We start from the raw sequence: 227,377 nt of genomic DNA, 5'->3' as shown, positions 1-227,377 counted from the left end.
CGTCGTACGTCGAGCTGGCGGAGAAGATCAACGCACGCGCGCCGGGCGACTTCCCGAAGAAGACCGCGTTCTTCACGACCGGCGCCGAAGCCGTCGAGAACGCGATCAAGATCGCGCGTGCGGCGACCGGCCGTCCGGGCGTGATCGCATTCTCGGGCGGCTTCCACGGCCGCACGATGATGGGCATGGCGCTGACCGGCAAGGTCGCGCCGTACAAGCTGAACTTCGGCCCGTTCCCGGGCGACGTGTTCCACGCGCCGTACCCGAACGCCGTGCACGGCGTGACGACCGCCGACTCGATCAAGGCGATCGAGATGCTGTTCAAGGCCGACATCGATCCGAAGCGTGTCGCCGCGATCATCTTCGAACCGGTCCAGGGCGAAGGCGGCTTCAACCCGGCGCCGGCCGAATTCGTGCGCGCGCTGCGCAAGATCTGTAACGAACACGGCATCCTGCTGATCGCCGATGAAGTGCAGACGGGCTTCGCACGCACCGGCAAGCTGTTTGCGATGCAGCACTACGACGTGCTGGCCGACCTGATCACGATGGCGAAGAGCCTCGCCGGCGGCATGCCGCTGTCGGGCGTCGTGGGCCGTGCGGACGTGATGGACGCAGCGGCGCCCGGCGGCCTCGGCGGCACGTACGCGGGCAACCCGCTGGCCGTCGCATCGGCGCACGCGGTGCTCGAAATCATCGACGAAGAGAAGCTGTGCGAGCGCGCGACGCAGCTCGGCGACGTGCTGAAGGCGAAGCTGAATGCGCTGCAGGCCGACGTGCCGCAGATCGCCGACGTGCGCGGCCCGGGCGCGATGATCGCGGTCGAATTCCTGAAGCCGGGTTCGGGCGAGCCGGATGCCGAATTCACGAAGCGCGTGCAGACGCGTGCGCTCGAGCGCGGCCTGCTGCTGCTCGTGTGCGGCGTGTACTCGAACGTCGTGCGCTTCCTGTTCCCGCTGACGATCCCGCAAGCCGTGTTCGACGAAGCGCTCGCGATCCTCGAGGAAGTGCTGAAGGAAACGGTCGGCGTGCCGGCCTGAGTGCCCGTCCACGTCAACTGAATGCGCCGCCGCCGTCGTGAAGACGGCGGCGGCCGTTTTCATCGGTCCTTATCCGTCCTTTTTCGAAGCAGGCGATTCACATGAGCACCGTTCAGGAAACCCTGGCACTGAAAGATCCGTCGCTGTTCCGCCAGCAGGCGTACATCAATGGCGAATGGCAACACGCGGCGACCGGCGAGTCGTTCGACGTCCGCAATCCGGCGACGGGCGGCCTGCTCGGCACCGTGCCGGCGATGGGCACGGCCGAGACGCGTCATGCGATCGAGGCCGCGAACGCCGCATGGCCGGCGTGGCGCAAGAAGACCGCGAAGGAACGCGCGACGATCCTGCGCAAGTGGCACGACCTGATGATGGAAAACGCCGACGACCTCGCGCTGATCCTGACCACCGAGCAAGGCAAGTCGCTGGCCGAAGCGAAGGGCGAGATCGCCTACGCGGCGTCGTTCCTCGAGTGGTTCGCGGAAGAAGGCAAGCGCGTGTACGGCGACACGATCCCGACGCCGGCGAGCGACAAGCGCATCGTCGTGACGAAGGAAGCGATCGGCGTATGCGCGGCGATCACGCCGTGGAACTTCCCGGCGGCGATGATCACGCGCAAGGTCGGCCCGGCGCTCGCCGCGGGCTGCCCGATCGTCGTGAAGCCGGCCGAGGCGACGCCGTTCTCCGCGCTCGCGATGGCCGTGCTGGCCGAGCGCGCGGGCGTGCCGGCCGGCGTGTTCAGCGTCGTCACGGGCGATCCGAAGGCGATCGGCGGCGAGCTGACGTCGAACCCGATCGTGCGCAAGCTGTCGTTCACCGGCTCGACGCCGGTCGGCCGCCTGCTGATGTCGCAATGCGCGGCGACGGTCAAGAAGGTGTCGCTGGAACTCGGCGGCAACGCGCCGTTCATCGTGTTCGACGACGCCGATCTCGATGCGGCCGTGCAGGGCGCGATCGCGTCGAAGTACCGCAACAGCGGCCAGACGTGCGTGTGCACGAACCGCTTCTACGTGCACGAAGCCGTGTACGACCAGTTCGCGCAGAAGCTCGCGGCGGCCGTCGGCCAGTTGAAGGTCGGCCGCGGCACGGAGCCGGGCGTCACGCAGGGCCCGCTGATCAACGAAGCCGCCGTGCTGAAGGTCGAGGCGCACATCGAGGACGCGCTCGCGAAGGGCGCGACCGTCGTGACGGGCGGCAAGCGCCACGCGCTCGGCCACGGCTTCTTCGAGCCGACCGTGCTGACGGGCGTCACGCCGGCGATGAAGGTCGCGAAGGAAGAGACGTTCGGGCCGCTCGCGCCGCTGTTCAAGTTCGGCAGCGACGACGAGGTGATCCGTCTCGCGAACGACACCGAGTTCGGCCTCGCCGCCTACTTCTACAGCCGCGACATCGGCCGCGTGTGGAAGGTGGCCGAGGCGCTCGAATACGGGATGGTCGGCGTGAACACGGGCCTGATCTCGAACGAAGTCGCGCCGTTCGGCGGCGTCAAGCAATCGGGCCTCGGCCGCGAAGGCTCGCACTACGGCATCGACGACTACGTCGTGATCAAGTACCTCTGCCTCGCCGTCTGACGGTTCGGGGCCTGCCGCTTTCGGCGACAGGCCCTGGCCGCCCGGCCGGAACCGGGCGGCCCGACGCGGGCCGGTACCCCTCTCCGTCGCGCCCGCGTCACCCTTCCTCTCGTTCCGCGATCAGCGGAATACGTTCACCGCCTCCACCAAACGCGTCGCCTGCTGCTTCAGGCTTTCCGACGCCGCCGTGCTCTGCTCGACGAGCGCCGCGTTCTGCTGCGTGATGTTGTCCAGGTGCACGACCGCCTGGTCGACCTGCGCGACGCCCGTGCTCTGCTCGGCCGTCGACGAACTGATCTCCGCGATCAGATCCGACACGCGCTTCACCTGCGTGACGATGTCCTCCATCGTCTTGCCCGCGCCGTCGACGATCCGCGCGCCCGATTCGACACGCTCGACGCTCGCACCGATCAGCGTCTTGATCTCCTTCGCCGCGTTCGCGCTGCGCTGCGCGAGCGCCCGTACTTCGCCCGCCACCACCGCGAAGCCGCGCCCCTGATCGCCCGCCCGCGCGGCCTCGACGGCTGCGTTCAGCGCGAGAATGTTGGTCTGGAACGCGATGCCGTCGATCACGCCGATGATGTCCGCGATCTTGCGCGAGCTGGCGGTGATGTCGTTCATCGTCGCGACGACTTCGCTCACCGCCTGCCCGCCGCGCCCGGCCGCCTCGCTCGCGGAAACCGACAATTGATTCGCCTGCAGCGCCGTCTCCGCATTGCTCGACACGGTGGCCGTCATCTCGGCCATCGACGCGGCCGTCTGCTGCACGCTCGTCGACGCCTGCTCGGTACGTGCGCTCAGGTCGTTGTTGCCCTGCGCGATCTCGTTGCTCGCGCGCTGCACGTTCAGCACCTGCTCGCTGACGTCGTCGACGAGCCAGCGGAACATCAGCCCGAGCTGGTTGATCGTGCGCAGCGTCATGCCGATCTCGTCGACGCGGTTCATCCGCACGCCGCTGCGGCTTTCGCCGGTCGCCACGCGCAACGCCTCGTCGCGCAGTTCCCGCAGCGGCCGCACGATCTGTGCGTCGAGCCACAGCCCGGCCGCCGCCGTCACGCCGACCGCCGCACCGGCAAATGCCGCGAGCGCCCCGCCGGTCAACCCGCCCGCCCAGCCGGCGCCGATGACGGCCGGCGCCAGCACGCACAGCGTCGATACCAGCCGGGCTCGCACCGACATCGTTTGGAACAGCGACGCCACACGCAGTGCGCCCGTGCGAACGATCAATCCCTTGTGGAACCGGCGGCTGCCGGCCTTGCCTTCGCGGAAATCGCGATACAGCGCCTCGGCGGCCGCGATCTCGTCGCGCGTCGCCTTCGTGCGCACCGACATGTAGCCTTTCGGCTGCCCGTTGCGCATCACCGGAATCGCGTTCGCACGCACCCAGTAGTGATCGCCGTTCTTGCGGCGGTTCTTCACGAGCGCGGTCCACGGCTCGCCGCCCTGGAGCGTCGCCCACATGTCGGCGAACGCCTCTTTCGGCATGTCCGGATGCCGCACCACGTTGTGCGGCTGACCTTCGATCTCCTCGGGAGAAAAGCCGCTGACCTGAATGAATGCCGCGTTCGCGTACGTGACGTAGCTGTCGGCATCGGTCGTCGACATCAGCGTCGCATCGTCGGCAAATTCGAATTCGCGTTGCGTGACGGGCTGGTTGTTGCGCATGGTGTGGAGCTCCGGGTGGCGGATCTTGCGTCCGCTCGTCGATTGATTCGAGACCCCGCGCATGACGATCGAGTCGCATGCGTGTAAGTCGACTCCTGCGCTTTCGGCAAATTCGGCGAAAACATTATGCCGAATCCGGATAAATATGCATTAAACATGCATCATCGTGTTTTTGCCGAACAATATGTTCATGGATAAACGAATTGCCTTGTCGGGCAACGGTTTGCCGGCGATTCGTCTGATCATTCGACCTCGTGCATCCGGTCTGATTCAACGTGCGCCGGTAAAATCGGAAATACGAATATTTCTCGTTTTCCGCCATTCGATTCAATCCAAAAATCCGAATGAACGCTGTGCGCGACACGCCGGATTCATCGATCGAACCCGCACGTCGCGCACGCTTTTACGCCGTCACCTGAACACGTTCACCGCATCCACGAGCCGCGTCGCCTGCTGCTTCAGGCTCTCCGACGCCGCCGTGCTCTGCTCGACCAACGCCGCGTTCTGCTGCGTGATGTTGTCCAGATGCACGACCGCCTGGTCGACCTGCGCGACGCCCGTGCTCTGCTCGGCCGTCGACGAACTGATCTCCGCGATCAGATCCGACACGCGCTTCACCTGCGTGACGATGTCCTCCATCGTCTTGCCCGCGCCGTCGACGATCCGCGCGCCCGATTCGACGCGCTCGACACTCGCGCCGATCAGCGTCTTGATCTCCTTCGCCGCGTTCGCGCTGCGCTGCGCGAGCGCGCGCACCTCGCCCGCCACCACCGCGAAGCCGCGCCCCTGTTCGCCTGCGCGTGCGGCCTCGACGGCCGCGTTCAGCGCGAGAATGTTGGTCTGGAACGCGATGCCGTCGATCACGCCAATGATGTCCGCGATCTTGCGCGAGCTGGCGGTGATGTCGTTCATCGTCGCGACGACTTCGCTCACCGCCTGCCCGCCGCGCCCGGCCGCCTCGCTCGCGGAAACCGACAACTGATTCGCCTGCAGCGCCGTTTCCGCATTGCTCGACACGGTGGCCGTCATCTCGGCCATCGACGCGGCCGTCTGCTGCACGCTCGATGCGGCCTGCTCGGTACGCGCGCTCAGGTCGCTGTTGCCCTGCGCGATCTCGTTGCTCGCGCGCTGCACGTTCAGCACCTGCTCGCTGACGTCGTCGACGAGCCAGCGAAACATCAGCCCGAGCTGGTTGATCGTGCGCAGCGTCATGCCGATCTCGTCGACACGGTTCATTCGCACGCCGCGCCGGCTTTCACCGGTCGCGACGTTCAGCGCCTGCTCGTGCAGCCGCTTCAGCGGTTGCACGATCTGCGCGTCGAGCCACCAGCCGGCCGCGGCCGCCACGCCGGCCGTCACGCCGGCAAACGCCGCGAGCCCGCCGCCGGTCAACCCGCCCGCCCAGCCAGCGCCGACGACCGTCGGCGCCAGCACGCACAGTGCCGAATGAACGCGCGCACGCACCGACATCGTCTGCGCGAGCGACGCGACACGCAGCAGCCCGGTGCGGATCACGAGCCCCTTGTGGAACCGGCGCCGGCCGGCCTTGCCTTCACGAAACGCGCGATACAGCGCGTCCGCGGCTTCGCGCTCGTCGTGCGGCGCCTTCGTGCGCACCGACATGTAGCCGTGCGGCGCGCCGTCGCGCATCACCGGAATCGCGTTCGCGCGCACCCAGTAGTGGTCGCCGTTCTTGCGGCGGTTCTTCACGAGCGCAGTCCACGGCTCGCCGGCCTGAAGCGTCGCCCACATGTCGGCGAACGCTTCCTTCGGCATGTCCGGGTGACGCACCACGTTGTGCGGCTGGCCGACGAGTTCCTCGTTCGAGAAACCGCTTACCTGCGCGAACGTCGTGTTCGCGTAAGTGATGATGCTGTCGGCATCGGTCGTCGACATCAGCGTGACGTCGTCGGGAAAATCGAATTCCTGTTGGGTAACGGGCTGGTTGTTGCGCATGCAAGGCTCCGAAAGGCGGATCTATCGTCCGCGCCGCGCTGAATTCGCGCTCAGTAGCCGAAAAACGGTTGATCGCTTTACGACACTCTCGTCCTTACTGTCGGCAATTCACCGGAAAACCTTAATCCCGATGCGCATAAAATAGGCAATCGGGCGATTGCCATGATTTCGATCAAATAATCCGGCGATAATCGCCACGCTCGTTTATTTGTCTGTCTCGGAGCGCCGTACGGTTTGACAATGCGTGCGGCCGTTGCAAGTGGCGAAACGATCGGCCTATCCTGCTCCATTCCACCTGAATTCGAATTCTGATGAAAAAGGCATTGCATGAAGTGAATCGGCTGTCCTCGAATACGACGACGGTCGAGCATGACAGCCATACCGGCGATCAGGCCGCGTTTCTCCGCAACGGCGACGCCGCGCGGTTTCCGCAAGAACACGAACCGGACGGCCACCGGATGCTGCCGCCCGAAGGCATGCCGCGCCTGCCGGTGATGTACGCAATCGCCGCGCACCGGGTGGCAGCATGACCCGCCGCACCGCCGCCGAGCGCGACGCGCTGTCGGCCCGCCCGCTGGCCCGCGACGACGTGCCGCTCGTGTGGACCATCGACCGGCGCGAAATCATCGAACACCTGTACGTGCTGCGCGACGGCGCGCTGCATCTCGTGCCCGAGTTCTACGACGTGGCCGGCTGGCCCGACGGCGAAGCCGATCACTACACGCCGATCCTGCTCGACTGCCACGACCGCGGCGGCTGGTTTCTCGGCAGGTTCGACGGCACGCGGCTCGTCGCGGCCGTCGTCGTCGACAGCCGGCCGCTGGGCCCGCAGCGCGACATGCTTCAGTTGAAGTTCCTGCACGTGAGCCTCGATTGGCGCGGTTGCGGACTCGGCGAACAGCTCTATCGCGCGGCGCAGATGCAGGCACGTGCAATGGGTGCCGAGCGCCTGTATGTGTCGGCCACGCCGTCGCGGCGCACGATCGACTTCTACCTGCGGCTCGGCTTCACGGTCAGCACGGCGCCCGATCCCGAGCTTTACGCGCTCGAGCCCGAGGACATTCACCTCGAAGGGCCGACGACCTGACGGCCCGGTACGCGGATAGCGGCGCGTCTGCCGCGACTGTCGCAGGCCGATTAACGACGAAAGCGACGACGGGCGGCACGAGACAACTCGTGCCGCCCGTCATGGCGGAAACAGCGCGTCGGTGGAGCGGCGCGTACGCGGCCGCTTCACCGCATCGCGCCGGTCAGACGCGTTCGATCGCGATCGCGATGCCCTGGCCGACGCCGATGCACATCGTGCACAGCGCGAAGCGGCCGTTCGTGCGATGCAGCTGGTACATCGCGGTCGTCACGAGGCGCGCGCCCGATGCGCCGAGCGGATGGCCGAGCGCGATCGCGCCGCCGTTCGGGTTCACGCGCGGATCGTCGTCGGCGACGCCGAGCATGCGCAGCACCGCGAGGCCCTGCGACGCGAACGCTTCGTTCAGTTCGATCACGTCGAACTGGTCGATCGTCATCCCGAGCCGCGCGAGCAGCTTCTGCGTGGCCGGCGCGGGGCCGATGCCCATCACGCGCGGCGCGACGCCGGCCGTCGCGATCCCCAGCACGCGGGCGCGCGGCGTCAGGCCGAAGCGCTTCGCGGTTACCTCGTTCGCCAGCAGCAGCGCGGCGGCGCCGTCGTTGACGCCCGATGCGTTGCCGGCCGTGACCGAGCCGTCCGGGCGCACGACGCCCTTCAGCTTCGCGAGCGCTTCGAGCGACGTTTCGCGCGGATGCTCGTCGCGCGACACGACCACCGGATCGCCCTTCTTCTGCGCAATCGTGACCGACACGATTTCTTCAGCCAGCGTGCCGTCCTGCTGCGCGCGCGCCGCCTTCTGCTGGCTGCGCAGCGCGAACAGGTCCTGATCCGCGCGGCTGACGTTGTAGTCGACCGCGACGTTCTCGGCGGTTTCCGGCATCGAATCGACACCGTGCAGCTGTTTCATCAACGGATTGACGAAGCGCCAGCCGATCGTCGTGTCGTGGATGTCGGCCTGCCGCGCGAACGCGCTCGCGGCCTTGCCCATCACGAACGGCGCGCGCGTCATGCTCTCGACGCCGCCCGCGACCATCAGCGCGGCTTCGCCCGACTTGATCGCACGCGCGGCCACGCCGACCGCATCCATCCCCGAACCGCACAGGCGGTTGATCGTCGAACCCGGCACGCCCTGCGGCAGGCCCGCGAGCAGCAGCGACATGCGCGCGACGTTGCGGTTGTCCTCGCCGGCCTGGTTCGCGCAGCCGTAGATCACGTCGTCGATCGCCGTCCAGTCGACGTCGCGATTGCGCTCGACGAGCGCCTTGAGCGGCACCGCGCCCAGATCGTCGGCGCGCACGCCCGACAGTGCACCGCCGTAACGCCCGATCGGCGTACGGATCGCATCACACAGAAAAGCTTCGGTCATCAGTGTCTCCGGTCCCGTGAAAGGCTGGGAAATGAACAGGGCGCGCCCCTTGCATTGCCCGCCGGGATGCGCTTAAATGTTCTATATACGAACATAAGATCGTGTATCGAACGTTCAACGCATCATAGGGAGTGCGGGGATGCCCTGTCAAGCGCGCGGCGCGCCGGGCGGTTGGCGTGTCGGGCCCCATGCGCTATCTTCTCGGCTGCACGACATTCCAGGCCCTCATGACAACCGACGATATTCAGACGAAACCCGGCGATTCCTATGTACAGTCGTTCGCGCGCGGCCTCGCGGTGATCCGCGCGTTCGACGCGGCGCGCCCGGAGCAGACGCTCACCGAGGTCGCGTCGGCCACCGGCCTCACGCGCGCGGGCGCGCGCCGGATCCTGCTCACGCTGCAGACGCTCGGCTACGTCGAGGCCGACGGCCGGCTGTTCCGGCTCACGCCGAAGATCCTCGAGCTCGGCTTCGCGTACCTGACGTCGATGCCGTTCTGGAATCTCGCCGATCCGGTGATGGAGCAACTGTCGGAACAGATCCACGAAAGCTGCTCGGCCGCGGTACTCGACCGCACCGAGATCGTCTACGTGCTGCGCGTGCCGACCCGCAAGATCATGACGATCAACCTGTCGATCGGCAGCCGGCTGCCCGCGTACTGCACGTCGATGGGCCGCGTGCTGCTGTCCGCGCTCGACGACGCGGCGCTCGACGAAACGCTCGCGCAGAGCGGCATCCGCGCGCACACGCCGCGCACGATCACCGACATCGGCGAACTGAAGGCGACGATCGCGCAGGTGCGCCAGCAGGGCTGGGCCGTGGTCGATCAGGAACTCGAGGTGGGGCTGATGTCGCTGTCCGCGCCGATCCGCAACCGGCGCGGGCAGATCATCGCCGCGATGAACATCAGCGGCAACGCGCAGCGGCATACCGCGAAGCAGATGGTGAAGGAGTTTCTCGGCCCGCTGCAGCAGGCCGCGCAGACGGTATCGGAACTAGTGGCGCGGCGGGGGTGAGCGCGGGCGCGGAACACATCAGTCCGTATTCCGCGCTGCGCTGCGGGGCCTGATTTGCAACCGTGCCCGTTGCATCGCTTGCTGCAGCCGTTCGGTCAGCACCGCACGCGGCGGCAAAGCCGTCAGATACTCCGCCACGTGGATGCCGGACTTATCCAGTTCCAGCAGCTCGATCTGCTCTGATTTTTTTCCGGTGCAGAGAATGATTCCAAGGGGTGGCGCTTCATCAGCCTCCCGCTCGTGTCTGTCGAGCCAGCGCAGATACAGCTCCATCTGCCCCTTGTACGCGGCCTTGAACTCACCGACCTTCAACTCTACAGCGACCAGCCGCCGCAGCTTCCGGTTGTAGAACAGCAAGTCGAGATGGAAATCCTCGTCGTCGATCTGGATGCGCTTTTGCCTCGCGACGAACGTGAAGCCGGCACCCAGCTCCAGCAGAAAGGCTTCCATTTCGCGAATGATCGCGGTCTCCAGGTCGCCTTCCTGCCAGGTGTCGCGCAAACCCAGGAAATCGAGAATATATGGATCGCGCATGATGAGGCTGGGTGACATGCGTTGTGCATCCCGCATCGTTGCCAGCTCCGTGGCGATCAGCGCATCCGGCTTCCGTGAAAGCGCGGTGCGCTCGTACAACATCGAGTCGATACGCTCGCGCAGCGTCCTGACGCTCCAGCGTTCCACATTGGCCATCTGCGCATAGTAGTCACGTTGACGCGGGTCTTTCAGCGGAATCAACGCAATGAAATGTGTCCAGCTCAATTGTCGTATCAGCGATACGACAATCCGCTCGTCCGGAAAGGTCACGGCAAACTGCACCATGCGGCGAAGATTCTTCACGGCGAAGCCGCCGCCGTAATCTTTCGTCAACTGCGCCGCAAGCGTGGGAAGCACTTCCTCACCATAGTCGGCCCGTTTGCCCGCAAGGACTTCGACATGAACGAGCCGGCCAATGCGCCAATAAAGCATCGTCAGCTCGCTATTCACCGCGGATGCGGCGCGCTGCCGCGCCGCTTCGATCAAGGCGCGGATGTTCCCCAACAGGGTTCGTGTCGCGACGGGCGATGCGACGACAACCTTACGTCGGATCATGTTGTTGCCTCCTATGCGCCGCGGCCGCAATCGTCCGGTATCCGCTCGCGTGCTCCTCGAGGGCGCCGACATCGGCCCGCTGCCGAACCGTCGTCGCAGTGAAATAAAAAAACGGGCGACACAGGCCGCCCGCGAAAACTCCAATCGCTCTGCAACATCCTTCTTGCAAAACACGGAGCGAACTCCGCGTCGCTCAATTTACGGGCGCGCGCGCGTCCGATCAATTTGACGGGAACGAAATTGCGCTCCGAATCCGTCGGACACGGCGTCGTCACGCCCCCAGCAGCATCCCCTTTCGCACCGGCACCGTGCCCGTCACGCGCCCGAGCGGCGCGCCGGCCGTCACGAAGCGGATCGCGCGCCGCATGTAGAACACGCCGTCGGTCGCGCTCGAGATCGTCGTGACCGCATCCGTCAGCGGATCGACGATGTCGAACAGCGGATCGCCGGCGCGGATCATCGCGCCGATCGGCGCACGGTGCACGAGAATCCCGCTCACCGGCGCGTAAAACTGCTCGCTGCCCGCGAGCGGCGTGGCCGGCGCGGCCAGCGGCGGCAGCGGCGCGCGTTCGCCGCGCACCGCGCCGCACCAGACGAGATAGTCGACGAGCGCGCCGGCGTCGCGGCCCGCGTAGTCGTACGTCACGTCGCGCTGGCCGCGACACTCGACCGTCACGGCCACGGTACCCGTCGCCATCGGCGTGCCGGACGGCAAATGCGCGCGCAACCGTGACCACAACAGATGATGCGCGTCGTCGAACGCATTCCCGCCCGAATCCTCCGCGAGCAGCGACACCTCCGCGCCGAGATAACGCGCGAGCGGCTCCACGTCCGGCCACGCGGTGTCGCTCGTGTACACGTGCATCACCGCTTCGAGCGAGCAATGCAGGTCGATCACGACGTCGGCGTCGTGCGACAGCGTCAGCAGCGCAAGCTGCAGCGCATCGAATTCGGTGCGCGGCGCGATTTCATCGAGCGCCGCGCCGACGCATTCGCGCACGATCGCGCGATTGCGCACGCCGTCGTCGCCCAGCCGGTCGCGCGCACGCGCGGCGATCTCCGCGAGCGGCAGGAAGCCGCGATTGAAGTTGCGCCCGCTCGCGAGATCGAACCGGCCGATGAACTGCCCGAGCAGATGATGATTGAGGCCGACCGGGTTGGCCACCGGCACGAGCACGATTTCGGCCGCGAGCCGGCCTTCGGCGTCGAGTTGCGCGAGGCGCTGCTTGAGCATGACCGCGGCAAGCATCGCGGGCGTCTCGTCCGCGTGCAGCGCGGCCTGCAGGTAGATCTTGCGGCCGCAGTCGGCCGGCCCGAAATGAAAGCTCGTCAGCGTGCGCTGCGTGCCGATCGACGGCGACAGGAGCGGCGTGGTGCGAATCTGCATCGATGATCCTGAACCGATGAAAAGGGGAATCGGGAGAACGAGCCAGCGCGACGCTCGGTCGCCGTACGGGTTGAAATCGAAATACTGCTCCGCGATCCAGCGATGCGCGGGCGGTAGGCGCGCATGGCCGCGCCGCCACCCGCATCGCGCGTCAGTCCAGCGATTCGCGCGCCGTCTCGCGCAGCATCGCGACCGCGATCAGCGACAGCACCACGCATGCGGCCACGTAGCCGGCCGGTGCGAGCTTGCTGCCGGTCGTCTTCACGAGCCACGTCGCGATCAGTTGCGCGGTGCCGCCGAAGATCGTCACCGCGAGCGCATACGCGATCGAGATGCCCGTCGCGCGCACGTGGCGCGGCAGCGACTCGCACATCAGCGCCATTTCCGACGCCGAGCCGAGCGAATAGAACAACAGCATCAGCGCGGTCAGCGGCAGGATCACCGACAGCGTCGGATGATGGTTCATCAGCCAGAACGCCGGGAACAGCAGCGCGACCAGCACGCCGCGGCCGACGAAGATCGGCAGGCGCCGGCTGCCGAGCTTGTCCGACAGCCAGCCGAACAGCGGGCACGTGACCAGCATCACGCAGCCCGACGCGACGCCGACGAACATCGACAGCTTCATCGGCAGACCGAGCGTATGAATCGCGTAGGTCGGCATGTAGAAGGTCAGGATGTAGGTCGACACCGTGCCGCCCATTACCGTGAGCATCAGCAGCACCACCGTGCGCGTGTGCTTCGAGAACAGTTCGTGCAGCACGCCGCGCTCGATGCCGTGATGACGGTCGCCGGGCGCGTCGTCCGCGAGCCGGCGGCGCAAGAACATCCCGACCGGCGCGATCAGCACGCCGACGAGGAACGGCAGCCGCCAGCCCCAGCTTTCCAGCGCGTCCTTCGTCATCGTGTTCGACAGCAGCGCCGCGAACCCGGAGCCCATCAGCGCGGCGCCGCCCTGCGTCGCGAGCTGCCAGCTCGCGCGGAACCCGCGGCGCGACGTGCCGCCCTGTTCGAGCAGCGTCGACGTCGCCGCGCCGAATTCGCCGCCCTGCGAGAAGCCCTGCAACAGCCGCGCGAACACGACGAGCAACGGCGCGGCCACGCCCACTTGCGCATGGGTCGGCGCGATCGCGATCAGCCCGGTGCCGAGCGCCATCAGCATGATCGTCAGGTTCAGCGCGGCCTTGCGCCCCTTGCGGTCCGCGTAGACGCCGAGCACGACGCTGCCGAGCGGCCGCGTGAAGAAGCCGGCGGCGAAGGTCGCGACCGACAGCAGCAGCGACGTGGTCGGGTCGCTCGACGGGAAGAACAGCTTGCCGATCAGCACCGCGAAGAAGCCGTACACGGTGAAGTCGAAGAATTCCAGCCAGTTGCCGATCACGGCCGCGGCGATCGCGCCGCGTCGCGTGACGGCAGGCGCGCCGCGCGCATCGCCTTCGACGGCGCCCGTCGACGCGGGGTGCAGCGCGAGATGGTCTTTCTGCATCGCTATCCTCTCCTGTCAAAGCAGCCGGAAGCGCCGGCCGCACGCCGCCGCCGCGATCACTGCCCGAGGTAACGCTCGACGAGGCGCGTCCAGAACGCCGCGCCGATCGGCAGGTTGCGATCGTTGAAGTCGTATTTCGGGTTGTGCACCATGCAGCCGTCCTCGCCTTCGCCGTTGCCGAGCCGCACGAACGAGCCCGGCCGCTGCTGCAGCATGAACGCGAAATCCTCGCTGCCCATCAGCAGGTCGGTCTGCTCGACCACGTGCGCATCGCCGACGAGTTCGCGTGCGACCTGAGCCGCGAAGTCGGTTTCGGCATCCGAATTAATGACGACCGGATAGCCTTCGATGTATTCGACGTTCGCGGTCGCGCCGTAACTCGCGGCCTGCGTTTCGGCCAGCTCGGTGATGCGGCGCTTGAGCAGCGCGCGCACTTCCGGGCTGAACGAACGCACGCTGAGTTCGAGGCGCGCGCCGTTCGGAATCACGTTGTTCGCGGTGCCCGCGTGCATCGAGCCGACCGTGACGACCGCCGGCTGCGACGGGTCGACGTTGCGCGCGACGATCGTCTGCAGCGCCATCACGATGCTCGCCGCGACGACGACCGGATCGACCGTCAGGTGCGGCCGCGCCGCATGGCCGCCGACGCCTTCGATCGTGATGATCGCCTTGTCGCCCGCCGACATGAACGGGCCGCGCCGCGTGAGAAACACGCCCGGCGCCGCGCCCGGATGGTTGTGCATGCCGAACACGGCGTCGCACGGGAAGCGCTCGAACAGGCCGTCGTCGATCATCTTCTTCGCGCCGCTGTCGACGCCGTGCTCCTCAGCCGGCTGGAAATACAGGTGTACGGTGCCGGAGAAGTTGCGCGTCTTCGCGAGATGCTGCGCGGCGCCGAGCAGCATCGTCGTATGGCCGTCGTGGCCGCATGCGTGCATCTTGCCGTGCGTGCCGCTCGCATACGGCAGGCCGGTCGCCTCGACGATCGGCAGCGCATCCATGTCCGCGCGAATGCCGATGCTGCGCGCGCCGTCGCCCACGCGCAGCGTGCCGACGACGCCCGTCTTGCCGACGCCGCGCGTCACCTGCCAGCCCCATTGCTCGAGCTTGTCCGCGACGAGCGCGGCCGTGTCGTGCTCTTCGTATGCGAGTTCCGGATGGTGATGGATGTGGTGACGGATCTCGCGCAGCCCGCCGGCGGCGGGCATCAGATCCTCGACTTCGGTGAATCGGGTATCGGTGGTCATCAAGGGGCTCCTGCCGTTCGTCTGCGCACGCCGGGCGAGGCGTGCGGGAAAGCGAGCCACTATATCGAGCCGATATCGGTTCAATAAGATGCGGAATTTTTCACCGTGATAACGTTTTTTAATCAGGGTTAACGCGGCCTGACGGGTCACAACCGTGGCTTTCGGTCAGATACGGGTACGGCTTTCGATTAGATCCGGCTATGGCTTCCTCACGCATCGCTGAAACGCCCGTAACCGAAATCCCGTCCGAACGAAGCTTGCCCAAGTCTCGTAGACATCAACGATTCTCTTCCGCTTCGTGGAGCGCCGACGCAAGGATCATCGCGTCGGCATTGAGCGGCCTTGGGCGGCCACGGGGCTGATAGACGGCGTCACCGGGCAGGACCGGCCGGCCGCTGATCGCACACACCGCGCTGGTGCGAGCGCGAGTTGCATGCCACGCCTGATCGCCATACGAACAATGCGTCGAATCGTGCCATGCCATCGTTACCGCTGTCGCGCTCACGCGGTCGACGAACCTCACCGAGACAGTCCGCCGCTCCGCGGCGGTCGTCCGCAGGCGCAACCGACGTTCCGTCCGGTGTGCACACAACGACTCGCTCGAAGACGCGAACGATCGCGCATCGTCGCTTCGGCACAATTGGAGAAGCAGACCCAGCGTCTGCTTTCATGGATCCACCGCCATCACGTCAGTCGCGGAATTCATCGTTATCCTCGTTGCGTCGGTACGTTGACTTGTTTTTCTCCCGGCGCGCGCCGCACAAGGCGCGCGATTCGAGCAGCAGCAGCCGTGCACGCACGATGCGCCTACGCATCAGATATTCATGAGGCCGCGAGCCGTAGAACAAAAATGAAACTGTCACCGTTTGCGAGGTAAAGATGTCGCCTCGAGGCCCGGCGCCGGCGGTAAGCAGCCATCTTTGTAGCTCGCCAATGCGTCACCTCGCAACGCTCGTCTTCGTTCAGCACGAGTTCCGCCTTCGGTCGTCCCGTCGCCATGTTAACGTCCCACGTTCCGTTGACGTCAACATACTGCGTCAACATGGGCCAGTTACCGACGGAACGGGACGCTGGCATTTGACGACCGTGGCGCCGGCCCTTCCACCGCGTGCCACAGCGCAGAACGTATCGCAATCGCTTCAAGCCTCGCCCGTCGACGCGACCAACATGTCGATCAAGGTGCGGGACGCGGCCGACAGGCGGCGATGCGGTGCGTACACGACTGAAAACGGCCGTGTGCGCCCGCGCAGATGGGGCAATACCTCGACGAGATTTCCGGCCCGGATCCGATCCTGGACGATGAAGTCATAGGTCTGGCAGATACCGGCGCCACTCTGCGCCATCGACACGACACCGAGCACGTCGTCGGACACCGCGACATTCGAAGCCGGCAGCCAATCGATGTCGCGATCGCCGTCACGGAATACCCAGGGCGCGATACGGCCGCTGCTGGGCAGCATGAACGGCAAACAAAGATGGTGCTCCAGGTCGGCCACGTTTCCGGGCGTGCCGGCGTGGGCGACGTACTCGGGCGACGCGACAAGGCATAGCGCCGCATCCTCGAGCTTGCGCGCGACCAGACCGCTGTCCGGCAATTCGCCCAGACGGATCGCCAGGTCGAAACCTTCGGCCACGAGATCCACGTTCCGGTTCGCGATGTTCAACTCCACGCGAACGTGCGGGTGTTCCCGCGTGAAGCGTCGAAGCAGCGGCGGCAGACGATAGTGCCCGTACGTCGTCGGTACGCTCAGCCGGACATGGCCGGTCAACGTACCGCCGTGCCCCTGAATGGCCCGCTCGGCGTCATCGATCAGCAAAAACGCCGCGCGCGATTGCTCCAGATAGAGCCTGCCGTGCTCCGTCAGGCTCAACCGCCGCGTGGAACGACGCAGCAACTGCGTGCCCAGCCGGGCCTCCAGACGTGTGATGGCCCGGCTCAACACGGAAGGCGTGCTCCCCAATGCGACCGCACCGGCAGTCATCGAGCCTTTTTCGACCACCGTCACGAACGCTTCCACGTCACCGAGATGGTCGAATTTACGCGCCATCTTGTCCTCCAAAGAACAAAAGCTTTACTTTCGCGCCAGTTTATCTTCATCGATGAGCCAAATAAAGTGCGTGCGTCGTGACTGCATCGTCGAGTCACCCGTTGAAATCCAGGAGCACAGCATGAATGGCGAACATCGCGAGCGGCAGCATCTGCAGGTTCTATTCGTACTCACGAGCCACGCGAAGAAAGGCTCAACCGGCGAGCCGACCGGTTTCTATCTCGGCGAAGTGACTCATCCGCTGGCTGAACTGCACGCGGCCGGCATTCCCGTCGAATTCGCATCGATTCAGGGCGGCGAACCGCCGGTCGACGGGCTCGACCTGACCGATGAAATCAATGCGCGCTATTGGAACGACCGCGATTTCCGCGACGCGCTCCGCCACACGCAGCGGCTGGGCGACGTCGATGCGTCGAAGTATGCCGCTGTCTTCTTTGCCGGCGGCCACGGCGCGATGTGGGACTTTCCGGGCAATCCCGACGTGCAGAAAGTGACCCGCGACATTCATGACGTGGGTGGCGTGGTCGGCGCGGTGTGTCATGGGCCGGCCGCACTGGTCGACGTGAAGCTCGGCGACGGCACATATTTCGTCGCCGGCAAGAATCTGAGCGCCTTCACGGACGAGGAAGAACGGGCCGTCCAGCTCGATCGCGTTGTGCCGTTCCTGCTCGCGAGCACCTTGAAGCAGCGCGGCGCACTTCACCATCCCGTGCCGAACTGGACCGCCAAGGTCGTCGTCGACGGACGGCTGGTGACGGGCCAGAACCCGCAGTCGGCCGCCGGCGTGGGCGCCGCGATGCGTCATCTGTTGCTCGCCCGTTCACGACAAGCTTGAACCTTCCCGATGGAGAAAACGATGTATTCGATGCGCAAGCTCGCCGTTGCGGCAATGCTCGGCATTGCCGCGTACGGCGCTCATGCGGCCAACGTGCTCGTGGTGTTGTCGGATTCCGATCACCTCGACCTGAAGGATGACAAGGTCTTCGCGACGGGCTTCTACCTGAACGAGCTGATGCAGCCCGTGAAGGCGCTGCTCGATGCCGGCCATCAGGTGACCTTCGCCACGCCGGAGGGCAAGGCGCCGACGCTGGACGTCACGTCGGCCGACAAGATGTACTTCAACGGCGACGAGAACGCGATGCGCGACTATCGGGCCTTGCTGGACCGGCTACAAATCACGTCGCGCACGCATTCCCCGGTGATCAGCCTGTCGCGGGTGGAGCAGATCGGCTACGCGCACTTCGATGCCGTCTATGTTCCCGGCGGCCATGCGCCGATGCAGGACCTGTCGACCAGTGCCGCCGTGGGCAGATTGCTGGCCGACTTTCACGCGCGCGGCAAGACCACGGCGCTCGTTTGCCACGGCCCGATTGCGCTGCTGTCGACGCTGCCCGATGCGCCGGGCTTTGTACGAAAGCTCGCGGCGGGAAACGCGGGCGATGGCGACACGAAATGGATCTACGCCGGCTACCGGATGACGGTGATCAGCAACGCGGAAGAAGAGCAAGCCAAAGGGCTGCTCGGCGGCGGCGCGATGAAGTTCTATCCGCAGACTGCATTGCAGCGCGCGGGTGGAATCTACAGCAGCAACGCGGTGCCGTTTACCGCGCACATGGTCACCGACCGTGAATTGATCACCGGACAGAATCCGGCGTCGGCGCTGGACGTCGCCGGCGAAATGCTGAAGCGGCTCAAGTAGTCATGCCGTGCAATCGACCGGCAATGCCGGTTACTCGATGAGTAAAGGAGAAGCAAACCGTGGATCTGCAACTTGAAGGAAAAACTGCGATCGTCACCGGCGCCACTGCCGGCATCGGCATGGCGATCGCGCGAACGTTGGCCGCGGAAGGCGTCGCGGTCACGATCACGGGGCGGCAACGAGACAAGCTCGACGCAGCCGTCGCGGAGCTCTGCGCTGCCGCGCCGCGCGGCAGCGTACGCGGCGTCGTCGCCGACGTGAGCGGCGACCGAGGCGTCGCGGAGCTGATCGATGCACAGCCGGACACGGATATTCTCGTGAACAATCTCGGCTACTACGAAGCCAAGCCGTTCGCGGAGATCACCGATGACGACTGGCTGCGAATGATCGACGTCAACGTGATGTCGGGTGTCAGGCTGTCGCGTCATTACTTTCCGCGCATGCTCGCGAAGAACTGGGGGCGAGTGATTTTCATGTCCAGCGAAGTCGGCGCCTTCACGCCGCCGGACATGGTGCACTACGGTGTCAGCAAATCGGCTCAACTCGCGGTTTCGCGCGGAATGGCCGAACTGACGAAGGGAACCGGCGTGACCGTCAACAGCGTACTGCCATCCGCCACGCGATCCGAAGGCATCGTCGCATATCTTCGGCAAACCGCGCCACGGCCCGGTATGACCGATGCGGAAATCGAATCGCACTTCTTCGACACGTATCGTCCGAGCTCGCTGATTGCCCGCATGATCGAGGCCGACGAGATTGCCGCGATGGTGGCGTTGCTCGCCAGTCCTCTGGGTGCGGCATCCAATGGCGCCGCGGTGCGCGTCGAGGGCGGCACCTACCGGTCGATTCTCTGAGATGGCACGCGAAGTGCATCGACGCCAGGCGATACCATCGAAGAACAGGCCGATCGGATAAGCGATACGCGGTTTTGGGTTGCCGTCTTTTTCGATGGCGAGCGAAGTCGCCGTCGCAACCCACACCAGAGATCGTCGAAGCGGGTATCAGGTCGAATGGGCCTTGCGTTATGAGCACGACCGCGCGGGCGCTTGCGCCAGCCGCCTTCAAACGTATCCCCCGATCGCGGGGGACATCGTTTTGTTGGCGGCGTCAAGTTTCGCGACATCCTCCCCGCGCTATGCGAATCCGTACAGCTTCGGGGATTGGTGACGAATATCCGTTGCCGCCAGCCCGCGATCACGTCCAGCATGCTTGCATCGTCGGGCTTGTCCGTCTTCTGCGTGGGGTGCGGCCATTCGGTGCCCCAGAGCACGCGCTCCGGCGCCATGTCGATGCCGCCGGCAACGAACCGCCCGGCTCAGCCAATTTCCTTCAACGCCCGCAGCCCGTCCGGCAGCACCGCATCCGGAAACTGCGTCGACAGCGTCGCATCCCGCCACCGCGCCGCCTCTTCCGCGCGCTGCCGCTCCGCCTGCTCGCAGACGAACAGCGCATCGCCGCCGAGCAGCAAGCGCAGCGGCACGTCGTCGCGGCGCGACAGGTCGACGATCAGCGCCGCGATCCGGGCGGGATCGCCGATCTCGTGGCCGCCATACGCGCCGAGCAGGTCGAGGATCTTCCCGACCGACGGTTGATAGTCGGGCAGCAGATCGTCGATGTCGCGCTTCGCCTGCGCGGCCCAGTCGGTGCGCATGCCGCCCGGTTCGAGCGTGCACACGCGCACGCCGAATGGCGCGGCTTCCTTCGCGAGCACGTCGCTGAATCCGCCGACCGCCCACTTCGCGGCTTGATATGCGGACAGTCCGGGCGTCGCCGTACGCCCGCCGACCGACGACACCTGGAAGATGTGCCCCGCGCGCTGCGCGCGCATCGTCGGCAGCACCGCGCGCGTGAGGTTGACCACGCCGAACAGGTTCGTTTCGATCTGGTCGCGGAAGGCTTCGGCGCTCATCTGCTCGAACGGCGCCGTGTGGCCGTAGCCCGCGTTGTTCACCAGCACGTCGATACGGCCGAACGCCGCGCGCGCCGCCGCGACGGCTTGCGCGGCCGCCGCTTCGTCGGTGACGTCGAGTTCGACCGGCAGCAGCCGGTTGCCATACCGTTCGGCCAGATCGGCCAGTCGGGCGGGATCGCGCGCGCCGGCCACCAGCCGGTCCCCCGCTGCCAGCACCGCTTCCGAAATGGCGCGACCGAGGCCGCGTGCGGCCCCCGTTACTAACCAGACTTTCGACATTTTCCACTCCTTGATCGTGATGAAACCATCAAAATGAATGATTACTCACTCATTAATATGGGCGACGCGTCGATCGTTCATGACCTGCGCCGTCCTGCCTGCCCCACCCCGCCGTCGCCGCGGCACATGCCGCCACGACGCCATTCCTCGACTCACACCGCGTGCAACACCGCCCACAACGCGCGAAACCCGGCTTCCCGGTATGCATCGGCGCGCGCCGGATCGCGGGCGATCGACTCCATCGCGGTTTCCGCGATCGACGTAAACAACGCCGAGCAGAACGCATGCGCTTCGTCGCGGCTCAACGCGCCCGACGCGGCGACCTGTTCGCGCAGCAGCGCGCCGATCCCGCCGAAGCCTTCCGAGCCCGCGGCCCGATGCGCATCGTCGATGCGCCCGCTCACGCCCAACTGCCGCAACGCGCGCCGGCCGTCCGGATTCGCGACGCCCCACGACACATAGCCGTTCCACGCATGCCGCACCGCCTGCTCGGCCGGCGCATGATCGGGAAACCCGGTCATCATCGCTTCGCGCATGTCGGCCTTCAGGCTCACGTACAGCGCGTTCAACAACGCATCCTTGGTCTCGAAGTACGTGAACACCGTGCCTTCCGCCACGCCGGCAAGCCGTGCGATGCGCGCGGTGGTCGCGCTCGCGCCGTCCTCGGCGAGCGCGCGCGCGGCAGCCGCGAGGATGGCTTCGTGCTTGTCGGGACTGCGCGGTCGGGCCACGGTCGATTCCTTTAATGAGTGAGTGCTCAATCATAATCGACCCATCATCGGAAATGCAAGCCCCGTTACATCGCGCGAACGCAGACGCAAACCATCAAAACGGTGCACTATTAGCGTTTTGCCGTACCGGCGCCGGCCAACCGGCGCCCGATGCCCTCGACGTTCGTTTCACGTTCACCGTTTCAAACCGCGAACCTCCCATGACGAATCAGCCTTCCCAGACCGCGGCCGACCGGCCCGTCGACATGATCATTTTCGGCGGCGGCGGCGACCTGGCCGCCCGCAAGCTGTTGCCCGCGCTGTACATGGCGCACCTGCACTGCAATCTTCCGCCCGAGACGCGCATCATCGCCGTCGGCCGCCGCGACTGGGGCATCGACGGCTATCGCAAGTTCATGGACGAGCAGTCGCGCCCGTTCATCGACGCGAAGGCGTTCGACGCCGACGCGTGGGCCCGCTTCCTCGACCTGTTCAAGTACGTGCTGATCGACGTGAACACGCCGGACGACTACCAGCGGCTCGCCGAAGCGGCGCGCGGAGAGGCCGTGCGCGTGTTCTACCTGTCGACGTCACCGGAACTGTTCACGACGATCTGCGACAACCTGTCGGCCGCGCACCTCGTCGACGCGCATTCGCGCGTCGTCCTCGAAAAGCCGCTCGGCCACGATCTCGCTTCCGCGAAGGCGATCAACGACGCGGTCGGCAAGCACTTCGAGGAATCGCAGATCTACCGGATCGACCACTATCTCGGCAAGGAAACCGTGCAGAACCTGATGGTGCTGCGCTTCGGCAACCCGATCTTCGGGCCGCTGTGGCAGGCGCCGAACATCCGCAGCGTGCAGATCACGGTCGCGGAAACGGTCGGCGTCGGCAGCCGCGCGGGCTTCTACGACCATACCGGCGCGCTGCGCGACATGGTGCAGAACCACCTGCTGCAGCTGCTGTGCATCGTCGCGATGGAGCCGCCCGTGTCGCTCGACCCGGACGCGGTGCGCGACGAGAAGCTGAAGGTGCTGCGCTCGCTGCGACCGATGTCGCTGTCGGACGTCGCGCGCGACACGGTGCGCGGCCAGTACACGGCCGGCGCGGTCGACGGCCAGCCGGTCAAGGGCTATCTCGAGGAAGACAACGTGCCGGCGGACAGCCGCGCGGAAACCTTCGTCGCGCTGCGCGCGCACATCAACAACTGGCGCTGGGCGAACGTGCCGTTCTTCCTGCGCACCGGCAAGCGGTTGCAGCGCCGCCAGTCGGAAATCGTGATCGAGTTCGCGGACATGCCGTTCTCGATCATCCCGACCGGCCCGCGCAATTACGGCAACCGCCTCGTGATCCAGCTCCAGCCGGAAGAGTCGATCCAGTTGCAGATGCTCGCGAAGGAACCGGGCAGCGGCATGAACATGGTGCCGGTGAGCCTGAATCTCGACCTGCAGCAGGCGATTCCGGAACGGCGCGCGGAAGCGTACGAACGGCTGCTGATCGACGTGATCCGCGGCCGCCTCACGCACTTCATGCGCCGCGACGAGCTCGAAGCCGCGTGGTCGTGGGTCGAGCCGATCCTCGACGGCTGGAAGCAGCTCGGCGACCGGCCGCGCCTGTACACGGCCGGCACGTTCGGGCCCGCGGCCTCGTCGGCGCTGCTCGCGCGCGACGGGATGTCGTGGGCCGAAGAGGCGTAATCGTCGCACGACGGCGTGCCGACGCGCGGCACGCCGGCTCCCGAAGGGCAGCGCCGCCTGCCCTGCGTCGCTACTGCGGCTCCATCCACGCAGCCTTGCGCCGCGCCCGCCCGTCACCGCCGCTGCCGCCGCCCAGCACCTCGATCAGATAGTCGACGAACGACGCGATCCGCGACGAGATCGCGGTATTGCGGTAGTACACCGCGTGAATCGGCTGCTGAACGTCGAGCGTCTGGCGCGCGAGCACCTGCACCAGCCGCCCCGCATCGCGATCCTGCGCGGTCACGAAATCGGACAGGCAGACGACACCCGTGCCCTCCAGCGCAAGCTGCCGCAGCGTTTCGCCGCTCGACGAATACACGTCCGGCTCGATGCGGTACGCCTCGCCGTCCGTGCCGAGGATCGGCCATACGTTCAGCGATTCGGGCTGCGTGAAGCCGAGCAGCGTGTGCTTGTCGAGATCCTCGACCTTGCGCGGCTGGCCATGCGCTTCGATATATGCGGGGCTCGCGAGGATGCGTAGCCGGCTGTTGCCGATGCGCCGGCTGTGCAGCGTCGAATCCTTCAGCCGGCCGATCCGGACCGCGACGTCGGTGCGCCGCTCCAGCAGATCGGTGATGCCCTCGTTGCTGTTCAGTTCCAGTTCGACCTTCGGGAAGCGCTCGCGGTAGCCGCGCACGAGCGGCACGATCACGTGCAGCATGAACGGCGTCGCGGCGTCGACGCGCAGGCGCCCGGACGGCATCTCGCGCCGCGCGAGCATCTGCTCCTCCGCGTTCTCGACCGATTCGATGATCGCGCGCGCGTCCTGCAGGAACGCGCGCCCTTCCTCGGTCAGTTCGAGCCGGCGCGTGGTCCGGCGCAGCAGCGTGGTCTTGAGCTTTTCCTCGAGCCGCGCGAGCGTGCGGCTCGTCGCCGACACGGTGAGGTCGAGCTGCTGGGCGGCCGCCGTGATCGAACCGGTATCGACCACGGCGGTAAAGGCCTGGAGTTCGTCGAGGGTGGTCTTCATTGTTGAGTTGAAATCAAAACAATTTGGTTTATAGACGAGTTTTTCAGCAAAAGTAAAGCCGGCACACTGCGATCCATTCCTACTGAAACCCGGATCCCGTCATGCCACTCGCGTTGCTTGCGCTGACCATCAGCGCCTTTGCCATCGGCACCACCGAATTCGTGATCGTCGGGCTGATCCCGACGATCGGCGCCGACCTCGGCGTCAGCCTGCCGTCCGCCGGCCTGCTCGTCAGCCTGTACGCGCTGGCCGTCGCCATCGGCGCGCCGCTGCTCACCGCGCTCACCGGCCGCGTGCCGCGCAAGGCGCTGCTCGCCGGGCTGATGGCGCTCTTCACCGTCGGCAACCTCGTCGCATGGCAGGCGCCCGGCTACGAATCGCTGATCGTCGCACGCGTGCTCACCGGCCTCGCGCACGGCGTGTTCTTCTCGGTCGGCTCGATCATCGCGACCACGCTCGTGCCGAAGGAGAAGGCCGCGAGCGCGATCGCGACGATGTTCAGCGGCATGACCGTCGCGTTCGTCGCCGGCATTCCGCTCGGCACCTTCATCGGCCAGCACTTCGGCTGGCGCGCGACGTTCCTGATCGTCGCGCTGTTCGGCCTCGTCGCATTCGTCGGCGCAGTCGCCTTCGTGCCGCGCGCGCTGCCGCAGACGCCGCCGGCCCCCCTCGCCCGCCAGTTGCGCGTGCTGGCCCAGCCGCGCCTGCTGCTCGTCTATGCGATGACGGCGGTCGGTTACGGCGGCTCGCTGATCGCATTCACCTATATGGCGCCGCTGCTCGAACAGATCGCCGGCTTCACGCCGTCGCAGGTCAGCCTCGTGCTGGTCGGCTACGGCGTATCGGTCGCGGTCGGCAACGTGTGGGGCGGCAAGCTCGCGGACGCCGTCGGCCCCGTGAAGGCGCTCAAGCGGATCTTCCTGCTGCTCGCGATCGTGCTGCTCGCGCTGACCTTCACGATCCACGTGAAATGGCTCGCGGTGCTGACGATGCTCGCGTGGGGCGCCGTGGCGTTCGGCAACGTGCCGGGGCTGCAGGTGTACGTCGTCAAGCAGGCGCGCCACTTCGCGCCGGACGCCGCCGACGTCGCATCGGGTTTCAACATCGCCGCCTTCAACCTCGGCGTGGCCGGCGGCTCGTCGCTCGGCGGCCTGATCGTCGCGAACGTCGGCCTCGGCCACACCCCGTGGATCGCCGCCGTCGTCACGCTCGGCGCGTTTGCACTCACCGCGTTGAGCGGCCGTCTCGACCGCCGCCACGGGCTGCCGGAACGCACGGCCGAACCCGTCGAACTCGCGCACTGAACGTCACCTTTTCACAGGAGCCACCAGCATGAACGCATCGACCCAACGTCCGCCGTTCGCCGGCAAGACATTCGAAGTCCGCTACGACGGCCTCACCGCGCTCAACGCGTACGACGAGGACGGCCTTCATATGCGCTACGAGATCACCGAAGGCCCGTATGCGGGCGCGAAAGGTGAAGTCGAATACACGTGGCAGCGCGTGGCCGGCGAGACCTACGCGATCTCGTGGCAGGAAGCCGATCGCGCCACCGTCGTGCATGTCGACGACTTCGCCGCCGGCACGTCGCGCTCGTTCTTCACCGCGGCGTCGCTCGACTTCTACCGGCTCGACGGCAGCCTGCGCGCGGTCTGAACGGAGCAACCCGATCATGTCCCCCTCTCTCGACAAGCTCGCCGCCGGCGGCTTCAGCATCGGCGTCGAACTGCCGCTCGACAACGACTGGACCGCGTCCGGCAACGCGAAACGCCGGCATGACGGCCGCCACCCCGGCGTGCCCGACCTGGAAATCCACGCGGAGCTCGCGCAACTGGCCGACACGCTCGGCTTTCGCGCGCTCTGGGTGCGCGACGTGCCGCTGTACGACCCGTCGTTCGGCGACGCCGCGCAGGTGTTCGAAACGTTCTCGTATCTCGGCTACCTCGCCGGCATCACGCGCGACATCCTGCTCGGCACGGCCGCCGTCGTGCTGCCGCTGCGCGAACGGCTGCTGACGCTGAAATCGGCCGCGACGATCCAGGAACTGAGCCGCGGGCGCCTGCTGCTCGGCGTCGCGAGCGGCGACCGGCCGGTCGAATATCCGCTGTTCGGCCGCGACTTCGCGTCGCGCGGGGCGAACTTCCGCGACCAGATCGCGTTGCTGCGCGACGGCGCACGCGGGCATCTGCCGCCCGGCCTGGAAGTGCTGCCCGCCGCGCGCTCGCCGGTGCCGCTTCTCGTCGCCGGCCTCGCTCAGCAGACGCCCGCGTGGATCGGCGAGCACATGGACGGCTGCCTCGCGTATCCGGGCACGCCGGCCGACCACGCGCAGCGCGCCGCGAACTGGCGTGCGGTGGCCGGCGACAAGCCGTACGTGAGCTTCATCCACCTCGACCTCGCGGAAGATCCGTACGAACCGCTGCAGCGGCACCGCTTCGGCGCGCGCGCGGGACGCATCGCGCTGACGGAAGAACTCGCGGCGATGCGCGACGCGGGCGTGCGGCACATCGGCCTGCATTTCCGCCGCAACCAGCGGCCGCTCGACGAGACGATGGCCGAGATCGCATCGGACGTGCTGCCCGCGTTCCATTCGATCACGGATCCGCAGGCGCGCGTCGCATAAGGCCGCCACGGCCCGCACGCGCCCGCGACACGCCCGATATTTGATTTGAAGTCAAATATTTTTGACATCTAAAGGCGTTTATTTCATCAGTCTCAAGCGCCAGAATGATTCGCATACCGCAACCGTTCCCCTCTTCCAGGAGCACACGATGAGCAAGATTCCGGCCTTCGGCCTCGGTACGTTCCGCCTGCAAGGCCAGGTCGTCGTCGACTCGGTCCGCAACGGCCTCGAAGTCGGCTACCGCGCGATCGACACCGCGCAGATCTACGGCAACGAAGCCGAAGTCGGCGAAGCGATCGCCGCGTCGGGCGTGCGCCGTGACGACCTGTTCCTCACGACGAAGATCTGGGTCGACAACTACGCGCCGGACAAGCTGGCGGCCAGCCTCGAGGAAAGCCTGCGCAAGCTGCGCACCGACTATGTCGACCTGACGCTGATCCACTGGCCGGCCCCCGGCAACGGCGTGTCGATCGACGCGTTCATGACCGCGCTGGCGGACGCGAAGGCGAAGGGCCTCACGCGCCAGATCGGCATCTCGAACTTCAACATCGCGCTGACGAAGGAAGCGATCGCGGCCGTCGGCAAGGACGCGATCGCGACGAACCAGATCGAACTGAGCCCGTACCTGCAGAACCGCAAGCTGGTCGAGTTCCTGAACGCCGAAGGCATTCACGTGACGTCGTACATGACGCTCGCGTACGGCAAGGTGCTCGGCGATCCGGTGATCGGCGCGATCGCGCAGCGTCACGACGCGACGCCGGCGCAAGTCGCGCTCGCATGGGCGCTGCAGCTCGGCTACTCGGTGATTCCGTCGTCCACCAAGCGCGAGAACCTCGCGAGCAACCTGCTCGCGCAGACGCTGCGCCTGACCGACGAAGACATGGCGCAGATCGCCGCGCTCGAGCGCAACGGCCGCGAAGTCGACCCGGCCGGCCTCGCGCCGCAGTGGGACTGAGCGCGCCGCACCTTCATCCGACATGACCCGTCCGCAGCCCGCCGGCCGCGGCACCGACAGGAATTCACCATGACCCAGGACCCGCTTTTCCAACCGCTGCGACTCGGCGCACTGACGCTGCCGAACCGCATCGTGATGCCGCCGATGACGCGTTCGCGCGCGAGCCAGCCCGGCGACGAAGCCAACGAACTGATGGCCGCGTACTACGCGCAGCGCGCGAGTGCGGGCCTGATCGTCAGCGAAGGCACCTATATCGCGCCGCTCGGCAAGGGCTACGCGTGGACGCCCGGCATTCACACGCCGTCGCAGGTCGCCGGCTGGCGCAAGGTGACGGACGCCGTCCATGCCGCGCACGGCCGCATCTTCGCGCAGCTGTGGCACGTCGGCCGGCTGAGCCACACGAGCCTGCTCGGCGGCGCGCAACCCGTGTCGTCGTCCCCGCTCCAGGCGAAGGGCGTGAACGTGTTCATCGCCGGCGAGGACGGCAGCACGCCCGGCTTCGTGCAGGCCTCCGAGCCGCGCGCGCTGTCGGTCGACGAGATCCGCGAGATCGTCGGTCAATATCGCACCGCCGCCCGCCACGCGCTCGAAGCCGGCTTCGACGGCGTCGAGCTGCACGGCGCGAACGGCTACCTCGTGAACCAGTTCATCGACTCGAACGCGAACACGCGCACCGACCAGTACGGCGGCTCGCTCGAGAACCGGCTGCGCTTCCTGCGCGAAGTCACGCAGGCGCTGATCGAAGGGACCGGCGACGCGTCGCGCGTCGGCATCCGCCTCGCGCCGCTGACCACGCTGAACGGCTGCGTCGACGACGACCCGGAAACGACCTACCTCGCCGCCGCGAAGCTGCTCGGCGAACTCGGCGTCGGCTACCTGCACATCGCGGAAGCCGACTGGGACGACGCGCCGCTGATGCCGGTCGCCTTCAAGCAGCAATTGCGCGCCGCGTTCCCGGGCGTGCTGATCTATGCCGGCGCGTACACCGCCGAGCGCGCACGCGAAGCGATCGCCGCCGGCTGGGCCGACCTCGTCGCATTCGGCCGCCCGTTCGTCGCGAACCCCGACCTGCCCGAACGGCTGCGCACCGGCGCCGCGCTCGCGCCGCACGATCGCAACACGCTGTTCGGCGGCGGCGCCCACGGCCTGACCGACTACCCGACGCTCGCGCAAGCCGCGGCGTAACGCGCGACAGGAGCCCCGAATGAAAGCAACGCTCGCCCGGCTCGCGCTCGCCGCGATCCTGCCGTTCGCGGCCGCGCACGCTGCCCACGCCGCCACGTCGGCCGACTGGTATCCGTCCGTCTATGGCGCCGATGACGAAATCGGCGCGGCCAACCTGCTGACGCCCGACGTCGTCAAGCACGCGGTCGGCCTCGTGAAGGCCGGCAAGACCTATCCGCTGGCCGTGCCGGTGGACAAGCACCTGCCGGCGTTCCGCCATCGCAGCTTCCGGCTGTACAACGTGCAGGTCGGCCAGCAGGCCGGCAAGAGCCTCGGCCCGAACAAGTTCACGTTCAACGACGAACTCGTCAACGCGTGGACCGGCGTCGGCACGCAGCTCAACGGCATCGGCCACATCGGCATCGACAACGTGTACTACAACGGCAACCGCGCGGCCGATTTCGTGACCGTCGACGGCGTGAAGAAGCTCGGCGTCGAGAAGGTGCCGCCGATCGTCACGCGCGGCGTCGTGCTCGACATGACCGCCCGCTACGGCAAGCCGATCGTGCCGGGCGGCACCGAATTCACCGTCGCCGACATCCAGGCCGTGCTGAAGCAGCAGGGGCTGACGCTGCGCAAGGGCGACGTCGTGCTGTTCAACACCGGCTGGCTCGAGCTGATCGGCAAGGACGACAAGCAGTTCCTCGACGTCGAGCCCGGCATCGGCATGGAAGCGGCGAAGTGGCTGGCCGATCAGGGAATCGTCGCGTTCGGCGGCGACACGTGGGCGTCGGAGGTCTATCCGAATCCGCACACGCGGGACGAATTCCCGGTCAACCAGTACATGCTCGCGAAGCGCGGCATCTACAACCTGGAGTTGATCGACAGCCGCGCGCTGGTGCGCGACAAGGCATGGGAATTCCTGTTCGTGCTCGGCCAGCCGCTGTACGTCGGCTCCACGCAGGTCAACATCAACCCGGTCGCGATCCGCTGATCGCGGGTCCGCTCCTTCGGCAATCGCGGCGACTATCGCCGCGATTGTCATTTCCGCATTGCAGCCTGTGCGATCGGCGTCTAACGTTGACGGGATCGACGTCGTACGACCGTCACCCGACCTGAAAGGACGCCCCGTCATGCCAAGCCGATCCCCGACACGCGACATGCTGCTGGCCCTTGCGGCCGGTCTTTCCCTGGCGGCTTTTACCGCGCCCGCACACGCCGACGAGGCTGCCGGCCTCGCGCCGCCGGCGCCGGCCACGCCGGTGCTGGCGACCACCGCGACCGGCGTGCAGATCTATTCGTGCGAATACGATGCCGACCACCGGCTCGCGTGGGCCTTCAAGCGCCCGGAGGCGACGTTGTTCGATGAAAACGGCACGCTCGTCGTGCGACACGGCGCGGGGCCGTCGTGGGAAGCGCTCGACGGCAGCCGTATTACCGGCAAGAAGCTCGCCGAAATGCCGAGCGCAAGCGCGGCCAGCGTTCCGCAACTGCTGCTCGCGGCGACGCCGGCCGCAACCGGCACGCTCGCCGGCGTGCGCTTCGTGCAGCGGCTCGACACGGCGGGCGGCACGCCGCCGGCCGCGACGTGCACGACCGAGCATGCGGTCGGCCGCTTCCCGTACTTCGCGCGCTACGTGTTCCTGAAGTGACGCACACGGCGGCGCAAGCGACGGGCATCATCCCGTCGCCTTTCGCCGCGCCTCCATTAATCAGGCCTCCTATATTTGATACGGGGAAGCGTGAAATCGTCGACACCCTCGTTCCGCCCGGTCAGCGTGTCCGCATCGACAATTCGACGTCGCCGCCGAACGGCACCGACAGATAGCCGTTTTCCGGCGCGCGCACGTAGGCAAGATAGTCGGGGCTGTATTCCGCGTTGTCGGCCACGACGAATGCCCCCGCCCTGAGCCGCGGCTCGACCCGCGCGAGAATCTCCGGATACAGCGCCTTCGCCCCGTCGAGCAACAACAGGTCGACCGAATCCGGCAGACCGGCGGCCAGCGTGTGGAGCGCATCGCCTTTGCGAATCTCCACGAGATCGGCCAGTCCGGCTGCCGCCAGGTTGGCCTGCGCGCGTACGACCTTCGACGGCTCGAATTCGCTCGTGATCAGCCGCCCACCGCCGTTGTCGCGCAGCGCGGCCGCCAGATGCAGCGTCGAAATGCCGAACGACGTGCCGAATTCGACGATTGCCTTGGCATTGCCGCTGCGCGCGAGCATGTACAGCAACATGCCCGTCTCGCGCGACACGGGAAGCGGGTAATCCTTCAGGCGCGCATACAGATCGGCGTAGTCGGTCTTGCTGCGCATCAGCCGCGCTTGCTCGTCGCGCGACACGTCGGCAAACGCCGGGCTCGTCGCGGGCGACGACGCGTCGGCTTCGTCGAACAGGCGCGCCAGCAACGAAGCCAGCGGGTCGAGCATCAGGGTGGTCATGCGAATCTCCGGTATCGGGTTGAGTGCGTCGTTGCACCCGACTAGAATATGACGAACCATTCAGGTTTTACTATTCGCATTGGCAAACCGCTCATGACCGACCGCCGAAACGCCCCGATCGCCACGCGCAAGCTGCCTCGGCAGGCGCGCTCGACCCGTCTCGTCGAGGACGTCCTGCAGGCGGCTATTCAGGTTTTGGCGAGCGAGGGCGCGCAGCGCTTCACGATGGCGCGCGTCGCGGAGCGGGCCGGCGTGAGCGTCGGCTCGCTGTACCAGTACTTCCCGAACAAGGCGTCCGTGCTGTTCCGGCTCCAGCACGACGAGTGGCGGCAAACGCACGACATGCTGTGCGGGATCCTGCAGGACACTCGGAAGACGCCGCCCGAGCGCGTGCGCGCCGCCGTCCACGCGTTCATCCGTTCGGAATGCGACGAGGCGCCGATGCGGATCGCCCTCGACGACGCCGCCCCGCTCTATCGCGACGCCCCCGAGGCGCAGGAAGTGAAGGCCGAGGGCAACCGGGTGTTCACCGCGTTCATGCGCGAAGCGCTGCCCGACGTGCCCGACGCCACGCATGCGCTCGCGTGCGAACTGATCCTGACGACGCTCACGACGGGCGGCAAGGCGTTCTCCGAAACCGCGCGCACCTCGGCAGAAATCGATGCGTACTCGGACGGGATGGCCGACATGTTCTGCGCGTATCTCGCCCATCTCGCGCGCAGTTGAGGCCGCGCCGGGACGGAGACCGCGCATGCGCGCTGGCCTTCCGGGCCGCCCTGAAAGTCATTCGTAATACCCAACGCCCCGCCCGCCGCCGCCGCATTCAAATAGTCGCCTTAACGGATTCGAACTAGGCGTATACACGCGTGTCGGCGCGGCGGAGCCCCGTCGCACGCCGATATAAGCGCTGCGACATGCGCTGCATGCTCGTCCCCCGATGGGACGTGATGGGCGGCTCGCCTAACCTTCGCTACGGCAAGGCACACGCGACGGGGTCGACCACGGCACGCGTCGTCCGACGCGACACCCTCGCGATCGTTTCGATTCGAGCGTAACGACACGCATCGCGCGTCGTTCGTCCCCACGACGTTGCCGAACAATCCCAACCAGATACGAGACACCCTGACGACGGTTCGCAACGGGCCGTTTCAGCATGCTGATAAAGGAGCAAGCTCATGAGTGATACCCCGGTGCAGCCGACGGTCGGCGTCGGCGCGGAAGAAACTGACTTCGGCGCCCAGGGAGTCATCGACCGCTATTTCGGCATTTCGTCGCGCGGCAGCACGCAGCGCCGCGAGATCATTGCCGGCGTGACCACCTTCCTCGCGATGGTCTATTCCGTGTTCGTCGTGCCCGGCATGTTCGGCAAGGCCGGTTTCGACACGAGCGCCGTGTTCGTCGCGGTGTGCGTCACCACCGCGTTCGGCTCGCTGCTGATGGGCCTGTGGGCGAAGCTGCCGATCGCGATCGGCTGCGCGATCTCGCTGACCGCGTTCACCGCGTTCGGCCTCGTGCTCGGCAAGGGGCTGCCTCCGACGGTCGCGCTCGGCGCCGTGTTTCTGATGGGCCTCGTGTTCACCGGCATCTCGATCACCGGCGTGCGTTCGTGGATCCTGCGCAACCTGCCCGCGGGCGTCGCGCACGGCACGGGCATCGGCATCGGCCTGTTCCTGCTGCTGATCGCGTCGAACGACGTCGGCCTCGTGATCAGGAACCCGGGCGCCGGCCTGCCGGTCTCGCTCGGCCAGATCACCGCGTTCCCGGTCATCATGTCGGTCATCGGCCTCGCCGCGATCTTCGGCCTCGAAAAGCGCCGCGTGCCGGGCGGCATCCTGCTCGTCGTGATCGCGATCTCGGTGTTCGGCCTGATCTTCGATCCGGGCGTGAAGTACCGCGGCATCTTCGCGCTGCCGTCGCTGAGCGCGCCGGGCCACGCATCGCTGATCGGCGCGATGGACATCAAGGGCGCGCTGTCGATGGCCGTGCTGCCGAGCGTGCTCGCGCTGGTGATGACCGCGGTGTTCGACGCGACCGGCACGATCCGCGCGGTCGCGGGCCAGGCCGGCCAGCTCGACGAGAACGGCCGCATCATCAACGGGGGCCGTGCGCTGACCGCCGATTCGGTCAGCTCGATCTTCTCCGGCTTCCTCGGCGGCGCGCCGGCGGCCGCCTACATCGAGTCCAGCGTCGGCGTGGCCGCCGGCGCGAAGACGGGGCTCGCGGCCGCCGTGGTCGGCCTGCTGTTCCTCGTCGTGATGTTCTTCTCGCCGCTCGCGGGCCTCGTGCCGTCGTATGCGACGGCGCCCGCGCTGATGTACGTCGGCCTGCTGATGCTCGGCAGCGTGAGCAAGCTGCACATGGACGACATGGTCGACGCGATGTCGGGCCTCGTGTGCGCGGTGTTCATCGTGCTGACCGCGAACATCGTGACGGGCATCATGCTCGGCTTCTCGACGCTCGTGATCGGCCGCCTCGCCAGCGGCGAATTCCGCAAGCTCAACGTCGGCACCGTGCTGATCGCGGCCGTGCTCGTCACGTTCTATCTTGGCGGCTGGGCCATCTGAGCGCACGCCATGCACGACGTCGCCGGCACGAAGGCGGCGCGCATCGGGACGAGATCGTCTCCTCCACCATCGTCGTCGATGGTCTGCCGGCCTGGGAACGCGAGTTTCCAGGCCTTTTTTGCCGGTGCGGCGCGGCATGACGCGCTTCCCGAAAACGGCGCGACACCCGCCCCGTCAGAACGGCTTGAGCACGGCCAGCCCGACGACGAGCGCCATCGCGACGATCACCGCGCCCGCCGTCCGCCCGAGCCACGGCGCCGGCACGGCGACGAGATCGTCGCGCTCCATGCGCCGCAGCGTGCCGGCCAGGATTCCGTGCAGCACCGACAGCGCGACGACGAGCGCGAGCTTCGCCGACAGCCACGCGGCGCCGAACCAGTGACCGCTCAACGCGAGCGCGATGCCGGCGATCCAGACGATCGCGAGCGCGGGCGCCGTCACCGTGCGATCCCAGCGCCGCACCGCGCGATGCACGGCGAGGTTCGCGATACGGACCGCGACGGACGACAGCAGCAGCCCGCCGACGAACGTGACGACGGCGACCAGATGCACGGCCTTCAGCACCAGGTAAATCATCGCGCGTGCCGCCTGCGCGCGATCCAGCCGGCGCTCGCCAGCCCCGCGAACGGCACCACGGCCGACAACACGAGCCGCGCGACCTCGCCCTTGCTCCACAACCCGCTCGACGCGGTGCCGACCACCGCCCACACGTACATCGCGAACGCGATGCCGTGAACCGGGCCCATGATCGATACCGCGACCGGATACCCGGCCAGGTGCTTGAGCGGCACGGCCACGCACACCAGCACGACGAGCGTGGCCGCTTCCAGCAGCGACAGGTATTGCAGGTTCCGCAACGCGTTGCGATCGTCTTGTTTCATCGGCAGGCCTCCAGGTGGTCCGCCGCGATTGTCGCGTGTGGTGCCGGGTCGAGCCATTGGCTAGAATGACATCTTTCAACGGATTCTGGCCACGGCCGCGAACGCCATGCATACGGTCGCCGTTCTTGCCTTGCCCGATGTCGTCCCGTTCGATCTCGGCGTCGCCTGCGACACGTTCGCGCGCGTGCGGGCGCCGAACGTCGCGCAGGCGTACCGTGTACGCGTATGCAGCGAGCAGCCGCGCGTCGGCGGCGACCTGTTCGAGCTGCGCCCGCCGTTTCGCCTCGATGCGCTGGCCGACGCCGACACGATCATGGTCCCCGGCACGTCGGTGCCGCTCGCGCCCACGTCGCGCCGCGTGCTCGATGCGCTGCGCGCGGCGGCCGCGCGCGGGCGCCGGATCGCGTCGATCTGCAGCGGCGCGTTCGTGCTCGCGGAGGCCGGGCTGCTCGACGGCCTGCGCGCGACGACGCACTGGCTCGCGGCCGCCGAACTCGCGCGCCGCTACCCGAACGTCGACGTCGATGCGAACGTGCTGTTCGTCGACAACGGCCGGATCCTGACCTCGGCCGGCGCGGCGGCCGGTCTCGATCTGTGCCTGCACATGATCCAGGCCGACTATGGCGCGGCCGTCGCCGTCGACGCGGCCCGCAGCGCGGTGGCGCCGCGCGTGCGCGAAGGCGGGCAGGCGCAGTTCATCGCGCCCGAATGGCCGGCCGGCGGCGACGGGCTGCACGACCTGATGGACTGGCTGCACGCGAACCTGCGCCAGCCGCTGACGCTCGACGCGATCGCGCGCAAGGCGTCGACCAGCGTGCGCACGCTGACGCGGCGCTTCCAGGAGCAGACGGGCACGTCGCCCGGGCAATGGCTGCAGACCGCGCGCGTCAGGCATGCGCAGCAGTTGCTGGAGGTGACCGAACTGTCGATCGAACATGTGGCGACGGAAGCCGGGTTCGGTTCGGTCACCGCGTTTCGCGAGCGCTTCTCACGTATCGTCGGCACGTCGCCGCAGCGCTATCGGCAGGCGTTCCGCGCACGCGCCGACGCGTGACGTGCATCCGGATCGCCGCCTGAATCCGAACCCGCCGCCCCCTTTCGCGCCAACCGGACCCGACCGATGACCCGCATCCGCAATCCCTTGAACATCGCGCAGCTCCAGGCGTTCGTCTCCGCCGCGCACCTGAAGAGCCTGCGCGCCGCCGCGCGCGAGCTCGGCGTCACGCAGCCGGCGATCACGCACACGATCCGCGAGCTCGAAACGGCGCTCAACGCGGAATTGCTCGCGCGCAGCGTGCGCGGCGTCGAGCTGACCGCGTGCGGCGAGGCGCTGCTGCCGCGCGCCGAGCAGTTGCTCGGCGACGTCCGCCGCACGGTCGAGGCCGTCGAGCAGGTAAAAGGCGAGATGTCGGGCCGCGTCGCGGTCGGCACGATGCCGTCGATCGCGCTGACGGCGTTGCCGCACGCGGTGACGGCGTTCCGCGAGTCGATGCCGAACGTCAGCCTGCATCTGGAGGAAGTGACGGTGCCCGATGCGCTCGCGCAGTTGCGCAACGGCACGCTCGACATCGCTGCAATGCACCATGTGCCCGCGCTCGACCGCGATTTCACGCAATTGCCGCTGCTGTCGACCGAATTCACGATCGTGATGCGCGACGGCCACCCGCTCGCGCAGGCGCGCCGGTTAGAGGAATTGCTCGACGCGGAGTGGATCGTCACCGTCGGCGCCGAGCAGTTCCCGCACAGCGTGATGGTCGGGATGTTCGAGGCGCACGGGCTGCCGCTGCCCAAACGCCTGCTGCGCTCGCCGATGTCGTTCGCGGTGACGCTCGGGCTCGTCGCGCGCTCGGACGTGATCGGCTGCTTCACGCGCCCGCTCGCCGCGATGGTCGCGCCGCTCGGCATCCGCACGGCCGAACTCGACGAAAGCATGCCGCGCTTCGACCTGTCGATCATCGCGCGGCGCGACCTGCTGCCCACGCCCGCCGTGTCGCACTTCGTCACGTGCCTGCAGCGCGCGGTCAACGAAACGCTCGGCTGAATCGTTCCTGTGTGTGAAACGGCGGTGCGTCCGACGCGCCGCCGCCGGGCCCGGTATCGGGGCTTGTCCTAGGCGCCCCGCCGGTATTTTGTCTTGATAATCTTGCGCACGTCGCGCGCCCCCATCGGGCGGGCGAAACGGACTGTCCGACGCGAAGCCGCGGCGGGCCGAAGGCTTACGGCGCGGCACAACCGCGCACCCATCGAACAAAACGAGGAGTCACCGAGTGAAAAAGATTCTTGCGGCTGTGACCGTGGCCCTGCTCGCCGTATCAGCCGGCAGTGCATACGCGAAGGACTGGTCGACCGTGCGGTTCGGCGTCGACGCAAGCTACCCGCCTTTCGAATCGAAAGGCGCCGACGGCAAGGTGGTCGGCTTCGACGTGGATCTCGGCAACGAGATCTGCCGCCGCATCAACGCGAAGTGCGTGTGGATCGAGAACGACTTCGACGGGATGATCCCGGCGCTGAAGGCCCGCAAGTTCGACGGCGTGCTGTCGTCGATGTCGATGACGCCGGCGCGCGCCGAACAGATCGCGTTCTCGTCGAAGCTGTTCAACACGCCGACGCGCCTCGTCACGAAGAAGGGCGCGAACCTGCAGCCGACGGCCGAATCGCTGAAGGGCAAGTCGGTCGGCGTCGAGCAGGGCACGATCCAGGAAACCTATGCGAAGACGTACTGGGCGTCGAAGGGCGTGAACGTCGTGCCTTACCAGAACCAGGACCAGGTCTACGCCGACCTGATCTCCGGCCGTCTGGACGGCGCGCTGCAGGACGCGGTGCAAGCCGAGATCGGCTTCCTGAAGACGCCGCGCGGCGCGAACTTCGACTTCGCCGGCAAGGATCTCGACGATCCGAAGACGCTCGGCAACGGCGCCGGCATTGGCCTGCGCAAGGAAGACACCGACCTGAAGGCGAAGATCGACGGCGCGATCGCCGGCATGCGCAAGGACGGCACGTACGACAAGATCGCGAAGAAGTACTTCGATTTCGACGTCTACGGCAAGTAATCCGGCCGACCGACGCGCGATTCGGCGCGACACCGACGGGCTCCGCAAGGAGCCCGTTTTTTTTGGGCACGGCGCGGACGACGTTATTTTTTCCGCGCCAACCCGATGATTCTCAACGGGAAACCGGATGTTCCGGCGCCGGTTTGGTGGGGGCGAGGAAGGCAACGTACAATCGATCTTCCACGCACACGGATCATTCGCGGCTGCGCCGCACTCCCCTCATCATGCAAACGCAGACCCATCCGCTGATTTCCCCCGCCGTCGGCACCGAACGCCAGATCACCAGCTTCCACTACGGCCCGCGCGGCGGCAAGAAGGTCTACATCCAGTCGTCGCTGCACGCGGACGAGCTGCCCGGCATGCTGGTCGCCACGCTGCTGCGCCGCAAGATCGCCGCGCTCGAGACGGCCGGCAAGCTGCGCGGCGAAATCGTCATCGTGCCCGTGCCCAATCCGATCGGCCTGTCGCAACACGTGTTCGGCGATCATCTCGGCCGCTTCGAGCTCGGCTCGATGCAGAACTTCAACCGCAATTTCTACGATCTCGCGGCGCTCGTGCTGCCGCGCGTGGAAGACCGCCTCACGAACGACGCGCAGCGCAATCTCGCCGTCGTGCGCACCGCGATGCGCGAAGCGCTCGACGAGCAGAAGCCGCGCACCGAACTCGACTCGCAGCGCCTCGCGCTGCAGAAGCTGTCGTTCGACGCCGATATCGTGCTCGACCTGCACTGCGACAGCGATGCGGTGATGCACCTCTACACGAATCCCGATCTCTGGCCGGACGTCGAGCCGCTGGCGCGCTATCTCGATGCCAAGGCGTCGCTGCTCGCGCTAAATTCGGTCGGCAACCCGTTCGACGAAATCCACAGCTTCTGCTGGTCGGATCTGCGCAACCGCTTCGGCGACCGCTTCCCGATCCCGAACGGCGCGATTTCCGTCACGGTGGAACTGCGCAGCGAACGCGACGTGTCGTACGAGTTCGCCGAAAAGGATGCCCAGGCGATCGTCGAATACCTGACCGAGCGCGGCGTCGTCGAAGGCACGCCGGCACCGCTGCCGCCGCTCGCGCATCCGGCCACGCCGCTCGCGGGCACCGATCCGCTCGTCGCGCCCGTGTCGGGCGTGATCGTGTTCCGTACGCCGGTCGGCGTGATGATCGAGGCCGGCCAGGCCGTGGCCGACATCGTCGATCCGCTGACCGATCGCGTCGTCACGCTGAAGAGCAGCGTGTCGGGCGTGCTGTACGCGCGCCAGGTCGTGCGCTTCGCGACGGCCGGCATGGAAGTCGCGCGCATCGCCGGCGCGACCGCGATCCGCACCGGCTCGCTGCTGTCGGCCTGAGCCGAGTGTCCGGCCCGCCCGCCGGGCCGGGCAGGGCCGCGGCGCGCATGCGCACCATCCGCATCCACCAATGAAATCGCCCGCTTGCGCGGGCGATTGGCTTTCCGGAGCGCGCGTCGGCGGCCGATACCGCGCCGCCGGCCGCCATACGCGAAGGCCGCTCAGAACGCCGGCACGATCGCGCCGCCGAACTTCTGGTCGATGAACTTGCGCACGTCGTTCGATTCATAGGCCGCGACGAGCTTCTTCACCCACGGCTTGTCCTTGTCCTGCGCGCGCACCGCGATCAGGTTCGCGTACGGCCCGCGCAGATCCTCGATCGCGATCGCGTCCTTCACCGGCGTGAGCCCCGCCTTCACCGCGTAGTCGGTGTTGATCGACGCGGCGTCGAGATCGGGCAGCGCGCGCGGCAGTTGCGCGGCGTCGAGTTCGACGATCCTGATCTTCTTCGGATTCTCCGCGACGTCGAGCGGCGTCGCGTTCACGCCGTTCGTGCCGGCGCCGGCCTTCAGCTTGATCACGCCGTACTTCTGCAACAGCAACAGCGCGCGGTTGCCGTTCGACGGATCGTTCTGGATTCCGACCTTCGCGCCGACCGGCAGATCCTTCAGCGACTTGAGCTTCTTCGAATAGAAGCCCATCGGCGCGGTGTAGGTCAGCCCGACGTTGACGATCTTGTAGCCGCGCTGCTTGATCTGGCTGTCGAGGAACGGCTGGTGCTGGAAGCCGTTCGCATCGAGATCGCCGGCATCGAGCGCCGCGTTCGGCTGCACGTAGTCGTTGAATTCGATCACCTTGATCGCAAGGCCTTCGCGCGCGGCGACCTTCGTCACCTCGGTCCAGATTTGCGCGTCGGGGCCGCTCATTGTGCCGATCTTCAGCGTTTGCGGGTCGGCGTGCGCGCCGGGCGCGGCGAATGCCAGCGCGGCGGCGAGTGCGCCGAGGCCGGTCAGGATCGAACGTCGCATGGGTGTCCTCTTTGTCCCGTGTCGTGTGTTGGAGGACGGATCGTGGCACGGGGCGCGAACGCCGCAAACCAAGCTTATTTCATGTGCATATTCCGGATCGGGATCGAACGACAGGCGAATTCGGTATAACCCGGGATGTACAACCCGGGCAGAATTCCGTGTCGCATCGGCACCACACATTCGTCATATGACAGTCGCTGTCATATTCATTACGTGGCCCGCCGATAAAGTTGCGCCGGTCCGTGAGAGCGCCCGCAGAGAGCGCCGGAACCGCAACTGGACACGCCATTCATTCGCTCGGAGAATCCTTTGAACAAGAAACTGTTGACCATCGCCGCCCTCGCAGCAACGGCCGGCACGGCGCACGCACAAAGCAGCGTGACCCTGTACGGCGTCATCGATGCCGGTATCAGCTACGTGAACCACAGCAAGACCGCTACGGGCAGCGGCAAGCTGTTCAAGTACGACGACGGCGTGGCCCAGGGCAGCCGTTGGGGCCTGCGCGGCACCGAGGACCTCGGTGGCGGCCTGAAGGCGATCTTCGTGCTCGAAAACGGCTTCAACAGCGGCAACGGCACGATCGGCCAGGGCGGCGCGATCTTCGGCCGTCAAGCGTACGTCGGCCTGAGCCAGGCGCAATACGGCACGGTCACGTTCGGCCGCCAGTACTCGTTCTCGACCGACATCCTCGGCTCGAACTACTCGACGGGCGGCAACACGGTCGCGGGCAACTACGCGTACCACGTGAACGACATCGACCAGCTCACGTCGAGCCGCATCAACAACGCGGTGAAGTTCCAGAGCGCGAACTACGCCGGCTTCACGTTCGGCGCGTTGTACGGCTTCTCGAACTCGACCGACTTCGCCGGCGCACCGTCGACGACGACGGGCACCACGACGACGCCCGGCTCGTCGCGCGCATACAGCTTCGGCCTGAACTACGCGAACGGCCCGTTCGCCCTCGGCGCGGCATACACGGACATCCGCTTCCCGAGCCAGTCGACGCCGGCTTTCTCGACGTCGATCGCGAACATCGCGCTGACGAACATCCGCGACCTGCGCACGTACGGCGTCGGCGGCCGCTACGTCTTCGGCCCGGCAACGGCATGGCTGCTCTGGACGCGCACGCAGTTCACCCCGATCGCGGCCGGCGCATCGGGCACGTTCTACAACGCATACGAAGCAGGCGTGAAGTATGCGTTCACGCCGGCGCTGTCGGCGGCAGCGGGCTACACGTACACGAACGCGACGCAAAGCGGCAGCTCGGCGCACTGGAACCAGGGCAACGTGGGCCTCGACTACGCGCTGAGCAAGCGCACGGACGTGTATGGCCTGGTGATTTACCAGAAGGCGTCGGGCAACAACGTGCAGGCGCAGATCGGTTCGAGCACGAGTTACTTCAACACGTCGGGCACGGGTTCGTCGAACCAGCTGGCCGCTCGCGTCGGTATCCGTCACAAGTTCTAAAGCATCCGCTTAACTCGCGGATCACGACGGCAAGAAGCGCCCCGCTCCACGCGGGGCGCTTTTTTATGGGCTTTTAAGTTTCGCTTAATTCTGGGCTGAGACGATGCTCTCACCCCCCCTGTTGGCCGCCTGAGCATCGGCGGCTTTTTTTTTAAACGCCGACGGCGCCGCCATCGATTGCCCACAAGACAGGATCGGAGGCCATGATGATCGAAGATACCGTTTTCAGCCATCTGCACGCGATTCTCACGTGCCAACACTCGCTGCCGGTCCAGAGCTGCCGCGTCTCGGTTGAAATGCAGCGCCCCTGGGGCCGCCCGTATCGCCTCGTCGAATGGACGATGCATCTCGACGCGCCCGCGCGGCGCCAGATCGTGCCGGCTGAATCGACCGACGAAGAAATCGCCGAGGTCGTCGCGTCGCACGTGCCGGGCCGGCTTTACGGCGACGGCCGGTTACAGTTCTGAGCACGTTTCCGTTCCCCCGGCCCCCCGTCTGTCGGCCGCGCCGCGCGCATCGTGCGGCAGTCGGTCTCGTTTGACGCGGCAACGAAACCTGCTACGCTGCGCGTTTTCGTCCACGCAACACATGATGGAAAACGCATTCAACGAACGTGGCGTCATGGTCACGCGCAACGGCCTGTCGGCCGCCGGGCAGGTATTCGCACTGCGTGACATCCGCCACGTCGACGTCGTCAAGATTCCGAAGAACCGTCTCGTGCCGTCGCTGATCTCGCTGATCGGCGCGGCCATCGCCATCGCGGGCGGCATCGGCGCATCGAGCGCCGCGCTCGTGGTCGGCGTGATGCTCGCCGTCGTCGGCTATCTCGCCTGGACCACGCAGGACGTCACCTACCGCCTGATGGTCGAGATGCCCGACGGCAAGCGCGAAGCGCTGTCGAGCGTCGACGCCGAGTTCGTCGAACGCGTCGCGCAGGTCGTGCGCGATGCGCGGTCCGCCACCACGGCCGGCTGATTTTCCTCGCATTCGCTTGCGTGCCGGTTGCCGCCGGCCGCACGCCCGCGCCGAATGTGGGCTCGCGCGGCGTTCGCGCGGAATCGCGCGCCGGCCGCCGCCACGCACGCACCTCGCCTCCACCTCCGCCGCCGAGCGCCTAGTATGGAAAGAGCGGCTCGCCGCCGCATCGTCCGAGGAGGCCAGCATGAACGCTCAATCGCTGTCCGGCATGCTTCGCGCGCAGGAACTGCTGATCGTGTCGATGATCCGTGCGCTTCCCCCTGACGCACGCCGTACGCTCGTCGAGCTCTACACCGACCAGATCGCGTTCGCCGAACAGGCCGGTATCGAAAGCCACGGCGATCGCGCAACGCACGACGCGTTCGTCGCGCACGCGCGCAACCTGCTGATTCGCGTCGAAGCGCTGGCTTAGCGCGCGTTCGCGCCCCGGTTTCTCCCAAATTTCCGACCCGAGCTCGGCCGAGCCGCGCAGGCGAGCGCTCACTCGCATGAGCCGCTTTGCGTTCTTGTATTGATAATCATTCTCATTTACACTGTTAAGGTTGTCAGTTGCCTTTCAAATCGCCGTTTGCCGCATGCCGCGCGCAAACGGGCCAGCCAGGTGAACGCGTCACCCAGCCAGCCTTCGGGCTTGTTATCGTCAATGGGAGACCACCTGTGCATTGCTCCATGCTGGCGCGGCGGCCGATCCGTGCCGCGCTGTTCGGCGCGTTCGGCCTATCCGCCGCCACGGCTTACGCCGATTCGTCGCCGCAAGGCGTCACGCCGCCTTCCGCCGTCCTGACCGCCGCTGCCGCATCCGCGCGCGGCGATGCGGCGCTGCTCGACCCTGTCACCGTCACGGCCACCCGCACCGCCACCGCGGCGAGCCGCACGGCGGCGTCCGTGTCGGTGATCACCGACGACGATCTCGAAGAGCAGCAGGCCACCAACATCAAGGACGCGCTGCGCTACGAACCGGGTATCACCGTGCGCCGCACCGCGTACCGGCCCGGCAGCGCCGCGCTCGGCGGCGGCCGCGACGGCGATTCGAGCATCAACATCCGCGGCCTCGAAGGCAATCGCGTGCTGTTGATGGAAGACGGCATCCGCCTGCCGAACGCGTTCTCGTTCGGCCCGCTCGAAGCCGGCCGCGGCGACTATGCCGATCTCGACACGCTCAAGCGCATCGAGATCCTGCGCGGGCCGGCGTCGGCGCTCTACGGCAGCGACGGCCTGACCGGCGCGGTGAATTTCATCACGAAGGACCCGCGCGATCTGCTGTCCGTCTACAACAAGCCTTACTACTTCTCGTTCCGGCCGAGCTACGACTCGACCGACCGCAGCATCGGCGCGACCGTGTCGGCCGCGGGCGGCAACGACCGCATCCAGGGGATGATCATCGCCGACGGCCGGCGCGGCCACGAGGTCGACACGCGCGGCGGCAACAACTCGGCGAGCACGCTGCGCACGACGTCGAACCCGCAGGACGTGTATTCGGAATCGCTGCTCGGCAAGCTCGTGCTGACGCCCACCACGCGCGACACGATCAAGTTCACCGCCGAAACGGTGCAGCGGCGCGTGAGCACCGACGTGCTGTCGGCGATCAATGCGCCGGCCACGCTCGGCCTCACGACGCACGACCGGCTCGAGCGCAATCGCTTCAGCGTCGATTACGACTTCCGCGACGATGCATTCCGCTGGTTCCAGACCGCGCACGTGCAGTTCTACTACCAGGACGCGAAGCAGGACCAGTACGCGTTCGAGACGCGCGGCAGGCAGCCCTCGCGTTCGCGCGACAACCAGTACAAGGAACGTACGTTCGGCGGCTCCGCGTTCGCCGAAAGCGGCTTCGCGACCGGCCCGCTCGCGCACAAGCTGCTCTACGGCGTGGACGGCAGCCTGTCGCGCGTGACGAACCTGCGCGACGGCACGGTGCCGGGCGTCGGCGAAGCGTTCCCGAACAAGGCGTTTCCCGACACCGACTACACGCTGTTCGGCGCGTTCGTGCAGGACCAGATCGGCTACGGCCGCCTGCTCGTCACGCCGGGCCTGCGCTTCGACACGTACCGGTTGAGCCCCACCGAAAACGATCCGCTGTTCACCGGCAAGGCCGTGTCGACGAGCGCGAACGAACTGTCGCCGCGCGTCGCCGTGCTTTACGAGATCACGCCCGCGGTCATTCCGTACGTGCAGTACGCGCACGGCTTCCGCGCGCCGACGCCCGACCAGGTGAACAGCAGCTTCTCGAACCCCGTGTACGGCTACACGTCGATCGGCAATCCGAACCTGAAGCCCGAGACCAGCGACACGTTCGAAGCCGGCCTGCGCGGCAAGGCCGGCGCCGGCTACGGCGTCGTGCGCTACAGCGCGGCCGCGTTCACCGGCCGCTACCGCAACTTCATCTCGCGCACGACGATCGCCGGCAGCGGCCGGCCGGTCGACCCGTTCGTGTTCCAGTACGTGAACTTCGCCGATGCGCGCATCCACGGCCTCGAAGGCCGCGCCGAATGGGCGATGCCGAACGGCATCACGCTGAAGACGGCGATGGCCTTCACGAAGGGCTCGACGCAGAACGACGGCGCCGCCAGCCAGCCGCTGAACACCGTGAACCCGTTCTCGGCCGTGTTCGGCGTGCGGTATGAACCGGGCGAACGCTGGTTCGTGCAGACCGACCTGCTGTTCCAGGCCGCCAAACGCGACAAGGACGTCGACAAATCCGACTGTTCGAACAAGGCGTGCTTCACGCCGCCGTCGTCGTTCGTCGTCGACCTGCGCGGCGGCTACCGCTTCAACAAGCACGTGAGCGCGACGATCGGCATCCGCAACCTGTTCGACCGCAAGTACTGGAACTGGTCGGACGTGCGCGGCATCGCGGCCGATTCGCAAGTGCTCGACGCGTATTCGTCGCCCGGCCGCACGGTCGCCGTCAGCATGAAAGTGGATTTCTGATGCGCGTTGCCCGCGCACCCACCCCAACCGTTACTCGAAGGAGTCCGACATGATGCATTCCGCCCTTCCCGGTCAGCCGGCCACGTCGGCCCGCGCGGTCGCCGCGCTGCGCGATGCGTTCATCAAGCTCAAGACCGAGCGCCAGTTGCGCAACCGCGACGTCGCGCAGGCGCTCGGCGTCAGCGAAGGCGAGGCGCTCGGCGCGTTCGTCGGCGAGCACGTCGTGCGGCTCGACGCGCGCTTCCCGGCGATGTTCGAGGAAATGCCGCGCCTCGGCCGCGTGATGGCGCTCACGCGCAACGACACGGCCGTGCATGAAAAGGATGGCGAATATGCGCAGATGAGCCACGACGGCCCGGTCGGCCTCGCGCTCGGCGACATCGACCTGCGCATCTTCTATCGTCACTGGGTGTCGGCATTCGCGGTGCGCGACGAGACCGCGCACGGCCCGCTGAAAAGCCTGCAGTTCTTCGATGCGCAGGGCCATGCGATCCACAAGGTCTATCTGCGCGCGCACAGCGATCACGCGGCGTACGACGCATTCGTCGAACGCTGGCGCGCACCGTCGCAGAAGCCGGGCCTCGAGGTCACGCCCGCCGCGCCGAAAACGCCCGAGCGCGCCGATAGCGAGATCGACGTCGCGGGCTTTCGCGCCGCGTGGGATGCGATGACCGACACGCACCAGTTCTTCGGCCTCACGCAGCGCTTCGGCGTGAGCCGCCTGCAGGCCCTGCGTCTCGCCGATCCGCAATACGCGTATCCGGTCGAAACCGCGCATGCGTTGCGCCACGTGCTCGAACAGGCCGCGACAAGCGGCCAGCCGATCATGGTGTTCGTCGGCAATGCGGGAATGATCCAGATCCATACGGGCCCCGTCGCGAACGTGCGCGAGGTCGGCGCGTGGATCAACGTCCTCGATCCGGGCTTCAACCTGCATGTACGCGAGGACCTGATCGCCGCCGCATGGGTCGTGAAGAAGCCGACGAGCGACGGCATCGTCACGTCGCTCGAGCTGTTCGACCGGCAGGGCGAGCACGTCGCGCTGCTGTTCGGCGAGCGCAAGCCCGGCAAGGTCGAGCGCGACGACTGGCGCTCGCTCGTCGCGACGCTGCCGGCGGCCGCACGCGGGGCCGCGCGGTGAGCGCGCGGCCGTTCGATCCGCGCCGCCGGTCGCTGCTGGCCGGCGCGGCGGCCGGTGCGCTCGCCGGCGCGCTGCCCGGCGGCGTGCTCGCCCAGGTCGCGGCCGCCGCCCCGAAGCGCGTGATCGTGATCGGCGGCGCGCTCGCGGAAACCGCATTCGCGCTCGGCGGCGCCGAGACGCCGCGTTACCGGCTCGTCGGCGCCGACACGACCTGCACGTATCCCGACGCCGCGAAGCGCCTGCCGAAGGTCGGCTACCAGCGCGCGCTGTCGGCCGAGGGGCTGCTGTCGCTGCGGCCCGATCTCGTGCTGGCCTCGGCGGAAGCCGGCCCGCCGACGGCGATCGCGCAGGTGAAAGGCGCGGGCGTCGCGGTGACGACGTTCGACGAGCGCCACGACGTCGAATCGGTGCGCGCGAAGATCACCGGCGTCGCGCAGGCGCTTGAGGTGCGCGACGCCGGCACCGTGCTGCTGCAGCGTTTCGATCGCGACTGGCAGGCCGCGCGCGACGCGGTCGCCGCGCGCGTGCCCGGCGGCGCGCAGCCGCCGCGCGTGCTGTTCGTGCTGAACCATACCGGCGCGCAAGCGCTCGTCGCGGGCCAGCGCACGGCCGCCGACGCGATGATCCGCTATGCGGGCGCGCGCAACGCGATGCAGGGCTTCGATCACTACAAGCCGCTGACCACCGAGGCGCTCGCGGCGGCCGCGCCCGACGTCGTGCTGATCACCGACGAAGGACTGGCGGCCGTCGGCGGTCACGCCGCGTTGCTCGCGACGCCCGGGTTCGGCGCGACGCCGGCCGGCCGCGCGCGGCGCGTCGTGTCGCTCGACGCGCTGTTCCTGCTCGGCTTCGGCCCGCGCCTGCCGCTCGCCGTCACGACCCTGCATCGACGCCTGTCCGATGCGCTCGCCTGATTCCGGATCGACCCGATGCCCGCTCACGCTTCGCCGTTCAACGTATCGCGGCGCGCCGCGCGCACCGGCGCCGCGCGCCTCGGCACGTCGCGCCGCTTCGCGCCGTTCGTCCTGGCCGCGCTCGCCGTTCTGGTGGCCGCGATGTCCGTCGTCGCGCTGTGCGTCGGCGCGTACCGCATTCCGCTGGCGCAAGCCTGGGCCGCGCTGAGCGGCGACGCGGCCGCGCAGCAGGCCCGCGCGGTGCTGCTCGACATCCGCGCGCCGCGCGTCGCGCTCGCACTGCTGGTCGGCGGCGGCTTCGGCGCGACCGGCGCCGCGATGCAGGCGCTGTTCCGTAATCCGCTCGCCGATCCGGGGCTCGTCGGCGTGTCGAGCGGCGCCGCGCTCGGCGCGACCACGCTGATCGTGCTCGGGCCCGCGCTCTTCGCCGCGCACGCGAGCGCGGCCGCGCTGCCGGTCGCTGCGTTCGCGGGCGGGCTCGCGGTCGCGGCGCTCGTCTACCGGCTGGCCGCGTCGCGCGGCCGGCTCGCACTGCCGCTGCTGCTGCTCGCCGGCATCGCGATCAATGCGCTGGCCGGCGCGGCGATCGGGCTGCTCACGTTCGTCGCCGACGACGCCCAGCTGCGTTCGCTGACCTTCTGGAGCCTCGGCAGCCTCGGCGGCGCGCAATGGACGACGCTGGCGGCCGTCGCGCCATGCGTCGCGCTCGGCTGCGGGCTGCTCGTGCGCGAACGCGACGCGCTGAACGCGCTGCAGCTCGGCGAAACCGAAGCGCTGCATCTCGGCGTGCCGGTGCAGCGGCTGAAGCGGCGTGTGCTCGTCGCGGTCGCGCTGGCGGTCGGCGCGCTCGTGTCTTGCGCGGGCGTCATCGGCTTCATCGGGCTCGTCGCGCCGCATTGCGTGCGGCTCGCGTGCGGCCCCGACCAGCGCATCGTGCTGCCCGGCGCCGCGTTGCTCGGCGCGTTGCTGACGCTCGCGGCCGATCTCGCCGCGCGCACCGTCGCCGCGCCCGCCGACATTCCGCTCGGCGTGCTGACCGCGCTGCTCGGCGCGCCGTTCTTCCTCGTGCTGCTGTGGAAGAACCGCGGCGCGCTCGGCGGGTAATCCCTTCATCACGACGACCATGCTGACTGCCCACCACCTCGACGTCGCCCGCCGGCACGATACGATCCTGCGCGACCTGTCGCTGTCGATCGAACCCGGCCGCGTGACCGCGCTGCTCGGGCGCAACGGCGCCGGCAAGAGCACGCTGCTGAAAACCTTCGCCGGCGAGCTGACCGGCAGCATCGCACCGAACGGCGTGCGCGTGACGGGCGACGTCACGCTGAACGGCGAACCGCTCGCGCGCATCGACGCGCCGCGGCTCGCGTGCCTGCGCGCGGTGCTGCCGCAGGCCGCGCAGCCGGCGTTCCCGTTCAGCGTCGACGAAATCGTGCTGCTCGGCCGCTATCCGCATGCGCGGCGCGGCGGCGCGCGCCACGTGATCGCGCATCGCGATCGCGACATCGCGTGGCGCGCGCTCGAACGCGCGGGCGCCGACGCGCTCGTCGGCCGCGACGTCACGACGCTGTCGGGCGGTGAACTCGCGCGCGTGCAGTTCGCCCGCGTCCTCGCGCAGCTGTGGCCGGACCACGACGCGATGGAAACCGGCCCGCGTTACCTGCTGCTCGACGAACCGACCGCCGCGCTCGACCTCGCGCACCAGCACCGCCTGCTCGATACCGTGCGCGCCGTCGCGCGCGAATGGCGGCTCGGCGTGCTCGCGATCGTCCACGATCCGAACCTCGCCGCGCGGCATGCGGATACGATCGCGATGCTCGCCGACGGCACGATCGTCGCGCATGGCGCACCACGCGACGTGATGACGCCGGCCCATATCGCGCGGTGCTACGGCTTCGCGGTGAAGATGGTGGAAACCGGCGACGGAACGCCGCCGGTGATGGTGCCCGCGTAGCGCGGGCGTGTGTCGCATGATCGTTGCGTCGCTCGATGTCGTACGCCACCGTGGGCGGCCGCATTGTCTCGAGACCTTTCGTTTCTCCCCTTCCAGGAGACCCCCGTGCCGCTGCCGATGACCCGCATCATCCTGTACGTCCGTGACGTCGCGTTGCTGAAGGCGTTCTATCAACGGCATTTCGCGCTGCCCGTCATCGAGGAAATCGACGGCGAATGGGCCGTGCTCGATGCAGGCGCGATCGAACTCGCGCTGCATCGGGCCGGGCCGGCGTTTCGCCACGCGGCCGCATCGGCAAGCGCAAATGCGAATGCCGCCGCCAGCAACGTGAAACTCGTATTCAGGATCGACGCCGATATCGCCGCGTATCGCGACCGGCTCGCCGGCCACGGCGTGACCGTGCGCGATCTCAAGCGCTATGACGGCTTCCCGTACCGAATGCTCGACGGCGTCGATCCGGAAGGGAACGTCTTTCAGGTGATGCAGCCGGACTGAATGCCGGCGCGGCAGGCACCGGCGCGTGCGCTCAATGCTCGACGTCCGCCGCGCCGAAGGTCCGCATCTTCCAGCCGAGCCGCACCGCGAGCATCCGCATCGAGAAGCCGGCCGCCAGCGCGACGAGCGTCGCGAACCCCGCGTCGATGCCGAGAGACTGCATCCCGACATACAGCGTGCCCGTGACGAACGCGACGCTCGCATACAGCTCCTCGCGCAGGATCAGCGGCATCTCGTTGCAGAGCAAATCGCGCAGCATCCCGCCGCACACGCCCGTGATCGCGCCGGCCAGCACGACGATGATCGGCGCCGTGCCGGCCGACGCGCCGATGTCGCAGCCGATGATCGTGAACGCCGCGAGGCCGATCGCATCGACGGTGACGAACAGCGCCCTCATCCGCGCGACATGGCGTGCCGCCCACGACGCGACGGTCGCCGCGACGAGCGTGATCACCAGGTATTCGGGATGCGCGATCCAGCCGAGCGGATAGTGGCCGAGCAGCACGTCGCGCACCGTGCCGCCGCCGAGCGCCGTCACCGCGCCGACGAGCGCGAGCCCGAAGCGGTCCATTCCGCGGCGCATGCCCATCAGCGCCCCCGACATCGCTTCCGCGACGATCGCAATCAAGTAGAGCGTATGCATCGCGCGCGTCAGTCGTCGGTCCGGAACAGGTCGAGCACGCGTTCGCGCTCGGCCGCATCGACGGCGGCGGGCATCGGTTCGTCGCGCTTGCCGTGGTCGGCCCGCGCACCCAACGCATCCGGCGCATCGACGGCCGCCGCGCCGCCGCATGCGAAGCGGCTGCGGATATACGCCGGCACGTCGGCCGTGCACGTACCGCGCGTGTATTCGGCGTAGACGAAATCGCCGTCGACGAGCACGACGTCCTGCGGCGGCGTCGCATCGACCGGCGTGCGCCCGTCGACGGCCGTCTTCATGTAGTCGAGCCAGACCGGCAGCGCGAGCGTCGCGCCGGTCGCGCGCCCCATCGGGCGCGGCGTGTCGTAGCCGAGCCATGCGACCGCGACGATGCCCGACGAGTAGCCCACGAACCATACGTCCTTCGACCCGTTCGACGTGCCCGTCTTGCCGGCCGCGTCGTCGCGCCGCAGCGCGAGCGCGCCGCGCGCGGTGCCGGCCCGCACGACGTCGCGCAGCATGCTGTCCATCACGAACGCATTGCGCGCCGACACGACGCGCTCGCCCGCCGGCACGGTCGCCTCGTACATCGCGCCGCCGTGGCGCTGCTTCACCGACAGGATCAGGCGCGGCTCCATCCGCGTGCCGCCGTTCGCGAACACACTGTACGCGCTCGCGAGTTCGAGCGGCGTCACGGCGCCCGCGCCGAGCGCGAGCGGCAGCGACGCCGGATTGCGCTGCGCGTCGAAGCCGAAGCGCACCGCGTGCTGCTGCACGTAGCGCGCGTCGGTGGCCTGCATCAGGCTGACCGCGACGAGGTTCTTCGAGCGCACGAGCCCGCGCCGCACCGGAATGAAGCCCTCGTAGTGGTTGGCGAAATTACGCGGACGCCACGGCCGCGCGCCGGTTTCCGCATGCGTGAGCGTGCGCTGCGTATCGTCGACGAGCACGCCGGGGAAGTAGCCCTTCTCCAGCGCCGCCGAATAGACGAACGGCTTGAAGCTCGACCCCGGCTGGCGATACGCCTGCAACGCATGGTCGAACACGTTGCGATTGAAATCCGCGCCGCCCACCAGCGCGAGCATGTCGCCGGTAGCCGCATCGAGCGACACGAGCGCGCCTTCGAGCCCGTTGCGCGTATCGCGCTTCGCGCGCGCCTGACGGCTCAGCGTGCGCTCGAGCGCGGCTTCGGCCGCGCGCTGGTCGCGCATCGAGATCGTCGTCGTCACGTCGAGGCCCAGCGTGTACGCATCGTCATGAAACCGCTCGACCATCATCCGGCGCGCCCGCTCCGCGACGTACGGCGCGGCGACGATGCCGGGCGGCGGCGTGGTCGCGAGCGCGATCGGCGCGTCGACGGCCGCGCGATACGCCGCATCGTCGAGCTGGCCGAGCGCATGCATGCGGCCGAGCACGTAATTGCGCCGCGCGGTCGCGCGCGCCGGGTTGACGACCGGGTTGAACGCGGACGGCGCCTTGGGCAGCCCGGCGAGCACGGCCGCCTCGCCGGCGCTCAGCGCGTCGAGCGGCTTGCCGAAGTACACGTGCGCGGCGGCCGCGAAGCCATACGCGCGCTCGCCCAGATAGATCTCGTTCATGTACAGCTCGAGCAGCTTGTCCTTGCTGTATTCGCGTTCGAGCTTGGCCGCCATCAGGATCTCGGCGAGCTTTCGGCTCAGCACCTTGTCGCGCGTCAGGTAGAAGTTCCGCGCGACCTGCATCGTGATCGTGCTGCCGCCCTGTCCCGGCTGCCCCGTGACGACGTTCGCGAACGTCGCGCGCGCGAGGCCGCCGATATCGACGGGGCCGTGCTCGTAGAACTTCGCGTCCTCGGCCGCGAGCAGCGCATGGCGCATCAGCAGCGGGATGCGTTCGAGCGGCACGAACTCGCGCCGCTCGACGCCGTATTCGGCCAGCAGGTCGCCGTCGCGCGAGAAGATCCGCAGCGGCAGCGCGGGACGATAGACGGCCAGGTGTTCGACGGACGGCAACTGCGTCCAGATGCGATCGATCGTCCACGCGCCGATGCCCGCGCACGTGAGCGTCAGGCCGAGCAGCGCGCCCGCGAGCGTGCGCCATACGCGGCGGCGGCGCGGCGGTGCGGTTGGCGGCGCGGGCGGTGGCGGCGGGTGGGCGGTGGGATCGGTCATGTCGGGCTCCTTCTTCAATGCCGCGACGGCCGGCGCGCGGGCGGCGCGCCGATCGGTCACGAAAGGCGCGCATTGTCGAAGGGATGGCGCGAAACCGGAACATTCTTTAGCCAAAGTTTGGCTGGCTAAATTTTATTTAGGAAAGCGCTTTGGAGGCCGCTCGGACCGTGCATGCGGGTTTGCGGCATGCCGTTGCGGTCACGTGTGCCGGGCGCGCGAGCCGGTTCGCTTGTACCATCGTCGGATGTTCGATCGATATCTCGACCTGTGGGGCCTCGTTCCCGACGGCGGCCCGATCCTGACCGCGAGCGGCGGCCTGCTGCCGGTCGTCTGGCACGCGCGGCCCGCGATGCTGAAAGTCGCGACGTGCGACGAAGAGCGGCGCGGCAATGCGCTGATGGCCTGGTGGAACGGGCAAGGCGCCGCGCAGGTGTGGCAGCACGACGGCGACGCGATCCTGCTCGAGCGCGCGCAGCCGACGCCGACGCTCGCCGCGTTGTCGGCCGCGGGCCACGACGACGACACGATGCGCATCGCGTGCGACGTCGTCGCGCGGCTGCATGCGCATCGTGCGCCGCAGGTGCCGCGAGTGGTGCCGCTGCATGACTGGTTTTACGCGCTGCTGTCGAACGATGTCGATAACGACGCGCTGCGCGGCTCGGCGACGGCCGCTCGCCAGTTGCTCGCCGAGCCTTCCGTCGACGAAGTCGTGCTGCACGGCGACATTCACCACGACAACATTCTTCATTTCGGCGATCGCGGCTGGCGCGCGATCGACCCGAAAGGGCTGCGCGGCGAGCGCACGTTCGATTACGCGAACCTGTTCTGTAATCCTGCGCATGACATCGCGGTCGATCCGGTGCGTTTCGAGCGGCGTGTCGTGGTCGTGGCGGATGCCGCGCAGCTTGACTCGCGCCGGCTGCTGCAATGGATTCTCGCGTGGGTCGGGCTGTCGGCCGTGTGGTTGATGGAAGACGGCCAGCCGCCCGACACGCGGCTGCAGGTTGCGATGCTTGCGACGAGAGCGCTCGGGCTGTAGCGATACGCATCGGCCATGAAAACAGCTCATCGCGGATTTCCGCAGGAAAGCTGCGAAGACCACCGGTATTCGGCCAGGAACGGCTACTCGACCTCAGCGCCTGAATCGTCGACAATCGGCGTCAGGCTGATAAAGGCGTGAATCGGGTTGCATTGCCACTTCACCGGGGGCGCATGTCGTAAGCTTGCGGGTCGCATGATGTCTCGTGCATACGGCGGCTCGCGGCTCGCCGTTCGAGACAATCGTTGCGTCAGAAGCGGCAAGAGGTAGGCAAGATGCAACGATTTCTGCTTTCAATGCGGAGGCGGGCTCTGGTTGGCGCGCGGCTACGTTCCGCTCAATGCTTGGCGCCGGCGACCGGTGAAACAACGGAGCAACCGACTTGATAGTGCAAAGTAAACGGGTGGCCGTCGTGGCGCCGGCGGGCATTCCTGACAGGGATAACCTGGCGCTGGCCGTGTCGCTGCTGGAAAGTTGGGGATTTTCCGTCTCTGTGGCCGCGCACGTAGCTGACCGGTTCCGGTATCTCGCGGGATCTCATCAGGATCGTATCGACGATCTGCTTGCGGCGTTGTCAGACCCGGCAGTCGATATCGTCTGGATCGCACGCGGCGGCTATGGCTCTACGCATGTGCTGCCCGCGCTGCCCACTACCGTGCCCCGAAAGAAAACCGTGATCGGCTTCTCCGACGCGACCGCGCTTTTCTGCGCGCTGCGGCAGATTCCCGGCATCGACGTAATTCACGGGCCGACGCTCAACGGCCTCGCGACGAAAGTTGACGAGGAGTCGCGCCTCAGCGTTCTGGGTGCGCTCACCGGGGTCCCGCCGACGCCACTGCCGCTCGAACGTCTGCATGGGTCGGCTGATTCGATCGAAGGGTCGCTTGTCGGCGGCAATCTCACGGTACTCGCGAGCATGGCCGGCAGCCGTTGGCAGCCGAGATTTCGCGACTCGATTGTCGTTCTGGAGGACGTTACTGAACTTGCATACCGCATTGACCGCAGCATCATGACGATGCGTCACGCCGGTATCCTCGATGGCGCACGCGCGATTGTGCTCGGCGACTTCATCCGCTGCCCGTTGCCAGCCGGGGCCGACTACTTACTCACGGACGTTCTGCTGGACGCACTGGCGCCGCTCGGCGCCCCAATCTATGGGGGCCTTCCCGTGGGTCATGGTCAGCGCAATCTGTCGTGGGTGGTTGGACGGCCTGCCGAGATCCGCGGGAGCATATTGCTGCGATAGCTTTGCCCTTCGCACATGCTGTCCGATCGTCGATTGTCGGGCGGCGGACGGGATTCGGCCCGGGCAGACGCTTGGTATCTCGCCTGATTCGTCGATAAAGAAGCGGCGGCGACGTTTGTTCAGCCTGCTTTGAGGAAGATCTGCTTTACCCCTCGTTTTGCGATGATGTCGAGAAGATGCATCAGGGCTGTCGTCGGCGCGGTCCCGAAGTCAACTGTGAAGAACGACCAGTGATCGTTAGATTCGACTTGGCTCGCACCGTGGATCGCACCGGCTAATCCATCGACGCTATTGCCACCGCATTCACCTACGTCTAGCCATGTGGTAATCCAGTTGTCCAACGCAAAGGTCTCTGGCGGCTGCCGATCGAAGACCACCTGCAATCTATTCCACGTGAATGGATGGAGATTCAGGTCGAACGCACGGAAACGGAAAATTTCTGCAACGAATGCTGGGTCCGGATCGATAGCGAATTCGTACGGTTTGATTTGATCTCTTTCATCCTTTGCCAAGGCATCGACGCGAAGGTAGCGGTACGGATACGGTATCCGATCGTTGTTTATGGAGATCAGGACTTCCGTCGCCACGTTGCGCACGGAGGTTTGAAGTTGGCTGACCGTCGAACGGAAGAATTGCAGGTAGCGATCACGCTCTGCCTCGAGTATGGACTCGACTGCCACCTTAGCCGTTCTCCGCGAGTGCTGTTCGTGCAACCATTTTACATTGCTCGGGTGGCCGCTGTTGCTGTGGATTGGCGTCTGCTCCGGGTCCGATTCCAGCCGTCGACCTCGCGCGCAAGCGCATCGTTCGACGCGCGTCACGGACGGTGCCGCACCGATAGACTCAAGCGTTGAATTCCGGGCTCGCTCGAAACAGCGGCCGTCTGATCGTGGAGTAGTATTCCCGCATGTTCAGGTGATTGCCCGGCCCCTACCGCGCGCAGCCGCTCCGTCTATGTGTGGCGACGCCGGCCGTGGCGACGACATCGACGGAAACGCATCATGTCAACCGAGTGGAAGCACCGCGTCAGACTCTTCGTCCAGCGTTTCTGGCAGCCGACCAGTGCGTGCATGACCTGCATGCCCGGGAGCTGGGGAAACGTCATGAGCCTTGCCCACTGGACCATCGCCTTTCATACGGGTCTCCTGACAGGGCTCCTGGCTGTACTTCTGACTTTCACGCCTGTGGCGAAACTCTACGCGCATCGATACGGCAACGCGCTGGTCGTCGGCGTCCTGACGACGTTGGGCGACGCCTACTCGCACACGAGTCACTACCGTATTCCCTATGTCGAGCACATCGTGACGGGTGCGATTTCAGGTCTCCTGGCGCTTGCGGCCTCATATCTCTTCGAAGACCGCGCGCGACGCCTTCGGGCGATGTGGGCTCGGGTTGTCGGACAGCTTGTCCGCTGACTTTCTAACCCACGAAGCCCCCGAAAAAAACCCGCCGGCATACGCCGGCGGGCTTTCATGTCCGACGTACGCGGCGCTTCAGCGCGCCGGGTTCAGCGTCAGATTCATGTGACGGTTCACGTCCTTGTACAGCAGATAACGGAACCGCCCAGGCCCGCCCGAATAGCACGCCTGCGGGCAGAACGCACGCAGCCACATGAAGTCACCGGCTTCAACCTCGACCCAGTCCTGGTTCAGCCGATAGACGGCCTTGCCTTCCAGCACGTACAGGCCATGCTCCATCACGTGCGTTTCGGCGAACGGGATCACGCCGCCCGGCTCGAACGTCACGATGTTCACGTGCATGTCGTGACGCATGTCGCTCATGTCGACGAAGCGCGTCGTCACCCATGCGCCGTTGGTGCCCGGCATCGGAATCGGCTCGACGTCCTGCTCGTTCGTCACGAACGCTTCGGGCAGCGGAATGCCGTCGACGGCCTGGTAGTGCTTGCGGATCCAGTGGAAACGCACCGCGGCATCGCTGACGTTGTGCAGCGTCCAGTCCGCGCCCGGCGGAATGAACGCATAGCCGCCCGGCTTCAGCGTGTGCTGCTTGCCTTGCAGCGTCAGCTCGGCTTCGCCTTCGACGACGAACAGCACGGCTTCGGCGTGCTTGTCCTGCTCGGGCTTGTCGCTGCCGCCGCCCGGATTCACTTCGACGATGTACTGCGAGAAGGTTTCCGCGAACCCCGACAGCGGGCGCGCGATCACCCACAGGCGCGTGTGGGTCCAGAACGGCAGCCAGCTCGTGACGATGTCGCGCATCACTCCCTTCGGGATCACCGCGTACGCCTCGGTGAACATCGCGCGATCGGTCAGCAGATCCGTCTGCGGCGGGTGGCCGCCATGCGGCGCGTAATACGTTGTCTTAGACATAGTGCATCCAGGCAATGGGTTGGTCCGGCCCCAGGCGCAAACGGCATCGGGCGGTTCGCATGCGCGTGGAGTGCGCGTGCGGCGGCGGGACATCGTTGCCGGGGTGGCTTGAAAGCGCATGCGCCTTCGATCGGTCGGCCAGGCTTCGCGGCGGGTCGTCCGGTTCAGCGACGCGGCGGCCCGGGTGGTCGGGCCGGCGGCCGCGCCGCGGCGCTCGCGATCAGGCGAGGCGCGGACGGCCGCACGGTTCGACTCCGTACGCGAGCATCGCCGACGATAGCGAAGTCGATCCCGATCGACCAATTAAATGTTGCGATGCCATCCATTCGATTTCCCACTACCCGCCGGCGCCCGCGATGCACGGCGGGGACGCGTCGCGCGAGGTGCCGACCATCAGGGAAATCCTGACGGTCGCGATGTTCGCGCGATGCGCCGGTGCGGCAACGCGGGGAGACACGCGCTGGTCTCGATGCATCCCGTTACCCGTGGCGCGGCGAAGGAGGGCATACGTGTGCGGCAGCGGATCGCGGCGCGAGGGCCGCACGGAGACCGTCACGTCAGGCTGAAACGAGCCGACGGGTCGAAGGAAAAGCAGATGTCATTCGGCCGCCCCTGTCCGAGCACATTCGGATGCGGCAACGGGTGTCGTCGAGAAACGGAGAAAAACAGCGGAAGGAGCATTGCCGGCCCGTCGATCGGGCACATGGCAGCGGCTGATGAAGCCGGAGGAGGATCGCCGGTCTGGCCGGCGAAGCCACCCGGCGGCGTGCCGGGCCGAGGCTCGCGTCGGGTGCCGACGCCGGCAGCGCGCCGGTGCGCGGCTCGCGCACCGTGCCGCGCCAGCGGCGATCAGTCCCAGTCGCGGTGGTGACGATGCTTGCGGTGATGACGGTAGCCGCGGTCGCCGTGATCGCGATCGTACGAGCTGCGCGACAGGTTGCCGCCGAGCGCCGCGCCGGCGCCGCCGCCGACCGCCGCGCCCAGCAGGCCGCCCGTGCGGCCGCCCATCGCGTTGCCTGCCGCGGTACCCGCGCCGCCGCCGAGTGCGCCGCCGATGATCGCGCCGGTGCGCTCACGACGGTTCGACGTCACCGCGCCGCCCGCGCCGCCGCCGATCGCGCCGCCGATGACGGAGCCCGTGCTGCCGCCAACCGCGCCGCCGACCGCTGCGCCGGCAACCCCGCCGAGCGCGCCGCCGAGCGCGTTGTTCAAGTCACCGGCCACGGCCGGCAGTGCAGTCGCGCCGGTCAGCACGGCGACGACGAGAGTGGGGGCGATTTTCTTCCACATTCCCGTATTCTTCCTTGTTCGCAATTCTGGTTATCGAGGTCCGCTCGGTACGACGACCTGAATCGATCGACATCGGGCCAGGCATTGTGCCGAACCGTGGACCAATTCATTTCAATGAGCTTGCGGCGAAGAATAGCACCGGTCCCGCATCCTTGCCGTGGACATTCTGGTAACAAGTTGTTGTCGAATAACAGGCGTTGAACACGCCCGCCGAATCCGGCTGAAACCCTTGCCGGTATTGACTCCGGCAAGGGTCCGTCCCCGCGTTGCGACACGTCGGTCACGCACGCGCTCGTACGTTCGAGACACACGTGGCAACACATCGGCACCTGCCGCAAACGGGCATCCGAACGATGGTGAGGGGGAAGATGGCGGGGTCAGTACACGCCGGGCAGCAATCGCCACGTCCGCGCGCAATACGCGTCGTATTCCGCGCCGAATTGCGACCGCAGCAACGCCTCTTCCGAGCGGATTCGCGCGACGAGCGGCACGAGCGTCAGCACGACCAGCAGCACGCCGACACCCGAGCGAAACGCCAGCGCCCAGCCGAGCGAATTGAGGAGGAGGCCGAGATAGCTCGGATTGCGGATGCGGCTGTAGATGCCGCCGGTCACGAGCGTATGGCCCGGCTGGATCGCGACGAGCCCGCTGAAGCGCTTGCCGAGCACGAACACGGGCCACATGCGCAGCCCGCCGCCCACGAGGTACAGCGCGACGCCGATCCAGCGCACCGTCTCGCCGCCGAAGGTCCAGACGTCGAGCCGGTCGGTCAGCGCCGGCAGGTACGCGAGCAGGAAGCCGCTTACCGCGAAGGCCGCGAGCACCCAACGGTTGTCGCGATTTTCGCGCTCGCCGCTGCTCAGGTTGCCTTCGCTGAACAGCGCGGCGACGGCCATCGCGAACGTCGCGACGACGATGACGATCAGCTGCGGGTGCGAGAAGAACGCAGCGAACCCGCCGCTGCCGAGCACGGCGAGCCCGAGATAGACGAGCGTGGATACGCCCGACAGGACGACGACCTTCGGGGTGACTGTCATGACGGCCTCGCGGGGATGCGCTTTCCTGTGAAGTATAGGAACTGCGCGCCCCGCGCGCCGGGCGGCACCGTCATGCGGCGCGCGAACTCGCGTGCATCGGCCGGCCGGCCGACCGCAGCCGGCCGAGCCGGTATATCTCGGCCGGCGCGCTGCAACGGATCAGCGGATGTGGAAGTGGCCGCCGATGCCGACGGTGACGGGCGGCGCGTAGTACGCGGGCGCATAACCGTAGTAGGCCGGCGCGGGCGCGTAGCCGTACGGCGGCGCCACGTAGCAGCCGGACAGGCCGCCGATCAGGGCAAGCGTGATGAGAAGTCTGGACATGGCTCGATTCCCGGCGCGAAAGACGAACGACACCTCGCGAAGGCCCCACCGCAGCACAACGCGGCGGCCGGCACGAAGAGGCGATCCGCCCTTCCTGTCGCTCGATGAAACAATGCGCGCAGTCTAGCGCCGGGCCTGGCCGCGCGAGTTTCCCGGGCGGTTACACGTGTTACGTGGTGTGACCGCTGAAACAGGCTCGGGAGGCGCAACGGCCGACCGGTGGGCGGGCTGTTACACGAAGCGCGCGCGAATGCGCTGCGCGAGCGCTTCCAGCGTCGCCGCGTCGGCGATCTCGCGCGCATGCATCCGCAGTTCGACGCCTTCCCAGCGCGGAATCACGTGAAAGTGCACGTGCGGGACCGTCTGGCCGGCTGCCGCGCCGTTGAACTGGCCGATGAACACGCCGTCCGGCTCGAGCGCCGCGCGCACCGCCGCAGCGACGCGCTGCGTCATGCGGATGCCGGCCGCGGCCGCGTCGCCGGACAACTCGAAGATCTGCGCGGCCGGCTCCTTCGGGATCACGAGCACGTGACCGTCGGCCTGCGGCATCAGGTCCATGATCGCGAGCGTCGCGTCGTCTTCGGCGACCTTCACGCACGGCAGTTCGCCGCGCAGGATTTTGGCGAACGGGTTGTTGTTGTCGTAGGACATGGCGTTTCCGATCTCGGTTGGTCAGTGGGACGGGCAGAGCAAAGCGCAATGCCGGACGATTATCGGCCGACGGCCGACCCGATATCAACTCGCCCGATGCGCGACGCCGGCCGCGCCGTCGGACACGCGGCGGTCATCATGCGTCACACGGCAGCGATTGCACCGCATCGCCCGAACCTGCGACACTGCCGCATCGATGCCGGCCGGCACGCCACCGAGGACGCTCGCGCATGACGATCCCCCTCAAGAAGCCGATACTGCGCGGTGTCGCGCTCGTGTTCGTGGCCGCGATCGGCTATACGGGCTACATGCTGTCCCGGCTCGCGCCGATCGCGACCGGCTATGCGGCCAAGGCGCTGTGTTCCGGCGTGTTCGTATCGGGCCGTCCGGCCGCATCCGTGATCGACGTCGACATCATGGCCGGCGTCCATCCGCTGCTGAAACTGGTGCGCCCGTCGCTCGATCCCGACCATCGTCGCGCCGTGGCGACCTTCGCCGGCTTCGCCGAACGCGAAGCCGACTTCCGGCCCGGGCTCGGCTGCACGCTCGCGCTCGGGGCCACGGCCGGTGCGGCGGCGGCCACCTTGCCCGCCGCGCTGCCGGCCCTCCCCGATCCGCCGCCCGCGCAACCCGACCCGCCCGCACCGGCCACGCCGCCCGCCGGCATCGACACGCACAAGCTGCAGACCGCGCTCGACCGCGCGTTCGACGAACCCGATCCGGCGCGGCCGCGGCGCACGCGCGCGGTCGTCGTGATGTGGCGCGGCCAGGTGATCGCCGAACGCTATGCGCCCGGCTTCACGGCCGCCACGCCGCTGCCCGGCTGGTCGATGACGAAGACCGTCACGGCCGCGCTGGTCGGCACGCTGGTCGCGCGGCACAGGCTGTCGCCCGACGCGTCGGCACTGCTGCCAGAATGGCGCGGCAGCGGCGATCCGCGCGCGGCCATCACGCTCGACGAGCTGCTGCGGATGACGAGCGGCCTGCAATTCAACGAGGACTACGACGATCCGCTCTCCGACGTCGCGGTGATGCTGTTCACGCAGCCCGATACCGCGCGGTTCGCGTCGGCGAAGCCGCTTGCCGCGACGCCCGGCACGCAGTGGTCGTACTCGAGCGGCACGAGCGCGATCGTCGCGCGCGTGATGCGCGAAGCGCTGGGCGGCAGCGACGCCGACTACCTCGCGTTTCCGCGCCGCGCGCTGTTCGCGCCGCTCGGGATGCGCAGCGCGGTGTTTGAGCCCGATGCGTCCGGCACGCTCGTCAGCGCGTCGTACATGTATGCGAGCGCCCGCGACTGGGCGCGCTTCGGGCAGCTTCTGCTGCAGGACGGCGTGTGGAACGGGCAGCGGCTGCTGCCCGAAGGCTGGGTGCGCTATCTGACGCGCGCGACGCCCCAGTCACCGCGGCAGGAATTCGGCGCGCAGCTGTGGGTCAAGGTGCCGGAGCCGTTCAACGATCGCGATCCGCATGCGCGGGCGATGCCGGCCGACGCGTTTCATGCGGTCGGCCATGAAGGCCAGTTCGTCAGCGTGGTGCCGAGCCGCGAGCTGGTGGTCGTGCGGCTCGGGCTGTCGCGGCCGGAAGCCGCGTGGAATCACGAGGCGTTTCTCGCACGCGTGCTCGACGCGGTGCCGGCGCCCGGTGCGTGACGACGGGCAGGTGCGTCGGTGAATCGGTCGTGAAGCGGCGATGAAGGCAATACCACCGCTTCAAGCGCTGCCTGCGCCGCATTACGGATTCGCGCTGCCCGCGTACTGCTTGAACCCTTCGCGGGTCGCGAGCCGTTCAACGTAGCGCGACACTGCCGGCAGGTCCGGATGCTCGAACGGCGTACCGAACCACCGGTTCACCGACAGGCCGATCGGGATATCCGCGAGCGTGAACGTGTTGCCGGCCACGTACGCGCCGGTCTTTTCGAGCTGCGCATTCAGCACGCGCATGTGAGTCGTCCAGCCCGCGATCGACTGAGCGATGCCGTCCGGATCCTGGTGATCGGGCGACTTGCGCACGAGGCCGAGGAAGGCGCCGACCCACGAGCGGTTCAGGTCCGAGCCCTGCCAGTCGATCCACTGGTCGACGCGCGCACGCGCCTGCGGCTCGGCCGGATACAGCGCGTCGCCGCCGTAGCGGTTCGCGAGGTAGCGGATGATCGTGTTCGATTCCCAGAGCACGAAGTCGTCGTCCTTGATGACGGGCACGAGCGCGTTCGGATTCAGCGCGAGATAGGCCGGGTCGTGGGTCGTGCGAAAGCCCGCGCCCCAGTCTTCCTGTTCGAACGGCAGGTTCAGTTCGGTGCACAGCCACAGCACCTTGCGGACGTTGATGGACGGAATCTTGCCGAGGACTTGCAGCATGCAGGCTCCTTGTGAGGTCGGGTGCGAACGTTCGGCGCGCACGGCACGCGCCGAACGCGGTCACGCCGAAGTTATACACGACCTCGCGGGAAACGGCAGGCCGCTTCCGCACGACGGCGACGGGCTCACATCGGCTTGACCACCATCAGGAAGTAGACGGTCAGCATCGCGAAGAACGCCGGATAACCGAGCCGTTCCCAGCGCTTCGCATAGCGCCAGTAGCGCTCGGGCAACGCGGCGTCGCCGTTGGCGTGCGCGAGCTTCGCCATCGCCGCCAGTTCGAGCTGCAACCACACGACCGGCAGCCAGCACGCGCCGGCGACCGCGTACAGCACGATCGACGCGAGCAGCCACGGCGTATGCCACGGCCACCCGGCCGTATGCGCGAGCCACAACCCGGACGCCGGCTGGAAGATCACGGCCGGCGTCGTGAACCACCAGTCCGCGCGCACCACGAGCCGCGACACGGCCGCGATCGCGGGCACCGATCGCGTGCGGTTCGCGAAGAACAGGTAGAACGCGGTGCCGAACCCCGTGCCGACCAGCAGCACCGAAGACAGGATGTGAAGCGCCTTGATGACGAGATAGGTGTTCATGCGCGTTCTTCTTCTGAAAAGAGGATCAACAGGATGGCGAGAATCGGCACGTTCTTGAGCACGGGGCCGAACGGTTCGGCCAGCAGGCCGGGCATCGTGACCGCGATGACCGCCGAGTACGCGACGATCAGCGCCGCCTGCACGGCCCACAGGCGCCGCGACGGCGCGACGACGGTCGCGATGCCGAGCGCGAAGTCCAGCGCGCTGGCGGTGTAAAGCGCGATCAGCGCGGGCAGCCCCGTCAGGTGCGCGGGCGCCAGCAGCGCGAGGCTTGCGTGCAGCGGATGGATGAAGGCGCTCGCGATCGCCGTCCAGATCCACACGATCGCGAGCGCGCCCAGCAGCAACGGACGCCGCCACATCGCGAGCGCGTCGCGGCGCAGCGCGGCGGCTTCCGCGCCGATGAACCCGCCGATGCGGCGCGGCGGCCGGCCCAGCACGGCCGCGGTGGCAGCCGGATCGCCCGTGTTGCCGCCGCGCAGCATCGTCCACGTGTCGCGCGTCAGCATCGCGCCCGGCAACGCGCCGAGCAGTACGGCCGCCGCGCCGACCAACGGGCCCGGCAGCGTCACGCGGGCCGCCGGCGGAAACCCGAGCGCAGCGCGGTAGCCGGCCAGCATCTCGCGGTATTCGACTTCGTCGCTGCCGACCACGTCGATCACGCGACGGCCCGCCGCCGACGGCGAATCGGCCGGCTCCATCACGAGCCGCGCCACGACTTCGGCGAGATCGTCGACATGCACCGGGCGCAGCCGCTGACGGCCGCCCGCCGGCAGGACGTGCACGGGCAGGCTCGCGAGCATCCGGAAAAACCGCGCCGATGCGCCGGCCGCCCCGTAGACGAGCGCCGGGCGCACGATGCGAAAGTCGATCGGCAGCGTCTGCAGGAAGTGGTCGGCCGCCTGCTTGCTCGCGAAGTACCGCGTATCGCCGCGCTCGACGCCGAACGCCGAGATCTGGATCACGCGCCGCACGCGGGCGCGGCAGCACGCGGTAAAGAGCGCGCACGGCGCGGCGCGATGCACGGCGTCGAGCGTCGCGCCGCGTCGATCCGCCAGCATGCCGACCGCGTTGATCACCACGTCGACACCCTTCAGCCGCGCGAGCCATGCTTGCGGATCGACGTCCCGCACGAAGTCCATCGCGACGTCGTGCGGGCCGGCCGCGTGACGCACGCCGCGCAGCACGCGATGCCCGCCCGCTTCGAGCTGCGCGCACAGCGCCCGCCCGATGAAGCCGTTCGCGCCGCACACGAGCACAGTCACGCCGCGTGCGCCGGAACGCTCGGGCGGGCAGGTCGACGGCAAGACTGCGTTCATGTTCGTCCTCTATTTACAGTTATTTCTGTAATGACAGAAACAACAACTCCGAAAAAAGCGGGCTGCGTGCCCGCTCTCCGTTACCGCTTACTTCGACGGCTTGCGCCTGACCGTCTGGCTGATCTTCGCACCGATGCCGAGCGCCTTCATCAGCGTATCGGGCTTGAGCCGCAGCATCTCGTCCGACCAGGTCGTCAGCGTCTCGACGAACTGCAGCGTGTCGCGGATGCGCTGTTCGGTCTCGCGGCTTTCGTTCGCGATCTCCGGGCTCGTCAGGCAATCGCGCAGCACCGTGAGCGTCGGCTCGATCTCGCGCTGCCGCCGCCCTTCGACGATCAGCTTGAACAACTCCCAGATGTCGGTCGACGTCTCGAAGTGGTCGCGGCGGTCGCCCAGCACGTGCACGACCTTCGCGAGCCGCCACGCCTGCAACTCCTTCAGGCTCGTGCTGACGTTGGAGCGCGCGACGTTGAGCGTCTCGGCGATTTCGTCCGCTGCCACCGGCCGGCCGGCCAGATAGAGCAGCGCGTGAATCTGCGAGACGGTGCGGTTGACGCCCCACCGCGAGCCCATTTCGCCCCAGTGGAGGATGAATCGTTCGGCAATCGGTGTGAGTTCCATGTCTGGAAATTTATTCATTTCAGTTATTTCTGTCAAGAGAGAAATAACCGGGCGATCGCGCGCCTTCCGGCCGCGCCCGCCCGCGATCGGCCGCTTCCTTTACAATGCGCGGGATTTTTCCGATTTCAGGCCGTCCCCGCCTTTCTGACTAGAGGTTCTCCCATGATCATCAAACCGCGCGTGCGTGGCTTCATCTGCGTGACGACTCATCCCGTCGGCTGCGAAGCCAACGTCAAGGAACAGATCGATTACGTGACTTCGCACGGCCCGATCGCCAATGGCCCGAAAAAGGTGCTCGTGATCGGCGCGTCGACCGGCTACGGCCTCGCCGCCCGGATCTCCGCCGCATTCGGCTCGGGCGCGGACACGCTCGGCGTGTTCTTCGAGCGCGCAGGCAGCGAGACGAAGCCGGGCACGGCCGGCTGGTACAACAGCGCCGCGTTCGAGAAATTCGCCGCCGAAAAGGGGCTGTATGCGCGCAGTATCAACGGCGACGCATTCTCCGACAAGGTCAAGCAGGTCACGATCGACACCATCAAGCAGGATCTCGGCAAGGTCGATCTGGTCGTCTACAGCCTCGCCGCCCCGCGCCGCACGCATCCGAAGACGGGCGAAACGATCAGCTCGACGCTCAAGCCGGTCGGCAAGGCCGTCACGTTCCGCGGCCTCGACACCGACAAGGAAGTGATCCGCGAAGTGTCGCTCGAGCCGGCGACGCAGGAAGAGATCGACGGCACCGTCGCGGTGATGGGCGGCGAGGACTGGCAGATGTGGATCGACGCGCTGGCCGAAGCCGGCGTGCTGGCCGACGGCGCGAAGACCACCGCGTTCACGTACCTCGGCGAGCAGATCACGCACGACATCTACTGGAACGGCTCGATCGGCGAAGCGAAGAAGGATCTCGACAAGAAGGTGCTGTCGATCCGCGACAAGCTGGCCGCGCACGGCGGCGACGCCCGCGTGTCGGTGCTGAAGGCGGTCGTCACGCAGGCCAGCTCGGCGATCCCGATGATGCCGCTGTACCTGTCACTGCTGTTCAAGGTGATGAAGGAGAAGGGCACGCACGAAGGCTGCATCGAGCAGGTGTACGGGCTCCTGAAGGACAGCCTGTACGGCGCGACGCCGCATGTCGACGAGGAAGGCCGCCTGCGCGCGGACTACAAGGAACTCGATCCGCAGGTGCAGCAGAAGGTCGTCGCGATGTGGGACACGGTCACGAACGAGAACCTGTACGAGACGACGGACTTCGCGGGCTACAAGACCGAGTTCCTGCGCCTGTTCGGCTTCGAGATCGCCGGGGTCGACTACGGCGCGGACGTGAACCCGGACGTGAAGATCCCGGGCATCATCGACACCACGGTCTGACGGCACGACCCGCCGCCGCCGCGCCCACGGCGCGGGCGGCGGGTTCGCACGACCGGCGGCGTCAACGCGGCGCCGGTTCTTCCAGATAGACGCCCGACGACAGCGTGGCCTTCACCTGCCGCGTGAACTCGTCGGTCGACACTTCCTCCGCCCCTGCCTCGATGGCGTCGTACGCCTGCCGCACGACGTCGGCCGGCGTGGCTTTCGGCACGTCGAGGCCGGCCGTCAGGTCGGTATCGATGAAGCCGGCATGCAGCCCGACGACCTGCGTGCGCTGCTCGCGCAGCGAATGGCGCAGCCCGTTGGTCAACGCCCATGCGGCCGATTTCGACACGCCGTAGCTCGACAGGATCGGCCGGTTCACCCAGCTCGCGACCGACAGGATGTTCAGGATCGCGCCGCCGCCGTGGGCCGCCAGGGTGCCCGCGAATGCGCGCGACATCGCCAGCATCCCGAACACGTTGGTCTCCAGGTGAGCGCGCAATGCGTCGGGCGCGCCCTCGTCGGTCAGGCTGCCGAGCCGCGCGATGCCGGCGTTGTTGATCAGCAGCGTGACGTCGCGCGCCGCCTCGGCCGCTGCCGCGACCGCCGCGGGGTCGGTCACGTCGAGCTTCACGGGCACGACGCCCGGCAGCGTCACGCTGGCCGGATCGCGCGCGCCCGCATAGACCTTCCGCGCGCCCCGTTCGAGCGCCTGCTTCGCGAACTCGAGCCCCAGCCCGCGGTTCGCGCCCGTGATGAACACCACTGCACCTTCGATTTTCATGATGCGTCCTTTCGCGTGATGAATCGCCCGCGCGCCGGCTCGCCGCGCGTGAGATCCGGGTAAAAACGAGACTGTCGTTGCCTGGCGAACCGTGGCGCCGCGGCCTGCCGCCGACGGCAAGCCGCCCGCGACCCACACCCCACGGCGCCAAAGACGCTGACCCGTTGCCATCCGGTGTACCCGCCGTGGCTTTGCCACGATCCGCCCAGTCGGCTACACTCAATGTCAATCTTGATCACCATTGTCTTTGCGGTGCATTGTGTTCTCGCCGCATGGTCGTGTCAATGGCGATCACCATTGTGTTTTTCAATCGACGCGATCGAACAGGAAATCAGGGAGAGATCGATGGGCGTGTCCAGACAACAGGCTGCCGAGAACCGAAGCGCGATCGTCGCGGCCGCCGAGCGGCTGTTCCGCGTGCGCGGCGTCGACGCCGTGGGGCTGACGGAACTGATGAAGGAAGCCGGCTTCACGCAGGGCGGCTTCTACAACCACTTCAAGTCGAAGGACGCGCTGGTCGCCGAAGTGATGGAAAAGGCGATGCACGACCGCGCGGATTCACCGAATGCCGGCAGTCTCGACGCGCAGGTGGCCGCGTATCTGTCGCCCGCGCATCGCGACAACGTCGAGGCCGGTTGCCCGCTGTCTGGCTTCGCGGGCGATGCGCCGCGGCTGACCGATGCGGCGCGCGCGTGCTATGCGCACGGCCTCGCAGCGTATCTCGATCGGCTGGAACGGATGGTGGCGGCCGAAGGCGCGACGCCCGCGCAGACGCGTCGCGACGCGCTCGCGGTCTTCAGCCAGATGGTCGGCGCGCTCGTGCTGTCGCGCGCGATCGCCGGCACCGATCCGGCGCTGGCCGACGAGATTCTCGACGCGGGACGGGACACGCTGGCCGGCCGACGCGGCGAATCGGCCACGTCGAGTTGAGCGTTGGCCGTGCGCGCCGCGGCGCGGCGTCCGCGTTCTTGTCGCGCTATTCGATCGCCCGCGCGGCGTCCCACAGCGGCTGCGTGCCGCGCGCCGCATTCCACGCGGCGAACCGCGTGCGCCACGATTCGAACGGCTCGGCCAGCGGATGGCGCGGATCGTCGCTGAGCGAATACGCCATCCCTTCGATCAGCCAGCGCGGTTTGGTCAGGACGGCCAGGTTGCCGAGTACTTCGGCCTGCCGGTGGTGGATCAGCTCGTGCGCGAGAAAGTACGTCTGCCAGCCGCGCGGCGCGATCACCACGCCGAAATCGCCGAGCGTCAGCGCCGCGCGTGTGCCGAGGCCGAACGCATCGGCGCACGTGCGGGTCGCGCAGAACACGACGCGCGGTGCGGCGCGGAACGCGCCGACGGTCGCCGCCGCGCGCGCGTAGCCGTCGTGATAGAGCTGCCGCGCCTCGCCGAGCCTCGCGACATCGTCCGTGCAGATGTCGGTGCTCGGGCACGACACGCCGGGGATCAGCGCGGGCGCGACGACGCGCAGCGGCTTGACGAGCGCATACGCGGCGATCGGCAGCGCGACGAGCAGGCCCGTGAGGGCGAAAGCGGCGTGGGAGCGTTTCATCGAGGCGGCGGTTTCGTGACGTGTGGTGGGCGTCTTGCTGCGTGCACGCGACTATATCGGACCGGGGGCCGCGCGCGGTGACGCTTTTCTCACAGGCCACACCCGTCACGCGACGCGCGCCCGCATCGACGACACCGGCTCCGCCACGGCACCAGCGTGCGGCGGCGCCACCCGGCAGCGAGCCACGCGGGCGCGATCGGCGCAACGACACCGGCCGCACGCATGGCGAACAACGGCGCCGGCGCGGCCGGATGCATGACGATGGCCGTTACGCGAGCTGCTTGTGGAAATACGTCGTCGCGCACGGCGCGCCGTCGGGCATCAACGCATAGTTCGGCACGACGCCGACGCGCTGCCAGCCGGCCCGCTCGTACAGCCGCTCGGCGTCGCCTCCCATCACCGTGTCGAGCACGAGCACGGTCTTGCCGGCGTCGCGCGCGGCCGCGTCGGCCGCCGCCATCAGTCGTGCGGCGACGCCCTGCCGGCGCGCATGCCGCGACACGAGCATCTTCGCGATGTCCGCGCGATGCGGCTGGTTCTCGGGCTGCGCGATCACGATCTGCACCGTGCCGACGATCCGGCCGGACGCATCCTCGGCGACGAGCAGGATGCGCTCGTCGCTCGCGACGCCCTCGGCCACACGCGTCCAGAACGCGACGGCGGTCGCCCGCTCGATCGGCAACATGAAGCTGACGGACGCGCCGCCTTCGACGCAATCGATCAGCACGTCGGCCAGCGCATCGACACAGGCCATCGCTTCGCTTGCGCCGACGCGGCGAACGGTAACGGGTTCGGTCATGCCCTCTCCGGTAGTCAGGTGGGCCGCACGCGCGGGTTCGGCATGGGCCCCAATCGGAACGAACGCGGGCCGGGCGTCGCGGCACGCGCGACGACGGCAGGCGTCCGGCAACGCGGCGCCCGACCGGCGCGCGTTACCGCCCCATCATCGTACGCGACGAAAATTGTCGTTGCACCGATGGCCACATCGCCTACACTTAGCCAAATGGATAACTTTCAACCCGGCATCAGCGACGTGTTCCATGCCCTTGCCGATCCGACGCGCTGCGCGATCGTCGGCGCGCTCGGCCAGGGCGAGCGGACCGTCTCCGCGTTGGCCGCGCCATTCGACATGGCGCTGCCGTCGTTCATGAAGCACCTCGCCGTGCTCGAGCGCAGCGGCCTCGTGGCGACCCGGAAAACCGGCCGTTCGCGCACCTGCGCGCTGGTCGGCAGCCGGCTGACCGAGGCCGAGGCATGGCTCGCCGCGCAGCGCGCGCAGTGGGAAGCGCGATCCGATCGTCTCGTCGAATTCGTCGAACGCCGTCACCAGGAGGAGCAAGATGTCAGCCAGCCACGTCGAACCCGCTGAAGCCAATGATCTCGTCATCACGCGCACGTTGCGCGCGCCGCGCCACGCGCTGTGGCGCGCATGGACCGACCCGGCACTGCTGAAGGAATGGTGGTGCCCGAAACCATGGACCACCGAGGTACGCGCGTTCGACCTGCGGCCGGGCGGCGCCTTCCATACGTTCATGCGCGGCCCCGATGGCGGCACGAGCGACAACCCCGGCTGCTTCCTCGACATCGTGCCGGAATCGCGTATCGCGTTCACGTCGATGCTCGCGGGCGGCTGGCGGCCGCAGACGCCGTGGCTCGGCTTCACGGCGATCGTCACGATGGCCGACGACGACGCGGGCAGCCGCTACGAGGCGCGCGTGATGCACCCCGACGCCGCGACGCGCGAGCGCCACGAAGCGCTCGGCTTTTTCGAGGGCTGGAACACCTGCATCACGCAGCTCGACGCCTTTGCCGCCACGCTGCGCTGAACGCCGCTTCGCGTGCGGTCATTGCATGCCGCCACGCCCGCGCCTAGGATTCCTGAAGGAAGCATGACGACACGCCGGGCGCCGGCGTGCACCGTCTCGCACGCTTCGCGGGAGGCGACATGTTGCACACGCACACGCATTCGACCCGGGTCAGCCGGCACCTGAACGCGCCGCGCGGGCGCGTCTATCGCGCGCTGCTCGACCCGCACGCGGTCGAGCAATGGAAGGTGCCCGACGGCATGACGTGCCGCGTGCACGCGTACGACACACGGGAAGGCGGCGCGCTGCGGGTGTCGCTGAGCTACGACGCGCCGTCGGCCGGCACCGGCAAGACCACCGCGCGCACCGACACCTATCACGGCCGCTTCGTCACGCTGGTGCCCGACCAGCAGATCGTCGAGATCGACGTATTCGAAACCGACGACCCGATGCTGCGCGGCGCGATGACGATCACGATCACGCTGTCCGACGAAGCGGGCGGCACGCGCGTGGACGCCGTGCACGACGGCATACCGCCCGGCGTGCCGGCCGCCGACAACGAGACCGGCTGGCAGATGGCGCTGGCGAAGCTCGCGGCGCTGGTGGAAGCCGCTTAGCGGTCGTTCATTCCGGTGACGAAAGGCGGTGCTGCGGCGCAAAACGCCGCCGCGTGCGACACTGCCCTGCAGCCGACAACCGGATCCGCCCGAGGAGACTCCCGCGATGAACGCCCCGCGCACCGCCAGCTGGTATTTCGATTTCGTTTCGCCGTTCGCCTACCTGCAACAGGAACAGTTCGACCGGTTGCCGCCCGCCGCCGCGTTCGAGCCGCGGCCGATCGTGCTCGGTGCGCTGCTCACGCACTGGGGCCAGAAAGCGCCGGCGGAGATCGCGGCCAAACGCGTGTTCACCTATCGGCATGCGCAATACCGCGCGGACAAGCTCGGCATTGCGTTCCGGATGCCGCCCGCGCACCCGTTCAATCCGATCAAGCCGCTGCGCCTCGCGATCGCGATGGGCGGCTCACGCGACGCGATCCAGCGGATCTTCCGGCATATCTGGCGCGACGGCGAGGACGTGTCGACGCCGGCAGGTTTCGCCGCGCTGTGCGAAGCCGTCGGCTTCCCGGAAGGCGTGACGGCCGTCGAAGCCCAGCCGGTCAAGGACGCGTTGCGCGTGAACACGGATCGCGCGATCGCCGACGGCGTGTTCGGCGTGCCGACCTTCGTGCTCGACGGCGACCTGTTCTGGGGCGAGGACGCGACCGACATGTTCGTCGACTGCGCGACGTCGCGCGCGTGGCTCGATTCGCCTGAAGTGCGCCGCATCAGCGCGCTGCCCGAAGGGATCCGGCGGGGCTGACGGCGTACCGCCACCCGGGCCGCGTTGCTTCAGCCGTCGCGCCCTTCGACGAGCGCCGGCACGGCCTCGCGCATCATCGCGGCGAACCGCACGAGCCGCGACGGATAGAACTGCGCATGCGGATAAGTCAGGTAGACGGGCAGCGACGCGGCCTCCCATTCGGGGGCGAGGTGCACGAGATCGCCGCGCGCGAGATCGTCGGCGAGCATCCACGATGATCCGACGCACGCGCCGACGCCCAGCAGCGCCGCGCTGCGCAGCGCATACAGGTTCGCGGTCGTGATGCGCGGGCGGATCGCGATGCGCCGCGTGTCGCCGGTGGCCGCATGCGTCAGCGCGAGCTCGTTGCGGTAGTACGTGCGCAACGCGAGCCATGGCAGCGCGGCGAGCGCGTCCGGATCGGCCGGCACGTCGGCGCCGTTCAGTATGGACGGCGCGGCGACCACGAAACGCGGCACCTTCGTCAGCCGGATCGCGACCACGCCGGGATCGGTGGGCTCGCCGACCTGGATCGCGCAATCGATGCCGCTGCCGACGAAATCGCGCACCTCGTCCTGCAGCAGCCACTCGACCGACACGCGCGGATAGTCGCGCAGGAACTGCGCGAGCGGCGCAACGAAACGTTGCTGCCCGAACGCGTGCGGCACCGCGACGCGCAGCAGCCCGTCCGGCTCCTCCTGCGCGCCGCGCAAATCGGCCTCGAACGCCGCCCAGCTCGCCAGCAGCTCCTTCGCCTGCTTGAAGCACCGCTCGCCGTCGACGGTCAGCCGCATCGTATGGGTCGTGCGTTGCAGCAGCCGCATGCCGAGCGAACTTTCCAGCGCCTGCAGCCGGCGGCTGATCGTCGGCTGCGTGGTATGCAGCTGCACGGCGGCCGCCGACAGGCTGCCGGCCTCGACTATGCGCACGAAGGTTTCCATCAGCTCGAAGCGATAGCCCGCACCGTTCACCGGCACCGTCTGAACGCGCGGAGATCCGCCAGCAGCGCGAGAGGGAGGAGATTTTTCGGTCATTCGTGGAGCGTATAACAAATGTGCGCAAGGCGGCACTACCGTCGTCCGCCGAGTACCGCCACACTCGCGTCCAACCCTTTCTTCAACCGAGGATGCACGCGATGTCCACCCCGACCAGTCTCGACGCCGCGCCCCGCGTGGCGCATGCCCCGGCCCGCCCGGCTGCCCATTCGATGCCCGATCGCCGGCTCGTGCTGCTGCTCGCGGCCGCCGCCGGCCTCGGCGTCGCCCCGCTCTACTACGCGCAGCCGATGCTCGGCGCGCTCGCGCCCGATCTCGGCGCGTCGGCGCGGGCGATCGGCTTCGTGCCGACGCTCACGCAGCTCGGCTATGCGCTCGGCATCCTGCTGCTCGCGCCGCTCGGCGACCGCTTCGACCGGCGCCGCGTGATCGTGACCAAGGCCGCCGCGCTGGTCGTCGCGCTGCTGCTGGCCGCCGTCGCGCCGTCGCTCGGCCTGCTGCTCGCGGCGAGCTTCGCGATCGGCCTCGCCGCGACGATGGCGCAGGACGTCGTGCCGGCCGCCGCGACGCTCGCTCACGACACGCATCGCGGCCGCATCGTCGGCACCGTGATGACGGGGTTGCTGCTCGGCATCCTGCTGTCGCGCGTCGTGGCCGGATTCATCGCCGAGACGGCCGGCTGGCGCGCGATGTTCGCGCTCGCGGCCGCCAGCGTCGCCGTGATCGGCGCGGTGGCCGCACGCGGGTTGCCGCGCTTCGAGCCGACCACGCGGCTGCCGTACCGTGCGCTGATCGGCTCGCTCGGCGCGCTGTGGCGCGAGCATTCGGCACTGCGCCGCGCCGCGCTCGCCCAGGGGCTGCTGGCCGTCGGGTTCAGCGCATTCTGGTCGACGCTCGCGGTGATGCTGCACGGCGCGCCGTTCCATCTCGGCAGCGCGGCAGCCGGCGCATTCGGCCTCGCGGGCGCCGCCGGCGCGCTGGCCGCGCCGATCGCCGGACGTCTGGCCGACCATCACGGCCCCGAGCGCGTCACGCGTATCGGCATAGGCATCGCGACGGTGTCGTTCGCGTCGATGGCCGCCGCGCCGCTGATGTCGCCGCATGCGCAGCTCGTGCTGCTCGCGCTCGCGACGATCGGCTTCGATCTCGGCGTGCAGGCCACGCTGATCGCGCACCAATCGATCGTCTACCGGATCGATCCCGCGTCGCGCAGCCGTCTCAACGCGGTGCTGTTCGTCGGCATGTTCATCGGGATGGCGGCGGGCGCGGCAATCGGCAGTTCGTTGCTCGCGCAACTGGGCTGGAATGCGGTGACCGCGCTGGCCGTCGTGACGTCGCTGGCCGCGCTCGCCGTGCGGGTGTGGCGCAACTGAAGCCGCGCATCGCGTCACGCCGGCGGGCAGGCCGATGAGGCTTGCCCGCTTTTTAATTTTTTGATCGGCACACGCATGACGCTGCGCCGCCCGGCAGATTTACGCCACTCCGGCACGGCAATCACTCATTCGGCGCAAGGTCCGCACCGTCCTGCCGAATTGTCCAGTTCAACAAAATATTTTTCCGGCGCGCGTGCATGGCCGCCCGCAAACGTCGGACGATTCGACCTACCGCACCACACGGCGCTCGCCCATCCGGCCCCACCACACAGCCCCGGTTTATCAGGGGAATCCCGGTATTTTTTCGCATTTTCTTCGAAATAACGGGTGACATACTTGCCCCCCGTTGCGCTCGGTGCGAGCGCGCTTTTCGATCCAGCCGGCCGCCCGTCATGCGCGGCGCGTCCGCCCGGGTCGCACAGGACATGAACGATTTCGACACCACGATCCAGATCTTCCTCACCCACGTGACGTTCGGCCCGTTGATGAATCACGCGATCCGCGTGATCGCGGGCCTCTACACGTTCAAGGGCTTCGTGCTCGTTCCCGTGCTGTGCTGGCTGTGGTTCCAGCCCGGCCCGCATCGCGAACGGCAACGCGAACTGGTCGTCGCCACCGTCGCGAGCGGGCTCGTCGCGCTCGCCGTCGGCCGCGTGCTCGCGCAGGTGCTGCCGTTCCGCGTGCGGCCGATCTACAACCCGGACCTGCACCTGCACTTCCCGTCGGCCGGACTGCGCGCGGCGACCCTGCAGACATGGAGTTCGTTTCCGAGCGATCACGCGATGCTGTGGATGGCGATCGCGACCGGCATCTTCATCATCGCGCGCCGCGTCGGCGTCGTCGCACTGCTGTATTCGGTCGTATTCATCTGCCTGCCGCGCGCGTATCTCGGCTTTCACTACCCGACCGACCTGATCGCGGGCGCCGCGATCGGCATCGCGATCGCGTGGCTGCTGACGCGCGACGCGATCCGCTCGCGCTTCGCGCCGCAGGTGCTGGAGATGATCCGGCGCTTCCCCGCGCCGGCCTATACGCTCGCGTTCCTGCTGTGCTTCGAGTTGATCACGCAGTTCGACGAACTGCTGACGCTCGCGCAGTCGGCCACGCACACGATGTAACGGGCACCCGCGCGATGCTGCCGCTGCTGCTGTCGTTCCGTCGCCCCGGCGCGCGCTGCCGGCCATGCTCGGCGGCGGCACGCCGTGCGACGGCCGCGCCCGTCAGTCGCGATCGGGTGCGCCGAGCGGAAAGAACGAACGGTACGGCCGCGCCTCGTCGACCGCGCGCGCAAACGAAGGCCGCGCGAGCAGGCGCTTGCGGTACGCGATCACGTTCGCGAACGCCGGATCGATCCGGTGCGTCCAGTCCGCGTAGAACAGGAACGGCGCCGCGCCGCAATCGGCGAGGCTGAAACGATCGCCGGCCGCCCATTCGCGATCGGCCATCGTCTTGTCGAGCCACGCGTACGACGTATCGAGCATCGCGCGCGCGTCGGCCACCCCGCGCGCATCGCGCTCGGCTTCCGGCCGCAGCGCGTCGAACACGACCTTCTGCTGCGGCGTCGCCACGTAGTTGTCGAAGAAGCGGTCCATCGTCCGCACCTCGAGCGCGGCGCGCGGATCGTCGGGCAGCAGGCGCACGGGGCCCGGATGGGCCAGGCCGAGATACTCGATGATGATCGACGCCTCGATCACCGTGCGGCCCGCGTCGACGAGCACCGGGAAGCGCTTCAGCGGCCACAGCGCGGCCAGTTCCTGCATCGGCTTCGGATCGTCGTGCGCAAGCACGCGATAGTCGAACGGCGTGCCGTTCTCGTACAGCGCGGTCAGCACCTTCTGGCAGTAGGACGAAAAGGGATGGGCGTAAAGCGTCGGCATCATCGCGGGTCTCTCAGGGTTTCGGCGCCGCGTCAGGCGGCGCCACATGATCGGATACCTGGACGACGAACGGCGCCGGGCCGTTTCGACACCGGTCCGGATTTTTTTTCGAGGGAGCCGGCCTCGGCCGCTACGACCGGCCGTCCATCACGACGCGCCCTTCGGCGCGCCAGCGCAGCATCCCGCCACCGAGATTCGCGACCGCATCGAAGCCGGCCTGCTTCAGGATCACCGTCGCCTGCGCGGAGCGCCCGCCGGCCCGGCACACGGTCACGACCGGCCGGTCCCGCGCGATTTCGCCGGCGCGCGCGGCCAGTTCGCCGAGCGGAATCGGCGTCGCGCCGGGCAGATGACCGAGCGGGCCCGTGAATTCGTCCGGCTCGCGCACGTCGACGACCTGCACGGCCGGCAGATGATCCTCGAGCCATTGCGGATCGATTTCCCAGAAGCCGGCGAACGTATAGACGAGCGGCGCCCAGCCGGGGGCGGCCTGCGCATCGGGCGCGTTCGCGGCCACGCCGCACCGCAGGTTCGCCGGCACCGCGACGTCGATCTGGCGCGGATGCGCGAGCCCGAGATTGCGCATGTAGCCGGCGAAATCGTCTTCGCTGAGATCGCCGCCGAGGCGCGGGTTGAAGCGCCGCTCCTCGCCGACGCTCGTCACCGTGAGCCCGCGATAGTCGTGCGCCGGATACAGCAGGCACGCGGCCGGCAGCGTGAAGAGCCGGCCGTGCACCGCGCGATACAGCGCGCGCGGGTCGCCCTGCTGGAAGTCGGTGCGGCCGGTGCCGCGGATCAGCAGGCAATCGCCGGTGAACGCCATCGATTCGTCGTCGAGCACGAGGCTGATGCAGCCGTTCGTGTGGCCGGGCGTCGCGCGCACGGTCAGGTAGCGCGCGCCGAACGCGCAACGGTCGCCGTCGTTCAGGTAGCGGTCGGCGCCTTGCGCGCCGCTCGCCGCCGAGATCGCGATCGCGCTGCCCGTGTGCTGCTTCAGCAGCCACGCGCCCGTCACGTGATCGGCGTGCACGTGCGTGTCGACGGTCGCGACGAGCCGCAGCCCGAGTTCGTCGAGCAGCGCCGCGTCGCGGCGCACCTGCTCGAACACGGGATCGATCAGCAGCGCTTCGCGCGATGCGCCGTCGGCGAGCAGATACGTGTACGTCGACGACTGCGGGTCGAAAAGTTGCCGGAAGATCATTGCTTTATTGCTCCGTCGCGTGTTCTTCAGTGAGGTGTAGTCGGATCGGCACACTGCATGGCGTCGTCAGGGGCCTGCGCCGGCACGACGACATCGCCGCCGCGCGAGCGGCATCGCGCACATTCATACAGCGTAGATCAAAATGCCCGCGCCGCCGCGCCCCATGCGCGGCAACCGATTCCGACGACGAATCGCGCACCGCCGAACGACGTGCCGCGCCGGGACGGCAACGCACGCTGCCTTACACTACGGCCTGTTCTCGTCCCCGATCACAGGAATTGCTCCCGACATGTCGATGACGATCGATCCGAAGCAGGCCGCCGCGCTGCTGGCCGTCGCCGACACCGGCAGCTTCGAGCAGGCGGCCGTGCGCCTGCACGTGACGGCGTCCGCCGTCACGCAGCGGGTCCGCGCGCTGGAAGCGAGCCTCGGCACGCCGCTCGTGCTGCGCACGCGGCCGTGCCGCCCGACAGTGGCCGGGCAGCGCGTGCTGCAGCATCTGCGCCGCGTCGCGCTGCTGCAGGCCGACCTCCAGAGCACGCTCGCGGCCGAGCGCGAATCGCCGATCTCCGTGACGATCGCGCTGAACGCCGACAGCCTCGGCACGTGGTTCCTGCCCGCGCTGACGTCGGTACTCGCGGGCGAGCGGATCCTGTTCGAACTGATCGTCGAGGACCAGGACCACACGTTCGCGCTGCTCGAAAGCGGGATGGCGGTCGGCTGCGTGACAACCGAGCCGAAGCCGATGCGCGGCTGCCTCGCGACGCCGCTCGGCACGATGCGCTACCGGCTGCTCGCAGCCGCCGCGTTCGCGGTGCGCTGGTTTCCACGCGGGCTGAACCGCACGAGTGCGCGCCACGCGCCCGTCGTCGCGTATTCGCGGCGCGACACGCTGCAATCGTCGTTTCTGAAGGAAAAGTTCGGGTTGCCCGAAGGCGCGTATCCATGCCACTACGTGCCGGGCACCCATTCGCACTTCGCGGCGGTACGGCACGGGCTCGGCTACGCGATGGTGCCGGAGCCACTGATCGGCACCGCGCCGCTCGATGCGCAAGGGCTCGTCGATCTCGCGCCCACGCATCCGACCGACGTCACGCTGTACTGGCACGCGTGGACCGTGCAGTCGCCGACGATGGCGTCGCTGTCCGCGCGGGTGGTCGAAGCGGCGCGCCGGCTGCTCGCGCCGTTGCCGTGACGCGCCGGCCGGCGCGCGGGCGATCGACACGGCCGGCGCGGTGCGCACTGCGGCGAGAAAAGTCGGCCGCGCCGCCTATACTTTTTCCATCGGCCTCGCGAACGCGCCGCGCGGCCGATCATCCAGGTCCGGCCGTTCCCTTTCGTGTGAGGAGAACATCATGTCCCGCCGCTATATCGATTGCCGCGAGTTTCCCAGCGCGATGCATTGCTCGGTCGCCATTTCGGCCGACTCCGACAACGAACTGCTCGAGGCCGCCGTGCAACATGCGGTCTCGGTACACCAGCACACCGACAGCGCCGAACTGCGCACGCAACTGAAATCGCTGTTCCACGACGGCACGCCGCCCGTCGACACGCCGTCGCAAGCGTAATCCGCCCGCGCGGTAACGATCGACCGCCTACATGCCGCGTCGTCCCTCGGGGTTTTGCGTCATGCCACGTCGCGCCGGCCCGTCGCCGGCCGGCGCATTCCGCTTCACGCGCGACGCTGCGCGAAATACGCGCCGACCGCGTCGATGAACGTGTCGATGTCCGCGCGCGACACGTCGCAGTGCGTGACGAAGCGGGACGCATACAGCATCTGCGTGAGGATGCCGCGTTCCTTGAGCCACGCCTCGAGCGGCGCGCAATCGGCTTCGGGGAATTGCGCGAACACCATGTTCGTCGCATGCGACAGCACCTTCACCGAATCGATGCGCGCGAGGCCGGCCGCGAGATGCGCGGCATTCGCATGATCGTCCGCGAGCCGCTCGACGTTGTGATCGAGCGCATACAGGCACGCCGCCGCGAGAATGCCCGACTGCCGCATCCCGCCGCCCAGCACCTTGCGCCAGCGCTGAGCGCGCTCGATCAGCGCACGGCTGCCGACCAGCACCGAGCCGACCGGCGCACCGAGCCCTTTCGAGAAGCAGATCGACACGGTGTCGAACGGCGCGCACAGCTCGGCGATCGGGCGCCCCGACGCGACGGCCGCGTTGCACACGCGCGCGCCGTCGAGGTGCGTCGACAAGCCCCGGCCGCGCGCGAACGCGACGGCTTCCTGCACATAGCCTTCCGGCAACACCTGGCCGCCGATCGTGTTTTCGAGCGCGAGCAGGCGCGTGCGGGCAAAGTGATTGTCGAGCGGCTTGATCGCCGCGGCGATCTTCGCGAGCGGCAGCGTGCCGTCCGGCGCGTTCTCGATCGGTTGCGGCTGGATGCTCCCGAGCACGGCCGCGCCGCCGCCTTCGTACTTGTAGGTGTGCGCGAGCTGGCCGACGATGTACTCGTCGCCGCGCTCGCAATGCGACATCAGCGCGGCCAGGTTGCTCTGCGTGCCGCTCGGGAAGAACAGGCCGGCTTCCTTGCCGGCCCGCTCGGCCGTCACCGCCTGCAGACGCAGGACGGTCGGGTCGTCGCCCCAGACGTCGTCGCCAGTTTCGGCGGCGGTCATTGCGGCCAGCATCGCCTGGCTCGGACGTGTCACGGTATCGCTGCGTAAATCGATCATCACTGTGCCCTGGGTAAACGCGAGCCGGAACCGATGCGCCCGGCCCTGCCGAAACGAAGCTGAGAGTGTACGCAATTCGCGCGGCGCCTGCCGGCCGCCGCCGCGCGCGCCGATTCCGGACGCGCGACGTCGTTCCGATGACGCGACGCGCCATATTGACGCACGTGCGTCAGACCGCCACGCCGCGGCCGCACGCGCGGCGAACGGCCTTCTTGATACGAATCAAAGATTTACCGCGAAACCGGGCGCGATGGGCTGGACATCTGCGACGAGTTGGCGCATTTCGCGGTGCAACATCGCGGCCCATACTCCAGCCAACCCCGACGCCAGTCCGCCGGGGTCCGTCGGCACCCGCCGGCGGGTATCGTCAAGCCTCGGTCAACTGGTATGGACACCGCACTTTCGGCCCTCGATCTGGCCCGCCTGCAATTCGCGTTCACCGTCTCCTTTCACATCGTCTTCCCGGCACTGAGCATCGGCCTCGCCAGCTTCATCGCCGTGCTCGAATACCGCTGGCTCAAGACCGGCAAGCAGTACTACAAAACCCTCTGCCTGTTCTGGTCGAAGATCTTCGCGGTCGCGTTCGGGATGGGCGTCGTGTCCGGCGTCGTGATGAGCTATCAGTTCGGCACCAACTGGTCGGGCTTCTCGAGCTTCGCCGGCGCCGTCACCGGTCCGCTGCTGATGTACGAGGTCATGACCGCGTTCTTCCTCGAGGCCGGCTTCCTCGGCATCATGCTGTTCGGCTGGAACCGCGTGAGCCCGCGCGCGCACTTCGGCGCGACGCTGATGGTCGCGATCGGCACGCTGATTTCGACGTTCTGGATCCTCGCGTCGAACAGCTGGATGCAGACGCCGCAGGGCTTCGAGATCGTCGACGGCCGCGTCGTGCCGACCGACTGGTTCGCGATCATCTTCAACCCGTCGTTCCCGTACCGCCTGTTCCACATGGCGATCGCCGCGTTCATCGTCGCCGCGCTGGTGGTGGCAGCGACGGGCGCGTGGCACCTGCTGAAGGGCCGCCGCGACAAGGGCGTGAAGAAGATGTTCTCGATGGCGCTGTGGCTGCTGCTGGTGCTCGCGCCGCTGCAGGCCGTGATCGGCGACCAGCACGGCATCAACACGCTGAAGCATCAGCCCGCGAAGATCGCCGCGATCGAGGGGCTGTGGGAAACCGAAAAGGGCGGCACCGCGCTCAACCTGTTCGGCATTCCGGACATGAAGGCCGAAACGACCCGCTACGCGGTGAAGGTGCCGCACCTGGGCAGCCTGATCCTCACGCACAGCTGGGACGGCGAGATCCGCGGGCTGAAGGATTTCCCGCCGCAAGACCGCCCGAATTCGACGGTCGTGTTCTGGAGCTTCCGGATCATGGTCGGCCTCGGCTTCGCGATGATCGGCCTCGCCGCGCTCGCGTGGCTGCTGCGCCGCCGCGGCCGCCTGTATGAATCGAAGTGGTTCCAGCGCTTCGCGCTCGTGATGGGCCCGACCGGGTTCGTGTCGCTGCTCGCGGGCTGGGTGACGACCGAAGCCGGCCGCCAGCCGTGGGTCGTGTATGGCGTGATGCGCACCGCGCAGGCCGTGTCGCCGCTGTCGGTGCAGCAGGTGAGCCTGTCGATGATGACGTTCGTGATCGTGTACTTCCTCGTGTTCGGCACCGGCGTGTACTACATGCTGAAGCTGATGAAGGCCGGCCCGGCGCTGCCCGACGTCAAGCACGACGCGAAACACGATCTGCCCGATACGCGCCCCGATCACACCGCGCGCCGCCCGATGTCGGCCGTCGACGAGCTGATCGAGACCGTCTGAGCCCATCCCATTCGCATACGAGAAAACCTATGGACGTCACCGTAATCTGGGCCGCGATCATCGCATTGGGGCTCTTCATGTACGTCGTGCTCGACGGCTTCGACCTCGGCATCGGCATCGTCTTCCCGTTCTTCCCGGACGAGAAGGAACGCGACCTGATGATGAACACCGTCGCCCCTGTGTGGGACGGCAACGAGACGTGGCTCGTGCTCGGCGGCGCCGGGCTGTTCGCGGTGTTTCCGATCGTCTATTCGACGGTGCTGTCGGCGCTGTATCTGCCGCTGATCTTCATGCTGGTGTGCCTGATCTTCCGCGGCGTGTCGTTCGAGATCCGCGCGAAGGCGCGACGCACGAAGCAGCTGTGGGATCTCGCGTTCATCGGCGGCTCGGCCGGCGCGACGCTGTTTCAGGGCATCGCGCTCGGCGCGTTCCTGCAGGGCATCGACGTGAAGGACGGCGTGTACGCCGGCGGCGCGTTCGACTGGCTCACGCCGTTCAGCCTGCTGACGGGCCTCGGCCTGATCGTCACGTACGCGCTGCTCGGCTGCTGCTGGCTCGTCGCGAAGACCGAAGGCGACCTGCAGCGCCGCCTGCATCGCGTCGTGTGGCCGCTGACCGTCGTGCTGCTCGGCTTCATCGCGGTCGTCAGCCTGTGGACGCCGCTGCAGGACCCGGCCATCGCGCAGCGCTGGTTCGATTCGGGGCTGTTCTGGCGTCTGCTGCCGGTGCCGTTCCTGGTGGCCGCGTGCGCGGTGTGGATGCGCCGCGCGGTGCGCGGCCGGCACGACATGACGCCGTTCCTGCTCGCGCTGGCGCTGGTGCTGCTCGGCTACGTCGGCCTGCTCGTCACGCTATTCCCGTACGCGATTCCGCAGACGATGACGATCTGGGAAGCGGCGGCGCCGCGTTCGAGCCAGACCTTCACGCTGGTCGGCGCAGCGGTTATCCTCCCGATCATCATCGCCTACACGACGATGGGTTACTGGGTATTCCGAGGCAAGGTGCGCCATGAAGACCAGCATTACTACCACCACTGATTCCGCCGATCGCCCGCCCGAGGCGCCACGGCCGCGGATGCGCGGCTGGATGTGGTTCGTCGTTCTGTGGGCGGGCGGCGTGATCGGCGCCGTCACGCTCGGCTATGCGTTCAAGATCTTCATGAACCTGACGCTGTTTGCGGTGAAGTAGGCCGGAGCGGCCGCCCGGTCGAACGATGGACCGGGCGGCCGTTTTGTCGTCGACGGCATGCCGCTTCAGCCGCATGCAGCCAGCGCCGCAATATCGAGGAACCTCCGGCCGACATGTGCTGCCCGGCTACGGGCTCTGCCGCACCACACCCAGTTTGAGCCCCAGCATGCCGAAGATGCGATTCATCGTCTGTACCGTCCCGTCACTGCGGCCCTGTTCGATATCCTGAATCGTCTTGGTCGACACGCCTGCGAGCTTCGCCATCTCGGCGCTCGTCAGCCGCATCGTCTTCTTCAGATGGCGCACCGATTCGCGCAACGACCACTCGGGATGCGCGAGAACGTCCTCGATTGCCTGGCGCGGCAGCGCAAGCTGTTCGGGGAGCGACATCGCGTTATAGCGTTTGTCCATTTCAGCAGAAATCTATACAAATCGCGCCTAACTTGGCCCGCAAATTATGTAGATATCTGCCGAAATGCCCGGTATCGGCATGCTTGTCAGCGGAAAATATTGCGCTGTCGCTTGCGCCCTACCCCCGCCCGCGCAACGCCGCCTCGATCTTGCGATCGGTCTTGTACTGGCTCAGCGCATACACGGACCAGATCGCGGCCGGCAGCCAGCCGATGATCGTGATTTGAAGGATGAGACAGATGATCCCCGCGATCGGGCGACCGATCGTGAAGAACTGGAACCACGGGAGCAGCAGGGCAAGCAGAAGGCGCATGAACGATCCTCTCGGTACGTCGTTGAACGGGTGATACCCGGCCAATATGGCCGGTTGCGCGCCCCGTTTCAAGCCCGGGCACGACGCGCGCCGGGCGAAGCGCCGGGCCGATGCCCTCGCCCACGCCGAACCGGCCAGCCCCTGCGCGACACGCGCGACACCGCGACGAGCGCGATGCCCGTCGCCGCCCATGAAGGCGTCGCAATCCACGGCCCTCGCGTGCGCCGGCCCCGCGCGGACGGATTTTTTTTCGGCTTGGCCCGCGACTATTGGCGTGTAATAAAGGGTTTTCCCTGACCCGGAGCACGAGTATGTCGACCCTGGAAGCCCTCCGGTTCGTGCTGGACGATGCACGTACCCCCGAAATCATTCGCCATCACGTCGTCGACGCGCTGCAGTACGCGCTGCGCAACTACGGACAGGTGTTCACCGCGAAGGAAGTCGAATGGCTGACGCAGTGGGACGACGCACGTCTGCCGCTGGCCGCGAGGAAGGAGCTGGACAAGCGCGAACCGGCGATCGCCAGCCGCTGAAAAAAGCCGCCGCGCCCGACGGGTGCGGGCGCGGCGGCGGATGACGGTTGGCGATAACGCTTACTGCAGCCCGAAGTCGACGCGGGTCGTCGCGCCCTTGTCCGAGATGCCCTTCGCGTCGAGCTTCGGCGCGACGACGAACATGCGGCTCGAATCGATCTTGCCGTCGAGATACTGGCGCACGGCCTGCGCGCGCTGCTGCGCGAGCGCACGCAGCGCGTTGTCGTCGGCGGGCGCGTGATCGGCGAGCGCCTGCTTCATGTCCGCATCGGGCAGCGTCTTCTGCAGGCCGACGAGGTTGCGCGGCTTCTTGAAGTCGGCGGCCTTGTACGCGCGCGTCAGGTATTTCGAGTATTCGGCCTTGTCGACCTTCACCGACATCGGGTCGATGCTTTCGCCCTGGCCGATCACGTCCTTCAGCTTCTGCTGACGCACCAGCCGCTCGACGTACGCGTCGCGCAGCCCCGGGGTGTCCTGCGCCGGATCGACGCGGCCGATCAGGTCGAGGCGGATCGACGGCTTCTCGGTCAGCATCTTCACGACCGTGTCGAGCTTCTTCTCCTGCGCGTCGGTCAGCACATACGAACCCGGCGCGAACTCGACGTAGCCGAGATCCTCGCCGCCGCCCCCGCCGAACGCATTCGCGAGCAGCGTGAACGGCGACGTGACGGCCTTCGCGATCAGGTTCAGCACCGCGCGCCAGATCAGCCCGCCGACGCTGAATTCCGGATTCGACAGCGAACCCGACACCGGCAGGTTCACGTCGATCTGGCCGCGCGTGTTCTTCAAGAGCGAGATCGCGAGCTTCACCGGCAGCTTCGTCGCCGTGTCGTTCTCGATGTGGTCGCCGAACGTCAACTGGTCGATGAAGATGTGGTTGTTCGCCGACAGCTGATCGTTCGCGAGCTGGTAGTGCAGATCGACGTTGAGCTTGCCCTTCGTGATCGGATAGCCCGCGTACTTCGCCGAATACGGCGTCAGGTTGGTCAGCTCGATGTCGTGCGCGGTTGCCGTGAGGTCGAGCGCCGGCTTCTCGATCAGCGGGTTCACCGAGCCCTTGATCGTGATCGGCCCGTTGCCCGCGAGGTTCGCGGCGACGTCGACCGGCGCGGACGTCGTCGAATCCGTGCCGAACGCGCCGACCGTGCCCTTGATCGCGACGAGGTTCGCCGTGTAGTTCGGCTTGATGAAGTTGTCCGTATACGTGACGCGGCCGTTCTGCAGCACCAGTTCGCCGAAGTGCATCCGCACCGGGTTCCGCGGCTGCGGCGCGGCCTTCACGACCACCGTCGCCGACGCGGCGGCCGGCACGGACGCCTGCTGCGCGGCCGCGGCCGATGCGGCCTGCGCGGCGGCCGGCGGCGTCACGCCCGGCGACAGCGGCACCGGCTCGCCCTTGCTCGCGTCGCGCGTGAGCGACTGCGCGGGGCCCGTTTCCTTCGCGACCACGTCCTTCAGGTTCAGCCGGCCCTGCGCGTCGAGCAGCACGCGGCCGTAGAAGTTCGAGAACGTCACGCGCGCGGCGTCGACGTCGGTGCCCTTCTCGTCGTAGTTCGCCTTCAGGTTCGACAGCGCGAGCGAGCGCCAGCCGGCGAACGGGTCGGAAGTCGCCTTGTCGAGCATCCGCACGTCGACCAGCGCGACGTCGCCGCGATAGGTCGCGCGCGGCGTGTCCTTCACCTGCGCGAACGTCAGGTTGCCCTGCGCGTTGAGCAGCGCGCTGGCGATCGTCGCGTTCAGCGCGCTGCCGAAGTACGGCTCGAACGCGGCCGCGTCGAGGCGGTTGCCGTTGATCTTCAGGCCGAGCTTCAACGGCTGCGCGGTCACGTCGCCCGACACGTTCAGCGAGCCCTTGCGGTTCAGCGTCGCCTTCAGCTGCACGGGCAACGGCTTCGTCAGGTCGTCGCTGATCTTCTGCACCGACAGGTCGAGCGGCTTGATCGCGAGCTTCACCGGGCGCGGCGTCGACAGGTCGGTGAAGTTCGCCGCAGCGTCCTTCACGTTCAGCGCATCGATCCGGTAGTGCCACGACGGCGCGGCGGCCTGCGCCTTGCGCGCGACCGTGCGCGGCGGCACCGCCGCCTGCGCGGGTTCGGCCAGCGCCGCGAGGTCGATCTTGCCGTCCTTCAGGCGCTTCACGTCGAGCGCGAGCCCGCTCGCGTCGACGCTGGCGATCTCCGCGGTGCGCGCGGCGACGTCGACCTTCGCGATCTTCGCGGTTGCGTCGGGCAGGACGATGGCCGGCGCCTTGTTGTCCGGCGTGGCGATCTTCAACGATTTCAGGCTGACCGTGCTGTCGGCGACTTCCGCGGCGAGCGGCGTCTTGCCCCAGTCGGTCTTCGCGTTGACGGTCGCGCCGAGCGTGCCGTCGAGCACGCGCGCGCGCGTCGCCTCGCCAAGGTACGGCTGCAGCGCGGGCAGCGCGAGCGCGGCCACCGCCAGCTTCGTGTCGGCCTGCTTCGCCGCGAGGTTGAACGCGCCTTCGACCTTCACGTCGCCGCCGCGCGACAGCGACGTCGACAGCGTGTATTTCGCGGGCGTCTTGCCCTGCAGCGAGAAGCCGTCGAGCGTCGCGGCGAGCTTCGTCAGCGAGATCGCGGTCGGCGTCGCCGGCACGCGGTCGTCGACGTTGATCGTGCCGCCGTCGATCGCGACATGGCGAATCGTCAGGTCGAGCGGCGGCGCTGCCTTCGCGGCGGCGCCGCCTTCGGCCTTCGCGCCGCTGGCGGCGGCGACGGTGGCACCGGACGCACCGGACGCACCGGAAACGGCGGCGGCCGACGCGGCCGGCTTGCCGGTTTCGGCCTTCGGCGCGGCGGCCGGCTGCACGACGAGCTTCTCGACGTTCAGCACGCCCTGCTTGTCGCGCGACAGGTCGACCACCGGCTGGTCGAGCCGGATCTCGTCGAAGTGCATCGCGTTGCGCAGCGGCTCGAGGCCGGCCGCCGCGACGTGCACGCCGCGCGCGGCGAACAGCGGCGCCGACGCGCGGTCGGTCACCTTCGCGTCGTTCAGGTCGACGGTGCCCGACACGCGCAGCGCGGGCGTCTCGCCGCTCATCACGAAATTGACCGTGAGGTTGCTGCTCAGCAGGCCGCTCGTCACGGCCACCGGCAGCTTCGCCGGCACGTACGAGATCAGCTTCGGCACGTCGAGCCGGTCGAACTTCAGCGCGATCTCCGATTCGCGCGACTGCGCGAACGGCTTGGTCTTGCCGTCGATCGAGATCGGGCTGCCGTCGAAGCGCGCACGCAGCTTCGGCTCGACGAAGATGTCCGTCTTCGAGGCCAGCGTCGCGATGTACGGAATGCCGAGCGTCCAGTGGTCGACGACGTGCTTTTCGTTCAGCAGGCGATCGTCGAAATCGATCCGGCCGTCGTTGACCTGGATGTTCGACACCGAGAACTGCGTCGGCTTGCTGTCGGGCGTCGGCGACGGCGACGAGAACTTCTCGATCAGGTCGGTGAAGTTGAAGCGCTGCGCGTCGTAGCGGACGACGTGAAAGCGCGGCGAATCGAGCCGGATTTCGTTGACGATCGGCGCGCCGCGGAACAGCGACGACCACGACGGCCTCACGACGAGCTTGCCGATGTCGATGAAGTCGCCCTGGCCGCCGCGCTCGCCGAGGTGGATGCCTTCGGCTTCGAGGTTCAGCGTGTACGGGTTCAGTGCGATGCGCTGGATCGTGGCCGGCCGGTCGAGCTGCTTGCTCAACTGCTGTTCGGCGACATGGCGGATCAGCGGCGGCGCCGCGAAGAAGCCGAGTAATCCGAATAAAACGAGGAAGATCAGCACGCCGATGCCGATACGCCGGGTCCGGCGCGAGCGTGCAACGCCGCCGAGGGCATGGAGGGTCGAGGGTAAGGTTTCTTTGTCTGCGCTTGCCATGCTTGAATGCCTCGGGAATGGATGCCGGGCCGCGCCGGAAAACCGGGCGGCCGCGCACGCTATCCCGAAAGTATAGGCTCAGGAGGTGGCGGTACGGCGGTCGGGCGCCGCCGCCGCGCCCGGCGGCCGGACAACGGCGGCGGTCAACCGGTCATTTCCGGACGATGGCGGGCGGCATCCACGACCCGTCGCTCGCTTGCGGCTTCGGCGCGTACAGGCGCAACGCGAGCGCGAAATCGGTACGCGGCGCCGGCAGCCAGTTCGCCGCATGCGTACCGCCCGGCGACGCCGATACGACGACGTCGATCGAACCGTCACGGTTGCGGCGCAGCCGGTCGCGATCGCCGAGCGAGCGGCGCGCCGACCCGACGTCGGGCAGCGCGCCGTTGGTCGTGTACGGCGTGAGCGTCCAGAACGCGCGCACCGGCGGCAGCGCACCCGGCGCGAAATGCAGCACGTAGCGGTTTGCACCGTTCAACGCATGGCCGTCGCTGTCGACGCGGGTGATCGCGAGCGTTTCGTCGTCGCGCGTCGCGGTGCCGAATTGCGTGTAGGCCGCGTACGCGCGCAGCGCGTAGTCCTGGCCGTACTTGCCGGCCGTGTCGCCGATCCAGGTCCAGCCGTTCGCGTTCAGCAGGTTCGACGGCGGCGTCGCGAGCCGCGCGCGCGCCTCGGCGACGCCGGCCGTCGCGGCCGTGAGACGGTCGCCCGTCCACAGCACCGGGTAGCCGGCCGTCACGCCGATGTCGGCGAGCGATTCCTGCGCGTGCGCGTCGTCGGCCGGCGGCGGATTGTCCTGCAGCGCCCGCGCGAAGCGCGTGAAGAACGCCTTCGGATCGAGCGCGGCCACCTGCTCGGCCGGCGTGCCGCCGCCCACCGCTTCGGACGGCGCGCTGCCCGCATGGACCGCCACCGACGCGCCGCGCTCGGCGCCGGTGTAGACGGACAGCGGCACCACGCGGATCGCGCGCTGCAGTTTCTTCACGTTGGTCAGGTCGCGCCCGCCGCTCGTCTGCAGCCGCACTTCGAGCCACGCATTGGCGGACGGCACGTCGACGCGCAGCACGCCCTTCGGCAGCGTGCCCTGCCAGTCCTTCGCGGCGAAGGCAATCGTTTGCGATCGCCCGGCGCCACGGGGGCCGCGCGCCGCGACGCTCGACGACGACCACAGCACGTTCGTCCACATGTCGAGCGCGCGTGCGTCCCAGTAGCGGCCGCGCGTGTCGGGCAGCGTGACGATCACGGGTTCGGCGGCGACGTCGAGCCAGCCGGTGGAGTCGAGCGTGTCGACGCCCGGCAGCGGCGGGTTGACCGCACCGACCGGCGGCAGCGCCTGCGCGTGGCGCAGCGTGTTGAGCGGCGCCTGCCCCGGTTGCGCACCGTCGCCGCCCGTCGCCGCTTCCTTCGCGACGTCCATCAGCACGAGCGGATACGCATAGATATAGGAGTCGGCGACTTCCGCGCGCATCCAGCCGGTTTTCCGCTGGATCGCGTCTGGTTGCGACGCGCATCCTGCAAGCAATGCCGCCATCGCCAGCGACGCGCACGCGCGTCGCAGGGAAACTGATTCTCGCTGGTTTTCAATCATCGATTACTGGCCGAATATCGTTCTTTTCAGTCAACGCCTTGTTCGTCTCGCGAACGCGAACAAGGCACCCCAGCGTGCCCGGATGACCGTCTCGCAACGTTTCGTCACGGTGGGCGCTGATGTCAGGCCGGTATCATAGCGCCTAAGGGCATCCCCCAATATGCCGAATAACGGGCGAAACGCTAGTTGAACCGTCAAAAAATCTGAAATAGTTCGCCGGATTCAGCAAAAATCCGGAATAGCGCCGGCACCCTCAGCCAGTTGCCCGTAAACGCCTCGCGAGCGCCAAGCTTGGTCCTCAGCGCGCACCGGCTTTCCGTCTGGAAGCCGGGCGATCGCTTTTTCCGTGTTGTGACACCCTGTGTGCATCGACTTGCGCCACATCGCCGCCGGTACTTGACCTTACCATCATGGGAATGTTGATACTGGAACCATCCGCGGCACGAACCGCGCTTTTGGGGAATCCGACATGACTGAACCACTCGCCTCCGCGGCGCTGCAAACGATCGAGCTGAGCGTCGACGGCATGCATTACGGCGGTTGCACGGGCCGCGTGCAGCGCGCGCTGGCCGCCGTGCCGGGCGTCGTCGATGCGGCGGTCGATCTCGACGCGCATGCGGCGACGGTTACCGCGCAGGAAGCGGTCGAGCCCGGCCGGCTCGTCGACGCGATCGGCGAGGCCGGCTACCGCGCAACCGTGCGCGAAGCGGTAACCGAAACGGTCGCGGCCACGCCTTCGTCGGAGAACGCGCCACACGCGGCGCCGCCGCCTGCGCCGGTTGCCGCCGCGACGATCGAACTCGACATCGACGGCATGACCTGCGCGTCATGCGTGTCACGCGTCGAGAAGGCGCTCGCGAAGGTGCCGGGCGTCACGCGCGCATCGGTCAACCTCGCGACCGAACGCGCGACGGTCGACGCATCGGCCGGCGTTTCGGCCACCCAATTGGCGGACGCCGTGAAGCAGGCCGGCTATGGCGCGACGCCGGCTGTGTCGGACACCGTCGTCCCGGCCGCCGCGCCCGCGAACATCGAACTCGACATCGGCGGCATGACCTGCGCGTCATGCGCCGGCCGCGTCGAAAAAGCGCTCGCCGCCGTGCCGGGCGTCGCGCGCGCGACGGTCAATCTCGCGACCGAGCGGGCGTCGGTGCACGGCGCCGGCGCACTCGATGCCGCCACGTTGATCGCCGCAGTCACCACGGCCGGCTACCGTGCATCGCTTCCCGCCGCCTCGCCCGCCGGCGCAACGATCGGCGCCGATGCACGACCGGCCGGCCCCGCGCAGGACCCCGACGCACGCAAGCGCCGCGAAGCGATCCGCGAACGCAACCTCGTGATCGCGGCCGCCGTGCTGAGCGCGCCGCTCGTCGCGCCGATGCTCGCCGCGCCGTTCGGCATCGACCTGATGCTGCCCGGCTGGCTCCAGCTCGTGCTCGCATCGATCGTGCAGTTCGGATTCGGCGCGCGCTTCTACCGCGCGGCGTGGCATGCGGTGAAGGCGCGCACCGGCAACATGGACCTGCTGGTCGCGCTCGGCACGTCGGCCGCGTACGGGCTGAGCCTGTGGATGCTGCTGCGCGATCCCGCGCATCCCGGCCATCTGTATTTCGAGGCGTCGGCCGTCATCGTCACGCTCGTGCGCTTCGGCAAGTGGCTCGAATCGCGCGCGAAGCGCCAGACCACCGACGCGATCCGCGCGCTGAACGCGCTGCGCCCCGACCGTGCGCGCGTCGTCGAGCACGGGGTCGAACGCGACGTGCCGCTGTCGCAGGTGCGCGTCGGCACGCACGTCGGCATCCGGCCCGGCGAGCGCGTGCCCGTCGACGGGCGGATCGTGTCGGGCCGCTCGCACATCGACGAATCGCTGATCACCGGCGAAAGCCTGCCCGTGCCGAAGGACGACGGCGATGCCGTCACGGCCGGCTCGATCAACGGCGAAGGCGCGCTCGTCGTCGAAACCACCGCGATCGGTGCTGAAACGACGCTCGCGCGCATCATCCGCCTCGTCGAATCCGCGCAGGCCGAGAAGGCGCCGATCCAGCGGCTCGTCGATCGCGTCAGCGAGGTCTTCGTGCCTGCGATCCTCGGCATCGCGGTGCTGACGCTCATCGGCTGGCTGCTCGCCGGCGCCGGGATGGAAACCGCGATCCTCAACGCGGTCGCGGTGCTCGTGATCGCGTGTCCGTGCGCGCTCGGTCTCGCGACGCCCGCCGCGATCATGGCCGGCACGGGCGTCGCGGCCCGGCACGGCGTGCTGATCAAGGACGCGCAGGCGCTCGAGCTCGCGCAGCGCACGACCGTGATCGCGTTCGACAAGACCGGCACGCTGACCGAAGGCAAACCGTCCGTGACGGCGTTCGACGCCGTCGGCGTGCCGCGCGACGAAGCGCTCGCGCTCGCCGCGGCCGTGCAGCGGCAGAGCGACCATCCGCTTGCGCGAGCCGTGGTTTCCGCGCATGAGGCGGAGGTGGCCACACATGGCGGTGCGGCTGCGTCGGTCGTCGCGACCGACGCGCGCGCGGTGGCCGGGCGCGGCGTGGAAGCACACGTCGGCAGACAGCGGCTCGCGCTCGGCAGCACGCGCTGGCGCGACGAACTCGGCATCGCGGCGCCGTCGGCGCTCGACGCGCGCGCGGCGGAACTCGAACGCGCCGGCAACACGATCTCGTGGCTGATGCGTGCCGATGCGCCGCGCGCGGTGCTCGCGCTGATCGCATTCGGCGATACCGTGAAGCCGGGCGCCCGGGACGCGATTGCAGCGCTGGCGGCGCGCGGCGTCGCGAGCGCCCTCGTGACGGGCGACAACCACGGCAGCGCGGCGGCCGTCGCGGCGGCGCTCGGCATCGGCGAAGTGCACGCGCAGGTGCTGCCCGACGACAAGGCGCGCGTCGTCGCGGAACTGAAGCGCACGCACGGCGGGATCGTCGCGATGGTCGGCGACGGAATCAACGACGCGCCCGCGCTGGCCGCGGCGGACGTCGGCATCGCGATGGCGACCGGCACCGACGTCGCGATGCACACGGCCGGCATCACGCTGATGCGCGGCGACCCGGCGCTCGTCGCCGACGCGATCGACATCTCCAAACGCACGTATCGCAAGATCCAGCAGAACCTGTTCTGGGCGTTCGTGTACAACCTGGTCGGCGTGCCGCTCGCCGCGCTCGGGTTGCTGAACCCGGTGATCGCGGGTGCGGCGATGGCGTTTTCCAGCGTCAGCGTCGTGACCAACGCGTTGCTGTTGCGGAGATGGAAAGGCCGCGCGCGTTGAGGCGGCAGGCGGTGATTGCCGGATGGCCGAACGGGGCGTTGGGCGTTGGGCCAACGGGAAGGATAAGGAAGCGGGCCGGTGTTGGCCGGCTATGCGGCGCGCCGAACCGGCAGCACGTGAGGACGCACCCGGGCCGACGGATTCAGCCCGACACGACCGGCTTGATCAACGTCGTGGTAATCGGTACGAACCCACACGCGCGATACAGCGCACGCGCCGCCGCGTTGTGATTGAACACCGACAGCCCGATCTCGGTGACGCCGTACCGGCGCGCCTCGGCGTCGAGCGCTCCGAGCGCGCGCGTGGCCCAGCCCTGGCGGCGCCGGGACGGAACGATGTCGAGGTCGTAGATGAACAGCGTACGGTTCGGCCCTTCGGGCACGATCGCGTACCAGAGGTCGCCCACCGTGTCGCCGGTGGCGGCGTCGATGAGCGTGACGAGGGTCTGGCCGGCAGTCAGCAGGCCGTCCGGCAGCAGCGTGTCGAAACAGGCGCGCGCACGGTCGGCCGCGTCTTCGACAGCATTTTGCCCGGAAGAAACGAGATCGCGCGCGTAGCCGTCGATGGCTCGCGTGCGGTACGCGTGGAATTCGCCGGCCGTCATCGGCCGCATCTGCAGCATGGCCCGGTCGCCGTGAACGGAATCGGACTTCCAGTGTAGCGGGACACTCGCACCGGCGCGCGACGCAGCGGCGGAAACGGGCAGGCAGGGACGCAGCGCGCCGAATCAGCGAATCAGCGAATCAGCGAATCAGCGAATCAGCGACGGTACACGACGATCGGCACGAGGTGCGCACGGCGCACGCGCTCGGCTTCCGCATGACGCGCGGCGTACGAGTAGTCGGCGTCGAGCGGCAGGTGCGGGGACACGAACAGGTCGTCGATCTTTTGCAGCAGGGCGAGGATGAAGCTCATGTGAGACTCCTGACAGACGTGGCTAGGGTTTTCCCTTAGATGACCTCCATTCTAAGGGTTTTCCCTGAACTCTGCCAGTGAGCTGCATCGGTTTGCCGCACGCGCGCGACAGCCGAGCGTCGGTGCGGAACGGCGACCCTTGCTCCGTTGGGCTTCCAGGATAGGGTCGAAACGATTAGCGCGCGCGACGGCCCCGCTTCGCGACGGCCGCCTCGCGGTTTGCGTTGCGCTGAAGCCGGTCGACTTGCGACAGGAGCGCTTCGTGATGCTCCTCGAGCGTCATCAGCGTGGCTTGCTGCGTCGACAGATCTGCTGCGAGGCGATCGATCCGCTGCTGCTTGGTGACCACGTCCTGCTTCAGGTGCGCGATCTGCCGCGTTTGCAACACCAGCGCGACGAGCCCCGCCAGCACGACGACGGCCAGCGCGAGCAACAGGCGGTTGACCCGGCGCATCTCGCGGTCGGCCGAGCGCGTCAGGCCGTCCACGTCCGACTGCAGCGCGGCGAGCCGGTCGGTCAGCGGGCGCAGGTGCGTGTCCGGATCGAAGGCCGGCGCGGCCGGTTGTTCACGCTCCGACGATGGCTTGGTCACGAACGATGCGGCGGAGGCCACCGGCTGCGTGACCGGCGGCGACGAAGCGTCCGGCTGCGCGGCTATGTCGCGGGGCTTCGGAGCATGCGCGGCGATGGCCGGTTCGGGCGGTCGTGCCGGTTGTGCCGGTGTCTGCGGCTCGACCGGCGCGGCGGCGAGCGGCAGCAGGTTCGATTCAAGCGCTTCCGGCTTCGAGCCGACGCTCGTTGCAACCGCTACGGTTTGCGTTGCCGCCGCTTCGTTGGCCCCGGTAGCCGCTCGGCGCTTGCCGCCCGACGACGCGCGGCGTTCCTTCGCGGCATCACCGGAAGATTTCCCTTCGCGGGATTTGACGACTGCCGCCTCGACCGCAGGCTTCGCGACTTCGCCGTCTGTCGCCTGCGATTCCGCCGCCTGCGCCGCCTCGCCATCCGCGGCTTGCAGTGTCGTCTCCGCCTTCGCGGCGCCATCGATCACCGGCACATCGACCTGCGTGACGACGCGATCGCCGGCAAGCAAATCCACTGCCTCCGTTGCACGATCCTCTGCAGATGTACCGTTGACGTTCGCGGCCAAACCGCCTTCAGGCGTCGAAACAACCGCGTTCGCCACATCGGGCGCCGCCGCACTTTCCGCTTCCCCGAGCCCCGCGGCAGCCGCATCCGCTGGCGGGCTGAATCCATCCAGCGTGGCCTGTCGCCCGTCGTCGGCGCCGGCCGACTCATCGGCTTCCACGATCGCTTCATCGCGCACCGCAACCGGCATGCGCTCGCCGGGCTCGAGCACCGGATCGCCGAACAGGTCGAGCGTCCGTTCGTCGCGCGGCGCGTCGCCGGCCGCTGCGCTGCCGGATCGCGCCGTCGCCCCGGCGGACGTGCTGCCTGCGGCAGCGGCCGAGCGCGGGCGGGAACGGGCCGACGAACGGGCGGAACGGGAGCGAGGCGTGGAAACGGATTCGGTCACGTCTGCCAGATTATCGTCCAGGGACATCCAGTGAAATCCTATTGTTCTTCAACAAATCAATAACTTGCGTCTTCAACCCATCCAATTTGCTCTGACTCCATCCAGCCTGTCCAGTCATCCCCGATGGGCTACGCGATGGGCCAAAAACCGATGCTAACCGACAAACAAGCCAAAGCGCTCAAACCAAGCGGCAAACCCGTCTTGCGTATCGCCCAGTCCACCACCGCCGTCAGATACGCGAAACCGCGCGCCATTGGAATGTAAGTCGTGTCGAGTACCCACGCCTGGTCGGCCCGCTTGATCTTCATGCCTTGTAGCAAGTACGCATTGACGATTGTCGGAGAACCGCCGCGAGTTCACATGACCCGCGGCGGTTTTTTGTAAACGATCGCTTGTCCGTGCAGTGGCCATTCGTTCGAAGGCGCGAGCACGCTCATTCAGCGCCAACCGCTGCCGCGCTCGTCTATGCGGGCGCTCGACCTTGCCGGCACGAGCGACGATCGAATCGACCGGAAATCCCGCCAACGACGTTGCAGCCAAGGCAACACCGTGGTTCGCGAATGCGCCTTCCGGCGCGAATCGCCACAAGATACCGTGGATACCGTTGTACTGAACTCTCACCCTTCAACGGAGCAACGTCATGCGACCGAGGATTTTTTTGCCCGCGATTCTATCCACCTCAACGGCATTGGCGTTCATCCCGGCGACAGCCAGCGCGGAGCCGTTCACGATCACGGTCGATGGCCTCCATCGCGGGCACTTTACGAACGAACACGTGTACGGAGGTTTCGGCTGTCACGGTCAGAACGTTTCGCCGCGCATTTCGTGGGCTCACGTTCCGCGCGGCACGAAGAGCATCGTCGTGACGATCTTCGACCCCGATGCGCCGACCGGGGGACTTGGCTGGACCCACTGGGAGATCGTCAATATTCCACCTTCGGAGTCGTCGATCGAAAAAGGCGCGTCCGGCAATCCGAAGCTCATGCCGAGCCGCGCTGTCGAGACATTGACGGATTTTGGCGAATCCAGATACGGTGGGCCCTGCCCGCCTCAGGGTGCATCGCATCGATATGTCGTGACGGCGTCCGCCCTGAACGTGGAAAAAATCGACGTGGTACCGGCGGCAAGTCCCGCAGTCGTCGCTTATCAGATGCACGGGAAAATCATCGCTCAGGCAAAGTACGTCGCCCGATATCATCGCGCCTCCACTACCGATTGACGGTTGCGATTACGCCAACGACATTCCACCACGTTGAGGTTGCCGCCGCACCCGACGGCACCACGTAACACCATGCGGCATCAACCAACGCCCCGGACCGACGACTCCCTCCGCCCAGCGCATTCGTGCCGATAGGCCGCTATTCGTCACTCGACAACCCATTCCCGCCGTCGAACCGCGTGACGCCCGGCAGCGCGCGCAGCTTGTCGCAGATCGCCTTGTATTCGCCTTCCGACACCCGCGCGAGCGCGATGCGCACCTCGTCCTGCTCGCCCGCGTCGTCGGCACGCTGCACGATGAACTGCTTCACGCGCGCACTGTCGGGGCCGAGCGCCGCGTGCAGCGAATCGAACGTCAGCGTGCCGCTCGCCACCGTCAACGCAAGCTGGCGCCGCTGCCGCACCGTGAAATAACGCCGCTCCAGCGGCTTGATGCCGGCCAGGATGATCAAAATGATGATCGTCGCCGAAATCGCCGCGACATAGAGCCCGCCGCCCACGGCGAGCCCGATCGCGGCGACCGACCACAGGCTCGCGGCCGTCGTCAGCCCGCGTACGATCTCGCCGCGCAGCAGGATCGAGCCCGCGCCGAGGAAGCCGATGCCCGACACGACCTGCGCGGCGATCCGCGACGGATCGAGCACGATGTGGTCGCTGGTGCCGAGCACGTCGGCGAAACCGAACGCCGACACGATCATGATCAGCGTCGAGCCGACACACACCAGCATGTGCGTGCGCAGGCCGGCGGCCCACGACAGGCGCTCGCGCTCGAAGCCGATGACGCTGCCGAGCGCCGCCGCGAGAACGAGCCGCATCACGAGTTCCAGGTTGCTGAGCATTCGATTTATCTCCTTTTTTTGGTGCCGGCCGCGCGGAATGTTTTATCCTTGGCCCCGGCCGCGCCGATTCTCCGGGCCGCGCCGACACGTTTCGATCCAAGCGCTCAAAACCCCGCCATGTCCGTTTCCGACTTCGCTTCCGCCCAGGCCGCCCAACTGCGCCACCATTTCGCGCACGTCGTCTTGCCGATCTGGCGGGGTTCAGGGTTCGACCCGGCATTGCAACTGCCGTTCGAGGCCGTCGATCCGGCCACCCACGCGCCGCTACCCGTGACCCGTTATCGCGCAATGGCGTGCGCAAGGCAACTGTTCGTGTTCGCGCAGGCCGGCGACACCGCGCACGCGGCCGCGCTGTTCGATGCGCTGTGCCGGCACTTTCGCGACCCGCGCCACGGCGGCTGGATCTACAGTGTCGACGCGCAGGGCGCGCCGCTCGATACGACCAAGGACCTCTATACGCACGCATTCATCGTATTTGCGTGCGCCGCGTGGCATGCGGCGTCGGGCGACGCCGCCGCGCGTACGGTCTCAGAAGAAACGGCCGCACTGATCCAGGACCGCTTCGCGCCGCGCCACGGCGACGCGTTGCTCGATGCCGCACGGCACGCCGATTTCTCGTCATCCGGCAGCGGCGCGCTGCAGAATCCGCTGATGCACCTGACCGAAGCGTGGCTCGCGGCCGCCGATGCGTTCGGCGACACCGCGTTCGACGATGCGCTCGCGCGCACCGCACAGGCCGTCGAACGCACGTTCGTCGATGCGGCGACCGGCTGCGTGGCCGAGCTGCCGCTCGGGGCGGCCGACAACCGTTTCGAGCCCGGCCATCAGTTCGAGTGGTTCTATCTGGTCGACGCGGCCGGTGCGCGGCTCGCGCGGACCGGGTTCCCCGCCGCGCTGTCGCGCGCGTTCGCGTTCGCCGAGCAATACGGCGTCGATCCGCAGACGGGCGGCGTGTGCGCGGCGCTCGACGCGCAAGGCGCGTGCATCGACGGCACGCAGCGGATCTGGGCGCAGACCGAATACCTGCGCGCGCTCGCGACGCACGGCGGCACGCCGGCCTCCGCGCCGCTCGCACGTCAGATCGAGCGGTTCGCCGCGCGCTTCCTGCATCCGCGCGGCTGGTTCGAGTGCAAGACGGCCGACGGGCAGGTGTCGCGCGCCGACATGCCGTCGACGACGCCCTACCACCTCGCGACCGCCTACGCGGCGCTGCCGGCCGGTTCGTAACCTGCCGCGGCAAGCGACGGCGCCGCGCGATCGCCGCGTGCGGCGCGTCCGTCGCCCAGTTCGAACACCGACACCGCCTGCATCAGGTGCGCGGTCTGGTCGTTCAGCGACGCGGCCGCCGCCGCGACTTGCTCGACCAGCGCCGCGTTCTGCTGCGTGAGCTGATCCATCTGCGTGACGGCCTGGTTCACCTGCTCGATCCCGACGCTCTGCTCGACCGACGCCGCCGTGATCTCCGACATCGTCTGCACGACCCGCGTGATCGACGCCGACACCGTGCGCATCGCGTCACCGGCGCGCTCGACGAGCTCCGCGCCGCCATTGATCTGCGCGACCGAATCCTCGATCAGCGCCTTGATCTCCTTCGCCGATTGCGCGCTGCGCTGCGCGAGCGAGCGCACTTCGCCCGCGACCACCGCGAAGCCGCGCCCCTGTTCGCCGGCCCGCGCGGCCTCGACCGCCGCGTTCAGCGCAAGGATGTTGGTCTGGAATGCGATGCCGTCGATCACCGAGATGATTTCCGCGATCCGCCCCGAGCTCTGCGCGATGCCGCGCATCCGGTCGATCACGCTGTCGACCACACCGCCGCCATGGCTCGTCGCTTCGAGCGCCGCGTCGGCCAGCGCGCTCGCCGCACGCGCGCTGTCGGTGTTCTGCCGGACGGTCGCGGTCAATTCCTCCATGCTCGCGGCGGTTTCCTCGAGCGACGCGGCCTGCGTGCCCGTGCGCGCCGACAGGTCGGCGTTGCCGCCGGCGATCTCGCCCGCGCCGAGGTGGATCGCGTCGGACGCTTGGCGCACCGTGCGCACGGTGCCCGCGATGCTCGTCTGCATCGTGGCGAGGCCGCGCAGCATCCGGTCGATCTCGAACACGCCGCCCGCCTGCACGGCTTCGTCGAGACGGCCCTGCGCGATCCGCTCGAAATGGCGGCCGGCCTGCTCCAGCGGCGCGACGACCGCGCGCCGCGCGGCCGCGTAGATCGCCGCGCTCGCCGCGAGCATCGCCATCAGCAGCACGATGCCGACCGACTTGAACCACAGCATGCCGCCGTCGATGGTATCGAGCGCCGCGCGGCTCGACGTGCCGCCATAGTCGGTGAAGCGATGCAGCTCGGCGATGTACGCGTCCTGGAAGCCCTGGGTCGGCTGGTCGAGGAACGCCTGGATGTTGTCGGCGTCGAGGAACTGCACGAGTTCGCCCAACGCGCCGCGCAGCGCGCGATAACGCTCGGTGAGCGCCGCGACGCGCGTGCGGTTGGTCTCGTCGACCGGCTGCGCGGCCGTCAGCACGGCGAACGCCTTGTCCGCTTCCGCGAGCGATGCGCCGGCGTGGCGGATGATGTCTTCGGGCTTCGGCCCGCCGCGCACCATCCGCGTGCCGGCGCGCGACAGGTTGATGCGCGCGTCGAGCAGCTGCTCGGTCGCGCGGCTGGCCGCGTCGACCTGCGCGATCGCGACGTTCGACAGATCGTCGACGCCGCTGCGCGTCGACGCGAGCGTCCAGAAACCGAGCGCTTCGATCGCGAACAGGAAGAGACAGAACACGGTCAACACGCCGAGCAGACCCGACGCGAGCTTGATTTTTCCGAACATGGGGGGATTCCTGGAAAGCGGACGATGAGGCAATGCCCCGGCATTAGCGGCATTTCTTCGTCGGACTTTAGGCGGAACGGCCGGAAACGCGGGCCAATCGCGTGCTTCGCTCGCGCATTCGCGTCGAATCGCCCGCAAACGCGGAGATCTTCGGTATTCGACGCAATAATCGCGTCGCATCGCACCGGGATTTGCACGAAATGCGGACGAATTTCCTTGCTTATCCGGAACCCCCTTCCTAGAGTTCAGCGCAAGCGGGCACTCATTTCGAAGGAAATTCGATGACCGACATCACGGACCACGCGCGCGGCGCATTGCGCGCGCAGCCGTTCAGCATGCTGCTGGGCACGGAGCTGATGCATATCGGCGACAACGAAGTGTCGCTGTGTCTGCCGGTGCGCGAGGAATTGCGGCAGCAGCACGGTTTCGTGCACGGCGGCGTGATCAGCTATCTCGCGGACAACGCGCTGACGTTCGCTGGCGCGCTCGTGCTCGGCCCGCGCGTGATCACCGCCGAATACAAGATCAACTATCTGCGGCCGGCCGTGAACGGCACGCTCGTCGCCCGCGCGAAGCTCGTGTACGCGGGCCGGCACCAGGCGACCTGCCAGTGCCACGTGTTCGTCATCGACGGCGATCACGAGCGGCTCGTCGCGATCGCGCAAGGCACGATCAACCGCGTCGGCGACGGCAAGATGCCGGATGCGCCGGTGGAAACGGCGTGAGTTGCCGAGTCCAGGCATGGATGCCGCGGCGCGTGTCGCGCTAGCGTTTCATCGCAGCGAGATAAACCGCATCACGCTCTCGGCGGCCCACCGCGACCACAAGGACGATCACTTCCGCGTCGCGCACTTCGTAGACGAGGCGATAGCCGACACCACGCAGTTTGATCTTGTAGCGATCCGGGTGGCCGTGCAATTTGGCTGACGGGATGCGAGGATGGTCGAGCCGCTCGGGCTGGCTCGCTTTGAACTGATCACGCACGGTGCGATCGAGCTTCTCCCCTTCAATGCAGGTTCGAGAAAGGCGAGATCAAAGGTCATTCAGCTTGATCTTGACGACCTTCTCCTTGGTGCGCGAATCGGCCAACGCATTGTCTTCGATGTCTCCCGGGCGTTCGACCATCGCCTCCCACGTCTTCGCCGGAATGCAGTAGAACGCGGGTTCGTTGTGATTCAGGATCGCGACCGGAAAACCTTCACCTGCGGCAACGGTTCCCATCGGATTCCGCTTCAGCTCCGAGACGCTAGCCGTCACGCTTGCCAGAATGGTGTGAGGCATACCCGCTCTTTCTCCAATCGAGCGTCGATTGTACTTAATTTGATACGAAATTTGGCACAAAAATTTGGCTCTCTGATGCGCTCGACACCCGGCCGTCGACGAACGGAAGCAGCCTCCTGAAAGACAGCCCTAGTCGGTTTCATCCCCCGCCAACGGCAAAAACCGCGGCGCCACCCTCGCCCGCACGTTCCCGCGCTCATCCGTCCGATAGATCCCGCGCGCCGCGTTGTGCGGATGCACGGCCGCGTCGGCCACGCTCAGCACCGGCGCGAAACACGCGTCGGTGCCTTCGAGCAGCGCGCGCCAGTGCGCGGACGGCCGCTGCGCGAACACCTCCGCGAAACGCGCCTTCAGCGCGGGCCAGCGCGCCCGGTCGTACTGCGACGCGGGATCGACGTCGGTCAGCCCGAGCCGTTCGACCAGCAGCGCATAGAACGGCGGCTCGAGCGCACCGATCGTCACGCATTCGCCGTCCGCGCAGCGATACACGTCGTAGAACGGCGCGTCGTGGAACAGGCTCGGCTGCGCGCCGTCGAGCTGCCCGTTCGCGCGTGCCCACAGCGCGAGCGAACCAAGCATCGACACGATGTCGACGATCGCGCCGTCGACCACGCGGCCCGGCCCGCCGCCGCGCACGTCGAGCAATGCGCAGACGATCCCGAAAGCAAGCCCGAGCGCGCCGCCCGCATCGCCGACAACCGTCGGCGGCACGCCCGGCCGGCCGTCGCGCGGCGCGGACAGCGACAGCAGCCCGGTCAGCGCGACGTAGTTCAGGTCGTGCCCGGCCGCGGCCGCGAGCGGTCCATCCTGGCCCCAGCCGGTCATGCGCCCGTAGACCAACGTCGGATTGCGGCGCGCGCAAGCGTCGGGCCCGAGGCCGAGCCGCTCCATCACGCCGGGCCGCAAGCCCTCGATCAGCGCATCGGCCTGCGCGATCAGATCGAGCGCGGCGTCACGCCCGGCCGGCGCCTTCAGGTCGAGTTCGACGATCGTCTTGCCTTCGCGCAGCAGGTCGCCGTCGCGGGCCCGCAGCGCGTCCGGCGCGCTCGTGCGGCCGGACGGACGCGCGACAAGCGTGATGCGCGCGCCCATTCCGGCGAGCATCCAGCCTGCGAGCGGGCCGGGGCCGAGACCTTCGAATTCGACGACGTGGATGCCGGAAAGCGGTGCGTTCAATGACATGGCGACCTCGTGGGAATGCGATCGAAGCGGGGATAGGCGAGCCTTCACCGCAGGCAGGCATGTGCGCCGGATACACGTATTCTGACGTGCTTTCGCGCATCGACGACGTCCGGTTCGAATCCGTGAGGCGGCAGGCAGAACGGCAAACGAAAAGGCCGGCGAAACGTCGCCGGCCTCTGCCGTCAGAGGATGATCCAGGACCGCCCCCGATACACGCGGGCCGCCGTCGAAACGCCGGAGAGATCGATCTCGACGTAACGGCCGACAACCCGGTCGGTCACGGCAGGATCACGGCGTTTTCCATTGCCCGCCTTCGTACACTCGCCCCGTCGAATTCGTATTCGTGAGGTCAATCTCGATGCTCCGCGACCGCGCCTTCGAGAAGATCGTCGACGTCTCGATGTTCTGCTCGAACCACACGAGCACTTTCTCGATCGGCGTGAACGATGCCTCCCCGGACACCATCACGTCGGGGGCTGCGTAGATCGGCGTGCTGATGGCCTCGCCGTCCACACCCGTGCTCAGTTGGCAGATGCCCGGGTGGATGTCGCCGTAGTCGTTCTCCATGTTGATCGCGGTCGGGTCGCCGCCCGTCGACGGCGCCCCGAACTGGCCGTACTTGTCGAGGGTAACGATCTCCCCAAGGCCGATCGAGACCTTCTTGGTCGACGCCTTGACCGAAATGCCGTCCTGATAGCGGTTCGTTCCGAAGATCTGGTAGATCGGCGTCCACGAGAACTCGTTGTCCTCGAGATACTCGAACGATGCGCGCCAGACCACGTTGTACGCCGCGTCTCCGACCTTCTTGGCGAAGCACAGGTTGTAGCGGGCCTGCTTGAGCGTCGCGAAGTCCTTCTTGCCGATTCCGATATCGACCGTCTTCGTCGCGGCCGCCAGCGCGTTCTGGAACGACTGGACGAGCACGCCGTATTCCTCCGCCTGGAACAGCTGCGCCTGAACCTGGAACTCCGCCACGTTCCCGGTCGGACTGAGGCTCTTGCACACGACCTTCTGGCCCTGGTCGGCATGCGAGCCCTGATACACGTAGTACGTGCTTTCGGTTCTCAGCTGGTCCTTGTTCACCCCGGTCACGGAGAACTTCTCGCCGGCCTTTTTCTTCAGCTCCCCGGTCCCCTCGGTAATGACGTCCCAGGTAACACCGACCTTCGGCCAACGGCATACTTTCAGAATGCTCATTTTCTGATCCCCTCGGATAAGCTCGCTGAAAATAAATCTCTTGCACGCGGCGAGCATCGCGCACAAAAACCAAAGGCACCTCTTTATTGGTGAATTGAACAATTTCAAATTCGAAAATTATCGACGACTCAATTCATCGATTCGAATGTGCAGCGCATGGACCCAGATTAGGATTCGCCGGACAAATTGGCCATGCCACACTTCGCGTATTGACTGGCGATCCAGGCGACCAGTTGACGCGTCGATTTGCAGCCGCATTTATCGAGTAAATGCTCGCGATGCTTGTCGACGGTACGGGGACTGACTTGAAGCACGCGTGCGATCTGCTTGCTGCCGTGCCCCTGGCACAGCAGCCGCAGCACCCGGGATTCGGCCGGGCTCAGGCGGATACCGCCCAGGTCGAGTCGCTCGAGCCATCCGGGCTCGTCCGGCAGGTCGCCGGCAGGCAATGCGATGACGGATCGGACACCCGTCTTTCGCTTGATGCGGCTTACGTGGCGTCGCGCGGTATCGAGTCCGATTCCGAGGTGAACGGCAATGGCCTTGTTGCTGAATCCGAGACGCAGCAGATCCACGACTTCTTTCTCTCGCGGCGTGAGAGCAGGATCCGAATCCATCGGCCCGGTCGTCTTGTTTTCGCCGCCGGGTAGGTGTGGTCAGTTGAATGCGATGCTGTCGGCTGCGGGTGTTTATGATCGAAATTTCCGGCAGGAGCGTCGCTTATATCACGTTTCAATACGTGCAATTTCACTGGACATCGACCCGGGTCAATCGATATCCAAAAGAAAGAAAATTGCGCCGCACATGCGGTACGTAAATTGAAATCGTTTTCCACGGTCAGGATATTTTTATCATCCAGCCGTCAACGACCGGATTTTTCTTTCGAATCGAAACATCGTGGAATATCGCGATTGCGGAGGCCGCATCGCGCGATGGCCCACCCATGGCGGACAGGCCGCCCGCTTCGCCGGCCGCGAAGCCGGCGAAGCGGGAAAATCGCTTGTCGCACGCCCCTTCCAGGGCGATGCGGTACCGATCAGAACGCATCCCCCGGCACGCGCACCCAGCCTTCCATCAGCACGCGCGCGCTGCGGCTCATGATCGCCTTCGTGACGGTCCATTCGCCGTTCTCGCGCCGCGCTTCCGCGCCGACGCGCAGCGTGCCCGAAGGATGGCCGAAGCGCACCGCGTTGCGTTCGCCGCCACCCGCCGCGAGATTGACGAGCGTGCCGGGAATCGCCGCGGCCGTGCCGATCGCGACCGCCGCCGTGCCCATCATCGCGTGATGCAGCTTGCCCATCGACATCGCGCGCACCAGGAGGTCGACATCGCCTGCGTTCACGCGCTTGCCGCTCGACGCGACGTAATCGGCCGGCTTCGCGACGAACGCGACCTTCGGCGTGTGCTGCCGCGTCGCGATTTCGTCGAGCGTGTCGATCAGGCCCATCCGCAACGCGCCGTGCGCGCGGATCGTCTCGAACTTCTCGAGCGCCTTCGCGTCGCCGTTGATCGCGTCCTGCAACTCGGTGCCCGTATAGCCGATCGCTTCCGCCTCGACGAAGATCGTCGGAATCCCGGCATTGATCATCGTCGCCTTCAGCGTGCCGACGCCCGGCACCGCGAGATCGTCGACGAGGTTGCCGGTCGGGAACATCGAGCCGCCCGCGCCTTCTTCCTCGGCGGCCGGGTCCATGAACTCGAGCTGCACTTCGGCGGCCGGGAACGTGACGCCGTCCAGCTCGAAGTCGCCCGTCTCCTGCACCGCGCCGTTCACGATCGGCACGTGCGCGACGATCGTCTTGCCGATGTTCGCCTGCCAGATCCGCACGGTCGCGACGCCGTCGCGCGGCACGCGCGCCGGGTCGACCAGCCCGCCGGCGATCGCAAACGGGCCGACCGCCGCCGACAGGTTGCCGCAGTTGCCGGTCCAGTCGACGAATGCACGGTCGATCGCGACCTGACCGAACAGGTAGTCGACGTCGTGGCCCGGCCGCGTGCTCTTCGACACGATCACCGTCTTGCTGGTGGACGACGTCGCGCCGCCCATCCCGTCGATCTGCTTGCCGTACGGATCGGGGCTGCCGATCACGCGCAGCAGTAGCGCGTCGCGCGCGGCGCCCGGCGCCTGCGCGGCGTCCGGCAGATCCTGCAGCCGGAAGAACACGCCCTTGCTGGTGCCGCCGCGCATGTACGTGGCGGGAATCCTGATTTGAGGAATGTGAGCCATGTCTGTGTTCCCAATGTGCGCCGGTCAGGCGGCCTGCGACGATTCGAGGAAGTCCTGCGCGAAACGCTGCAGCACGCCGCCCGCTTCGTAGATCGACACCTCCTCGGCCGTATCGAGCCGGCACGTCATCGGCACCTCGACGCGCTCGCCGTTCCTGCGGTGAATCACGAGCGTCAGGTCGGCGCGCGGCGTGCGCTCGCCGATCACGTCGAAGGTCTCGGTGCCGTCGATGCCGAGCGTCGTCCGGTTGGTGCCCGGCTTGAACTCGAGCGGCAGCACGCCCATCCCGATCAGGTTCGTGCGGTGGATCCGCTCGAAGCCTTCGGCGGCGATCGCTTCGACGCCCGCGAGCCGCACGCCCTTCGCGGCCCAGTCGCGCGACGAGCCCTGGCCGTAGTCGGCGCCAGCGATCACGATCAGCGGCTGCTTGCGATTCATGTACGTCTCGATCGCTTCCCACATCCGCATGACCTTGCCGTCCGGCTCGACGCGCGCGAGCGAGCCCTTCTTCACCACGCCGTCGACGACGGCCATCTCGTTGACGAGCGTCGGGTTCGCGAAGGTCGCGCGCTGCGCGGTCAGGTGGTCGCCGCGGTGCGTCGCGTACGAGTTGAAGTCTTCTTCCGGCAAGCCCATCTTCGCGAGGTATTCGCCGGCCGCGCTGTCCGGCAGGATCGCGTTCGACGGCGACAGGTGGTCGGTCGTGATGTTGTCGCCGAGCACCGCGAGCGCCCGCATGCCCTTCAGCGTGCGCTCGCCGGCAAGCGCGCCTTCCCAGTACGGCGGGCGGCGGATGTACGTGCTCTGCGCGCGCCAGTCGTACAGCGGCGCCGCGCGCTCGCCGGCGTCGGCGCTGCGCGCGAACATCGGCTCATAGACCTTGCGGAACTGCTCGGGCTTCACGCTCGACGCGACGATCGCATCGATCTCCTCGTCGGTCGGCCAGATGTCCTTCAGCGTGACGGGCTGGCCGTCCGGGTCGTGGCCGAGCACGTCCTTCTCGATGTCGAAGCGGATCGTGCCGGCGATCGCGTACGCGACGACGAGCGGCGGCGACGCGAGGAACGCCTGCTTCGCATACGGGTGGATACGGCCGTCGAAGTTGCGGTTGCCGGACAGCACGGCGGTCGCGTAAAGATCGCGATCGACGATCTCCTGCTGGATCTTCGGATCGAGCGCGCCCGACATCCCGTTGCAGGTCGTGCACGCGAACGCGACGATGCCGAAGCCGAGCTTTTCGAGTTCGGGCAGCAGGTTCGCTTCCCGCAGATACAGCTCGACCGCCTTCGAGCCGGGCGCGAGCGAGCTCTTGACCCACGGCTTGCGCGTGAGGCCCTTCGCGTTCGCGTTGCGCGCGAGCAAGGCCGCCGCGATCACGTTGCGCGGGTTGCTGGTGTTCGTGCAGCTCGTGATCGCGGCGATGATCACCGCGCCGTCGGGCATCTCGCCCGGCTTCTCTTCCCACTGGCCGGCAATGCCGCGCGCGGCGAGATCGGACGTCGGCAGCCGCTTGTGCGGGTTCGACGGGCCGGCCATGTTGCGCACGACGCTCGACAGGTCGAACGTCAGCGTGCGCTCGTATTGCGCGTTCGCGAGCGTATCGGCCCACAGGCCCGCCGTCTTCGCATACGTCTCGACGAGCTTCACCTGCTCGTCGCTGCGACCGGTGAGGCGCAGGTAGTCGATCGTCTGGCCGTCGATGAAGAACATCGCGGCCGTCGCGCCGTATTCGGGCGCCATGTTGGAGATCGTCGCGCGATCGCCGAGCGTGAGGCTCGCGGCGCCTTCGCCGCGGAATTCCAGATACGCGCCGACCACCTTCTCCTTGCGCAGGAACTCGGTCAGCGCGAGCACGACGTCGGTCGCGGTGATGCCGGGCTGGCGCTTGCCGGTCAGCTCGACGCCGACGATGTCGGGCAGGCGCATCCACGACGCGCGGCCGAGCATCACGTTCTCGGCCTCCAGCCCGCCGACGCCGATCGCGATCACGCCGAGCGCATCGACGTGCGGCGTGTGGCTGTCGGTGCCGACGCAGGTGTCCGGGTACGCGACGCCGTCCTGCGCCTGGATCACCGGCGACATCTTCTCGAGGTTGATCTGGTGCATGATGCCGTTGCCTGGCGGGATCACGTCGACGTTCTCGAACGCCTTCTTCGTCCACTCGATGAAGTGGAAGCGATCCTCGTTGCGGCGATCCTCGATCGCGCGGTTTTTCGCGAACGCGTCCGGATCGAAGCCGCCGCATTCGACGGCGAGCGAGTGGTCGACGATCAGTTGCACGGGCACGACAGGGTTCACCTTCGCCGGATCGCCGCCGCCGTCCGCGATCGCGTCGCGCAGGCCGGCGAGATCGACGAGCGCGGTCTGCCCGAGGATGTCGTGGCACACCACGCGCGCCGGGAACCACGGGAAATCGCGTTCGCGCTTGCGCTCGACGATCTGCTTCAGCGAATCGGCGAGGATCGCCGGATCGCAGCGGCGCACGAGGTTTTCGGCGAGCACGCGCGACGTGTACGGCAGCGTGTCGTACGCGCCGGGTGCGATCGCATCGACCGCGGCACGCGCGTCGAAATAGTCCAGCGACGTGCCGGGCAGGGGTTTGCGGTAGGCGGTATTCATGATGTGGGGCGGAATTCGGGGAATGACGCGCCGCACGCGCGGGCCGCCCGCATCACGGGCGCCGGCGCGCGCGGCGGGCGTTTCAGCGCTTCTCGATCGGCACGAACTGCAGGTCTTCCGGGCCCGTGTAGTTCGCGCTCGGGCGGATGATCTTGTTGTCGATGCGCTGCTCGATGATGTGCGCGCTCCAGCCCGACGTGCGCGAGATCACGAACAGCGGCGTGAACATCGCGGTCGGCACGCCCATCATGTGATACGACACCGCGCTGAACCAGTCGAGGTTCGGGAACATCTTCTTCGCATCCCACATCACCGATTCGAGGCGCTCGGCGATGTCGTACAGCTTCAGGTCGCCCGCTTCCTTCGACAGCTTGTGCGCGACGCCCTTGATCACCTTGTTGCGCGGATCGGAGATCGTGTAGACGGGGTGGCCGAAGCCGATCACGACTTCCTTGTTCTCGACGCGGCGGCGGATGTCGGCTTCGGCGTCGTCCGGCGAGCTGTAGCGGCTCTGGATCTCGTACGCGACTTCGTTCGCGCCGCCGTGCTTCGGCCCGCGCAGCGCGCCGATCGCGCCGGTGATCGCCGAGTAGATGTCCGAGCCCGTGCCCGCGATCACGCGGCCCGTGAACGTCGACGCGTTGAATTCGTGCTCCGCGTACAGGATCAGCGACGTGTGCATCGCCTCGACCCACGACTTCGACGGCGCCTTGCCGTGCAGCAGATGCAGGAAGTGGCCGCCGATCGAGTCGTCGTCGGTTTCCGTCTCGATGCGCTTGCCGTTGTGCGAGAAGTGATACCAGTACAGCAGCATCGAGCCGAGCGACGCCATCAGGCGATCGGCGATGTCGCGCGCGCCCGGCAGGTTGTGGTCGTCCTTCTCGGGCAGCACGGTGCCGAGCACCGACACGCCGGTGCGCATCACGTCCATCGGGTGAGCCGACGCCGGGATCTGTTCGAGTGCGGCCTTCAGCGCGCTCGGCAGGCCGCGCAGCGCGCGCAGCTTGGTCTTGTACGCAGCCAGTTCGGTCAGGTTCGGCAGCGTGCCGTGCACGAGCAGGTGCGCGATTTCCTCGAATTCGCACGATTCGGCGACGTCGAGAATGTCGTAGCCGCGGTAGTGCAGATCGTTGCCGGTCTTGCCGACCGTGCACAGCGCGGTGTTGCCGGCCGTCACGCCCGACAGCGCCACCGACTTCTTCGGCTTGAATGCGCCTGCGGCGGCCGGTGCTGCTGCGTCTTTCGTCTCGCTCATGTTTTCCTTCTCCAATGGGTATCGGGGGTGCGGGCCGCGTTACTTCCTGCCCTGCGCGAACAGTTCGTCGAGCTTGCGTTCGTATTCGTGATAGCCGAGGAAGTCGTACAGCTCGGCGCGCGTCTGCATCGTCGGCACGACCGCCTTCTGCGTGCCGTCGCGGCGCAGCGTTTCGTAGAAGTTCAGCGCGGCCTTGTTCATCGCGCGATACGCGCCGCAGCAGTACAGCGCGATGTCGACGTTCGCCTCGCGCAGCTCGTCCAGCGTGAACAGCGGCGTCGAGCCGAATTCGGTCAGGTTCGCGAGGATCGGCACCTTCACCGCGGCCTTGAAACGGCGGTAGTCGTCGAGCGTCTTCATCGCTTCCGGGAAGATCATGTCCGCGCCGGCCTCGACGTACGCGACCGCGCGCTCGATCGCCGAGTCGATCCCTTCCGCGGCGGCCGCGTCGGTGCGCGCCATGATCACGAACTGGTCGTCGGTACGCGCATCGACCGCGGCCTTCACGCGATCGACCATTTCCTCGGTCGGCACGACTTCCTTGCCCGGGCGATGGCCGCAACGCTTCTGGCCGACCTGGTCCTCGAGGTGCACGGCCGCGACGCCGGCGTTGATGAACGAGCGGACCGTGCGCGCGATGTTGAATGCGCCGCCCCAGCCCGTGTCGATGTCGACCAGCAGCGGCAGGTCGGTCGCGTTGGTGATCCGGGTCGCGTCGATCAGCACGTCTTCCATCGTGCTGATGCCGAGGTCGGGGATGCCGAGCGAGTTCGCGGCGACGCCGCCGCCCGACAGGTACACGGCCTTGAAGCCGACGGCCTGCGCCATCTTGGCCGCGTACGCGGTGATCGCGCCGACCACCTGCAGCGGCTGCTCGGCCGCGACTGCCGCGCGGAACTTCGCGCCGGCGCTCTGAAGATGCGTATTGCTCATGAACGGCCTCCTGATGGAATGCCTGATAACAGCAAGGACCGGGCCAGCTTGCGGAATGTCGCTAACCCACTGATTCTTAAGCAACGGCCGTGGGCGTTGCATCGGCCGTCGATTTCAATTCGGCAATTTGGTGTTTCAAAAATGGAATCGCACGCGCATAATCGACCGTCATGGACCTCTCTTCGACCAAGCCCGTCGGCCCGGCCGACCGCACGGTGCGCCCGCGCATCTGGGCGATGGGCATCAGCCGGCTGCGCGAGCTGTTTCGCGAGATCGCCGGCGAATTCGACGAACGCGCCGACGTGCGCATCGTCACGCGTGCCTATGAAGATGCGCTGAGCGCCATCGCGGAAGCCGGCACCGCGCGGCCCGACGTGATCGTCGCGGCCGGCTCGAACGGCGGCTTCCTGAAAACGCGCGCGCAGGTGCCGGTGGTGGTCGTGTCGCCGACCGGCTTCGACGTGATGCAGGCGCTCGCCCGCGCGCGGCGCGACGCCGCGCGGATCGCGCTCGTCAGCGCCGGCGAAACGCCGCCCGAAGTGCGCCGCTTCGTCGCCGCATACGGCCTCGACGTGCAGTTTGCGTCATATCAGTCCGCGCAGGAAGCGGAAGCCTGCGTGCACGACCTGCGCGACCGCGGCATCGAGACGATCGTCGGCCCCGGCCTCGTCACCGATCTCGCGGCCAGCGCCGGCATGGGCGCGGTGTTCCTGTATTCGCATGCGTCGGTGCGCAAGGCCGTCGAGACGGCGCTCGAGGTCGCGTACGCGACGCACGCCGAGGCTTTTCGCCGCCAGCGGCTCGACACGCTGCTGCAGCACTTGCGCGACGGCGTGGTCGCGCTCGATGCGCACGGCCGCGTCGAGGCGATCAACGAGCGGCTCGCGTCGGCGCTCGGAGTCGAACCCGCGGCGGCCGTCGGCCGCGCGCTCGTCGACCTGCGGCCCGAGCTGCGCACGCTCCGTGGCGAGGACGGTGACGCGCTCGCGACCGTGCGCGGCGTGCGCTACGTCGTGCATCGTGGGCCGCTCGTCGATCGCGGCGTCACGTCGGGCAGCGTGCTGACGTTCCAGGAATCGCGCGCGGTCGAACGGCTCGATCGCGCGTTGCGCTCGCAACCGACCACGCAGCAGTTCGCCGCACGCTATGCGCTCGACGACGTGGTCGGCGCCTCGGCGCCGATGACGCGCGTGCGCGACCTCGTGCGCCGCTACGCGAAATCCGACGCGACCGTGCTCGTGCTCGGCGAAAGCGGCACCGGCAAGGAAATGATCGCGCAGAGCCTGCATGCGCTGTCCGCGCGGCGTAGCTACCCGTTCGTCGCGGTCAACTGCGGCGCGTTTCCGGAAGCGCTGCTCGAGAGCGAGCTGTTCGGCTATGAGGAGGGCGCGTTCACCGGCGCGCGGCGCGGCGGCAAGACCGGCCTGTTCGAGGCCGCGCACCGCGGCACGCTGTTTCTCGACGAGATCGGCGAGATGCCGCCGTCGTTGCAGAGCCGGCTGCTGCGCGTGCTGCAGGAGCGCGAGGTGATCCGCCTCGGCTCGACCGAGCCGATCCGCATCGACGTGCGCGTGATCGCCGCGACGCACCGGCCGCTGCTCGCGGCGGTCGAGGCCGGCACGTTCCGCGCGGATCTCTATTACCGGCTCAACATCCTGAACATCGGCCTGCCGCCGCTGCGCGAGCGCGCGGCCGACATTCCCGCGCTCGCGGCGACGCTGCTCGTGCAGGCCGCGCGGCGCGAGCCGCGTCTCGCCGAACGCGTGCGCGACACCGACGACGCGCTGCGCGTGCTCGACGCGACGCAGGCGACGCTCGCGCGCTACCGCTGGCCGGGCAACGTGCGCGAACTGCAGAACGTGGTCGAGCGGATCGCGGTCGAGCTGGCCGAGGAAGTCGACGAAAGCGATCCGGCTGCCCCGTGCGCGGCGCTCGCACCCGGCGCGCTGCAAGTGATCGCGCCCGAGCTGTTCGCCGCGCGGCCCGATACGGCCGACGCCGACGCCGACGACGCGCAAACCCTGCAGGCGCGCCGCCGTCGCGCGGAAGCCGACGAGATCCGCGCGGTGCTCGACGCGTGCGGCGGCGACCGCGACCGCGCCTGCGCGATGCTCGGCATCAGCAAGACGACGCTGTGGCGCAAGTTGTCGGCGAAATAGGTTCGGGCGGCGCCAGCCGCGCCGTCATTCGGCCTTGTGGTAGTGGCGATACGCCTTCGCGCGATTGCCGCACGACGACATCGAGCACCAGCGGCGGCTGCCGTTCTTGCTGTCGTCGATGAACAGCCACTGGCATGCATCGTTCGCGCAGCGCTTGACCTTCGCGAGCCGCGCGCCGCCGAGCAGGTCGATCGCCGACCACAGCACCGGGCTCAACAACCCCGCGAGCGTCGCGCTCGACGCGTCGACCCGCCACGCATAGCGGCCATCGACGCGCGCCAGCGCAACGCGCGGCGACGCTTGCGCCAGAAAGCCGCCGAGCAGCGCGAGATCGTCGGGCTGCGGCTCGCGTTGCTCCGCCTGTGCAAGAAACAGCCGGTACAGCGCCTCGCGCAATGCGAGCGCCCGCGCAAGCATCGGCGGCGCGTCGCTCTTGTCTTTCTCCTTGTCGGGCACGCGGCATGCGTCGGTCAGGCAGGCCGGCACGCCGGCCCGCTCGCGGCACCACACCAGCAGGTCGTCCATCGTGGCGAAGGTTTCCGTCGGCGGATCGCTGCCGCGCCAGTACAGCGTGTTCGCGAAATCGACGCTCAGCGTATCGGGCGGCGCCGGGACCAGGCAGTCGGTCGTGACGGAAGGTTGCATTTTGTTCATGACGCGATCGTATCTAACCACCATGCCGGTTGACAAGCGCTCGAGCGATTTCTAACATAACCTGCATGGTGGTTAAAAACAGGTTGATTGCACTGACGCCCCTTCAATCCAAGGAGACACAGATGATCGATTGCCTTTCGTTCAGCGTTATCCACACCGCGGCCGGCCGCGCGTACGACGACAGCACGCTCGGCGCGCTTCGCTACAAGCGGCTGGCATGGTGCCTTTGAGCAGGTTTGCCGCACTAACGTCCCCTTCCGTTCAAGGAGCCACAGATGATCGATCACCTTTCATTCGGCGTTGCCCACGTCGACCGCAGCCGCACCTTCTACGACAACGCGCTCGGCGCACTCGGCTACAAGCGTCTGTATAGCGACGACAGCGCCATCGGGTACGGCGCGACCGAGCCCGAGCTGTGGTTGCAGCACGCGGCTCGCCCTGTCGCCGCCGATCCGGAATCGGGGATGCACCTGTCGTTCAAGGCCGCGTCGCCGGCCGAGGTCGATGCGTTCTACCGCGCCGCGCTCGAGCACGGCGGCAAGGACAACGGCGGGCCCGGCAAGCGCGAGCACTACGGCCCCGGCTATTACGCGGCGTTCGTCGTCGATCCCGATGGATATCGGCTCGAAGCGCATTGCGAGCTGGACAACGTCGTTTGATCCGCTTCGTGCGGACGCCGACGAGCGACAACGGCCCGATTCCGCATCGCGCGGAATCGGGCCGTTGGTTTAGGGCCTGTTCACGCTAATAACGGGCGTGCGCTGGCTGCATCGTCGTTCGGTTCGCGGCCGCCACCGACGGCGGCCGGGCCGACATGTCGAAGCGCGTGACCGGCACGCGCGGACGGGTTGCGCCCTCCGGCCAGCGCCCGCCGCGCACGCGCTTATTGCGCGTTGCGTGTGCGCTGCAACTGTTCGCCGAGCCCTTCGATCCCGAGGCGCACCGTCTGGCCGGCCTTCAGGAACACCGGCGACGGCTTGACGCCCATGCCGACGCCCGGCGGCGTACCGGTCGTGATCACGTCGCCCGGCTGCAGCGTCATGCAGGTCGACAGATAGGCGACCAGTTGCGCGACGGTGAATACCATCGTGCGCGTGTTGCCGTTCTGATAACGATGGCCGTCGACGTCGAGCCACAGGTCGAGACGCTGCGGATCGGGCACTTCGTCGCGCGTGACGAGCCACGGGCCGATCGGGCCGAACGTGTCGAAACCCTTGCCCTTGTCCCACTGGCCGCCGCGTTCGATCTGCCATTCGCGCTCGGACACGTCGTTGACGACGCAGTAGCCCGCGACGTAATCGAGCGCGCGCGCTTCGTCGACGTCCTTGCATGTCGCGCCGATCACGACGCCGAGTTCGACTTCCCAGTCGGTCTTCACCGAGCCCTTCGGGATATCGATGCCGTCGTTCGGGCCGCAGATCGAACTCGTCCATTTGCCGAACACGACCGGCTCCTTCGGCACCGGCATGCCGGCTTCGGCGGCGTGATCGGCATAGTTCAGGCCGATGCCGATGAACTTGCCGACGCGCCCGACGCATGCGCCGATGCGCGGCTCGCCGGACACGAGCGGCAGCGTGGCCGGATCGATCGCGCGGAGCCGCGCGAGACCGGTGTCGGACAGCACGTCGCCGGCAAGATCCGGTACATGTGCGGACAGGTCGCGAATCCGGCCGGCCGCGTCGAGGATGCCGGGCTTTTCCTGGCCGGACGGGCCATAGCGAAGCAGTTTCATCGTGCTTAACCTCTGTTGTCGAATGGGACAGCATACCGGCCGGCGCGGCCTTCCGCAGCCGCGCACCGGACTGATGGTCGATCGTCGATTGCGCGCGTCGGCGCCGCATGCGGCATGCCGTCGACGCGCGGGGGTCGCGCGGGCGCAGCGATCGCGGCGCCATACGCAAGGACGGCGCGCATCGAACGGGCGGCCGCCGGTCCGCGCATCGGCGACGACGGCCCGGCACGCGCGACGCGTGCCGCCCCATGCGGCCGGCTGCACGCGCGGCCGCGCCGTCGCTGGCCCGCAACCCTTTGTACCATCGGCCGCGCGCCGTGAAATGACGCGCGACGGATACCGACTATTGGTGCACCCGCGGACGCTGCGACGCAGCACGCGCTGCACCGGCGTCGGTGGCTCGGCCGCCATTCGCAATGGCGCCTGCCATCGGTGCATGAATACTGGCTATTCGGGGTGCCCCTGTCATCGGAAACGTTTGCCCATCCGTTCTTTTCCGGTAATGATCAGTAAAAAGACGCTGCATTGCACACTGTATGTTTATTGCTAAGCTCGTACGGATGGCTTTCATCGCCATCCGCGGGGCCGCCCTCTACGCGTGCAGAACCGGCCAGCGTGCGTCGCCAATCGATCGAGTAATCCCCCAACCTCACACCGACAATGCAGACAACCAACGACCCGCTTCCCGGCTGCGACGCACGGGAATCGATGGCCGCTATCGACCGCTATCGCGCACCCGCGCTCGACAAGGGCCTCGACATTCTCGAACTCCTGTCCGAGCAGAAGGAAGGACTCACCCGCACCGAAATCACGAAGGAACTCGGCCGTAACGCGAGCGAAATCTACCGGATGCTTGAACGCCTCGTCGCGCGCCGCTACGTGATGCGTTCGACCGGCGGCGACCGTTACACGCTCAGCCTCAAGTTGTTTGCGCTGGCGCACCGGCATCCGCCGATGAACCGGCTGATCGCCGAGGCGCTGCCGCCGATGCAACGCTTTGCCGATGCCGCCGAGCAGTCGTGCCATCTGTCCGTCTACGATCGCGGCAACCTGCTCGTGATCGCGCAGGTGGACGGGCCCGGCCCGTGGGGCGTGTCGGTCCGGCTCGGCTCGCGCGTCGGGCTCGCCGATACGGCGTCGGGGCGCATGATGCTGGCGTTCCAGGGCTCCGAGCAACGCGCGCACATGCTGGCCGAGCACCGCAAGGTCAAGGGCGAGGCGCCGCTGAACGAACAGGAGCTCGCGACTGCGTGCCAGTCGATCCGGCAGTCCGGCTATCTGCGCCAGGACAGCCGCCAGGCGTACGGCGTGACCGACCTGACCGTGCCGATCCTCGGGCCGGCCGGCCATGCAATCGCGGTGCTGACCTGCCCATACATGCGCCGGATCGATGCGCACATGGCGCCGTCCGTCGACGTGGTCGTCGGCGCACTGCGCGACACGGCCGCCCATCTGTCGATGTGCCGCACCGAGACCTGCTGACGCGCGGGATAGCCGGCAACGCGCACCGGGCAACGCGAAGCGGCGCCGGCTCCGGTTGCGCGCGACGCCCGTGCGGCGGCCGGTGCGCGATGTCGCATCGGGCGCCCGCGGCGCTACGCTAGAATAGCGGCCCTCTCAAAAACTACGGCGGCCGGTTGTCGCGGCCGTCGTGTCCGATGGATGTCATGGCCAAACTTCTGAACGATCAAGAATTCCAGCGTTTCTCCGAACTTCAGCAGAAGCAGGCAAGCTTCACGATCACGCCCGAGGAAGCGGACGAGCTGCGCGATATCGTCGCGCGCGCACAGAAGAAGCGCGACGATCGCGCCGCCGCGATGCAGGCGATCGAGAACTACATCGAGCAGTTCGACATCACGCCTGACGAACTCTTCTCGCCGGAGCAGATCGGCGACGCGGCCCGTACGTACGGGCTCATCACGGCGACCAAGAAGGAACGCACGCTACCGCCGTCGATCACCTTCAACGGCAAGCCGTACCAGTGGACCAAGACGCTTCCGGACGACGTGCGCGGCGCACTCTTCGACGCGTTCACGTCCGGCGAATCGGTCAAGCGCTTCATCGCGATGCCGAAAGACACCGCGCGCTGTGCGCTGACGATCGCCCGCCTCGAGCGCGAAACCGGCGCCGTCTATGCCGATCCGCACCTCGAGGAACTCGCGATTTCGCGCGATCAGGTGAACGACGCGGCGTCGAAACTCACCGCGTGAATGTCATCGCGGGCACGCTTCCTGCGTGCCTGCACCCGCGCATGACGCCGGCATCGGCCGGCGCCGCGCCCGCGGGAGCCGTGCATTCGCATGCTCCCGAAAAAGCTCACCTCGGCATCCCGCAAGCGCTCACCACCGCCTCCCGGAAAACCTCACCCAAGGCGCCCCGAGACGCTGACTGACACCTCCCGAACATTCTCACCGATTGCTCCCGCAAGTGCTCACCGAAGCGCCCCGGAAAGGCTCACCGGCACCTCCCGCAGGTGCTCACCGGCCGTTCCCGGGAAAGCTCACCGAATGCTCCCGTATCGGCTCACCACGCTGTCCCGGAAAAGCTCCCTCACTGCTCCCGAAAAATCTCACCTGTCTCACCTTCGTGATGGCTATGAATCCGCGAGGCCGGCATATGGCCGCGAATATTTGCGAGCACATCGCTTGAAACGGCGGCGCAAGACGAATATCGCAGCACGCTGGTGCGCATCTCCCGACCTCATCCGTGCCTCGCGATATCGCCGCGATCGACAGGCTCGACACGTTGGCAAGCGCTTCATCCGGGATGATTTTTCAACTTCTTTGCATTCCTGATCGAAATTCCGGCATGGCGAAACATCGCTGCCTCGACGCCATGCGCTCACCCTTCAGCGTCGGGGCGCGGACCGACGCCTACGGCTGCAACTTCATCCTGAAACCCACGACACCGGGCTCCTCCGTCGTCGACACCTCGAAACCGCACGATTTCGCGAGCGAAATCATCGCCGAATTCTCGCGTAGCGCCTCGCCGACCATCCAGGCGGTGCCGCGCGAGCGTGCGTAGTCGATGATGCGGGTCATCATCAGCCGGCCGAGCCCCTTGCCCTTCTGGTCGGGCCGCACCGCGATCGCGAACTCCGCCGTCTCGTTGTCGGGATCGGCCACCGCGCGCACCACCGCGAGCGTGTGGTCGCGCCCGGACACATCGGTAAACGACACGATGAAAGCCATCTCGCGGTCGTAGTCGATCTGCGTCATGCGCGCCACCTGCGAATGATCGAAGCTGCGCACCGCGCCGAAGAAACGCATCCGCAGATCTTCCGGCGTCATCGCACCGAGCAGTTCGTTGTGCGCGGCTTCGTCCTCCGGACGGATCGGGCGGATCGTCACCGTCTCGCCGTGCCACTCGAGCGTCTGCTCGAGGTGCCGCGGATACGGCATGATCGCGAGCCGGCTGCGCCCCGAAGCCAGCGTGATGCGCGGCGCGATTACCCATGCGCGGTCGGACAGCACGCGCAGCGTGACCGACATCGCCACGACTTCACGCACGTCGCAAACGGCCTGCGACAGCGCAGTCAGCGCATCGAGCGTGGGCTCGACGGGCGTGCTGCGCGCATACGGCGAGCGCTCCATCACCGCGCGGGCGAGCACGGTGTTCAGCGGCGGCAGGCCGTAGACGACGAACGGCGCCGATACACCGTCCGCGGGCGGCACGGCATAGCGAAACACCGGACCGAAGTTCGAATCGTCGTACATGTCGACCGTGATATCGACGATTTTCTTGCCGGCCGGCTCGTCGGGCTGCTCGCCCTGCAGACCGAAACGGGACAGCCAGCGCAGCGCGGCTTCGCCGGCCAGTTCATGCTGACCGGCTTCGACCATGCGGCGCGCATCGGCCTGGGCCGATGCCACGCACTCGGCCGGCTGCAGCGGCGCGCCTTCCGGCGTCTGCATCAGCAGTTGGCGCCCGAGGTTGTAGTCGACGAGACGCGCATACGCGCGTGCGAGCCGCTGCGGCGTCGTATGCACCGGAATGCCGTTCGCGTGCAGCGCGTCGCGCGTCGCCGCGTCGACCGCGCCGAAGAAACACGCGAGGATGCCGCGATGCGCGTATTGCCGCGAGTCGATCAGCGTGCGCGCGACCCGATCGGCCGGCGCGCTGTGCGAAGTCGAATGAACGACGAACAGCGTGCCCGTCTGCGGAAACGGAGCGAGCGCCTTGATCGCCTCGGCAAAATGCTCGGGGCGCGCATCGTCGCCCAACGTGAGCGGGTTGCCGGGTGCCGCGAGATGCGGCAGCGCGGCAGCAACGGCCGACGTTGCCGCGGGCGACCAGTTTGTCAGTACGTCGCGCACCTCGGCCACCGCATCGACCGCGAGTTTCGCCACGCCCGCGTCGCTCGTCACGAGCGTCGCCGCCCCACGCGCGGTGACACGGCCGACGCCGAGCGTCTCGATTTCGTCGAGCAGATCGTCGAGCGCATCGACGCGCACCATGCCCGCGCGCTGGAACGCCGCCGTGTACAGCGCGTCGCCGGGGTCGGCCCGGCCGGTGCGCAACGCGAGCACCGGCTTGTTGCGTGCGGCCGCGCGCGCGGCCGACATGAACTTGCGCGCCGCGCGCACGGTATCGAGTTCGAGCAGGATCGCGCGCGTGCCGGGGTCGCTTGCCAGATAGTCGAGTACGTCGCCCGCATCGACGTCGGATTCGCTGCCGAGCGCGACGACATGCGAAAAGCCGAGGCCGCGCGCATCGGCCCAGCCAAGCACCGCGTTCGTCAACGCATTCGATTGCGACACCCACGCGACGCCGCCCGATCGCGCCGTATACGCAGGCGCGCCGAAATGCGCATGCCGCGCGGGCGACAACACGCCCAGGCTGCCGGGCCCGACGATACGGAGCACGAACGGCTTCGCCGCCTTCAGCGTACGATCGACCGCGGCGCGATCGGCATCGGTGCGCGCCTCGCCGACGATCACCGCGACGCGCGTGCCGAGCTCGCCGAGCTTGCGCACGATGCCGGCCCAGGTCGCGGGCGGTGTGCAGATCACGGCAACCGACGGGGGCGCGGGCAACCGGTCGACATCGGAGACGACCGCATGCCCGTCCAGCTCGCGATATTTCGGGTTGACCGGCCACACGGGCCCCTGGAACGCGCCGTCGAGCACGCGCGACCACACCATCGCGCCGATACTGCCCGCGCGCGATGACGCGCCGACGACCGCAACGGACCTGGGCTGGAACAATGCATCGAGATGGCGAACGGTCACATCGGCTCCCTGCGGTGACGAAAGACGACACGATCGGCATGCGGCCGGGCAGGCCATGCGCCGATCGACGCGAACTCCAAGCATAGGCGAAGCGCCCGCGACTGCCTATATGCCGAACGGCCGACTATTCGACGAACGTCAATGCCCGCACCATGGGCCTGCACCACATGCGGCCCGGCATCGCAGCGCCGCTCGCACGATGCACGCAACGCGGCACGACGCTGCAGCCGCTTTCTCAAAGGTGAGGATTTACAGGAGCCATGGTGAGTATCTTCGGGAATCGCACGACATACCGCGCCACCACGCGAACGGTGATGAAAATCCGCGTCATGCATGCACCGCGAAAATGGCGAATGCCAATGCGCGTGCGCTGCGCCATTACGCGGTTGTTTACGCAAATTCCCCGCGATATGCAGTCGGATCGCGGCAAATTCGCAAAGCGGTATCCGTTAATTGCGCGGCGGCGCACCTCAATCCGTCGGGGAAAATCGCATGACGCGCGCGCAAAAACAAAACGGTGCGAAGGCCGCATGGCCATTCGCACCGTCGGTCGACACGCGAAAGGTGAGGATTTTCGGGAGTCAGTCCTTGATCAGGAAACGTCCGCGATTCTTGCCGAGCCATGCCGGCGCCCGCCCGCGGCCACTCCAGGTTTCGCCCGTCTTCGGGTTCAGGTACTTCGGCGGCAAGGTGCGCCTGGGCTTCGCGGCGGCAGCGGCGGCCGCCGCTCCTGCCGGGCGAAAACCGAGCTCTTCCGGCGTGATGTCGTATTCGTCGATTTTCGCGCGGATCGTCGCGATCGCGTCGGCGATCGCCTTTTCACGTTCCTTGTCGATCTTTTGCTGAAGCCGTTCGAGCTGCGCGGTCAATTGCCTGTAGGTCGCCATATGGATGGGACTCCGTGAGTGTTATTCGTGAAAAACAAGTGACTCAAGCAAACAGAAAAGCGCTTCGCCCGATCGTGGTCTCCTCAGCCGGTCATTTCGGGATCAATAACCGCTTTTCTTCTTGCATGCGAAGAGAAGATTTCGCACGGCGTCATCCGTCGATTGCTGGATCACGTCGAAATCTCCGTTGCACATGGCCCGGGCATTGTCCGTGCAATTGCTCCAGTCGCTGCCGGTGCATTGCACCTGCGTGGTCGGACGCCCGTCCGAAGTGAACAGCGGAGCACCGCCACCGCACCCGCCGAGCCCGGCAACCAGAACCAGCATCACGGCCGCCCGAGGCCACCGACAGACCGACGCAAGCATGTGTTTCATTGTTGTTCCCGTCAACCTTTTTTTGAATGTCGCGAGTATGCCATGGGCAGCCGTTCGGCCGTCAGTCCGGCGTGCGGTCGGGTTGCCCGCGCGCCTTGTACGGCAAGCGCTTGCGCGGATCGTCGGTGATGCGAATGAAAACCTGCTCGACGTCCGGAAGCGCCTCGAATTCGCGTTGCAGCGCCTGGCGATCGAATGCCGTATCCGCGCATCCTTCGACGTAGATGAAACGTCGCTGCACGGTGATCCACAGGCTCGTGCCGCGCAGACGATCGGAGCCGGCAAAGTGCGCCTTCGCCGCATCGGCGATCGACGCGTCATACATGTACGAGTTCGGCTTCGTGCAGCGATGGGCGAGCCAGCAGGTCGTGCCGCGTTCGGCGCGGTAGTGCGCATCGTCCGTCATCTCCGCGCGCGTCATCCACGGGCCGAGCGGCAACGGGCATTCGGCCACGTCCCGCGACAGCGCGACGAACGGATCGTTGTACCAGTTGCGCCGCGTGTCGGGCGCGTCGGGCGTGTCGGTGTTGCCGGCCTGCGCGAGTGCGGCGCCCGCCAGCAACATGGTCAGCCACCCCGCGATGCCGATCTGCTTCATCGTGACTCCTGTTCGATGCGTTACATCGGGCCGCATCGGCGTCGCCGATCGGCCTACCGGGCGATACCGAGCGCCGCCAGTTTCTTGTACAGCGTCGCGCGGCCGATGCCGATGCGCGCGGCCGCTTCAACGACCTTCCCGTCACAAGCCGCCAGCGCATCGGTCAGGAACTGGCGCTCCCACGCCGCCAGTGCATCGGCATACGAAACGGCCGGCGCACCGGATGTCGTCAACGCGTCGCCCGCGCGCTGCTCGGCCGGCACCGCGGCAATCCGCTGCGCCGGCGCCGCACCGTCCGGCGAGATGCGCACCGGCCCGAGAAACGGTGCGAGCGCGCGCGCATCGATCACCGAACGGTCCGACAGCATCAGCGCGCGTTCGAGCGTATTGCGCAACTCGCGCACGTTGCCCGGCCACGGATACGCGCACAGCATCCGCAATGCATCGTCGGTCAGCTCGCAGTGCGCGGCGCGCCCGTGCTGGGCCGCCAGTTCCTCGAGCGTCGCATAGACGAGCGCCGCGATGTCGGATGCGCGTTCGCGCAGCGGCGGCGCGTGGATCGTCAGCACGTTCAGCCGGTAATAGAGATCCGCGCGAAAACGCCCGGCTGCCACGAGCGCCGGCAGGTCGGCCGACGTGGCGGCGATGATGCGCACGTCCGCCCGCACGATCCGGTTCGAGCCGACCGGCTCGAACTCCTTGTCCTGCAGCACGCGCAGCAGCTTGCCCTGCAACGGCAGCGGCATGTCGCCGATCTCGTCGAGAAACAGCGTGCCGCGATCGGCCAGCTCGAACTTGCCGACGCGCCCCTTGCGATCGGCGCCGGTGTACGCGCCGGGCGCCGCACCGAAGAATTCGGTTTCGAGCAGCGTGTCGGGAATCGCCGCGACGTTGACGGTCACGAGCGGCTGGAGCGCACGCGCCGACGCCGCGTGAATCGCGTGGGCGAGCAGTTCCTTGCCGGTGCCCGTCTCGCCGAGCAGCAGCACCGGCGAATCGACTTGCGCCGCGCGACGCGCCTGGCGCTTGGTCTCGAGGCTCGCGGCGCTCGTGCCGACGAAGCTCGCGAACGTGTATTTCGCGCGGCGCGCCTGCGCGAGCGAGCGCTGCGTCGCGATCAGTTGCTGCTGAAGCTGCGCGTAGCGGGAAAAAATCGGCGTGAGCGTCTTCAACTGGTCGAACAGCGCGAAGCCGATCGCGCCCACCGTCTCGCCGGCCTCGTTCTTCAACGGCAGGCGCGTGACGACGAGCGGTTCGCGGCCCGTCTCCATGATGTCGAGCAGGATCGGCTGCCCGGTCGACACGACCTCGCGCATCAGGCTGTTCGGAATCACGGCCTCGCAGTCGAGGCCGACGGCCTGCTGCGGATCGGCGAAACCGAAGCGTGCGGCGTAACGCTCGTTCATCCACACGACGCGCGCCTCGCGATCGACGACCACCGTGCCCGCACTCGAATCCTCGAAAGTCCGGAACAGCGACTCGGCGGCGCGCCGCAGCACGTCGCCGTAGTTGACGGGCAGGCGGGCCCAGTCGTTCATCATCGTGTCGTCGTCTCCATTTATCGTCGGCCAGATTGTCTCTGAAACGAGACGGATTATCTCACTCTGGAGACACCCCGCAATGCGTTGTCCGGGAAAGCCCTGCATGATTTCGAGGGTCGGCCGGATGGCCGAAACGTCTCCCGATGGAGACGTTTTATGTAGAATCGTCAGACTTACGCCGGCGCGGGCCCGCCGGCCGTCGGCGGGCCCATGTCCGGCGGCGCAATGCGCCCGATGGCACGAAACCTGCACCAACCCGAGTTGGTCCGCGGTGCACCGCGCGATCGAACAACAACCAAAGCCATTCCAAGCTTTTAGGAGACTCCCTTGTCTTTCGTGATCGTCCTCGCCGCGCTGGCGTTCCTGATGTTCGCCGCGTATCGCGGCTACAGCGTGATCCTGTTCGCGCCGATCGCCGCGCTCGGCGCGGTGCTCCTGACCGAACCCGCCGCCGTCGCACCCGTTTTCTCGGGCATCTTCATGGAGAAGATGGTCGGCTTCGTCAAACTGTATTTCCCGGTCTTCATGCTCGGCGCCGTGTTCGGCAAGGTGATCGAGCTGTCCGGGTTCTCCGAGTCGATCGTTCACGCGGCGATCCGCTACATCGGCCGCTCGCGCGCGAATGCAGTGATCGTCGCGGTATGCGCGCTGCTCACCTATGGCGGCGTCTCGCTGTTCGTCGTGGTGTTCGCGGTCTATCCGTTCGCGGCCGAACTCTATCGCCAGAGCAACATCCCGAAACGGCTGATGCCCGGCGCGATCGCCCTCGGCGCGTTCTCGTTCACGATGGATTCGCTGCCCGGCACGCCGCAGATCCAGAACATCATCCCGACCACGTTCTTCAAGACGACCGCCTGGGCCGCGCCCGCGCTCGGCACGATCGGCTCGCTGTTCATCATCGTCGTCGGCCTCGCGTATCTCGAATGGCGGCGCCGTTCGGCAATGGCGAAGGGCGAAGGCTACGGCACGTCGCTCGTCAACGAACCGGAACGCGTCGAGGCGAAGGCGCTGCCGCACCCCGCGCTGGCGATCCTGCCGCTGATCCTCGTCGGCGTGTCGAACTTCGCGTTCACGAAGCTGATCCCGCAGTGGTACGGCGCCGCGTCGTACACGGTCGCGCCGGAAGTGCTGCCGGGCGTGCACGCGCCGGTCACGACGTCGATCAAGACCGTCGTCGCGATCTGGTCGGTCGAGGCCGCGCTGCTGCTCGGTATCGTGCTGGTGGTGCTGACGGCATTCAAGCGCGTCAGCGACCGCTTCGCGGCCGGCTCGAAGGCCGCCGTCGCCGGCGCGCTGCTCGCCGCGATGAACACCGCGTCGGAATACGGCTTCGGCGGCGTGATCGCCGCGCTGCCGGGCTTCCTCGTCGTCAGCGATGCGCTGAAGAGCATCCCGAACCCGCTCGTCAACGCAGCCGTGTCGGTCAGCTCGCTCGCCGGCATCACGGGCTCGGCGTCGGGTGGCATGAGCATCGCGCTCGCCGCGATGTCGGACCTGTTCATCAAGGGCGCGCAGGCCGCCAACATCCCGATGGACGTGCTGCACCGGGTCGTCGCGATGGCGAGCGGCGGCATGGACACGCTGCCGCACAACGGCGCGGTCATCACGCTGCTCGCGGTCACGGGCCTCACGCACCGCGAGTCGTATCGCGACATCTTCGCGGTCACCGTCATCAAGACGCTCGCGGTGTTCTTCGTGATCGCCGTGTACTACGCGACGGGGCTCGTGTAAGCGTTGGCATCAGGGCGGCGCTTCGTGCGCCGCCTTCCCGTCTTTCAAGATCGGACCGCATGCGCGCCGGAATCAATTCCGGAATGCGCATCCGGTCCGACTTCATTTCCCTGCCCGCCGAATCAGGTCAAATTCACGCCGCCGCGCCTGCACACGCGTGGCGGCTGCCCGGCGCCATTGCACGACCTCGCCCCTTACGCGCCCATTGTTACCCGCAGCAAAACACTGCGTTGGGCGCGATCGCATTTTTCCCGGGCCCGCCGCGGCCTACACTGGTTCCAACGTCGCGCGGCGCTTCGACGAACGAAGCGCCGCGAATTACCGGAATCGCGGAGGTCCCGATCATGAAGCGCCTGTTCCAAGCCGTTGCCATCGCCCTGGCCGTCTCGGCCCCGTTCGCCGCACAGGCCCAGTCGAACCAGCCGCTCACGCGCGCGCAGGTCCACGCCGAAGTCAAGGCGCTCAAGCAGGCCGGCTTCCAGTCGAGCGACTGGTTCTATCCGGCCAGCATCGTATCGGCCGAAGCGAAAATTGCCCGCGAGCACGACGCCGGATACGGCAGCGACCGCGGCGCATCGTCGGAGTCGGGCCGGTAATCGTTCGCCCCGCCCGCTCGACGATCCGTCGACGCGTCGTTACGCCTTCACGGGCTGGATCAGCTTCGCGCACGCCGCTGCCTGCGGATCGCCCGCCGGCAACTTCCCGCACACGCCGTCGAACTGCTTAACGACCGACCTGACCGACGCATCGTGCGCGCCGCTGCCGCGCCAACGGTTCAACTGCGTGACGACCTTGGTCAGCGCGCGCAGGTTCGCGCCGTAGAACGCGTCCCGGGTCTTGTCGGCCTGTGCGAGCACGCTGGCGGCAATCCCTTCGATGCGCGCCGAATCGTTCGGCGCCAGTTCCACCGCATTCGCAAAGTAAGTCGCGCCCCAGCGCAGCTTCGTCGCCGGCCCGCTCGCCGCGTCGTACGCCTTGCGATACCAGTCGAGCGCGGCCGCCTTGTCGCCGCGCGCCTTCGCGTTCGCGGCCAGCCCCGACATGAAGTAGTACGGCGTGGACGAACGCGGCAGCTCGGCCTTCAGCAACGCATCCGATTCGTCGTACAGGCCGGCGTCGGTCAGCGTGTCCGCGCCTTCGCTGACGAGCGCCTGCCGCTCGTACGCGTTCGCCGCGCCCTGCACCGACGCGGCGATCTGCTTGCGTGCGGTGTCGGCCAGCGCCGCCGGTGCGGCGGGCGACGTGCCGCTGCGCGCGTCGCCGCGCGCGAGCAGCACGCGGCCGTGCAGCGCCATCAGCCGGTCGATCGACGATAGCGTGGTGTCGGTCGACAGGCGCGCGAGCGCCGCGTCGTATGCGCCGCGCAACTTGGTGCGCTGCGCGTCGTCGCCGCCGAGATACGCGACCACGCGCGCGGGGGCCGCGACCAGCACGTCCGAATCGGCGCGCGACAGCGCGGCATCGTGCAGCACCGTGCGCAGCGAATCGGCCAGCGCAGCCTTGTCGAGCGCACCGGCCTGCGTCGGGTCGTCCGACGCGGCGACCACCGCCGACTTCAACGCGAAGCGCGCCGATTCGGCTTTCGCGCCAGCCGCCCGTGCGCGTTGCGCGAGCGACTGCAGCGTCTCGGCGACACGATCGGCCGGCACCGGCAGCGCACCGTCGGTATCCCACGAATAGTCGGCCAGCAGGCGCCAGTCGTCCGGCGTCAGCGACGCGCCGTTCTTCAGCGCCGTCGCGAGCGTCTGCCGCACCGGATGCGCGGCCGTCATCCCGAGCGACAGCGCCTGCATGTAGCGGTCGAGATCGGCCTCGCCCGGCAGCCGCGTCACTTCGGTGCCGTCGGGACGGAACAGGATCATCGTCGGATAGCCGTGCACCTTGAAACGCTCGCCGAGCTTCTGCGCGCTTTCGGTATCGCCGTCGAGATACACGGGCACGAAGAACGACGAGCGCGTCTTGAATGCCTGCTGGCTGAAGATCGTCGACTTCACCTGGTTGCACGACGGGCACCATACCGCGCCCCAGTACAGCAGCAGCGGCTTGCCCTCGCGCTTCGCGAGCGCGAATGCGGCATCGACGTCGCCGTGTTGCCACGCGATACCGGGCGGCAGATGCGCACCGTCGGGCGATGCGCTCGCCGCCGGCGCGGCCGCGGGCGTGGCAGCGGCAAGCGCCGCACCGGCGGCGGCGAACAGGCAGGCGGCGGTGAGATTGCGGAGAACGGTTTTCATCGAAGCGGATTCCGTTGAAAAAGACGGTTTCAGGGCGATGCCGCGCAGGCAACGAGGGCCGTGAAGCGATGACGATGAAGTCGGCCGACATGCCGCGCCGCGCAGGCATCGATACGGAGAAACGAAGCCGGCCGAATCGGCCGGCAAATCTTTCGACGATACGACGGATACAGCCGAAGGAAAACGAACGAATTCTCGATTGAATATGACGCGCGGCAGCGCGGCTGCACGGCCGCGCGTGCCGTCACGTCCGCGACGGCCGGCCCTTCATTGCCGCGCCCTGATCCGGGCCATGTGATACACGGACGCATGCACGCCGTCGCGCAATGCGTAATCCGGCGATTCGCCCTCGATGCGGAAACCGTGTTTCTCGTAGAGCGCGATCGCCGCGCGGTTGTCGGTGAACACGGTCAGCTCGACGCGCGTGATGTTCAGCCAGTTCTCCGCGAGATCGATCGCGGCCGCGAGCAGCCGGCCGCCGATGCCATGCCCGTGACGGGCCGCGTCGACCATCATGCCGAGCGCCGCCGCGTGCCGCCTGCGGGGATTCGGCTCGGGACGCAGGCCGAGATGGCCGACCACCGTGCCGTCGATTTCGGCGACGAGGCTCACGCCGTGCGCGCGTATGTCGTCGAGCCGCTTCTGCCATTTTTCGAGCGACGGAAACGGCTGCAGCAACGTATTCATGTACACCGCGGGGTGCGCGGCGATCTGCCGGATCGCGTCGACGTCGTGCGTCTCGCTGTGCCGGATCCTGATATCGGTCATGGGTGGGCCGGGTCCGAAAAGTCGCGCCGATGGCGCGGACCGCGCACGCGCGCGGCAATGCATCGAGCTTAGCCGATTTCACGCATTTGAAACACGGGGTCACGCCGTGTCCGTCAGGTTGCATCCGCAACGAAACGCCTTCGCACCGCGCGCGCGGAATCCGGAAAATTCTGACCGGCCGCCCCTCGGCGATCGGTAATTTATTACCGTTTTCAAGCTCGCAAAGCGCTCGAATGAATCGTTGTGCATGCAACGTCGCGTTCGCGACATGCAATGTCATTTCTTCATCACGTCGACGTCATGCGGCCTCCCTAGACTGAGCGCCGCGCCGGCCGCGATGCGCGCACCGCCGCGACACGCGGCCGACGCCCCGAACGCGCAAGCATCGCGGACCGTCCCGTGGCGGGACGACACCCGGGCACCGCCAGACGAACTCACGAACGCTCCCACCTTCACAGGATCCGAACGCCATGACGTCACGCCGCAAATTCCTTCAGCAGACCGCCGGTTCCGGCCTCGCCGCCGCCGCGCTGTCCGCGTTTCCGCCGAGCATTCGCCGCGCGCTCGCCATTCCCGCCTTCCACGAAACGGGAACCATCCAGGACGTGAAGCACGTCGTGCTGCTGATGATGGAGAACCGCGCGTTCGACAGCTACTTCGGCACGTTCAAGGGCGTGCGCGGCTATGGCGACCGCTTCGCGGTGCCGTCGCCGAACGGTCGCGACGTGTTCTACCAGTCGTACACGAAGGTGACGCCCGCCGCGACCGTGACGCCGTATCACCTCGACGCGCGCCAGGGCAACGCGCAGCGCGCGGGCGGCACGCCGCACGCATGGGCCGATGCGCAGGCCGCGTGGGATCACGGCCGGATGAACCGCTGGCCCGACACCAAGACGCCGCTGTCGATGGGCTATTACGACGCGGCCGAAGTGCCGTTCCAGCGCGCGCTCGCCGATGCGTTCACGCTGTGCGACCACTACCACTGCGGGATGCACACGGGCACGATCGCGAACCGCCTGTTCTACTGGAGCGGCACCAACGGCCCGAACGGCATCAGCCCGGCCGACGGCAGCCGCGTGAAGATCGCCGCGCTGAACAACCAGTTCAACGGCGGCAACGACATCGGCCCGTCGAGCCAGGGCTGGACCTGGACGACGTACGCCGACCGGCTGCAACAGGCCGGCGTGAGCTGGAAGGTCTACCAGAGCCTGATCGACAACTTCGGCTGCAACGAGATGATGAGCTTCCGCCACTGGCGCGCGGCGATCGAGCAGATGCCGGCCGCGCGCCGGCCCACGTACGTCGCGTCGACCGACATCACGCAGCCGGTGACGGCGGCCGGCGCGTTCTACGATCCGGCGATCGACGATCCGCTGAGCCCGCTCGCGAAGGGGTTCGGCAACACGATGCCATACGGCTTCCTCGAAACGTTGCGCGACGACATCCGCAACGGCAAGCTGCCGGAAGTGTCGTGGATCATCCCGCCGTCCGCGTACAGCGAGCACCCGGGGCCGTCGAGCCCCGCGCAGGGCGGCTGGTACGTGCAGGCCGTGCTCGACGCGCTGACGGCGAACCCGGAGGTCTGGAGCAAGACCGTGCTGCTGGTCAACTACGACGAGAACGACGGCTTCTTCGACCACATGCCGTCGCCGGCCGTGCCGTCGCGCAACGCCGACGGCACGCTCGCGGGCGGCCATACGCTGTCGGCCGCCGACGTCGCGGTCGAGTACCACGACTTCACGCCGGCCACGTCGAGCCAGCCGGCCAGCGACGGCCGTCCGTACGGCCCGGGCCCGCGCGTGCCGATGTGGATCGTGTCGCCGTGGAGCCGCGGCGGCTGGGTCAACTCGCAGGTGTTCGACCATACGTCGACGCTGCGCTTCCTCGAGAAGCGCTTCGGCGTCGCGGAGCCGCAGATCAGCGCGTACCGCCGCGCGGTGTGCGGCGACCTGACGAGCGCGTTCAACTTCCGCACGCCGAACGACGAGCCGCTGCCGACGCTCGCGGGCCGCACGACGAAAAGCCAGGCCGATGCGCTGAGCGCCGCGCAGCAAACCGCGCCGAAGATCGTGCCGCCCGCCACGCCCGCGCTGCCCGCGCAGGCGACCGGCGTGCGCCCGTCGCGCGCGTTGCCGTACGAGCTGCACGCGAGCGCGCGCGCCGATGCCGCCGCCGGCACGGTCACGCTGAAGTTCGCGAACACCGGCCGCGAGGCCGCCGTGTTTCACGTCTACGACAAGCTGCACCTCGACCGGCTTCCGCGGCGCTACGTCGTCGAGCCGGGCAAGACGCTGCATGGCGACTGGGCCGCGCGCGCGGACGACGGCGGTAAATATGACCTGTGGGTGCTCGGCCCGAACGGCTATCACCGCCGCTTCACCGGCGATCTGAGCCGCCTGGCCGGGGCGCGCGCGCCGCACCCGGAAGTGCGCGTCGGCTATGCGGGCGCGAGCGGCAATCTCCACCTGCGGCTGCGCAACGACGGCGGCGGCACGGTGCGCTTCACGGTGAAGTCGAACCAGGTCTACGGGCCGCTGTCCGGCCGCGGCGCAAGCGCCGACCATGGTCATGGCCACGGCGACGAAAACGGTCACGGTCAGGGCAACGGCCATGGCACCGGCACCACGTGGACCGTCACGGTGCGCGCCGGCGATCAGTCCGAGCTGCACTGGAAGCTCGATTCGACCGGCTACTGGTACGACTTCATCGTCACCGCCGACAGCGACGCGAGCTTCTCGCGCCGCGTGGCCGGGCGCGTCGAAACCGGCCGCCACTCGGTCAGCGACCCGGCAATGGGGCTCGCCGACCGCTTCTGACGCCACCGCGGCGACGCGCGGCGCGGCGCGCGCCGCCCGCGCCGGGGCGGCCGCGAACGCCGTTCGAGTACCGGTTCCGGCCGGGGCCGATCCGGCGCAGACGCCCGCCCGGCGCGGCTCAAACATCAGAAGGATCGGTGGTGTAGCCCTCATTTCCGGCCCACGAAAATGCCCCGTGTCGCGGCCCGTTCGCGTTAAACTGCGTCAAGCCGTATTCAACAAAGACATCCTTGCCGCTCCGGCATCCACGACACGATACGATACGAGGATAGGTTCGATGCGCACTACCGGCTCATCCGGGGCAATGACCCTGCTCACCGAACACGACGCGGCCGACGGCCGCGAACTGCGCTCGCTCCGGCTCGAAGCGACCGGCGACGGCAAGAGCGTGCTGCTGATCGAGGTCGACGAACGCAAGCCCGGCATCCACCGCGAGGTTCGCTACGAGATCACCCCGGCCGAACTGATCGCGGCGATCCGCTCGCACGGCGCCGAGCTGCCCGGCGAAAACCACGGCGCCGCGTCGCTCGCCCGTACGCCCTCCTGATTCCGAACGGTGAGCCGCGTGCAACGCGCCGGCTCACCCACATTCCCCTGCCGCCGTCAGGCGCTTTGCATCATTCCCGCCGCCGCGTTGAAAAAGGCCGATAATCGGCCCATCCGCCTTTCCTGCCCACGCGTTTCCTTTTCGGCCAGCCGTCATGCTCCGTGACCTCGTCGCCCAGTACGGGCCGCTTCTCGTGTTCGCCAACGTGCTCGCGGCGGCCATCGGCCTGCCGGTGCCCGCGATGCCGACGCTCGTGCTGTTCGGCGCGATGTCCGCGATGCATCCGGCGATGATCGGCTCGCAACTCGTGACGGTCGTGGCGCTGTCGGTGCTCGGCGCGCTGGTCGGCGACACGGTCTGGTACGTCGCCGGGCGGCGTTACGGCGGCACGACGCTGAATACGATCTGCCGGCTGTCGCTGTCGCGCGATACCTGCGTGAAAAAGACCGAGCGCTTCTTCGGCCGCTACGGCGTGCGCGTGCTCGCGGTCGCGCGCTTCATTCCGGGGTTGTCGCTCGTGTCGGTGCCGATGGCCGGCGCGCTCGGCACGCGCTACCGCACGTTCGCCGGCTACGACGCGCTCGGCGCCGCGCTGTGGACGATCGTCGGGCTGGGCGCCGGCCTCGTGTTCTACCGGCAGATCGACTGGCTGTTCGCCGGCGCGAGCCAACTCGGCCGCGCGGTGCTGCTGGTCATCGTCGCGCTGCTCGCGGTCTATGCGGCCGTGCGCTGGATGCGCCGCCGTGCGCTGATCCGCCAGCTCGCGAACGCGCGGATCGGCGTCGACGAGCTCGACATGCTGCTGCGCGACGCCGCCGCGCCGGTGGTGCTCGACGTCCGCTCGCCCGAGCACCGCAAGCTCGACCCGTTCACGATTCCCGGTGCGCAGTTCGCCGACGAGCGCCAGATCGGCGACATCGTCGCGCGCTATCCGCTCACGCAGAAATTCGTCGTGTATTGTTCGTGCCCGAACGAAGTGACGGCCGCGCTGATGGCCAAGCGCCTGCTCGATGCAGGCTTCACCGATGCGCTCGCATTGCGCGGCGGCCTCGACGCGTGGCGCGATACGGGCCGCCAGCTAACGTCGCTCGTGGAAGAGGTGCCCGCCGCGAACGATTCCGTAGCGGGATGGCACAAGCCGGCCTGATCGCATCGATCGCCGGCCGGCCGTGCGAGACAGGGGGCCTTGCGCCCCCTTCGGTCAGAACGCGTGCAGCGGCAGGTTCACGACCAGACGGTACTCGGTGTTCGTCGCGTCCGAGTAGTGGGCCGAACCGTTGTGCCACATCGCGATGAACGTGACCTTCGTGTTCTTCAGCTTGCCGCTCTGGAACGTGTACGACGGGATGAAGCCGAACTCGTGGTGACGGCCCTGCACCGGCGCGCCGTTGCTCCAGTAGATGCTCGACTTGCTCGGGTCGTTCGCCGCGCCCGCGCTGCCGTCCGCGCCCCAGCCGGTCACGCCCCACACCATCGCCTTGAAGCCGGGCAGGCCCGCTTCCTTGCCGTAGAACGTGTAACGCAGCTGCAGCGATTTTTCGTGCGGCGCGTTGTAGTCGACGTCCATCGAGTTGGTCAGGAAGATGCCGTTCGTTTCGTTCAGGTAGTCGAAGAACTGGTCGCCGAGCACCTGCTGGAAGCCGACCAGCAGCTCGTGCGGGCCGTGCTGCGCCGCCAGCGACAGGCTGTACGCGTTGTTGTTGATCTTGCCTTGCAGCGCGTCGCCCGTGTCGTGCGTCGAGTAGACGTTGCCGAAGCCGGTCCACTTGATCGTCTGCGGGCTGCCGATGCTGTGCTTCACCGACGCGTAGTACTGGTGCCACACGTCGTCGGCCTGGTTCGCGTACAGCGCGACCTCGCCGTTCGGCGAGTAGTCCCACGTGCCGCCGACGTAGGTCAGGCGGTTCACGCGCGTGCCGCCGTATTGCGTCGTCAGGTTGGTAAGCGTCGTATGGCCGCGTGCGTCGGTCTTCGTGAAGCTGCCGGCCTCGAGCATCACGTTCTTGAATTCATTGCTGACGATCGTCGCACCGAGGAACGTCGGCGGCAGCGCGCGGTTGTCGTGCTGCTCCATGAACGGGTTGTCGACGGCCTGCAGACCGTACTTGACCACCGTGTTCGAGATGCGCGCCTTCACGTCGTAGATGCCCGGGTACGCCCATGCAAGCTGGTTCGACCCGCCGCCGCCCTTCGCCACGTGCACCATGTTGCCCGCGCCGGCGCCGCCGTCGAGCTTCAGGCCCGCGTACAGCGATGCGTCGACGCCGAAGCCGATCAGGCCCGCCGTATAGCCGGACTCGAAGTTCGCCATCACGCCCTGAACCCACGCATGGCGATGCGGCCCGCCCTTGTTGTCGAGGATGTCCGAATAGTTGCGGAACAGGAAGTCGAGATGGCTGTCGGCGATGAAGCCGTTCGATTTCGACTGCGCCGACGGCTCGTCGGGCGGCGTGACGGCCTGGCTGGCCTCGGCATTGACAATGGCGTTCGGGGTCGTTGCCTGCGCAACGGCCGCGCCCGAGCCGGCGGCAGGCGCGGCCTGCGCGACCGTCAGCGGCGCGGGGGCCGCGTCGTCGGCGTGCGCGACGCCCGTCAGCGAGACGCCGGCGAGCGCCGGCAGTCCCCATGCAAGCAGCATCTTCGATGCCGTCCCGATCGTCTTCTGCTTTTTCATCGTAATAATTCTCGTCTTGTGTTGATATCGTCCACGCCGGTCGCGATCCGCTCCCAGCCCCCCGGCGAGCCCCGCCAAGGACGCGCCTGTACCCGCGGTGCGAAGATCGTTCGCGCCGCACCTACCCCTGTTGACCTGCCTTGGTTATGTTTGCTGTGTCACTTCAGCACGCCGCGCCCGCGCGGATGCATGCGACGCGCGCCGCCGACCCCTGCCGCACTTCCGGCAGCGGCACGTCCCGCGCGCATGCGTCGATCGCGACCGGACAGCGCGTGCGGAACGCGCAGCCGGACGGCGGGTTGAGCGGCGAGGGCATCTCGCCCGCCAGCAGCATCGGACGGCGAGCACGCTCGCGCGCCGGCTCCGGCGTCGGCGCCGCATCGAGCAGCGCCTTCGTGTACGGGTGCTGCGGCACGCCGTACACGTCATGCCGCGTGCCGAACTCCATCACGCGGCCGAGATACATCACGAGCACGCGCTGGCTGATGGCCTTCACCACCGCCAGGTCGTGCGCGACGAACAGATAGGACAACGACAGTTCGCGTTGGAGATCGCGCAGCAGGTTCACGATCTGCGCCTGGATCGACACGTCGAGCGCCGATACCGGTTCGTCGCAGATCACGAGCTTCGGCTCGCTGATCAGCGCGCGCGCAATGCCGACGCGCTGGCACTGCCCGCCGGAAAATTCATGCGGATAACGCAGCAGGTGATGCGCGTTCAGGCCGACGCGTTCGAGCATCGAGATCACGCGGCGGCGCACTTCGGTACGGCCGAGGCCCGCGTGATGCGTGACGAGCGGCTCCGCGACGACCTGCTCGATCGTCATGCGCGGGTCGAGCGACGCGAGCGGATCCTGGAAGATCATCTGCACTTCGCGCCGCATCGCGGTGCCGCGCAGGTGATCGGGCGCGACGGCCTGGTCGCGCCATTTCACGGTGCCGGCCGTCATCGGCACGAGGCCGATCAACGCGCGCGCGAGCGTCGACTTGCCGCAGCCCGATTCGCCGACGAGCCCGACCGTCTCGCCGCGCTTCACGTCGAACGACACGCCGTCGACCGCGCGCAGCGTGCCCTTCGGCGACCACGGATAGCCGCCGAGCGGCACGCGAAAATGCACCTTCAGATTGTCGACGGACAGCAGCGTGTCGTCCGTCGCGCCGGCTTGGCGGCGTTCATCGACGCTCATCGCAGACCTCCGATCAAATCGGCCACGGGCCGGTGGCACGCGCGCACCGCGCCCGCGGCGCCATAGGTTTCGAGCGCCGGGCGCTCGGCGCCGCAGCGTTCTTCCGCATACGTGCAGCGCTTCGCGAACGCGCAGCCGGCCGGCGCGGTGCCGGGCATCGGCGGGTTGCCGGGAATCGCGACGAGCGGCGCATCGTCCGCATCGGTCAGGCGCGGCAGCGCGTTGAGCAGGCCGATCGTGTACGGATGCGACGGCGCCGCGAAGATCGAGTCGGCCGGCGCGTATTCGACGGTGCGGCCCGCGTACATGACCATCACGTCGTCGGCGAGGCCGGCGACCACGCCCATATCGTGCGTGATCAGCACGATCGCGGTGCCGCGCTCGCGGTTCAGCTCGCGCAGCAGGTCGATGATCTGCGCCTGCACGGTCACGTCGAGCGCGGTGGTCGGCTCGTCGGCGATCAGGATTTCCGGCTCGGACAAGAGCGCCATCGCGATCATCACGCGCTGACGCATGCCGCCCGAGAACTCGTGCGGATACATGCGGATGCGGCGCGCCGCGTCGGGAATGCGCACCGATTCGAGCGCCTCGATCGCGCGCTTGATCGCTTCCTTGCGCGACAGCTTGCGATGCAGCTGCAGCGTCTCGGTCATCTGCCGCTCGATCGTCAGGAACGGATTGAGCGACGTCATCGGATCCTGGAAGATCATAGCGATGCGGTCGCCGCGCACCGCGTTCAGCGCGCGCGTATCCATGTCGAGCAGGTTGTCGCCGCGGTAGCGCGCGGCGCCCGTCGTCGTGCCGTTGCCGGCCAGCAGGCCGAGCAGCGCCATCACGGTCTGGCTCTTGCCCGAGCCCGATTCGCCGACGATGCCGAGCGTCTTGCCGGCTTCGAGCGAGAACGACACGCCGTTCACGGCGTCGATCGGCGGCGCATCCTTGCGCGTGAAGCGCACGCCGAGGTTTTCAACTTCCAACAGAGCGGCCATCTTCAGCGATCCTTCGGGTCGAGCGCGTCACGCAGGCCATCGCCGACGAAGTTCACGCAGTAGAGCGTCACGCACAGCATGACGGCCGGGGCCAGCAGCAGCCACGGCATCGATTCCAGTTTCTGCGCGCCGTCCTGGATCAGCACGCCCCAGCTCGTCATCGGCTCCTGCACGCCGAGGCCGAGGAACGACAGCACCGATTCGGTCAGCACGATGTTCGGTACCGAGACCGTCGCGTACACGACGACCACGCCGAGCAGGTTCGGCACGACGTGGCGCAGCACGATCGACGCCGGCGACACGCCGATCGCGCGCGCCGCATCGACGAACTCGCGGTTGCGCAGCGACAGCGTCTGGCCGCGCACGACGCGCGCCATGTCGATCCACGAGAACGCGCTGATGGTCAGCACGACCAGCATGAACGAGCGGCCGAACAGGGTCATCATCAGGATCGCGATCAGCAGGTACGGGATCGCGTACATCATGTCGACGACGCGCATCATCACGGCGTCGACGCGGCCGCCCGCGAAGCCGGCGGTCGCGCCCCACGCGACGCCGAACAGGCCCGACACGAGCGTGCCGAGCAGGCCGACCTCGATCGATACGCGGCCACCGATCAGCGTGCGCACGAGCAGGTCGCGGCCGAGCTCGTCGGTGCCGAACCAGTGCTGGTTCGCCCAGGTCGGCGGCAGGCTGATCGAGGCCCAGTCGCTCGCGGCGGGATCGGCCGCGAGCAGCCACGGGCCGACGAAGCACGCGAGCGTGATCAGCGCGAGCAGCACGAGGCTGAACACGGCCGCACGGTTGTGAAGGAAGCGCGCGAACGCCAGCTCGAGCGGCGAGCGCGAACGCGGCGGCGAATCGGTCTGCACGGGCAGGCCGACGACGGGAGTGGTCGGGGTCATCGCTGTGCCTCGCTCAATAACGGATGCGCGGATCGAGCCACGCGTACGCGAGGTCGACCAGCAGGTTGAACAGCACCGCGAAGACGGTCGTCAGCACGACGAGGCCGAGCACCAGCGTGTAGTCGCGGTTGATGGCGCCGTTCACGACGAGCTGCCCGAGGCCCGGCAGCGCGAACACCGATTCGGTGACGACGGCCGCCGTGATCGACGTGATGCAGACCGTGCCGAACAGCGACACGACCGGCATCAGCGCGGGCTTGAGCGCGTGGCGCAGCACGATGGTCGAGCCCGGCAGGCCCTTCGCGCGCGCGGTGCGGATGTAGTTGCTCGACAGCGTCTCGATCATCGAGCCGCGCATCACGCGCGCGAGCAGCGACACGTTGATGAGGGTCAGCAGCGCGATCGGCAGCAGCCGGTACCGCCAGCCGCCGTCGCCCCAGCCGCCGGCCGGCAGCCAGCCGTTGCCTTCCGACGTCTTCAGCAGGATCGCGAAGATCCACACCATGACGGGGCCGAGCACGAACGGCGGCACGACGTTGCCGAAGTTGCCGATCAGCATCACGAAGCGGTCGATCACGCTGTCGCGGCGCACGGCCGCGACGGTGCCGAGCAGCACGCCGAGCACGATCGAGATCGGGATCGACACGCCGCCGACGCCGAGGCTCACGGGCAGCGCCTTCTTCACGAGATCGTTGACCGACCAGTCGACGTAGCGGAACGACGGGCCGAGATCGCCGTGCAGCAGCGAGCCGAGATACAGCAGGTACTGCTTCCACAGCGGCTCGTCGAGGTGGTACTTCGCGTTCAGGTTCGCGAGCGTCGCGGCGGACAACTGCTTCTCCGTATCGAACGGGCCGCCGGGCGTGAAGTGCAGCAGCAGGTAGCAGACGGTGATGACCGCGAGGATCGTCGGCACCGCCCACAACGTGCGCCTCAATGCGTAGGCCAGCATGATCGCTCCGCTCAGTGCTTGATCAGGTACATGTCCTGCGAGGCGCGCATGTCGATCACGTTCTTCAGCGAATAGCCGCCCACGTACGACTTCACGAGACGGTCGGCCGAATACTGGAACAGCGGCACCATCGGCGTGTCCTTCATCGCCATGTCGTGCGCCTGCGTGAGCAGCGCGGCGCGCGCCTGGTCGTCGAGCTTCTGGTTGCCTTCCTCGACGAGCGCGTCCACCTGCTTGTTGCAGTAGCCGACGGTGTTCTGCGCGCTGCCGCAGCGGATCAGGTCGAAGAAGGTCATCGCGTCGTTGTAGTCGGCGAACCAGCCGTCACGCGCGATCTGCACCTTGCCGTCGTGCCGCTGCTTCATCAGCACCTTGAACTCGACGTTCTCGAGCTTCGTGTTGATGCCGAGCTTCGTGCGCCACTCCGACGCGGCGAATAGCGCGACCTTCTTGTGCAGGTCGTTGGTGTTGTACGTGAGCGTGAACGACAGCGGCTTCGCGTCCGAGTAGCCGGCCTGCTTCAGCAGGTCCTTCGCGGCCGCGACGCGCCTGGCCATCGGCCACGACGCCCATTCCGGCGTGAACGGCTGCTGCACGCCCTTCGTGCCGTTCGGCATCAGCCCGTACATCGGCTTCTCGCCGGCCTGCGTGAGCTTCGACGTGAGCACGTCGCGATCGATCACCATCGACAGCGCCTGGCGCACGCGCTTGTCCTTCAGCGCCGCGTCGCTGTTGTTCAGGTAGTAGTAGTAGGTCGCGAGCTGCAGGCCCTGGCGCAGCTCGCCGCCGAACTGCTTGCTGACCTGCTGGAAGATGCCCGACGGGATCGAGTAGCTGTAGTCGATCTGGCCGGCCTGGTACATGCGCATCGCGGTTTCGTCGCTTTCGATCGGCAGGTACGTGACCTTGTTGATCACGACCTTCGACGCGTTCCAGTACTTCGCGTCCTTCGTCGCCACGATGCGGTTGTTCGGCTGCCAGTCGGCGAGCTGGTACGCGCCGTTGCTGACGATGTTGCCCGGGCGCGTCCACGCGTCGCCGAACTTCGCGACCACGTCCTTGTTCACCGGCGCGAGCGGCGCCATCGCGGTCAGTTCGGGGAAGAACGCGACGGGCACGTCGGTCGTCACCTCGAGCGTGTACGGGTCGACCGCACGCACGCCGAGCGTCGACGGCGCGGCCTTGCCGGCGATGATGTCCTTCGAGTTCTTGATGAACTCGACGAGGATCGTGTACTTCGAGCCCGTCTTCGGATCGACGAGGCGCTGCCACGAGTAGACGAAATCGGCGGCCGTCACCGGCTGGCCATTGCTCCACTTCGCGTCGTGGCGAAGCTTGAAGATCCAGGTCTGCGGCGTCTTGCGTTCCCACGACAGCGCGACGCCCGGCACGATCTGGCCGGCCGCGTCGATGCGCGCGAGCCCTTCGAACAGGTCGAGGCCGATCGTGTTGCCGGTCCACGATTCGATGTGCGCCGGGTCGAGCGACTCGACTTCGGCCGGCACCTGGCGCGTGAGGTCCTGTTGGGGAGCGAGCGCGACGTTGGACGGAACGGTCACGGCGTGGGCGGCGGGCGTCGTCAGGGCGAGCGCGGCCAGCACGGCCGACATGGCATGCAAGGATTTCATCGTGGCGGTCTTGAGAAGGTGGTTCGGTGGGCGTCGCGCGGCGGATGCCGCGGCTTACGCGTGAGACGCTGACGGGTGCAGCGATCGGGGAGGCCCGTGGTTCTCGTATTGCATGTTAGTATTCCTTACATTTCTTTCGACGGGCATCCCGTCGAAGAAACGAAGGAATACCCGTGCGTTAGAACAGCCGCGGCGTACCGACCCAGACCACCACCGACTCGATCTTCGCGGTGTTGACCCAGCTGTGCGGGACCGTCGACTGATAGTGCGAACTGTCCCCGGCCTGCAGGACGAACGTCTTGCCTTCCAGCGTCAGCGACACTTCCCCTTCAATCACGTACAGGAACTCCTCTCCTGCATGTGTCGTCACCTCCGACCGCTTCTGCCCCGGCGGCATCCTCACGAGGATCGCCTCCAGCTGGCGCCCTTCGGACACGTTCGTCAGTCGCGCGAACAGGTTCGCCGAATCGGCAAACCCGAAGAAGCGCAACTGATCGCCTCGGCACACCGAGCGTTCCTCGCTCGGCGTATCCACGAAGTACTGCACCGTCACGCCGAGCGCGTGGGCGATACCGGCCAGCGACGTCAGTGACGGCGACGCGAGCCCGCGCTCGACTTGAGACAGAAACGGCTTCGAAATCCCCGCGGCGGTAGCGGTGTCGTCGAGCGTGCGCTTCAGACGTTGGCGCAACGCGCGAATCTTGCTGCCCAGTGCGACAGCGTCTGCCGATCGCGAGTTTTCAGTGGGGGGAACCATAGCAGGCCGAAAAGTGGTCGTCAAAAAATGTTTGATGGAAAGTAACTAAGTTAATTAGAGATAGCTTAATCTTCGGTTTCGTACACGCTTTCGGCGTTGAGCCCGGTGCACTAAACAGGGGCCGAAGCGAGCGAAACGACGCGCTATCTTGCCAGACTCGCCGGCTTCACAGGCAAGCTGCAAGCGGCTCTCCGGGAATTTGCGGAGAACGGTCGCGAAGCTTACAAGTAGATGATGAGACAAATGTTCCTGAAAGCTGCTGCCATATCGGGAGTTTCCCTAAGTGGCGCGGACCCGACGCACCGGACCGGCAAACGTTACCATTCGCGCGCCGGTCGGGGGCTTGCTCCGCCTTCCAACGCGGAGTTCGACCCCGGCCCGGGCTAACCGCCCGACTGCTCCATCGCCGACGCCAAGCCTACCCGGCCACCGTGCTCCGGCGCCAGTTCGACCCCAAGGCGACGCGCGATCCGCGCCGTCCGTTTCAAACGAGATTGATGATGCAAGCACCTGTTTCACAGACCCGATCGTTTACGACGGTCTTCCTCATCGAAATGTGGGAGCGCTTCGGCTACTACGGCATGGCCGCGCTCCTGGTCCTCTTCATGGTCGACCGGCTCGGCTTCACCGACAGCCACGCGAACCTGACCTGGGGGGCGTTCACCGCGCTCGTCTACGCCGCGCCGTCGATCGGCGGCTGGATCGGCGACAAGGTGCTCGGCGCGCGCCGCACGATGATCATCGGCGCGTCCGTGCTGTGCGCCGGCTACCTGATGCTCGCGGTGCCGAACGATCACCTGGCGTACATGTACGCGTCGCTCGGCGTGATCGTCGTCGGCAACGGCCTGTTCAAGGCCAACGCGGCGAACCTCGTGCGCCGCATCTACGAAGGCGACGACGCGCGCATCGACAGCGCGTTCACGATCTACTACATGGCGGTCAACATCGGCTCGACGGTGTCGATGCTCGCGACGCCGTGGATCAAGGATCACTGGGGCTGGCACACCGCGTTCGCGGTCTGCTGCGGCGGCATGCTGCTCGCGATCCTCAACTTCATGCTGATGCACCGCACGCTCGCGCACGTCGGCTCGCAGCCGGACGACGAGCCGATCCGCTGGAAGCGCCTCGGCGCGGTCGCGGCCGGCGGCGTCGCGCTCGCGCTGGTCACGCTGTACGTGCTGCAGCACAAGCAACTCGCGGTCGCGAGCGTGTGGACGGCCGCATTCGCGATCCTCGCGATCTTCGCGTACATGATCGCGAAGTCGGAGCGCTCGGAGCGCGCGGGCCTGATCGCGGCGCTCGTGCTGATCGGCCAGGTGATCCTGTTCTTCATCTTCTACGTGCAGATGTCGACGTCGCTGACGCTGTTCGCGCTGCGCAACGTCGATCCGCGCTTCATGCTGTTCGGCACGACGCTGTTCACGTGGAGCGCCGCGCAGTTCCAGGCGCTGAACCCGATCTGGATCATGCTGCTGAGCCCGGTGCTCGTGTGGGTCTACAACGCCGTCGCGAAGGGCGGGCGCGATCTGCCGGTCGCCGCGAAGTACGCGCTCGGTTTCGGTGCGGTCGCCGCAGGCTACCTGGTGTTCACGATCAGCGGCCGCTATGCGGTCGACGGCCGCGTGTCGTCGTGGTTCATGGTGTGGGGCTACGGCCTGTACTCGCTCGGCGAGCTGCTCGTGAGCGGCCTCGGCCTCGCGATGATCGCCCGCTACGTGCCGGCGCGCATGAGCGGCTTCATGATGGGCGCGTATTTCGTCGCGACGGGCGTGTCGCAGTATCTGGGCAGCGTCGTCGCGAACTTCGCGCAGATGCCGTCGCACGACCTGCCGGCCACCGAATCGCTGCCGCTCTACCTGTCGCTGTTCGAGAAGCTCGGCTGGCTCGCCGCGATCGGCATGCTGCTCGCGCTGCTGCTGCTGCCGCTGATGAACCGCCTGTCGCGCCAGCATCAGCGCTGCACGGACGAGCGCCGCGAAGAAGCGCTGCAGGCGCAGGCCGCCGCCGCCGCGCAGTAAGGACTATCCCTCGGCGTGCGGCGTGCACGCCACATTCTCCCGCCAGAAACGCGAACGCGTCCTACACTGGTTGCAGGCAACGCATCCGCTTCGCGAGATGCGCACTGGCGGGAGAACACGATGAAAAGCAAGACGACGCGGCTTTTGAGGATCCTGTCGGACATCCGGCACGCGCAACGCTGCACCGCGATGCGCGCCGCCCGGGCCGCGGCCGAAGCCGACGCGGTGCTCGCGGAGCGCGACGAGCCGGCGCAGGACGAACGCGACGACGCCGAACCCGACGACGCCACCGCCACGCCCCGCTCCCGTATCGGCTCACCTCACTGACGCCGCGCGGCGCCTGCCGCGCCGCATACGCCACTTCCGCGCGCCTACGCCGCCGCGCCGCGCCATCGCGCGATCCACGTTCCCGAACCGGCCACCGCCATCATCAGCCCGAGCGCGCACGCGTCGGCCACGAGGCCCACGCCGACATGCCGCAGATCGGCGCCGCGCACGACCGGATGCAGCAGCGAATCGATCACGAGCGAGATCGCCGCGCCCGCGACGAAGCAGACCAGCCCGCGCTGGCCGACCGCCACGACGGGCCGCACGCCCTGCGCGATCCGCGCGATCCAGCCGAAGCGCACGCAATCGGCCATCAGCCACGCGACGGCCGCGAAGCTCACGACGCGCGGCAGCGCGAGATCGCGCTTGAACACGCCTTCCGGCACCGGCAGCCCCGAGAACAGCTTGTAGCTCGCGCAACCGAGCACGATCGCGCACGCGAGCCCGGTCGCCGCGGCGCCCCAGCGGCCGAGCGCGATGCGCCGGTAGAACGGCTGGCAGCGCGCGAGCACGCCGGCGACGAACATCAGTTGCCACGCGAACGGGTTGAAGCTCCAGCGGAAGCCATCGGTATCCAGCAGCTCCGGGCCGAGCCAGGCCGCCGCGAGCCACGACGCGACGCTGAGCGCGACGAGCGGCCACGGATGGCGCCGCGCGAACGGCACCAGCACCGGCGACGCAAGCGCGAACAGCACGTACATCGGCAGCACCGACGCGAGATACGGCTGGCGCTGGAACGTCAGCAGCTCGGCGAGCCCCGTGAGCGGCGACGCGAGCATCACGCTGACGTCGTCGAGCGCGAGGTTCGGCGCATCGATCCCGTAGTGGTCGAGCACCGCCGACACGACGAGCATCAGCGTCGACGTCGCGAGAAACGCGCGGTAGATCTGCATCGCGCGCCGCACGAACCGCTGCTGCGCGGCGCGCGCGCCGTGCCGCTCGGCGATCGCGCCGTACGCGCTCGCGGTCGCGAAGCCGCCGAGGAACACGAACACCTCGGCCGCATCGCACAGCGCGAATGCGTGCAGCGTCACGCGCGACAGCACGCTCGCGCCGATGTGATCGACGACGATCATCAACAGCACCAGCCCGCGGAAGAAATCGATTTCGATCAGGCGGCCGCTGCGCGGCGGCTGCACCGTAGTGGAATGCAGCGGGCTCAACGACATGAGCGCACCTGTACGGCGGCGGTGCAACGCGCACCGGGGAGGGGATCGGGAACAAGCAGGCGAACGCGATCGGCGGCGATACGCGTATGCCCGTATCGCGCCAACCCGGCTGGCCAGGCACGGAGATGACCGTTCATCGAAAATCTGCATACGAAGGGAAGTCGGTCAGGTCAGTCTAATGGCCGATCAGCGGAGACCCTAAGTAACAAAATGCAACTGAATCTTCTCTTCGATTACAAGCGCGAGCGTGGCGCAACGAAGCTGGCGGCGTCGCCAGATTCGCGTCAGCGCGGCGTCGGTTGCCGGTCGGTACCGATTGGATTCGGCGGGATTCCGCAGCGAAACGGGCGCCGTTCGACGGTCGATGAAGCACGCGATGCGCGGCACGTTTCCGCACGGCCCGCGCATCGCGACGAAGCCGTTATCCGCGCGCGGGCAGGCGCCGCATCAGCATCGCGCCGTGCCACGCGGTGAGCGCGACGGCAGCCCAGATCGGCCCGTACGTCGCGAGCTGCGCGACGCTCAGCGTTTCGCCGAGCAGCAGCAGCGACACCACGACGAGCAGCACCGGCTCGACGTAGCCGAGAATCCCGAACAGCGCCATCGGCAGCATGCGGCTCGCCTTCAGGTAGCTCGCGAGCGCGAGCGTGCTGAGAATGCCGAGCCCCGGCAGCAGCGCGGCCCACAGCAGCGGATGGCCGGCGACACGCGTCGTGCTCGCCGCGACCATCGCGAACGCGACCGGGCACAGCAGCACGATCTCGATCGCGAACGCGGCCAGCGAATCGGCGCTGATGCGCCGGCGCAGCACGAAATACGGCGGATAGCCGAGCGCGACGACCAGCGTCGGCCACGCGAACGCGCGCGTCGCCCACACCTCGTGCGCGACACCGAGCGCCGCACAGGCGACCGCCGCCCATTGCAGCGGGTCGAGCCGTTCGCGATAGTAGAAGCGGCCGACGAGCACCATCGTCAGCGGCAGCAGGAAATAGCCGAGCGACACTTCGAGCATGCGGCCGTGCAGCGGCGCCCACAGGAACAGCCACAGTTGCACGCCGAGCAGCGCCGCGCTCGCCGGCAGCGCGATCAGCAGGCGCCAGTCGCGCGCACCGCGCGCGGCGAGGGCGACGAGCGCCGGCCAGCGGCCGCGCAGCGCGATCAGCGCGAGCGCGCCCGGCGCGGTCCAGAGGATGCGCCACGCGAAGATGTCGAGCCCCGTGAGCGGCGCGAGCAGTTTCGCGTAAGCCGACATCAGCGCGAACAGCGTCGATGCCATCACCGACAGCATCAGGCCGCGCCCCGCCTCCGGATACCCCGTCATGATCGTCGTGTGCCCCTTACTGCTGCTGGAAACGTTCGAAGCGCTTCTCGGTGCGGCGTTCCTCGAACGTCACCTCGGTCACGCGCGCGGCGGGCGGCCCGTGACGCAGCCACGCGAGCATCCGGTCGATCTGTGCGCCGGGCCCCTGGATCATCGCCTCGACGGTGCCGTCCTCGAGATTCGCGACCCAGCCGCGCAGCTTCAGCGCATGCGCTTCGCGCACCGTCGCATGACGAAAGCCGACGCCCTGCACGACGCCGCGCACCCGCACGTAGTAGGTCTCGATCCGTTCGTCCAGTTCATTGCGGCTCATCGCGTCGCCCTCCCGTTGCATTCAAGCCCGGCATTGTAGTCGCGTCGGCCGCTTCGCACACGCGCCGGCCGGGCGTCGCCGCGCACGCCGACCACGTACAATCTCGCCGATGCCCAACCGCCGCGCCGCCCGCGCGGCCCAGAAGGAAACGCATGACTGATACTTCCCGCGATCTCGTTCTCGTCACCGGCGCGTCCGGTTTCGTCGGCTCGGCCGTCGCGCGCATCGCGCAGCAGAAAGGCTATGCGGTGCGCGTGCTCGTGCGCCCGACCAGTCCGCGCACGAACGTCGCGGATCTCGATGCCGAGATCGTCACCGGCGACATGCGCGACGAGGCGTCGATGCGCGCCGCGCTGCGCGGCGTGCGCTACCTGCTGCACGTGGCGGCCGACTACCGGCTGTGGGCGCCCGATCCCGACGAGATCGAGCGCGCGAACCTCGAAGGCGCGGTCGCGACGATGCGCGCGGCCCGCGCGGAAGGCGTCGAGCGGATCGTCTACACGAGCAGCGTCGCGACGCTGAAGGTGACGAGCGCCGGCGACCCGTCCGACGAGAACCGGCCGCTCACGGCCGAGCAGGCGATCGGCGTCTACAAGCGCAGCAAGGTGCTCGCGGAGCGCGCGGTCGAACGGATGATCGCCGACGAAGGGCTGCCGGCCGTGATCGTCAATCCGTCGACGCCGATCGGCCCGCGCGACGTGAAACCGACGCCGACCGGCCGCATCATCGTCGAGGCCGCGCTCGGCAAGATTCCCGCGTTCGTCGATACGGGGCTGAACCTCGTGCACGTCGACGACGTCGCGCACGGCCACTTCCTCGCGCTCGAGCGCGGCCGGATCGGCGAGCGCTACATCCTCGGCGGCGAGAACCTGCCGCTGCAGCAGATGCTCGCGGACATCGCGCAGATGACGGGCCGCAAGGCGCCGACGATCGCGCTGCCGCGCTGGCCGCTGTATCCGCTCGCGGTGGGCGCCGAAGCGGTCGCGAAGTTCACGAAGAAGGAGCCGTTCGTCACCGTGGACGGGCTGCGGATGTCGAAGAACAAGATGTATTTCACGTCCGCGAAGGCCGAGCGCGAGCTCGGCTACCGGGCGCGCCCGTATCGCGAAGGGCTGCGCGATGCGCTCGACTGGTTCGGCTCGGCGGGCTACCTGAAGTAACACAAAGCGGCGCACCTCGCGCCGCTTTGCGCACTTTGTTACACGTCGCGCACGGACCGGCATCGGCGCAGCGGTTAAAATCGCGGGTCTTACGCAGAGAAGACACGCATGAACCTCAACGATCAGATCGCTTCGCTCGCCACGGGCGTCGATCAGCTCCTCCACGATCACCACGCCGCGCAGCAGGCGGCACGCAGCGCGGAAGCCTTCGCGCGCGCCGCCGCGGCGGAGGCCCGGGCTGCCGCCGAGCGCCACGCGGCGGCGGAAGCCGAAGCGAAGGCCGCCGCGCAGCGCCATACGGCCGCCGCCGCCGATGCCGAAGCCGCGCAGCGGCGCCATGCCGATGCCACCGCCGTCGCCGAGGCGGCCGCCCAACGCCATACCGATGCCGCCGCGCAAGCCGAAGCCGCTTCGCAGCGCCATGCGGAAGCCACCGCGCTGACCGAAGCGCTCGCGCAACGTCACGCGGATGCCGAGGCCGCATCGCAGCGGCACGCGGCGGCGATCGCCGAAGCCGAGGCCGCCGCGCAGCGTCATCACGCTGCCGCGACCGAAGCCGAAGCGGCCGCGCAACGTCATGCGGCGGCGACCGCCGAAGCCGAAGCCGCCGCGAAGCGCCACGCGGAAGCGACCGCCGAAGCCGAGGCCGCCGCACAGCGCCACCGGGCCGCGATCGCCGAGGCCGAGGCCGTCACGCAACGCCACGCCGAGGCGATCGCCCAGGCCGAAGCCGCCGCGCAACGCCACGCCGAGGCCACCGCCGAAGCCGAAGCCATCACGCAGCGCCATACCGAGGCGATCGCTCAGGCCGAAGCGGCCGCGCAGCACCACGCGAAGGCCATCGCCGACGCCGAGGCGCTGGTCGAGGCCGTCGTCCAGGAAGCCGCGACGAGCGCGGCGGCAACCGCCGTGGCGGCTGAAGTCGTCGAGCCGGCGGTGGCGCCGCCAGCGTCCGTGAACGCGGCCGCGCCGGCCGTGGCTGAAACGGTCGAGACGGTCGAAGTGGTCGAAGCAGCCGGCGCGCCGGCCGATGCCGAGACGGCACCGATTCCGACCACACGAGCCGAAACCGCGGTTGAAGCCGGCGCCGCTGCCGCGCCTGCCGACAAGGCGACGCTGCACGTGTCGCGCCCGTCCCAGAACGAACTCACGCTGTCCATCAACGGCCAGTCGATCACGCTGCATCCCGAGCAACTGGGCCAGTTGATCGAGGAGCTCGCGCATGCACGCGCGTCGATGCAGCCGGAGCCGCCGCCCGGCATTCCGGCCGGCTGGCGTTTCGTGACGACGAAGAACCCGATGATGGCCGTGCAGAAGCAGGCGAACGGCGACCGCCTGCTGGTCGCGCGCCACACGGGCTACGGCTGGGTGCCGTTCACGTTCTCGCCGGACGTCGTGATCCAGATGTACATGATGCTGACGCAGCGGTAAGCGCCGGCATCGGCCGGCAACCGGCCGGAAAGCAAACAGCCCGAATCGGCTTGCGTCGATCCGGGCTGTGTGTTTTCAGGGGGCCGGTTTATCGGTACGGCAGCGGCATCCGCCGGCGTGGGTCAGCGCTCCACCGGCGCCTGCACGCGCGCCTTCCACTGGCCGCCCTTGCCGCGCCAGTAACGCCACGCGGACGCGAACGTCGCGCCGACGTAGAACAGCGCGACGAGCGGCAGCGCGGGCGCCCACAGCGGCGAGCGCCGGTAGTAGCGCAGCATCGGCGCATACGCGGCGCACATCGACGCCCACGCGAGCCAGGCCGGCCATGCGCGCGCGCCGTAGGCCAGCGCGGCGACGGGCGGCACCAGATAGATGATCGTCATCCCGAGCAGCGTGCCGGCCAGCAGTAGCGGCGAATAGTGCAACTGCGTGAACGCGGTGCGCGCGATCATGTTCCAGATGTCGCGCCAGCTGTCGTACGGGCGCAGCGACACGCTGCGATCGGCGAGATCGAGCCGGATCGGATGGCGGCCGCCGCCGCGATGCTTGATCTGCGCGGCAAGGCTGCAGTCGTCGATCAGCGCGCCGCGAATCGATTCGATGCCGCCCGCTTCCTCGAGCGCCGTGCGCTTCACGAGCATGCAGCCGCCCGCGGCGCCGGCCGTCCGGTTGCGCGGGTTGTTGATCCACGAGAACGGGTACAGCTTCGCGAAGAAGAACACGAACGCCGGAATCAACGCCTTTTCCCAGAACGAATCGCAGCGCAGCCGCACCATCAGCGACACGAGATCGCGATTTTCGGCCTGCGCGCGCGTGACGAGCTGCGCGACGGCGTCGGGCGGATGGCCGATGTCGGCATCCGTCAGCAGCAGGTAGTCGGCCCGCAGGCCGAGCGTCTGCACGGCCGCGATCCCCTGCGACTGCGCCCACACCTTGCCCGACCAGCCGGCCGGCAGCGGCTTCGCGCTCAGCACCGTCAGCCGGTCGGCGCGGTTGATCGCGAGCGCGGCCGCGCGGGCCGCGTCGGCGGTGCCGTCTTCGCTGTGGTCGTCGACGATGATCAGATGAAAGTCGCCCGGATAGTCCTGCTCGAGCAGCGAAGTCGCCGCGCGGGCGATCACGTCGGCTTCGTTGCGCGCCGGCACGACGGCCACGACGGCCGGCCAGCCGGCCTCGGCCGCCGCGCCGCGGGCGTCGGGCGGCAGCGGCCGCGCGGGCTGCGCGCGCCAGAAGCCGCCGCGCGCGACGAGCAGCACGATCCAGATCACCAGCGACAGGCCGGACACCAGGAAGGCGATCGCGAGCATCATCGGCCTGCCCCCTGCCGGGCACCGGCGCGTGCGACATCAATAAGGGTCTGGAACAAAACACCCGGCCCCGCAGGGGCGGACGGGCAATACGCGTAAGAATCGACGGTCATCGAATGGCCTTGAAATGAGCGCGATGGCGGGCAGCCGGAGCGGCCGCCCGCGAAACCGCGCAGTTTACCGGGTTCCGCGCGCGCCAGCGCCGACGCGGCTCTCCCGCAATTGCAACGGTGTCGATACGGCACCGAAGCAAGGACGGCCCGATAGGGTTAAAATGCGCGATTAATTCGGGGTTCCGGGGCCTGGCCGGCCGGTTCGTTCCTGCCTTCATAACATCAAGCCGGGGCGAGCAAGCGCGTGCCAGCGCCTCGAACCCCGGCGTCTGTCGTCGGAGTTCGCTCACCTATGCGAGTCATCCTTGCCCAGCCCCGCGGCTTTTGTGCGGGGGTTGTCCGTGCGATCGAGATCGTCGATCGCGCGCTGCAACAGCACGGTGCGCCGGTCTATGTGCGTCACGAGATCGTGCATAACCGGCATGTCGTCGAAAATCTGCGTAATAAAGGGGCACGATTCGTTGAGGAACTCGACGAGGTGCCGCACGGCGCTGTCGCGATCTTCAGCGCGCACGGTGTCGCCCAGACGGTCGAGCGCGACGCGCAAACGCGCGGGCTCGACGTGCTCGACGCGACCTGCCCGCTCGTCACGAAAGTGCACGTGCAGGGCCGCCAGTACGTCGCGGCGGGCCGCCGGCTGATCCTGATCGGCCACGCGGGCCACCCGGAAGTCGAGGGCACGATCGGCCAGATTCCGGCCGAGGTGATCCTCGTGCAGAGCGAGGCCGAAGTCGATACGCTGACGTTGCCCGTCGACACGCCGGTCGCGTACATCACGCAGACCACGCTGTCGGTGGACGACACGCGCGGCATCATCGAAGCGCTGCAGCGCCGGTTCACCGACCTCGTCGGCCCGGACACGCGCGACATCTGCTATGCCACGCAGAATCGCCAGGCCGCCGTGCGCGAGCTGAGCGAACAGGTTGACGTGCTGCTCGTCGTCGGTGCGACGAACAGCTCGAACTCGAACCGCCTGCGCGAGATCGGCACCGAAAGCGGTGTGCCGAGCTATCTCGTCGCCGACGGCTCGGAAGTGAAGGCCGAATGGTTCGCGGGCGTGCAGACGGTCGGCCTGACCGCCGGCGCGTCGGCGCCCGAGGAAATGGTCGAGGATGTAATCGGCGCGCTGCGCGCGCTGGGGCCCGTCGAGGTCGCGACGATGGCGGGCCGTGAAGAAAAAGTCGAATTCAAGTTGCCGGCGAAGCTCACGCAAGCTGTCGCCCGCGAAGTTTAAGGAGGACATCCCTTGTCTATTCCGCTGCTCCAGCAAGTCCGTGTCGGCGCCTACATCGTGCGCCAGCACCTGTCCGGCAACAAACGCTATCCGCTCGCGCTGATGCTCGAGCCGCTGTTCCGCTGCAACCTCGCGTGCAACGGCTGCGGCAAGATCGATTATCCGGATCCGATCCTGAACCAGCGTCTTTCCGTCGAGGAATGCCTGCAGGCCGTCGACGAGTGCGGCGCGCCCGTCGTGTCGATCGCCGGCGGCGAGCCGCTGCTCCACAAGGAGATGCCGGAAATCGTCAAGGGCATCATGAAGCGCAAGAAGTTCGTGTACCTGTGCACGAACGCGCTGCTGATGGAAAAGAAGATGGACGACTACCAGCCGAGCCCGTATTTCGTCTGGTCGGTCCACCTCGACGGCGACAAGGACATGCACGACCATTCCGTGTCGCAGGAAGGCGTGTACGACAAGGCGGTCGCGGCGATCAAGGAAGCGAAGCGCCGCGGCTTCCGCGTGAACATCAACTGCACGCTGTTCAACGATGCGATCCCCGAGCGCGTCGCGAAGTTCTTCGACACGCTGGGCCCGATCGGCGTCGACGGCATCACCGTGTCGCCGGGCTACGCGTACGAGCGCGCGCCGGATCAGCAGCACTTCCTGAACCGCGACAAGACGAAGAACCTGTTCCGCGAAATCCTGAAGCGCGGCGAAGGCGGCAAGCGCTGGTCGTTCAGCCAGTCGTCGCTGTTCCTCGACTTCCTGGCCGGCAACCAGACGTACAAGTGCACGCCGTGGGGCAACCCGGCGCGTACGGTGTTCGGCTGGCAGAAGCCGTGCTACCTGGTCGGCGAAGGTTACGTGAAGACCTTCAAGGAGCTGATGGAAACGACGGAGTGGGACAACTACGGCGTCGGCAACTACGAGAAGTGCGCGGACTGCATGGTCCACTGCGGCTTCGAGGCCACGGCCGTGATGGACACGATCTCGAACCCGCTGAAGGCGCTGCGCGTGAGCCGCAAGGGCATCAAGACCGACGGCCCGTTCGCACCGGACATCTCGATCGCGAAGCAGCGTCCGGCCGAGTACGTGTTCTCGCGCCACGTCGAGATCAAGCTCGAGGAAATCCAGCGCGCCGGCAAGGGCAAGCTGCAGAAGCCGGCGAAGTCGGCAACGGCCGCTTAAGCGCGTTTCGCCGCGCGGCGGTTCGCGCCTTCAGCGGCCACGCATCGAAGCAGCGCCACGGAGTTCGCTCCGTGGCGCTTTTGTTTTGTCGGACGCCGTGTGACGCGTGGCGCTTGCACGTGTACGTGCGGGGACGAACGTCCGTCGCCTAGCTTCGCGACTCCGCTGCGGCGATCAGTTGCCACGCGGTCGGCCCCGGATCGAGCAGCGGATCGGACGGCGGGTCGAGATCGTGCCGATGCGCTTCCTCCGACGGCAATCTCTGTGATTTCGCGATGCCGATTTCGTCGCCGCAGACGGTGCATCGGTAGATGCCCGCCACCGTCACCTCGCTGCCCGGCGGGAGATTCTCGCTGAATGCGCGGCCACTTCCGCACGTGAAGTAGCCGCCGCTCCTGTATAGCGCCATCGCTCCTCCTGACCGAAAACGAATGCGTTCGCGTCGACACGCATGATCGCGGCGTTCGCCGCGAACGTCGCGAACATGGATCGTCGTCGCCCGGCCACACCGGGTTCCAGTCATGTCATTAGACGGCGCGCGGCCGCGCGATGGAATCGGACACGTATGAAACGCGGCCGTCGGCCAGCCGTTCAATGCAGAATGGCCGGCTCCCGCATCTTCGTCGCGGCCTGCGCGACCAACCCCGGCTGTTCGGCGGAAGCGAACGTGCAGACATGACGCCACAGCTCTGCCAGCCGATGCCGCGTGAGCGTCGCGACGCACGCGTCGTTCGCGGCGAGCACGCGTTCGAGCACCGCGCATTCGTGGGCGTGCAGCGTCCATGCACCGCCTTGCGCGGCGCGCGCCGCGCTCGCGTCCAGCACGCGCTCCGCGTCGACGCACAGGGCGATGGTCGCATCGGGGGAGACCGCATCGTCGAGCGCGAGGAAGACCAGATACACGCTCGTGCGCAGCCGCATCAGCAGCGCTTCGCTACCGTGCTCGCCGCGCAGCGCGACCAGCGCCATGTGGCATTTCAGCGAGATGTCGCGTGCATGCGCGAGCGGCAGCGGCAGCAGCCATTCGCGCGTCAACGGCGGATGGCGCCGGCCTTTTCGGGCAACCTTCATGATTCGCCCTCGCTCGCGCATGCGTCGTTCGCCGCCGCCCCCGGCCACGCGCTGCGGCACACGCGCGCGCAGCGGCCCGCGTCGCGCAGGGCGTGCGCCCGACGTCGCACGCCGCGCACATCGGCGCGCCGTCGCGTCGCGCTCGCTTGCGGCAGCCTGCGTATCGCCAGCTCACGCAACACGCCGAACAATCGGTTCGGGCACGCCATGTCCGTCTCCCGCATCAAAACGTGTTGTCGCCCTTCAGGTAGTACGCGGTTTTCACGAAGAACGCCTTCACCGGATGGCCGCTCTGCGCGTCGCGGGCCGCCCGCGCTTCCATCGCGGCCTTCTCGTCGCGCCACCGGTCGGGCATCGGGTTGTTCACGCGCTCGAGCGCACGCTGCATCGCGAGCGGATAGTTCTGGTTGCCGGCCGTCGTCGCGCGATAGCCGGCGCGCGTCATCTGCATGAGCTGCGCATCGGTTTCGGCACGCGCCGCCGACCAGGTCAACGGCGCGGCATTCGGGGTGTCGGCGACGCCGATCGACTGCGCAAAGCTAACGGCCGGCAACGCAGCGAGTGCGCAAGAAAGAACGGCAACGGGAACGAGGGATCGCATAATGGCCTCCAGATGGTTGTCCCCGCATCGATCCAGCATCGATGCGTTGAAATCATCGTATGTCGGGCCGCATCCCGGTTGAATAGCCGAATCCGCAATTGTTATTTTCAGCCGCGCATTCGGCGCATGAGCCGCGTCATTCGCGAATCCATTCGAAACGGAATTTCTTTATTTCATTCAACGACCTGATCGGATTCTTACCGGTGATCCGGCTCGGCGCACATACCGCTCTTTCAATTTCCGAAATGACGTGTTGCCGGCGCGATGCCGGCCGGCGCGCCTGCAGACAAGGCTTTGGCGTGATGTCGCGCATGCGGATACCGCCGAAACGATTTCATCCGATCAGCCGATTCTTCTGATGCAGGACAAATCGTCCGCGTCGGCCTGCCGGATCGGGACACGACGCATGCCGCAAGGACGCGCGATAATCACGCATCGGCCGTTTCACACGGCATCTCAGGTGTTTTCATTTTTAATCGAATCTCTCCATGGTCGCTCTCGACATTACCGCCATCGACAGTTGGCACGCGCACGTCTATTTCGATGCGGCGAGCCGCGACGCGGCCTGGGCGTTTCGCCAGGTCGTCGACGCGCGGTTCGGCGCGGTCATCGAACTCGGCCGCTTTCACGAACGCCTCGTCGGCCCGCATCCGGCGTGGTCGTACCAGATCGCGTTCGGCGCCGCGCGATTCGACGACATCGTGCCCTGGCTCGTGCTGAACCACGGCGCGCTCGACATCTTCGTGCATCCGAATACCGGCGACGACCTGCGCGACCATCGCGATTGCGCGATGTGGATCGGCAAGTCGTATACGCTGAATCTCGACGCGCTGGCCGGCTAACGGCCGGCGCGCCCTGCCGCCTTCGCCGCGGCGAGGCATTCACGTTTCGGGTCGACGTGAAACGTCTGGTGGCGGCGCGCCTCTACAGTGGTTTCCGTGATCGACTTCCGGAAACCCGCGATGACACCCGCAGACACCCACGCCGACGCCCGACGCATCCATGAAGACTGGCACGCCGCCGTCGTCGCCCGCGACCTCGACGCGCTGATGTCGCTGTATGCCGACGACGCGGTGCTCGAAACGCCGCTCGTCGTCGCCACGCGGCCCGCGCACGGCACGGGCGTGCTGCGCGGCAAGGCCGCGATCGGCGCCTTCCTCGCGGCCGGCCTGCGCGATCCCGACAACGGGCTCGGGCGCTGGTACCGGACCGGGCTGTTCTTCTCGAACGGCCGCCAGCTCGTCTGGGAGTACCCGCGCGCAACGCCGGACGGCGACCAGGTGGATCTCGTCGAAGTGATGGATCTGCGCGACGGGCTGATCGCGCATCATCGCGTGTATTGGGGATGGGCCGGGTTCAACGCGCTGCGGGCCGCCTCGCGCCCGTAGCGCATGCTCGGGCCGGCTGGCCACGCGCGGACATCATCTGCCCGACGCTCCATGCCGCTCACGCGACATACATCGCGACACTGACGAACTGGCACAGGCTGCCGGCCAGCACGAAAAGGTGCCAGATACCGTGCCCGTGGCGGATGCGTTCGTCGTTGATGAAGAAGTAGATCCCCGCGCTGTAGATCACGCCACCGGCCACGAGCCACGCGGTGCCCACGGGCGGCAGCGCATGAATCAGCGGACGCACGGCGACGAGCGCGAGCCAGCCCATCAGCACGTACAGGATCATCGACAGCAGGCGCGTGCGGCGCCCGAGCGTCAGCTCCTGCACGATGCCGAACACGGCGAGCCCCCAGCTCACGCCGAACAGCGACCAGCCCCACGGGCCGCGCAGCGTGACCAGCGTGAACGGCGTGTAGCTGCCGGCGATCAGCAGGTAGATCGCGGCATGGTCGCATTTCTGCAGGATCGCCTTCAGGCGCGGGTTGCGCACGCTGTGATACGCCGTCGAGATCGCGTAGAGCAGGATCAGCATCGCGCCGTACACGCTGAAGCTCACGACCTTGTACGGGTCCCCTTCGAGCGCGCCCATCGTCACGAGCGCCACGAGGCCGGCTACCGACAGCACCGCGCCGACGAGATGGGAAATGCTGTTGAAACGCTCACCGACATGCACGACGTGTTCTCCTGCGGTCCATCGGGAAAAGAGGGAGCCCTATGATACCGGCGGCCGGATAGCCCGTGCTGCGCCCGGGCAAACGGCGTGCGAGCGCCATGCGCCGCGCGCCGCCGGCCGGCGCAAAAAAAAGCGCCGCGACATCCATCGCGGCGCTTCCGTTTCGTCAACCGGACCGATTCGTCAGGTCATTGCAACGGCCGGTTCAGCAACACTTCCCTGCTCCCGACCCATACCGCGCGTTCTGGCGTTCGCGGAAGAATTCCTCGTAGGTCATCGGCTCGCGGTCCGGATGGGTTTCGCGCATGTGCGCGACGTAGGTGTCGTAGTCGGGCAGGCCGACCATCAGCCGCAACGCCTGCCCGAGGTAACGCCCCGCGCTACGCAGGTCGCTGCCGAGATCGGTAAACATCGCGGCCTCCCGTTATCGTCCGCTGCCGAGCGCCTGCGTGGCCGGCATCGCTTCGTACGGCGTCTCGCGCACGGTCGGCTTCGATTCGCGGCGCGCGCGCAGCACGGCGAGCAGGCCGTACACCGCGATGCTCACGACGACGAAGATGAACAGCCCGGCCAGCGCCGCATCGATGTAGTCGTTGAAGATGATCCGCTTCATCTGCGCGATCGACTTCGCCGGCGCGAGCACCTTGCCTTCGTCCACCGCGGCCTGCAGCTTCGCGGCGTGCGCGAGGAAGCTGACCTTCGGGTTCGCGTCGAAAATCTTCTGCCAGCCGGCCGTCAGCGTGCAGATCAGGAGCCACGCGGTCGGCACGATCGTCACCCACGCATAGCGCTCGCGCTTCATCTTGAACAGCACGACGGTGCCGAGCACCAGCGCGATCGCGGCGAGCATCTGGTTGGAGATGCCGAACAGCGGCCACAGCGTGTTGATGCCGCCGAGCGGATCGACCACGCCCTGGTACAGGAAGTAGCCCCACGCGGCCACGCACAGCCCGGTGGCGACCAGGTTCGCGGGCAGCGACTCGGTGCGCTTGAGCGCCGGGTGGAACGTGCCGAGCAGATCCTGCAGCATGAAGCGGCCCGCACGCGTGCCCGCGTCGACGGCCGTCAGGATGAACAGCGCCTCGAACAGGATCGCGAAGTGATACCAGAACGCCATCATCGCTTCGCCGCCGATCACCTGGTGCAGGATGTGCGCCATGCCGACGGCCAGCGTCGGCGCGCCGCCCGCGCGCGCGATGATCGTCGTTTCGCCGACGGCCTTCGCGGTTTGCGTGAGCATGTCGGGCGTCAGCACGAAGCCCCATTGCGTGACGGTGTTCGCGACCGCTTCCGGCGTCGAGCCGAGCACGGCCGCCGGCGCGTTCATCGCGAAGTAGATGCCCGGCTCAATCACGCACGCGGCGACCAGCGCCATGATCGCGACGAACGATTCCATCAGCATCGCGCCGTAACCGATGAAGCGCGCGTTGGTTTCGTTGTCGATCAGCTTCGGCGTCGTGCCCGACGAGATCAGCGCGTGGAAGCCCGATACGGCGCCGCACGCGATCGTGATGAACAGGAACGGGAACAGGTTGCCCGACCACACCGGGCCCGTGCCGTCGACGAACTTCGTCAGCGCGGGCATCTTCAGTTCCGGTGCGACGACCAGGATGCCGATCGCGAGGCCGAGGATCGTGCCGATCTTCAGGAACGTCGACAGGTAGTCGCGCGGCGCGAGCAGCAGCCACACCGGCAGCACCGATGCGACGAAGCCGTAGCCGATGAGAATCCACGTGAGCTGCGTGCCGCTGAACGTGAACCATGCGGCAACCGTGGGCGAGGCGGCCACGTTCTGGCCGAACGCGATCGCCGCCATCAGCCCGATGAAGCCGATGATCGACACTTCGCCGATGCGGCCCGGGCGGATGTAGCGCGTGTAGACGCCCATGAACAGCGCGATCGGAATCGTCGCGGCGACGGTGAACGTGCCCCACGGCGAATTCGTCAGCGCCTTCACGACGATCAGCGCGAGCACCGCGAGGATGATCACCATGATCAGGAACGCGCCGAACAGCGCGATCACGCCGGGCACCGTGCCGAGTTCCATCTTGACGAGGTCGCCGAGCGAGCGGCCGTCGCGGCGCGTCGAGATGAACAGCACGATGAAGTCCTGCACGGCGCCCGCGAACACGACGCCGGCCAGGATCCACAGCATGCCGGGCGTATAGCCCATCTGCGCGGCGAGCACGGGGCCGACCAGCGGCCCGGCGCCGGCGATCGCGGCGAAGTGATGGCCGAACAGCACGTACTTGTTGGTCGGCACGTAGTCGAGGCCGTCGTTGTACTTGACCGCCGGCGTCATCCGCAGCCCGTCGAGCTGCATGACCTTGCTGGCGATGAAACGGCTGTAGAAGCGATACGCGATCAGATACACGCAGACTGCGGCGATCACGATCCAGAGGGCACTGACGCGCTCGCCGTGCGCGAGTGCGATCGTGCCGAATGCGAACGCGCCGAGCAGCGCGACCGCGATCCAGAGCAGGGTACTGGAAGCCCGATTCATGGCGTCTCCTGGTCTCCAATGTGTTTTTGAGTGGATGCGGCCCGAAAGCCGAACCCGCGTGACGTCGATGCGTCGTGCCGCAGCCTCGCAGAAGCCGCGGCGATGGGCCGTAGTATTCCGCGCGACGGGGGCCGCTTACAAGCGGATAACTACGTATGAGGATCTACGTAGAATTACGTAGTTGCTGTCATATGCCCGCCGTCAGGCCACGATTGCTCCCGGCCGGCGAGCCACGTACAGTATTTGCCTGCCCCCATTCCGGAACCGCCATGCCGATTGCATTTCAGAAGATGAACGCGAATGGCGATGACTTCGTCATCGTCGACCTGCGTGGTCAAGGGCACGATCCCGCGCATCGCGTCGATCGCGACCTCGTGCGACGCATCGGCGGTCGGCATCGCGGCGTCGGCTCCAACCCGCTCGCGGTTGGGTCGGATTGCGACGATGCAGCCGCCCGCGTCGCGTTCCGGAACCCCGACGGCTCGGCGCTCGATACCTGCGGCAGCGCGACGCGCGGTGTCGCGTGGAAAAAGCTGATGCGGGGAACCGGCGCGGCGTCGGTCGTGCTGCGCACGAATCGCGGGCGCCTGCACTGTTCCCACGATACAGACGGGTTGATCGAGGTCGAAATGGGCGCGCCGCGGCTCGGCTGGCAGGACGTGACGGTTCGATGGAACGACGCCGGCAGCGTGTTCCTGAGCGGGCCCGTGACATTCGGGTTCAACGGGGCGTGGCTGTGATGACCGACGACGCACAAACCTTTCACGCGTTGCGCCCGCGCCTGCAGAAGATCGCGTACCGGATGCTCGGCTCGATCGCGGACGCCGAGGACATCGTGCAGGACGTGTGGCTGCGCTGGCACGACGCGGCGCGCGAGCGCATCGAGAACGCCGAGGCCTGGCTCGTCGCGGTCACGACGCGGACGTCGATCGACCGCCTGCGCGCGGCGAAGCTCCGGCGCGAGCACTACACGGGCATCTGGCTGCCCGAGCCGGAGCTCGGCGAATCGCCTGCCACGCCGGAGGAAATGACCGAGCGCGCGAACGACGTATCGGTCGCGTACTTGCTGCTGCTCGAACGGCTGACGCCGGAAGCGCGCGCGGCCTTCCTGCTGCGCGAAGTGTTCGATGCCGACTACGACGAGATTGCCGACGCAATCGGCAAATCCGAAGCCGCGTGCCGGCAGCTCGTCAGCCGCGCGAAGGCCCAGTTGCGCGACGACGACAGGCCGCGCCACGTCGTGCCGCGCGAAAAGCACCGGCAATTGCTGCAGAGCTTTTCGCACGCGCTCGCGCAAGGCGATTTCCCGTCGATCCAGGCGCTCCTCGCCGAAGACGCGATGCTGATCGGCGATGGCGGCGGCAAGGTTCAGAGTTTCCCGAAACCGCTGGTCGGCGGTCGCCGTATCGCTCAACTGTTCTATGCGACGTGGTTGCGCTGCGGCAGCGGTGTCGAGATGCGGCCGGTCGTGCTGAACGGCGAATGGGCGATGCTGCGCTTCATCGCAGGGCAACTCGAAGCGGCGATGTCGTTCGAGACCGACGGCGCGCGCATCGGCCGGATTCTCGTGCAGCGCAACCCCGACAAGCTCGCGCGGATCGCGGCCGCCTGCGCGGCCGGCTGACTTGCGCGTCCCCGCGCCGGCGCCGGCCGCGCCCGCCGTCGAGCGCGGATTGATGCAGCGCGCGCAACACGATGCGTCCCTGTGCGTGGCTACCGCGTATCGGCGCACCCTCCTAAGATGATTTCGCGCGGCGCCCTGCCGCCCACGACACCCGCACCACGCGGGCCAGCCTCTTCGTCGCCAGGAGAAATCATGACGCAGCGTCTCAACTACATGCATCAATCGCCCGAGCTGTTCAAGCAGTTCCTCGAACTCAGCAATTTGCTGCGCGGCAGCGCGATCGAGGAATCGATCCGCGATCTCGTATCGGCCCGTGCGTCGCAGCTCAACGGCTGCGCGTTCTGCCTCGACATGCACGTGAAGGAAGCGCGCCTTCACGGCGAGCGCGAGCTGCGCCTGCACCATCTGGCGACGTGGCGCGAATCGACGCTGTTCTCGCCGCGCGAGCGGGCCGCGCTGGCCTGGACCGAAATACTGACGAAGCTTCCCGAGCACGGCGTGCCGGACGATGTCTACGATCGCGTGCGCGGCCAGTTCTCCGAGAAGGAATTGTCGGACCTGACGTTCGAAGTGATGGCGATCAACGGCTGGAATCGCGCGAACGTGGCGTTCCGCACCGCTCCGGGTTCGGCAGACAAGGCTTACGGCCTCGACAAGGCCAATCTCGCCTGACGCCCTCGCCCGGTCGCGGGCGCCCTTCTTCGCCGCCGGCGGCCTGCCGGCGGCGGTCACTGGAATACATCCCATGATTCGCTTGAAACATGCCGTCGCATCCGCGCTCCTGGTCGCGGCCGCCACCGCCGGCGCCGCCCATGCGGCGCCCTCGGCCATCGTCACGACGCTGATGACGAAGCCGCTCGACGACTATCCGGGCAAGGAAGCCCAGATGATCTCGGTCGAATACCCGCCCGGCGCGGTCGACCCGGTTCACCGCCACCACGCCGACGCGTTCGTCTATGTCGTCGAAGGCTCGATCGTGATGCAGGTGAAGGGCGGCGAGCCCGTCACGCTGAAACCGGGCCAGACCTTCTACGAGGGCCCGAACGACCTGCACACGGTCGGACGCAACGCGAGCCAGACCCGGCCCGCGAAGTTCATCGTGCTGCTGTTGAAGGACAAGGGCGCGCCCGTGCTCGTGCCGGAAAAATAGCCGGCTCGCACGCCGCCGCGACCTTTTTGAAAAAATGCGGCGGGCGGTGTCACAGGCGGCAGCGCTGAAACGTCTAGTCGCATACGGACACCACGATTCAAGCGCCACCATGCCCGACACCTCCATCCGCCGCCCCGATGCCGACGACCCGTTCGCGCGCAGCTTCTCGACCTGCTACGCCGGCGTGGTCACGTTCCTGGCCGTCGTCACCGAGGGCAGCTTCGCGCGCGCCGCCGACCGCCTCGGCGTCGGCCGCTCGTCGGTCAGCCGCCACGTGCAGCGGCTCGAGGACCGGCTCGACGCACGCCTGTTCCAGCGCACCACCCGCAGCATGTCGCTGACGCGCGAAGGCGAGCTTTTCTACGAAAACTGCCGGCCCGGCATCGAGCATCTGGCGCAGGCGCTCGAGGACATGCGCGAGCTGCGCAGCGGGCCGCCCAGCGGGCACCTGCGCATCGGCGCGACGCCGGGCTTCGGCCGCAAGGTCATCGCGCCGCTGCTGCGCGACTTCCATGCGCAGTATCCGGACATCACGCTCGAACTGCTGCTGAACGACCGGCCCGTCGATTTCTCCGCCGACCGCATCGACGTCGCGTTTCGCGACGGCCGCATGGAGGACAGCGCGATCGTCGCGCGCCGGCTGATTCCGATGCAGATGATCGTCTGCGCGTCGCCGTCGTACGCGCATCAGCACGGCTTGCCGCGCCACGTCGACGATCTCGAGCGGCATCGCTGCATCAACCTGCGCACCGCATCGGGCCGCGTGACGGAATGGGAATTCAGGATCGACGGCGTGACGCAGCAGCGCCAGATCGCCGCGCATCACACGTTCAACGACATCGATCTCGTCGTGCAGGCGGCGCTCGACGGGCTCGGCATCGCGCAGTTGCCCGCGTACCAGGTGTGCGACCTGCTCGCCGACGGCCGGCTGGTGAGCTGTCTCGGCCAGCACGCGCCGGACGACGGCGGCCACTATCTCTGTTACCTGAGCCGCAAGCACCTGCCCACGCGGATCCGCGTGTTCATCGACTACATGATCGAACAGACGCGTGCGCGCGAGCTGCAGTGCCCGACGACGATGACGACCATGACGACGACGGCGCCGCTGGAGGCGGTCGATTGATGCATTCGCGGCAACATGGTGAGGGCTTGCAGGACACTGGCGGATCGCGCGGCGCATGCCTACGATGCGGGCTGTTCGGCAGGCACGCGCATACGGCGCGGCGCCGCTCGGCAAGGCGGCGGCCCGATCGCGCGAACGCGATCGGCGCCGGTTTCGGCAGGTTCAAGCGGCGCGCATGTCGCGCGCCCGTTCAAGGAGAGCAATCGTGAAGATCGTCGTCATTGGTGGTACCGGCCTCATCGGCAGCAAGGTCGTCAGGAACCTGATCGCACGCGGCCACGACGCGGTGGCGGCAGCGCCGTCGACGGGCGTCGATACGATCACGGGTGCGGGGCTGGACGACGCGCTCGCCGGCGCGGAGGTCGTGGTCGATCTCGCGAATTCGCCGTCGTTCGAGGAAGCGGCCGTGAAGGCATTCTTCGAGGCGTCGGGACGCAACCTGTTCGCCGCGGAGCGTGCGGCCGGCGTGCGCCATCACGTCGCGTTGTCGGTGGTCGGCACCGACCGGTTGCAACAGAGCGCGTATTTCCGCGGCAAGATCGTTCAGGAAAACCTTATCCGCGAAGCGGGCGTGCCGTACACGATCGTGCGCTCGACGCAGTTCTTCGAATTCGTCGGCGCGATCGCGCAGGCTGGCGCGCAAGGCGACACGGTCCGCTTGACCACCGCGCACTTCCAGCCGATCGCGTCGGACGACGTCGCGGCCGCCGTGACCGATTTCGCGCTCGATGCGCCGCGCAACGGCATCGTCGAGATCGGCGGCCCCGAGCGCGTGCGGATCGCCGATCTGGTCGAACGTTTCCTGTCGGCCACGCACGACGCGCGCACGGTGACGCGGGATGCGGGCGCCGGCTACTTCGGCGCGGTGCTGCAGGACGACACGCTCGTGCCGGCGCCCGGCGCGCGCCTCGGCGCGACGACCTTCGACGCGTGGTTCCGGCAGCACGCGCTCGCGCGCTGACCACCGCCGGATCGCACACCATGACGCCACTGCGCCCGCCGCCGCTGTCGCTGCTCGACCGGTATCGCGGCCGAGAACCGCAGACGCTGTACTCGACGACGGTCACCGTCACGGGCGGCGAGGCCGAGCACGGCCGCGCATCGGGCGTCGCGCGTTCCGACGACGGGCGCCTGGATGTCGCGCTGCGCCTGCCGTCCGCGCTGGGCGGGCCCGGCGACGGCCCGAACCCGGAGCAACTGTTCGCCGCGAGCTATGCGGCGTGTTTTCACGGCGCGCTGAGCCTGCTGGCCGCACGGGCGGGCGTAGCGATCGCCGGCGCGTCGGTGTCCGCATCGATCGACTTCTGCCGCGATCCGATGGACGGGTTGTTCATGCTGAACGCGAACATTCGCGTGCGGCTGCCGGGCGTCGAACGCACGTTGGCGGAAGAACTCGTCCGCAATACGGAGCGTTTCTGTCCGTATACGAAGATGGCGCACGAGGGCATCAGCCACATCGTGGCGCTTGCGCCGGCGGACGATGCGCCCGAACGCTAGACGGCGTGAACGTTCCACCCATCGTCTTCACGAGGGAGTCATGCAGTCATTCGACAACAAGGTGGTCCTCATTACCGGCGGCGGCGCCGGCATCGGGCTGGCGGCGGCCGTCGCGTTCGCACGCGAAGGGGCGCGCGTCGTCATCACGGGCCGCCGCGAAGAGGCGCTTTCCGCCGCCGCGCGCAGCGCGCCGGGCATCGACTACGTGGTCGCGGACGCCGGCAATCCGGCCGACGCCACGCGCACGATCGACGAAACGGTCGCACTGGCGGGGCGGCTCGACGTGCTGGTCAACAATGCGGGCGCGGGAGCGATCCTGCCGCTCGAGTCGGCGACCTTCGACGCGATCAGCGCGATCTTCCGCGTCAATACGCTCGGGCCGTCGATGCTCGCGACTGCCGCGCTGCCGCATCTGAAAGCGGCGCGCGGCAGCATCGTCAACGTGTCGAGCACGTTCGGACACAAGGCAGCGGCGCTGTTGTCGCACTATGCGGCGAGCAAGGCCGCGCTCGAGCATCTGACGCGCTGCTGGGCGCTCGAGCTCGCATCGGCGGGCGTGCGCGTGAACGCCGTTGCGGCGGGCCCGACGGAAACGGACTTCCTGTCGGAACGGATGAAGCTGTCGGAAACCGACATCGAAGCGATCAAGGCGCAGGAGCGCGCGCGCATTCCGCTCGGCCGGCGTGGCGAGCCCGCGGACGTCGCGAGCTGGATCGTGTCGCTCGCGTCGCCGCAGGCGGCATGGATGACGGGGCAGGTAATCACGGTCGACGGCGGGCTCGACGCAACCTGACCGTCGCCGGAACGCGCGTCACCCGTCGCGACGGGCGACGCGTGACGCGCGAGATGGAGGATCAGTGCTTTTCGTCGACCTTCTTCGGCTTCGGCGGCGACGGCACCTTCGCGTACTGGAACGCCGGCGTGGCCTTCAGCGCCTCCTTCGTCGCGCCGGGCAGGTAGATGTTGCCGTTGCGCACGTCGAGCGACGCGATCGGCACCGCGACGTCATGCGCGGCCACGCCGAGGAAGCCGCCGGCCGACACGATCGCGGCGGACACCGAGCCGTCCGGCGCGACGATCAGGTCGCGCACCTTGCCGACCTTCTGGTTGTCGTCGTTGTATACGGTCTTGCCGAGCACGCTCTTCTTCACGCTCCAGCCTTCGAGCAGCGCCTGCGACTGCTCGACGGTCACGCTGATCGGCTGCGCGCCCGCGATCTGCGCGTGCGCGCTGACGCTCGAGGCGAGGACGGTTGCTGCGATGAGGGTCTTGTAGAACTTCATGTTTCATGCACTCCGGTGCGGTTGTTGTGGATTCCGGGCGCGAAGCGGGCGCAACGGCTGATCGGTGGGCACCCCGCGGATGGCCGTCCCGCGGATGGCCGTCCCGCGCTTCGTCGGTCGCGTGACGGCCGGCCGCACCGCCACTGCGCGTGTGCGTGGCGGACCGGCGTGGCCGGACTGCGGCGAGCAACACGTCTTTCATGGTAGCGGCATTCGCCGGATCGTGCGTTCACGATGCAACACGGCAGATGGGGCAAGCCGGATCCGGATCAACGATCGTGCGGACAAGTGGAGCGAGCGGCCCCGAAAAATGGCGCCGCGGCCTGCCGATCGGGACAACCTCACGAAACGCATACCCGGCCTTCGCGGCGCATCGGACCACGCGGCGTCACGCATTGCGCGAATACGTTCGCCGGTGCCGCACGGCGTCGGCCAGCACGTCGAGCACAGGCTCCGTCTGCGTCCAGCTCAGGCACGCATCGGTGATCGACACGCCGTACTTGAGCGGCACGCCGGGCTTCAGGTCCTGTCGGCCGGCTTCGAGATGGCTCTCCACCATCACGCCGACGATCCGATGCTCGCCCTGCCCCAACTGCCGCGCGAGATCCTGCGCCACCTCGATCTGCCGCTCGTGCGACTTGTTCGAGTTCGCATGCGAGCAATCGACCATCACCTGTTCGCGCAATCCGGCCTTGCGCAGCACCGCGCAGCTTGCTTCGACGTGCTCGGCGTCGTAGTTCGGCCCGTTCTTGCCGCCGCGCAGGATCACGTGCGCATCGTCGTTGCCGCGCGTCTCGAAGATCGCGGCCATCCCCATCTTCGTCATCCCCATGAACGCATGGCTCGCGGCCGCGGCGACGATCGCGTCCGACGCGACCTGCACGCCGCCGTCGGTGCCGTTCTTGAAACCGATCGGGCAGCTCAGCCCCGACGCCAGCTGACGGTGGCTCTGGCTCTCGGTGGTGCGCGCGCCGATCGCGCCCCACGCGATCAGGTCGGCGATGTACTGCGGGCTCAGCAGGTCGAGGAATTCGGTCGACGCCGGCAGGCCGAGCGCGTTGATGTCGAGCAACAGTTGCCGCGCGGCGCGCAGCCCTTCGTTGATGCGGAAGCTGCCATCCAGGCGCGGATCGTTGATGTAGCCCTTCCAGCCGACCGTCGTGCGCGGCTTCTCGAAGTAGACGCGCATCGTGATCAGCAGGTCGTCCTTCAACGCGTCGGCGGCCGCCTTCAGCCGGCGTGCGTAATCGAGCGCCTGGTCGTGATCGTGGATCGAGCACGGGCCGACGACGAGCAGCAGGCGGTCGTCGCGGCCGTGCAGGATGTCGCCGATCGCGCGGCGCGTGTCTTCGACGAGCGTCTGCGTGGCGGCCGGCACCGGCAGTTCGTCGAGCAGCAGCGCGGGCGAAATCAGCGGGCGCACCGCGCCGATGCGCACGTCGTCGATGCGCGTGGTGTCCTGCGTCGCGTCGGCGCTGCCTACCTCGCGATCGTGGGAAGGATTGTCGAGGTTCTGCATGGTGATTCTCCGGGGGACGTCTGTCTGGAATGATGGGCAGGCTCGATTATGGCACTCGCGCGAAACGGTAGCGGCTTGCGGCAGGGGAAGGCGGGCGAGCGCCGCCGCGGGAATGCGGCCGACGTCAAAACGAGGCAAAAAAGGCGTGTCGCAAGGGTTCGCCCGCGGTTCGCCGCGTTGCGCGGCGTGGTGACCAGCAAGCGGCCCGGCCGTTCGGCCGAGTGTTCGCGTGCGGGCGAAGTACCGTACGATCGCAATTGTCCGGTAGCGAAGCGGCCCGTCGGGTGACGTCCGCCGCTTCGCGTACCACTTGCCTGCGACCACGCGTTCCCTGCCCGACCGACACATCACGATGACCGTTTCCGAATTGCTCCGCGCCATCCGCCAACCCTATGCCGATCTGCTCGCGAAAGCAGCCACGCAACCGGCAGTCGTCGTCGAACCGGCCTACCGGCGGGACGATGGCACGCTGGCCACCGAAGGTCCGCTCGCGCTGCCGTGCCGCGCCGATACCATCGCCGCCGAAGGCGAATCGGCCGGCGAGCCCGCGATGGTCGACTCGGCCACGCAACTGGATTTCGAGCCGTTCGCGTTCGAGCTCGAAACGGCGGCCGTGTCGATCCGCCCGTTCGTCTGGGACTGGGCCGCGGTCGAAGCCGACGGTCTCGACGAAACCGCTGCCAACGATGCCTTCAAGACGTGGTTCCTCGCGTGGTTCGACGGGGACGACGAGAACACGCCAGCCGAGGATGGATTGCACGGTATCGTTCACTACCTGTCGGAACCGGTTCGCACGGAACAGGGCTGGCGCATCCACGCGGATCTCGGTTCCGCGCCGGAGACGGCCGTCGAGGATCTGCTGTTCCGGCTCGTCGATGCCGGCGCGACGCGGATCAGTGTCGGTTGACATGCATCTTCATCATTCACGCACCGTCATGAAAACCATCCTGTTGTCGCCCGTGATGCGCCCGTTGATCCGAAGCGCGTGTCGCTACCTCGTCCCCGGCGTCAAGCTGAAGTAACGCGGCGGTGCGCACGCCCCGCCGTCATCGCATCGGCAGACGATCAGCCTGCGTCGCCCGGCGCGTCGGCGTCGATGCCGAGTTCGCTCGCCATCCGCCGAACCAGCGCATTCAGTCGCGCCACTTCGTCCGCCAGGCGCTTCTGCTCGGCCTTCAGCGCTTCGAATTCGGAAGGCGGCACCGAATCCGCGCCGCCGGCATCCGCGCTCGCGAAGTCGGCCATGTTCACTTCGCCGCACATCAGGTGCATCCAGCGGTTCTCGCGCGCGCCCGGTGCACGCGGCAGGCGGACGACGAGCGGCTGCGCGCGCGCCGCGAGTTCGTCGAGGAACGCCTCGACCGACGAGATATCCGCGAAGCCGTGCAGGCGCGCGCTGTTCAGGCGCAACTCCGCGGCCGTCTGCGGGCCGCGCAGCAGCAGGATCGTCAGCAGCGCGATCGCCTGGCTCGGGATGCCGAGCACGCGGTTCATGTTGTGCTCGAAGCGCGGCACGCGGCTGCTGCTGCCTTCCATCACGAGGCTCAGGTGCTTCAGCCCGTCGAGCGCGGTCGTGACTTCGTCCTCGCTCACGTTCATCACGGGCGAGCGCGCGGTTTTCTGGTTGCAGCCGGCGGTCAGCGCGTTCAGCGACAGCGGATAGGTATCCGGCACCGTGTGCTGTTTCTCGACGAGCACGCCGAGAATGCGGGCCTCGAGGGGCGTGAGTTCGCGAAGGGCGCGGGGCGTGGGCGTATCCGGCGTGGTGTTCATGGGTGGCGTCGCAGCGTGCAGCAGGTGAAGGGAACGGTCGCGGCCCGCGCGGCATCGCGCACGGGCGAGCCATATGATAGCTCGCGGCGCGTGTCCCGGTGCCGCTCGCCGCCCCGGCGTGCGCACTTGCCGCAGCGGGCTTTCGTCGGACGTGGCGGTGCGCCCGATGGCACGCGGCGCCACGCGGCGATGCATGCGCGCGCCGCACCGCCGATTCATCGTCCACGCGCGCCCGGGCGTTTGCGCGATGCACATGCCGGCGCTACGATATGCGTTCATCCCGATACCCGCGGCGCCGCGCGCGACCGTCTTCGCACGCCACACCACGCATGACTCGCCGAACGCGCCGACGCCGTGCCGCGCGCCGCTCGTCACTCCTGCTCACCCCCTCACCGGTTCACCACCATGACTGCATCTTCTTCCGCACACGTGCGCGCCATCGTCACCGGACACACACGCGGCGTCGGCGCGGCGCTCGCCGAACAACTGCTGCAGGAAGGCATCGTCGTGCTCGGCGTGTCGCGCGGCCGTCATCCGTCGCTCGCGTCGCAAGCCGGCGACCGCTTCGCCGAAGTCGAACTCGATCTGTCGGACACGACGGCCGTCGCCACCTGGCTGGCCGGCGACACGCTGCGCGGCTTCGTCGACGGCGCGTCGCTCGTGCTGCTGTTCAACAACGCGGGCATCGTCGATCCGATCGGCCCGCTCGCCGCGCAGGACCCGACGATCGTCGCCCGCGCGGTCGGGCTGAACGTCGCCGCGCCGCTGATGCTGTCGGCCGCGCTCGTGCAAGCCGCATCGGCGTCGACCGAATGCCGGATCGTGCACCTGTCGAGCGGCGCGGCCCGCAACGCGTATGCGGGCTGGAGCGTCTACTGCGCGACCAAGGCCGCGCTCGATCACCATGCGCGCGCCGTCGCGCTCGATGCGAACGGCGCGCTGCGCATCTGCAGCGTCGCGCCGGGCGTCGTCGATACGGGCATGCAGGCCACGATCCGCGCGACCGGCGAAGATCGCTTCCCGATGCGCGGGAAATTCGACCAGTTGAAGTCGAGCGGTGCGCTCGCCACGCCCGAAGCGACCGCCCGACAACTGATCGGCTATGCGCTGAGCGACGCATTCGGTGCCGAGCCGACGGCCGACGTGCGCAACCTGCCGACGACGTAAGCGGCGGACGCGGCCCGTCATCCCTCGAGCCGCTTCGTCCAGTCTTCGACCTGCCGCTCCGTGCGGCGCCTGTCGAGCATCTTGCGCCAGCCGGGCGGCAGCAACGGCACGTCGCACAGCGCATCGAGCGCCGCCATGTCGAGCGTGCGCCGATACAGCACGTCGAGCACCGCCGACAGCGGCCATTGCGGGTAGCGGCGCTCAAGCAGCGCCAGCACATCGCCCGGCGCGACCCAGCCTTCCTGCAGCACGCGGTAATACCAGCCGGTCCGGCCGCTTTGCTGCACGAGCGCCGCCATGCGCGGATGATCGAAGCGCGCGTTGAGCTTCCAGCACGGCTGTCGCGACTGCGAGACCTGAAGCACCGCGCCGCCCAGCGTGAACACGTCGCCGAGACACACGTCGTGCTCGGTGATGCCGCGCGTCGACAGGTTCTCGCCGAACGCACCCGGCCGGGCGAGCACGTCGCGCGCGCCGATCTGCGCGGCCCACCACGCATAGTGATCGTGCGCATAGTGGTGGACGGCCTTGTCGGGGCCGCCGTGATGCCGCGTATCGGCCTGCGCGTCGCCGGCAAACCCGAGCGCGCCCAGCCACAGACGCGCCTCCGTCGGCTGCTTGTCGATCGCGCTCGCGTGCGGTGTGCCGGCAAGCGGCCGGCTCGCGCCGATCCGCACCGCGCCGATGGCGACCGCGATCGCCGGCCGTGCGCCGTCGCTCATGCCGCCACACCGTCCGGCAGCGTCGCGAGCAGGCGCTCGAGCTCGCGCGTGCGTGCCTCGCCGAGCGGCAGCAGCGGCCGCCTCGGTTCGCCCGCGTCGAAGCCGCGCAGCCTCAGCCCGGCCTTCACGGTCACCGGCAACCCGCCGTTGACGATGAACTGCAGCAACGGCAACTGCGCGTGAAAGACCGATCTGGCGCGCGCGAGATCGCCTGCGCGCATCGCATCGAACAACGCGAGCGGCAACGCGGCATTCAGGTTCGGCGCGGCCGTGCACCATCCGGCCGCGCCGGCGGCCAGCGCGGCAAGCGCCATCGGATTGCTGCCGTTGTAGAACGGGATCGTCTCGTCGCTCAATTGCGCGAGCCGATGCATCCGGCCGATGTCGCCGGTGCTTTCCTTGACCATCGTCACGTTGTCGACGGCCCGGCAGATCGTCACGATCAGGTCGGGCGACATGTCGACGCCGCTCGTCGCCGGGTTGTTGTACAGCATGACCGGGATGCCGATTGCGTCGCCGATCGCGCGATAGTGCGCGACGATCTCGTCGTTGCCGAGCTTCCAGTACGACACCGGCAGCACCATCACCGCATCGGCGCCGGCCTGTTCGGCGAAGCGGGCACGGCGCACCGCGCCCGCCGTGGTGAGATCGGAAATCCCGACGACGGTCGGCACGCGCCGGCGCACCGCGTCAATCGACGCGGCGGCGACGGCCTCCCATTCGGCGTCGGACAGGTACGCGCTTTCGCCGGTGCTGCCCAACGGCGCGATCGCGTGAACGCCGTCGGCGATCAGGCGTTCGATCAGCGCGTCGAGCGCTTTGAGATCGACGCCGCCGTCGGCGGAGAACGGCGTGACCGGGTAGGCAATGATGCCTTTCAGCAGGATGGACACGATGGGTATTCCTCAATGATGGTCTGACGGAGTTGAAGCGATGCGCCGATTCACGCGACGCAATCCCGATGCGTACGCAACGCGCGGCGCGCGTAGTAGTCGAACGTCACCGCATCGCGTTTCGGCTTCGAGATCCAGTCGTGCGCTTCACGCGCCAGCGCCGGCGGTACCGGCCTGATCTCGCCGGCCGACATCGCGAGCAGTTGCAGCTTCGCCGCGCGCTCGATCAGCAGCGCGAGGATGCAGGCCTCCTCGATCGTCTTGCCGACCACGAGCTGGCCGTGATGCGCGAGCAGGATCGCGCGCTTGTCGCCCAGCGCGTTCGAGATGATCTCGCCCTCCTCGTTGCCGACCGGCACGCCCGGCCAGTCCTTCAGGAACGCGCAATCGTCGTACAGCGGGCAGGTGTCCATGTGCGACACCACGAGCGGCTGCTCGAGCATAGACAGCGCCGCGACATGCGCCGGGTGCGTGTGGATGATGCAGTTCACGTCCGGGCGCTCGCGATAGATCCACGTATGGAACCGGTTGGCCGGGTTCGGAATGCCTTCGCCGTCGACGACGTCGAGATCCTCGTTGACGCGCAGCAGGTTCGCGGCCGAGATCTCGTCGAAGCCGAGCCCGAGCCGCTGCGTGTAGTACGTGCCGGCCGCGTCCGCGCGGCAGGTGATCTGCCCGGCCAGACCCGAGTCGTGGCCCGCGTCGAACAAGATCCGGCACGTGAGCGCGAGCTTTTGCCGCGCGGACCAGCCGCTGTCGCCCACCTCGTTTTCGAGCCGCCGCTCCGCCAGCGCGACCAGCGCTTCCTTCGTCAAATTCAGCGTTTCCGCCATGTTCGCCTCCTGAATGAACCGGGCCGGCCGCACCGCTCGCGACCGTCTCCCGGGTGTCCCACGCGATACGAATGACACACGATACACCTAATGACACTTTGTGTCATGCGTTACAATCGGTTTTTCGAAGGACACCTGGCGCACCATGACGATTCGCCTGAAACTGCTGAGAAAACAGAAGGGCTGGACGCTCGACGTGCTGGCCGACGAAACCGGTCTCACGAAGAGCTACCTGTCGAAGGTCGAACGCGGCCTGAGCATGCCGTCGATCGCGGTCGCGCTGAAGCTGTCGAAGGCGCTGAACGTCGACGTCGAGCAACTGTTCTCGGAAAGCCGCAACCGCGAGCTGATCACGGTCACGCGCGCCGGCGAGCGCACCGCGATGGGCGCGGCGGCCGACAGCCATGCGCACCGCTTCGAGAGCATCGCGGCCGGCGTCGCGCCGAAGAAGATGCTGCCGTTCGTCGTGCATCCGCCGCACGAATTCGTCGCGTCGACGTTCCGCGAGCACGAAGGCGAGGAATTCCTGTTCGTGCACAAGGGCCGCGTCGAAATCGAATTTCCGAACGAGACGGTGCAACTCAGGGCCGGCGATTCAGTCTATTTCAACGCGCTCATCCCGCACCGCACGCGCAGCCTCGGCACCGCGCAGGCGGAGATCCTGGTCATCGTCAGCCACGACGACTAGCCTCGTCACTTCTTCGCGCAAGGATCTTCCGATGGTCACCAAGGCCACCGCACCGTTCCAGCAGATCAAGACGCTCGTTCGCCAGAACGTCGAGTCCGGGGACTGGCGCCCCGGCGACCGCATTCCGTCCGAGCTCGATCTCGCCGCGCAGTTCGGCGTCGCGCGCATGACGGTCAACCGCGCGCTGCGCGAGCTGACCGAGGAAGGCGTGCTCAAGCGCATCGCGGGCGTCGGCACCTTCGTCGCCGAGGTGAAGCCGCAGTCGAACCTGCTGATGATCGCGCATATCCGCGACGAGATTCGCGCGCGCGGCCACGAGTACCGCTGCCGCGTGCTCAGCCAGTCGCGCGAGCCCGCGTCGTTCGACGTCGCGGCCGCGTTCGGCCTGCCGGTCAACACGCCGGTCTTTCACGTGGTGTGCGTGCACGAGGAAAACGGCCGCCCGATCCAGCTCGAGGACCGCTACGTGAACCCGGCCGCCGCGCCCGGCTTCATCGATCAGGATTTCCAGACCGAGCCGCCGTCCGAGTATCTGTACAACAACGTGTCGCACGACGAATTGGAAATCGAGCACGTCGTCGACGCATCGCTGCCGACCGGCGAACAGGCGCGGCTGCTCGACATGCGCGCCGACGAGCCGTGCCTCACGCTCACGCGCCGCACCTGGACCGACGGGCTGCCCGTCACGTTCGTGCACTTCCTGCATCCGGGCAACCGCTACCGGCTCGGGTCGCGCTTCAAGCCGGGCGCGGGGCGCCACCCGACCTGATCGCTTGTCGCACGCCCCAGACGCACGGCGGCCGTTTCGTCACGAAACGGCCGCCGCGTTCGTTATCTACACTGCTCCGATCGCACCCACCTGCCCCGCGTCGCGCGACCACACGACCGGAAACAACGGGTGATCGAGCGGCGCGCCATCGGCCAGTTGCGCCGCGAGCCCCGGGAAATCGGGCGAGGTTTTCCAGCGGCGCGGCGCGTGACGGATGTCGTCGCCGACGAAGCGCAGTGAAAACGCGCGCCGGCGGTTCTGCGTGCCGCCCGACGCATGCAGCGTGAGCATCCGGAAGCACACCATGTCGCCGGGTTCGAGCGCCCAGCGGCGGATCGGAAAGGCCGCGCGATCGGCTTCGATGTCGGGCAGGTCGGCGAGGCTGCCTTCCGGGAACCACTTCGCCTCCTTGTCCATGAACGTGCGCGGCATCAGCCACGGGCCGCGGTGCGAGCCGGCGACGAATTCCAGCGTCGATTCGAGCGGCACCGGGTCGACCGGAATCCACATGCTGACGTTGTCGTCGCCTTCGATGTTGTAGTACGGCTGATCCTGATGCCACGGCGTGCGCTGCCGCGTGCCGGGCTCCTTCACGAGCAGGTGGTCGTGATGCAGCCGCACGGTGTCCGTGCCCATCAGCGCGGCGGCGACAGACGGGGCCGGCGAGCGCGCGATGAAGTGGCGATACGCGTCGTTGTGCTGCCAGTTGCAGAAATCCTCGAAGAACCAGCCCGGATCGTCGGGCCGGCTCGCGACTTTCGCGCGTTCGCTCGGCTGCGCGAGGTTCGCGTCGATGCCGGCCCGCAGCGCGGCCACTTCGTCGGGGGAAAAGATGCCTTTGATGCAGACCGCGCCTTCCTCGCGGAACGCGGCGATCAGTTCGGGCGTCACGGCTTGCGCGACGCGATCCGGGATACTCGTCATGGTGTGCCTGTCGGTCGAATGAGTTGCGGGGCCACGGTGCCGAAGTCAGTTGCCTTGCGCCGTAGGTGTCGACACGAGCGGCGCGAACGCCGGCGCGGTAACGAGGAGCGTTGCGGTGCGGGTCATGGCGTGTCCTTGAAAGTCTCGACGCGGCGGGCGACGCCGGCGTCCGGTGGAGGCGCTGCGACGGGATGCCGGCGCTGGGCGCGAAAGACAGGGCTTCGATGAAACTGCGATGCAGTCTAGACTGCTCAATTTTCGAGCGCAAGCGGGGAAGAACGGGGGCGAAGCGAACCGAGGGCAAGCAGCGACCGGAGTGGTAGGACGGCGCTCGATCCACAGCGCCAATGCCGGGATATTCGGGTGTTTACCCTGTACCGCGCACGCTCGTCACGGAGATGTCCTTTTCGGATATCCGTGGCGCGGCGATGTCGATACGAATGATCGACGCGAAGGGGGTTCAGCGCGGTATTGACACTGCGCCCTATACCGCCTGGCAGGCCGCTTGGTACGGCCGCAGCGTATTGCGCCTTTCGGCGTGGGCGACGACTACTTGATCAACTGCATTCCGGCGACCTTCGAGGCCGTCACGTCGAATGTAGCCGTATATTCGCACTCGGCTGCGAACCCCGAGCGCTCAATCAGACAATCGGAGAAGTCCGCCTTCGCGGACGCCGCGAAAACACGAAGCGCCTTTCGCACCGTATCGGCACCTTCCACCATGAGTTCCTTCGTGCCGATCATCGAGTCGATGATGTCCCTCATCTGCTCGCGCTCGACGCCGTAGCAGCGCCCGAGCACCCACACGACCTCGACCAAGGCGACCTGTGAAACATACCCCGGCCGCTCAGCCGACAGGGACTCCATCAGCGCCGTCGCTTTCTTCGATTGCACGGCATCGTCCTGAGCGAAGTAGCGGACCAGCACGTTCGTATCCAGTCCGATCATCGCCTGGATGCTCCCTGCTCGGCGATGGCCCGATTCATGTCCTCGATCGACACCGGTTTCGCGGGCTTCTTCACGATTCCTTTGAGCGACGCAAGCGAGTGCGTGGCCGGAATGACTTCATACCGGCCCGTTGCCTCGTTGAAGCTGAATTCGATCCGGTCTCCAGACTTCAAACCAAGCTGATTGCGCACGTCCACGGGAATCGTGACCTGCCCCTTTGAAGTGATCGTTGCTGCCGTCATGATGACACCTCCTTGACTCCTTACTTTACGGTAAGGAAAGTCGCAAAGCAAGGGCCGTGCTGCCGTCTGTCCGCGCGCCGCGCTCGAGCAGCATCCGCCCTTCGCCCGCGTCGCCGCGGTCGGCCGCGCTGCGCATTCGGCCTTCCAGCGCGCCGCCGGCGGCGGCCACCGCCCACGTGAGCGCGGTCAATGCAAACGAGCCGATGATCGCGATCCGTTTGAAAAACATCCGGTTCCCTCCCGACGTGCCGGCGCTCGTCGACGCGCGGCCGATACGATGGGTCGAGCGCCCCGAGAACGCCGCGAAATACCGCGCCCAGGTCGGGCGAAACCGCGATTGCCCGCGCCGTCCGGTCATGTTAAAAATCGTCGCACGCATTTGGAAATGAAATGCTCTTATCCATATAAGTGCAGAAATGAATAGACCCCTGTTCGACATCGATCTGCTGCGCGCGCTCGTGATGGTCGCCGATTGCGGCAGTTTCACGACGGCGTCCGCACGGCTACATTCGACGCAGTCGACGGTCAGCCAGAAGGTGCGCCGGCTCGAGGAGATCGCCGGCCACCGCCTGCTCGACCGCGGCACGCGCGACGTGCGGCCGACCGACGCGGGCGTGACGGTGCTCAGCTACGCGCGGCGCATGCTCGCGCTGAACGACGAGATGCTGGAAGCGCTGTCGGGCGCGACGGTCGCGCTGACGATCCGGCTCGGCGTGCCCGACGATTTCGCGGCGGGCCGCACGACGCACGCGCTCGCGGCGTTCAAGCGCGAGCATCCGCAGGTCAAGCTCGAAGTGACGTGCGGGCTGAGCCGCGACATCAGCGCCGCGTACGATCGCGGGGAACTCGACCTCGTGTTGATCAAGCAGCGGCGCGACAGCCGCGAAGCCGTCGTGCGCTGGCCGGAGAAGCTGCGCTGGATCGACAGCGCGAAGCATCCGTCGATCGATCTCGACCCGGTGCCGCTCGTCGTGTTCCCGCCGCGCGGGCTCTATCGCGACGACATGATCAAGGCGATCGAGGAGCGCGGCCGCCGCTGGCGGATCAGCTTCACGACGTCGAGCCTGAGCGGCATCCAGGCGGCCGTCGCCGACGGGCTCGGCATCAGCGTGCTGCCCGCGCGCGTCGTGACGGACGAGCATGTGGTGCTGACCGCGAAGCAGGGCTTCGCGCCGATCGAGCACATGGACATCGCGATCCTGCACCGACCGACGGCCGACCCGATGGTCGGCGCGCTGACGAAGACGCTCGCGAAGATGCTGGAACTCGAAGGACGCTAGGGTCTGTTTACATACGGAACGCACATGCGAATGCGCGAAATCGCTCGTCCCCCAAGGGGACTTCCTTGCGGGGGCGCAGGCAAGGAGGAAGGAGCGCCGTTTGGCCGAGCCAAACAAGTGACGCGCAACGCCGCCATGCGGGCGATTTCGGGCATTCCCCTGGAATGATTTTTGAATTTGGGGTGGCCACGAGAATGGCCGCTCGCCGCGTTGTGCTCCTTGCGAATACGTCCAGTATTCGCGGCGTCGCACGCCTCGCGAGCGGCCGTTCTCGTGGCAACGCATGTGCGTTCCGTATGTAAACAGACCCTGGGCAACGCGGATCGCGTCAGAACATCGTGTTGCCGTTCGCCGCCTGCTCGGGCACCGGCTGGTTGACGTCCCAGTGTTCAACGATCTTGCCGTGTTCGAGCCGGAAGATGTCGATGATCGCGCTGCCGCGCGTGCCGGGTTCGCGCACCGCGTGCACGTGCAGGATCACGTAATCGCCGTCGACGAACGCGCGCTTGATCTCGCTGTGCGACTGCGGATATGTGTCGCGCAGAAACGCGACGAACTTGCGGAAACCGTCGCGGCCGTCGGCCGCGTTCGGATTGTGCTGCACGTAGCGATCGCCGACGTACGCGAGCGCGGCGTCCGCGTCCTTCTCGTTCAGCCCTTTTTCGTAGAACGCGAGCACCGCGCGCCGGTTGGCTTCCTGCTGCGCGTCGGCCGGGCCGGCCGCCACCGCATGCGCGGCGCTCGCGGCGAACAGGGCCGCCGCCATCCATCGTGCGGCCCGTGCCGCGGTCGTGCGTCGCATCGTGGTCTCCCGAAATCCGGCCGAAAACCCGATCATACCGGCGCGACGCGGCGCTCAGACCAGCGCGCCGTCGCGCGCGACGATCTTCCCGGACGATACGACGAGGCGCCGCACCGGCCGCGCGACGACGGCCTCGGCGAACGTCAGTGCATCGACGAGCACGACGTCCGCGCGATTGCCCGGCTGAAGCCCGTAATCCGCGAAGCCGCAGCCGCGTGCCGCGCCGTGCGTCACGCAGTCCAGCGCGACTTCGAGCGCATCGTCGCGGCGGAAATCGTTGCGCATGCCGATCAGCATCGCGCGTTCGAGCATGTCGGGCGAACCGTACGGCGTCCACGTATCGCGCACGCCGTCGTTGCCGCCGATCACGGTCACGCCCGCCGCACGGCACGCGGCCACTGGCGGCACCGGCACCGCCGCCGGCGCGGTCGTGACGATCGCGACGCCGAGCGCCGCCATCCGCGCGAGCAGCGCATCGCGCTCGCGTCCGGCGATATCGCCAAGGCAAAAGCCATGGCTGATCGCGACCTTCCCGTGCATCCCGTGCGCGGCCGTGCGCTGCAGGATCAGGTCGAGCGAGTACGCGCCCATCGAGCCGCGCTCGTGCAGATGGATATCGAGCCCGCGGCCGTGGCGCGCGGCGATCGCGAACAGCACGTCCACCGCCTCCACCGGATCGCCTTCGATCGCGCACGGATCGAGCCCGCCGAGCACGTCCGCGCCGGCGTCGAGCGCGTCGGACAGCAGCGCATCGGTGCCCGGCCGCTGGAGCACGCCCGATTGCGGAAACGCGACGATCTGGATCTCGACCTGCCCGCGCAGCGTCTCGCGCGTCGCGAGCACGCCGTGCAGATGGCGCAGCCCGGCTTCGGTATCGACGTCGACGTGCGTGCGGATGCGCGTCGTGCCGGCCGCGAGAAACGCGCGCGCCAGCGCCAGCGAGGCGGCGCCCGCGTCGTGGCCGCTCGTCGCGCGATAGTGGCGCTCGTTCTCGATGCGATCGACGAGGCGCGGCCCGACGTGGTTGCGATACCACGGCATCCCCCAGTGGGTCTTGTCGAGGTGCGTGTGGCCTTCGACGAGGCCGGGCAGCGCCAACGCGAGCGCGCCGTCCTCGATCGCGCAGCCGGCGGGCGCGTCGAGCGACGGACCGACGCGCGCGATACGATCGCCTTCGATCAGGATATCGACCGCGGCGTCGGCGCGCGTGCGCACATTGCGGATCAGCAGGTTCGTCATGTCGGCTCCGGTCGGGTCGGTCGGTGCAAGGCGGACACGGCGCGTGCCGCGCCGCCGGTCGGGCGGGTCAATGCGCGAAGCGCAGCGACGGCGTGAGCGGTGCGCCCGTATCGCTTTCGCCGCGGCGGAATACCCAGCGTTCGGCCGGCACGCCCGCGACGGCCGCCGCCGCATTCGGCGCGCGCACCGCGACGAAGCTCGCGTCGCAGCCGACCGCGATTCCGTAGTTCTCCTTTCCGATCACGCGAGCGCCGGCGTGCGTCGCCATGTCGAGCGCGATGCCGAGCGCTTCGTCGGTGTAGAAACCCGACCGGTAGCCGACCATCATCGCGCGCTGCAGCATGTCGCCGTTGCCGTACGGCCACCACGCGTCGCGGATGTTGTCGTTGCCCGCGAACACATGCACGCCCGCGTCGCGCAGCCGTCGCACCGGCGGGAACGCGCAGTCGCCCGGCGCATTCGTCAGGATCGACACGCCGGCTTCGGCCAGTGCCGCGGCGGCGCGCTGCACGTCGTCGTCGCTCACCTGGCCGAGCGCGTACGCATGGCTCACGTTCACGCGCCCGCCGAGCCCGGCCGCGCGCGTGCGCGCCGCGATCCGCAGCAGTTGCGCGATGCCCGTTTCGCCCGGCTCGTGCAGATGGATGTCGATCTTCGCGCCGCGCTTCTCGGCGATGCCGAACACGATGTCGAGCTGGCCGTCCGCGTCGCCGTCGAGCGTCGTCGGGTCGATCCCGCCGACCACGTCCGCGCCTTCGCGCACGGCTGCGTCGAGTATCTCGGCAGTGCCCGGGCACGTGATCACGCCGGCCTGCGGAAACGCGACCAGTTCGATGTCGACGATGCCGCGCCATCGTTCGCGCGCGGCCATCACGGCGTGCAGGTTCGACAGGCCGGTCGTCGCATCGACGTCGACGTGGCTGCGCATCGCGATCGTGCCGAACGCGGCGGCCTGCGCGATCAGCGCGTTCGCACGCTCGACGATCGGCGGCGCGGCCGCGAGCTGGCGCTTCTCGACCGCGAGCCGCTCGCGCAGCGAGCCGACCGGTTCGTGCGGCACCCAGCGATCGCCGACGAAGCTCTTGTCAAGATGGATATGGCCGTCGACGAAACCGGGCAGCACGACGCGGCCGTCGAGGTCGATCGTCTGCGCGCCGGGCGCGGCGGCGCAATCGGCGCCGATCGCGGCGAAGCGGCCGTCACGGACGACGAAGTTGACGGGCTGGCCGCCGGCGTCGACGGCGTTGAGGAAGAGTCGTTCGGTCATGGCTTGATAGGTGGAGCGGTCGCGGCGCGACACCGGCGCGGACAGGGGGAGGAACCGCGGCCGGCGCGGCGCGACCGTTGGCAGGGAATCCGGCCACGATATCGGACGCCGCTGCGCGAGGCCAATTAAATGTCGCGATGCCGCGCATTCGATTTCCCGATGCGCGGCGCGCAGGGCCACCGGGCCGGGCGCGGGACAGGTTACGCCGGCCGTGGAAACGGCTGGAATGTCGGCGGCCGCGCATGGGCCGCATCGCCCACCCACGGGTGCCGGGAAGCCGCGTCGCGCCGTTGCGCGCGGGGGCTTCGACGCGCCGCCCAGCCGGCGATTTACGCGGCAACAGACTTTACACGTTGTTACCCGGCCGCACCGGACGCGCATCCGCCCATTCCTTATACTCACGCCGAGTTCGCCACCCATGACGGGAATCCATCGGCGGACACGTTGCCGATGCAGGAAACATCATGATGCGCATGCCTTCCACGAAGACCGTTCTGTTCGCCTCGCTCGTCGCCGTGGCGGCGCTTCCGCTCACCGCCTGTGTCGCGCCGGGCTACTACGGCGCGCAGCCCGGCTATCCGCAGCAGCAATACGCGACGCCCGGCTATGCGCAGCCCGCGTATTCGCAACCGGGTTACGTGCAGCAGCAACCGGCGTATCCGAATCAGGCGCCGCAACCGTACGATCAATACGGCAACCCGTCGCAGTACGGATCGCAGCCTTACGACCAGTACGGCAATCAGCAACAGCAATACGCGAACCCGTACGGCACGCAGTACGGCACCGTGTCGAACATCCAGCCGGTCAGCAGCTCGGTCGGCCCGTCGGGCGTGGCCGGCACCGTCGTCGGTGCGCTGGTCGGCGGCCTCGTGGGCAACCAGTTCGGCCGCGGTCACGGCCGCGATGCGGCAACCGTGATCGGCGCGCTCGGCGGGGCGGTGGCCGGCAACCAGATCGGCCAGCAGATGGGCGCCGCGCAAGGCCCGAGCAGCTACCGGATCGACGTGCGGGTCAGCGACGGCTCGATGCGCTCGTTCGACGTGCAGTCGCCGGGCAACCTGCGTCCGGGCGACCGCGTGCAGATCAACGGCAATCAGCTGTCGCGCTATTGATGCCGCCGGCGGGCGCGTGAGCCGATCGCGCGCACGTCGTTTGTTTGACGTCGTGCGCCAGACCGGCGCGACGGCGCATGCGCTTGACGCGCGCCCTCCTTGATGGCGGTACGACGTACCGCCATCACTGTCTTGTCCGTTCACGATCGTGCGCGCCACGCGCGCGACGCACCGCACATCGCCACGCGGCATCCGGATTCCTATTAGGATAAGCACGATGCATCCCGCGACCGCGGCAGCGGTGCGCCGGCATGCACGCCCTCGACCGGAACACCCCGATGACGATCACGATCCGCCTGCTTGACGCCGCCGACGCGGCGCAGTTCCAGACCGTCCGCCTGCGTGCGGTCGACACCGCGCCCACGTCCTTCCTGCCGACGCTCGACGAAGAATCGCAGGTGCCGGTCGACGAATTCGCAAAGCGCCTCACGCCGACGCAGGTTCAGGCCGTGTTCGGCGCGTTCGACGGCGACACGCTCGTCGGCATCACCGGCGTACGCCGCGACGCGCGCACGAAGATCGCGCACAAGGCGACGATCTGGGGCGTGTACGTCGACGCCGCGTATCGCGGGCAACGCATCGCGCACGCGCTGCTCGACAGCGCGACCGCGCATGCGGCTCAGGCGTGGGGATGCAGCCAGTTGATGCTGTGCGTGAACGAGGTCAACCGTACCGCGGAGCGACTGTATGCGTCGCAGGGGTTCGTACGGTTCGGCACGGAGCCGCGCTCGATGTTCGTCGATGGACGCTTCTACGACGAGCACTACATGATCAAGACGCTGGCGTAACCTGATGGCGTTCGCGTGCGGGCACCGGCCGGTTGCACGCGAACGCCGCGGCGTGTTGCCTTTCTCACCGCTTGTCGGTGATCGTCGTGTCGACGACTTGCCCGGCGATCGTCACGTTCGTCAGCGCCATGGCGCTCACGTTGAACGCGTAGATCGGCCCCGGCGACGTGACCGTCGGCGTGCCTGACGCCACCGGCGTGCCGAAGTCGCAGTTGCTGATCGTCACGCCGGAAATCGGCTGCACGGCCGGCGCCGGCGGCGTACCGTTGTAGTCGAACGCGACTGGCCCCTGCGCGACGATCGCCTGGAAGCACGATGCGGTCACGCCGTTCAGCGTCACGTTGCTCGCCCTCACGTCGGCGATCGTCACGTTCTGTACGACCGGCGGCCGCGTGCGCACCGCGTCGTTCGCCGGCTGGTAGTCGCAGTCGAACGTGACGATGCCGCCCTGCGCGGCCGACGGGTTGCCGGCCGACGGCGTGACCACGCCGAGCGGCACGCTCGCGTTGATCGGACTGCCGGCGAGTAGCGCACTGCCGTAGCCGCCGCCCTTCAGCGTCACGCCGTTCGGCAGCGCGACGCCCTTCACGTGGAAATCCTTCACGTAGCCGCCGCGGTTCATGTTGGTCTTCACGCGAATCGCGATGTTCAGCGGATTGGTCTGCCAGTTTGCGTTCAGCATTGACAGGTTGGTCGCATAGATCTGCTCGACGCCGCCGCCCATCTCGCTGCCGAGCGTGATCCCGCCGTGCCCGCTGTTCATCGTGCAGTTGCGGATCAGGTGCCGCTTCGCGGGCCCGTATTCGGTGTCGCGGTCCTTGCCCGACTTGATCGCGATGCAGTCGTCGCCGGTGTTGAACGTGCAGTCCTCGCAGAGCACGTCGGTGCATGCATCCGGATCGAAGCCGTCGTTGTTCGGGCCGATGCTGTTGGTCGTCACGCCGCGGATCACGACGTTGCGGCTCGCGGTCGGATGATGCTGCCAGAACGGCGTGTTCTGCGTCTGGTAGTTCGCCATCAGCACGTTCGTGCAGCCGATGAATTCGACCATGCACGGCCGCAGGTAGTGGCCCAGTCCGAAAATCCGCTTCTCCACCGGCACGCCGGCCTCGGACAGCGCGGGCAGGTAGTTCTGGTCCTGCTGCCACGGCGTGACGGGCGACGTCAGCATCGCATAGAGCGCGTCGGGAATCGCGGGCGCGACGATCCGCAGGTCGACGTTGTTCGGGTTCGCGCCGTTCTGGGCCGGCACCGCCGCGCTCGCGCCGTATGCGCCGGACGTACCCTTGTAGGTCCACCAGCAGACGCTGTTCGCGCCGCTGCCGGAGAACGGCGTCATTGCCTGCCCGTTGAGCACCGACGTCGGACCTTCGCCGGTCAGCGCGATGTTCGTCGCGTTGCGTGCGTAGACGGGCGCGCCGTAGTTCAGGCAATCGTTCGCCTGCCAGCGGCTGTAATACAGCCGGCCGTTCGCGCCGCAATCGACAAGGCCGTCCTTCGCGTAGTCGGCCGGGTTCGGGCTGAAATAGATCGTGCAATTCGCGCTCAGGTGGAACGTGACGTTGCTCTGCAGCACGATCGGCCCCGCGCAATACCAGGTGCCCGCCGGCACGACGACCCGGCCGCCGCCTTCGCGCCGGCACGCGTCGATCGCCGCGAGAAACGCCGGGCGCGAATCGAATGCGCCGGGCGCGGTCGTCAGTTCGGAACCGGGGCTGACGGGCGATTTCGCGACCGGCCACGGCGACGTCTGCGCGACCGTCGCGCACGGGCGCGCGCCGTAGTGCGTCACGTCGAAGTCGCGACCGTGCCGCGCGAGCCGCGACACGTGCGCGAGCGACGCGGCGATGCGCGCCGCCGCGCCGTGCTCGCCCCATACGAGATCGACCGCCGACGCATGGGGCGTCGTGCCCGCCGCCAGCGCCCGGGTGGCCGTCAACGGCCCACCGAACATCGCGCCGCTGGCGAGTGCGCCGGTCCAGCCGATGAAGGCGCGGCGCGATACCCGTTTCGGGGCGGATGATCGGACGGGCGAAGACGAACGGCGGCGAGGGGCGGCCATGGGCACTCCTTCAGGGTAAGGGTATCGATGCGCCGGGCGGCGGATCATGATTTATACGTCGTCGTACTACATTGCGCAGTCTAGACGCGATCGATGGAAGACACGTATTTGTCGTTTACCCTGTTTTCTCTGACATTGTGTGCAGTATGTGTGCGCACACTCACCTCGCCTAACCAGCCTTTAGAGATATGTTGTCGTATGTTTATGCGCAACAACTTCAAATGGATCGCGCGGCCGACGATGTGCTCCGAGGCGATTTTCCTACTCGCCAGCTACCGCAGTCGGCGCCGTCGCCGGCTCGCGTCCCGCCGACGCAGCCGGCTCGAACACCAGCATCAGATCGCCGCGATAACTTCCGCGGGCCGGCGGCGCCACGCTCGCGGCCGGCGCTTGCGCGCTGACCTTCAGCATGCGGGTTTCGTCATAGCCGTCAAAGCCGTCGCGCCCCCGCGTCGTCGCCACGAGCGCGTGGGCGGCACCGGGCGCGATTTCCGCGCTGCTCGCCTTGCCCGTCAGCACGACCTTCGCATGGGCCATGTCGTCGCGACCGTTCGAGAACCGCAGCGGCTGCAACAACGTGACGTTGATATCGGGATTCGTCGTGCGTACGCGGATCGGCAGCGCCGCGGCGAACGTCTGCTGCTTGCCGTCCGTGTCGTTCAATTCGACCAGGCCGTATGCGGCATCGTCCGGCTGCGAAACGAACAGGATGTCGCCGATGTGCGCGGTCAGGCGGATTGTCTTGACGACCGCTTGCGGCGACGTCTGGCCCGCATGGGCGACCTCGATCAATGCAATGCTCACGGCGAGTGCGACGAGATGTCTGGAGGTCTTCATGGTGTGGTTTCGCATCCTGATGGTTAAAATCCGATCGTCGAAAAACGGCTCACTTCACGCACCCAACTCCCACCATTACGGAAAAAATCCGGAATTCCTTTATCTCGAAATTAGCCGGCAAGATTGTCGCGGAATTCAATGCACCACCCGTCCGTGCAATCGAACGGGCCGGCCGGTGCCGATCCCGACCGCGCCGAGGCCGCGTCGCCGGGCCCCACGCCTGAATGGCGTCGATGCCGCACTCGGCCTGCAACAACGATAGGTCGGGCGCAGGCGGATAAAAATCCATGCAAACCTTCACAACCCGTATCCGTTTCCGTTCACCAGCGCCATCTCAAAATCAAATGGAAATTGCCCGAAAATCGCGCTGCCGCGCGGGCCGCGTCGCGCCCGTCGCCCACCCGCCTCGGTAATTCCGCCTCTGTTCAGCCCCCCACCGCCCGCGCTATCGTTTCCCATCCCCACAGCCCAGGAGCTGCCTTTGCCTACCCGCCACGGAGTCGACCTCATCCGCGCCCGCGCGCTGTTCGATCGCGAGCGCCGCGCGTTCATCGAAGCCATGCCGGTTTCCCGCGCGCTGTCCGCGGAAGCGTCCGAGCATCTGCTGTTCGGCGTGCCGTTGCACTGGATGCAGGACTGGTCGACCCCGTTCTCGCTATACGTGAAGGAAGCGCGCGGCGCGACGTTCACCGACGTCGACGGCCATCGCTACGTCGATTTCTGCCTCGGCGATACGGGCGCGATGTTCGGCCATGCGCCCGAACCCGTCGCCCGCGCGCTCGTCGAGCAGGCCACGCGCGGCTACACGACGATGCTGCCGAGCGAGGACGCCGCGTGGGTGTCGCGCGAACTCGCGCGCCGCTTCAAGCTGCCGGTGTGGCAATTCGCGTTGAGCGCGAGCGACGCGAACCGCTTCGTGCTGCGCTGGGCGCGCGCGGCGACCGGCCGAAACACGATCGTCGTGTTCAACGGCTGCTATCACGGCACGGTCGACGACGTGTTCGTCGATCTCGTCGACGGCCGCCCGGTGCAGCGCGACAGCCTGCTCGGACAGTCGTACGATCTGCTCGCGAACACGCGCGTCGTCGAATTCAACGATCTGGCCGCGCTCGAAGCGGCGCTGAAGGACGGCGACGTCGCATGCGTGCTCGCCGAGCCCGCGATGACGAACATCGGCATGGTGCTGCCCGACGCGGGCTTCTGGGAGGCCGCGCGCGAACTGACGCGCCGCCACGGCACGCTGCTCGTGATCGACGAGACGCACACGATCAGCAGCGGCCCCGGCGGCTACGCGGTCGCGCACGGTCTCGAACCCGACATGCTGGTGGTCGGCAAGCCGATCGCGGGCGGCGTGCCGTGCGCGGTGTACGGGTTCAGCGCCGAATTCGCGGAGCGCGCGAAAGCGGCGAAGCTGAACGCGCCGCCCGGCCATTCGGGCATCGGCACGACGCTCACCGCGAACATGCTCGCGATGCACGCGATGCGCGCGACGCTCGCCGAAGTGGCGACCGACGCCGCGTATGCGCACATGTTCGCACTCGCCGCGCGGCTCGCGACGGGCCTCGAACAGGCGATCGCGAAACACGGGCTGCCGTGGTGCGTGACGCGCATCGGCGCGCGCACCGAGTTTCAGTTCGCGCCCGTGCCGCCGCGCAACGGCACGCTGGCCGGCGCGCAGCTCGACAGCGAACTCGAGCACATCGTGCACCTGTACCTGCTCAATCGCGGCGTGCTGATCACGCCGTTCCACAACATGATGCTCGTGTGCCCGCAAACGACGGCGGACGATGTCGACCGGCTCGTCGCGCAATTCGATGCGTGCCTGGGCGAACTGGCCGGTTGATCGAATACGACGACGGAGGATTCTCGGCGCGCCGGCAAGCCGGTGCGCTCGAGCATCGAGGTGTCGTCGATGACGAAGGGGTGCCGCACGCAGCGAACCGAATACGCAGCGACCCGCACCCGCCCCGCTACGCGGCCCGCAACGCGCGCCGCGCCACTTCCGCGAAATACCGCGCACCGATCGGCAAAATCTCGTCGTTGAAATCGTACGCCGCGTTGTGCAGCGGCACGCCGCCCTGCCCGGCCGCCTCGCCGTTGCCGATGAACACGAAGTTGCCCGGCACCGCCTGCAGGAACGCGCCGAAATCCTCCGAGATCATCATCGGCTGCACGTTGGCGTTCACCGCGTCGGCGCCCGCGACGTGCGCGGCGGCCCGCACGGCCGTGTCGACCCATTCCGGCGAGTTCACCGTCGGCGCGAACTCGTGCGTGTACTCGAACGTGCAGGCCGCGCCGTGCGTGCGGCAGATCCCTTCGGCGATCTCGGCCATCCGCGTCTCCAGCAGCGCCTGCACGTCGCGCGAATAGCTGCGCGTGTCGCCCTTGATCGTCACGGTCGACGGCAGCACGTTGCGCAGCCCGTCGGTGATGAATTCCGTGCACGACACCACCGCCTGCTGGCCCGGGTCGAGATTGCGCGACACGATCGTCTGCAGCGCGAGCACGATCTGCGCGCCGATCACGATCGGATCGATGCCCATGTGCGGCCGCGCCGCATGCGTGCCGCGCCCGTCGATCCGGATCACGAAATTGTCTTCGCTCGCCATGATGCCGCCCGCACGTGTCGAGAACGTGCCCGCGCGCATGCCCGGCATATTGTGTGCGCCGAAGATCGCGTCGACCGGAAAGCGTTCGAACAGCCCGTCGGCCATCATCGCCTTCGCGCCGCGGCCATGCTCTTCCGCCGGCTGGAAAATGAAGCGCACCGTGCCGTCGAAATCCTTGCGCTCGGCCAGCAGCCGCGCGGCGCCGAGCACCATCGACATGTGGCCGTCGTGACCGCACGCATGCATCTTGCCCGGCGTGCGCGATACGTGTTCGCGGCCTGGCGCGTGCTCGGCGATGTTCAGTGCGTCCATGTCCGCGCGGATGCCGATCGCGCGCCGGCCCGTGCCGGCCGTCAGGTTCGCGACGAGCCCCGTGCCGCCGATTCCGCGATGCACGTCGAGCCCGAGCGTCGTCAGGATCCGCGCGACGTAGTCCGACGTGTTCACTTCCTCGAATCCCGTCTCGGGATACTGGTGCAGATGGCGGCGCCACGTCTTCAATTGGCCCTGCAGCGTGCTTTCGTCGATTGTGTCGATCGTGTCCATTGCGTTCGCCTCGTCGGTCGTCATGTCGTTCAGGCCGCCACCGCCGCGCGGCTCAGCCAGTCGCGCTGGCGCGCGAGCACCGCGTCGGCCGTCTCGCCGACGCAATGCCGGTACACGGACGGCGCGGTCGCCCCTTCCGTGTTGATCGCCAGCACGCGCGCGCTCGCATCGAGCCCGACCTGCCGCGCGCGCGCCGGGTCGCGCATCAGCACGGCCAGCCCCGCGACGCCGGCCGCGCCCGACTCGCCGGCGACGAGCGGCACGTCGCGTTCGCTGCCGGCCGCGAGGCCGCGCATCGCCTGCACCGCGTCTTCGTCGTCGATCAGCATGAAGTGGTCGATGCACATCTCGAGGAAATCCCACGCGAGCGGCGATGCCTCGCCGCACGCGAGCCCCGCCATCACCGAATCGACGCTGCCGGTCGCCTTCGTCGCGCGCCCGGCCAGCGCGCTCTGGTACAGGCAATCGGCCTGGCGAGGCTCGACGACGACGAAGCGCGGCCGCTGCACGCCGTCGCGCTCCCACAGGTAGCTCGCGACGCCCGCGGCGAGGCCGCCCACGCCGCCCTGCAGGAACACGTGCGTGAACGGCCGCCCGTCGTCCTCCGCCGCCTGCGCGGCGGCTTCGGCTGCGATCACGCCGTAGCCCTGCATCACGTCGCGCGGAATCGCTTCGTAGCCGTCGTACGACGTATCCGACACGACGTACCAGCCGTTCGCCTGCGCGAGCTGCGCCGCGCAGACGACCGATTCGTCGTAGTTCCCCGCGATGCGCACGATCCGCGCGCCGTAGGCCGAGATCGCGCGTTCGCGCTCGGCGTCGACGTTCGCGTGCAGCACGATCACGCAGCCGCAGCCGATCGCGCGCGCGGCGGCGGCCAGCGCGCGGCCGTGATTGCCGTCGGTCGCGCTGATCACCGTCAGGTCGGCCAGCTCGGACGCGTAGCGGCCCGTGACAAGCCCCTGCGGATCGAGCGCCTGCGTGCGCCGCAGCCGCTTCACGAGCCGCACCAGCGCGATCGGCGCACCGAGCGCCTTGAAGCTGCCGAGCGGCGAACGGCACGACTCGTCCTTCACGCTGACGCTCGCGACGCCGAGCCGCGCGGCGAGATCGGGCAGCGCACGCAACGGCGTGCGCGCATTGCCGACGAGCGGCCAGTGCGCGAGCCACGCACCGCTTTCGTCGGCCGACGCGATGTTCATCACGCGGCGCAGTGCGTTCGGGTAGGCGGTGCGCGACGCGCGCGGGTTGGCGATGAGCATGACGGAAGGCTCCGGATCGGGACCGCGCGGGCGGCGGTCGGGTGGGTCAGATCGGGCAGGCGCGAGTTGCGCTTGCGGTCGGTTGGGAAAATAATATTGCGCATGCCGGTCTATAAAATCGCCAAATCAGCGGCGTCGACGCAAAAATTTCTCATTCTTTCGAGGCTTCACGCGCCATCATGACGACCCCTCTCGATGCGTTTGATCGCAAGCTGCTGATGGAAGTCCAGCGCGACGCGCAGACGCCGCAGGCCGAGCTCGGCGCGCGCGTCAACCTGTCGACCGCCGCCGTTAACCGGCGGCTGCGGCGCCTCGCGGAAGCGGGCGTGATCGAGCGCTATACGGCCGTCGTCGCACCGGACAAGGTCGATCATCCGCTGACGATCGTCGTGAACGTCGAGGTCGAGAGCGAGCAGATCGACCAGCTCGACGCGATGAAGCGCGCGTTCGAGCGCTGCCCGCAGATCCAGCAGTGCTACTACGTGACGGGGGAATGGGATTTCGTGCTGATCCTCGCGGTGCGCAACATGGATCAGTACAACGCGCTCACGCGCGAGCTGTTCTTCGCGAACAACAACGTGAAACGGTTCAAGACGCTGGTGAGCATGAGCCGCGTGAAGGTCGGGCTCGACGTGCCGGTCGATGCCGGCGAGTGACTGCGGCGATGAAACAGCCGGCGCGCGACACCGTGCGCCGGCCGTTTCCCATCGACGGCTACGTCAACGACAACTGAAGCTCGCCGCCGAATTCACGTCTCCCGCGCCGTTGTAGCGCGCAACCTGCGGATACGGACACAGCGGCCGCGTGCGCCCCGCGCCCCACGATGCGGGCACTTCCGCGTTCGGCACCGCGTTCGTCGCGTCGCGCGCGGTCGCCACGATCGCCGCCGGCGCCTGCCCTTGTTCGACCCATGCGACGAGCGGGGTCAGCATGTCGAACTGGTCGGCCGCCGGCCCGCCCGAGCAGTGGTTCATCCCCGGCACCGGAAAGAAGCGTGCAAAGCTCGACGCATCGCCGCCGTTCGCCTGCGCGACCTGCGTGTACCAGTCGCGCGTGTCGTTGAACGAAAACACCGGGTCGCCCGTGCCGTGATAGACGAGCAGCTTCGCGCCGCGCGCCTTCAGCGCGGCGAGGTTCGTCTCGTCGGGCGGCGTCATGAACGACCATGACGATTGCGTGTACGTGCCGTTCGTCGCGAAGATCGCCGGCGCGTCGTTGTCCATGTCGAAACCGAGCGCGAAGCCGGCGAGGTTCGCGAGCGTCGCGGCGGTTTTCGGCGGCGTCATGAACGTGAACGCCATCGCGGCCGGATCGAGCGCGATCGAATTCGACTGCTTCCACGCGGCCCAGCCGCTGCCGGCCACGCCCGGATCGTACGGAAAGCTCGCGTACAGCGCCGTGCCCGCGCTGTTGCGCGCGCCGGCAAACACGTTCGCCAGCGCGGTTTTCTGCGCGGGCGTCAGGCAGGCGCCCGTGCGCGTGCCGTTCGCGCAGGTCGGGATATCGGCGTCGATGCTGAAGTGCGCCTGGCACGCGGCGACGTCCTGCACCATCCCGTCGGCCGCGCCGTCGAGCGCGTCGCATTTGTCGAGGATCTTCGCGCCGACGAACTGGCGCTCCGCATCGTTGAAACCGCTGCGGATATCCGGCAACCCGTTCGAGCCCGTCGCCGACGCGATCTTCGCGAACTGCTGCGCGCCGTACATCTCGCCGATCGCCGCCTTCGGCAGATGGAAACCCGGGTCGCCCGCGATGATGCCGTCGTAGTCGGCCGGGTTGCGCACCGCCGTGACCATCGCGTGGCGGCCGCCGTTCGAGCAACCGCCGAAATAGCTGCGATCGGGCGCCTTGCCGTACGCGAGCCGGATCACCTGCTTCGCCATCGGCGTGAGCGCATCGACGGCGCCGTAGCCGTAGTCGATCCGCGCCTGCGGATCGAGGCCGAACAGCGGATTCTGCGCGGCGCTGTGCCCGGAATCCGAGCTGATCACCGCGAAGCCCTGGTTCAGCGCATTGGTCAGCGGCCCGCCGCCGCCGATCTCGCCGGTCGCGGTCACGACGTTGCCGTCGAGCCCGCCGTTCGCCTGGTAGAAGAAGCGGCCGTTCCATGCTTTCGGCAGACGCATCTCGAAGCCGATCGCATAGGTGTTGCCGTCCACCGCGCTCACGCGCTGATTCATCTTGCCGGCGATCACGCAGTGCTCGGCGACCGGCTTGCCGGCCACCGTCAGCGCGCCGGCCGCCGCGGTCGTCACCGACGTGAACGACGTGTTCGCATACGCGAGCTTCGCGACGAGCGCGTCGCACGTTTGCGTCATCGCGGCCGGCGTCGCGGCGCTCAGGTGCGTGGGCGCGGCGCCGATCGAATCGTCGCCGCCGCACCCGGCGAGCATCGCGGCGGCGGACAGCGGCGCAATACAGAGGAATGCAGATTTCGTGTTCAAGATAACTCCCGTTCGGTTCGTCACGCCGGTGAATCAGAACATGTGCCGCACGCCGACCATCGCGCCGAGCTGCCCCATCCCCGCGCCGGGCGTCGTGCCGGGCCCGCCGCCGCTGACCGCGTAGCGCGCGTGCGCGCTGTTCCACAGATACGACGACTGCGCGTAGACGGCCGTGCGCTTGGTGAACAGATAAGTCGCGCGCAGCGTGGCCATCGTCGCGCGCGTGTCGTGCGCGGTGTTGACGATCCGGTAGCCTTCGCCGTCGACGATGAAATCGGGCTTCACCGCATACGACGCGCCGACGAAGAACAGATCCGAATGCGCGCCGGGCGCGGCCGGCGAACCGGTCGATACGCGCCGCCCGATCCAGCCCGCGCCGATCTTCGCGCCGGCCGCCTGCGCATACGCGCTCACGTGCGTGCGCGCATCCTTGCCGCCGCTGCTCGTGAACGGGACGGGCGCCACGCCGTCGAAGAAGTTGGCGGCCGCGCCGGTGCCGCCGCGCTGTTCCTCGTACGAGGCCGCCGCGCCGAAATACGCGCTGTCGTACTTGAGCATCACCGACCAGTTGCGGCACTGCACCGCGTCGCCGGGCACCTGCCCCGCGCACGTGCCCTGCCCCGGCGAATTGCCGGTGCCCGCGCCGTCGCGGCCGAACGAATACGCGGCGCCGAGCGTCACGCCGCGATACGTGCCGACGTAGGTCACCGCGTTGTCGGCGCGGCCGTTCGGCACGTATGCGTCGAACGAGCCGAGCCCGTAGATGTCGGGGCCGATGATGTCCGCACCCTGCAGCGCGAGATAGGTCATCGTGTACTGGCGGCCGAACGCGAGCGTGCCGAAGCCGCTCTTCAGCCCGACGAACGCCTGCCGCCCGAACAGCCGGCCGCCCTGCCCGAGATCGCCGCCGCGCACGTTGAAGCCGCTTTCGAGCGTGAACACCGCCTGGTAGCCGCCGCCGAGATCCTCGGTGCCGCGCAGCCCCCAGCGCGACGGCAGTTCGCCCGTCACGCCCGGCATCCGCACCACGTGATCGCCGGCCGCGTTCGCGTGCGACACGAACTCGACGCCCGTGTCGATGATCCCGTACAGCGTCACGCTCGACTGGGCGTGCGCGCCGGTCGCGGCCAGCGCGCATGCGCCGGCCGCCAGCAAGGCTTTGGTGTGCTTCATGATGAATGTCTCCAGACCTGTGTCGATATCGCGCTCTGTCGGCGCTGGTGGGTTGAATGCAACGGAATTCAGTCGTGTGCCTGCGGCCGCCGGATCAGCACCAGCGCGGCGACGGCGGCGACCAGCGTGACGGGGATGCTCGCGCCGATCACGACGGGCGCGCTGCGGCCAGCGGCCAGCAGCGTCGCGGCCGCGAGCGGCCCGACGACGGAGCCGAGCCGGCCGACGGCGACCGCGGAGCCGACGCCGGTACCGCGCATCGCGGTCGGGTAGTACATCGCGGCAAGCGCGTACAGCACCGACTGCCCGCCGACGACGAACATCCCGGCGGCGAACGCGGCCGCCGCGAGCGACGCGAAGCCGGGCGCGGCCGCGAGCGCGGCGAGCGACAGCACGATCCCGACGTACATGCCGCCGACCACGCGCGATGCGCGCATCCGGTCGAGCGCCGCGCCGATGCCGAGCGCGCCGAGCCCCGCGCCGACGTTGAACGCGATCTGCACGAGGCCGACGTGCGCGCGATCGAGCCCGCGCGACGCCATCAGCGACGGCAGCCAGTTCAGCAGGAAGTACAGAACGATCAGCGTGCAGAAGTAGCTGACCCACAGCGCGACCGTCGACGTCGTGCGGCCGTCGCCGAACAGCGTGCGTGCGACGCTGATGCGCGCGGCCTGCGTGCCGGCGACGTCGAGATACGCGCGCGATTCCGGCAGGCACCACACGAGCAGCGGCACGAGCAGCAGCGGCCCCACCCCGCCGACGTAGAAGATGTGCCGCCATTCGGTGTCGCCGGCGAGCAGCACGCCGATCAGCGATGCGATCACGCCGCCGAACGGAATCCCGCAGTACATCGTCGCGACCGCGCTGCTGCGCGAGCGCGGCTCGACCGCTTCGGACGACAGCGCGATCAGGTTCGGCATCGCGCCGCCGAGGCCGATGCCGGTCAGCACGCGCACGACGACGAGCATCGCGAACGTCGAGACCTGCGCGGTCGCGATCGACAGCAGTCCGAACAGCACGACCGATGCGATCAGCACGCGCTTGCGGCCGATCCGGTCGGCGAGCCGCCCGCCGAGCATCGCGCCCGGCAGCAGCCCGAAGGTGCCCGCGCTGAACGCGAAACCCATCTGCGACACGCTCAATCCGAATTCGCGCGCCATCCGCGGCGCGGCGACGCCGACCGACTGCAGGTCGAGCCCTTCGAGAAGGGCGATCGCGAAACACAGCGCGAGCGTGGTCGCGACCGTGGATTTTTCGGCAACGTAAGTGTTCATGTCTCCATTCCCATGTCTTTGTGGTCGGTCGGCCCTGCAACGGCCGCCGCGCGCCGCCGCCGGCCAGTGGCGGTTCGGCGCGCGAGGTGTCGTATGAACGGCCGCCTTTATCAGGCAGCCTGATTCACTGGCCGCGAAAGTGCCTGCCGGTGTCGTGGCCGGCCGGTCGTTGTACCTGCGTGCTGCTTACCGCTGTAACTGCTCGCGCGTGCTGCTTACGCGTAAATCACGTCGGGATCGCGCCGCGCCGGGTCGTACAGCGCGTCGATCGTCGCCGCGCGATGCTTCTGCACGGCCGCCTGGTTCAGCGATCCCTTGTCGGTCACTTCGCCGAGATCGAGCGACGGCGGCGTGTCGATCAACCGAATCCTCGCGACGAACGTCGAACCGCCGCTCGCGTTCCGGTTCAGCGCGGCCAGCCACGCCGCGAACGCCGCACGCACGGCCGGCGCACGCAGCACGTCGGTCACGGACGCATCGGCGGCGAGCCCCGCCAGCGCACGGCATGCATCGACGCGCGGAAACACCAGCAAGCCGATGTCGTCGCGATTGATTCCCGTCACGACCACGTCCTGCACGTACGGCGCGCCGCTCGACACCGCGTTCGCGCGCAACGGCCCGACGCTGACGAACGTGCCGCTGCTCAGCTTGAAATCCTCGGTCAGCCGCCCGTCGAACATCAGCCCGAGCTCCGGCCGCTCCGGATCGGCAAACACGCCCGCGTCGCCGCTGCGGTAGTAGCCTTCTTCGTCGAACACGTCGCGCGGATCGACATCGGCATGCCAGTAGCCGCGCATCACGTTCGGCCCCTTGAAGCGCAGTTCGTACTTGCCGCCGCACGGCACGAGCTTCGCGTCGCAGCCGGGCGCGGGTAGCCCGATATAGCCCGCGCGCATCAGCGGCCCGGTCGTGAACAGGCACGACGGCGACGCCTCCGTCATCCCGAGGCCGGCCATGATCCGGATGCGCTCGCCGCAATGCGCTTCGGTCACGCGGTCGAGCCGGTCCCACGCGGCCTGCGACAGCCCCGCGCCGCCGAAGAAATACAGCTTCACGCGCGAGAAGAACGTGTCGCGCAGTTCGGCGTCGCGTTCGAGCGCGGTGGTCAGCTCCTCCCAGCCCTTCGGCACGTTGAAGTAGATCGTCGGCGCGATCTCGCGCAGGTTGCGCACGGTTTCGTCGAAGCGGCCGGGCATCGGGCGGCCATCGTCGATGTAGAGCGTGCCGCCGTTGTACAGCGCGATGCCGAGGTTGTGACTGCCGCCGAACGTGTGATTCCACGGCAGCCAGTCGACCAGCACCGGCGGCTCGCGCGTGAGCTCGGGCATCGTCTGGCGCAGCATCTGCTGGTTGCTGCACAGCATCCGGTGCGTGGTCGGCACGGCCTTCGGCAGCTTCGTCGAGCCGGACGTGAACAGGATCTTCGCGAGATGGTCGGGGCCGACCGCCTCGTGGATCGTGTCGATCGTGCGCGGGACGGTGGCGAGCAGGCGCGACAGCGGCACCGCGCGGGCCTTTCCGTCCGCATCGGCATCGCGCGCGACGATCAGCACCGCATCGGCCGGCAACGTCGCGTCGAGCGCACGCGCGAACGGCGCGCGTTCGGCGACGAACACGGCGCCCGGCTTCAGCACGCCGAGCGTGTGACGCAGCTTGCCGTAATCGGTCGACACCAGCGAATACGCGGGCGAGATCGGCGAGTACGGCACGCCGGCCAGCATCGCCGCGAACATCAGTTGCAGATGCTCGAGATCGTTGCCGGACAGCACCGCGAGCGGACGCTCGGCCGACAGCCCGAGATCGACGAGGCCCTGGCCGAGCGCGCGGGCGCGTTCGAGCATCTGCGCGTAGGTGATCTCGATCCAGTGCCCGTCGGCGCCGCGCCGCGCGGCCAGCACGCGGTCGGGGTGCGCCTGCGCGCCGCGTACGAGGCAGTCGGTGATGCGCGTCGGGTAATCGCCGAGCGGCTCGCGCGAGCGCAGGTACCAGGTGCCGTCGTCGGCGCGGCGAATCTCGGCCGCGCCGACCGCGACGGCGGCCGCGCGATAGCGTACGCCGCCAGCGTGTTGGCCAGCCTGAAGCGGCGCCTTCTCTGCTTTCATCGTCGGCTCGCTCATATCGGATAGTGGCGCGGCGTGGTCTGCACGGTGATCCAGCGCAGCTCGGTGAATTCGGCGATCGACGCGCGGCTGCCGAAGCGGCCGTAGCCGCTCGCCTTCGTGCCGCCGAACGGCATCTGCGCCTCGTCGTGCACGGTCGGCCCGTTGACGTGGCAGATCCCCGATTCGATCCGGCGCGCGACCGCCATCGCGCGGGCGATATCGCGGCTGAACACGCTCGCCGACAAGCCGAACTCGCTGTCGTTCGCGAGCTCGACCGCTTCGTCGTCGCTGTCCGCGCGCAGGATCGCCACCACCGGCGCGAACGATTCCTCACGATACAGGCGCATGTCGCGCGTGACGCCGTCGACGATCGCGGGCTGCATCGTCGCGCCTTCCACGCGGCAGCCGAGCGGCAATTGCGCGCCCAGTGCGCGCGCATCCTCGACCAGCGACGCCGCGCGCGCGGCGGCCGACGCATCGACCATCGTGCCGAGCGGATGGCCGGCCCGCGGATCGCCGGCAACCAGCGTGCGCGCCTTCGCGGCGAGCCGCTCGACGAGTGCATCGGCGATCGGCCGCGCGGCGATCACGCGCTCCGTCGACATGCAGATCTGCCCCTGGTTGAAGAATGCGCCGAATGCGATCGCGTCGACCGCCGCATCGAGATCGGCATCGTCGAGCACCAGCACCGGCGCCTTGCCGCCGAGTTCGAGCAGCACCGGTTTCAGGTGCGCGGCCGCGTGGCGCGCGATGATCCGGCCGACGTGCGTCGATCCGGTGAAGTTGATCCGCTTCACATGCGGATGCGCGATCATCCGCTCGACGAGCTCGGGCGCGTCGGCCGCCGCGTGCGTGATCACGTTCACCACGCCCGCGCCGAGCCCCGCTTCGTCCAGCACCGCGCCGATCAGCGCGTGCACGCCCGGGCACGCCTCGGACGCCTTCAGCACGACCGTGTTGCCGCACGCGAGCGGCATTGCGAGCGCTCGCGTGCCGAGGATCACCGGCGCGTTCCACGGCGCGATGCCGAGCACCACGCCGCACGGCACGCGCATCGCGAGCGCGAGATTGCCCGGTACGTCGGACGGGATCACGTCGCCGGCGATCTGCGTCGTCATCGACGCGGCCTCGCGCAGCATGTTCGCCGCGAGCGTCACGTTGAAGCCGATCCAGCCGGGCGTCGCGCCGGTTTCGGCCACGCCGGCCGCGACGAACGCGTCGATGCGCGCGTCCATCAGGTCGGCCGCCTTCAGCAGCAGCCGGCGGCGCTCGGTCGGCGCGAGCGCCGCCCATGCGGGGAACGCGCGGTGCGCGGCGTCGATTGCCGCGTCGGCATCGGCCAGGCCGGCCGCCGGAGCGCGCGATGCGAGCGCGCCCGTCGCGGGGTTGAAGCGGTCGAAGGTGCGGCCGTCGCGAGCGTTGCACCACTCGCCGCCGATCAGCATCCGTCTGTCGGTCATGTCGTCTCCTGCCCTGCCTGTCTCTTGCGGTTACGTCCGCGGTTATATCGGCGGCTGCGTTCGCGCCGTATCAACGCTTGTATGCCTGCAGGCCCGGCTTGATCGTCTTGTCGTCGAGGAACTGCTTCAGCCCCTGTTCACGGCCGCGCTCCGGGTCGCGCAACTGCGCCTGGTCGAGCTTCGCATACAGGTAATCCTCGCACTGCTCCCACGTGAGCTCGCGCGAACGCTTGAAGCCGTGTTTCGCCGCGCGCAGCACGACCGGGTTCTTGTCCATCAGCCGCGCGGCGAGCGCGATCGTCGCGTCGCGCAGCCCGGCGAGCGGCACGCTGCTGTTCACGAGGCCCATCTCGGCCGCTTCCGCGCCGGTGAACGTGTCGCCGGTCATGATGTAGTGCAGCGCGCGGCGATGCCCGACGGTGTCCGCCATCGCCTTGCTGACGAGGTTGCCCGGCGGGATGCCCCAGTTGATCTCCGACAGCCCGAACACCGCTTCGTCGGCCGCGATCGCGAGATCGCACGCGACGAGCGGCGAGAATCCGCCGCCGAAACACCAGCCGTTCACCATCGCGATCGTCGGCTTGTTGTACATCCGCAAGCGGCGCCACTGCCATTCCGACGCGTCGCGGCGCACTTTTTCCTGCAGCGCGTCGGAGCCGCCGTCGATCTCGCGGAAGTATTCCTTCAGGTCCATGCCGGCCGTCCACGCGGCGCCCGCGCCGGTCAGCACCAGCACCTTCGCTTCGTCGTCGAACTCGACCGCGTCGAGGACTTCCAGCATCTCCCGGTTCAACGTCGGGCTCATGGCGTTGCGCTTCTCCGGGCGGTTCAGCGTCACCCACGCGATGCCGGCCTCCACTTTCAGCTCAACGGTCTGCCAGCGGTTGTCGTACTTGCTCATGTCTGTTCCTGTCGTTCGTTCCTGTGCGATTCGGTGCGCAGCATTCCTGCTGCGGACGACTTCATTTAATATCAGGCTACCTGATATTGCAAGCGGCACGAGCGCCGGTGTAAACCCGGAGCGAAAAGCGGGAAAACGGAGGAATCGGGGAACGGTCAGCCGCCGGGAGGCGGGGAAGCGAAGCGGACGCGCGCCGCCCGGGCCGCGCGTCGTGAAGGGTCGGAGCCGATCAGCCGCGGAGGTTGCGCGAGAACAGTTCGAGCGCGCGCTGCACGTGCGCGGCGTCGTCGGCCGAAATGTCGCCGAGCATGCGCATTTCGAGCGGGCGCAGCACGGCTTCGCATTCGCGCAGCATCGCCGCGCCGGCGTCGGTCAGCTTCAGCAGGATGATGCGACCGTGCGACGGGTCGGCTTCGCGCGTGACGAAACCGCGCGCGGCCATCACGCTCATCACCTCGTTCGCCGATTGCGGCGTGATCCACGAACGTTCGGCCAGTTGCGCGTTCGACGATGCGCCGCGCGCCTCGAGCACCGACAGCGCCGTGTATTGGGCGAGCGTGATGCCGAGCGGTGCGAGCGCGTCGGTCATGTGACGGCGCAGCAGCCGGTCGAGGCCGCCGATCACGTAGGTCAGGCGCTGCTGCACGCGCGGCTTCGGCTTGTCGCCCGGGGCGCGGGCGGCGTCGTTCTTCGCGGCGGCTTTTGCAGCGGTTTTCGGGTTCGCGGGCTTGGTCGGGGTGGAACTCATGGTGCGGGCGGGATGGAATTGCGGGCCATCTTACCAGCACGCGAAACGTCGCTCTGTCCGGTTGTATGCGACACGCGCCCGGTACGCGCGGTCAGCCGCGACGGTCAGCCGTCCGACGGGCGCGTGCCCGCAAACCGCGTCGTCGGCAACCCCGCATAGCGCGTCTGCGCGACGAACACACCACCCGCGTGCGCATCGCCGGCCAGCGCGTCATCGCTCAGGTCAACACGCGCACTCGTCACATACAGCCTGCCTTCCCCATCGATCGCCACACAGCTCGGCTGCGCAGTCGGCACCGCCACGCGGTCCGTCTCGACACCGTCGGCCCCATAACGCACCACCCTTCGCCCGCCCCACTGCGCATTCCAAAGCCCGCCGTCGCGATCGACGATCGACCCGTCCGGATCGCCATCGGCATCGGTCAGCCGCGCGAACGGTCTCACGTTCGCGACATCGCCGCCCGCCCGGTAATCGCACACGAAAATCTCGCGCACCAGCGAATCGCAGAAATACATCTTCGTGCCGTCCGGCGAGAACCCGATGCTGTTCGCGATCGCGGCCGGCGGCAGCGCAAGCCGCTCCAGCGCGAGATCGGCATTGAGCCGATAAAACCCGCCGACCGCGCGCGGCGGATCGCCCCCCTCATCCTTCATCCCGAACACGAACGCGCCGAACGGATCGCAGCGTCCGTCGTTCAGCCGCGTCGGCAGTTCGGGCTCGACGTCGACGATCCGCGTGAACGTGCCGCTGCGCAGATCGAAGAACGCAAGATGCGTCGCGAGCCCGACGAGCAGCACATCCGGATCGTCGGTCAGCGCGAAGCACGCGAGCCGTTCGGGCATCGCCCATTGCACGAGGTCCGAACCGTCCGCGCGGCAGCACCACAGCTGCGCGCCTTCGATGTCCACCCAGTACAGCGCGTGCGTCCTGTCGCACCACGTCGCGCCTTCGCCGAGCGTGTTGCGGCTGTCGGCCAGCAGCGTCGCCGACGCGGCCGGATGAGTCTGTTGCATGCCGTCTCCCGATATTCGTCGTATTTGCAGGCGGCCGCGCGTGGTCGACATCAGATCTTCATCGCGCGCCGCTGGTTGCGACGATACTGGTCGAACAGCACCGCGAGCAACAGAATTCCGCCGCGTATCAGATATTGGTAAAAGGTCGGCACGTTCAACAGGCTCATCGCGTCCTGCACCGAGCCCATGATCAGCACGCCGACCAGCACGCCGGAGATCGTCGCGACGCCGCCCGTCAGCGACACGCCGCCGAGCACGCACGCGGAGATCACGCCGAGCTCGAGGCCGACCGACGTCTTCGGATCGCCGAGGCTCATCCGCGACGCAAGCATCACGCCCGCGAAGCCGGTCACGAGCCCCTGCAGCACGAACACCGTGATCTTGATGCGCATCACCGGCAGCCCCGCGAGCAGCGCGGCCTCGCCGTTGCCGCCGACGGCCAGCACGTTCTTGCCGAACACCGTCTTGCGCAGCAGGAAGCCGAACACGACGAAGCCGACGATGTTGCTCCAGATCGGAAACGAGATGCCGAGGAACGACCCACCGCCGAGATCGAAGAAGCGCTCCTCGGAGATCATCACCGCGTCGCCGTTCGACGTGATGAATGCGAGGCCGCGCACGACTTCCATCATCGCGAGCGTGACGATCAGCGAGTTGATCCGCCAGCGCGCGATCAGCACGCCGTTCACGAGCCCGACCGCGCCGCCGGCGAGCACGCCGGCCGCGATGCCGAGCACGACGCTGTGCGTCGCGGTGATCAGCGTCGACGCGACGACGCCGGAAAACGCGACGATCGACGCGACCGACAGGTCGACCTCGCCTAACGCGAGCACGAACATCATCGTCACCGCGATCGAGCCGATCAGCGTGACCGACAGCAGCAGGCCCTGGATGTTGCGCGGCGTGAGAAAGTCCGGCACGGTCAGCGACAGCACCGCGAACAGCACGAGAAACACCATCACGATGCCGGAACGGTTGATCAGCTGCCACACGCCGCCACGCGGACGCGCGGGCGTGGCCGCGGCGGCGGCATCCGGGGATGGGGAGGTACGTTGGGGTTGCATTGCCTGGCTCATATCAGTTGCTTTCCGGTTGACTGCTCGCCGCTAGCGCGGCAGCGCGAGCTTGATCAGCGCGTCGGGCGTCGCGTGCGCCTTGTCGACCTCGCCCGCGATCCGTCCTTCCTTCATCACGATGATGCGATCCGACACGCCGATCACCTCGGCCAGATCGCTCGACACGAGGATCACCGTGCGGCCCGCTTCCGCGAGTTCGTAGAACAGGTTGTAGATTTCCGCGCGCGCGCCGACGTCGATGCCGCGCGTCGGCTCGTCCATCAGGAACACGTCGATGCGCTCGGCCAGCCAGCGCGCGATCACGACCTTCTGCTGGTTGCCGCCCGACAGCGCGCCGATCGGCGTGTCGCCGTCGCGGGTCTTGATCGCGAGGCGCTCGATGTATTTCTGCGCGAGCTCGCGTTCCCGCCGCCCGTCGAGCAGCACGCGCGCCGGGCTGAAATGACGGCGCACGCTGATGTTCAGGTTGTCGGCCACCGACGCGATCGCGACGATGCCCTCCTGTTTCCGGTCTTCCGGGCACAGCGCGATGCCGGCGCGCACCGCGTCGCGCGGGCTGCCGAACGCGACCCGCTTGCCGTTCAGCTCGACGTGCCCCGCGCTCGGGCGCGCGGCGCCGTACAGCAGCTTCATCAGTTCCGAGCGGCCCGCGCCGACGAGCCCGAAGAAGCCGACGATCTCGCCGCGCCGCGCGCTGAACGACACGGGCTCGGCGAGCCCCGGCCCCGTCAACCCTTTCGCCTCGATCAGCACGTCGCCGGCCGTGCGCGGCCGGTAGCCGTACACGTCCTCGATCGAGCGGCCGACCATGCAGCCGATCAGCCGGTCGCGGTCGAGATCGGCGACGGAATCGAACGTGTCGATGCGGCGGCCGTCGCGAAACACGGTCACGCGGTCGCACAGTTCGTACACTTCCTCCATCCGGTGCGTGACGTAGATGATCGCGCGGCCTTCCGCGCGCAGCGCGCGGATGATCCGGAACAGTTGCGTGGTCTCGCGCGCGGACAGCGAGCTCGTCGGCTCGTCGAACGCGATCACCCGTGCGTCGCGCATCAGCGCCTTGCCGATCTCGATCATCTGGCGCTGGCCGATCGACAGATACTTCACCGGAATACCCGGATCGATATGCTCGCCCAGCCGCTCCAGCGCATCGAGCGCGCGCGCGGCGAGCGCGCGCTCGTCGACCACGCCGGCCCGGCTCGGCAATTGTCCGAGCATCAGGTTCTCCGCGACCGTCAGTTCGGGCACCAGATGCAGCTCCTGGTAGATGATCGCGATGCCGGCCTCGAGCGCCGCGCGGGTCGACGCGAAGCGCTGCACCGTGCCGTTCAGCGTCAACGTGCCGGCCTGCGGCTGGTTCACGCCGGACAGCACCTTCAGCAGCGTCGATTTCCCCGCGCCGTTCTCGCCCATCAGCCCGTGCACTTCGCCCGCGCGCACCGACAGCGACACCGTGTCGAGCGCACGCACGCCCGGAAACGTCACGGTGATGCCGTCGAGCGCGAGCAGCGCACCGCTCGGCGGCGTGCCCGCTTCGGCACCGTGGCCGGCGGACGCGGCCGTCATCGTCTGCATCGTCATCGCGTTCTCGCCTCGCCCGCTCAGATGCCGAGCTCGGCGCGCACGGCCTGCCAGTTCGTGCGCGTCATCAGCTTGCCGCTCGTCTGCGTGTCGGCCGGCGGCACCTTGCCGTTGCGGATCCAGTCGACGAGGTTCTGCGTGCTGTCCTTGCCGTGGTTCGTCGAGCTGACCGCGATCGTCCCGTAGAAGCCGGTCGGCTCCTTCTTCTGGAATTCAGCGAACGCCTCGCCCGCACCGTTGATGCCGACGCCGATCACGTCGGCCGCCGGGATGTGCAGCTGTTCCGTCGCGCGCACCGCGCCGAGCACGGTTTCCTCGTTCAGCGCGTAGATCACCCATTTCTTCACGTTCGGATGGCGGGCGAGCACGGGTGCCGCCGCGCTGAAGCCGCCTTCGTCGTCGGTCGTCTTCTGCGGCGCGTCGAAGATGTTCTCCTTGCGGAAGCCGTTCGCGAGCAGCGCCTGCGTCGCGCCGTCGGTGCGCAGCTTCGCGGTCGGCAACTCGTAATTGGTGATCCGCAGCGCGCCGACTTCCTCGGGCTTCCAGCCGCGCCGCTTCATTTCGTCGGAGATCGCCTGGCCGACCTGGTTGCCGATCTTGGTCGCCGACATCCCGAGGTGCGGCACGTTCGGCAGCGGCTTGCCGCTCGAATCGACGAGCTGGTCGTCGACGGTCACGAACTTCATGTTGTAGCGCTTCGCGCGCGACGCGATCGCCGGCCCGAGGCGCACGTCCGGCGCGCAGATCACGAAGCCCTGGGCACCTTGCGAACCGAGATTGTCGATCGCGGCCAGCACCTTCTCGCCGTCCGGCGTGCCGATCTTCACGACCGAGAAGTTCTCCTTCTGGCCGAGCGCGGACGCCGCGTTCTGCTCGTTGATGAACCACGCCTGCTCGGGCATCTTCACGAGGAAGCCGATCTTCAGCGGCGCGTCGGCGTGCGCGGCGCCCTGCATGCCGAGCGGCGCGATGCACAGCGCGGCCAGCAGCGCGCGCAGGGTATGTCGACGGATCGTGTGAGTCGTGCGGTTCATGTGGTGTCTCCTTTGTGTCGGCCGATGCCGTGATGTGTGTCCGTAATCAATCGTTCGTCGTGCGCGCCCGAGGCCGCGCGCGCACGCAGGTTCAGCGGCCGAACGCGTCGGTCTGCACGCGTCGGCCGAACAGGAAGGCGTCGGCGACGAGCCGCAGCGGCCGCACGTCGACGTCGCTTTCGCCACGCGCGATCAGCGCACGAAAGTGCGCATACAGCGCCGGATACTCGCGTTCTGGCCCGATCTCGACCGGCTCGCCCGCGATCGACAATTGCGCGCCGCCGCGACTGATCGCGAGCACGCCGTCGGCCGTGTCGACCGCGATCTCCCATTGCTCGACCGGGCCGTGCCGCCAGTCGAATTCCGCGCGCACCGGCACGCCGTCGGTATCCGCGCAATCGAGTTCGGCCGCGATCGGCGTCTGCACGTCGCTCGGCACGATGAGCGTCGCCTCGCGCAGCACGAGCTCGCGCGGCAGGATCCGCGTGACGATCGACAGCGCGTTGATGCCCGGATCGAACACGCCGAGGCCGCCCGGTTCCCAGATCCACTGCTGCCCCGGATGCCAGCGCCGCACGTCTTCCTTCCAGCGCACCTGCACCGCGCGGATCGTGCGCGTTGCGAGCCACGCGCGCGCCGGTTCCACCGCGCTCGCGCAGCGCGAATGCCAGGTCGCGAACAGCGTGAGGCCGCGCTCGCGCGCCAGCGCGTCCAGCGCGGCCACTTCGCCGAGCGTCGCACCCGGCGGCTTCTCGAGCATCACGTGCTTGCCGGCCTCGAGTGCGGCGCGCGCCTGCGCGTAGCGCACCTGCGGCGGCGCGCACAGCGACACGGCGTCGAGCTCGGGCTCGGCGGCGAGCAGCGCGTTCAGATCCGGATAATTGCGCACGCCGTTGACTTCCGCGTGACGGCTCGCGCAGGCAGTCAACGCGAAGCCCGGTTCGGCGGCGATCGCCGGCAAATGCTGGTCGCGGGCGATCTTGCCGATCCCGATCACGCCCAGCGAAATTGGATTGCTCATCGTGCGTCTCTCCTTCGCGAATCGCTCAGCGCGCCCAGCGCAGCACGAGCGGATCGAGCCGGCGCGCGATCGCGAGCAGTTCCGCGCGCGTGTCCGGGTGCAGTTCCGGCATCGGATGCCGCGGCCGCTCGCACGCGATCACGCCGCCGGCGCGCATCAGCGCCTTCGCGGTGAGGATCCCGGACTGGCGGTTCTCGTGATTGATCAGCGGCAGCCACGTCTGGTAATGCGCGAACGCATCGTCGTGCCGGCCTTCGCGGAACGCTTCGAGGATCGGCCGGATGCCGTCCGGAAAGCCGCCGCCCGTCATCGCGCCGGTCGCGCCCGCATGGAGATCGGCGAGCAGCGTGATCGCTTCCTCGCCGTCCCACGGCCCCTCGATCGCGTCGCCGCCGAGCCGGATCAGCTCGCGCAGCTTGTTCGCGGCGCCCGGCGTCTCGATCTTGAAGTACGCGACCTGTTCGATCTCGCGCGCCATCCGCGCGAGGAACGGCGCGGACAGCGGCGTGCCGCTCGCGGGCGCGTCCTGGATCATGATCGGGATGTCGATCGCATCCGACACGCGCGCATAGAACTCGAAGATCTGCGCCTCCGGCACGCGGAACGTCGCGCCGTGATACGGCGGCATCGCCATCACCATCGCCGCGCCGAGCTGCTGCGCGCGCAGGCTGCGCGCCGCGCACACCTGCGTGCCGTAGTGCGACGTCGTGACGATCACCGGCACGCGGCCGGCGACGTGTTCGAGGATCGTGCGCGTGAGCACGTCGCGTTCGTCGTCGGTGATCGCGAACTGCTCGGAGAAATTCGCGAGGATGCACAGGCCGTCCGACCCCGCATCGATCATGAAGTCGACCGCGCGCTTCTGGCTCGCGAGGTCGAGCTCGCCGGTGTCGGTAAACGTCGTCGGGACGACGGGAAAGATGCCGCGATAGCGCGGCGTGCTGCTCGATGTCATGGTTCGCGTCCTGCTTCGGCCCGGTTGTCGCCGGCCGTCATGCGTTCATGGTTTCATGAAGCGCGGGCCGGGAAGGCCCGCCATCGGCGGCGGCGCACGTCGCGCCGCCCGCCGCTCAATGCGAATGGCTCGGCACGTCCGCGCCGCGCGTGCCGACCAGGAAGTCGAGGTCGCACCCCTCGTCGGCCTGCAGCACGTGATCGATATACAGCCGCGCATAGCCGCCCTTGCCGAGCTGGCCGGCCACGCCCGGCGCCGCGGTCGGATCGACGTCCGACAGGCGGCGCTGCAGTTCTTCATCCGTGATGTCGAGATGCAGCGTGCCGGCCTCGCAGTCGAGCTCGATCCAGTCGCCGTTGCGCACGGCCGCGAGCGGGCCGCCGGCCGCCGCTTCCGGCGCGACGTGCAGCACGACCGTGCCGTACGCGGTGCCGCTCATCCGCGCATCCGAGATCCGCACCATGTCCTTCACGCCCTGGCGCAGCAGCTTCGGCGGCAGCCCCATGTTGCCGACCTCGGCCATGCCCGGATACCCGCGCGGCCCGCAATTCTTCAGCACCATCACCGAGCTCGCGTCGATGTCGAGCGCTTCGTCGTTGATCGTCGCCTTGTAGTGGTCGAGGTTCTCGAACACCACCGCGCGGCCGCGATGCTTGAGCAGTTCGGGGCTCGCCGCCGACGGCTTCAGCACCGCGCCGCGCGGCGCGAGATTGCCGCGCAGGATGCGGATGCCGCCGTCCTCGATCAGCGGCCGGTCGAGCGGGCGGATCACTTCTTCGTCGTAGTTCGGCGCTTCGCGCACGTTGTCCCACAGCGACTTGCCGTTGACCGTCAGCGCGTCCGGGTGCGGCAGCAGCCCGCCTTCGCCGAGCCGGCGCAGCACGGCCGGCAGCCCGCCCGCGTAATAGAACTCCTCCATCAGGAAGCGCCCCGACGGCATCAGGTCGACGATCGTCGGCGTGTCGCGGCCGATGCGCATCCAGTCTTCCAGCTCGAGCGGCACGCCGATGCGGCCGGCGATCGCCTTCAGGTGGATCACGGCGTTGGTCGAGCCGCCGATCGCCGCGTTCGTGCGGATCGCGTTCTCGAACGCCGCGCGCGTCAGGATCTTCGACAGCACGAGCCCTTCGAGCGCCATCTCGACGATCCGGATGCCCGACATGTGCGCGAGCACGTAGCGGCGCGAATCGACGGCCGGAATCGCCGCGTTGTGCGGCAGCGCGACGCCGAGCGCCTCGGCCATGCACGCCATCGTCGACGCGGTGCCCATCGTGTTGCAGGTGCCGGCCGAGCGCGACATGCCGGCTTCGGCGGACAGGAAGTGATGCACGTCGATCTCGCCGGCCTTCAGCGCTTCGTGCAACTGCCACACGGCCGTGCCCGAACCGATGTTCTTGCCTTCGAGCTTGCCGTTCAGCATCGGGCCGCCCGACACGACGATCGCCGGCACGTCGCAGCTCGCCGCGCCCATCAGCAGCGCGGGCGTCGTCTTGTCGCAGCCGGCGAGCAGCACGACCGCGTCGATCGGGTTGCCGCGGATCGCTTCCTCGACGTCCATCGATGCAAGATTGCGCGTGAGCATCGCCGACGGCCGCAGGTTCGATTCACCGTTCGAGAACACCGGGAACTCGACCGGGAAGCCGCCCGCTTCCGAGATCCCGCGCTTCACGTGCTCGGCGAGCTTGCGGAAGTGCGCGTTGCATGGCGTCAGTTCGGACCACGTGTTGCAGATGCCGATGATCGGCCGGCCGTCGAATTCGTGATCGGGAATGCCCTGGTTCTTCATCCAGCTTCGGTACATGAAGCCGTTCTTGTCGTTCGTGCCGAACCATTGAGCGGAGCGCAGCCTGGGTTTTGTTGCCGACATCGTCAGTCCTGTGGTGACGGGATACCGGCGCAGTCTAGGCAGAATTTTGATAACTGGCTAATGACGATTTAGGCGATTACGATATCGATTCCGATATCGATATAAACCCGTACGATGACCGAAGCCAGCCCGTGGGGCAACCGCGCCCGCCTGAAGACGCGCCAGTTGCTGCTGCTCGTCGCGCTCGCAGACGAAGGCAGCATTCACCGCGCGGCGGCCGCGCTGAACATGACGCAGCCGGCCGCGTCGAAGCTGCTGCGCGAGCTCGAGGAATCGATCGGCGCGGTGCTGTTCGAGCGCCTGCCGCGCGGGATGCGGCCGACGCTGTACGGCGACGCGCTGATCCGCCACGCGCGCGCGGCGCTCGGCAGCCTCGATCAGGCGCGCGAGGAACTGGCCGCGCTGAAGGCCGGCCATCTGGGCCACGTGGCGGTGGGCGCGATCACGTCGCCGGGCCTGCGGCTCGTGCCGCCGGCCGTGGCGGCGGTAAAGGGGACGCATGCGGGCCTGCACGTGTCGGTCGAGATCGATACCAGCAACGTGCTGCTCGAACACCTCGCGCAGGAAAAGATCGACATCGTGCTCGGCCGGCTGTCCGCCGAACACGACAAGCTGCGCCTGCGCTACGAGCCGCTGACCGGCGAGTCGGTGGCCGCCGTCGTGCGGCCCGGCCACCCGCTGCTCGCGCACGCGCCGCTGGCGCTCGCCGACGTGCAACGCGCCGCGTGGGTCGTGCCGCCGGCCGGCAGCGTGCTGCGCCACCGCTTCGAGCTCGTGTTCCAGCGCGCGAGCCTCGCGCCGCCGGCGAACCTCGTCGAAACCTCGGCGCTGCTGTTCATCACGCAACTGCTCGAACAGAGCGACATGATCGCGGTGCTCGCCGAGGACGTCGCGCACTACTACGCGCGGCACGGGATCGTCACGGTGCTGCCGCTGGAGATGGATTGCCGGATGGACGATTTCGGGATCATCACGCGCACCGACCGGCTGCATTCGCCGGCAGTGGCGGTGATGGTCGAGGCGATTCGGGCGGCGGCGGGGGAGGTTTACGGAGTGGGGTTGTGAGGCGGCGATTTCGGGCTTTGCCGCCGCAGCGCGGATAGCATGGTCGCCACACGTGGCCCTCCGACAAGAGAGCCATGCACCATACGATCGAAAAAGCCGTCAGTTCTCGATCCTCGCCGCCGTCGTCTCAAACGACGGCGGGCAAAGTAGCGGATTGCGCCCACTTCGTCAGAACTGTGCGGTGAGCTGAAAGCCAACGGTCACGCGTGCCGTAGGAAACCCGGACGGCTTGTAGATTGGCGTGCCGGCAAACAGGTCGTAACCGTAGGCACCCAAGCGAGTCGCGACGCTCCCCTTCACGCCGATCACGGCCCCTGCCAGTTGCGTGCCCACGAGTGTGACCGGCTGCGGGCCCCACACGCGGCCGTAGTCGATGCCCGCATACACCGCCTGCCCGGTTTGATCGATCGGCGCCTGCAGTTCATTGCGCCAGTAAAAACCACGGGAGGCGGCCAGCATCGTCTCCCCGTCGAAGCCGCGCACCGTGTAGCGGCTGCCGATCGTCATGTCGTCGATGTAGTACAGCGTGTTGCCCGTGAATTGGCCGTGGAGGGTCGTCACGTAACGAAACGGCTGCTGCGCGATCGCGAACGGCACCGACAGGTTCGCATCGAGCACCGCCATCTTGTAGCGGTAGGTCGGGCCGCCGTCGGCCGCCACGCTGTCGTCCTGTGCGCCGAACGCACCGACGCCCTGCCGGTACGCGAGCGTGCCGTCGAACTGCGCGTTGCCGAAGTAGTGCCGATCGGTCAGGCCGAACTCGACGAACGTGTTGTTGCGGCGCTGCTGCGGGATTTCGGTGTCTTCGATGAAGCTTTGCCCGAACCGGCGTGACAGCCGGAACTGCACGCCGAACACGTCGTTCTGACTGCGCGACAGCACACGGTTCAGCTTGAAGTCGACCGTCTTCGAGTTGCCGCTCGCGACGAACGTCTGGTTCACGCCGGCGATCTGCTGGTAGTACGTGTTCGTGTACGCCGACAGCGTCGCGGTCCAGTAGCCCCACGGGATCGAATAAAAGCCGTTCCAGCCGTGCGAGCCAAGCCGCTTGTCGCCTAGCTCGAGATCTTGGCTCACGCCGATGTTGAAAATATCGTTCAGGCCCAGCGGATTGTCGATGCCGAGGGACAAGTTGCCCTGCAGCCGTCCGGTCGCGCGCGTGCCCGAGTTGTCGATCGACGCGACGACGGTCCAGGGTTTGCCGCGCTGCACGTCGAGCACGACGTCGCTCTCGCCCGGCACGTCGGCCGGCACGATTTGCATCGACACGTCCTGGCTCGACACGCGCTTCATCTGCTCGAGGCCCTGCTCAAGGTCGCGCAAGTTCAGGAGCTCGCCGTCGCGGGTAGGAAAGGCCGTTTTCCAGGCGCCGTGCAGCCTCTCGTCGGCGACGCGCACGTGGCGAATCACGCCGGGGATCAGCGACAATTTAAGCATGCCGGTCGACAGATCCTGTTCGGGCAACAGCACGCGTGTCGTGACGTAGCCGCGTGCCAAGATCGCTTGCGACAGGCCCTTGACGAGGATATCGAGGCCCTGTTTGCCGACGCACTGACCGGCGTAGTAGTCGAGCCATTCGCGCACGAAGGCAAAACGATCCATGGGCAAAGCAGACGCTCCTTGCGCTTTCACGGAAGTGGGCAGTGCGTCGGGCACATCGATCGCGAAACGATCGATCCGGAAGCACGGCGACTCCGACAGCAGCGTCGGATACCCAGCGCTCGCTGTCACGCCTGAACGCACTCCGGGCGCGGAGACGGACCGTTCGCGTTCACGTGCCTCTTCTTGTTGTCGGGATTGTTGGTCGTTGCCCGGAATGATCGGACGCGAAGTCTCTTGCGCCGACACGCTAGTCGCGATAAGCAGTAGTACTGCCGCAGCAGAATTCCCCCGGCAAATAGTTCTCATATGTATTTCTAGATATGCGATCGCGTACTAGGACTGAGACGTACGTGCTATCAATGCATCACTTCCAATCAATTTGCATGGAATCTTCAGCCCGGTCTGCCCCGATTGATTTACACACCAACATCATGCAGATGCCGATTGAATCGAATTTCACAATGGCATCACGATCATTTTTCGCACAAAAGCCACCGTCGCGAAAATGCAAAATACAAGCCCAGATAGTGCGCCGCCCACCAAAATTAATCTGGCGTCGCCTCCCCCCATAAGAAACTGTCACCATAAAAATAAGCCGCCAAAATCATGACAAATACTTTGACGAATGCAAAGAATAAAAATCATAAAAATAAAAAATAATAAACCAAACATATTACAGACCCCAACCAACTCCACATCCTGCGCGCACTGAAATTTCATGATTGAATATCAGTTGATAAGCTAGTCAACGCGCCTCGCTTGTACGCAGCAATTTCTGGCACTTAGAAATACTCGCGGCGTCGAAAACCATCGCTATTGAACCATTCCTGTCAGTTGCCGGAGCAGTTACTGATGCAAAGGCACCGCCCTTACAAAACGATCGTTCGCCAGCCTCGTTTTTACCATCACCCATCCGCGCGCGAGCAATGTATTGCCGTAGATTCTCTGTAGATCAACGCTCCACGTTTTCCGCTCAATACTCAGCAGGAGATAAACTCTCGAAAACGTTGTTTTCCCATTATTATCATAACGAACAACGCGTCCGCCATCGTTAATAATCGCCTGCATATCGTCGCGCATCATCGCCAGCTGATCGAATAACTGAGTCTGCGTAGGATCAGCTTGACAGGATCGAACAAGGCTGATCACTGCCACCACAAAAATTGCAATTACCGAAAATTGCAACCACATTTTAAGTTTCACCAATAGGAACCCCCGACAGGCTTCGATACCGTTGCAAGTTCACAGATGTTCCGTAGGCGACACTCATACCGGACCCATTCGCGGACGAATAGTCCGGAGCCCGGAAGCCAGGGCCTGCCGGTTTTCCCGAGTTGCTCGACAAAGCGGCCTGCTCCCATATTGGCGTTGCTGGTCGGATCGCTGCTTGCAATCGCGCCGCTCAACTCGTTCAGCTTATCGACCGCTATTAATCTGATCAGTATGCCAAGCGCCTAATAAAACCATTTTCTTATCAGACGTCCGCCAATAAATGCGCAAGCAGCGGTTACACTAACCCAGTAAGCAATTTTTTGTCCACGCGTCATCTTGGCCCACTGATCCGGATTCGGTCCTCCGCCGACTGCAGCCATTTAAGCCTCCTATTTTCCATGCCCAGTTACTTCGGATGAATGGCCCCACGGCATTACGCCGAAGGAAATAGAACCCGGCTGACCAATACCAAATTCAACTGCGGTACTTCCGCCATAGGCGTGAGTTATTGCACCAATCACATTGACGCCAAATGGGGTAGGCACAGAAATGAACGCCTGATTTCCATCCCCTGTCAAGAAGTTTCCTGCTTTCGTCACGGTGTCTGCCCCGAGTATGTAGCCGATAGTCGAACTGACCCCGGGTCTGTACGACACCGAAGATGGGTTGGTCATGGAAACGCCTCCCGAAACATACGTCGAACCGTCGTACAGATTCACCGTACCACTTACGTTTCCAGAAAGCGCGCCCACATTGACCGTCATGTAGTCAGGTGCCAAACCGCGTCCTTGCTCGTTGACGCCCGCATAGCTGCCCGACGCATTCCCCTTGCTCTGGCTGAAGCTCGCGCTGGCGCCACCCTGACTGATGCTGAAACCGCCACCCGAACTCGACTGATGCGCCGCGCTCGACAACGTGTCCTGGACGCTCACAATGTTCAGATTCCCGCCCACATCGGCATTCACGTGATTGCCCTTCACGTTCGAGCCAATGATGTTCGTATCGCCATCGAGGATCATTTTTTTCGCACAAAAGCCACCGTCGCGAAGATACAAAAAACAAGCCCCAACAGAGTTCCGTTCACCAAAACGAATCTCGTATCGTTGCTCGCCCACAAGAAGCCACCGCCATAAAAATAGGCCACAAAAATCATTACAAATGCCTTTATGGAGGCAAAGCATATAAATGAAAGCAAGAAAGCCACTAAATACAAGGCAATCAATCTAAGCATTTCTTCACTTCCCAATTCGAGATTTGGCATCGTTTATCGCTTTCGTTCCTGCTTCAGCGCCGGCTGCACCACCGATACCAGCACCAATTGCAGGAACATTGTTCGGGTTAAACAGATTTTGTCCCGATGATCCCGACCAAACTCCAGTTCCGGACCAACCGAAGCTACCCATCCCGGATTTCGCCAACGCAGAAATTAGATTTTGCATGGCGAGCCCCGTCACATAGCCGATAGCCGCCGCACCTGCGTTCACTGCCGCGCCGGTTGCAATGCTGTCGTGTTTCCCGGAAATCGCATTGTTTGTGACAGTATCAAGAGCACCTGTTACAGAATTTATTACGACGTTCCCAAAGAACTTGGTATAGGTGCCGGCTCCGCCAGCCATTGCGGCATACCCAACATCGACTGGATTGACCGTGCCATTCTGAATGTACTGTGAAGTCGCATTTACACCACCAGTTAGGACGCCAATCCCAACAGGCGACGTCCACGCGCTGGATCCCAACGCTCCAGTTGAACCAAAAATTGGCGCGCCCGGGATAGCAGCTAACCCTGCAGCAATCTCTGGCGCCAACCCAGCAGTTACCAGCCCGCCGGCAATGACGAGTCCGGCCTTTGGATTAGCCACTGCGCCCGGCAACGCCTTCTGCTCCGGCGTCAGTGAACCATCCTTGTTCCCAGACAAGAACGGACTGTTGTACTCCGCCGGCGTCGCATGGAACAGTCCGCCACCATTCTGACTGATATAGGCGACCGCGGTTGCGTCCCCTCCCGGCCCCTTGCTTGCCGCCGCGTCCACCAAACGATAGCCGTTCGCCAGCAACATATTCCGCGCTTGTTCCACGGTGAGTGCTTTCCCGGTCTTTTCTTCATAGAACTTCGCGAAGTCCTTCGCCTTGTCCTTCGCCCACTGTCTTTCATCAGGGTGAAGCTGCCGGTTAAACCGATCAACGTTGTACCCCGAGAACGCTCCCGCTTCACCGCCCACAGCAGCGCCGGCACCCGTCGCAAGCGCGTTCGCCACGATGTTGCCCAGTGCCTGATTCATATTGGCGTTGCCGGTCGGATCGCTGCCTGCGATCGCGCTGCTCAGCTCGTTCAGCTTGCCCGACGCTATCGATGCAATCGCGGCACCGGCGGCACCGCCTACCGCATTACCGCCCGCCAGCCCTGTCACCAGCGCCGCACCGGCACCTTGCATCAGCGCGCGATTTGCTCCACCTTCCTTCCACGCGTCGACTCCCGCCTGATCACCGTTCGCGGCGGCGTCTTTCATCATCTTGTCCGCGTAGTCCCCGATCCGGCGCGACACCGCTTCGCCGGCCGCGCTGGCTGCGGCCATCATGTCCGCTTGATTGGCCAGCAGGTTCTGCATGTCGGGAAGTTTGGCGACCGTACCATTCGTGTCCGCCGTATCACGATTCAAGCTCGCCACATCGTGCTTCTGGTTCGCCGAATCGGTGATCGCGACTGTTCCGGCGCTGACGCCGCTCTTCGTCGTCGCGCTGTCGCTACCGCTGTCGTTTTGGCCAAGCATCGGCGCAGCGCCGCCTGCATTCTTGCCCGACGCGCTACCGTGCGTGCTGTAGTTCATCCCGCCGTCGCCGGTCGTCGCGCCCGCGCTGAAGCCGCTCGAGCTCGCGTCGTAGTGCGACTGGTTCTGGATGTCCGAGAACGAGAGGGAACCCGTCGTCAGCGAATTCTTCGCCGCATCCGCGCTACTCGCGATCAGCCCGCCTTTCAGGTCGGTATTGCCGGTGACGTTGATATTGAAGCCGCCATCACCCGCTTGGATCCCGGCTTGCTCGTTGACGCCCGCATAGCTGCCCGACGCGTTGCCCTTGCTCTGGCTGAAACTCGCACTGGCGCCGCCCTGACTGATGCTGAAACCGCCACCCGAACTCGACTGATGCGCCGCGCTCGACAACGTGTCCTGGACGCTCACAATGTTCAGGTTCCCGCCCACATCGGCATTCACCTGGTTGCCGTTCACGTTCGAGCCGATGATGTTCGTATCACCGCCCGAAATGATCGTCACGCCGTTTGCCGCATTCACGTGACTGTTGTTCTGCGTGGCCAGATCGCTGTTGCCGTCGCCATTGGCTTTCGACATCGCCGCCGAGATACCAAAGCCGCCCGTGCCGACCGACACGCCCACGCTCGCACTTTTCGAGTCGTTCGTACTGCGCGTCGAATCGGTGTCCGTCGTATTGACGATATTGACCTGATTCTTCGCCGCCAGAATCACATCGCTCGCGTTCACGTTCGAGCCGGCGATCGTCACATTGCCGCTGCCCGGCTGATCGTTGCCGGTTGCCGCAAATGCCACCGTTCCGCCGGCGTTCACATTCGAGCCGCGATTCGTCACGCTGTTCTCGGTAAACGCGCTCTTGCTATGGCTGCTGCCGACGCTGAGTTCGACCTTGAATTGGGGCGTCTGGCCTGCTCCCAGCGCGTTGACCACGTCGCCTGCAGCCACATTCGCATCCCACGCCGCACTCGCCGCGGCCATCCCGTGCAGCGCTGCTGCACGGCCATCCTGGCTATTACTGGACGCACGCGATTGACCCACCGCATTCGACACCGCGTCGATTACCGGCGCCTTCAGCGCCAGCGTCAGGCCGCTCTTCGACACTTCCTGCGTCTCGCCGCGGTGGTTCTTGTCCTGCGCGGCGTCAATCGTAACGTTCGCGCCTGTCCCGCTGAGATTCTTCGCTGCGATCAGGTCGCTGCCGGTCACGTGCAGATCGTTGCCAGCCGCGATGCTCAGGTTGCCGTTCAGCGAGCCGATCGTGCTGGCGTTGTTCGACACCTCGGCGCTCTGGTTGGTTGTCTTCAGCGAACTGCTGCCCACCGACACCGACAGTCCGCCGCCCGACATCAGCCCGGATTCCTTCTTGTTGTAGTAGCTCGACGACTGCAAGGTATCCTGCGACGTCGTTACCGTTACGTTACGCGCTGCCGTGAGCGTCACGTCATTCGTTCCGACGATGGTGCTGCCCTGAACATTGACGTCCTTTCCACTGACGATGTTCACGCCGTCCGCTGATACCAGACTACCCTGATTCAGCGTCATCGTCTGGTCGATCCCGCTCGCGACCTTCACGCCGCTCACGACGTTGCTGTGGCTATGCGTCTCGTGTGAGTTCAGCTCATGCGTTTCGGTCGCCGCGCCGATATTCACGTCGCCGGCCGCCATCAGGTTCGCATTCCCCTTGTCGAGGCTAACCGTGCTGCCACTGATCGTGAGATCCTTGCCCGACGCAATCGTGACCGTGTCGCTGCCTTTAAGCGTCGTCCCGGTCAGCGCCTGATCCGACGTGTGCAGCGTCTCCGCGTAACTGCCGTGACTATCGCTGCCCGAACTGTTGCTGTTCACGGTCGACGTCGCGCTCGCTGCGCCGAGCGTGACGTTGCCCTTGGCTGCGATCGCCCCGCCTTGGCCGAGGTCGATCTGCGCACCCTTGGCGGTTAGATCTCCGCCGACGCCAATCAGTGAAGCACCGCCAACCTGCACAGTGCTGCCGGTGACCTTGTTGATGTCTGTATTCGACACGCCGTTCGCGCGCTGCACGATCTTGTGCTCGCCGGTCTGGACCGCGCCGAGATCCCAGTTGCCGCCGACATTCATCCCGAGATTGCCGCCGACCGACACGTTGCCCGCGTTCTGCTGGAAGTTGCCGCCCGTCGTGATCGACGCATTGCCCACCACGTCGAGTTTGGCGGTCGGCCCGAGCGTCGTCACCACGCTCGTCGCGCCGTCCCGGCTCACGCGCGTGTTCGTCTTCGTCGCCGTGTCGAGAATCAGGTCTTTCCCGGCATCCAGCTGCAGGCTGCCAGCCTTCACGTTGGCCGACGTCAGATCGATGTTGTTGTCGGTCTTCAGCGACATCAGCCCGCCGCTTTGCAATGCGCCGAACGCGCTGTCGATCTGCTTGCCCTGGATCTCCAGCGTGTTGTCGGCCTTGATCGTGCCGCTGTTCGTGAACGACTGCGCATTCTGGAAATCGATGTTCGTCGCGCTGATCAGCGGGCCGTTGATATTCTGCTGATTCGCCTGCGCGAGATATACGACCGGCACCAGCACCGACTGGCCGTCGACCACGCGCGTCTCCATCATGATCACGTTGCCGGTCAGCTTCGACACCTGCTCGGCCGACAGGCTCGCGCCCATAGGAAGATCGAGCGACCTCGACAGATCCGCGCCTGCCGTCATCAACGACTGATACATCGTCTGCAGGTCCGCGTACGGGCCGAGCACCGCCTTGCCGGTGAGCGCCGTCACCTGATTGCGCACCAACTGCTGTTCATAGAAGCCGTCGCCAAGACGCTTCGGAATATGCGTGAGATCGATGCCGAGCTGGCCGAAGAAGTAATCGCTCGAAATGAAGTTCTTCTGGTTCGTGAAAGCCGGGTTCGTCTCGATCACGTAGCTCGCGTTCGGCGCGGTGGTCGGCTTGAACAAGCCTCCTTGCGGAATGGTGAGGTTATTCAGGACGTTCAGCGCCGTTGCACTGGCGATGATCGGATCGACCGGCGCCGGCGGACCGCCGTGCACCGACGACGCCCCCGATTTCGCGCCGCTCGCGTTACCGCTCAGATTGGCGGGCGTGAGGCCCGGCACCGACTGTCCCGGCAACAAGCCGTGCGACGGAATCGATGTGTTGGCCGCCGAGTTGTTGACGCTCACACCCGTACCCGAGATCGTGCCGTTGGAACTCAGCGTCGAAAAATAGCCCGGCAGCGTGTAATCCTTGATCGACGCCGGCGCCGCCTGCGTATAGCCGCCCGGGCGCCCCGTCACGAACGGTGCATTGCCGAATGGCAATTGCCAATCGTGTTCGGTGTTGTCGTAGTTGTTGTAGTGGTACTGCCCGGAGTACGAGACCGTCACGCCCGGCAGTTTCTGGCCGGACGCCGCCCAGCCATCGGCGTCGTAGTGCCCCGGCACCTTGATGTCACCGACCGCCGCGATATTGCTCCAGTAGTTTTGCAGAGTGCCGACCGACGACGCATCGATCTTGCCGCCCGACACGATCTGCGCGGCCGGGCTGATGTCCGTCACGGTCGTCGCTGTCGCGCTGTCGGCATAGTACGTCGTCTTCTGGTAGCCGCTATTCCACTGCCCACCGTGAGGTGGATCGGTCGGAACCCCGCCCACGAAATCCAGAAAGAGCTCTCGCTGTTCGGGCTTGCTCAGGTCGACCCAGTGCACGTCTCGGCCGGCACAGGCATCCATGTACACCGCCACGCATCCGGACATGCTGATGCCGAACTGCGCGAGCAATGCCGGATCGATCTGGCTGGTGGACGTCTTCATCACGCGGCGCGTGCTCGTCACCTTGTCCGCATGCAGTTCCATGTCGCTGCCGGACTGGATCAGCGCCGACACATTGTTGACGAGCCCCGCGTTCGTGTAGTTGCCGCTCGCGTCCTTGCCGCCTCCCAGTACGACTTTGCCCATCCCGAAGATGGCGGTCGTCGCCATCGAATCGGTCGCGGTCGTGTCGTCGCGGTTTTCGATGTCGCGTGCGAGGATTTCGAGCGTGCCGTTGCTGTCGGATGCGCCGATCAGCGCGGTCGGGCCGAGGTTCGAGATCGTATTGACGGCGTTAAGCGACGCGCTGGCGCCCACGAGCGCACCCGTGTTCGTCAGATTGATCGATTGCGTGTGCAGCAGGCCGCCGGCAGTCAACGCGCCCACGTTGACGATGTTGCCCGCGTTGACGCTCAGATTGTTGACCGATTGCAGGTTCGCAATGTTCGTGAAGGTGCCGGGCAGCGTGAAGGCGAGATCGTGGCCGACGTTGAACTGGGTGTCGGCCGCCGCAGTGTAGTCGCCCTGCAGGTTCACGTTGGCGTCGTGCGTTGCGCTGTACGTGCCGCCGCCCAGCAGCGTGGCCGCCGACACCGACAGATCGTGCGTCGAGCTGATCTGTCCGTTCGTATTCGTGATCGCGCCGGTCGTCGTGACGTCCACGTCGCCGTTCGAATTCGTGACGTTGCCGATGGTGCCGCCGCTGTTGTCCAACGTGCCGCCTTGAACATGCAGCGACGCGCCGCTGAGCTGGCCACCTTGCGTGTTACTGATCGACGCGGCGCTGACCGTCACATCGCCGTTGCCGGTAATCGCGCCCATGCCCGCTACGCCGCCGGCGTCGCTGTTGGCGATCTGGCTGCCGCCTTGCACGGTCATCTTGCCGGTGCCGAGGCCGACAATGGCGCCGTCCGCGTTGTCGATCGACGCGGATTGAATGGCGAGCGTGCTGGTGTCGCCTGGAACCGATTGCCCTGCCTGGATGTGGCCGCTTCGGTTCGACAGCGCCCCACCGTTCTTCAACGACAGCGACGCGTCCGATTGCAGCAGGCCCTGTGCGTTGTTCACGTCACCCGCAATCGTGGCGTTGATACCGCGCTGCGCGGCAAGAATACCGCTCGCGTTATTCCAGGAAGCCGCGTTGACGATAGCTTGTCCCTTCGTCACGATGGTACCGGACGCGTTGTTCAGCGCGCGGGCGCCATTGCCCGGCGCAATCGTCAGCGTGCCGGTGCCAGCATGCGTAATGGTGCCGCCTGCGTTGTTCAACTCGGCCGGCTCAAGCGTCAGATCCGTGGCATTGGTCTGGATCACGCCGGCGGCCGAGTTGTCGAGCGTGCCGCTGACGTTCATTCCCATCGCCGACGAGCCGTACTGCGTGATCGTGCCGCCGTGATTCACGAGGTTCGCGGCCGTCAGCGCGAGCTGATTGGCTTCCAGCTTGCCGCCGCTGTTGTCGAGCGTGAAATCGGTGAGGACCGACAGGTTCGGTGCGACGACTGAGCCGCCCTGATTCGTCATGGAGCCCGTGCGGAGCGTCGCATTCGTGCCGGCACCGATCTGGCCGCCGTCGTTCGCGAGCGTGCCGCTGGTGACGCTCAGATCCATGTTCGACAACAGCTTGCCGCTCGCATTGTTCAGCGTGCCGGCGACGGTTGCCGCCAGTCCGTTCTGCGCGTTGATCGAGCCCGACGTGTTGTTCAGCGTGCCGGCTTGCGCGACCACGCGCCCGTTGCTCGCGATTGCGCCGCCGACGTTCGATACCGAGCCCGAACCATTGCCGAGCGTCAGCGTGCCGGTTCCAGCATGCGTGATCGTGCCGCCGTCGTTCACGAGTGCCGTCGGCGCGAGCGTCAGGGCGGTACTGTTCGTTTGCAGCGTACCGCCACTCGAATTGTCGAGCGTGCCCGACACGTTCACGTTCATCGCGCCGGCGCCGGTCTGCGTGATGGTGCCGCTGTGATTCACGAGGTCGGTCGCGGTCAGCGACATCTGGTCGGCCTGCACGGTGCCGGCGCTGTTGTCGAGCGTCGTCGCGCTGACCGTGGCCGTCTGACCAACGATCGAGCCGCCGTTGTTGATCAAGCGCGCGCCCGCATCGACCGCTATCTTTTGCGCAGCCTGCAGCGTGCCGCCGCCGTTGTCGACCGACTGGCCCGCGATACGTAAATTCGTGTTCGATGTGATCGTGCTGCGGTTGACAACGTTTGCGCCGCCGACCGACACATCGCCGTTGCCGCCGATGACACCGCCTTGCGCGCCGTTCGCGGTGGTACCTGCCGCATTGATCAATTGGCCGCTCGTCGTGACCGAGAGGCCGTCTGCGTTGAGCGACGTGATCCGCCCCGCCGTGTTGTCCAGTGACGCGCCGGCCACCGTCATGCCGGCCGCGCTTTGAATAGTGCCCTGGTTGTTCGCGATATCACCGCCACGCAGGTCGGCCGTGCTTTCGGATACGAGCTCGCCCGATTGGTTGGCGATCTGGCCGGCGACATTCACCGACAACGCGCTCTGTGACGAAACCTTGCCGCTCTGGTTCGAGAGGGCACCGCCGGTCAGCGTCGTGCTGCCGCCGCTCGACAGGTTGCCGTGATCGTTGATCATCGTGCCCGAAGCATCCGCGTGGACGTCGCCTTGCGCGCTCGTCGTCGCGTTCGACAGGTTCATGTCGCCGGCCCTCGCGTTCAGCGACAGATTGCCGTTTGCTGCGGTCTGGCTGCCGGCGAGATTCACGCTGCTGCCGGACAGCGACGCATTGCCGCCTGCCACGTTCTGGCCGGTTGCGCTCAGTTGGCCCGACGTCGAGACGTTCAGGTCGCCACCGCGGCCGACGGAGCCATCGTTGTTCACACCCGCGCCGAGCGTACCCGTCGAATTGACGGTGCCGGCGTTCACGATCGTATTCTGGCGTGCCGCGAGCGTGCCGCTATTCTTCAAATCGCCGGCCGTATTCACCGACGCCGATTGCTGCGCGTACGTGGTGCCGCTATTCTGAATTCCGCCGGTAGCCGATAGTGCGAGGTTGCCGCTCGCCGTGGTCTTGCCCGTGAGCACGAGCCGGCCGTTTGATTGCAGCGTCAGGTCACCGGCCTGCGCAGCGATCGTACCGGCATTGGCGACCCCGACACCGAACTCGTTGGACGCCAGGAAGATCCGATTACTATACATACCGCCTAACTGGCTCACGTCGATCGCGACTGACGGAGCGGGGCCGTCGCCGGCGATCGGCGTCGCGGCAAGCGTGTCGTGGTTGACTTGGGCCGCGCCGGCGATCACGTTCAGGTTCTTCGCGTAAACCGCAGCGTTTACTTGCACCGCGCGGGCGATAAGGTCCACTTGATCGGTACCGGTTGCGTTCAGGCCAGCGCCCGAGACGGTCACGAGCCCGCGGTTAACGTTGTAACCGGCGAGCGAACCATCGGCGCCGTAGTACGGCACGCCCGTTGTGAGGGTTGCGCGACTGGTGTTGATGAAGGACGCGCCATCAAGATAAATGCCCGACGGATTCGCGAGGACGAGCTCCGCCCGGGAGCCGGCGATCTCCAAAGCGCCACGAATTTGGGAAGGATTCGGACTGTTGACCTGATTGACGATGATCCGCGCGGCCTGCCCAGCGCCGAAGTTCGGGTTGCCGTTGATCCAGCCCGCCTGCTGGGTCTGAACCATCGTCGGCGAGTTGTTCAGGATCGCGCCGGCCTTTTGTACGTCGAACTGATTGTAGGTATTGACCGATACGCCGGCGCCCGAAGGCTTGGCCACGTTGACCTGCGGCAAGCCGTTCGGTGTCTGGATCACGTGGGTGCTCGTGCCCGGCGTCGGCACGATCTGCGCATCGGACAAGGTGGGGAACATGCCAAGCGCAGCAACGCCCGCTGCTACGACGTGCACACCGGATATCGACGAGCGTCGACGTGCGCGTGCGTCGGCTGTTGCGGATTTGCCCTCGGCGATCGCCGTCTCCGCGACGGCCACCACGATACCCCGAAGCCTGGAATACACCAGGCGATGCGTATTTTTGTTCACTCTCGTTGACGCGGCCCGCGTCCATTCGTTGGATTATCGAGCGTGAGCGTACCAAAGCACTGGTAAATCACTGTCAACAATTGCTAAGCCGTTGAAGAAACACCACAAATTGTGAATTTCGGATGCGTCTGATTGACATGCGCCGTGGACATTTCCTGTCAGATACGTAAGGCATACTGACGGACAATCGGACTGACTTTTCGCATAAATTTTGTTTTCCGATTTCTCTCGCACGACTCCCGTGCGAAAATAATCGTTATCGTATGCAGTCAATTAAACAAGAGGCATTCGACATCGATGGCGCGCCCGTAGCCCACTCGGTCACAATAAACGGGCGTATATCGGAAGCACGACTCGCATCGCTATCCCGAGCGTCCATGCAGGCGCATTGATCTGCTCGAAAATGTCCGGCTACGAACGAGGACTGATTGCTCCGAGCTAGGCTGCCTCGACCTCGATCACCGGCTCGCAACGAATCGGAAAATTGACCGAATTCGCGATATAGCACTTCGCGTGCGCATCGTGATGCAGCCGCTCGGCGAGCGCGCGATCGTCGCCCGCCCGGATCATCACCCGCGGGCGCGGCACGATTTCGGTGAAGCGCCCGGCTTCGGCGCTATCGACCATCGTGCCTTCCGCGTGGTCGACATAGGCCAGCACGCGGATGCCGGCCTCGGCGCACAGATGCAGATACCAGAGCTCGTGGCATGCCGATGCCGACGCGAGCAGCAGATCTTCGGGGTTCCAGCGCGCGGCGTCGCCGCGGAACGCCGGGTCCGACGAACCGGGGATATCCGGCTTCGAACCGGCCCGGATCACATGATCGCGACCGTACTCGCGATAGCCGGACGTGCCGGTGCCGCGATTGCCCGTCCACTCCACCGCGACGCGATACCGGTGTTCGCCAGATGCCATTTCGCTCTCCATTGAGGTTGGTTGCCCCACCGGGCCGAACACCGTTGCGTGCAGCCCGTCGATGGTCGCCATTGTGGCACTGGATGGCCGTTTGGTATACCATTATTCCAAAATCAACGAACAGGCACGCATGGAAGCCAAACTCGACTCCACGGCGGACGCGATCGCCGCGTCGCTGCGCGACATGATCATCAACGGCGAACTGGCGGCCGGCGAGCGGCTCGTCGAGCGCGACCTGGCCGAGCGGTTCGGCATCAGCCGGATCCCGATGCGCGAGGCGATCCAGCGGCTGGAGCGCGAAGGTTTGCTCGATATCTTCCGGAATCGCGGCGCCGTCGTGCGGATGCTGAGCGCATCGGACGTGCAGGAAATCTATGATCTGCGCGTGCTGCTCGAAGGCGATGCAATCTACCGCAGCGTGAAGCGGCTCGACGACGAAACGCTCGCGCGCGCCGAACTCGTGCATCGGCTGCTCGGCGATGCAACCGCGCCGCGCCGGCAGGGCGAGCTGAACCGTGAATTCCACGCATTGCTGTATTCGTGCTGCGGCAACGCGCGGCAGTTGAAGTCGATCGCCGAACTGCGCGGCCAGGTCGAACGTTACGAGCGCCTGCAGGCCACGCTGCTCGCGGACACACCGTCGTTCCAGGTCGAGCACGAAGCGATTCTGCAGGCATGTCGCGAACGCAATGCACGCGCGGCACGCGCGATGACGGTCGCGCATCTCGAGTCGGCAAGAAACATCGTGCTGCGGCTCGTCGAAGGCGGCTGAGGCGGCGCACGACCGCCCGCGCCTCGCTATGCCGCGTGCGGTACCGGCCCCGTCGTCCCGCGCACCGCCAGCGTCGGCGGTGACGCGACCCGCACGCGCGATGCGTCTCCACCCTGCCCGCCCGCCTCGCGCAGCGTATTGAGCAATTCGACCGCGAGGCCGGCCGCCTCGGCGGTCGGGATCGCGACGGTCGTCAGCGTGGGCCGCGTGTCGCGGGCGAGATGGATGTCGGTGATGCCGACGATCGACAGATCGTCGGGCACGCGCCGGCCGCGATCGGCGGCCGCATGCATCGCGCCGATCGCCGGCAGGTCGTTGGTCGCGACGAGCGCGGTCAACCGCGGGTGCGCATCGAGCAGCCGGCCCGCCGCACGCAGTCCGCCTTCGATCGAATCATGCTCGGCCGCGACGATCGATGCGTCGAGCCCCGCGTCGCGCATCACGTCGACGAAGCCGTCGTAGCGCGCCGCCTGCACGCCGCTCGCCGCACCGCCGACGATCACGCCGATCTTCTCGTGACCGAGCTCGAGCAGATGCCGCGTCGCGATCCGTCCGGCCTCGCGGAAATCGATCGCCACGCACGGCAGGCCGTCGGGCGGCGCGTCGGGCCGCTCCCACAGGCACAGCACGACCGGCACGCCGCGCCGCGCGACGTCGAGCAGATCCGGCAGGTGCAGGTTCGCATTGGTCACGAGAATCCCCTCGGAGACCGTGCCGGCGATCTGGTCGAGATACGCGCGCCCCTGCAACGGGTCTTCATTCGTATTGCAGACGATCAGGAACTGCCCGTTGCGGCGCACCGCGCGCTCGACCGCCAGTGCGAACTCCGGATAGAACGGGTTCGCGATACTCGATACCATCAGCGCGACCGTCGGCGCACGGCCTTCGGCCAGCGCCCGCGCGGCGAGATGCGGCCGGTAGCCGAGCGCGTCGACCGCTTCGAGCACGCGCGCCCGCGTCGCGTCGCCGACCCGGCCGCGGCCGCGCAGCACGTTCGACACCGTCGCGGCCGTCACGCCGGCGCGGCGCGCCACTTCTTCCAGTGTTGCCATCGTTTGCCCACTATATGAGACGTCGATCCAGTATTTGCTTCGCTCACCGAAGCGGCGCACTATCGCCGCACACCTTGCCGCCCGACCGACGGGCGCGACTCGGCCGCGATCGCATCGCCTCTTTTTTTGATCGCGGTGATTAAGCGCTTAATCAAGCAGGATGGCGCATTAAAACATGGAGCGGAGACAATGGCGAGCATCTCGATGCGGCGCGTGCAGAAAGCCTATGGCGAGCACGCGCCGGTCATTCGCGACGTCGATCTGGAGATCGGCGCGCACGAGTTCTGCGTGTTTCTCGGGCCGTCCGGGTGCGGGAAATCGACGCTGCTGCGCATGATCGCCGGGCTCGAGGATCTGAGCGCGGGCGAGCTGTCGATCGACGGCCGCCGCGTCGACGACGTGCCGGCCGCCGAGCGCGGCGTCGCGATGGTGTTCCAGAGCTACGCGCTGTTTCCGCACATGACGGTGTACGAGAACATGGCGTTCGGGTTGAAGCTCGCGCGCGTGCCGAAGGCCGAGATCGACCGGAAGGTGCGCGACGCCGCGCGCATCCTGCAGCTCGACACGCTGCTCGAGCGCAAGCCGAAGGCGCTGTCGGGCGGCCAACGGCAACGCGTCGCGATCGGCCGCGCGATCGTGCGCGAGCCCGGCGTGTTCCTGTTCGACGAGCCGCTGTCGAACCTCGACGCGGCGCTGCGC

207 protein-coding genes and 4 pseudogenes (2 of these 211 running past the window's edge) are annotated in these 227,377 nt (G+C 67.4%); 91 read left to right on the top strand and 120 right to left on the bottom strand.

The features are described 5' to 3' along the window. A protein-coding gene (locus C5F75_RS32690) for a 4-aminobutyrate--2-oxoglutarate transaminase (protein ID WP_059582213.1) crosses the window boundary here: on the top strand, positions 1–1,037 show its 3' portion. 247 nt of this gene lie to the left of the window's left edge; only the last 1,037 of its 1,284 coding nucleotides appear in the window; the start codon falls outside the window, past its left edge; its stop codon occupies positions 1,035–1,037. A 101-nt stretch (positions 1,038–1,138) separates the two neighbouring features. Continuing rightward, complete coding sequence (gene gabD, locus C5F75_RS32685; RefSeq protein ID WP_059582028.1) at positions 1,139–2,608, top strand: NADP-dependent succinate-semialdehyde dehydrogenase; 1,470 nt, start codon at positions 1,139–1,141, stop codon at positions 2,606–2,608. A 120-nt stretch (positions 2,609–2,728) separates the two neighbouring features. Here gabD and C5F75_RS32680 read toward each other — a convergent pair whose 3' ends face one another. Both C5F75_RS32680 and C5F75_RS32675 read right to left on the bottom strand, forming a co-directional pair. After that, the gene (locus C5F75_RS32680; protein ID WP_059582210.1) at positions 2,729–4,273 is read right to left on the bottom strand and encodes a methyl-accepting chemotaxis protein; all 1,545 of its coding nucleotides are present in this window, start codon (positions 4,271–4,273) and stop codon (positions 2,729–2,731) included. A gap of 411 nt (positions 4,274–4,684) precedes the next feature. After that, positions 4,685–6,229 (bottom strand): methyl-accepting chemotaxis protein, encoded by a 1,545-nt coding sequence (locus tag C5F75_RS32675; RefSeq protein ID WP_104013322.1) that lies wholly within the window; start codon positions 6,227–6,229, stop codon positions 4,685–4,687. Between the two features lie 311 nt (positions 6,230–6,540). Here C5F75_RS32675 and C5F75_RS37455 point away from each other — a divergent pair, with 311 nt between their 5' ends. Together C5F75_RS37455 and C5F75_RS32665 are read left to right on the top strand one after the other, a co-directional pair. Beyond that, entirely contained in the window at positions 6,541–6,759 is a 219-nt protein-coding gene (locus C5F75_RS37455; protein ID WP_059582021.1) for a hypothetical protein, read from the top strand. Next, complete coding sequence (locus C5F75_RS32665; protein ID WP_104013321.1) at positions 6,756–7,316, top strand: GNAT family N-acetyltransferase; 561 nt, start codon at positions 6,756–6,758, stop codon at positions 7,314–7,316. Before C5F75_RS37455 ends, C5F75_RS32665 begins: the two co-directional genes overlap by 4 nt. A 163-nt stretch (positions 7,317–7,479) precedes the next feature. On the opposite strand, the gene pcaF is transcribed toward C5F75_RS32665, so the two are convergent. After that, complete coding sequence (gene pcaF, locus C5F75_RS32660; RefSeq protein ID WP_099317975.1) at positions 7,480–8,682, bottom strand: 3-oxoadipyl-CoA thiolase; 1,203 nt, start codon at positions 8,680–8,682, stop codon at positions 7,480–7,482. A gap of 227 nt (positions 8,683–8,909) precedes the next feature. On the opposite strand from pcaF, the gene C5F75_RS32655 reads away from it, so the two are divergent. Further along, a complete protein-coding gene (locus tag C5F75_RS32655) occupies positions 8,910–9,698 on the top strand; it encodes an IclR family transcriptional regulator (RefSeq protein ID WP_059582012.1) in 789 nt (262 codons plus the stop codon). 18 nt (positions 9,699–9,716) lie between these two features. Here the strand turns inward: C5F75_RS32655 and C5F75_RS32650 are convergent, their stop codons facing one another. The 6 genes from C5F75_RS32650 to C5F75_RS32625 form a co-directional block, all read right to left on the bottom strand. Further along, entirely contained in the window at positions 9,717–10,787 is a 1,071-nt protein-coding gene (locus tag C5F75_RS32650; protein WP_060011277.1) for a PDDEXK nuclease domain-containing protein, read from the bottom strand. A 271-nt stretch (positions 10,788–11,058) separates the two neighbouring features. Continuing rightward, on the bottom strand, positions 11,059–12,174 hold the full coding sequence (locus C5F75_RS32645) for a succinylglutamate desuccinylase/aspartoacylase family protein (protein ID WP_099317977.1): 1,116 nt from the start codon (positions 12,172–12,174) through the stop codon (positions 11,059–11,061). Between the two features lie 151 nt (positions 12,175–12,325). Continuing rightward, complete coding sequence (locus C5F75_RS32640; RefSeq protein ID WP_060011272.1) at positions 12,326–13,657, bottom strand: MFS transporter; 1,332 nt, start codon at positions 13,655–13,657, stop codon at positions 12,326–12,328. 56 nt (positions 13,658–13,713) lie between these two features. Beyond that, positions 13,714–14,904: a M20 aminoacylase family protein gene (locus tag C5F75_RS32635; RefSeq protein WP_059582001.1), complete on the bottom strand. Its 1,191-nt coding sequence runs from the start codon at positions 14,902–14,904 to the stop codon at positions 13,714–13,716. Between the two features lie 277 nt (positions 14,905–15,181). Beyond that, a complete protein-coding gene (locus C5F75_RS32630; protein WP_316252122.1) occupies positions 15,182–15,469 on the bottom strand; it encodes a DUF3331 domain-containing protein in 288 nt (95 codons plus the stop codon). A 574-nt stretch (positions 15,470–16,043) separates the two neighbouring features. Continuing rightward, the gene (locus tag C5F75_RS32625) at positions 16,044–16,952 is read right to left on the bottom strand and encodes a LysR family transcriptional regulator (protein WP_059582208.1); all 909 of its coding nucleotides are present in this window, start codon (positions 16,950–16,952) and stop codon (positions 16,044–16,046) included. A gap of 121 nt (positions 16,953–17,073) precedes the next feature. Between C5F75_RS32625 and C5F75_RS32620 the strand changes: the two genes are divergently transcribed. From C5F75_RS32620 to C5F75_RS32610, 3 genes are read left to right on the top strand one after another with little or no spacing between them, the layout of a single operon-like run. Continuing rightward, positions 17,074–17,787, top strand: coding sequence for a type 1 glutamine amidotransferase domain-containing protein (locus C5F75_RS32620; RefSeq protein ID WP_104013320.1), 714 nt, complete (start codon positions 17,074–17,076; stop codon positions 17,785–17,787). A gap of 21 nt (positions 17,788–17,808) precedes the next feature. Further along, the gene (locus C5F75_RS32615; protein ID WP_059641700.1) at positions 17,809–18,651 is read left to right on the top strand and encodes a type 1 glutamine amidotransferase domain-containing protein; all 843 of its coding nucleotides are present in this window, start codon (positions 17,809–17,811) and stop codon (positions 18,649–18,651) included. A 59-nt stretch (positions 18,652–18,710) separates the two neighbouring features. Next, a complete protein-coding gene (locus C5F75_RS32610; RefSeq protein WP_104013319.1) occupies positions 18,711–19,505 on the top strand; it encodes an SDR family NAD(P)-dependent oxidoreductase in 795 nt (264 codons plus the stop codon). 279 nt (positions 19,506–19,784) lie between these two features. On the opposite strand, the pseudogene C5F75_RS37450 reads toward C5F75_RS32610, so the two are convergent. From C5F75_RS37450 to C5F75_RS32595, 3 genes and pseudogenes are all read right to left on the bottom strand, one after another. Next, positions 19,785–19,942 (bottom strand): annotated as a pseudogene (locus C5F75_RS37450) (amidohydrolase family protein); the annotation flags it as partial. 24 nt (positions 19,943–19,966) lie between these two features. Beyond that, positions 19,967–20,842 (bottom strand): SDR family NAD(P)-dependent oxidoreductase, encoded by an 876-nt coding sequence (locus C5F75_RS32600; RefSeq protein WP_059581993.1) that lies wholly within the window; start codon positions 20,840–20,842, stop codon positions 19,967–19,969. A 152-nt stretch (positions 20,843–20,994) separates the two neighbouring features. Further along, the gene (locus C5F75_RS32595; protein ID WP_059641525.1) at positions 20,995–21,573 is read right to left on the bottom strand and encodes a TetR/AcrR family transcriptional regulator; all 579 of its coding nucleotides are present in this window, start codon (positions 21,571–21,573) and stop codon (positions 20,995–20,997) included. Positions 21,574–21,773: 200 nt separating this feature from the next. On the opposite strand from C5F75_RS32595, the gene zwf reads away from it, so the two are divergent. Beyond that, a complete protein-coding gene (gene zwf, locus C5F75_RS32590) occupies positions 21,774–23,249 on the top strand; it encodes a glucose-6-phosphate dehydrogenase (protein ID WP_099318016.1) in 1,476 nt (491 codons plus the stop codon). 70 nt (positions 23,250–23,319) lie between these two features. On the opposite strand, the gene C5F75_RS32585 is transcribed toward zwf, so the two are convergent. Beyond that, positions 23,320–24,261 carry a LysR family transcriptional regulator gene (locus C5F75_RS32585; RefSeq protein WP_059581985.1) on the bottom strand — a complete coding sequence of 314 codons (942 nt, stop codon included), beginning with the start codon at positions 24,259–24,261 and terminating at the stop codon, positions 23,320–23,322. Between the two features lie 101 nt (positions 24,262–24,362). Here C5F75_RS32585 and C5F75_RS32580 point away from each other — a divergent pair, with 101 nt between their 5' ends. The 7 genes from C5F75_RS32580 (at position 24,363) to C5F75_RS32550 (ending at position 30,655) form a co-directional block, all read left to right on the top strand. After that, entirely contained in the window at positions 24,363–25,565 is a 1,203-nt protein-coding gene (locus C5F75_RS32580) for an MFS transporter (protein WP_059581982.1), read from the top strand. 28 nt (positions 25,566–25,593) lie between these two features. Continuing rightward, positions 25,594–25,917, top strand: coding sequence for a MoaF-related domain-containing protein (locus tag C5F75_RS32575; RefSeq protein ID WP_059641514.1), 324 nt, complete (start codon positions 25,594–25,596; stop codon positions 25,915–25,917). A gap of 16 nt (positions 25,918–25,933) precedes the next feature. Then, positions 25,934–26,884 (top strand): LLM class oxidoreductase, encoded by a 951-nt coding sequence (locus tag C5F75_RS32570; protein WP_104013318.1) that lies wholly within the window; start codon positions 25,934–25,936, stop codon positions 26,882–26,884. Positions 26,885–27,032: 148 nt separating this feature from the next. Then, on the top strand, positions 27,033–27,839 hold the full coding sequence (gene dkgB / locus C5F75_RS32565) for a 2,5-didehydrogluconate reductase DkgB (RefSeq protein ID WP_059581975.1): 807 nt from the start codon (positions 27,033–27,035) through the stop codon (positions 27,837–27,839). Positions 27,840–27,908: 69 nt separating this feature from the next. Further along, a complete protein-coding gene (locus C5F75_RS32560; protein WP_099318018.1) occupies positions 27,909–29,024 on the top strand; it encodes an alkene reductase in 1,116 nt (371 codons plus the stop codon). 19 nt (positions 29,025–29,043) lie between these two features. Further along, complete coding sequence (locus C5F75_RS32555) at positions 29,044–29,997, top strand: cyclase family protein (protein ID WP_059581970.1); 954 nt, start codon at positions 29,044–29,046, stop codon at positions 29,995–29,997. A gap of 139 nt (positions 29,998–30,136) precedes the next feature. Beyond that, positions 30,137–30,655 carry a DUF3455 domain-containing protein gene (locus C5F75_RS32550; protein WP_059581967.1) on the top strand — a complete coding sequence of 173 codons (519 nt, stop codon included), beginning with the start codon at positions 30,137–30,139 and terminating at the stop codon, positions 30,653–30,655. Between the two features lie 121 nt (positions 30,656–30,776). Here the strand turns inward: C5F75_RS32550 and C5F75_RS32545 are convergent, their stop codons facing one another. Next, positions 30,777–31,442 (bottom strand): O-methyltransferase, encoded by a 666-nt coding sequence (locus C5F75_RS32545; RefSeq protein ID WP_059581966.1) that lies wholly within the window; start codon positions 31,440–31,442, stop codon positions 30,777–30,779. Between the two features lie 48 nt (positions 31,443–31,490). Between C5F75_RS32545 and C5F75_RS32540 the strand changes: the two genes are divergently transcribed. Both C5F75_RS32540 and C5F75_RS32535 read left to right on the top strand, forming a co-directional pair. Continuing rightward, positions 31,491–32,168: a TetR family transcriptional regulator gene (locus tag C5F75_RS32540; RefSeq protein WP_059581963.1), complete on the top strand. Its 678-nt coding sequence runs from the start codon at positions 31,491–31,493 to the stop codon at positions 32,166–32,168. Positions 32,169–32,617: 449 nt separating this feature from the next. Next, positions 32,618–34,006, top strand: coding sequence for an NCS2 family permease (locus tag C5F75_RS32535; protein ID WP_059581961.1), 1,389 nt, complete (start codon positions 32,618–32,620; stop codon positions 34,004–34,006). A 174-nt stretch (positions 34,007–34,180) separates the two neighbouring features. Here the strand turns inward: C5F75_RS32535 and C5F75_RS32530 are convergent, their stop codons facing one another. Next, a complete protein-coding gene (locus tag C5F75_RS32530; RefSeq protein ID WP_059581958.1) occupies positions 34,181–34,582 on the bottom strand; it encodes a CopD family protein in 402 nt (133 codons plus the stop codon). After that, positions 34,579–34,887, bottom strand: coding sequence for a DUF3817 domain-containing protein (locus tag C5F75_RS32525; protein WP_060011258.1), 309 nt, complete (start codon positions 34,885–34,887; stop codon positions 34,579–34,581). The genes C5F75_RS32530 and C5F75_RS32525 overlap by 4 nt, the downstream gene beginning before the upstream one ends. 106 nt (positions 34,888–34,993) lie before the next feature. Between C5F75_RS32525 and C5F75_RS32520 the strand changes: the two genes are divergently transcribed. From C5F75_RS32520 to C5F75_RS32500, 4 genes are all read left to right on the top strand, one after another. After that, positions 34,994–35,941, top strand: coding sequence for a GlxA family transcriptional regulator (locus C5F75_RS32520; protein WP_059641494.1), 948 nt, complete (start codon positions 34,994–34,996; stop codon positions 35,939–35,941). Between the two features lie 66 nt (positions 35,942–36,007). Then, on the top strand, positions 36,008–36,928 hold the full coding sequence (locus tag C5F75_RS32515; RefSeq protein ID WP_059581952.1) for a LysR family transcriptional regulator: 921 nt from the start codon (positions 36,008–36,010) through the stop codon (positions 36,926–36,928). A 226-nt stretch (positions 36,929–37,154) separates the two neighbouring features. Beyond that, on the top strand, positions 37,155–37,937 hold the full coding sequence (locus C5F75_RS32510; protein ID WP_059581949.1) for an ABC transporter substrate-binding protein: 783 nt from the start codon (positions 37,155–37,157) through the stop codon (positions 37,935–37,937). 224 nt (positions 37,938–38,161) lie between these two features. Then, positions 38,162–39,277, top strand: a complete 1,116-nt coding sequence (locus C5F75_RS32500) for a succinylglutamate desuccinylase/aspartoacylase family protein (protein ID WP_059581947.1) — start codon at positions 38,162–38,164, stop codon at positions 39,275–39,277. Positions 39,278–39,438: 161 nt separating this feature from the next. On the opposite strand, the gene C5F75_RS32495 is transcribed toward C5F75_RS32500, so the two are convergent. Beyond that, positions 39,439–40,245, bottom strand: a complete 807-nt coding sequence (locus C5F75_RS32495) for a MetQ/NlpA family ABC transporter substrate-binding protein (protein WP_059581944.1) — start codon at positions 40,243–40,245, stop codon at positions 39,439–39,441. Between the two features lie 309 nt (positions 40,246–40,554). Between C5F75_RS32495 and C5F75_RS32490 the strand changes: the two genes are divergently transcribed. The 10 genes from C5F75_RS32490 (at position 40,555) to C5F75_RS32445 (ending at position 50,125) form a co-directional block, all read left to right on the top strand. Next, complete coding sequence (locus C5F75_RS32490) at positions 40,555–41,712, top strand: porin (RefSeq protein ID WP_059581942.1); 1,158 nt, start codon at positions 40,555–40,557, stop codon at positions 41,710–41,712. 206 nt (positions 41,713–41,918) lie between these two features. Beyond that, a complete protein-coding gene (locus tag C5F75_RS32485) occupies positions 41,919–42,179 on the top strand; it encodes a DUF2866 domain-containing protein (RefSeq protein ID WP_011548992.1) in 261 nt (86 codons plus the stop codon). A gap of 124 nt (positions 42,180–42,303) precedes the next feature. Continuing rightward, a complete protein-coding gene (locus tag C5F75_RS32480) occupies positions 42,304–42,687 on the top strand; it encodes a DUF6232 family protein (RefSeq protein WP_059641486.1) in 384 nt (127 codons plus the stop codon). 187 nt (positions 42,688–42,874) lie between these two features. Continuing rightward, the gene (locus C5F75_RS32475) at positions 42,875–43,102 is read left to right on the top strand and encodes a hypothetical protein (protein WP_059581936.1); all 228 of its coding nucleotides are present in this window, start codon (positions 42,875–42,877) and stop codon (positions 43,100–43,102) included. Positions 43,103–43,347: 245 nt separating this feature from the next. Continuing rightward, positions 43,348–45,621: a TonB-dependent hemoglobin/transferrin/lactoferrin family receptor gene (locus tag C5F75_RS32470; protein ID WP_060011254.1), complete on the top strand. Its 2,274-nt coding sequence runs from the start codon at positions 43,348–43,350 to the stop codon at positions 45,619–45,621. A gap of 49 nt (positions 45,622–45,670) precedes the next feature. Then, positions 45,671–46,762 (top strand): hemin-degrading factor, encoded by a 1,092-nt coding sequence (locus tag C5F75_RS32465; protein WP_060317300.1) that lies wholly within the window; start codon positions 45,671–45,673, stop codon positions 46,760–46,762. Continuing rightward, on the top strand, positions 46,759–47,676 hold the full coding sequence (locus C5F75_RS32460) for a heme/hemin ABC transporter substrate-binding protein (protein ID WP_060968264.1): 918 nt from the start codon (positions 46,759–46,761) through the stop codon (positions 47,674–47,676). Before C5F75_RS32465 ends, C5F75_RS32460 begins: the two co-directional genes overlap by 4 nt. 15 nt (positions 47,677–47,691) lie before the next feature. Then, positions 47,692–48,780: a FecCD family ABC transporter permease gene (locus C5F75_RS32455; protein WP_099318026.1), complete on the top strand. Its 1,089-nt coding sequence runs from the start codon at positions 47,692–47,694 to the stop codon at positions 48,778–48,780. Positions 48,781–48,799: 19 nt separating this feature from the next. Beyond that, the gene (locus C5F75_RS32450) at positions 48,800–49,630 is read left to right on the top strand and encodes a heme ABC transporter ATP-binding protein (protein WP_059581923.1); all 831 of its coding nucleotides are present in this window, start codon (positions 48,800–48,802) and stop codon (positions 49,628–49,630) included. A gap of 105 nt (positions 49,631–49,735) precedes the next feature. Then, on the top strand, positions 49,736–50,125 hold the full coding sequence (locus tag C5F75_RS32445; RefSeq protein WP_181035506.1) for a VOC family protein: 390 nt from the start codon (positions 49,736–49,738) through the stop codon (positions 50,123–50,125). Positions 50,126–50,156: 31 nt separating this feature from the next. On the opposite strand, the gene C5F75_RS32440 is transcribed toward C5F75_RS32445, so the two are convergent. Together C5F75_RS32440 and C5F75_RS32435 are read right to left on the bottom strand one after the other, a co-directional pair. Then, positions 50,157–50,768 (bottom strand): trimeric intracellular cation channel family protein, encoded by a 612-nt coding sequence (locus tag C5F75_RS32440; protein ID WP_060011249.1) that lies wholly within the window; start codon positions 50,766–50,768, stop codon positions 50,157–50,159. 8 nt (positions 50,769–50,776) lie between these two features. After that, on the bottom strand, positions 50,777–52,915 hold the full coding sequence (locus tag C5F75_RS32435) for a penicillin-binding protein 1A (protein ID WP_060011303.1): 2,139 nt from the start codon (positions 52,913–52,915) through the stop codon (positions 50,777–50,779). A gap of 244 nt (positions 52,916–53,159) precedes the next feature. On the opposite strand from C5F75_RS32435, the gene C5F75_RS32430 reads away from it, so the two are divergent. Together C5F75_RS32430 and C5F75_RS32425 are read left to right on the top strand one after the other, a co-directional pair. Beyond that, positions 53,160–53,954, top strand: a complete 795-nt coding sequence (locus tag C5F75_RS32430; protein ID WP_060011247.1) for an aminoglycoside phosphotransferase family protein — start codon at positions 53,160–53,162, stop codon at positions 53,952–53,954. 382 nt (positions 53,955–54,336) lie between these two features. Then, positions 54,337–55,200: an LD-carboxypeptidase gene (locus C5F75_RS32425; RefSeq protein ID WP_060011245.1), complete on the top strand. Its 864-nt coding sequence runs from the start codon at positions 54,337–54,339 to the stop codon at positions 55,198–55,200. 119 nt (positions 55,201–55,319) lie between these two features. Here the strand turns inward: C5F75_RS32425 and C5F75_RS32420 are convergent, their stop codons facing one another. Beyond that, a complete protein-coding gene (locus C5F75_RS32420; protein WP_124860230.1) occupies positions 55,320–55,880 on the bottom strand; it encodes a hypothetical protein in 561 nt (186 codons plus the stop codon). A 321-nt stretch (positions 55,881–56,201) separates the two neighbouring features. Between C5F75_RS32420 and C5F75_RS32415 the strand changes: the two genes are divergently transcribed. Then, positions 56,202–56,615 (top strand): hypothetical protein, encoded by a 414-nt coding sequence (locus C5F75_RS32415; RefSeq protein WP_059581907.1) that lies wholly within the window; start codon positions 56,202–56,204, stop codon positions 56,613–56,615. A 78-nt stretch (positions 56,616–56,693) separates the two neighbouring features. Here the strand turns inward: C5F75_RS32415 and C5F75_RS32410 are convergent, their stop codons facing one another. The 5 genes from C5F75_RS32410 to C5F75_RS32395 all read right to left on the bottom strand — a co-directional run bounded on the left by C5F75_RS32410 (position 56,694) and on the right by C5F75_RS32395 (position 60,832). Beyond that, entirely contained in the window at positions 56,694–57,530 is an 837-nt protein-coding gene (locus tag C5F75_RS32410) for a bifunctional allantoicase/(S)-ureidoglycine aminohydrolase (protein ID WP_059581905.1), read from the bottom strand. Positions 57,531–58,379: 849 nt separating this feature from the next. After that, positions 58,380–58,820 carry a hypothetical protein gene (locus C5F75_RS32405; RefSeq protein ID WP_059581902.1) on the bottom strand — a complete coding sequence of 147 codons (441 nt, stop codon included), beginning with the start codon at positions 58,818–58,820 and terminating at the stop codon, positions 58,380–58,382. A gap of 377 nt (positions 58,821–59,197) precedes the next feature. Further along, positions 59,198–59,857, bottom strand: coding sequence for a methyltransferase family protein (locus C5F75_RS32400; RefSeq protein WP_059581898.1), 660 nt, complete (start codon positions 59,855–59,857; stop codon positions 59,198–59,200). Positions 59,858–60,016: 159 nt separating this feature from the next. After that, positions 60,017–60,181, bottom strand: a complete 165-nt coding sequence (locus C5F75_RS36980; protein WP_162838116.1) for a hypothetical protein — start codon at positions 60,179–60,181, stop codon at positions 60,017–60,019. A 231-nt stretch (positions 60,182–60,412) separates the two neighbouring features. Beyond that, entirely contained in the window at positions 60,413–60,832 is a 420-nt protein-coding gene (locus C5F75_RS32395) for an HIT family protein (RefSeq protein ID WP_059581895.1), read from the bottom strand. A 230-nt stretch (positions 60,833–61,062) separates the two neighbouring features. On the opposite strand from C5F75_RS32395, the gene C5F75_RS32390 reads away from it, so the two are divergent. Continuing rightward, on the top strand, positions 61,063–62,484 hold the full coding sequence (locus C5F75_RS32390; RefSeq protein WP_059581893.1) for a serine hydrolase domain-containing protein: 1,422 nt from the start codon (positions 61,063–61,065) through the stop codon (positions 62,482–62,484). Between the two features lie 81 nt (positions 62,485–62,565). Here C5F75_RS32390 and C5F75_RS32385 read toward each other — a convergent pair whose 3' ends face one another. From C5F75_RS32385 to C5F75_RS32370, 4 genes are all read right to left on the bottom strand, one after another. Then, positions 62,566–63,189: a glutathione S-transferase family protein gene (locus C5F75_RS32385; protein ID WP_059581890.1), complete on the bottom strand. Its 624-nt coding sequence runs from the start codon at positions 63,187–63,189 to the stop codon at positions 62,566–62,568. A 125-nt stretch (positions 63,190–63,314) separates the two neighbouring features. Further along, complete coding sequence (locus tag C5F75_RS32380; RefSeq protein WP_059581888.1) at positions 63,315–63,785, bottom strand: DUF2269 family protein; 471 nt, start codon at positions 63,783–63,785, stop codon at positions 63,315–63,317. Beyond that, positions 63,782–65,104: an SDR family oxidoreductase gene (locus C5F75_RS32375; protein ID WP_060011243.1), complete on the bottom strand. Its 1,323-nt coding sequence runs from the start codon at positions 65,102–65,104 to the stop codon at positions 63,782–63,784. The genes C5F75_RS32380 and C5F75_RS32375 overlap by 4 nt, the downstream gene beginning before the upstream one ends. Positions 65,105–65,191: 87 nt before the next feature. After that, positions 65,192–65,725, bottom strand: a complete 534-nt coding sequence (locus tag C5F75_RS32370; RefSeq protein WP_011548968.1) for a GbsR/MarR family transcriptional regulator — start codon at positions 65,723–65,725, stop codon at positions 65,192–65,194. A gap of 162 nt (positions 65,726–65,887) precedes the next feature. On the opposite strand from C5F75_RS32370, the gene fabV reads away from it, so the two are divergent. Then, positions 65,888–67,090 (top strand): enoyl-ACP reductase FabV, encoded by a 1,203-nt coding sequence (fabV, locus tag C5F75_RS32365; protein WP_060011240.1) that lies wholly within the window; start codon positions 65,888–65,890, stop codon positions 67,088–67,090. A 61-nt stretch (positions 67,091–67,151) separates the two neighbouring features. Here fabV and C5F75_RS32360 read toward each other — a convergent pair whose 3' ends face one another. After that, the gene (locus tag C5F75_RS32360; RefSeq protein ID WP_059641434.1) at positions 67,152–67,856 is read right to left on the bottom strand and encodes an SDR family oxidoreductase; all 705 of its coding nucleotides are present in this window, start codon (positions 67,854–67,856) and stop codon (positions 67,152–67,154) included. Between the two features lie 345 nt (positions 67,857–68,201). Between C5F75_RS32360 and C5F75_RS32355 the strand changes: the two genes are divergently transcribed. Further along, a complete protein-coding gene (locus tag C5F75_RS32355; protein WP_060011238.1) occupies positions 68,202–68,786 on the top strand; it encodes a TetR/AcrR family transcriptional regulator in 585 nt (194 codons plus the stop codon). Positions 68,787–68,832: 46 nt separating this feature from the next. On the opposite strand, the gene C5F75_RS32350 is transcribed toward C5F75_RS32355, so the two are convergent. After that, positions 68,833–69,411, bottom strand: a complete 579-nt coding sequence (locus C5F75_RS32350; protein ID WP_060011236.1) for a hypothetical protein — start codon at positions 69,409–69,411, stop codon at positions 68,833–68,835. 268 nt (positions 69,412–69,679) lie between these two features. Then, entirely contained in the window at positions 69,680–70,210 is a 531-nt protein-coding gene (locus C5F75_RS32345; RefSeq protein WP_060011234.1) for a GNAT family N-acetyltransferase, read from the bottom strand. A 204-nt stretch (positions 70,211–70,414) separates the two neighbouring features. On the opposite strand from C5F75_RS32345, the gene C5F75_RS32340 reads away from it, so the two are divergent. The 4 genes from C5F75_RS32340 to C5F75_RS32325 all read left to right on the top strand — a co-directional run bounded on the left by C5F75_RS32340 (position 70,415) and on the right by C5F75_RS32325 (position 72,578). Further along, on the top strand, positions 70,415–70,780 hold the full coding sequence (locus C5F75_RS32340; RefSeq protein WP_059581871.1) for an ArsR/SmtB family transcription factor: 366 nt from the start codon (positions 70,415–70,417) through the stop codon (positions 70,778–70,780). Next, positions 70,752–71,237, top strand: coding sequence for an SRPBCC family protein (locus tag C5F75_RS32335; protein WP_059581869.1), 486 nt, complete (start codon positions 70,752–70,754; stop codon positions 71,235–71,237). The genes C5F75_RS32340 and C5F75_RS32335 overlap by 29 nt, the downstream gene beginning before the upstream one ends. 119 nt (positions 71,238–71,356) lie before the next feature. Beyond that, positions 71,357–71,833, top strand: a complete 477-nt coding sequence (locus tag C5F75_RS32330) for an SRPBCC family protein (RefSeq protein ID WP_059581866.1) — start codon at positions 71,357–71,359, stop codon at positions 71,831–71,833. Positions 71,834–71,939: 106 nt separating this feature from the next. After that, positions 71,940–72,578: a 2-hydroxychromene-2-carboxylate isomerase gene (locus C5F75_RS32325; RefSeq protein ID WP_059581864.1), complete on the top strand. Its 639-nt coding sequence runs from the start codon at positions 71,940–71,942 to the stop codon at positions 72,576–72,578. A 29-nt stretch (positions 72,579–72,607) separates the two neighbouring features. Here C5F75_RS32325 and C5F75_RS32320 read toward each other — a convergent pair whose 3' ends face one another. Then, positions 72,608–73,591, bottom strand: coding sequence for a LysR family transcriptional regulator (locus tag C5F75_RS32320; protein ID WP_059581861.1), 984 nt, complete (start codon positions 73,589–73,591; stop codon positions 72,608–72,610). A gap of 101 nt (positions 73,592–73,692) precedes the next feature. On the opposite strand from C5F75_RS32320, the gene C5F75_RS32315 reads away from it, so the two are divergent. Continuing rightward, entirely contained in the window at positions 73,693–74,925 is a 1,233-nt protein-coding gene (locus C5F75_RS32315; protein ID WP_060011301.1) for an MFS transporter, read from the top strand. A gap of 425 nt (positions 74,926–75,350) precedes the next feature. Further along, on the top strand, positions 75,351–76,043 hold the full coding sequence (locus tag C5F75_RS32310; RefSeq protein ID WP_059582197.1) for a phosphatase PAP2 family protein: 693 nt from the start codon (positions 75,351–75,353) through the stop codon (positions 76,041–76,043). Between the two features lie 102 nt (positions 76,044–76,145). Here C5F75_RS32310 and C5F75_RS32305 read toward each other — a convergent pair whose 3' ends face one another. Both C5F75_RS32305 and C5F75_RS32300 read right to left on the bottom strand, forming a co-directional pair. Continuing rightward, positions 76,146–76,805, bottom strand: coding sequence for a glutathione S-transferase family protein (locus C5F75_RS32305; protein WP_059581859.1), 660 nt, complete (start codon positions 76,803–76,805; stop codon positions 76,146–76,148). 127 nt (positions 76,806–76,932) lie between these two features. Beyond that, positions 76,933–78,003, bottom strand: coding sequence for a rhodanese-like domain-containing protein (locus C5F75_RS32300; RefSeq protein WP_060011231.1), 1,071 nt, complete (start codon positions 78,001–78,003; stop codon positions 76,933–76,935). 289 nt (positions 78,004–78,292) lie between these two features. Here C5F75_RS32300 and C5F75_RS32295 point away from each other — a divergent pair, with 289 nt between their 5' ends. Together C5F75_RS32295 and C5F75_RS32290 are read left to right on the top strand one after the other, a co-directional pair. Further along, positions 78,293–79,198, top strand: a complete 906-nt coding sequence (locus C5F75_RS32295; RefSeq protein ID WP_059581854.1) for an HTH-type transcriptional regulator ArgP — start codon at positions 78,293–78,295, stop codon at positions 79,196–79,198. A 160-nt stretch (positions 79,199–79,358) separates the two neighbouring features. Then, complete coding sequence (locus C5F75_RS32290; RefSeq protein WP_059581851.1) at positions 79,359–79,571, top strand: DUF1059 domain-containing protein; 213 nt, start codon at positions 79,359–79,361, stop codon at positions 79,569–79,571. Positions 79,572–79,675: 104 nt separating this feature from the next. Here the strand turns inward: C5F75_RS32290 and ltaE are convergent, their stop codons facing one another. Continuing rightward, a complete protein-coding gene (ltaE, locus tag C5F75_RS32285) occupies positions 79,676–80,689 on the bottom strand; it encodes a low-specificity L-threonine aldolase (protein ID WP_059581849.1) in 1,014 nt (337 codons plus the stop codon). A 387-nt stretch (positions 80,690–81,076) separates the two neighbouring features. Between ltaE and C5F75_RS32280 the strand changes: the two genes are divergently transcribed. From C5F75_RS32280 to C5F75_RS32270, 3 genes are read left to right on the top strand one after another with little or no spacing between them, the layout of a single operon-like run. Then, entirely contained in the window at positions 81,077–82,498 is a 1,422-nt protein-coding gene (locus tag C5F75_RS32280; RefSeq protein WP_059581846.1) for a cytochrome ubiquinol oxidase subunit I, read from the top strand. Between the two features lie 29 nt (positions 82,499–82,527). Further along, a complete protein-coding gene (gene cydB / locus C5F75_RS32275) occupies positions 82,528–83,535 on the top strand; it encodes a cytochrome d ubiquinol oxidase subunit II (RefSeq protein ID WP_059581843.1) in 1,008 nt (335 codons plus the stop codon). Further along, a complete protein-coding gene (locus C5F75_RS32270; protein WP_034187692.1) occupies positions 83,507–83,686 on the top strand; it encodes a hypothetical protein in 180 nt (59 codons plus the stop codon). The genes cydB and C5F75_RS32270 overlap by 29 nt, the downstream gene beginning before the upstream one ends. A 126-nt stretch (positions 83,687–83,812) precedes the next feature. On the opposite strand, the gene C5F75_RS32265 is transcribed toward C5F75_RS32270, so the two are convergent. Beyond that, positions 83,813–84,097, bottom strand: coding sequence for a helix-turn-helix domain-containing protein (locus C5F75_RS32265; RefSeq protein ID WP_059581841.1), 285 nt, complete (start codon positions 84,095–84,097; stop codon positions 83,813–83,815). Positions 84,098–84,215: 118 nt separating this feature from the next. After that, the gene (locus C5F75_RS32260; protein WP_059582194.1) at positions 84,216–84,410 is read right to left on the bottom strand and encodes a YqaE/Pmp3 family membrane protein; all 195 of its coding nucleotides are present in this window, start codon (positions 84,408–84,410) and stop codon (positions 84,216–84,218) included. A 311-nt stretch (positions 84,411–84,721) separates the two neighbouring features. On the opposite strand from C5F75_RS32260, the gene C5F75_RS32255 reads away from it, so the two are divergent. Beyond that, a complete protein-coding gene (locus C5F75_RS32255) occupies positions 84,722–84,943 on the top strand; it encodes a hypothetical protein (RefSeq protein WP_059641394.1) in 222 nt (73 codons plus the stop codon). Positions 84,944–85,003: 60 nt separating this feature from the next. On the opposite strand, the gene C5F75_RS32250 is transcribed toward C5F75_RS32255, so the two are convergent. Both C5F75_RS32250 and C5F75_RS32245 read right to left on the bottom strand, forming a co-directional pair. Continuing rightward, complete coding sequence (locus C5F75_RS32250; RefSeq protein ID WP_104013317.1) at positions 85,004–88,831, bottom strand: DUF748 domain-containing protein; 3,828 nt, start codon at positions 88,829–88,831, stop codon at positions 85,004–85,006. 151 nt (positions 88,832–88,982) lie between these two features. Then, the gene (locus C5F75_RS32245) at positions 88,983–90,419 is read right to left on the bottom strand and encodes a DUF1254 domain-containing protein (RefSeq protein WP_059581835.1); all 1,437 of its coding nucleotides are present in this window, start codon (positions 90,417–90,419) and stop codon (positions 88,983–88,985) included. Positions 90,420–90,888: 469 nt separating this feature from the next. Here C5F75_RS32245 and C5F75_RS32240 point away from each other — a divergent pair, with 469 nt between their 5' ends. Further along, positions 90,889–93,690: a heavy metal translocating P-type ATPase gene (locus tag C5F75_RS32240; RefSeq protein WP_104013316.1), complete on the top strand. Its 2,802-nt coding sequence runs from the start codon at positions 90,889–90,891 to the stop codon at positions 93,688–93,690. A gap of 142 nt (positions 93,691–93,832) precedes the next feature. Here the strand turns inward: C5F75_RS32240 and C5F75_RS32235 are convergent, their stop codons facing one another. From C5F75_RS32235 to C5F75_RS37445, 4 genes and pseudogenes are all read right to left on the bottom strand, one after another. Beyond that, the gene (locus C5F75_RS32235; RefSeq protein WP_104013315.1) at positions 93,833–94,312 is read right to left on the bottom strand and encodes a GNAT family N-acetyltransferase; all 480 of its coding nucleotides are present in this window, start codon (positions 94,310–94,312) and stop codon (positions 93,833–93,835) included. A 137-nt stretch (positions 94,313–94,449) separates the two neighbouring features. Further along, complete coding sequence (locus C5F75_RS36975; RefSeq protein WP_167351646.1) at positions 94,450–94,605, bottom strand: hypothetical protein; 156 nt, start codon at positions 94,603–94,605, stop codon at positions 94,450–94,452. Between the two features lie 175 nt (positions 94,606–94,780). Next, complete coding sequence (locus C5F75_RS32230; RefSeq protein WP_104013329.1) at positions 94,781–96,139, bottom strand: flagellar hook-length control protein FliK; 1,359 nt, start codon at positions 96,137–96,139, stop codon at positions 94,781–94,783. A gap of 200 nt (positions 96,140–96,339) precedes the next feature. Next, positions 96,340–96,462, bottom strand: a pseudogene (locus C5F75_RS37445) (IS3 family transposase); the annotation flags it as partial. A 317-nt stretch (positions 96,463–96,779) separates the two neighbouring features. On the opposite strand from C5F75_RS37445, the gene C5F75_RS32220 reads away from it, so the two are divergent. After that, positions 96,780–97,358 (top strand): YbhB/YbcL family Raf kinase inhibitor-like protein, encoded by a 579-nt coding sequence (locus C5F75_RS32220; protein WP_104013313.1) that lies wholly within the window; start codon positions 96,780–96,782, stop codon positions 97,356–97,358. 139 nt (positions 97,359–97,497) lie between these two features. Here the strand turns inward: C5F75_RS32220 and C5F75_RS32215 are convergent, their stop codons facing one another. Continuing rightward, a complete protein-coding gene (locus C5F75_RS32215; RefSeq protein WP_089465850.1) occupies positions 97,498–98,196 on the bottom strand; it encodes an MgtC/SapB family protein in 699 nt (232 codons plus the stop codon). Positions 98,197–98,313: 117 nt separating this feature from the next. On the opposite strand from C5F75_RS32215, the gene C5F75_RS32210 reads away from it, so the two are divergent. Further along, positions 98,314–99,423, top strand: coding sequence for an AGE family epimerase/isomerase (locus C5F75_RS32210; RefSeq protein WP_104013312.1), 1,110 nt, complete (start codon positions 98,314–98,316; stop codon positions 99,421–99,423). On the opposite strand, the gene C5F75_RS32205 is transcribed toward C5F75_RS32210, so the two are convergent. Continuing rightward, complete coding sequence (locus C5F75_RS32205) at positions 99,396–101,015, bottom strand: methyl-accepting chemotaxis protein (protein WP_104013311.1); 1,620 nt, start codon at positions 101,013–101,015, stop codon at positions 99,396–99,398. The two genes, C5F75_RS32210 and C5F75_RS32205, sit on opposite strands and share 28 nt — an antisense overlap. A gap of 281 nt (positions 101,016–101,296) precedes the next feature. Here C5F75_RS32205 and C5F75_RS32200 point away from each other — a divergent pair, with 281 nt between their 5' ends. Then, positions 101,297–101,740 carry a PaaI family thioesterase gene (locus C5F75_RS32200; RefSeq protein WP_006480333.1) on the top strand — a complete coding sequence of 148 codons (444 nt, stop codon included), beginning with the start codon at positions 101,297–101,299 and terminating at the stop codon, positions 101,738–101,740. A gap of 40 nt (positions 101,741–101,780) precedes the next feature. Here the strand turns inward: C5F75_RS32200 and C5F75_RS32195 are convergent, their stop codons facing one another. The 10 genes from C5F75_RS32195 to prpB form a co-directional block, all read right to left on the bottom strand. Further along, positions 101,781–101,999 carry a type II toxin-antitoxin system RelE family toxin gene (locus C5F75_RS32195; RefSeq protein ID WP_081075346.1) on the bottom strand — a complete coding sequence of 73 codons (219 nt, stop codon included), beginning with the start codon at positions 101,997–101,999 and terminating at the stop codon, positions 101,781–101,783. Positions 102,000–102,047: 48 nt separating this feature from the next. Beyond that, complete coding sequence (locus C5F75_RS32190; protein ID WP_060011222.1) at positions 102,048–102,296, bottom strand: type II toxin-antitoxin system Phd/YefM family antitoxin; 249 nt, start codon at positions 102,294–102,296, stop codon at positions 102,048–102,050. Positions 102,297–102,425: 129 nt separating this feature from the next. Beyond that, positions 102,426–103,478 carry a CaiB/BaiF CoA transferase family protein gene (locus tag C5F75_RS32185; protein WP_104013310.1) on the bottom strand — a complete coding sequence of 351 codons (1,053 nt, stop codon included), beginning with the start codon at positions 103,476–103,478 and terminating at the stop codon, positions 102,426–102,428. Positions 103,479–103,766: 288 nt separating this feature from the next. After that, complete coding sequence (locus tag C5F75_RS32180) at positions 103,767–104,675, bottom strand: hypothetical protein (RefSeq protein WP_060317894.1); 909 nt, start codon at positions 104,673–104,675, stop codon at positions 103,767–103,769. Positions 104,676–104,842: 167 nt separating this feature from the next. Then, positions 104,843–105,292, bottom strand: a complete 450-nt coding sequence (locus C5F75_RS32175) for a response regulator transcription factor (RefSeq protein WP_081083368.1) — start codon at positions 105,290–105,292, stop codon at positions 104,843–104,845. 220 nt (positions 105,293–105,512) lie between these two features. Further along, the gene (locus tag C5F75_RS36570) at positions 105,513–105,722 is read right to left on the bottom strand and encodes a hypothetical protein (protein WP_124860187.1); all 210 of its coding nucleotides are present in this window, start codon (positions 105,720–105,722) and stop codon (positions 105,513–105,515) included. Beyond that, the gene (gene prpF, locus C5F75_RS32170; protein ID WP_104013309.1) at positions 105,712–106,902 is read right to left on the bottom strand and encodes a 2-methylaconitate cis-trans isomerase PrpF; all 1,191 of its coding nucleotides are present in this window, start codon (positions 106,900–106,902) and stop codon (positions 105,712–105,714) included. The genes C5F75_RS36570 and prpF overlap by 11 nt, the downstream gene beginning before the upstream one ends. 24 nt (positions 106,903–106,926) lie before the next feature. After that, on the bottom strand, positions 106,927–109,521 hold the full coding sequence (gene acnD / locus C5F75_RS32165; protein ID WP_104013308.1) for a Fe/S-dependent 2-methylisocitrate dehydratase AcnD: 2,595 nt from the start codon (positions 109,519–109,521) through the stop codon (positions 106,927–106,929). 82 nt (positions 109,522–109,603) lie between these two features. Continuing rightward, the gene (prpC, locus tag C5F75_RS32160; protein ID WP_059644323.1) at positions 109,604–110,776 is read right to left on the bottom strand and encodes a bifunctional 2-methylcitrate synthase/citrate synthase; all 1,173 of its coding nucleotides are present in this window, start codon (positions 110,774–110,776) and stop codon (positions 109,604–109,606) included. 39 nt (positions 110,777–110,815) lie between these two features. Next, on the bottom strand, positions 110,816–111,709 hold the full coding sequence (gene prpB, locus C5F75_RS32155; RefSeq protein ID WP_059581788.1) for a methylisocitrate lyase: 894 nt from the start codon (positions 111,707–111,709) through the stop codon (positions 110,816–110,818). A gap of 170 nt (positions 111,710–111,879) precedes the next feature. Between prpB and prpR the strand changes: the two genes are divergently transcribed. Next, a complete protein-coding gene (prpR, locus tag C5F75_RS32150; RefSeq protein WP_104013307.1) occupies positions 111,880–113,868 on the top strand; it encodes a propionate catabolism operon regulatory protein PrpR in 1,989 nt (662 codons plus the stop codon). A 24-nt stretch (positions 113,869–113,892) separates the two neighbouring features. Here prpR and C5F75_RS32145 read toward each other — a convergent pair whose 3' ends face one another. Further along, positions 113,893–114,546 carry a CGNR zinc finger domain-containing protein gene (locus C5F75_RS32145; protein ID WP_060317879.1) on the bottom strand — a complete coding sequence of 218 codons (654 nt, stop codon included), beginning with the start codon at positions 114,544–114,546 and terminating at the stop codon, positions 113,893–113,895. A gap of 251 nt (positions 114,547–114,797) precedes the next feature. On the opposite strand from C5F75_RS32145, the gene C5F75_RS32140 reads away from it, so the two are divergent. Further along, positions 114,798–115,181 carry a VOC family protein gene (locus C5F75_RS32140; protein WP_059581780.1) on the top strand — a complete coding sequence of 128 codons (384 nt, stop codon included), beginning with the start codon at positions 114,798–114,800 and terminating at the stop codon, positions 115,179–115,181. Between the two features lie 224 nt (positions 115,182–115,405). On the opposite strand, the gene C5F75_RS32135 is transcribed toward C5F75_RS32140, so the two are convergent. Then, on the bottom strand, positions 115,406–116,254 hold the full coding sequence (locus tag C5F75_RS32135) for an ureidoglycolate lyase (protein ID WP_104013306.1): 849 nt from the start codon (positions 116,252–116,254) through the stop codon (positions 115,406–115,408). Between the two features lie 660 nt (positions 116,255–116,914). Here C5F75_RS32135 and C5F75_RS32125 point away from each other — a divergent pair. Both C5F75_RS32125 and C5F75_RS32120 read left to right on the top strand, forming a co-directional pair. Further along, on the top strand, positions 116,915–117,736 hold the full coding sequence (locus tag C5F75_RS32125) for an IclR family transcriptional regulator (RefSeq protein WP_104013305.1): 822 nt from the start codon (positions 116,915–116,917) through the stop codon (positions 117,734–117,736). Between the two features lie 176 nt (positions 117,737–117,912). Then, on the top strand, positions 117,913–118,464 hold the full coding sequence (locus C5F75_RS32120; RefSeq protein ID WP_059581772.1) for a hypothetical protein: 552 nt from the start codon (positions 117,913–117,915) through the stop codon (positions 118,462–118,464). 663 nt (positions 118,465–119,127) lie between these two features. Here C5F75_RS32120 and C5F75_RS32115 read toward each other — a convergent pair. The 5 genes from C5F75_RS32115 to C5F75_RS32095 all read right to left on the bottom strand — a co-directional run bounded on the left by C5F75_RS32115 (position 119,128) and on the right by C5F75_RS32095 (position 124,886). Then, complete coding sequence (locus C5F75_RS32115) at positions 119,128–121,485, bottom strand: bifunctional acetate--CoA ligase family protein/GNAT family N-acetyltransferase (RefSeq protein WP_059581770.1); 2,358 nt, start codon at positions 121,483–121,485, stop codon at positions 119,128–119,130. A 581-nt stretch (positions 121,486–122,066) separates the two neighbouring features. Further along, complete coding sequence (locus C5F75_RS32110; protein ID WP_059581767.1) at positions 122,067–122,372, bottom strand: H-NS histone family protein; 306 nt, start codon at positions 122,370–122,372, stop codon at positions 122,067–122,069. A gap of 102 nt (positions 122,373–122,474) precedes the next feature. Next, the gene (locus tag C5F75_RS32105) at positions 122,475–122,747 is read right to left on the bottom strand and encodes a hypothetical protein (RefSeq protein WP_059608900.1); all 273 of its coding nucleotides are present in this window, start codon (positions 122,745–122,747) and stop codon (positions 122,475–122,477) included. A 61-nt stretch (positions 122,748–122,808) separates the two neighbouring features. Beyond that, positions 122,809–123,345 (bottom strand): BON domain-containing protein, encoded by a 537-nt coding sequence (locus C5F75_RS32100; RefSeq protein ID WP_059581764.1) that lies wholly within the window; start codon positions 123,343–123,345, stop codon positions 122,809–122,811. A 53-nt stretch (positions 123,346–123,398) separates the two neighbouring features. Then, on the bottom strand, positions 123,399–124,886 hold the full coding sequence (locus C5F75_RS32095) for a sigma-54 interaction domain-containing protein (protein ID WP_059581763.1): 1,488 nt from the start codon (positions 124,884–124,886) through the stop codon (positions 123,399–123,401). Between the two features lie 327 nt (positions 124,887–125,213). Here C5F75_RS32095 and C5F75_RS32090 point away from each other — a divergent pair, with 327 nt between their 5' ends. Together C5F75_RS32090 and C5F75_RS32085 are read left to right on the top strand one after the other, a co-directional pair. Further along, positions 125,214–126,617 carry a GntP family permease gene (locus C5F75_RS32090; protein WP_059581760.1) on the top strand — a complete coding sequence of 468 codons (1,404 nt, stop codon included), beginning with the start codon at positions 125,214–125,216 and terminating at the stop codon, positions 126,615–126,617. 344 nt (positions 126,618–126,961) lie between these two features. Then, positions 126,962–127,213: a DUF4148 domain-containing protein gene (locus tag C5F75_RS32085; protein WP_059582185.1), complete on the top strand. Its 252-nt coding sequence runs from the start codon at positions 126,962–126,964 to the stop codon at positions 127,211–127,213. A gap of 39 nt (positions 127,214–127,252) precedes the next feature. On the opposite strand, the gene C5F75_RS32080 is transcribed toward C5F75_RS32085, so the two are convergent. Continuing rightward, complete coding sequence (locus C5F75_RS32080) at positions 127,253–128,851, bottom strand: thioredoxin family protein (protein ID WP_104013304.1); 1,599 nt, start codon at positions 128,849–128,851, stop codon at positions 127,253–127,255. A gap of 267 nt (positions 128,852–129,118) precedes the next feature. Beyond that, positions 129,119–129,619, bottom strand: a complete 501-nt coding sequence (locus tag C5F75_RS32075) for a GNAT family N-acetyltransferase (RefSeq protein WP_059581756.1) — start codon at positions 129,617–129,619, stop codon at positions 129,119–129,121. Positions 129,620–130,089: 470 nt separating this feature from the next. Here C5F75_RS32075 and C5F75_RS32065 point away from each other — a divergent pair, with 470 nt between their 5' ends. The 3 genes from C5F75_RS32065 (at position 130,090) to C5F75_RS32055 (ending at position 134,129) form a co-directional block, all read left to right on the top strand. Then, positions 130,090–132,435, top strand: coding sequence for a phosphocholine-specific phospholipase C (locus tag C5F75_RS32065; RefSeq protein WP_104013303.1), 2,346 nt, complete (start codon positions 130,090–130,092; stop codon positions 132,433–132,435). Positions 132,436–132,712: 277 nt separating this feature from the next. Further along, entirely contained in the window at positions 132,713–132,982 is a 270-nt protein-coding gene (locus C5F75_RS32060; RefSeq protein WP_059581751.1) for a hypothetical protein, read from the top strand. Positions 132,983–133,136: 154 nt separating this feature from the next. Further along, positions 133,137–134,129, top strand: a complete 993-nt coding sequence (locus tag C5F75_RS32055) for a DedA family protein/thiosulfate sulfurtransferase GlpE (RefSeq protein ID WP_104013302.1) — start codon at positions 133,137–133,139, stop codon at positions 134,127–134,129. 54 nt (positions 134,130–134,183) lie between these two features. Here the strand turns inward: C5F75_RS32055 and C5F75_RS32050 are convergent, their stop codons facing one another. The 7 genes from C5F75_RS32050 to C5F75_RS32020 form a co-directional block, all read right to left on the bottom strand. After that, entirely contained in the window at positions 134,184–135,656 is a 1,473-nt protein-coding gene (locus C5F75_RS32050) for an OprD family porin (RefSeq protein ID WP_059581745.1), read from the bottom strand. Positions 135,657–135,819: 163 nt separating this feature from the next. Beyond that, the gene (locus C5F75_RS32045; RefSeq protein WP_181035505.1) at positions 135,820–136,842 is read right to left on the bottom strand and encodes an ABC transporter ATP-binding protein; all 1,023 of its coding nucleotides are present in this window, start codon (positions 136,840–136,842) and stop codon (positions 135,820–135,822) included. Continuing rightward, positions 136,839–137,831: an ABC transporter ATP-binding protein gene (locus C5F75_RS32040; RefSeq protein ID WP_059581740.1), complete on the bottom strand. Its 993-nt coding sequence runs from the start codon at positions 137,829–137,831 to the stop codon at positions 136,839–136,841. The genes C5F75_RS32045 and C5F75_RS32040 overlap by 4 nt, the downstream gene beginning before the upstream one ends. Positions 137,832–137,833: 2 nt before the next feature. Continuing rightward, entirely contained in the window at positions 137,834–138,736 is a 903-nt protein-coding gene (locus C5F75_RS32035) for an ABC transporter permease (RefSeq protein ID WP_059644373.1), read from the bottom strand. A gap of 13 nt (positions 138,737–138,749) precedes the next feature. Further along, positions 138,750–139,688, bottom strand: coding sequence for an ABC transporter permease subunit (locus C5F75_RS32030; RefSeq protein ID WP_059581735.1), 939 nt, complete (start codon positions 139,686–139,688; stop codon positions 138,750–138,752). Between the two features lie 11 nt (positions 139,689–139,699). Then, on the bottom strand, positions 139,700–141,316 hold the full coding sequence (locus C5F75_RS32025; protein ID WP_059581732.1) for a peptide ABC transporter substrate-binding protein: 1,617 nt from the start codon (positions 141,314–141,316) through the stop codon (positions 139,700–139,702). Between the two features lie 178 nt (positions 141,317–141,494). After that, positions 141,495–142,073: a cupin domain-containing protein gene (locus tag C5F75_RS32020; protein WP_011548888.1), complete on the bottom strand. Its 579-nt coding sequence runs from the start codon at positions 142,071–142,073 to the stop codon at positions 141,495–141,497. Positions 142,074–142,570: 497 nt separating this feature from the next. Here C5F75_RS32020 and C5F75_RS32010 point away from each other — a divergent pair, with 497 nt between their 5' ends. Both C5F75_RS32010 and C5F75_RS32005 read left to right on the top strand, forming a co-directional pair. Further along, on the top strand, positions 142,571–144,091 hold the full coding sequence (locus tag C5F75_RS32010) for a peptide MFS transporter (protein ID WP_104013327.1): 1,521 nt from the start codon (positions 142,571–142,573) through the stop codon (positions 144,089–144,091). Positions 144,092–144,211: 120 nt separating this feature from the next. After that, the gene (locus C5F75_RS32005; protein ID WP_059581729.1) at positions 144,212–144,418 is read left to right on the top strand and encodes a hypothetical protein; all 207 of its coding nucleotides are present in this window, start codon (positions 144,212–144,214) and stop codon (positions 144,416–144,418) included. A gap of 44 nt (positions 144,419–144,462) precedes the next feature. Here the strand turns inward: C5F75_RS32005 and C5F75_RS32000 are convergent, their stop codons facing one another. The 3 genes from C5F75_RS32000 to C5F75_RS31990 form a co-directional block, all read right to left on the bottom strand. Then, the gene (locus tag C5F75_RS32000; protein ID WP_059581727.1) at positions 144,463–145,587 is read right to left on the bottom strand and encodes an OpgC domain-containing protein; all 1,125 of its coding nucleotides are present in this window, start codon (positions 145,585–145,587) and stop codon (positions 144,463–144,465) included. 421 nt (positions 145,588–146,008) lie between these two features. Then, entirely contained in the window at positions 146,009–146,908 is a 900-nt protein-coding gene (gene rarD / locus C5F75_RS31995) for an EamA family transporter RarD (RefSeq protein ID WP_059644386.1), read from the bottom strand. A gap of 16 nt (positions 146,909–146,924) precedes the next feature. Then, the gene (locus tag C5F75_RS31990; RefSeq protein ID WP_006480292.1) at positions 146,925–147,221 is read right to left on the bottom strand and encodes an acylphosphatase; all 297 of its coding nucleotides are present in this window, start codon (positions 147,219–147,221) and stop codon (positions 146,925–146,927) included. Between the two features lie 152 nt (positions 147,222–147,373). Here C5F75_RS31990 and hpnA point away from each other — a divergent pair, with 152 nt between their 5' ends. Continuing rightward, on the top strand, positions 147,374–148,381 hold the full coding sequence (gene hpnA, locus C5F75_RS31985; RefSeq protein ID WP_011353724.1) for a hopanoid-associated sugar epimerase: 1,008 nt from the start codon (positions 147,374–147,376) through the stop codon (positions 148,379–148,381). Between the two features lie 108 nt (positions 148,382–148,489). Then, a complete protein-coding gene (locus tag C5F75_RS31980; RefSeq protein ID WP_060011205.1) occupies positions 148,490–149,812 on the top strand; it encodes a hypothetical protein in 1,323 nt (440 codons plus the stop codon). A gap of 122 nt (positions 149,813–149,934) precedes the next feature. Here C5F75_RS31980 and C5F75_RS31975 read toward each other — a convergent pair whose 3' ends face one another. After that, positions 149,935–151,122, bottom strand: coding sequence for a glycosyltransferase (locus tag C5F75_RS31975; protein WP_089465864.1), 1,188 nt, complete (start codon positions 151,120–151,122; stop codon positions 149,935–149,937). A 402-nt stretch (positions 151,123–151,524) separates the two neighbouring features. Between C5F75_RS31975 and ispH the strand changes: the two genes are divergently transcribed. Together ispH and hpnH are read left to right on the top strand one after the other, a co-directional pair. Further along, positions 151,525–152,466, top strand: a complete 942-nt coding sequence (gene ispH / locus C5F75_RS31965; protein WP_059581714.1) for a 4-hydroxy-3-methylbut-2-enyl diphosphate reductase — start codon at positions 151,525–151,527, stop codon at positions 152,464–152,466. Between the two features lie 12 nt (positions 152,467–152,478). Then, positions 152,479–153,639: an adenosyl-hopene transferase HpnH gene (gene hpnH, locus C5F75_RS31960; RefSeq protein ID WP_006480287.1), complete on the top strand. Its 1,161-nt coding sequence runs from the start codon at positions 152,479–152,481 to the stop codon at positions 153,637–153,639. 148 nt (positions 153,640–153,787) lie between these two features. Here the strand turns inward: hpnH and C5F75_RS31955 are convergent, their stop codons facing one another. The 4 genes from C5F75_RS31955 to C5F75_RS36970 form a co-directional block, all read right to left on the bottom strand. Next, positions 153,788–154,048 (bottom strand): hypothetical protein, encoded by a 261-nt coding sequence (locus C5F75_RS31955; RefSeq protein ID WP_059581711.1) that lies wholly within the window; start codon positions 154,046–154,048, stop codon positions 153,788–153,790. 182 nt (positions 154,049–154,230) lie between these two features. Continuing rightward, positions 154,231–154,710, bottom strand: a complete 480-nt coding sequence (locus C5F75_RS31950) for a hypothetical protein (protein ID WP_060011201.1) — start codon at positions 154,708–154,710, stop codon at positions 154,231–154,233. A 223-nt stretch (positions 154,711–154,933) separates the two neighbouring features. Next, on the bottom strand, positions 154,934–155,311 hold the full coding sequence (locus C5F75_RS31940) for a hypothetical protein (protein WP_060011197.1): 378 nt from the start codon (positions 155,309–155,311) through the stop codon (positions 154,934–154,936). Positions 155,312–155,447: 136 nt separating this feature from the next. After that, positions 155,448–155,624: a hypothetical protein gene (locus C5F75_RS36970; protein WP_155753852.1), complete on the bottom strand. Its 177-nt coding sequence runs from the start codon at positions 155,622–155,624 to the stop codon at positions 155,448–155,450. 175 nt (positions 155,625–155,799) lie between these two features. On the opposite strand from C5F75_RS36970, the gene C5F75_RS31935 reads away from it, so the two are divergent. Further along, positions 155,800–156,153, top strand: a complete 354-nt coding sequence (locus C5F75_RS31935) for a DOPA 4,5-dioxygenase family protein (protein WP_059581700.1) — start codon at positions 155,800–155,802, stop codon at positions 156,151–156,153. A gap of 120 nt (positions 156,154–156,273) precedes the next feature. Continuing rightward, the gene (locus C5F75_RS31930) at positions 156,274–156,699 is read left to right on the top strand and encodes a nuclear transport factor 2 family protein (RefSeq protein WP_089465865.1); all 426 of its coding nucleotides are present in this window, start codon (positions 156,274–156,276) and stop codon (positions 156,697–156,699) included. Between the two features lie 58 nt (positions 156,700–156,757). Here C5F75_RS31930 and trhA read toward each other — a convergent pair whose 3' ends face one another. The 3 genes from trhA to C5F75_RS31915 form a co-directional block, all read right to left on the bottom strand. Further along, positions 156,758–157,378 (bottom strand): PAQR family membrane homeostasis protein TrhA, encoded by a 621-nt coding sequence (gene trhA / locus C5F75_RS31925; protein ID WP_050013387.1) that lies wholly within the window; start codon positions 157,376–157,378, stop codon positions 156,758–156,760. Positions 157,379–157,583: 205 nt separating this feature from the next. Further along, the gene (locus tag C5F75_RS31920; RefSeq protein ID WP_027781714.1) at positions 157,584–157,790 is read right to left on the bottom strand and encodes a YbdD/YjiX family protein; all 207 of its coding nucleotides are present in this window, start codon (positions 157,788–157,790) and stop codon (positions 157,584–157,586) included. A gap of 12 nt (positions 157,791–157,802) precedes the next feature. After that, the gene (locus tag C5F75_RS31915) at positions 157,803–159,881 is read right to left on the bottom strand and encodes a carbon starvation CstA family protein (RefSeq protein WP_060011194.1); all 2,079 of its coding nucleotides are present in this window, start codon (positions 159,879–159,881) and stop codon (positions 157,803–157,805) included. A gap of 269 nt (positions 159,882–160,150) precedes the next feature. Here C5F75_RS31915 and C5F75_RS31910 point away from each other — a divergent pair. From C5F75_RS31910 to C5F75_RS31870, 8 genes and pseudogenes are all read left to right on the top strand, one after another. After that, positions 160,151–160,543: pseudogene (locus C5F75_RS31910) on the top strand (diaminopimelate epimerase); the annotation flags it as partial. Positions 160,544–160,620: 77 nt separating this feature from the next. Continuing rightward, the gene (locus C5F75_RS31905) at positions 160,621–161,505 is read left to right on the top strand and encodes an RNA polymerase sigma-70 factor (protein ID WP_059581688.1); all 885 of its coding nucleotides are present in this window, start codon (positions 160,621–160,623) and stop codon (positions 161,503–161,505) included. A 192-nt stretch (positions 161,506–161,697) separates the two neighbouring features. Beyond that, positions 161,698–162,177 carry a carboxymuconolactone decarboxylase family protein gene (locus tag C5F75_RS31900; RefSeq protein WP_059581685.1) on the top strand — a complete coding sequence of 160 codons (480 nt, stop codon included), beginning with the start codon at positions 161,698–161,700 and terminating at the stop codon, positions 162,175–162,177. Positions 162,178–162,250: 73 nt separating this feature from the next. Next, positions 162,251–162,655, top strand: coding sequence for a cupin domain-containing protein (locus C5F75_RS31895; RefSeq protein WP_059644407.1), 405 nt, complete (start codon positions 162,251–162,253; stop codon positions 162,653–162,655). Positions 162,656–162,764: 109 nt separating this feature from the next. Continuing rightward, complete coding sequence (locus C5F75_RS31890) at positions 162,765–163,778, top strand: LysR family transcriptional regulator (RefSeq protein ID WP_099318062.1); 1,014 nt, start codon at positions 162,765–162,767, stop codon at positions 163,776–163,778. A 205-nt stretch (positions 163,779–163,983) separates the two neighbouring features. Next, on the top strand, positions 163,984–164,739 hold the full coding sequence (locus C5F75_RS31880; RefSeq protein ID WP_104013300.1) for an SDR family oxidoreductase: 756 nt from the start codon (positions 163,984–163,986) through the stop codon (positions 164,737–164,739). A 20-nt stretch (positions 164,740–164,759) separates the two neighbouring features. Continuing rightward, positions 164,760–165,275 carry an Ohr family peroxiredoxin gene (locus C5F75_RS31875; RefSeq protein WP_060968205.1) on the top strand — a complete coding sequence of 172 codons (516 nt, stop codon included), beginning with the start codon at positions 164,760–164,762 and terminating at the stop codon, positions 165,273–165,275. 40 nt (positions 165,276–165,315) lie between these two features. Further along, positions 165,316–166,068 (top strand): SDR family NAD(P)-dependent oxidoreductase, encoded by a 753-nt coding sequence (locus tag C5F75_RS31870; RefSeq protein WP_104013299.1) that lies wholly within the window; start codon positions 165,316–165,318, stop codon positions 166,066–166,068. A 61-nt stretch (positions 166,069–166,129) separates the two neighbouring features. Here the strand turns inward: C5F75_RS31870 and C5F75_RS31865 are convergent, their stop codons facing one another. Together C5F75_RS31865 and C5F75_RS31855 are read right to left on the bottom strand one after the other, a co-directional pair. Beyond that, a complete protein-coding gene (locus C5F75_RS31865) occupies positions 166,130–166,558 on the bottom strand; it encodes a PRC-barrel domain-containing protein (protein WP_059581669.1) in 429 nt (142 codons plus the stop codon). Positions 166,559–166,946: 388 nt separating this feature from the next. Next, positions 166,947–168,077: a 3-deoxy-7-phosphoheptulonate synthase gene (locus C5F75_RS31855; RefSeq protein ID WP_059581668.1), complete on the bottom strand. Its 1,131-nt coding sequence runs from the start codon at positions 168,075–168,077 to the stop codon at positions 166,947–166,949. A gap of 352 nt (positions 168,078–168,429) precedes the next feature. Here C5F75_RS31855 and C5F75_RS31850 point away from each other — a divergent pair, with 352 nt between their 5' ends. After that, positions 168,430–168,984, top strand: coding sequence for a hypothetical protein (locus tag C5F75_RS31850; RefSeq protein ID WP_059581666.1), 555 nt, complete (start codon positions 168,430–168,432; stop codon positions 168,982–168,984). Positions 168,985–169,142: 158 nt separating this feature from the next. Here the strand turns inward: C5F75_RS31850 and C5F75_RS31845 are convergent, their stop codons facing one another. Then, positions 169,143–169,850: a YceH family protein gene (locus tag C5F75_RS31845; protein WP_059582182.1), complete on the bottom strand. Its 708-nt coding sequence runs from the start codon at positions 169,848–169,850 to the stop codon at positions 169,143–169,145. A gap of 405 nt (positions 169,851–170,255) precedes the next feature. Between C5F75_RS31845 and C5F75_RS31840 the strand changes: the two genes are divergently transcribed. Continuing rightward, positions 170,256–171,017: an SDR family oxidoreductase gene (locus tag C5F75_RS31840; protein WP_059581663.1), complete on the top strand. Its 762-nt coding sequence runs from the start codon at positions 170,256–170,258 to the stop codon at positions 171,015–171,017. A 17-nt stretch (positions 171,018–171,034) separates the two neighbouring features. On the opposite strand, the gene C5F75_RS31835 is transcribed toward C5F75_RS31840, so the two are convergent. The 3 genes from C5F75_RS31835 to C5F75_RS31825 are packed head-to-tail and all read right to left on the bottom strand — an operon-like array spanning position 171,035 to position 173,465. Next, positions 171,035–171,739: an MOSC domain-containing protein gene (locus tag C5F75_RS31835; protein WP_059581660.1), complete on the bottom strand. Its 705-nt coding sequence runs from the start codon at positions 171,737–171,739 to the stop codon at positions 171,035–171,037. Further along, complete coding sequence (locus C5F75_RS31830; protein ID WP_060011192.1) at positions 171,736–172,632, bottom strand: dihydrodipicolinate synthase family protein; 897 nt, start codon at positions 172,630–172,632, stop codon at positions 171,736–171,738. The genes C5F75_RS31835 and C5F75_RS31830 overlap by 4 nt, the downstream gene beginning before the upstream one ends. A 50-nt stretch (positions 172,633–172,682) precedes the next feature. Next, complete coding sequence (locus C5F75_RS31825; RefSeq protein ID WP_059581648.1) at positions 172,683–173,465, bottom strand: aldolase; 783 nt, start codon at positions 173,463–173,465, stop codon at positions 172,683–172,685. 145 nt (positions 173,466–173,610) lie between these two features. Here C5F75_RS31825 and C5F75_RS31820 point away from each other — a divergent pair, with 145 nt between their 5' ends. Both C5F75_RS31820 and hutC read left to right on the top strand, forming a co-directional pair. Further along, entirely contained in the window at positions 173,611–174,153 is a 543-nt protein-coding gene (locus C5F75_RS31820) for a helix-turn-helix domain-containing protein (protein ID WP_059581646.1), read from the top strand. A 31-nt stretch (positions 174,154–174,184) separates the two neighbouring features. After that, on the top strand, positions 174,185–174,922 hold the full coding sequence (gene hutC, locus C5F75_RS31815) for a histidine utilization repressor (RefSeq protein WP_059581643.1): 738 nt from the start codon (positions 174,185–174,187) through the stop codon (positions 174,920–174,922). A 66-nt stretch (positions 174,923–174,988) separates the two neighbouring features. On the opposite strand, the gene C5F75_RS31810 is transcribed toward hutC, so the two are convergent. The 4 genes from C5F75_RS31810 to C5F75_RS37440 form a co-directional block, all read right to left on the bottom strand. Beyond that, positions 174,989–175,846 (bottom strand): phytanoyl-CoA dioxygenase family protein, encoded by an 858-nt coding sequence (locus tag C5F75_RS31810; protein WP_059581640.1) that lies wholly within the window; start codon positions 175,844–175,846, stop codon positions 174,989–174,991. Positions 175,847–176,395: 549 nt separating this feature from the next. Next, positions 176,396–176,794 carry a PIN domain-containing protein gene (locus tag C5F75_RS31805; RefSeq protein ID WP_059581638.1) on the bottom strand — a complete coding sequence of 133 codons (399 nt, stop codon included), beginning with the start codon at positions 176,792–176,794 and terminating at the stop codon, positions 176,396–176,398. Then, positions 176,791–177,036, bottom strand: a complete 246-nt coding sequence (locus C5F75_RS31800; RefSeq protein ID WP_059581635.1) for an AbrB/MazE/SpoVT family DNA-binding domain-containing protein — start codon at positions 177,034–177,036, stop codon at positions 176,791–176,793. The genes C5F75_RS31805 and C5F75_RS31800 overlap by 4 nt, the downstream gene beginning before the upstream one ends. A gap of 25 nt (positions 177,037–177,061) precedes the next feature. Then, the gene (locus C5F75_RS37440; RefSeq protein WP_230951177.1) at positions 177,062–177,475 is read right to left on the bottom strand and encodes a hypothetical protein; all 414 of its coding nucleotides are present in this window, start codon (positions 177,473–177,475) and stop codon (positions 177,062–177,064) included. Between C5F75_RS37440 and C5F75_RS31790 the strand changes: the two genes are divergently transcribed. Continuing rightward, the gene (locus C5F75_RS31790; RefSeq protein WP_059581630.1) at positions 177,453–178,316 is read left to right on the top strand and encodes a LysR family transcriptional regulator; all 864 of its coding nucleotides are present in this window, start codon (positions 177,453–177,455) and stop codon (positions 178,314–178,316) included. The two genes, C5F75_RS37440 and C5F75_RS31790, sit on opposite strands and share 23 nt — an antisense overlap. Before the next feature lie 328 nt (positions 178,317–178,644). On the opposite strand, the gene C5F75_RS31785 is transcribed toward C5F75_RS31790, so the two are convergent. The 3 genes from C5F75_RS31785 to C5F75_RS31775 form a co-directional block, all read right to left on the bottom strand. Further along, a complete protein-coding gene (locus C5F75_RS31785; protein ID WP_059581627.1) occupies positions 178,645–179,118 on the bottom strand; it encodes a nuclear transport factor 2 family protein in 474 nt (157 codons plus the stop codon). 54 nt (positions 179,119–179,172) lie between these two features. Then, positions 179,173–180,357, bottom strand: coding sequence for an amidohydrolase family protein (locus C5F75_RS31780; RefSeq protein ID WP_059581625.1), 1,185 nt, complete (start codon positions 180,355–180,357; stop codon positions 179,173–179,175). A gap of 67 nt (positions 180,358–180,424) precedes the next feature. Continuing rightward, positions 180,425–181,624, bottom strand: coding sequence for an amidohydrolase family protein (locus tag C5F75_RS31775; RefSeq protein ID WP_059581622.1), 1,200 nt, complete (start codon positions 181,622–181,624; stop codon positions 180,425–180,427). A 464-nt stretch (positions 181,625–182,088) separates the two neighbouring features. Here C5F75_RS31775 and C5F75_RS31770 point away from each other — a divergent pair, with 464 nt between their 5' ends. After that, positions 182,089–182,736, top strand: coding sequence for an outer membrane lipoprotein (locus C5F75_RS31770; RefSeq protein ID WP_059581620.1), 648 nt, complete (start codon positions 182,089–182,091; stop codon positions 182,734–182,736). Positions 182,737–183,014: 278 nt separating this feature from the next. Continuing rightward, a complete protein-coding gene (locus C5F75_RS31765; protein ID WP_059582180.1) occupies positions 183,015–183,524 on the top strand; it encodes a GNAT family N-acetyltransferase in 510 nt (169 codons plus the stop codon). 64 nt (positions 183,525–183,588) lie between these two features. Here the strand turns inward: C5F75_RS31765 and C5F75_RS31760 are convergent, their stop codons facing one another. Beyond that, positions 183,589–185,586, bottom strand: coding sequence for a glycoside hydrolase family 28 protein (locus tag C5F75_RS31760; RefSeq protein WP_059581617.1), 1,998 nt, complete (start codon positions 185,584–185,586; stop codon positions 183,589–183,591). A 261-nt stretch (positions 185,587–185,847) separates the two neighbouring features. Beyond that, positions 185,848–186,423, bottom strand: coding sequence for a CS1 type fimbrial major subunit (locus C5F75_RS31755; RefSeq protein ID WP_059581614.1), 576 nt, complete (start codon positions 186,421–186,423; stop codon positions 185,848–185,850). Between the two features lie 481 nt (positions 186,424–186,904). On the opposite strand from C5F75_RS31755, the gene C5F75_RS31750 reads away from it, so the two are divergent. Further along, positions 186,905–188,266 carry an aspartate aminotransferase family protein gene (locus tag C5F75_RS31750; protein WP_059581612.1) on the top strand — a complete coding sequence of 454 codons (1,362 nt, stop codon included), beginning with the start codon at positions 186,905–186,907 and terminating at the stop codon, positions 188,264–188,266. A 127-nt stretch (positions 188,267–188,393) separates the two neighbouring features. Here C5F75_RS31750 and C5F75_RS31745 read toward each other — a convergent pair whose 3' ends face one another. Continuing rightward, the gene (locus C5F75_RS31745; RefSeq protein ID WP_059582177.1) at positions 188,394–189,578 is read right to left on the bottom strand and encodes a M20 aminoacylase family protein; all 1,185 of its coding nucleotides are present in this window, start codon (positions 189,576–189,578) and stop codon (positions 188,394–188,396) included. A gap of 29 nt (positions 189,579–189,607) precedes the next feature. Further along, complete coding sequence (locus tag C5F75_RS31740) at positions 189,608–190,840, bottom strand: diaminopropionate ammonia-lyase (protein WP_059581610.1); 1,233 nt, start codon at positions 190,838–190,840, stop codon at positions 189,608–189,610. A gap of 179 nt (positions 190,841–191,019) precedes the next feature. Between C5F75_RS31740 and C5F75_RS31735 the strand changes: the two genes are divergently transcribed. Continuing rightward, a complete protein-coding gene (locus C5F75_RS31735; protein ID WP_059581607.1) occupies positions 191,020–191,496 on the top strand; it encodes an Lrp/AsnC family transcriptional regulator in 477 nt (158 codons plus the stop codon). 63 nt (positions 191,497–191,559) lie between these two features. On the opposite strand, the gene C5F75_RS31730 is transcribed toward C5F75_RS31735, so the two are convergent. The 14 genes from C5F75_RS31730 to C5F75_RS31665 form a co-directional block, all read right to left on the bottom strand. Then, positions 191,560–193,284, bottom strand: coding sequence for a tannase/feruloyl esterase family alpha/beta hydrolase (locus C5F75_RS31730; protein ID WP_081066393.1), 1,725 nt, complete (start codon positions 193,282–193,284; stop codon positions 191,560–191,562). Between the two features lie 33 nt (positions 193,285–193,317). Next, entirely contained in the window at positions 193,318–194,457 is a 1,140-nt protein-coding gene (locus tag C5F75_RS31725) for a porin (protein WP_059581605.1), read from the bottom strand. A 68-nt stretch (positions 194,458–194,525) separates the two neighbouring features. After that, positions 194,526–195,731: a 3-(3-hydroxy-phenyl)propionate transporter MhpT gene (gene mhpT / locus C5F75_RS31720; RefSeq protein ID WP_104013298.1), complete on the bottom strand. Its 1,206-nt coding sequence runs from the start codon at positions 195,729–195,731 to the stop codon at positions 194,526–194,528. A 215-nt stretch (positions 195,732–195,946) separates the two neighbouring features. Continuing rightward, positions 195,947–197,848 (bottom strand): feruloyl-CoA synthase, encoded by a 1,902-nt coding sequence (locus tag C5F75_RS31715; protein WP_060011186.1) that lies wholly within the window; start codon positions 197,846–197,848, stop codon positions 195,947–195,949. Further along, the gene (locus C5F75_RS31710) at positions 197,845–199,293 is read right to left on the bottom strand and encodes an aldehyde dehydrogenase (protein ID WP_059581596.1); all 1,449 of its coding nucleotides are present in this window, start codon (positions 199,291–199,293) and stop codon (positions 197,845–197,847) included. The genes C5F75_RS31715 and C5F75_RS31710 overlap by 4 nt, the downstream gene beginning before the upstream one ends. Positions 199,294–199,363: 70 nt before the next feature. After that, positions 199,364–200,194, bottom strand: coding sequence for a p-hydroxycinnamoyl CoA hydratase/lyase (locus C5F75_RS31705; RefSeq protein WP_059581593.1), 831 nt, complete (start codon positions 200,192–200,194; stop codon positions 199,364–199,366). Positions 200,195–200,423: 229 nt separating this feature from the next. Further along, positions 200,424–200,942 carry a MarR family winged helix-turn-helix transcriptional regulator gene (locus C5F75_RS31700; RefSeq protein ID WP_059581591.1) on the bottom strand — a complete coding sequence of 173 codons (519 nt, stop codon included), beginning with the start codon at positions 200,940–200,942 and terminating at the stop codon, positions 200,424–200,426. A 104-nt stretch (positions 200,943–201,046) separates the two neighbouring features. Then, positions 201,047–201,955 carry an SMP-30/gluconolactonase/LRE family protein gene (locus C5F75_RS31695; protein WP_059581589.1) on the bottom strand — a complete coding sequence of 303 codons (909 nt, stop codon included), beginning with the start codon at positions 201,953–201,955 and terminating at the stop codon, positions 201,047–201,049. A 50-nt stretch (positions 201,956–202,005) separates the two neighbouring features. Beyond that, positions 202,006–203,031 (bottom strand): L-arabinose ABC transporter permease AraH, encoded by a 1,026-nt coding sequence (gene araH, locus C5F75_RS31690; RefSeq protein WP_059581586.1) that lies wholly within the window; start codon positions 203,029–203,031, stop codon positions 202,006–202,008. A gap of 30 nt (positions 203,032–203,061) precedes the next feature. Next, the gene (gene araG, locus C5F75_RS31685; protein WP_060011184.1) at positions 203,062–204,612 is read right to left on the bottom strand and encodes an L-arabinose ABC transporter ATP-binding protein AraG; all 1,551 of its coding nucleotides are present in this window, start codon (positions 204,610–204,612) and stop codon (positions 203,062–203,064) included. A 20-nt stretch (positions 204,613–204,632) separates the two neighbouring features. After that, entirely contained in the window at positions 204,633–205,646 is a 1,014-nt protein-coding gene (locus C5F75_RS31680) for an arabinose ABC transporter substrate-binding protein (protein ID WP_059581581.1), read from the bottom strand. A gap of 91 nt (positions 205,647–205,737) precedes the next feature. Further along, positions 205,738–206,667, bottom strand: coding sequence for a Gfo/Idh/MocA family protein (locus tag C5F75_RS31675; protein WP_059581578.1), 930 nt, complete (start codon positions 206,665–206,667; stop codon positions 205,738–205,740). A 25-nt stretch (positions 206,668–206,692) separates the two neighbouring features. After that, complete coding sequence (locus C5F75_RS31670) at positions 206,693–207,622, bottom strand: dihydrodipicolinate synthase family protein (protein WP_059581575.1); 930 nt, start codon at positions 207,620–207,622, stop codon at positions 206,693–206,695. A gap of 115 nt (positions 207,623–207,737) precedes the next feature. Continuing rightward, positions 207,738–209,489, bottom strand: a complete 1,752-nt coding sequence (locus tag C5F75_RS31665) for an IlvD/Edd family dehydratase (protein ID WP_059581572.1) — start codon at positions 209,487–209,489, stop codon at positions 207,738–207,740. A 114-nt stretch (positions 209,490–209,603) separates the two neighbouring features. Between C5F75_RS31665 and C5F75_RS31660 the strand changes: the two genes are divergently transcribed. Beyond that, positions 209,604–210,554 (top strand): LysR family transcriptional regulator, encoded by a 951-nt coding sequence (locus C5F75_RS31660; RefSeq protein WP_059581569.1) that lies wholly within the window; start codon positions 209,604–209,606, stop codon positions 210,552–210,554. 168 nt (positions 210,555–210,722) lie between these two features. On the opposite strand, the gene C5F75_RS31655 is transcribed toward C5F75_RS31660, so the two are convergent. The 5 genes and pseudogenes from C5F75_RS31655 to C5F75_RS31640 all read right to left on the bottom strand — a co-directional run bounded on the left by C5F75_RS31655 (position 210,723) and on the right by C5F75_RS31640 (position 224,854). After that, the gene (locus C5F75_RS31655) at positions 210,723–212,462 is read right to left on the bottom strand and encodes a ShlB/FhaC/HecB family hemolysin secretion/activation protein (RefSeq protein ID WP_059581566.1); all 1,740 of its coding nucleotides are present in this window, start codon (positions 212,460–212,462) and stop codon (positions 210,723–210,725) included. A 540-nt stretch (positions 212,463–213,002) separates the two neighbouring features. Beyond that, positions 213,003–213,347, bottom strand: coding sequence for a hypothetical protein (locus tag C5F75_RS36555; RefSeq protein WP_124658165.1), 345 nt, complete (start codon positions 213,345–213,347; stop codon positions 213,003–213,005). Positions 213,348–213,757: 410 nt separating this feature from the next. Next, positions 213,758–214,387 (bottom strand): annotated as a pseudogene (locus tag C5F75_RS31650) (polymorphic toxin type 22 domain-containing protein); the annotation flags it as partial. Positions 214,388–214,603: 216 nt separating this feature from the next. Then, positions 214,604–223,939, bottom strand: a complete 9,336-nt coding sequence (locus C5F75_RS31645; protein WP_181035504.1) for a hemagglutinin repeat-containing protein — start codon at positions 223,937–223,939, stop codon at positions 214,604–214,606. Between the two features lie 438 nt (positions 223,940–224,377). Next, positions 224,378–224,854, bottom strand: coding sequence for an OsmC family protein (locus tag C5F75_RS31640; protein WP_104013326.1), 477 nt, complete (start codon positions 224,852–224,854; stop codon positions 224,378–224,380). Between the two features lie 130 nt (positions 224,855–224,984). Between C5F75_RS31640 and C5F75_RS31635 the strand changes: the two genes are divergently transcribed. Then, positions 224,985–225,626 (top strand): GntR family transcriptional regulator, encoded by a 642-nt coding sequence (locus C5F75_RS31635; protein WP_059581559.1) that lies wholly within the window; start codon positions 224,985–224,987, stop codon positions 225,624–225,626. 26 nt (positions 225,627–225,652) lie between these two features. Here the strand turns inward: C5F75_RS31635 and C5F75_RS31630 are convergent, their stop codons facing one another. Continuing rightward, positions 225,653–226,678: a LacI family DNA-binding transcriptional regulator gene (locus tag C5F75_RS31630; RefSeq protein WP_060011182.1), complete on the bottom strand. Its 1,026-nt coding sequence runs from the start codon at positions 226,676–226,678 to the stop codon at positions 225,653–225,655. A gap of 189 nt (positions 226,679–226,867) precedes the next feature. Here C5F75_RS31630 and C5F75_RS31625 point away from each other — a divergent pair, with 189 nt between their 5' ends. Further along, positions 226,868–227,377: the start of an ABC transporter ATP-binding protein gene (locus tag C5F75_RS31625; protein ID WP_060011180.1), read on the top strand. It continues 648 nt past the right edge of the window; the window shows 510 of its 1,158 coding nt (coding positions 1–510); it begins with the start codon at positions 226,868–226,870; the stop codon falls past the right edge of the window.

The organism is Burkholderia anthinoferrum (genome assembly GCF_002925705.1).
In the GTDB taxonomy this organism is placed as follows: domain Bacteria; phylum Pseudomonadota; class Gammaproteobacteria; order Burkholderiales; family Burkholderiaceae; genus Burkholderia; species Burkholderia semiarida.
The sequence above is the reverse complement of the archived record's forward strand: the minus strand, read 5'-3'. Positions and strand labels throughout refer to the sequence as shown.

Coding starts and splice junctions, on each gene's coding strand:
- C5F75_RS31735 (WP_059581607.1), top strand. CDS start 191,020: ATGACGACCCCTCTCGATGCGTTTGATCGCAAGCTGCTGATGGAAGTC.
- C5F75_RS31920 (WP_027781714.1), bottom strand. CDS start 157,790: ATGTTTACCGATCTCGGCAGCGACCTGCGTAGCGCGGGGCGTTACCTC.
- C5F75_RS31875 (WP_060968205.1), top strand. CDS start 164,760: ATGACGCCACTGCGCCCGCCGCCGCTGTCGCTGCTCGACCGGTATCGC.
- C5F75_RS31680 (WP_059581581.1), bottom strand. CDS start 205,646: ATGAACCGCACGACTCACACGATCCGTCGACATACCCTGCGCGCGCTG.
- prpC (WP_059644323.1), bottom strand. CDS start 110,776: ATGAGCGAGACGAAAGACGCAGCAGCACCGGCCGCCGCAGGCGCATTC.
- C5F75_RS32615 (WP_059641700.1), top strand. CDS start 17,809: ATGTATTCGATGCGCAAGCTCGCCGTTGCGGCAATGCTCGGCATTGCC.
- C5F75_RS32625 (WP_059582208.1), bottom strand. CDS start 16,952: ATGGCGCGTAAATTCGACCATCTCGGTGACGTGGAAGCGTTCGTGACG.
- C5F75_RS32030 (WP_059581735.1), bottom strand. CDS start 139,688: ATGCTGGCCTACGCATTGAGGCGCACGTTGTGGGCGGTGCCGACGATC.
- C5F75_RS32480 (WP_059641486.1), top strand. CDS start 42,304: ATGGAAAACGCATTCAACGAACGTGGCGTCATGGTCACGCGCAACGGC.
- C5F75_RS31725 (WP_059581605.1), bottom strand. CDS start 194,457: ATGAAGCACACCAAAGCCTTGCTGGCGGCCGGCGCATGCGCGCTGGCC.
- C5F75_RS32240 (WP_104013316.1), top strand. CDS start 90,889: ATGACTGAACCACTCGCCTCCGCGGCGCTGCAAACGATCGAGCTGAGC.
- C5F75_RS32345 (WP_060011234.1), bottom strand. CDS start 70,210: ATGACCGAACCCGTTACCGTTCGCCGCGTCGGCGCAAGCGAAGCGATG.
- C5F75_RS31870 (WP_104013299.1), top strand. CDS start 165,316: ATGCAGTCATTCGACAACAAGGTGGTCCTCATTACCGGCGGCGGCGCC.
- C5F75_RS32385 (WP_059581890.1), bottom strand. CDS start 63,189: ATGCTGCAAGTCCTCGGCAAGATTCCGTCCATCAACGTCCGCAAGGTG.
- C5F75_RS31800 (WP_059581635.1), bottom strand. CDS start 177,036: ATGACGGCAGCAACGATCACTTCAAAGGGGCAGGTCACGATTCCCGTG.
- C5F75_RS32235 (WP_104013315.1), bottom strand. CDS start 94,312: ATGCTGCAGATGCGGCCGATGACGGCCGGCGAATTCCACGCGTACCGC.
- C5F75_RS32220 (WP_104013313.1), top strand. CDS start 96,780: ATGCGACCGAGGATTTTTTTGCCCGCGATTCTATCCACCTCAACGGCA.
- C5F75_RS32315 (WP_060011301.1), top strand. CDS start 73,693: ATGTCCACCCCGACCAGTCTCGACGCCGCGCCCCGCGTGGCGCATGCC.
- C5F75_RS32045 (WP_181035505.1), bottom strand. CDS start 136,842: ATGAGCGTCGATGAACGCCGCCAAGCCGGCGCGACGGACGACACGCTG.
- C5F75_RS31845 (WP_059582182.1), bottom strand. CDS start 169,850: ATGAACACCACGCCGGATACGCCCACGCCCCGCGCCCTTCGCGAACTC.
- C5F75_RS32500 (WP_059581947.1), top strand. CDS start 38,162: ATGCAAACGCAGACCCATCCGCTGATTTCCCCCGCCGTCGGCACCGAA.
- C5F75_RS32265 (WP_059581841.1), bottom strand. CDS start 84,097: ATGGACAAACGCTATAACGCGATGTCGCTCCCCGAACAGCTTGCGCTG.
- C5F75_RS31760 (WP_059581617.1), bottom strand. CDS start 185,586: ATGGCCGCCCCTCGCCGCCGTTCGTCTTCGCCCGTCCGATCATCCGCC.
- C5F75_RS32000 (WP_059581727.1), bottom strand. CDS start 145,587: ATGTCGTTGAGCCCGCTGCATTCCACTACGGTGCAGCCGCCGCGCAGC.
- C5F75_RS31805 (WP_059581638.1), bottom strand. CDS start 176,794: ATGATCGGACTGGATACGAACGTGCTGGTCCGCTACTTCGCTCAGGAC.
- prpR (WP_104013307.1), top strand. CDS start 111,880: ATGGACCTCTCTTCGACCAAGCCCGTCGGCCCGGCCGACCGCACGGTG.
- C5F75_RS32190 (WP_060011222.1), bottom strand. CDS start 102,296: ATGCCTCACACCATTCTGGCAAGCGTGACGGCTAGCGTCTCGGAGCTG.
- C5F75_RS32185 (WP_104013310.1), bottom strand. CDS start 103,478: ATGTCATTGAACGCACCGCTTTCCGGCATCCACGTCGTCGAATTCGAA.
- acnD (WP_104013308.1), bottom strand. CDS start 109,521: ATGAATACCGCCTACCGCAAACCCCTGCCCGGCACGTCGCTGGACTAT.
- C5F75_RS31770 (WP_059581620.1), top strand. CDS start 182,089: ATGATGCGCATGCCTTCCACGAAGACCGTTCTGTTCGCCTCGCTCGTC.
- C5F75_RS32145 (WP_060317879.1), bottom strand. CDS start 114,546: ATGGTGGTTAGATACGATCGCGTCATGAACAAAATGCAACCTTCCGTC.
- C5F75_RS31745 (WP_059582177.1), bottom strand. CDS start 189,578: ATGGACACGATCGACACAATCGACGAAAGCACGCTGCAGGGCCAATTG.
- C5F75_RS31810 (WP_059581640.1), bottom strand. CDS start 175,846: ATGACGAGTATCCCGGATCGCGTCGCGCAAGCCGTGACGCCCGAACTG.
- C5F75_RS32110 (WP_059581767.1), bottom strand. CDS start 122,372: ATGGCGACCTACAGGCAATTGACCGCGCAGCTCGAACGGCTTCAGCAA.
- C5F75_RS32405 (WP_059581902.1), bottom strand. CDS start 58,820: ATGTGGAAGAAAATCGCCCCCACTCTCGTCGTCGCCGTGCTGACCGGC.
- C5F75_RS32440 (WP_060011249.1), bottom strand. CDS start 50,768: ATGCATACGCTCTACTTGATTGCGATCGTCGCGGAAGCGATGTCGGGG.
- C5F75_RS31935 (WP_059581700.1), top strand. CDS start 155,800: ATGGTCGCTCTCGACATTACCGCCATCGACAGTTGGCACGCGCACGTC.
- C5F75_RS32400 (WP_059581898.1), bottom strand. CDS start 59,857: ATGACAGTCACCCCGAAGGTCGTCGTCCTGTCGGGCGTATCCACGCTC.
- C5F75_RS32020 (WP_011548888.1), bottom strand. CDS start 142,073: ATGGTTCCCCCCACTGAAAACTCGCGATCGGCAGACGCTGTCGCACTG.
- C5F75_RS31635 (WP_059581559.1), top strand. CDS start 224,985: ATGGAAGCCAAACTCGACTCCACGGCGGACGCGATCGCCGCGTCGCTG.
- fabV (WP_060011240.1), top strand. CDS start 65,888: ATGATCATCAAACCGCGCGTGCGTGGCTTCATCTGCGTGACGACTCAT.
- C5F75_RS32530 (WP_059581958.1), bottom strand. CDS start 34,582: ATGATTTACCTGGTGCTGAAGGCCGTGCATCTGGTCGCCGTCGTCACG.
- C5F75_RS36555 (WP_124658165.1), bottom strand. CDS start 213,347: ATGTGGTTGCAATTTTCGGTAATTGCAATTTTTGTGGTGGCAGTGATC.
- C5F75_RS32465 (WP_060317300.1), top strand. CDS start 45,671: ATGATGCATTCCGCCCTTCCCGGTCAGCCGGCCACGTCGGCCCGCGCG.
- prpB (WP_059581788.1), bottom strand. CDS start 111,709: ATGAGCAATACGCATCTTCAGAGCGCCGGCGCGAAGTTCCGCGCGGCA.
- C5F75_RS32555 (WP_059581970.1), top strand. CDS start 29,044: ATGAAAGCAACGCTCGCCCGGCTCGCGCTCGCCGCGATCCTGCCGTTC.
- C5F75_RS32430 (WP_060011247.1), top strand. CDS start 53,160: ATGTTCGATCGATATCTCGACCTGTGGGGCCTCGTTCCCGACGGCGGC.
- C5F75_RS32005 (WP_059581729.1), top strand. CDS start 144,212: ATGAAAAGCAAGACGACGCGGCTTTTGAGGATCCTGTCGGACATCCGG.
- C5F75_RS31950 (WP_060011201.1), bottom strand. CDS start 154,710: ATGAAGGTTGCCCGAAAAGGCCGGCGCCATCCGCCGTTGACGCGCGAA.
- C5F75_RS32260 (WP_059582194.1), bottom strand. CDS start 84,410: ATGCGCCTTCTGCTTGCCCTGCTGCTCCCGTGGTTCCAGTTCTTCACG.
- C5F75_RS32245 (WP_059581835.1), bottom strand. CDS start 90,419: ATGATTGAAAACCAGCGAGAATCAGTTTCCCTGCGACGCGCGTGCGCG.
- araG (WP_060011184.1), bottom strand. CDS start 204,612: ATGACGATGCAGACGATGACGGCCGCGTCCGCCGGCCACGGTGCCGAA.
- C5F75_RS31825 (WP_059581648.1), bottom strand. CDS start 173,465: ATGGCGGAAACGCTGAATTTGACGAAGGAAGCGCTGGTCGCGCTGGCG.
- C5F75_RS31895 (WP_059644407.1), top strand. CDS start 162,251: ATGATTCGCTTGAAACATGCCGTCGCATCCGCGCTCCTGGTCGCGGCC.
- C5F75_RS36975 (WP_167351646.1), bottom strand. CDS start 94,605: ATGAGCTTCATCCTCGCCCTGCTGCAAAAGATCGACGACCTGTTCGTG.
- C5F75_RS31670 (WP_059581575.1), bottom strand. CDS start 207,622: ATGACATCGAGCAGCACGCCGCGCTATCGCGGCATCTTTCCCGTCGTC.
- C5F75_RS32135 (WP_104013306.1), bottom strand. CDS start 116,254: ATGAAACTGCTTCGCTATGGCCCGTCCGGCCAGGAAAAGCCCGGCATC.
- araH (WP_059581586.1), bottom strand. CDS start 203,031: ATGAGCCAGGCAATGCAACCCCAACGTACCTCCCCATCCCCGGATGCC.
- C5F75_RS32535 (WP_059581961.1), top strand. CDS start 32,618: ATGAGTGATACCCCGGTGCAGCCGACGGTCGGCGTCGGCGCGGAAGAA.
- C5F75_RS32585 (WP_059581985.1), bottom strand. CDS start 24,261: ATGAAGACCACCCTCGACGAACTCCAGGCCTTTACCGCCGTGGTCGAT.
- C5F75_RS31990 (WP_006480292.1), bottom strand. CDS start 147,221: ATGAGCCGCAATGAACTGGACGAACGGATCGAGACCTACTACGTGCGG.
- C5F75_RS32085 (WP_059582185.1), top strand. CDS start 126,962: ATGAAGCGCCTGTTCCAAGCCGTTGCCATCGCCCTGGCCGTCTCGGCC.
- C5F75_RS32495 (WP_059581944.1), bottom strand. CDS start 40,245: ATGCGACGTTCGATCCTGACCGGCCTCGGCGCACTCGCCGCCGCGCTG.
- C5F75_RS32125 (WP_104013305.1), top strand. CDS start 116,915: ATGCAGACAACCAACGACCCGCTTCCCGGCTGCGACGCACGGGAATCG.
- C5F75_RS32550 (WP_059581967.1), top strand. CDS start 30,137: ATGCCAAGCCGATCCCCGACACGCGACATGCTGCTGGCCCTTGCGGCC.
- C5F75_RS31780 (WP_059581625.1), bottom strand. CDS start 180,357: ATGACGAACCTGCTGATCCGCAATGTGCGCACGCGCGCCGACGCCGCG.
- C5F75_RS32515 (WP_059581952.1), top strand. CDS start 36,008: ATGACCCGCATCCGCAATCCCTTGAACATCGCGCAGCTCCAGGCGTTC.
- C5F75_RS31790 (WP_059581630.1), top strand. CDS start 177,453: ATGAATAGACCCCTGTTCGACATCGATCTGCTGCGCGCGCTCGTGATG.
- C5F75_RS31955 (WP_059581711.1), bottom strand. CDS start 154,048: ATGGCGCTATACAGGAGCGGCGGCTACTTCACGTGCGGAAGTGGCCGC.
- C5F75_RS31840 (WP_059581663.1), top strand. CDS start 170,256: ATGACTGCATCTTCTTCCGCACACGTGCGCGCCATCGTCACCGGACAC.
- C5F75_RS32080 (WP_104013304.1), bottom strand. CDS start 128,851: ATGAAAACCGTTCTCCGCAATCTCACCGCCGCCTGCCTGTTCGCCGCC.
- C5F75_RS32100 (WP_059581764.1), bottom strand. CDS start 123,345: ATGAAGCAGATCGGCATCGCGGGGTGGCTGACCATGTTGCTGGCGGGC.
- zwf (WP_099318016.1), top strand. CDS start 21,774: ATGACGAATCAGCCTTCCCAGACCGCGGCCGACCGGCCCGTCGACATG.
- C5F75_RS37455 (WP_059582021.1), top strand. CDS start 6,541: ATGAAAAAGGCATTGCATGAAGTGAATCGGCTGTCCTCGAATACGACG.
- gabD (WP_059582028.1), top strand. CDS start 1,139: ATGAGCACCGTTCAGGAAACCCTGGCACTGAAAGATCCGTCGCTGTTC.
- C5F75_RS31915 (WP_060011194.1), bottom strand. CDS start 159,881: ATGAATCGGGCTTCCAGTACCCTGCTCTGGATCGCGGTCGCGCTGCTC.
- hutC (WP_059581643.1), top strand. CDS start 174,185: ATGGTCACCAAGGCCACCGCACCGTTCCAGCAGATCAAGACGCTCGTT.
- C5F75_RS31975 (WP_089465864.1), bottom strand. CDS start 151,122: ATGATGCTCGCGATCGCCTTCCTGGTGTCCGGCCTGTCGCTGGTGATC.
- C5F75_RS31835 (WP_059581660.1), bottom strand. CDS start 171,739: ATGAGCGACGGCGCACGGCCGGCGATCGCGGTCGCCATCGGCGCGGTG.
- C5F75_RS31980 (WP_060011205.1), top strand. CDS start 148,490: ATGAACCTCAACGATCAGATCGCTTCGCTCGCCACGGGCGTCGATCAG.
- C5F75_RS32025 (WP_059581732.1), bottom strand. CDS start 141,316: ATGAAATCCTTGCATGCCATGTCGGCCGTGCTGGCCGCGCTCGCCCTG.
- C5F75_RS32010 (WP_104013327.1), top strand. CDS start 142,571: ATGATGCAAGCACCTGTTTCACAGACCCGATCGTTTACGACGGTCTTC.
- C5F75_RS31705 (WP_059581593.1), bottom strand. CDS start 200,194: ATGAGCAAGTACGACAACCGCTGGCAGACCGTTGAGCTGAAAGTGGAG.
- C5F75_RS32295 (WP_059581854.1), top strand. CDS start 78,293: ATGTCGATGACGATCGATCCGAAGCAGGCCGCCGCGCTGCTGGCCGTC.
- C5F75_RS31755 (WP_059581614.1), bottom strand. CDS start 186,423: ATGAAGACCTCCAGACATCTCGTCGCACTCGCCGTGAGCATTGCATTG.
- C5F75_RS32520 (WP_059641494.1), top strand. CDS start 34,994: ATGCATACGGTCGCCGTTCTTGCCTTGCCCGATGTCGTCCCGTTCGAT.
- C5F75_RS32350 (WP_060011236.1), bottom strand. CDS start 69,411: ATGAAACGCTCCCACGCCGCTTTCGCCCTCACGGGCCTGCTCGTCGCG.
- C5F75_RS32340 (WP_059581871.1), top strand. CDS start 70,415: ATGGATAACTTTCAACCCGGCATCAGCGACGTGTTCCATGCCCTTGCC.
- C5F75_RS32560 (WP_099318018.1), top strand. CDS start 27,909: ATGACCCAGGACCCGCTTTTCCAACCGCTGCGACTCGGCGCACTGACG.
- C5F75_RS36970 (WP_155753852.1), bottom strand. CDS start 155,624: ATGCGCGACATCACGCCAAAGCCTTGTCTGCAGGCGCGCCGGCCGGCA.
- C5F75_RS32320 (WP_059581861.1), bottom strand. CDS start 73,591: ATGACCGAAAAATCTCCTCCCTCTCGCGCTGCTGGCGGATCTCCGCGC.
- C5F75_RS32280 (WP_059581846.1), top strand. CDS start 81,077: ATGGACACCGCACTTTCGGCCCTCGATCTGGCCCGCCTGCAATTCGCG.
- C5F75_RS37440 (WP_230951177.1), bottom strand. CDS start 177,475: ATGTCGAACAGGGGTCTATTCATTTCTGCACTTATATGGATAAGAGCA.
- C5F75_RS31665 (WP_059581572.1), bottom strand. CDS start 209,489: ATGTCGGCAACAAAACCCAGGCTGCGCTCCGCTCAATGGTTCGGCACG.
- C5F75_RS32175 (WP_081083368.1), bottom strand. CDS start 105,292: ATGGATTCGGATCCTGCTCTCACGCCGCGAGAGAAAGAAGTCGTGGAT.
- C5F75_RS32390 (WP_059581893.1), top strand. CDS start 61,063: ATGACGATCCCCCTCAAGAAGCCGATACTGCGCGGTGTCGCGCTCGTG.
- C5F75_RS31765 (WP_059582180.1), top strand. CDS start 183,015: ATGACGATCACGATCCGCCTGCTTGACGCCGCCGACGCGGCGCAGTTC.
- C5F75_RS32205 (WP_104013311.1), bottom strand. CDS start 101,015: ATGTTCGGAAAAATCAAGCTCGCGTCGGGTCTGCTCGGCGTGTTGACC.
- rarD (WP_059644386.1), bottom strand. CDS start 146,908: ATGACGGGGTATCCGGAGGCGGGGCGCGGCCTGATGCTGTCGGTGATG.
- C5F75_RS31855 (WP_059581668.1), bottom strand. CDS start 168,077: ATGCAGAACCTCGACAATCCTTCCCACGATCGCGAGGTAGGCAGCGCC.
- C5F75_RS32310 (WP_059582197.1), top strand. CDS start 75,351: ATGAACGATTTCGACACCACGATCCAGATCTTCCTCACCCACGTGACG.
- C5F75_RS31675 (WP_059581578.1), bottom strand. CDS start 206,667: ATGAGCAATCCAATTTCGCTGGGCGTGATCGGGATCGGCAAGATCGCC.
- C5F75_RS32525 (WP_060011258.1), bottom strand. CDS start 34,887: ATGAAACAAGACGATCGCAACGCGTTGCGGAACCTGCAATACCTGTCG.
- C5F75_RS32050 (WP_059581745.1), bottom strand. CDS start 135,656: ATGAAAAAGCAGAAGACGATCGGGACGGCATCGAAGATGCTGCTTGCA.
- C5F75_RS32370 (WP_011548968.1), bottom strand. CDS start 65,725: ATGGAACTCACACCGATTGCCGAACGATTCATCCTCCACTGGGGCGAA.
- C5F75_RS31640 (WP_104013326.1), bottom strand. CDS start 224,854: ATGGCATCTGGCGAACACCGGTATCGCGTCGCGGTGGAGTGGACGGGC.
- mhpT (WP_104013298.1), bottom strand. CDS start 195,731: ATGAACACTTACGTTGCCGAAAAATCCACGGTCGCGACCACGCTCGCG.
- C5F75_RS32680 (WP_059582210.1), bottom strand. CDS start 4,273: ATGCGCAACAACCAGCCCGTCACGCAACGCGAATTCGAATTTGCCGAC.
- C5F75_RS32210 (WP_104013312.1), top strand. CDS start 98,314: ATGTCCGTTTCCGACTTCGCTTCCGCCCAGGCCGCCCAACTGCGCCAC.
- C5F75_RS32540 (WP_059581963.1), top strand. CDS start 31,491: ATGACGAACCATTCAGGTTTTACTATTCGCATTGGCAAACCGCTCATG.
- prpF (WP_104013309.1), bottom strand. CDS start 106,902: ATGGCTCACATTCCTCAAATCAGGATTCCCGCCACGTACATGCGCGGC.
- dkgB (WP_059581975.1), top strand. CDS start 27,033: ATGAGCAAGATTCCGGCCTTCGGCCTCGGTACGTTCCGCCTGCAAGGC.
- C5F75_RS32255 (WP_059641394.1), top strand. CDS start 84,722: ATGTCGACCCTGGAAGCCCTCCGGTTCGTGCTGGACGATGCACGTACC.
- C5F75_RS32545 (WP_059581966.1), bottom strand. CDS start 31,442: ATGACCACCCTGATGCTCGACCCGCTGGCTTCGTTGCTGGCGCGCCTG.
- C5F75_RS32335 (WP_059581869.1), top strand. CDS start 70,752: ATGTCAGCCAGCCACGTCGAACCCGCTGAAGCCAATGATCTCGTCATC.
- C5F75_RS32655 (WP_059582012.1), top strand. CDS start 8,910: ATGACAACCGACGATATTCAGACGAAACCCGGCGATTCCTATGTACAG.
- C5F75_RS32060 (WP_059581751.1), top strand. CDS start 132,713: ATGCGCACTACCGGCTCATCCGGGGCAATGACCCTGCTCACCGAACAC.
- C5F75_RS32570 (WP_104013318.1), top strand. CDS start 25,934: ATGTCCCCCTCTCTCGACAAGCTCGCCGCCGGCGGCTTCAGCATCGGC.
- C5F75_RS31710 (WP_059581596.1), bottom strand. CDS start 199,293: ATGACCGACAGACGGATGCTGATCGGCGGCGAGTGGTGCAACGCTCGC.
- C5F75_RS31900 (WP_059581685.1), top strand. CDS start 161,698: ATGACGCAGCGTCTCAACTACATGCATCAATCGCCCGAGCTGTTCAAG.
- C5F75_RS31775 (WP_059581622.1), bottom strand. CDS start 181,624: ATGACCGAACGACTCTTCCTCAACGCCGTCGACGCCGGCGGCCAGCCC.
- C5F75_RS32600 (WP_059581993.1), bottom strand. CDS start 20,842: ATGTCGAAAGTCTGGTTAGTAACGGGGGCCGCACGCGGCCTCGGTCGC.
- C5F75_RS32410 (WP_059581905.1), bottom strand. CDS start 57,530: ATGTCTAAGACAACGTATTACGCGCCGCATGGCGGCCACCCGCCGCAG.
- C5F75_RS32055 (WP_104013302.1), top strand. CDS start 133,137: ATGCTCCGTGACCTCGTCGCCCAGTACGGGCCGCTTCTCGTGTTCGCC.
- C5F75_RS32200 (WP_006480333.1), top strand. CDS start 101,297: ATGACCGACATCACGGACCACGCGCGCGGCGCATTGCGCGCGCAGCCG.
- C5F75_RS32575 (WP_059641514.1), top strand. CDS start 25,594: ATGAACGCATCGACCCAACGTCCGCCGTTCGCCGGCAAGACATTCGAA.
- C5F75_RS31660 (WP_059581569.1), top strand. CDS start 209,604: ATGACCGAAGCCAGCCCGTGGGGCAACCGCGCCCGCCTGAAGACGCGC.
- hpnA (WP_011353724.1), top strand. CDS start 147,374: ATGACTGATACTTCCCGCGATCTCGTTCTCGTCACCGGCGCGTCCGGT.
- C5F75_RS32485 (WP_011548992.1), top strand. CDS start 41,919: ATGATCGAAGATACCGTTTTCAGCCATCTGCACGCGATTCTCACGTGC.
- C5F75_RS32475 (WP_059581936.1), top strand. CDS start 42,875: ATGAACGCTCAATCGCTGTCCGGCATGCTTCGCGCGCAGGAACTGCTG.
- C5F75_RS31715 (WP_060011186.1), bottom strand. CDS start 197,848: ATGAGCGAGCCGACGATGAAAGCAGAGAAGGCGCCGCTTCAGGCTGGC.
- C5F75_RS32040 (WP_059581740.1), bottom strand. CDS start 137,831: ATGGCCGCTCTGTTGGAAGTTGAAAACCTCGGCGTGCGCTTCACGCGC.
- C5F75_RS32300 (WP_060011231.1), bottom strand. CDS start 78,003: ATGATCTTCCGGCAACTTTTCGACCCGCAGTCGTCGACGTACACGTAT.
- C5F75_RS32305 (WP_059581859.1), bottom strand. CDS start 76,805: ATGATGCCGACGCTTTACGCCCATCCCTTTTCGTCCTACTGCCAGAAG.
- C5F75_RS32105 (WP_059608900.1), bottom strand. CDS start 122,747: ATGAAACACATGCTTGCGTCGGTCTGTCGGTGGCCTCGGGCGGCCGTG.
- C5F75_RS31785 (WP_059581627.1), bottom strand. CDS start 179,118: ATGCGACGCACGACCGCGGCACGGGCCGCACGATGGATGGCGGCGGCC.
- C5F75_RS31820 (WP_059581646.1), top strand. CDS start 173,611: ATGACGATTCGCCTGAAACTGCTGAGAAAACAGAAGGGCTGGACGCTC.
- C5F75_RS32645 (WP_099317977.1), bottom strand. CDS start 12,174: ATGCAGATTCGCACCACGCCGCTCCTGTCGCCGTCGATCGGCACGCAG.
- C5F75_RS32290 (WP_059581851.1), top strand. CDS start 79,359: ATGTCCCGCCGCTATATCGATTGCCGCGAGTTTCCCAGCGCGATGCAT.
- C5F75_RS32675 (WP_104013322.1), bottom strand. CDS start 6,229: ATGCGCAACAACCAGCCCGTTACCCAACAGGAATTCGATTTTCCCGAC.
- pcaF (WP_099317975.1), bottom strand. CDS start 8,682: ATGACCGAAGCTTTTCTGTGTGATGCGATCCGTACGCCGATCGGGCGT.
- C5F75_RS32650 (WP_060011277.1), bottom strand. CDS start 10,787: ATGATCCGACGTAAGGTTGTCGTCGCATCGCCCGTCGCGACACGAACC.
- ltaE (WP_059581849.1), bottom strand. CDS start 80,689: ATGATCGATTTACGCAGCGATACCGTGACACGTCCGAGCCAGGCGATG.
- C5F75_RS31905 (WP_059581688.1), top strand. CDS start 160,621: ATGACCGACGACGCACAAACCTTTCACGCGTTGCGCCCGCGCCTGCAG.
- C5F75_RS32140 (WP_059581780.1), top strand. CDS start 114,798: ATGATCGATCACCTTTCATTCGGCGTTGCCCACGTCGACCGCAGCCGC.
- C5F75_RS32095 (WP_059581763.1), bottom strand. CDS start 124,886: ATGATGAACGACTGGGCCCGCCTGCCCGTCAACTACGGCGACGTGCTG.
- C5F75_RS32215 (WP_089465850.1), bottom strand. CDS start 98,196: ATGCTCAGCAACCTGGAACTCGTGATGCGGCTCGTTCTCGCGGCGGCG.
- C5F75_RS32665 (WP_104013321.1), top strand. CDS start 6,756: ATGACCCGCCGCACCGCCGCCGAGCGCGACGCGCTGTCGGCCCGCCCG.
- C5F75_RS31890 (WP_099318062.1), top strand. CDS start 162,765: ATGCCCGACACCTCCATCCGCCGCCCCGATGCCGACGACCCGTTCGCG.
- C5F75_RS31850 (WP_059581666.1), top strand. CDS start 168,430: ATGACCGTTTCCGAATTGCTCCGCGCCATCCGCCAACCCTATGCCGAT.
- C5F75_RS32355 (WP_060011238.1), top strand. CDS start 68,202: ATGGGCGTGTCCAGACAACAGGCTGCCGAGAACCGAAGCGCGATCGTC.
- C5F75_RS32065 (WP_104013303.1), top strand. CDS start 130,090: ATGACGTCACGCCGCAAATTCCTTCAGCAGACCGCCGGTTCCGGCCTC.
- C5F75_RS31695 (WP_059581589.1), bottom strand. CDS start 201,955: ATGCAACAGACTCATCCGGCCGCGTCGGCGACGCTGCTGGCCGACAGC.
- C5F75_RS31930 (WP_089465865.1), top strand. CDS start 156,274: ATGACACCCGCAGACACCCACGCCGACGCCCGACGCATCCATGAAGAC.
- C5F75_RS32035 (WP_059644373.1), bottom strand. CDS start 138,736: ATGACCCCGACCACTCCCGTCGTCGGCCTGCCCGTGCAGACCGATTCG.
- ispH (WP_059581714.1), top strand. CDS start 151,525: ATGCGAGTCATCCTTGCCCAGCCCCGCGGCTTTTGTGCGGGGGTTGTC.
- C5F75_RS32375 (WP_060011243.1), bottom strand. CDS start 65,104: ATGAACGCAGTCTTGCCGTCGACCTGCCCGCCCGAGCGTTCCGGCGCA.
- C5F75_RS31655 (WP_059581566.1), bottom strand. CDS start 212,462: ATGAGAACTATTTGCCGGGGGAATTCTGCTGCGGCAGTACTACTGCTT.
- C5F75_RS32075 (WP_059581756.1), bottom strand. CDS start 129,619: ATGACCGATATCAGGATCCGGCACAGCGAGACGCACGACGTCGACGCG.
- C5F75_RS32360 (WP_059641434.1), bottom strand. CDS start 67,856: ATGAAAATCGAAGGTGCAGTGGTGTTCATCACGGGCGCGAACCGCGGG.
- C5F75_RS32620 (WP_104013320.1), top strand. CDS start 17,074: ATGAATGGCGAACATCGCGAGCGGCAGCATCTGCAGGTTCTATTCGTA.
- C5F75_RS32325 (WP_059581864.1), top strand. CDS start 71,940: ATGAACGCCCCGCGCACCGCCAGCTGGTATTTCGATTTCGTTTCGCCG.
- C5F75_RS32250 (WP_104013317.1), bottom strand. CDS start 88,831: ATGGCAAGCGCAGACAAAGAAACCTTACCCTCGACCCTCCATGCCCTC.
- C5F75_RS31740 (WP_059581610.1), bottom strand. CDS start 190,840: ATGCTCATCGCCAACCCGCGCGCGTCGCGCACCGCCTACCCGAACGCA.
- C5F75_RS36980 (WP_162838116.1), bottom strand. CDS start 60,181: ATGTCCAGACTTCTCATCACGCTTGCCCTGATCGGCGGCCTGTCCGGC.
- C5F75_RS32635 (WP_059582001.1), bottom strand. CDS start 14,904: ATGACCACCGATACCCGATTCACCGAAGTCGAGGATCTGATGCCCGCC.
- C5F75_RS31940 (WP_060011197.1), bottom strand. CDS start 155,311: ATGCGATCCCTCGTTCCCGTTGCCGTTCTTTCTTGCGCACTCGCTGCG.
- C5F75_RS32435 (WP_060011303.1), bottom strand. CDS start 52,915: ATGACCGATCCCACCGCCCACCCGCCGCCACCGCCCGCGCCGCCAACC.
- C5F75_RS31700 (WP_059581591.1), bottom strand. CDS start 200,942: ATGAGTTCCACCCCGACCAAGCCCGCGAACCCGAAAACCGCTGCAAAA.
- C5F75_RS31630 (WP_060011182.1), bottom strand. CDS start 226,678: ATGGCAACACTGGAAGAAGTGGCGCGCCGCGCCGGCGTGACGGCCGCG.
- C5F75_RS36570 (WP_124860187.1), bottom strand. CDS start 105,722: ATGCGTTCTGATCGGTACCGCATCGCCCTGGAAGGGGCGTGCGACAAG.
- C5F75_RS32415 (WP_059581907.1), top strand. CDS start 56,202: ATGTCAACCGAGTGGAAGCACCGCGTCAGACTCTTCGTCCAGCGTTTC.
- C5F75_RS32395 (WP_059581895.1), bottom strand. CDS start 60,832: ATGTCCTACGACAACAACAACCCGTTCGCCAAAATCCTGCGCGGCGAA.
- C5F75_RS32330 (WP_059581866.1), top strand. CDS start 71,357: ATGTTGCACACGCACACGCATTCGACCCGGGTCAGCCGGCACCTGAAC.
- C5F75_RS32380 (WP_059581888.1), bottom strand. CDS start 63,785: ATGAACACCTATCTCGTCATCAAGGCGCTTCACATCCTGTCTTCGGTG.
- C5F75_RS31865 (WP_059581669.1), bottom strand. CDS start 166,558: ATGAAGTTCTACAAGACCCTCATCGCAGCAACCGTCCTCGCCTCGAGC.
- C5F75_RS32120 (WP_059581772.1), top strand. CDS start 117,913: ATGGATGTCATGGCCAAACTTCTGAACGATCAAGAATTCCAGCGTTTC.
- C5F75_RS32270 (WP_034187692.1), top strand. CDS start 83,507: ATGAAGACCAGCATTACTACCACCACTGATTCCGCCGATCGCCCGCCC.
- C5F75_RS32455 (WP_099318026.1), top strand. CDS start 47,692: ATGCCCGCTCACGCTTCGCCGTTCAACGTATCGCGGCGCGCCGCGCGC.
- C5F75_RS32180 (WP_060317894.1), bottom strand. CDS start 104,675: ATGAGCATTCTGAAAGTATGCCGTTGGCCGAAGGTCGGTGTTACCTGG.
- C5F75_RS32640 (WP_060011272.1), bottom strand. CDS start 13,657: ATGCAGAAAGACCATCTCGCGCTGCACCCCGCGTCGACGGGCGCCGTC.
- C5F75_RS32450 (WP_059581923.1), top strand. CDS start 48,800: ATGCTGACTGCCCACCACCTCGACGTCGCCCGCCGGCACGATACGATC.
- C5F75_RS32580 (WP_059581982.1), top strand. CDS start 24,363: ATGCCACTCGCGTTGCTTGCGCTGACCATCAGCGCCTTTGCCATCGGC.
- cydB (WP_059581843.1), top strand. CDS start 82,528: ATGGACGTCACCGTAATCTGGGCCGCGATCATCGCATTGGGGCTCTTC.